186 protein-coding genes, 1 tRNA gene and 2 pseudogenes (2 of these 189 only partly in view) are annotated in these 230686 nt (G+C 45.9%); 103 read left to right on the forward strand and 86 right to left on the reverse strand.

What is annotated here, in order from left to right:
• From GO755_RS19210 to era, 3 genes are all read right to left on the reverse strand, one after another.
• Positions 1-858, reverse strand: the 5' portion of a protein-coding gene (locus GO755_RS19210) for a DMT family transporter (RefSeq protein WP_157586926.1). 72 nt of this gene lie to the left of the window's left edge; 858 of the gene's 930 nt are visible here — the first part of the coding sequence; its start codon is at positions 856-858; its stop codon lies beyond the left edge, outside the window.
• Positions 859-952: 94 nt separating this feature from the next.
• Positions 953-2260: a ribosome biogenesis GTPase Der gene (gene der, locus GO755_RS19215; RefSeq protein WP_157586927.1), complete on the reverse strand. Its 1308-nt coding sequence runs from the start codon at positions 2258-2260 to the stop codon at positions 953-955.
• A gap of 91 nt (positions 2261-2351) precedes the next feature.
• The gene (gene era / locus GO755_RS19220; protein ID WP_157586928.1) at positions 2352-3272 is read right to left on the reverse strand and encodes a GTPase Era; all 921 of its coding nucleotides are present in this window, start codon (positions 3270-3272) and stop codon (positions 2352-2354) included.
• 147 nt (positions 3273-3419) lie between these two features.
• On the opposite strand from era, the gene GO755_RS19225 reads away from it, so the two are divergent.
• Both GO755_RS19225 and GO755_RS19230 read left to right on the forward strand, forming a co-directional pair.
• Positions 3420-3492 (forward strand) — tRNA-Met (locus tag GO755_RS19225).
• A 168-nt stretch (positions 3493-3660) separates the two neighbouring features.
• The gene (locus GO755_RS19230; RefSeq protein WP_157586929.1) at positions 3661-4185 is read left to right on the forward strand and encodes a DUF6886 family protein; all 525 of its coding nucleotides are present in this window, start codon (positions 3661-3663) and stop codon (positions 4183-4185) included.
• Positions 4186-4246: 61 nt separating this feature from the next.
• On the opposite strand, the gene GO755_RS19235 is transcribed toward GO755_RS19230, so the two are convergent.
• The 7 genes from GO755_RS19235 to GO755_RS19265 form a co-directional block, all read right to left on the reverse strand.
• Positions 4247-4966 (reverse strand): DUF3244 domain-containing protein, encoded by a 720-nt coding sequence (locus tag GO755_RS19235; RefSeq protein WP_157586930.1) that lies wholly within the window; start codon positions 4964-4966, stop codon positions 4247-4249.
• A gap of 323 nt (positions 4967-5289) precedes the next feature.
• The gene (locus GO755_RS19240; RefSeq protein WP_157586931.1) at positions 5290-6081 is read right to left on the reverse strand and encodes a LytR/AlgR family response regulator transcription factor; all 792 of its coding nucleotides are present in this window, start codon (positions 6079-6081) and stop codon (positions 5290-5292) included.
• Entirely contained in the window at positions 6078-7229 is a 1152-nt protein-coding gene (locus tag GO755_RS19245) for a sensor histidine kinase (RefSeq protein ID WP_157586932.1), read from the reverse strand. Before GO755_RS19245 ends, GO755_RS19240 begins: the two co-directional genes overlap by 4 nt.
• Before the next feature lie 135 nt (positions 7230-7364).
• The gene (locus tag GO755_RS19250) at positions 7365-7676 is read right to left on the reverse strand and encodes an ArsR/SmtB family transcription factor (protein WP_157586933.1); all 312 of its coding nucleotides are present in this window, start codon (positions 7674-7676) and stop codon (positions 7365-7367) included.
• Between the two features lie 333 nt (positions 7677-8009).
• Positions 8010-9767, reverse strand: a complete 1758-nt coding sequence (locus GO755_RS19255; protein WP_157586934.1) for a RagB/SusD family nutrient uptake outer membrane protein — start codon at positions 9765-9767, stop codon at positions 8010-8012.
• Between the two features lie 97 nt (positions 9768-9864).
• A complete protein-coding gene (locus GO755_RS19260) occupies positions 9865-13164 on the reverse strand; it encodes a SusC/RagA family TonB-linked outer membrane protein (protein WP_157586935.1) in 3300 nt (1099 codons plus the stop codon).
• A 15-nt stretch (positions 13165-13179) separates the two neighbouring features.
• Positions 13180-13494, reverse strand: a complete 315-nt coding sequence (locus tag GO755_RS19265; protein WP_157586936.1) for an ArsR/SmtB family transcription factor — start codon at positions 13492-13494, stop codon at positions 13180-13182.
• A 493-nt stretch (positions 13495-13987) separates the two neighbouring features.
• Here GO755_RS19265 and GO755_RS19270 point away from each other — a divergent pair, with 493 nt between their 5' ends.
• On the forward strand, positions 13988-14170 hold the full coding sequence (locus GO755_RS19270) for a hypothetical protein (protein WP_157586937.1): 183 nt from the start codon (positions 13988-13990) through the stop codon (positions 14168-14170).
• A 132-nt stretch (positions 14171-14302) separates the two neighbouring features.
• Here the strand turns inward: GO755_RS19270 and GO755_RS19275 are convergent, their stop codons facing one another.
• The gene (locus GO755_RS19275) at positions 14303-15028 is read right to left on the reverse strand and encodes an SH3 domain-containing protein (protein ID WP_157586938.1); all 726 of its coding nucleotides are present in this window, start codon (positions 15026-15028) and stop codon (positions 14303-14305) included.
• A gap of 598 nt (positions 15029-15626) precedes the next feature.
• Between GO755_RS19275 and GO755_RS19280 the strand changes: the two genes are divergently transcribed.
• From GO755_RS19280 to GO755_RS19300, 5 genes are all read left to right on the forward strand, one after another.
• Positions 15627-15968 (forward strand): hypothetical protein, encoded by a 342-nt coding sequence (locus tag GO755_RS19280; RefSeq protein ID WP_157586939.1) that lies wholly within the window; start codon positions 15627-15629, stop codon positions 15966-15968.
• A gap of 378 nt (positions 15969-16346) precedes the next feature.
• Positions 16347-17090, forward strand: coding sequence for a hypothetical protein (locus GO755_RS19285; RefSeq protein ID WP_317165907.1), 744 nt, complete (start codon positions 16347-16349; stop codon positions 17088-17090).
• Positions 17087-18355 (forward strand): glycerophosphodiester phosphodiesterase family protein, encoded by a 1269-nt coding sequence (locus GO755_RS19290; RefSeq protein ID WP_394351035.1) that lies wholly within the window; start codon positions 17087-17089, stop codon positions 18353-18355. The genes GO755_RS19285 and GO755_RS19290 overlap by 4 nt, the downstream gene beginning before the upstream one ends.
• A 4-nt stretch (positions 18356-18359) precedes the next feature.
• Positions 18360-19031 (forward strand): hypothetical protein, encoded by a 672-nt coding sequence (locus tag GO755_RS19295; protein WP_157586940.1) that lies wholly within the window; start codon positions 18360-18362, stop codon positions 19029-19031.
• A 13-nt stretch (positions 19032-19044) separates the two neighbouring features.
• Positions 19045-19917, forward strand: coding sequence for a metallophosphoesterase family protein (locus GO755_RS19300; RefSeq protein ID WP_157586941.1), 873 nt, complete (start codon positions 19045-19047; stop codon positions 19915-19917).
• Positions 19918-19940: 23 nt separating this feature from the next.
• On the opposite strand, the gene GO755_RS19305 is transcribed toward GO755_RS19300, so the two are convergent.
• Positions 19941-20708 (reverse strand): hypothetical protein, encoded by a 768-nt coding sequence (locus GO755_RS19305; RefSeq protein ID WP_157586942.1) that lies wholly within the window; start codon positions 20706-20708, stop codon positions 19941-19943.
• A gap of 53 nt (positions 20709-20761) precedes the next feature.
• On the reverse strand, positions 20762-21709 hold the full coding sequence (locus tag GO755_RS19310; protein WP_157586943.1) for a hypothetical protein: 948 nt from the start codon (positions 21707-21709) through the stop codon (positions 20762-20764).
• A gap of 85 nt (positions 21710-21794) precedes the next feature.
• On the opposite strand from GO755_RS19310, the gene GO755_RS19315 reads away from it, so the two are divergent.
• On the forward strand, positions 21795-23426 hold the full coding sequence (locus GO755_RS19315) for an amidohydrolase family protein (protein WP_157586944.1): 1632 nt from the start codon (positions 21795-21797) through the stop codon (positions 23424-23426).
• A gap of 3 nt (positions 23427-23429) precedes the next feature.
• Here the strand turns inward: GO755_RS19315 and GO755_RS19320 are convergent, their stop codons facing one another.
• On the reverse strand, positions 23430-24686 hold the full coding sequence (locus GO755_RS19320; RefSeq protein WP_157586945.1) for a hypothetical protein: 1257 nt from the start codon (positions 24684-24686) through the stop codon (positions 23430-23432).
• A gap of 196 nt (positions 24687-24882) precedes the next feature.
• Here GO755_RS19320 and GO755_RS19325 point away from each other — a divergent pair, with 196 nt between their 5' ends.
• From GO755_RS19325 to GO755_RS19355, 7 genes are all read left to right on the forward strand, one after another.
• Positions 24883-25770, forward strand: coding sequence for an alpha/beta hydrolase (locus tag GO755_RS19325; protein ID WP_157586946.1), 888 nt, complete (start codon positions 24883-24885; stop codon positions 25768-25770).
• Between the two features lie 4 nt (positions 25771-25774).
• Entirely contained in the window at positions 25775-26656 is an 882-nt protein-coding gene (locus tag GO755_RS19330; RefSeq protein WP_157586947.1) for an alpha/beta hydrolase, read from the forward strand.
• 69 nt (positions 26657-26725) lie between these two features.
• Positions 26726-28333, forward strand: a complete 1608-nt coding sequence (locus GO755_RS19335) for a carboxylesterase/lipase family protein (protein WP_157586948.1) — start codon at positions 26726-26728, stop codon at positions 28331-28333.
• 67 nt (positions 28334-28400) lie between these two features.
• Complete coding sequence (locus tag GO755_RS19340) at positions 28401-30500, forward strand: alpha/beta hydrolase domain-containing protein (protein ID WP_157586949.1); 2100 nt, start codon at positions 28401-28403, stop codon at positions 30498-30500.
• 8 nt (positions 30501-30508) lie between these two features.
• The gene (locus GO755_RS19345) at positions 30509-31804 is read left to right on the forward strand and encodes a CitMHS family transporter (protein ID WP_157586950.1); all 1296 of its coding nucleotides are present in this window, start codon (positions 30509-30511) and stop codon (positions 31802-31804) included.
• Positions 31801-33123 (forward strand): acyclic terpene utilization AtuA family protein, encoded by a 1323-nt coding sequence (locus GO755_RS19350; protein ID WP_157586951.1) that lies wholly within the window; start codon positions 31801-31803, stop codon positions 33121-33123. The genes GO755_RS19345 and GO755_RS19350 overlap by 4 nt, the downstream gene beginning before the upstream one ends.
• Positions 33120-33431: an AtuA-related protein gene (locus GO755_RS19355; protein ID WP_157586952.1), complete on the forward strand. Its 312-nt coding sequence runs from the start codon at positions 33120-33122 to the stop codon at positions 33429-33431. Before GO755_RS19350 ends, GO755_RS19355 begins: the two co-directional genes overlap by 4 nt.
• A 33-nt stretch (positions 33432-33464) precedes the next feature.
• Here GO755_RS19355 and GO755_RS19360 read toward each other — a convergent pair whose 3' ends face one another.
• On the reverse strand, positions 33465-35060 hold the full coding sequence (locus GO755_RS19360) for a M28 family peptidase (protein ID WP_157586953.1): 1596 nt from the start codon (positions 35058-35060) through the stop codon (positions 33465-33467).
• A gap of 77 nt (positions 35061-35137) precedes the next feature.
• Positions 35138-36163: a lysylphosphatidylglycerol synthase transmembrane domain-containing protein gene (locus GO755_RS19365; protein ID WP_157586954.1), complete on the reverse strand. Its 1026-nt coding sequence runs from the start codon at positions 36161-36163 to the stop codon at positions 35138-35140.
• Positions 36164-36294: 131 nt separating this feature from the next.
• Between GO755_RS19365 and GO755_RS19370 the strand changes: the two genes are divergently transcribed.
• Genes GO755_RS19370 through GO755_RS19385 form a run of 4 tightly spaced genes read left to right on the forward strand, consistent with a single transcriptional unit; the run spans position 36295 to position 40580 of the window.
• The gene (locus tag GO755_RS19370; RefSeq protein ID WP_157586955.1) at positions 36295-38373 is read left to right on the forward strand and encodes a DUF7657 domain-containing protein; all 2079 of its coding nucleotides are present in this window, start codon (positions 36295-36297) and stop codon (positions 38371-38373) included.
• The gene (locus tag GO755_RS19375) at positions 38373-39125 is read left to right on the forward strand and encodes a glycosyltransferase family 2 protein (RefSeq protein WP_157586956.1); all 753 of its coding nucleotides are present in this window, start codon (positions 38373-38375) and stop codon (positions 39123-39125) included. The genes GO755_RS19370 and GO755_RS19375 overlap by 1 nt, the downstream gene beginning before the upstream one ends.
• A gap of 1 nt (position 39126) precedes the next feature.
• On the forward strand, positions 39127-39531 hold the full coding sequence (locus GO755_RS19380; protein ID WP_157586957.1) for a DUF2304 domain-containing protein: 405 nt from the start codon (positions 39127-39129) through the stop codon (positions 39529-39531).
• An 8-nt stretch (positions 39532-39539) separates the two neighbouring features.
• A complete protein-coding gene (locus tag GO755_RS19385) occupies positions 39540-40580 on the forward strand; it encodes a glycosyltransferase family 2 protein (protein ID WP_317165909.1) in 1041 nt (346 codons plus the stop codon).
• Here the strand turns inward: GO755_RS19385 and GO755_RS19390 are convergent.
• Positions 40575-42407 carry a hypothetical protein gene (locus GO755_RS19390; protein WP_157586958.1) on the reverse strand — a complete coding sequence of 611 codons (1833 nt, stop codon included), beginning with the start codon at positions 42405-42407 and terminating at the stop codon, positions 40575-40577. The genes GO755_RS19385 and GO755_RS19390 overlap by 6 nt on opposite strands.
• Positions 42408-42511: 104 nt before the next feature.
• Between GO755_RS19390 and GO755_RS19395 the strand changes: the two genes are divergently transcribed.
• A complete protein-coding gene (locus tag GO755_RS19395) occupies positions 42512-43729 on the forward strand; it encodes a glycosyltransferase family 9 protein (protein WP_157586959.1) in 1218 nt (405 codons plus the stop codon).
• 5 nt (positions 43730-43734) lie between these two features.
• Here GO755_RS19395 and GO755_RS19400 read toward each other — a convergent pair whose 3' ends face one another.
• Together GO755_RS19400 and GO755_RS19405 are read right to left on the reverse strand one after the other, a co-directional pair.
• The gene (locus GO755_RS19400; protein WP_157586960.1) at positions 43735-44475 is read right to left on the reverse strand and encodes a hypothetical protein; all 741 of its coding nucleotides are present in this window, start codon (positions 44473-44475) and stop codon (positions 43735-43737) included.
• A 174-nt stretch (positions 44476-44649) separates the two neighbouring features.
• Positions 44650-46386 carry a hypothetical protein gene (locus tag GO755_RS19405; protein WP_157586961.1) on the reverse strand — a complete coding sequence of 579 codons (1737 nt, stop codon included), beginning with the start codon at positions 46384-46386 and terminating at the stop codon, positions 44650-44652.
• A gap of 201 nt (positions 46387-46587) precedes the next feature.
• Here GO755_RS19405 and gcvP point away from each other — a divergent pair, with 201 nt between their 5' ends.
• Both gcvP and GO755_RS19415 read left to right on the forward strand, forming a co-directional pair.
• A complete protein-coding gene (gene gcvP / locus GO755_RS19410; RefSeq protein WP_157586962.1) occupies positions 46588-49485 on the forward strand; it encodes an aminomethyl-transferring glycine dehydrogenase in 2898 nt (965 codons plus the stop codon).
• Positions 49486-49683: 198 nt separating this feature from the next.
• Positions 49684-51693, forward strand: a complete 2010-nt coding sequence (locus GO755_RS19415; protein WP_157586963.1) for an OmpA family protein — start codon at positions 49684-49686, stop codon at positions 51691-51693.
• Positions 51694-51770: 77 nt separating this feature from the next.
• Here the strand turns inward: GO755_RS19415 and GO755_RS19420 are convergent, their stop codons facing one another.
• On the reverse strand, positions 51771-52217 hold the full coding sequence (locus tag GO755_RS19420; protein WP_157586964.1) for a peptidylprolyl isomerase: 447 nt from the start codon (positions 52215-52217) through the stop codon (positions 51771-51773).
• A gap of 355 nt (positions 52218-52572) precedes the next feature.
• Between GO755_RS19420 and GO755_RS19425 the strand changes: the two genes are divergently transcribed.
• From GO755_RS19425 to GO755_RS19450, 6 genes are all read left to right on the forward strand, one after another.
• Entirely contained in the window at positions 52573-53580 is a 1008-nt protein-coding gene (locus GO755_RS19425) for an acyltransferase (protein ID WP_157586965.1), read from the forward strand.
• Positions 53581-53967: 387 nt separating this feature from the next.
• Positions 53968-54900 carry an AraC family transcriptional regulator gene (locus GO755_RS19430; protein ID WP_317165910.1) on the forward strand — a complete coding sequence of 311 codons (933 nt, stop codon included), beginning with the start codon at positions 53968-53970 and terminating at the stop codon, positions 54898-54900.
• A gap of 170 nt (positions 54901-55070) precedes the next feature.
• Positions 55071-58241 carry an efflux RND transporter permease subunit gene (locus GO755_RS19435; RefSeq protein WP_157586967.1) on the forward strand — a complete coding sequence of 1057 codons (3171 nt, stop codon included), beginning with the start codon at positions 55071-55073 and terminating at the stop codon, positions 58239-58241.
• Complete coding sequence (locus GO755_RS19440) at positions 58238-58537, forward strand: DUF952 domain-containing protein (protein WP_157586968.1); 300 nt, start codon at positions 58238-58240, stop codon at positions 58535-58537. Before GO755_RS19435 ends, GO755_RS19440 begins: the two co-directional genes overlap by 4 nt.
• Positions 58538-58556: 19 nt before the next feature.
• A complete protein-coding gene (locus GO755_RS19445; RefSeq protein WP_157586969.1) occupies positions 58557-59660 on the forward strand; it encodes an efflux RND transporter periplasmic adaptor subunit in 1104 nt (367 codons plus the stop codon).
• Positions 59657-61156: an efflux transporter outer membrane subunit gene (locus tag GO755_RS19450; RefSeq protein ID WP_157586970.1), complete on the forward strand. Its 1500-nt coding sequence runs from the start codon at positions 59657-59659 to the stop codon at positions 61154-61156. Before GO755_RS19445 ends, GO755_RS19450 begins: the two co-directional genes overlap by 4 nt.
• A 102-nt stretch (positions 61157-61258) precedes the next feature.
• Here the strand turns inward: GO755_RS19450 and ettA are convergent, their stop codons facing one another.
• Entirely contained in the window at positions 61259-62926 is a 1668-nt protein-coding gene (ettA, locus tag GO755_RS19455; protein WP_157586971.1) for an energy-dependent translational throttle protein EttA, read from the reverse strand.
• Positions 62927-63000: 74 nt separating this feature from the next.
• Here ettA and GO755_RS19460 point away from each other — a divergent pair, with 74 nt between their 5' ends.
• Complete coding sequence (locus GO755_RS19460; RefSeq protein WP_157586972.1) at positions 63001-64278, forward strand: DUF349 domain-containing protein; 1278 nt, start codon at positions 63001-63003, stop codon at positions 64276-64278.
• Positions 64279-64370: 92 nt separating this feature from the next.
• Entirely contained in the window at positions 64371-64646 is a 276-nt protein-coding gene (locus GO755_RS19465) for a hypothetical protein (protein ID WP_157586973.1), read from the forward strand.
• 84 nt (positions 64647-64730) lie between these two features.
• On the opposite strand, the gene serS is transcribed toward GO755_RS19465, so the two are convergent.
• From serS to GO755_RS19490, 5 genes are all read right to left on the reverse strand, one after another.
• A complete protein-coding gene (serS, locus tag GO755_RS19470) occupies positions 64731-66002 on the reverse strand; it encodes a serine--tRNA ligase (RefSeq protein ID WP_157586974.1) in 1272 nt (423 codons plus the stop codon).
• 67 nt (positions 66003-66069) lie between these two features.
• On the reverse strand, positions 66070-67398 hold the full coding sequence (locus GO755_RS19475; protein WP_157586975.1) for an aspartate kinase: 1329 nt from the start codon (positions 67396-67398) through the stop codon (positions 66070-66072).
• Between the two features lie 86 nt (positions 67399-67484).
• A complete protein-coding gene (gene ribH, locus GO755_RS19480; RefSeq protein ID WP_157586976.1) occupies positions 67485-67985 on the reverse strand; it encodes a 6,7-dimethyl-8-ribityllumazine synthase in 501 nt (166 codons plus the stop codon).
• Between the two features lie 182 nt (positions 67986-68167).
• Positions 68168-68863, reverse strand: coding sequence for a tetratricopeptide repeat protein (locus GO755_RS19485; protein ID WP_157586977.1), 696 nt, complete (start codon positions 68861-68863; stop codon positions 68168-68170).
• An 85-nt stretch (positions 68864-68948) separates the two neighbouring features.
• Entirely contained in the window at positions 68949-69173 is a 225-nt protein-coding gene (locus tag GO755_RS19490) for a DUF4926 domain-containing protein (protein ID WP_157586978.1), read from the reverse strand.
• A 266-nt stretch (positions 69174-69439) separates the two neighbouring features.
• Between GO755_RS19490 and GO755_RS19495 the strand changes: the two genes are divergently transcribed.
• Positions 69440-71818, forward strand: coding sequence for a TonB-dependent receptor (locus GO755_RS19495; RefSeq protein WP_157586979.1), 2379 nt, complete (start codon positions 69440-69442; stop codon positions 71816-71818).
• Positions 71819-71925: 107 nt separating this feature from the next.
• On the opposite strand, the gene GO755_RS19500 is transcribed toward GO755_RS19495, so the two are convergent.
• On the reverse strand, positions 71926-73065 hold the full coding sequence (locus GO755_RS19500) for a cystathionine gamma-synthase (protein ID WP_157586980.1): 1140 nt from the start codon (positions 73063-73065) through the stop codon (positions 71926-71928).
• Positions 73066-73151: 86 nt separating this feature from the next.
• On the opposite strand from GO755_RS19500, the gene GO755_RS19505 reads away from it, so the two are divergent.
• A complete protein-coding gene (locus GO755_RS19505; protein ID WP_317165911.1) occupies positions 73152-73823 on the forward strand; it encodes a TVP38/TMEM64 family protein in 672 nt (223 codons plus the stop codon).
• 13 nt (positions 73824-73836) lie between these two features.
• Here the strand turns inward: GO755_RS19505 and GO755_RS19510 are convergent, their stop codons facing one another.
• On the reverse strand, positions 73837-74637 hold the full coding sequence (locus GO755_RS19510; RefSeq protein WP_157586981.1) for an alpha/beta hydrolase: 801 nt from the start codon (positions 74635-74637) through the stop codon (positions 73837-73839).
• A gap of 30 nt (positions 74638-74667) precedes the next feature.
• Here GO755_RS19510 and GO755_RS19515 point away from each other — a divergent pair, with 30 nt between their 5' ends.
• The 3 genes from GO755_RS19515 to GO755_RS19525 all read left to right on the forward strand — a co-directional run bounded on the left by GO755_RS19515 (position 74668) and on the right by GO755_RS19525 (position 77474).
• Positions 74668-75123 (forward strand): MaoC family dehydratase, encoded by a 456-nt coding sequence (locus GO755_RS19515; RefSeq protein WP_157586982.1) that lies wholly within the window; start codon positions 74668-74670, stop codon positions 75121-75123.
• Positions 75124-75204: 81 nt separating this feature from the next.
• A complete protein-coding gene (locus tag GO755_RS19520; protein WP_157586983.1) occupies positions 75205-76374 on the forward strand; it encodes an acyl-CoA dehydrogenase in 1170 nt (389 codons plus the stop codon).
• 173 nt (positions 76375-76547) lie between these two features.
• Entirely contained in the window at positions 76548-77474 is a 927-nt protein-coding gene (locus GO755_RS19525; protein WP_111345649.1) for an AraC family transcriptional regulator, read from the forward strand.
• Positions 77475-77576: 102 nt separating this feature from the next.
• Here the strand turns inward: GO755_RS19525 and GO755_RS19530 are convergent, their stop codons facing one another.
• The 5 genes from GO755_RS19530 to GO755_RS19550 form a co-directional block, all read right to left on the reverse strand.
• On the reverse strand, positions 77577-78017 hold the full coding sequence (locus GO755_RS19530) for an energy transducer TonB (protein WP_157586984.1): 441 nt from the start codon (positions 78015-78017) through the stop codon (positions 77577-77579).
• A 3-nt stretch (positions 78018-78020) separates the two neighbouring features.
• A complete protein-coding gene (locus GO755_RS19535; protein WP_157586985.1) occupies positions 78021-78830 on the reverse strand; it encodes a geranylgeranylglyceryl/heptaprenylglyceryl phosphate synthase in 810 nt (269 codons plus the stop codon).
• Positions 78751-79275 carry a hypothetical protein gene (locus tag GO755_RS19540; RefSeq protein WP_157586986.1) on the reverse strand — a complete coding sequence of 175 codons (525 nt, stop codon included), beginning with the start codon at positions 79273-79275 and terminating at the stop codon, positions 78751-78753. Before GO755_RS19540 ends, GO755_RS19535 begins: the two co-directional genes overlap by 80 nt.
• A gap of 79 nt (positions 79276-79354) precedes the next feature.
• Positions 79355-79783, reverse strand: coding sequence for a phage holin family protein (locus tag GO755_RS19545; protein ID WP_157586987.1), 429 nt, complete (start codon positions 79781-79783; stop codon positions 79355-79357).
• Positions 79784-80092: 309 nt separating this feature from the next.
• Positions 80093-80479 (reverse strand): TraR/DksA family transcriptional regulator, encoded by a 387-nt coding sequence (locus GO755_RS19550; protein WP_111345657.1) that lies wholly within the window; start codon positions 80477-80479, stop codon positions 80093-80095.
• Between the two features lie 333 nt (positions 80480-80812).
• Here GO755_RS19550 and GO755_RS19555 point away from each other — a divergent pair, with 333 nt between their 5' ends.
• Both GO755_RS19555 and GO755_RS19560 read left to right on the forward strand, forming a co-directional pair.
• Positions 80813-82087 carry a Glu/Leu/Phe/Val family dehydrogenase gene (locus GO755_RS19555; RefSeq protein ID WP_198174870.1) on the forward strand — a complete coding sequence of 425 codons (1275 nt, stop codon included), beginning with the start codon at positions 80813-80815 and terminating at the stop codon, positions 82085-82087.
• Between the two features lie 100 nt (positions 82088-82187).
• Positions 82188-82850 (forward strand): phosphatidylserine decarboxylase family protein, encoded by a 663-nt coding sequence (locus GO755_RS19560; RefSeq protein ID WP_157586988.1) that lies wholly within the window; start codon positions 82188-82190, stop codon positions 82848-82850.
• Positions 82851-82948: 98 nt separating this feature from the next.
• On the opposite strand, the gene GO755_RS19565 is transcribed toward GO755_RS19560, so the two are convergent.
• Positions 82949-83752 (reverse strand): SMP-30/gluconolactonase/LRE family protein, encoded by an 804-nt coding sequence (locus GO755_RS19565; RefSeq protein ID WP_157586989.1) that lies wholly within the window; start codon positions 83750-83752, stop codon positions 82949-82951.
• A gap of 241 nt (positions 83753-83993) precedes the next feature.
• Here GO755_RS19565 and GO755_RS19570 point away from each other — a divergent pair, with 241 nt between their 5' ends.
• On the forward strand, positions 83994-85628 hold the full coding sequence (locus GO755_RS19570) for a GMC family oxidoreductase (protein WP_157586990.1): 1635 nt from the start codon (positions 83994-83996) through the stop codon (positions 85626-85628).
• A gap of 98 nt (positions 85629-85726) precedes the next feature.
• Here the strand turns inward: GO755_RS19570 and GO755_RS19575 are convergent, their stop codons facing one another.
• The 4 genes from GO755_RS19575 to GO755_RS19590 all read right to left on the reverse strand — a co-directional run bounded on the left by GO755_RS19575 (position 85727) and on the right by GO755_RS19590 (position 89715).
• Positions 85727-86824, reverse strand: a complete 1098-nt coding sequence (locus tag GO755_RS19575) for an alginate O-acetyltransferase AlgX-related protein (RefSeq protein WP_157586991.1) — start codon at positions 86822-86824, stop codon at positions 85727-85729.
• Positions 86825-86848: 24 nt separating this feature from the next.
• Positions 86849-88303 carry an MBOAT family O-acyltransferase gene (locus tag GO755_RS19580; RefSeq protein WP_157586992.1) on the reverse strand — a complete coding sequence of 485 codons (1455 nt, stop codon included), beginning with the start codon at positions 88301-88303 and terminating at the stop codon, positions 86849-86851.
• Between the two features lie 111 nt (positions 88304-88414).
• Positions 88415-89044: a hypothetical protein gene (locus tag GO755_RS19585; protein ID WP_157586993.1), complete on the reverse strand. Its 630-nt coding sequence runs from the start codon at positions 89042-89044 to the stop codon at positions 88415-88417.
• A 41-nt stretch (positions 89045-89085) separates the two neighbouring features.
• Positions 89086-89715: an MgtC/SapB family protein gene (locus GO755_RS19590; protein ID WP_157586994.1), complete on the reverse strand. Its 630-nt coding sequence runs from the start codon at positions 89713-89715 to the stop codon at positions 89086-89088.
• Between the two features lie 137 nt (positions 89716-89852).
• Between GO755_RS19590 and uvrA the strand changes: the two genes are divergently transcribed.
• From uvrA to GO755_RS19620, 6 genes and pseudogenes are all read left to right on the forward strand, one after another.
• Complete coding sequence (uvrA, locus tag GO755_RS19595) at positions 89853-92783, forward strand: excinuclease ABC subunit UvrA (RefSeq protein WP_157586995.1); 2931 nt, start codon at positions 89853-89855, stop codon at positions 92781-92783.
• Between the two features lie 117 nt (positions 92784-92900).
• Complete coding sequence (locus GO755_RS19600; protein WP_157586996.1) at positions 92901-95282, forward strand: sialate O-acetylesterase; 2382 nt, start codon at positions 92901-92903, stop codon at positions 95280-95282.
• Positions 95283-95416: 134 nt separating this feature from the next.
• A complete protein-coding gene (locus GO755_RS19605) occupies positions 95417-98191 on the forward strand; it encodes a DUF1553 domain-containing protein (protein ID WP_157586997.1) in 2775 nt (924 codons plus the stop codon).
• Positions 98192-98312: 121 nt separating this feature from the next.
• A pseudogene (locus tag GO755_RS19610) lies at positions 98313-98645 on the forward strand (endonuclease domain-containing protein).
• A gap of 69 nt (positions 98646-98714) precedes the next feature.
• Positions 98715-100217, forward strand: coding sequence for a DUF1501 domain-containing protein (locus tag GO755_RS19615; protein ID WP_157586998.1), 1503 nt, complete (start codon positions 98715-98717; stop codon positions 100215-100217).
• Positions 100218-100450: 233 nt separating this feature from the next.
• A complete protein-coding gene (locus GO755_RS19620; RefSeq protein WP_317165912.1) occupies positions 100451-100852 on the forward strand; it encodes a DMT family transporter in 402 nt (133 codons plus the stop codon).
• Between the two features lie 9 nt (positions 100853-100861).
• Here GO755_RS19620 and gatC read toward each other — a convergent pair whose 3' ends face one another.
• The 3 genes from gatC to purH form a co-directional block, all read right to left on the reverse strand.
• Complete coding sequence (gene gatC / locus GO755_RS19625; protein WP_157586999.1) at positions 100862-101149, reverse strand: Asp-tRNA(Asn)/Glu-tRNA(Gln) amidotransferase subunit GatC; 288 nt, start codon at positions 101147-101149, stop codon at positions 100862-100864.
• A gap of 32 nt (positions 101150-101181) precedes the next feature.
• A complete protein-coding gene (locus GO755_RS19630) occupies positions 101182-101913 on the reverse strand; it encodes a lysophospholipid acyltransferase family protein (RefSeq protein ID WP_157587000.1) in 732 nt (243 codons plus the stop codon).
• 101 nt (positions 101914-102014) lie between these two features.
• The gene (purH, locus tag GO755_RS19635; RefSeq protein ID WP_157587001.1) at positions 102015-103559 is read right to left on the reverse strand and encodes a bifunctional phosphoribosylaminoimidazolecarboxamide formyltransferase/IMP cyclohydrolase; all 1545 of its coding nucleotides are present in this window, start codon (positions 103557-103559) and stop codon (positions 102015-102017) included.
• Positions 103560-103721: 162 nt separating this feature from the next.
• Here purH and GO755_RS19640 point away from each other — a divergent pair, with 162 nt between their 5' ends.
• Positions 103722-105281: a polysaccharide biosynthesis C-terminal domain-containing protein gene (locus GO755_RS19640; protein WP_157587002.1), complete on the forward strand. Its 1560-nt coding sequence runs from the start codon at positions 103722-103724 to the stop codon at positions 105279-105281.
• A 107-nt stretch (positions 105282-105388) separates the two neighbouring features.
• Positions 105389-108958, forward strand: a complete 3570-nt coding sequence (locus tag GO755_RS19645; protein ID WP_157587003.1) for a VCBS repeat-containing protein — start codon at positions 105389-105391, stop codon at positions 108956-108958.
• A gap of 78 nt (positions 108959-109036) precedes the next feature.
• On the opposite strand, the gene GO755_RS19650 is transcribed toward GO755_RS19645, so the two are convergent.
• The 3 genes from GO755_RS19650 to GO755_RS19660 form a co-directional block, all read right to left on the reverse strand.
• On the reverse strand, positions 109037-109942 hold the full coding sequence (locus GO755_RS19650; RefSeq protein ID WP_157587004.1) for a DUF4249 domain-containing protein: 906 nt from the start codon (positions 109940-109942) through the stop codon (positions 109037-109039).
• 67 nt (positions 109943-110009) lie between these two features.
• On the reverse strand, positions 110010-112442 hold the full coding sequence (locus GO755_RS19655; protein ID WP_157587005.1) for a TonB-dependent receptor: 2433 nt from the start codon (positions 112440-112442) through the stop codon (positions 110010-110012).
• A 207-nt stretch (positions 112443-112649) separates the two neighbouring features.
• Complete coding sequence (locus tag GO755_RS19660) at positions 112650-113531, reverse strand: PPK2 family polyphosphate kinase (protein WP_317165913.1); 882 nt, start codon at positions 113529-113531, stop codon at positions 112650-112652.
• A 112-nt stretch (positions 113532-113643) separates the two neighbouring features.
• Between GO755_RS19660 and msrA the strand changes: the two genes are divergently transcribed.
• Positions 113644-114201 carry a peptide-methionine (S)-S-oxide reductase MsrA gene (gene msrA / locus GO755_RS19665; RefSeq protein WP_157587007.1) on the forward strand — a complete coding sequence of 186 codons (558 nt, stop codon included), beginning with the start codon at positions 113644-113646 and terminating at the stop codon, positions 114199-114201.
• Positions 114202-114377: 176 nt separating this feature from the next.
• Complete coding sequence (locus tag GO755_RS19670; protein ID WP_157587008.1) at positions 114378-115511, forward strand: site-specific integrase; 1134 nt, start codon at positions 114378-114380, stop codon at positions 115509-115511.
• Between the two features lie 113 nt (positions 115512-115624).
• Here the strand turns inward: GO755_RS19670 and GO755_RS41465 are convergent, their stop codons facing one another.
• Both GO755_RS41465 and GO755_RS41470 read right to left on the reverse strand, forming a co-directional pair.
• Complete coding sequence (locus tag GO755_RS41465) at positions 115625-116224, reverse strand: IS630 family transposase (protein WP_227687008.1); 600 nt, start codon at positions 116222-116224, stop codon at positions 115625-115627.
• On the reverse strand, positions 116166-116633 hold the full coding sequence (locus tag GO755_RS41470) for a helix-turn-helix domain-containing protein (protein ID WP_227687009.1): 468 nt from the start codon (positions 116631-116633) through the stop codon (positions 116166-116168). The genes GO755_RS41465 and GO755_RS41470 overlap by 59 nt, the downstream gene beginning before the upstream one ends.
• 627 nt (positions 116634-117260) lie before the next feature.
• Between GO755_RS41470 and GO755_RS19680 the strand changes: the two genes are divergently transcribed.
• The 3 genes from GO755_RS19680 to GO755_RS19690 all read left to right on the forward strand — a co-directional run bounded on the left by GO755_RS19680 (position 117261) and on the right by GO755_RS19690 (position 118538).
• Entirely contained in the window at positions 117261-117683 is a 423-nt protein-coding gene (locus GO755_RS19680) for a hypothetical protein (RefSeq protein WP_227687010.1), read from the forward strand.
• A gap of 27 nt (positions 117684-117710) precedes the next feature.
• Positions 117711-118094 (forward strand): hypothetical protein, encoded by a 384-nt coding sequence (locus GO755_RS19685; protein WP_157587010.1) that lies wholly within the window; start codon positions 117711-117713, stop codon positions 118092-118094.
• A 117-nt stretch (positions 118095-118211) separates the two neighbouring features.
• On the forward strand, positions 118212-118538 hold the full coding sequence (locus tag GO755_RS19690; protein ID WP_157587011.1) for a hypothetical protein: 327 nt from the start codon (positions 118212-118214) through the stop codon (positions 118536-118538).
• A 628-nt stretch (positions 118539-119166) separates the two neighbouring features.
• Here the strand turns inward: GO755_RS19690 and GO755_RS19695 are convergent.
• The 3 genes from GO755_RS19695 to GO755_RS19705 form a co-directional block, all read right to left on the reverse strand.
• A complete protein-coding gene (locus tag GO755_RS19695; protein ID WP_157587012.1) occupies positions 119167-119565 on the reverse strand; it encodes a hypothetical protein in 399 nt (132 codons plus the stop codon).
• 160 nt (positions 119566-119725) lie between these two features.
• A complete protein-coding gene (locus GO755_RS19700; RefSeq protein ID WP_157587013.1) occupies positions 119726-120439 on the reverse strand; it encodes a hypothetical protein in 714 nt (237 codons plus the stop codon).
• Positions 120440-120485: 46 nt separating this feature from the next.
• Positions 120486-120947, reverse strand: coding sequence for a hypothetical protein (locus GO755_RS19705; protein ID WP_157587014.1), 462 nt, complete (start codon positions 120945-120947; stop codon positions 120486-120488).
• A 294-nt stretch (positions 120948-121241) separates the two neighbouring features.
• Between GO755_RS19705 and GO755_RS19710 the strand changes: the two genes are divergently transcribed.
• Both GO755_RS19710 and GO755_RS19715 read left to right on the forward strand, forming a co-directional pair.
• The gene (locus tag GO755_RS19710; RefSeq protein ID WP_157587015.1) at positions 121242-121520 is read left to right on the forward strand and encodes a hypothetical protein; all 279 of its coding nucleotides are present in this window, start codon (positions 121242-121244) and stop codon (positions 121518-121520) included.
• Positions 121521-121659: 139 nt separating this feature from the next.
• Positions 121660-122544, forward strand: a complete 885-nt coding sequence (locus GO755_RS19715; protein ID WP_157587016.1) for a hypothetical protein — start codon at positions 121660-121662, stop codon at positions 122542-122544.
• A 221-nt stretch (positions 122545-122765) separates the two neighbouring features.
• Here GO755_RS19715 and GO755_RS19720 read toward each other — a convergent pair whose 3' ends face one another.
• Positions 122766-123200 (reverse strand): SRPBCC family protein, encoded by a 435-nt coding sequence (locus GO755_RS19720; protein ID WP_157587017.1) that lies wholly within the window; start codon positions 123198-123200, stop codon positions 122766-122768.
• Positions 123201-123251: 51 nt separating this feature from the next.
• Complete coding sequence (locus tag GO755_RS19725; protein ID WP_227687011.1) at positions 123252-124226, reverse strand: SDR family oxidoreductase; 975 nt, start codon at positions 124224-124226, stop codon at positions 123252-123254.
• 32 nt (positions 124227-124258) lie between these two features.
• Between GO755_RS19725 and GO755_RS19730 the strand changes: the two genes are divergently transcribed.
• Positions 124259-125227, forward strand: coding sequence for a GlxA family transcriptional regulator (locus tag GO755_RS19730; protein WP_157587018.1), 969 nt, complete (start codon positions 124259-124261; stop codon positions 125225-125227).
• Positions 125228-125376: 149 nt separating this feature from the next.
• Here the strand turns inward: GO755_RS19730 and GO755_RS19735 are convergent, their stop codons facing one another.
• Positions 125377-125985, reverse strand: coding sequence for a DUF1579 family protein (locus GO755_RS19735; RefSeq protein ID WP_198174871.1), 609 nt, complete (start codon positions 125983-125985; stop codon positions 125377-125379).
• 560 nt (positions 125986-126545) lie between these two features.
• Between GO755_RS19735 and GO755_RS19740 the strand changes: the two genes are divergently transcribed.
• From GO755_RS19740 to GO755_RS19760, 5 genes are all read left to right on the forward strand, one after another.
• Positions 126546-127379, forward strand: a complete 834-nt coding sequence (locus GO755_RS19740; RefSeq protein ID WP_227687026.1) for an alpha/beta fold hydrolase — start codon at positions 126546-126548, stop codon at positions 127377-127379.
• Between the two features lie 182 nt (positions 127380-127561).
• Entirely contained in the window at positions 127562-129088 is a 1527-nt protein-coding gene (locus tag GO755_RS19745; protein ID WP_157587021.1) for a hypothetical protein, read from the forward strand.
• A 434-nt stretch (positions 129089-129522) separates the two neighbouring features.
• A complete protein-coding gene (locus tag GO755_RS19750; protein ID WP_157587022.1) occupies positions 129523-130038 on the forward strand; it encodes a hypothetical protein in 516 nt (171 codons plus the stop codon).
• 102 nt (positions 130039-130140) lie between these two features.
• Positions 130141-130935 carry a PorT family protein gene (locus GO755_RS19755; protein ID WP_157587023.1) on the forward strand — a complete coding sequence of 265 codons (795 nt, stop codon included), beginning with the start codon at positions 130141-130143 and terminating at the stop codon, positions 130933-130935.
• A gap of 1089 nt (positions 130936-132024) precedes the next feature.
• Positions 132025-133101 carry a T9SS type A sorting domain-containing protein gene (locus GO755_RS19760; protein WP_157587024.1) on the forward strand — a complete coding sequence of 359 codons (1077 nt, stop codon included), beginning with the start codon at positions 132025-132027 and terminating at the stop codon, positions 133099-133101.
• Between the two features lie 187 nt (positions 133102-133288).
• On the opposite strand, the gene GO755_RS19765 is transcribed toward GO755_RS19760, so the two are convergent.
• On the reverse strand, positions 133289-135334 hold the full coding sequence (locus tag GO755_RS19765) for a serine-rich family protein (RefSeq protein ID WP_157587025.1): 2046 nt from the start codon (positions 135332-135334) through the stop codon (positions 133289-133291).
• A 195-nt stretch (positions 135335-135529) separates the two neighbouring features.
• On the opposite strand from GO755_RS19765, the pseudogene GO755_RS41475 reads away from it, so the two are divergent.
• Positions 135530-135828 (forward strand): annotated as a pseudogene (locus GO755_RS41475) (YpsA SLOG family protein).
• 650 nt (positions 135829-136478) lie between these two features.
• Positions 136479-137372, forward strand: a complete 894-nt coding sequence (locus GO755_RS19780; protein ID WP_157587028.1) for a hypothetical protein — start codon at positions 136479-136481, stop codon at positions 137370-137372.
• A 422-nt stretch (positions 137373-137794) separates the two neighbouring features.
• On the opposite strand, the gene GO755_RS19785 is transcribed toward GO755_RS19780, so the two are convergent.
• Complete coding sequence (locus GO755_RS19785) at positions 137795-139417, reverse strand: tail fiber domain-containing protein (RefSeq protein ID WP_157587029.1); 1623 nt, start codon at positions 139415-139417, stop codon at positions 137795-137797.
• A gap of 585 nt (positions 139418-140002) precedes the next feature.
• Between GO755_RS19785 and GO755_RS19790 the strand changes: the two genes are divergently transcribed.
• Positions 140003-140377 carry a DUF3244 domain-containing protein gene (locus tag GO755_RS19790; RefSeq protein WP_227687012.1) on the forward strand — a complete coding sequence of 125 codons (375 nt, stop codon included), beginning with the start codon at positions 140003-140005 and terminating at the stop codon, positions 140375-140377.
• Between the two features lie 185 nt (positions 140378-140562).
• The gene (locus tag GO755_RS19795; protein ID WP_157587030.1) at positions 140563-141204 is read left to right on the forward strand and encodes a porin family protein; all 642 of its coding nucleotides are present in this window, start codon (positions 140563-140565) and stop codon (positions 141202-141204) included.
• A 35-nt stretch (positions 141205-141239) separates the two neighbouring features.
• Here GO755_RS19795 and kbl read toward each other — a convergent pair whose 3' ends face one another.
• Together kbl and GO755_RS19805 are read right to left on the reverse strand one after the other, a co-directional pair.
• Positions 141240-142448: a glycine C-acetyltransferase gene (gene kbl / locus GO755_RS19800; protein ID WP_157587031.1), complete on the reverse strand. Its 1209-nt coding sequence runs from the start codon at positions 142446-142448 to the stop codon at positions 141240-141242.
• Between the two features lie 5 nt (positions 142449-142453).
• Complete coding sequence (locus GO755_RS19805; RefSeq protein WP_157587032.1) at positions 142454-143416, reverse strand: NAD-dependent epimerase/dehydratase family protein; 963 nt, start codon at positions 143414-143416, stop codon at positions 142454-142456.
• A gap of 180 nt (positions 143417-143596) precedes the next feature.
• Between GO755_RS19805 and GO755_RS19810 the strand changes: the two genes are divergently transcribed.
• Positions 143597-144061 (forward strand): Lrp/AsnC family transcriptional regulator, encoded by a 465-nt coding sequence (locus GO755_RS19810; protein WP_157587033.1) that lies wholly within the window; start codon positions 143597-143599, stop codon positions 144059-144061.
• Positions 144062-144068: 7 nt separating this feature from the next.
• Here the strand turns inward: GO755_RS19810 and GO755_RS19815 are convergent, their stop codons facing one another.
• Complete coding sequence (locus tag GO755_RS19815) at positions 144069-144683, reverse strand: trimeric intracellular cation channel family protein (RefSeq protein WP_157587034.1); 615 nt, start codon at positions 144681-144683, stop codon at positions 144069-144071.
• Between the two features lie 447 nt (positions 144684-145130).
• Here GO755_RS19815 and GO755_RS19820 point away from each other — a divergent pair, with 447 nt between their 5' ends.
• Positions 145131-145655 (forward strand): hypothetical protein, encoded by a 525-nt coding sequence (locus tag GO755_RS19820; protein ID WP_157587035.1) that lies wholly within the window; start codon positions 145131-145133, stop codon positions 145653-145655.
• A gap of 73 nt (positions 145656-145728) precedes the next feature.
• Here the strand turns inward: GO755_RS19820 and GO755_RS19825 are convergent, their stop codons facing one another.
• Positions 145729-147873, reverse strand: coding sequence for a prolyl oligopeptidase family serine peptidase (locus GO755_RS19825; protein WP_227687013.1), 2145 nt, complete (start codon positions 147871-147873; stop codon positions 145729-145731).
• Between the two features lie 202 nt (positions 147874-148075).
• Between GO755_RS19825 and GO755_RS19830 the strand changes: the two genes are divergently transcribed.
• On the forward strand, positions 148076-151300 hold the full coding sequence (locus tag GO755_RS19830; protein WP_157587036.1) for a ligand-binding sensor domain-containing protein: 3225 nt from the start codon (positions 148076-148078) through the stop codon (positions 151298-151300).
• Between the two features lie 84 nt (positions 151301-151384).
• On the opposite strand, the gene GO755_RS19835 is transcribed toward GO755_RS19830, so the two are convergent.
• The 4 genes from GO755_RS19835 to GO755_RS19850 form a co-directional block, all read right to left on the reverse strand.
• Complete coding sequence (locus tag GO755_RS19835) at positions 151385-151927, reverse strand: 3'-5' exonuclease (RefSeq protein ID WP_317165914.1); 543 nt, start codon at positions 151925-151927, stop codon at positions 151385-151387.
• 95 nt (positions 151928-152022) lie between these two features.
• Positions 152023-153540, reverse strand: a complete 1518-nt coding sequence (locus GO755_RS19840) for a S41 family peptidase (protein ID WP_157587240.1) — start codon at positions 153538-153540, stop codon at positions 152023-152025.
• Positions 153541-153727: 187 nt separating this feature from the next.
• Positions 153728-153937 (reverse strand): hypothetical protein, encoded by a 210-nt coding sequence (locus GO755_RS19845; RefSeq protein WP_157587037.1) that lies wholly within the window; start codon positions 153935-153937, stop codon positions 153728-153730.
• A gap of 47 nt (positions 153938-153984) precedes the next feature.
• A complete protein-coding gene (locus tag GO755_RS19850) occupies positions 153985-154890 on the reverse strand; it encodes an EamA family transporter (RefSeq protein ID WP_157587038.1) in 906 nt (301 codons plus the stop codon).
• 263 nt (positions 154891-155153) lie between these two features.
• Between GO755_RS19850 and GO755_RS19855 the strand changes: the two genes are divergently transcribed.
• The 11 genes from GO755_RS19855 (at position 155154) to GO755_RS19905 (ending at position 166093) form a co-directional block, all read left to right on the forward strand.
• Entirely contained in the window at positions 155154-155699 is a 546-nt protein-coding gene (locus GO755_RS19855; protein ID WP_317165915.1) for a YceD family protein, read from the forward strand.
• Between the two features lie 111 nt (positions 155700-155810).
• Positions 155811-156005 carry a 50S ribosomal protein L32 gene (gene rpmF, locus GO755_RS19860; protein ID WP_157587039.1) on the forward strand — a complete coding sequence of 65 codons (195 nt, stop codon included), beginning with the start codon at positions 155811-155813 and terminating at the stop codon, positions 156003-156005.
• Positions 156006-156151: 146 nt separating this feature from the next.
• Positions 156152-157093, forward strand: coding sequence for a phosphate acyltransferase PlsX (plsX, locus tag GO755_RS19865; protein ID WP_157587040.1), 942 nt, complete (start codon positions 156152-156154; stop codon positions 157091-157093).
• Positions 157094-157179: 86 nt separating this feature from the next.
• Positions 157180-158163 carry a beta-ketoacyl-ACP synthase III gene (locus GO755_RS19870; protein WP_157587041.1) on the forward strand — a complete coding sequence of 328 codons (984 nt, stop codon included), beginning with the start codon at positions 157180-157182 and terminating at the stop codon, positions 158161-158163.
• Between the two features lie 86 nt (positions 158164-158249).
• The gene (gene efp / locus GO755_RS19875) at positions 158250-158813 is read left to right on the forward strand and encodes an elongation factor P (RefSeq protein ID WP_111345705.1); all 564 of its coding nucleotides are present in this window, start codon (positions 158250-158252) and stop codon (positions 158811-158813) included.
• Between the two features lie 92 nt (positions 158814-158905).
• On the forward strand, positions 158906-159388 hold the full coding sequence (accB, locus tag GO755_RS19880) for an acetyl-CoA carboxylase biotin carboxyl carrier protein (RefSeq protein ID WP_157587042.1): 483 nt from the start codon (positions 158906-158908) through the stop codon (positions 159386-159388).
• Between the two features lie 89 nt (positions 159389-159477).
• Complete coding sequence (accC, locus tag GO755_RS19885; RefSeq protein ID WP_157587043.1) at positions 159478-160821, forward strand: acetyl-CoA carboxylase biotin carboxylase subunit; 1344 nt, start codon at positions 159478-159480, stop codon at positions 160819-160821.
• Between the two features lie 97 nt (positions 160822-160918).
• Entirely contained in the window at positions 160919-162571 is a 1653-nt protein-coding gene (locus GO755_RS19890) for a sodium/sugar symporter (protein ID WP_157587044.1), read from the forward strand.
• Between the two features lie 5 nt (positions 162572-162576).
• Positions 162577-163665 carry a serine hydrolase domain-containing protein gene (locus GO755_RS19895; protein ID WP_157587045.1) on the forward strand — a complete coding sequence of 363 codons (1089 nt, stop codon included), beginning with the start codon at positions 162577-162579 and terminating at the stop codon, positions 163663-163665.
• 84 nt (positions 163666-163749) lie between these two features.
• Positions 163750-164604 (forward strand): inositol oxygenase family protein, encoded by an 855-nt coding sequence (locus tag GO755_RS19900; protein WP_157587046.1) that lies wholly within the window; start codon positions 163750-163752, stop codon positions 164602-164604.
• Positions 164605-164713: 109 nt separating this feature from the next.
• On the forward strand, positions 164714-166093 hold the full coding sequence (locus GO755_RS19905; protein WP_157587047.1) for a sodium:solute symporter family protein: 1380 nt from the start codon (positions 164714-164716) through the stop codon (positions 166091-166093).
• On the opposite strand, the gene GO755_RS19910 is transcribed toward GO755_RS19905, so the two are convergent.
• The 8 genes from GO755_RS19910 to GO755_RS19945 all read right to left on the reverse strand — a co-directional run bounded on the left by GO755_RS19910 (position 166064) and on the right by GO755_RS19945 (position 172342).
• Positions 166064-166627, reverse strand: a complete 564-nt coding sequence (locus GO755_RS19910) for a GNAT family N-acetyltransferase (RefSeq protein ID WP_157587048.1) — start codon at positions 166625-166627, stop codon at positions 166064-166066. The two genes, GO755_RS19905 and GO755_RS19910, sit on opposite strands and share 30 nt — an antisense overlap.
• A 27-nt stretch (positions 166628-166654) precedes the next feature.
• The gene (locus tag GO755_RS19915) at positions 166655-167101 is read right to left on the reverse strand and encodes a DinB family protein (RefSeq protein WP_157587049.1); all 447 of its coding nucleotides are present in this window, start codon (positions 167099-167101) and stop codon (positions 166655-166657) included.
• A 41-nt stretch (positions 167102-167142) separates the two neighbouring features.
• Positions 167143-167595 carry an NUDIX domain-containing protein gene (locus tag GO755_RS19920; protein ID WP_157587050.1) on the reverse strand — a complete coding sequence of 151 codons (453 nt, stop codon included), beginning with the start codon at positions 167593-167595 and terminating at the stop codon, positions 167143-167145.
• 93 nt (positions 167596-167688) lie between these two features.
• The gene (locus tag GO755_RS19925; protein WP_157587051.1) at positions 167689-168189 is read right to left on the reverse strand and encodes a Dps family protein; all 501 of its coding nucleotides are present in this window, start codon (positions 168187-168189) and stop codon (positions 167689-167691) included.
• 105 nt (positions 168190-168294) lie between these two features.
• The gene (locus tag GO755_RS19930; RefSeq protein WP_157587052.1) at positions 168295-169047 is read right to left on the reverse strand and encodes an SDR family oxidoreductase; all 753 of its coding nucleotides are present in this window, start codon (positions 169045-169047) and stop codon (positions 168295-168297) included.
• Between the two features lie 83 nt (positions 169048-169130).
• On the reverse strand, positions 169131-169721 hold the full coding sequence (locus GO755_RS19935) for a Crp/Fnr family transcriptional regulator (protein ID WP_157587053.1): 591 nt from the start codon (positions 169719-169721) through the stop codon (positions 169131-169133).
• A complete protein-coding gene (gene lhgO / locus GO755_RS19940; protein WP_157587054.1) occupies positions 169722-170918 on the reverse strand; it encodes an L-2-hydroxyglutarate oxidase in 1197 nt (398 codons plus the stop codon). It lies immediately after the preceding gene.
• A gap of 164 nt (positions 170919-171082) precedes the next feature.
• Entirely contained in the window at positions 171083-172342 is a 1260-nt protein-coding gene (locus tag GO755_RS19945) for an anthranilate phosphoribosyltransferase (RefSeq protein WP_157587055.1), read from the reverse strand.
• 363 nt (positions 172343-172705) lie between these two features.
• Between GO755_RS19945 and GO755_RS19950 the strand changes: the two genes are divergently transcribed.
• Positions 172706-173023, forward strand: a complete 318-nt coding sequence (locus GO755_RS19950; RefSeq protein WP_157587056.1) for a hypothetical protein — start codon at positions 172706-172708, stop codon at positions 173021-173023.
• A 42-nt stretch (positions 173024-173065) separates the two neighbouring features.
• Here GO755_RS19950 and GO755_RS19955 read toward each other — a convergent pair whose 3' ends face one another.
• The gene (locus tag GO755_RS19955) at positions 173066-173812 is read right to left on the reverse strand and encodes a tetratricopeptide repeat protein (protein WP_157587057.1); all 747 of its coding nucleotides are present in this window, start codon (positions 173810-173812) and stop codon (positions 173066-173068) included.
• 147 nt (positions 173813-173959) lie between these two features.
• Between GO755_RS19955 and GO755_RS19960 the strand changes: the two genes are divergently transcribed.
• On the forward strand, positions 173960-177508 hold the full coding sequence (locus GO755_RS19960) for a DEAD/DEAH box helicase (protein WP_157587058.1): 3549 nt from the start codon (positions 173960-173962) through the stop codon (positions 177506-177508).
• A gap of 89 nt (positions 177509-177597) precedes the next feature.
• On the opposite strand, the gene GO755_RS19965 is transcribed toward GO755_RS19960, so the two are convergent.
• The 3 genes from GO755_RS19965 to GO755_RS19975 all read right to left on the reverse strand — a co-directional run bounded on the left by GO755_RS19965 (position 177598) and on the right by GO755_RS19975 (position 181307).
• A complete protein-coding gene (locus GO755_RS19965; protein ID WP_157587059.1) occupies positions 177598-178974 on the reverse strand; it encodes a Gfo/Idh/MocA family protein in 1377 nt (458 codons plus the stop codon).
• A 43-nt stretch (positions 178975-179017) separates the two neighbouring features.
• On the reverse strand, positions 179018-180187 hold the full coding sequence (locus GO755_RS19970) for an alpha/beta hydrolase family protein (protein ID WP_157587060.1): 1170 nt from the start codon (positions 180185-180187) through the stop codon (positions 179018-179020).
• 100 nt (positions 180188-180287) lie between these two features.
• The gene (locus GO755_RS19975; protein WP_157587061.1) at positions 180288-181307 is read right to left on the reverse strand and encodes a LacI family DNA-binding transcriptional regulator; all 1020 of its coding nucleotides are present in this window, start codon (positions 181305-181307) and stop codon (positions 180288-180290) included.
• 338 nt (positions 181308-181645) lie between these two features.
• On the opposite strand from GO755_RS19975, the gene GO755_RS19980 reads away from it, so the two are divergent.
• The 9 genes from GO755_RS19980 (at position 181646) to GO755_RS20020 (ending at position 199207) form a co-directional block, all read left to right on the forward strand.
• Complete coding sequence (locus GO755_RS19980) at positions 181646-184684, forward strand: SusC/RagA family TonB-linked outer membrane protein (RefSeq protein WP_157587062.1); 3039 nt, start codon at positions 181646-181648, stop codon at positions 184682-184684.
• A gap of 99 nt (positions 184685-184783) precedes the next feature.
• Positions 184784-186259, forward strand: coding sequence for a RagB/SusD family nutrient uptake outer membrane protein (locus GO755_RS19985; RefSeq protein ID WP_157587063.1), 1476 nt, complete (start codon positions 184784-184786; stop codon positions 186257-186259).
• A 140-nt stretch (positions 186260-186399) separates the two neighbouring features.
• The gene (locus GO755_RS19990; RefSeq protein WP_198174873.1) at positions 186400-187524 is read left to right on the forward strand and encodes a hypothetical protein; all 1125 of its coding nucleotides are present in this window, start codon (positions 186400-186402) and stop codon (positions 187522-187524) included.
• 1 nt (position 187525) lies between these two features.
• Positions 187526-189334: an FAD-dependent oxidoreductase gene (locus GO755_RS19995; RefSeq protein WP_157587064.1), complete on the forward strand. Its 1809-nt coding sequence runs from the start codon at positions 187526-187528 to the stop codon at positions 189332-189334.
• A complete protein-coding gene (locus GO755_RS20000) occupies positions 189303-190361 on the forward strand; it encodes an FAD:protein FMN transferase (RefSeq protein WP_157587065.1) in 1059 nt (352 codons plus the stop codon). The genes GO755_RS19995 and GO755_RS20000 overlap by 32 nt, the downstream gene beginning before the upstream one ends.
• A 61-nt stretch (positions 190362-190422) precedes the next feature.
• Positions 190423-192993, forward strand: coding sequence for a glycoside hydrolase family protein (locus tag GO755_RS20005; RefSeq protein ID WP_157587066.1), 2571 nt, complete (start codon positions 190423-190425; stop codon positions 192991-192993).
• A 156-nt stretch (positions 192994-193149) separates the two neighbouring features.
• Complete coding sequence (locus GO755_RS20010; RefSeq protein ID WP_157587067.1) at positions 193150-194877, forward strand: sodium:solute symporter family protein; 1728 nt, start codon at positions 193150-193152, stop codon at positions 194875-194877.
• A gap of 3 nt (positions 194878-194880) precedes the next feature.
• Positions 194881-196938 (forward strand): glycoside hydrolase family 2 protein, encoded by a 2058-nt coding sequence (locus tag GO755_RS20015; RefSeq protein WP_157587068.1) that lies wholly within the window; start codon positions 194881-194883, stop codon positions 196936-196938.
• Positions 196913-199207 (forward strand): FAD-dependent oxidoreductase, encoded by a 2295-nt coding sequence (locus GO755_RS20020; protein WP_157587069.1) that lies wholly within the window; start codon positions 196913-196915, stop codon positions 199205-199207. Before GO755_RS20015 ends, GO755_RS20020 begins: the two co-directional genes overlap by 26 nt.
• A gap of 56 nt (positions 199208-199263) precedes the next feature.
• Here the strand turns inward: GO755_RS20020 and GO755_RS20025 are convergent, their stop codons facing one another.
• The 4 genes from GO755_RS20025 to prmA form a co-directional block, all read right to left on the reverse strand.
• Complete coding sequence (locus GO755_RS20025) at positions 199264-200985, reverse strand: GMC oxidoreductase (protein ID WP_157587070.1); 1722 nt, start codon at positions 200983-200985, stop codon at positions 199264-199266.
• Positions 200986-201045: 60 nt separating this feature from the next.
• Positions 201046-201981, reverse strand: a complete 936-nt coding sequence (locus GO755_RS20030; protein ID WP_317165916.1) for a CPBP family intramembrane glutamic endopeptidase — start codon at positions 201979-201981, stop codon at positions 201046-201048.
• Positions 201982-202093: 112 nt separating this feature from the next.
• A complete protein-coding gene (locus GO755_RS20035; RefSeq protein WP_157587071.1) occupies positions 202094-207130 on the reverse strand; it encodes a hypothetical protein in 5037 nt (1678 codons plus the stop codon).
• A 37-nt stretch (positions 207131-207167) separates the two neighbouring features.
• Positions 207168-207998 carry a 50S ribosomal protein L11 methyltransferase gene (prmA, locus tag GO755_RS20040; protein ID WP_157587072.1) on the reverse strand — a complete coding sequence of 277 codons (831 nt, stop codon included), beginning with the start codon at positions 207996-207998 and terminating at the stop codon, positions 207168-207170.
• Positions 207999-208133: 135 nt separating this feature from the next.
• On the opposite strand from prmA, the gene GO755_RS20045 reads away from it, so the two are divergent.
• Both GO755_RS20045 and GO755_RS20050 read left to right on the forward strand, forming a co-directional pair.
• A complete protein-coding gene (locus tag GO755_RS20045; protein WP_317165917.1) occupies positions 208134-208919 on the forward strand; it encodes a cysteine hydrolase family protein in 786 nt (261 codons plus the stop codon).
• A 21-nt stretch (positions 208920-208940) separates the two neighbouring features.
• Positions 208941-209570: an LON peptidase substrate-binding domain-containing protein gene (locus tag GO755_RS20050; RefSeq protein WP_157587074.1), complete on the forward strand. Its 630-nt coding sequence runs from the start codon at positions 208941-208943 to the stop codon at positions 209568-209570.
• 48 nt (positions 209571-209618) lie between these two features.
• Here the strand turns inward: GO755_RS20050 and GO755_RS20055 are convergent, their stop codons facing one another.
• A complete protein-coding gene (locus tag GO755_RS20055) occupies positions 209619-210770 on the reverse strand; it encodes an AI-2E family transporter (RefSeq protein ID WP_157587075.1) in 1152 nt (383 codons plus the stop codon).
• Between the two features lie 291 nt (positions 210771-211061).
• On the opposite strand from GO755_RS20055, the gene GO755_RS20060 reads away from it, so the two are divergent.
• Entirely contained in the window at positions 211062-211775 is a 714-nt protein-coding gene (locus GO755_RS20060; protein WP_157587076.1) for a response regulator transcription factor, read from the forward strand.
• Positions 211776-211894: 119 nt separating this feature from the next.
• Positions 211895-212929 (forward strand): sensor histidine kinase, encoded by a 1035-nt coding sequence (locus GO755_RS20065; protein ID WP_157587077.1) that lies wholly within the window; start codon positions 211895-211897, stop codon positions 212927-212929.
• A gap of 97 nt (positions 212930-213026) precedes the next feature.
• Here GO755_RS20065 and GO755_RS20070 read toward each other — a convergent pair whose 3' ends face one another.
• Positions 213027-214289: an aspartyl protease family protein gene (locus GO755_RS20070; RefSeq protein ID WP_157587078.1), complete on the reverse strand. Its 1263-nt coding sequence runs from the start codon at positions 214287-214289 to the stop codon at positions 213027-213029.
• Positions 214290-214527: 238 nt separating this feature from the next.
• On the opposite strand from GO755_RS20070, the gene tpiA reads away from it, so the two are divergent.
• Together tpiA and GO755_RS20080 are read left to right on the forward strand one after the other, a co-directional pair.
• Entirely contained in the window at positions 214528-215292 is a 765-nt protein-coding gene (gene tpiA, locus GO755_RS20075; RefSeq protein WP_157587079.1) for a triose-phosphate isomerase, read from the forward strand.
• A 106-nt stretch (positions 215293-215398) separates the two neighbouring features.
• Positions 215399-215905, forward strand: coding sequence for a cupin domain-containing protein (locus tag GO755_RS20080; protein ID WP_157587080.1), 507 nt, complete (start codon positions 215399-215401; stop codon positions 215903-215905).
• Here the strand turns inward: GO755_RS20080 and GO755_RS20085 are convergent.
• The 3 genes from GO755_RS20085 to GO755_RS20095 all read right to left on the reverse strand — a co-directional run bounded on the left by GO755_RS20085 (position 215898) and on the right by GO755_RS20095 (position 218219).
• Positions 215898-216968 carry a DUF4097 family beta strand repeat-containing protein gene (locus GO755_RS20085; protein WP_157587081.1) on the reverse strand — a complete coding sequence of 357 codons (1071 nt, stop codon included), beginning with the start codon at positions 216966-216968 and terminating at the stop codon, positions 215898-215900. The genes GO755_RS20080 and GO755_RS20085 overlap by 8 nt on opposite strands.
• On the reverse strand, positions 216949-217572 hold the full coding sequence (locus GO755_RS20090; RefSeq protein ID WP_157587082.1) for a hypothetical protein: 624 nt from the start codon (positions 217570-217572) through the stop codon (positions 216949-216951). The genes GO755_RS20085 and GO755_RS20090 overlap by 20 nt, the downstream gene beginning before the upstream one ends.
• Positions 217573-217646: 74 nt before the next feature.
• Complete coding sequence (locus GO755_RS20095) at positions 217647-218219, reverse strand: RNA polymerase sigma factor (protein WP_157587243.1); 573 nt, start codon at positions 218217-218219, stop codon at positions 217647-217649.
• 164 nt (positions 218220-218383) lie between these two features.
• Here GO755_RS20095 and GO755_RS20100 point away from each other — a divergent pair, with 164 nt between their 5' ends.
• From GO755_RS20100 to GO755_RS20120, 5 genes are all read left to right on the forward strand, one after another.
• On the forward strand, positions 218384-218824 hold the full coding sequence (locus tag GO755_RS20100) for a hypothetical protein (RefSeq protein ID WP_157587083.1): 441 nt from the start codon (positions 218384-218386) through the stop codon (positions 218822-218824).
• A 118-nt stretch (positions 218825-218942) separates the two neighbouring features.
• Positions 218943-221234 (forward strand): ATP-dependent helicase, encoded by a 2292-nt coding sequence (locus GO755_RS20105; RefSeq protein WP_157587084.1) that lies wholly within the window; start codon positions 218943-218945, stop codon positions 221232-221234.
• Between the two features lie 209 nt (positions 221235-221443).
• Positions 221444-223066, forward strand: a complete 1623-nt coding sequence (locus GO755_RS20110) for an OmpA family protein (protein WP_157587085.1) — start codon at positions 221444-221446, stop codon at positions 223064-223066.
• 136 nt (positions 223067-223202) lie between these two features.
• Positions 223203-224072 (forward strand): transglutaminase domain-containing protein, encoded by an 870-nt coding sequence (locus GO755_RS20115; RefSeq protein ID WP_157587086.1) that lies wholly within the window; start codon positions 223203-223205, stop codon positions 224070-224072.
• Positions 224072-224509: a hypothetical protein gene (locus tag GO755_RS20120; RefSeq protein ID WP_157587087.1), complete on the forward strand. Its 438-nt coding sequence runs from the start codon at positions 224072-224074 to the stop codon at positions 224507-224509. Before GO755_RS20115 ends, GO755_RS20120 begins: the two co-directional genes overlap by 1 nt.
• A gap of 80 nt (positions 224510-224589) precedes the next feature.
• Here GO755_RS20120 and GO755_RS20125 read toward each other — a convergent pair whose 3' ends face one another.
• Positions 224590-225537, reverse strand: a complete 948-nt coding sequence (locus tag GO755_RS20125; RefSeq protein ID WP_157587088.1) for a hypothetical protein — start codon at positions 225535-225537, stop codon at positions 224590-224592.
• A 380-nt stretch (positions 225538-225917) separates the two neighbouring features.
• On the opposite strand from GO755_RS20125, the gene GO755_RS20130 reads away from it, so the two are divergent.
• A complete protein-coding gene (locus GO755_RS20130; protein WP_157587089.1) occupies positions 225918-226733 on the forward strand; it encodes an Fpg/Nei family DNA glycosylase in 816 nt (271 codons plus the stop codon).
• A gap of 54 nt (positions 226734-226787) precedes the next feature.
• A complete protein-coding gene (locus tag GO755_RS20135; RefSeq protein WP_157587090.1) occupies positions 226788-227648 on the forward strand; it encodes a pirin family protein in 861 nt (286 codons plus the stop codon).
• Between the two features lie 61 nt (positions 227649-227709).
• Here the strand turns inward: GO755_RS20135 and GO755_RS20140 are convergent, their stop codons facing one another.
• Positions 227710-228921, reverse strand: a complete 1212-nt coding sequence (locus GO755_RS20140; protein WP_262887016.1) for a DNA polymerase Y family protein — start codon at positions 228919-228921, stop codon at positions 227710-227712.
• A gap of 197 nt (positions 228922-229118) precedes the next feature.
• Here GO755_RS20140 and GO755_RS20145 point away from each other — a divergent pair, with 197 nt between their 5' ends.
• Complete coding sequence (locus GO755_RS20145) at positions 229119-229808, forward strand: LexA family transcriptional regulator (RefSeq protein WP_317165924.1); 690 nt, start codon at positions 229119-229121, stop codon at positions 229806-229808.
• A gap of 83 nt (positions 229809-229891) precedes the next feature.
• Here GO755_RS20145 and GO755_RS20150 read toward each other — a convergent pair whose 3' ends face one another.
• On the reverse strand, positions 229892-230686 hold the final stretch of the coding sequence (locus tag GO755_RS20150) for an ABC transporter ATP-binding protein (protein ID WP_157587093.1). 984 nt of this gene lie beyond the right edge of the window; 795 of the gene's 1779 nt are visible here — the last part of the coding sequence; its start codon lies off the right edge, out of view; it ends in the stop codon at positions 229892-229894.

The following is a 230686-nucleotide window of genomic DNA, read 5'->3' on the forward strand; positions in this document are numbered from 1 at the left end:
TAAGGTACCTATAATCTGCTCAGTGCTGATCGTTTCGTGTAGTATAGATGTTGATAGGAAAATGGTAAAAATTGGGCCGATACTGGCTATGATTGAGGCATTTCCAGAGCCTACACGTTTGATTCCTTCCGCAATCATAAATGTTGGGATAACGGTCACGAAAATTCCCATACCAATCCCCAGCGCATACACAGGCATCGGGTAATTACCTAAATGCAATCCATTCTCTACGGCACAATGTAATATGGTGGGCACTGTGGCCGCAATCATAGCATAGCACGTGTACCGCTGCGAACCAATCAGGGCAATCATCTGATCACTACCTACCAAATAAACAGCATAAACCAATCCGCTCAGAATGACCCAAAAAGCACCAAGGATAACATCCTTCTGGGCTGATGTTTCAATATTACCCCAAAAGGCAAGGAGAATACCGGCATACGTTAATACAAGAGCAACAATTTGCAATTTGGTGACACGGCGGCCAAAACCTATGGCATTCATAAGCAGCACAAAGGTTGGATAGACAAAGAGTAGTATTCGTTCCAGGCTTGCTGTAATGTAGAGTAGGCCTAAGAAGTTGAAGAAACTAGCAAAGTAGTAGCCTGTAATGCCAAATGTTGCCAGAGCAACCCATTGGCGAATAGTTAGTTTAGCAGGCGGTTGCTTTCGATTTAGATTGATCAAAATGCCGACGTAGAATGGCAGAGCAAATAGCATCCGCAACGTCAATAAAGAAATAGAGTCAATTTGATAGTGATATGCCAGTTTGATAAGAATGCCTTTACAGGCAAAACAGAAAGCGGCTAAAAACACCAGAAAAGCACCAATCCAGTAGCGATAGGATGTTTGCGTCATATAACGGTCAAAAATAGTCAGGAGTAGCCAAGTATCGTACATGAACTGACAATACTTGGCTACTCCTGACTATTTTTGACCGTTTTTACTAAATTTATTTCTGACGGAAGAATACCGTGATCGGTACACCCGTAAAGTCAAAATGATCCCGAAGCCTGTTTTCTAAAAAGCGTTGGTATGCTTCCTGAACGTATTGGGGTAGATTACAGAAAAATACAAACGTGGGTGAAGGCGTTGGGACCTGAAGCATGTACTTGATTTTAATATGCTTGCCTTTGATTGCTGGAGGAGGATATTTCTCAATCTCGGGTTGCATTGCCTCATTCAGTTTCGAGGTAGCTACTTTCTTCGTCTTATTTTCATAGACTTCCATCGCTTTTTCCATCACCTGAAAAATGCGTTGTTTCTCATGAACCGACGCGAAAATAATAGGCAGATAATCGATAGGCATCATCCGCTGGATCATCTCCTTGCGCAATTTATCTGCAGTATGCTGATCTTTTTCAACTGCGTCCCACTTGTTTACCATGATTACCACGCCCTTTTTGGCTTTCACCGCCTGACCGATAATGGTTAAATCCTGGGATTCAAGGCCCCGTGTAGCATCGAGCAGAATAATACAAACATCTGAATCTTCCATCGCCTTGATCGAGCGCAATGTTGAATAAAATTCAACATTGGAATCAATGCGAGCTTTACGTCGGATACCAGCTGTATCGGTCAGGATAAAATCTTTACCATATGCCTTATAGCGAGTGTCGATAGCATCTCGGGTAGTACCGGCAATTGGCGTTACAATGCTCCGTTCCTGACCAGTCAGAACATTTAAAAACGACGACTTGCCAACATTGGGGCGACCCAGAATCGCAATACGTGGAATACCTGCATCTGGGTTTTCAACTCCAGCGTTAGGAAAATGCTTGATAACTTCGTCAAGCAGATCACCTGTACCCGTTCCCGTTTGCGACGAAATTGGATAGGGGTCACCTAATCCCAACGCATAAAACTCGACAGCTCCTTGCGCCCGCTCTCCGGTTTCGGCCTTATTGGCGACCACATATACGGGCTTTTTTGTCCGGCGTAGAATGTTGGCAAAGTCTTGATCTAAGCCGGTAATGCCCGTTTGCGTATCAACAACAAACAGCAACACAGTTGACTCCTGAATCGCAATTTCAACCTGCTCCCGAATCGACTCCTCGAATACATCTTCGGAGCCAACTACATAGCCACCTGTATCGATGACCGTAAAATATTTATCATTCCACTCTGCCGTGCCATAATGCCGGTCGCGTGTAACACCACTTTGGTTATCCATGATGGCCTGCCGCTGTTCCGTCAACCGGTTAAACAGCGTGGACTTGCCCACATTTGGGCGACCAACGATTGCAACAATGTTTGCCATTTTTTTGAAGTCGTAAGTGCGTGAGTCAGTAAGTAGTAAGTGGCTGGCGCAAGCAATACTTACGAATTACCACTTAATCATTTGCTAACGCCTACTCGTCGTATCCTAACCGCTTGAGCATCCGCTCTTTTTGGCGCCAATCAGGTTCTACTTTGACGAATTGTTCTAAAAATACTTTTTTGCCGAAGAAACGTTCGAGTTCTTCACGGGCCATAATTCCCGTTTTCTTAATCATGTTACCGCCTTCACCAAGCAGGATAGCTCGTTGGGTAGCCCGTTCGACCAGAATTTCGGCCTGGATAACAATGATATCTTCTTTTTCCTTGAAGCCCGTTATAACAACCTCACTACTATAGGGAACCTCGCGTTTATAGTTCAGGAAGATCTTCTCCCGAATAATCTCAGAAGCGAAAAATCGTTCGGGTTTATCGGTCAGCTCGCTCTTTGGGAAATAGGGCGGGTGCTGGGGCAATCGATTGATAATACCTTCGAAGACCTGGTCGATGTTGAAGCCATTCAGCGCCGAAATGGGAATGATTTCCTGTGCCTTAAAATGCTCCTGCCAGTATGCAATTTTCTCCATCACCTGTTCCTGCGTAGCCTGATCAATCTTATTAATCAGCAGTAGAACTGGAACTTCAGACTTTTGGAGCCGTTCAATTACATCGTTTTCATCGTGTTGCTCAAAGATGTCGGTTACAAATAATACGACGTCGGCATCTTCAATAGAGCCACGTACAAAACTCATCATTGACTCATGAAGTTTGTACTGCGGTTTGATAATACCTGGCGTATCGGAGTAAACGAGTTGGAATTCCTGGCCGTTATGGGTTCCATTGAGGATACCCATGATTCGGTGGCGGGTAGTTTGCGCTTTCGAGGTGATAATTGACAGTCGTTCGCCAACGAGCTGATTCATCAGGGTGGATTTACCGACATTGGGCTTACCAACGATACTGACGAAACCGGCCTTATGATCGGCCGGGAAATTTTCAATGATTTCCGTATTCATTCTTTGAGGTGATCCCACTGACTGATTACCAGCGGCTTTAGCAAACAACTCCCTGTCGACAAAAAACGTTTCAAGCAGCGAGTAAACTTTTTTTTACAAAGATAGTTGTTTTATTAGAAAGTAGTCGTACTTTTGCAGTCCCAACATCGCGGGATGGAGCAGTTGGTAGCTCGTTGGGCTCATAACCCAAAGGTCGCTGGTTCGAGTCCAGCTCCCGCTACTCAGAGAATAAAGCCGTTACGATTCAAATTCGTAACGGCTTTTTCGTTTGGTACAACAAATACCTGCGATAGATCCGAACAATTTGTGAATCAACAGGTCGATGTATGCAGATTAACGACAGTATCTATCTGTATCTAGAATAGACCTTCTAACGGCACACATGTATATGACACTCTCTCTTTTTCATGTGAGCGAAGAGCCAGACATTACGTGTTTTGTCCCACGGCCCGCGCCCAGCACAAATCTCGATGGATCAATGGTTTGGGCTATTGACAATAAGCATCTACACAATTATCTGCTACCACGTGATTGTCCTCGTATTACATTCTACGCATTACCCGAAAGCCAGCCTGAACACGTTTCCAGTTTATTAGCAGGCACTAGTGCTACTTATGTAATTGCAATTGAGACGTGTTGGTTAGAGCGAGTGTTGCAGCAATCTATTTACGTATACGAACTCCCTACCGATACATTCATACCATTGGATACAGGAGCTGGTTATTATATTTCCAGAGAGACCGTAACACCTGTGTCAGTCAGCCGAATCGATAATTTGGTGGCCGAATTGTTCCGACGGGATATCGAACTTCGGGTGATGCCTTCTCTTTGGAAATTGCATTATGCCGTGATTGCTTCCAGCCTGCAATTTTCCATTATCCGAATGCGAAACGCACAACCACATCGGAAGTAAGGATTCAGTATCGTAGCGACCAGACTCGTTATTTGTGTATGTAATAGCGACAAAGCACCTATTACATACTGGTAGTTATTAGTAATGAATCGGTAGCGGTACGCTTCTCTGTAAATTTATCCAGCTGGCTAGGTATAACGTGGTAGTGAGACCGGAGATTTATTGAGATTGGATAGGTAAGTTTCTGGTTATCAGAAATTAATCGCAACTGATATTCACCAAAGGAAAGCTGAGTCAAATTTAGATTCTGATTATGTTTTTCTTCAGCTATTTTGTTTTGATATAGTATTTGATCGTTTTGATCCAGCAATTGAAGCAAGACAGGCCGTTTTTGCGGATTCATAAAGGAGACTTTTAATTTTCCTTCTTTAGAAATCCGAATATTTGCCTGTAACGCTGACGATAACGATGTGTGTTTAGTTAGATCAACCTTCGCTTTTGCGTTCGGGACAAAGACTGGCAAAACATCGGTTTTAAGTTGCGAAGCAACTAACTGATGACCAACTAATTGCTCCAGCATGGTATCAAATCGGCGTATGTTCCGTTTACTGAGTTTGATATACTGATTAGAGAGTAATTCCTGATAATACAATTCATTATCCTCATTATAGAATTCAATGCGTGTTGTGCGTAGAATTGGATCTGTTTTAAGCGTCCAGTAACCCTTGGCCTGAACTGAGCGTGTATAAGTATCAATCTCATAGAGCTGAGCAGTGGCTAATTCCGGTCGGCAACCTAAAAAAACGAGTAAACTCAGTAGCGTAAACAAATGGTTTTTCATAGATCACTTTTTTGAGGTATAAACTATCTTTTCCAAATGGTACTCCAACGAGGCAATCAACCTATAGTAGGTTGAGGGAGGATGCAGGGTAATCGAGCCAGGTTTGTCGATTAACCCTGCACTTGTTATCTATATCATTTTCAATTAGTTAACACAAATCCTATTAGGCAAGACAACAGGCGGGATCTTTCAGTATAGAGAACAGATCAAAATTAGCTGCCAGAAAAACGGTAGAAAAAATAAAAAGTACTACTGACTACTTTCTCGGGTTAGATGTACCTTTTTTTAGGTTGTGTGTCGTTTTTCGATCGCTATAAAGTGGATTATTTACCTAACCATTCCTTAAAGCCCGTAATTCTATCGACGCTGACAAATACTTCCTGGCGGGGTCTGGGGATCAGATCCAATTTTAATTTGCCTCCCGAGAATGTATGAACGGTCTGAGCAGACTTATGAGATACCAAAAAAGAGCGATTTACCCGGAAGAACTGGTTAGGATTCACCAAATTTCCCAGCTTATCTAAACTATACTCAACCACCAGGTTTTGGCCTTCCAAAGTCGTTAAATGGGTGGCTTTCGCTTCAAAGAAGAAGTAGGCAATATGATTCGTTTCGACACTTCGGATTTTCGATCCCACTGTGACCATAAACCGTTCCTTATACGACATCGACTCCTTATACGAAGTCGATGTATTTAGCTTATTCACTAGATTCGACAATTCGGGTAATGCCGTCATTAGACTGGCAGGCTGCCGAATGGCCTTGAATTTATCCAGAGCTGCCGCTAATTCATCTTCATCAATAGGTTTGAGCAAATAATCGATACTGTTGAATTTAAAAGCCTGTAAGGTGTATTCATTATAGGCTGTTGTGAGGATAATCGGAATAGTCAGTAAGGTTTGTTCAATAATGCGAAAACCAATATCGTCTTCCAGCTGAATATCCAGGAAAATCAGATCCGGCTGCGTACTCAAGGCATGATCGGCAAACCAGCGGATGGCTTTAGCGACAGAAGGAATATGGGCTAATACCCGAATAGACGGATCATATTGATTCAGGAGCTTCTCCAGCCGCTCACTGCTCAATGGTTCGTCTTCGATTATAAGTACATTCATGAGAGCAAAGGGATTTTAACGACAAATGAACTGTTCTGTTCTCCTATCCATACTGGCCGATCTGTAAGCAATCCGTATCGGTTGGTGATGTTTTGTAAACCCATGCCAGTAGACGAATCTGATACCGGACGAAGTTGAATAGGGTTGGCAATCAACAGTACATCATCTTCTTTATAGATGGATATAATAAGCGGATGTTCAATCGACATCTGGTTATGTTTGACCGCATTTTCAACTAACAATTGTAGAGTTAGTGGCGCAATCTTGTAACGGGAGGCTTCTTGGGGCAGTAGCTTATTATTAACTTTCAGCTTGTCTTTAAATCGAATATTGAGCAAGAATAAATAGGCATCCAGAAACTCAAGTTCGGTTTTTAGACTGACCTGGTCCATTTCCCGCTGGTCAAGGATATAGCGGTACGCTTTGGCCAGTCGACTAATAAACTGCACCGACAGCTTGGTATCGACTTCTACCAGCGTGGAAAGAATACTCAGGCTGTTAAAGAGAAAATGCGGATTCACCTGATTCTTAAGAGCCGAAAACTGGGCCTGAGTAGCCTCCCGTTTTAATTGTTCAGCATTCACCCGAAGGTCTTCCAGCTTTTTATAGCCGCGTAGGTTAGCGGCTAAATAAAAGGCGGAAAGCATAGCCATAACCGTTAAGCCATGATTGAATCGTTCCCGTTGCTGAAATTCTTTCGTTTCCAGAGCTTTTATTGTATCAGCAACCGGCCCGGCCTGGATAACAACCGCAGGCTGAGCCTTATGAAGTCGATAGTCTGACCGATGTACATAGTCAATGACTGTGGACCAAAGATTGTAGAATCCAAAATTTAAAACGATAGCAAGTGCTCCCGCCACAACAAGCGTAACCAGCTTAGCAGGCGTTTTAATGTTGACCAGGAAATCCCATCCAGACCATCCTGCAAACCAACGTTCAAACCATTCCGAAAGACTCAGCCAAAAAGTAAAAAATAGCAGTGTTATCGAAATTTCCAGCAACCAAACCCACCAAAACCGCTGGAATGCCCCCCAGGTTAAACGATCCAGGATTATATAAAGCTTGATAGGCCAGTAGATGGCAAATACACTGAGGGCAAGCCCCAATTTTTGGGCTAATGTCAGGTTATACGCGGTAGATGAGTCCATCGATAAAAAGCTACAGGATTGATGGCGATCCTAGTTGAATGCCGGTTCTGGCCGGACAAACCGGGGAAACCTGGTTGTACTAACGGACCAATGATGTGCGATCACATCACCAGAAAGTTTTCTCTGCTTAATACACTAGACGTTCGCTTCAGCGCTTGTCTTGACTAGTTTACTCAGAGAGAGAAAGGCTATGCCTTCATTGATCGTATTGTCCGTTAATAAATAATAGATTTCCCGGCCTTTTCGCTGCTTTTTGAGAATCTTCTTCTCATGCAGGAAGCTCAGATTAAAGTAGAGTGCCGACTTGTCAATGTAGGGGATATAATTTTGAAACATTGTCAGGCTCGCCTGCCGCTTATTGGCAAGTATCGACACGATTTGAATCCGGACTGGATGCCCAACGACTTTCAGTAAGCTGGCTAGTCGTTCCTGGGCTTGGGGCCTCATAACTTTTTCCCCATGTGGGGCGTCAAAAAGCCAATTAGAAAGAATAGAGATGGATTACTTTTCATATAGGTTGTATTTTAGAACTAGAAAATGACTATCCGCTTTTAATGCGATAGCCTTTAAAGCTTGCAAAGACCAAGTTGCGTTAACGGGCCCATTCTTGAAAAAAAAAATGACTGGATGTCTGGATAAGTTGGTTGAACGACCAATTTGGCTGGTTGTATCGGCTAAAAAGGGCTCAGCTACATACCTAACAAAACGTGTAAACGCCCTAATCCCACCTTCCATAGAAGGTGGGATTAGGGCGTTTACAGCAAATCTGCTTATCAGCAATTAATACCCTGGATTCTGAGCCAGAATATTTTTGCCGCTTGCATCCGTAGCCTGATAGTCAATTTGCGTTTGAGGTATCGGCAGATACTCATCCCGACCCGTCGTAAATTTCGCGCCTGCATAGCCCACCGGTAATTTTGGACTTTCATAGGCTAAAAACGCATTGATAGCTGTCGCAGCCGTGCCCCAACGAACCAGATCATAAAAACGGTGTCCTTCGCCCGACAATTCTAATTTACGCTCAAACTGAATCGCCGTTCGGGCAGTGGCCTGATCGGCAAACGACGTATAGGGCTTAATGGAATAATTTGCAGCATTGGCACCAGTGGTTGTTTTTACCCAGTAGGTCGCATTGGCGGCCCGATTTCGAACCATGTTTACATAGTTCAGCGCCGTGGCCAGGCTACCCACTTCTACTTCGCATTCCGCAGCCATAAGCAATACATCGGCGAAGCGAATGAAGTTGTAATTGATGGCCGAGTACCCATCTGTCCACGAACTACCATCGGTTAGAGATTTATCCTGCGATTTGTAGAAAACGAACTTCTTAGGGGAATATGGCCCAGCAAATGTTTGATCACGAATCCAATCCTGACCTGGATGTACTGACCAATCCAAATAGGGAATACCCCGTCGGCCTACCGACCAATCCAGTCGCGGATCTACTGGGCCTGCGTCAGGTGTAAAGGGCGCACTAGAGGCCAGTCCCATGTCAGTAACTAATTGATTGGTAGATGAATTGTACGAACCATCCAACAACGGCAATCCATTGGTACTTACTCGAAAGGAATTCGCTAACTCAAAACTAGGAACGAAGAACCCACAACATCCTGCTGGCCCCGCCGAACCTGTATTATAGGGAAAGTTCAGGTTTAGTTCTGGGTTGGCATTGTCTGAACTACCCGTATTTGCGGCAGCCTGATCGGCAAAAATAGATTCCGAATTAGTTTCCTTGGCGGCATTAAAAATATCGGTATAGTTATCAACCAGTGCATATTTAACACCTCCTGTGGTAGTACCACTCGCAATAACCTTATCAAATAGTGCTTTTGCTTCCGCATACTTTTTTTCGTACAAATAGGTCTTGGCTAAATAAGCCGCGGCCGCCCAGCTGTTAGCCCGCCCCAGTGCATCCTGAGTAGCAGGCAGGTTGGTTTGCGCAAACTGAAAATCCGCTTCAATTTTTGGCCAGATATCCACATTGTTTGGCACTTTATCGACGCCCGTACCATAATCTACTGTTTCATCCACATACGGAACCATATTAAACTGGCGCCTTAACTGGAAATAATAATGGCCCCGCAGAAATCGTGCTTCTGCTGTAATGCGTTGCTTGTCAGCCGTTGTAACATCCGAAGCGGCCGTAGTCATTACCCGAAGTACCATGTTGGCACGGCTAATTCCTTCGTATAGAGACCGCCACTTAAAATTGATTTCGGCATTTGTGGCATTCATTGATGGGTAGTTCTGAAAGGGCGTCAACGCATTGAAGTCCCCTGAGTTCGACCCTTTGTTAGCCTCGCCAGCCGAGATACTACCACGTACCCAGTCTAATGAAGCGGCAGACTGATCGTAGCCACGCCCATTCAATTGAGCATAAGCGGAGAGAAGTAGCCCATCCAAACCTGCCTTGGAGGTTAGCTGGGTGCTGGATAACTGACCTGTGGCCGGTACTTCCAGAAATTTGTCTTTACAAGCGAACGTTACCATCGTAATCATAATCGTGGCTAACGCTCCCTTTAAAATGGGATTTTTCATAGTATTAATTCGACTGAAAAATAAAATGGTCTAGAGTCTTTAGTAGAGTAAGCGGCTAAACGTATAAAGCTGAATATCTTGCCTTTACGTAAATATTTTATAAGCCAAAGCTTAAGCCAACATTGTAGGCACGAGTAATTGGGTAGTTACCAACGTCGACACCAAAGCTCGTATCCGCTGCGCCACCAACGCTTGGGTCCAGACCTTTATATTTCGTGATTGTGAATAGATTGGTTGCTGTTAATGATATCCGCAGGCGACTCATATGAATCTTGTTCAGCATCGCAGCTGGTACAGTATACCCTAACGTTAGGTATTGCATACGACCATACGAGCCATTTTCGACGTAGTAGGAAGTTGCCTGTGTGTTGGTGCTGAAGTTAGAGGCCGTTTCGAAAATGGGGACGGTCGTATTCGTGTGTGTAGGTAACCAGGAATCTTTTACCCGTGCGCTGACAGCAGCTCCGGTGAAAGAGGGGTTAAAATCGGTATACCATTTCGAGTAATTGAAAATCTGCGACCCAAGTGACGCGTAAATATTCGTATTCAGGTCAAAGCCTTTGTAGCGTAATGTGACAGTAATACTACCTGTAAATTTCGGAATGGGGCTTCCCAGGAATGTTCGGTCACTATCGTCAATTTTCCCATCGCCGTTGACATCCTGATACCGGAATCGACCAGGAGCAGCGCCATCTTGTGTAGGAGCAGCAGCCACTTCCTCTTTGCTATTAAACAAGCCGATCACATTATAGCCGTAAAAAGAAGACAGTGGATGACCCGGTTGGTTGCGAATAACAGGTACACTCAACCGTTGAGAGCTGTTGCCTACCGCCGTGAAATAAGGGACTCCTGGGGCCAGAGAGGTAATATTGTTTTGTAGAAAGCCCCCAACTAACGTTACTTCATACCCTAAGTCTTTAGTGACATTACCACGGTTTGTAATTAACAGGTCAATACCCTGATTACGCATACTGGCAACGTTCGAGTAGGGAGCACTGGCCCGGTCGCCCACTACACCAGGCAGGCTAAGCTGAAACAATAGATCTCTCGTATCCTTCCGCCAGAAGTCGAGAGAGACTTCTAATTTATTATTAAAGAATGATCCATCAACACCAATGTTGGAGGTAATACTACTTTCCCATTTGGCAGCAGGGTTCCCAATCTGACTACGGTAAAAGCCCGATCCAACCGAGCCATTACTTGCGTTAATATCATAGCCGTTGGCAGCGTTAGAAGCAAACAGGTTATATTGATTGGTAGCACTCAGGAAGTTTGAGTTACCCATGATACCATATCCACCCCGAATTTTCAGGTCTGATACCCAGGGCAAATTCTTCATGAACTCTTCCGAAGAAATGCGCCAGGCGCCCGATACTGCCGGGAACACCCCGTAGCGATTGCTACTAGCAAACTGTGATGAACCATCCCGACGAACAACGCCGGTCAAAATGTATTTATCATTGAAGGTGTACCGAGCCTGGGCAAACAAAGAGAAAAATTTATTCCCCAGACCATATGAGCTACCTACTTGCCGAGTAGCACCAGGAGTGGTTGTGCTGATGGTGACGTAGTTAGGGTCTGTAGAAAATGGGTTCTGCCCCGACCCACTGATACTACGACCTGCCCCTGTATTCAGGGATTCAATACCGCCTAAGACCGCAAGGTCATGAATGCCGAACTTATGCTTATACGATGCCGTGTTCGTAAATGTCCAGGCTAATCCATAACCCGATCCTTCACTATACGTATAAGTGGTGTTATTCTCCGAGTTTTCGTACTGTACTCGTCCGTAGCTATTGTAGTAGTTGTTAAAATAGGTTCCGCCAATACTACTTTTAAGGGTTAAGTCAGGAATTACATCATATTCGAGATAGGCATTGCCAAACCCGAAAATGTTGAAATTGCCATTGTTCTTGGCCGCATCCCGGTTGGCTACGGGGTTATTGGGGTTATTAAAGCCTTTGGCAGCGGTGCCTGCATAGCCCCCAAACGAGTTATAAATCGGAATGATTGGCGCAATACGAAACGCTGTCAACACATCATTTTCATCTGTAGATGAGCTTGAGTTATTGTTCGTACCATTTCCCAACTGACTGCCTGTACTTCCCAGTACACCTGTATTAGAAATGTAGGTAAGCTGGAAGTTTTCGCCAAAACGTAATTTTTTGGTAATATCAAACTCCGTATTGGCTCGGAGTGAATACCGGGAAAAGTTATTGTACGTTACAATACCCGCCTGATTTTGCATGCCAATACTGATGTAGAATCGGCTGGCGTCGGTACCACCCGAAAAGCCCAGTGTGTGGCGAGTCAATGGAGCTACACGAGTAATGGCGCCATACCAATCAGTCCCTGCCTTATTAGAAGGAATGACGTTATAAATAGCCCCGTTGAGCGGATTTACATTGTATTTAGCTGCTTCAGCCGTTAAATCGACTTGTGAAGCAGATAGTCCCGTGCTTGTGCCGACCAAGAGATAATCAGGTAAGACGGGCGTTGGGCCTGATCCATACTGCCCGTTGGCAATACCGGTAAAGCTGTCGGGACCAACCGTGCCGCCTGCCTGATAAATATCATTTTTACGAGCTTGCCAGGCCCAATCAGCCTGTTCCTGCGGATTGAGGATCTTCGGCCCATGTCCAGGGTCAGTTACCCCATACAAACCGTCATACGTAATGCTTAATTTCTGGTTATGCCGTTGCCCTCTCTTTGTCGTGATTACAATCACACCTGAGGCAGCCCGCGCTCCATAAATAGAAGCCGCAGCCGCGTCTTTAAGCACCGTGGTACTTTCAATGTCATCGGGAGAAATGTACTGGACATTTTGGGTCGGAACCCCATCAACAACATATAAAGGTTGATTGCCTCCAAACGAGCCAAACCCCCGCACCCGAATCTGGCTGGTCGTACCAGGTTGTCCGTTCGTAATTACGGTTACACCGGCAACACGCCCCTGCAATTGCTGTTCGACGTTGGTTGAGGGAACAACTTTTAATTGGGCTGGTTTTACGGTGGAGACAGCCCCCGTTACATCGCGTCGGTTTTCAGTTGAGTAACCCGTAACGACAACTTCACTCAGTGCAGTAGCATCATCTTCAAGTTTTATCTCAATATTAGTTTGATTACCGACCGTAATCTCCTGAGTTTTTGTGCCGATTGCCGAAATCACTAAAACAGGATTACTACCCCGCACACTGATCTTAAAATTACCATTGGCATCACTGGTAGTACCGGTTTGCGTGCCTTTAAGTACAATATTTACTCCTGGAACCGGACCATCTGAACCGGTCGTTTTTCCCGTTACCTGCCGGTCCTGGGCGAAAGCGTTTAGGCTTCCCACTAGTAGGATTGCACACAGGAATACTGTCTGCAGAAACCTGTAGAAAATTGCTTGCATGAAGATTAGGATTATTTATGAATGTATGGTTGGTTTTACTAGTTTACTCAGCGAGAAAAGAGCTATGCCATCATTGATCATATTGTCCGTTAACGAATAATAGATTTCCCGGCCTTTTCGGTGTTTTTTGAGAATCTTCTTCTCATGCAGGAAGCTCAAATTGCTATACAGTACAAATTGATCAATGCTAGGTAAGTGGTTTTGCAGCGTAGGTATGCTGACTAGCCGCTCCTGAGCTAGTATACCTACAATTTGAACCCGCAATGGATGGCCAACGGCCTTCATCAGGCTGGCTAGTCGACTTATTTCGCCTTGATCAAAAAATTCCATCTTTCAGATTTTATAGACGACCGCTCCTGATTTGCAGATTGCGGTCTGATGATTAGTTACTCGCTTGATTCACTTCGTCAGTCAGATAGATTCGACCTCTATCAGCATTGTATGACCATTGAAGTTCTAAACTGCATGGGGTCATCTTGAGCCATCTTATGGCATTCAGTACGGCAGTTTATAGTTGCTAATCGCTCTTGGTAGCCTTAAGTAGGTCGGCACAAGTAGTATTAAAATAGATAGGAGCCAGTTGAGAGAGTGGTACAGCCTGAAGCCATGAAGCACACGATAGTATGGAGAAGTCTACTGCCAGCATATGTATTTTCATAAGGTAGAGAGTTGGAAAAGTGTGTGTTTCTACGCCATTTGAAGACCAGTAAAACTGATTCTCTGGGGAGGAGAAGCAGATTGCTGAGCCATCTACACTATAAGCTTTCAGGACTTTGCGAAGACAAAATTGCATGGGCCGATTCACCCTTGAAAAAAAAAGGGAATGGATGACGGAACAAGTTGGTTGGAAGTCCAGATTAGCTGGATGAGTGACTTTAGTAAAGCCTACAAATGGGGCATATTGCCGTCAAATGGGGCTTTTTATTGGTTGAACCGCGATTTGCGCCCAGGCAATCTGGCTGATTCACCAGATTTGCTCAACCAATCAGGCTTTTCTGTATTTTGAGCAAGAGGCAAGTACTGGTTTATAGTACCCAGTGCAGTATGCGATGAAGCTATTTGACTAAACCAGCTTTACAGATTAATCGGCGATTAATAAAATCAGCTATTACCAGCGTCTTGGCATTAGCCTTACTCATTATTTGGGCCGTACGGACGGCTTATTTTTCTGCAGATTTATAGAAGGGCGCCCTTTATTTACTTCCGTGCGGATAGACGATCTATTCCTGAACGTACTGTCTCGCGTCACGGCTTCATAGCGATCATAAGTAGGACCTGTATAGCGGGTAGGCACAAATGGATTGGCAGATTTTGACACCTCCCCAATATAGTAGACACCAGCATAGCCAATTTGCCTACCCAATTCAATCCGCCAATAGCTATAGTCATATCGACGTAGTTTAACAATTGTTCCTATGGGCAAATTGAACAGGTTTTCGGATTGCGAGTTTGGCTCTTTTCGGATAGGACAGATCACGCCAATTTTCCCATACCAGTTAGCCGTATCAGGTGGGGGTACTGCATTTACTAATCCATTGCTGGTCTCATTAATTGATTTGTGCGGGTAATTTCGACTTTTAAAGGTCTCAAAATCCTTTTCGAGGTATATGTAAGGAATATACCCATCTCTATTATTGTAGATGACCTTATAAAACTCACTGTCTTTCTCAATAATACTTACTACTGAATTAGCAGGGATCGTCAGTAAGGTTGTAGAGGAGATTAGGGGCTTGGCCTTCAGAGGTGCATCGGCCAATACAGACTTATTGAGAGGGTATCGAAACTGGTACCTGTTCAGGATGGTGTCGCTTTGGGCTAACCCATGCTGTGTTAGAAAAAGCAATAGAAGAACGCCTATTTTCATACGCTATTAGTCCCCACATAAAACATACCAATTCTCTCGACTACACAGGGCGTTTTTACTAAACGGCCAAGTATTTGCTACTCGTTGGGTAGAGCTTAGCTAGTCCACTATTCAGCCATCATGTTACTGCTTGGCTCAATTATTGCATAATTTGTTTACGATCATAGTTTTCAAGAAAAACTGTGAGCTCTTATGGGTTAGGTTTAAACGCTGACCTTGTTGAGGTCAGCGTTTTTAGCCGGCTATAACTAAGCACTTTCTCAAGAAAGCCCCATAGATGTAAATTAATCAGTCCCACTACTATAGTGGGACTGATTACACTACAATATAGCCGTTTTTATTGTAGGACAGGCAATTACCAGATAGTGAACCCGGCTGCTCCTCACTATTCAAAAAATTAATACTCCCTAACTTACTGACGAAAAACAGAGTTTAGGCTATTGCGGTCTAACGCTAGAAAAAGGCACCTTCGTCACTAATGTGTAGAAAGACTGATTATTGCAGAATAATCAGCTATACATCTAATAGATTTTGTATACCTATTTTTTTGAATTGGCAAGATTTTGGTGGTCTTCGTACACGACGAAACTCAACAACGATGGATAACCAGATTAATATAGACTTACTCAAGGAGTATATTAAAACCTTGATTGCTTCCGAGGTAGTATTCCCAGGCACCCTCCCTCGCCAATGGGGCAAAGAGTTTACTAAGGCTGAATTAGAAGACGTTAATATCGGCCTAAAAATGATACTCAGAATAGCTGACCCCATAACCGATAAAGCCCTTATTCGAGAGTTCAAGCGAGTCGATGAGTCGGGCGCCTATATTCACTGGTTTCTGTACAATAACTGGCGAAAAATTGTCCAGTTAATGGCCGATTATCCTTATTTAGCCACTCGTACTAAATTACCTACAGCTCCAAATCTATCCAAACAATAAGCATTCTCTATTTCTACACTAGCTTATTCAAGCCAACATAAGCGCCTTTTCTCCACAATAAATCAGCCCGAATGATCATTCGGGCTGATTTATTGTGGAGAAAATCCTTAAGAAAAATTTTTGACGTTGGATAGATAGCGAAAAGCAATAGCGTTTATCAAAAGGAAATCTTGTCGTCGAGAACCTGTTGAATAATTTCGGATACAATATAGATGTACATATAATTAAGTAGTAACATATTGATTAGGCGGCTTAGGTATTATTGTATATTATCAGCTGGGTTTACGCAATTAAATACGTATATAGAAGTACAGTTACTCGCAACATAATCCTCCCTAATACGGTTTACTACTTCTGATTCTTATACCAACTTGTTAGGTGGTCATTTTACGAAATATCGTCGCCAGAATCTCCCAATCGGTGGGTTTATTGGTCGTAGTAGCGTCGTTTGCACTGGGGCAGTCGCCCGAATCCTGGCCTTTACAACCAGGAATTTATTTTCCGCAGGCTCCTTTGCCAGGCAAGTGGCGTAAATCAGTCGGAGCCGTGTTTACAACTACTCCTCCCGAACTAACGGAAGAGGTTCGGGTAAGTGTACCCGCTGTTGATTTTAATATCCAGCGAGGTTTAACCAAACACCTTTTTTTAGCAAGTCGATTTCAGACTCAGTTTGTGCAAAGTAACCTGGGTTTGGGGTTACGCTGGGCTACTCCCTTAACCAATCGCTTGTTTTTGTCGGCGGGGTATGATGTAACAGGCTGGCTGGGTGCACTCCAGATCAAAGATGTATTTGCCAGCGAGGCCTATGGTGTCGAAACGTTTCCCAGTATATCAATGGGATATAAGCTAACGAGAGATCTCAGGCTTACTGTTAAGTCTGAGGCTATCATCGATTTATATTATCGCTCACAGGTGGGTAATCTGGCCGTCGTTTATAATCGGCGGGCGATAAATGGCTTCGCCTTCACCTTTATTCTGGAGCAGCCTTTTTATAATCAGCGGCATGTATCGGTGGGAATCCGGGCGGCTTACTCCAATTTCAACTGGCAGCTTTGGTCACTGTACGACACGTTCGACCGAAACCTGTTCTACCCACAACTTATTTTTGGCTTTATCCTGTGAAACTGACGCATTATCTACTAATAGGCTTGTTGTTTATAGTCTTCAACAGTTGTCGAAAGACATATGAAGCTATCGTGCCTTATGAATTTTCAAACATACCTGGGTCTGGGCAATTTGTGCCGTCTATTCGGCAGGCAATGGAGGGAGTCTATACGGTTTCAAATGGTGCCAGTCAATTTGGCGATCAGGCAGTTCTGAAGTGGACATACCTGTTTACGGGTACGGATACCACGCATTATTTATCCATTTTCACAGGCACAGATGCCACTTATTTTAATCTGGAAGGTACTCCTGAAGCCGATAGCCTGGTACTGAAAGGGTATTGGCGTAAACTGGTAAATGCGTCTATCGGCGAAGTAAGATTGATTCTACGGGAAAAGCACAACGGGAAATTACAACTGTTCAAAGGCAGTTTAGCGCCGGGCGATACATTGGTTGTTGACGGACTATACGGCGATAAATCAGCGGCTCTCAATAACCAACTCACGTTAACATATAACCGACCATTAAACCCAAAGCCGTTTTCCATAATGGCGCACCGAAGCGGAGGGCGAACGTCAGATTTATTACCTGCATCAGAAAATTCAGTGGAAATTATCAAGCTGGCGTCACGATTAGGAGCCACAGGTATTGAGGTCGATGTACGGTTTACCAAAGACGGTGTTCCGGTTCTATACCATGATAACACCCTGAATTTACGGCTTATTCAGAAAAATGGCCTCACCGGGCCTTTAGAAGATTATACGTATCAGCAGCTAAGTACGCTGGTCCGGCTGATTAATGGTGAGAAAATTCCAACCCTTGAAGAAGCATTGGAAACGGTTGTCAATAACACATCGCTAAATTTTGTCTGGCTCGATACCAAATACATTGGCCCGATGGATAAAGTACAGGCTATTCAGCAGAAATATCGGCAGAAGGCGCTGTTAGCTGGCCGGAACCTGCGCATTATAATTGGATTACCCACAACAGAAGCTGTAGACTCCTATAAAGCGCTGGCCAACAAGGACAACACCCCTATTTTATGCGAACTGGATACATCCATTACACGTAGTTTAGACGCACGTATCTGGGCTCCCCGCTGGACATTGGGTCCTCAGACAGATGAAGTATTGGCCATGCAGGCAGAAGGTCTGACGGTTTTTGTCTGGACGCTCGATGAGCCCGAATTTATCCGTGAGTTTATTAGTCAGAACCATTTCGATGGGATTCTTTCTAACTATTCGCCCGTAGTTGCGTATTATCATTATATCGAACAACAGTAAGCGTATGAATATCCGTTTACAAACAATAGTGTGGCTGGTTTGTCTATTCATTAGTAGCCTAACCGTTATGGCCCAACAACCGAGGGTTCGTCGGCAGCAGCGTCCGTTACCAACGTTGACCGATACAACGCGCGGGCCGTATACCTTGGTTGTATCGGCGGGTGGTGGATTATCCTATTACTCAACACACCTTGGTGTACCGGCTACGCTGGAGCAAACGCACGTTAGTCGATTTGGGGTTCCGAGTTCGCTTCGTGTGATGTGGTATCCTGACCATCGGCTACGAATGGGACTGGAAACGGGCTGGACAACCATGTACAGTTATAAAGGACAGGTAGCAGGCGACAATGCCCATGTTTATGTATCGGCCATTCCTATTTTGCTGGTGTTCTCCATGCCGCTGGCCTGGCTTAGAGGAACCGATAGAAGTCTGGTTCGTCGGCTTGCCATAACCGCCGGAACAGGTATGTATGTGAATCATTCGCGGCTCGATTATGCCGGAACGGTTTTCAGCAATACCAATAGCCTGGGCTGGATGGCTGCTGCGTCATATACTTATCCAATCGGGCGTAAGATCCGGTTGGCGGGTGAGTTAAAGTGGTTCGATGCCGTAGCGGCTGAAAACGCTGCGTTCACTGCAGAAATTCAGTTTGTATGGCGGGCATTTTCCTGGTAAACGGAAGCACGTTATGGAACAAAGTACAACAAAACGCGAAATTCTATTTTTAAGCGATACGCAGGCTCCTATGTGGGTTGAGCGCCTGGTCCTGCGGACGCATCAGAATACGAAAGCTACCCAGGCGATTTTTACAGAAATTCTACGGATTCGTCCGGCAGTACTTTATTGGCTGGGCGATATCGTCTCGCTGGGCTATCGCAACAGGAAATGGCGGATCATTGATCAGTTTTTACTCCAGTGTACTGAAGTCAGAACGGCGGTGTACGCTATTATGGGCAATCATGATGTAATGGGTCGCCCTCGTAAAGGCGCGAAGAATTTTCAACAGCGCTTCCCCGAACACATTCATACGGGCTACGTAAAAACAACCGACGAAATTACTGTGGTTATGTTGAACTCCAATTTCAGCACGCTCTCCGTAGCTGATTTAGTGACGCAACAAACCTGGTATGAACAAACATTAACCGAACTGGATAATGATCCTGCCGTGAAGGTGGTTATCGTTACCTGTCACCATGCCCCTTACTCGAATAGTAAATTAGTCGGTTCGTCGAAATTAGTGCAGCAGCGGTTTGTTCCACCTTATGTCAAATCGCAGAAAGCGCGGTTGTTTATTACCGGTCACTCGCATGCCTTTGAGCGCTACGAATTTGAGGGCAAAACGTTTCTGGTGATTGGTGGTGGAGGTGGTCTTCGCCAGCCACTCAATACGTCTCCCAGCCGGTTGCCCGATCTGGCATTGACCTATAAGCCAATGTTTCATTACCTCGCCGTAAAGCGCGAAGGAGACGGGCTCGTATTGACCTCCTATTGCCTGAAAAGTGATTTTTCTGGTTTTTCTGTGGGCTACCAATTCGAGATACCAGCCGAAGTATCAGCATGATAACGGCGGTATTAACCAGACAGTTATTCCTCCGTCACCGCCCCTGCGCCCAAGGCTGAAAATAGCGTTTGCCAATACTGCGTTACGGCTGGGTTATTTTCTTTGATTGACGCATTTGGCTCAAACGGCAATATCATCGAAATGTCGGGGCTACCAATGGTATAGCGTTTAAGCTGTTCGACGTCAACTTTGGCCCAGTCGTCGGCCTGGGCATTGTCTTTGGGGGGCTTCACCTGAAAGTCGCGCCGGGTAGCACCTTTTACACTTTCGATCATGTCGCTGAGGTAATACACTTTCACAGTGGCTCCGGTCTCGTTCGCCTTCGCAATAACGGGTAGGCTGGCCCAAATATCTGTTTCCTGATTCGATGCACCTGTATTTTGTGCAGCCAACTGCTGGAATACGCGTTGCCGAATTTGCGCTTTCTCGCGAGTCAGGGATAAGGTAAACTCCGTTTCAGCGGCTTCGCGATCAGTGGGACTAGCGGCAGACACATCGTCCATTTCCGAACGAACGGTCAGGCTCAACGCACGGGCTTTGGAGGTGTTTTCATGGATGAAATACACATCTAGTTTATCGCCTTTCTGCCGGATATTCTGTTCGATAATATCGGTTAGCGCCTTCTGGTATTTTTGAGCGATGAAGGCTTTATTGACATTCACACTACGGGTTTTATCCAGAAAAATCAGTGTATAAACGGGTCCGTCGGTGAGGGTTTTTGCCTTATCACCAGTACCGGAACAGGAAACGAGTAGTGTTAGAAAGAAGCAACCAATAAGTGTATGTTTCATGAGGTCTCAATACGCTAGCTTACCAGATTTTTTCTGATTGGAGCACCTGATTCTTATAATGTCGACAGTAGCTGATTCCGTAACACACTGTCGGCGGGGGCTTTATGATTCCAGTAATCAAGCTGACTTGTTTTCTTTAAAACGGCCCTTGAGGTCAGAAGGTTATCTTTTGTGTCGTAGGTTTCTTCCCAACCGACAATTTTATGAGGGAACAATTTCTCAAAAATAATAATCAGCGTCCGGTCATCAGTAGGGTATTCGATCGTGTAAGACTTAAGGTACATACCCGGAAACAATACACCTTCATACTCCGCCAGCGTGGCTTTGGCCGCTAACGGTTGAAGCGATTTATGCCGTAGTCGAGCAGCCATTGTACCCGGAATTAACTGAATTTCACCAGTAGGTAATTTATCCGGATTTAGCCGGATCCGGTTCCAGAGTTCATCCTCGAACATCGCTTTGGCAATGGTATAATTTTCGTCAGCCTCTTTCTCATAATATGACTTTCCGCTCACCTGATAGCCGTTGTTACGGTAATTGGCCTGAAGATAACTATGTCCATCCCACTCCTGATCAGAAAGGCTGACTTTCAGCGTGTTCGGGAATAACGGGTTGTTAATTGGCGTAAAAACTGATGTAAGCAGGGAGTACTCGTAGACACCCGTCGAAAACTTTTTCGAGCTGGTTGTTTTCAATACGGGAAGTGCGTTGTCCTTGCTTTCGGCTTTCACCTGCTTATCGGTCCGAAAATCTTCGCTCATGAAGATCAGCATAGCTTCGCCAGCATTCAAAGCACCATTCTTTGCCTGTTTGAGCTGGTACTTATTGAGTTCGGCCTTGCCCGAAAACCAATAGCTGGTAAACGCAGCCGACAGTGTATCGGCAGGCTTTGGTTTCGGATCGGGCTGTTTCTGAAAAATGGTCGCTTTTTTCACGAAGGCAAACACAACGGCAAGCACCAGAACAATCAGTAAGAAATTTTTGGTAACGATCTGTTTCATAATAGGCTTGTTTCGGCCACGCGTGCTACAAAAGTCCGACCGTTTCGCTTATCTTACAACTGTTTATCGAACGAACTACCTAATCATGATACAACCTTTCGCTCGGCTCCTCTTTATTTTTCATTTTTCATTTGCCATTCTTCACTCCCTTTCCGCTCAGGTCGAAAAGTCACCGCCACGTCATGAAGGTGATGGGCCGTTTGGGAGACTTATCATCCGGGGTGTAACCTTAATTAATAGTACAGGAGCGCCCCCAGTTGGACCCATTGACATTGTTGTAGAGAAAAATCGGATTACACAGATCCGTCAGGTGGGCTATCCCGGCGTTCCAATTGATGTGAGAGGTCGGCCCAAAGCTGAGCCCGGCGACAAAGAACTGTACTGCGAAGGCATGTACCTGATGCCAGGTTTTGTGGATATGCACGGCCACATTGGTGGGCAAGCGCAGGGCGCTAACGCCGAATACGTATTTAAACTCTGGCTTGGGCATGGCATCACGACGATTCGTGACCCATCGTGTGGCAATGGCCTCGACTGGGTACTCGAACACCGGGCAAAAAGCGAACGAAACGAAATTACAGCGCCACGGATTAAAGCCTACACGGTATTTGGGCAGGGAGCAAAGGAGCCGATTAGCACTCCCGAACAGGCACGAGCCTGGGTGCAGCTGAATGCCAAACGCGGTGCCGATGGCATTAAATTCTTTGGTGCAGAACCGAACATATTCCGGGCAGCTCTGGAAGAAAATAAGAAGCTTGGGTTGCGTTCGGCTTGTCACCACGCCCAGTTGGAGGTGGCTCGCATGAATGCCCTGGCCACGGCTAAAGCAGGTCTGACCTCACTCGAACATTGGTATGGACTTCCCGAAGCTCTTTTCGAAGATAAAACGGTTCAAAACTATCCGGTTTCCTACAACTACAGCAACGAGCAAAATCGTTTTGAGGAAGCCGGTAACCTCTGGCAGCAAGCCGCTAAACCTGGCTCCGACCGCTGGAATAAGGTAATGGACGAGCTCATTGCGCTGGATTTCACGCTTGATCCAACCTTTAATATTTACGAAGCCAATCGCGAGCTAATGCTGGCCCGACGCGCCGAATGGCATGAAGAGTATACGATGCCGAGCTTATGGCGATTTTATGGACCGAGCCGTATTTCGCACGGCTCGTACTGGCAATCGTGGGGAACCGAGCAGGAGGTGGCCTGGAAAAAGAACTACCAACTCTGGATGGCGTTCATCAACGATTATAAAAATCGGGGTGGACGTGTAACGGCGGGGTCAGATTCTGGATTCATCTATCAACTGTACGGGTTTGCTTACATCCGCGAACTTGAACTCCTGCGTGAAGCCGGTTTTCACCCGCTCGAAGTAATCAGGGCCGCTACTCTGAAAGGAGCCGAAGCACTCGGTATGGCCGATCAGATTGGTTCGGTAGAAGTAGGCAAACTGGCCGACTTTGTAATTGTCGATCAGAACCCGCTGGCAAATCTAAAAGTACTTTACGGAACAGGAGCCATTCATCTTAATGAGAAGAATGAAGTGGAACGCGTAGGTGGTGTTACCTATACGGTGAAAGATGGTATTGTTTACGACGCAAAAAAACTACTGGCCGACGTTCGGAAGATGGTAGCCGATGCGAAACAGAAAGAAAATTTCGAGATTACCCAACCCGGCGTTCCTGCCAAAGCGGGGCAAGTCGGCGGAGGTAAGAACGAATAAAGTTTACTGCTGTTTGTTCATCAGTTCTGGCGTGAGAATAAGCCCCTCCTGCGGTTCTCGCAGGAGAATGCTTTTCTCGTTGATCAGGTTTTTTAGCGATTCATCGGCAAGCGTATCCAGCAATCTATATTTGAGTTGGAACGTCTTACTCCGATTCGGCGACTGGGTCCACTTCATAATCTTGCAGTGGCAATTAGCGTTTTCGGGCGTGTTGATAATTTCTTCGAGCGAGCCTCCTTCGCCCTGCTTGATAAACACATTTCGGATACCAATCATATCGTTGCTTTTTCCTGTGTCAAAACTCCAGGTTGTGGCAATGCTGGTGAGGTGGCCTTTGCCTTTATCCAGCCGTAGCAGGGCATGAATTGGCGATTCTACATTACTCGTATTGTTTTTTACTCGCGAATAAATGGAAACAAGCGAAGGGGATTCAAATTGTACGTAGCCCGTATGGTCGATGTTGGCACCGTGTCGATAAAACGTAAAATAGCCGTCTTTGTAGATTATCTCAACAAGATTATTGGCGACCTGATGGTACCGGTTAGGGTCATTACCCCTTGCCTGGGGTGCCCCCGTATAATATAGCCAAATGCCTGATAAGCTGTCAACCTCAGCCTGTGTGGGCTGGTATGGGAGAATATTCAGATCTTTCCGAAGAGTGGACCACTCCGTTCGTTCGGTGAACCAATTAACACTGACAACGACCAGAATGGCAAGAAGACTGAGCAGACTAACGAGCCAGACGGTCTTCTGTTTTTTGAACGAAGCATTTAGTCGAATGCTTGTTGCAGCTAATTCCTGCTGACAGGCTACTAACTGCTGACGAAGTGCTTCCTGCTCATCTTTCAGTAAGGTTAGGGATGTATCTGACCCCTCGACGAGATTAGAATCCTGCGGATTTTGCTCGAATCCTTTACGTCCAACCCCATACAGATAAATGTAACTGGCATCGATTAGAAACGAGCGGGGATGGGCGACCAGCTGATTGTAGGCATCCTTCAGCTGAACACCCGTTATGTCGTACTTCCGGTGAGGATAATCGAGTTGCTTGGGATTTGGATCGGGCGGATAAGGATCATGTTCCAGTTGAGGAGCCGTATTGGGTAATTCATTACTGATAACACTGAGTGTTTTGGCGACCTCTTCGTAGTTTTTTGGATTCGTATTCCGTACGATTCGTTGACCAGTAGCGAGTTGATACTTCTTGATTACCTGTTCAAGTAAGTACGCAATCTCCTCCTTGCCCGTCTTAAGTTTCATGTAAACGACTTGTTGTGAGCGATTTATGAGAATTTATTAATTCTTATAAAATTTCCTAAAGATACCAGTTCATTTATAAACTAGGTGAGGCAATTTATATATGATGAACAGGTGAAGCAATAGGATATATTTGAGAATCGATCTACATACCTTTGGTCGTACAGGCAAAACTAGCAACGTTTTCTGCTAACCGTATATGGCATATTTTTTCCGTCTTCTCTTCTGTATCAGTTTACAAATCCTGTCTTTATCAGCCTTTAGTGCGCAGGTAGATTCGCTCGATATTCCGAGTGCGGTGATGAAGAAAAACCTGCGGGCGGCAGTTGTATTACCCGAATCGTACCGGTCAACGGAAAAGAGCAAAACGAAGTATCCGGTTCTGTATCTGCTTCATGGTGGCTATGGTCATTTTAACGACTGGATCACCAAAACACCCGATAAAACGCTCCTACATCGCTTGGCTGATCAGTATAATCTCATCATTGTGATGCCAGAAGGCGAAATCTTTAGCTATTATCTGGACAGCCCAGTCATTAAGGATAGCCAGTTCGAGACGTATTTAACCAAAGAAGTCATTGACAAAATAGACAGGACGTATCGTACGGTTAGCTCCAGTAAAGGCCGGGTTATTACGGGGCTGTCGATGGGTGGGTATGGGTCGTTGTATCTGGCCACACGCCACCCCGATCTCTATTGCGCGGCTGGAAGCATGAGTGGTGCCCTGAATCTGGAAATGGCTAGCTGGAAACTCCCGCCCGATATGGCCAAGAATATAAAAGGAGAATTTGAGAAAATTTTAGGCTCTATCGAGCAATCGCCCGATAACTATGGAGCTTACTCGGTCGTGAATATGGCAGACAAAATGAAAACCAATGGCCTGAAGTTGGTGATTGATTGTGGCGTCGATGATTTTCTGATTGAACCCAATCGAGAACTCCACCGTCGACTGGTTTTCAATCAAACCCCGCATGATTACAGCGAACGTCCGGGTGGTCACAGTTGGGAGTACTGGCAAAACTCCCTGCCTAATCACGTCTTATTTTTTAACAAGGTCCTGAAAGCGAACGGGACTACTGTTCAATAGACTAATGCATCGAATACCTACCAACCTATTTTTAATTCTTATACTCTCCCTGCTTGCGTTGCCTTCACTGGCTGCCAAAGTAGATACCCTGGATGTACCTAGTGCCGCCATGAACCGAACGCTTCGGGCGGCTGTGGTACTACCCGCGCAATATAAAAAGGCCAAACAACCGTTTCCGGTGCTGTATCTACTCCACGGCGGCACAGGTAGTTTTCGCGATTGGCTGACCAAGGTGCCCGATAAAACTCTTTTGCACCAACTCGCCGATCAATACAACATTATTATCGTAACACCCGACGGTGATCCGACTAGTTACTATTTCGACAGCCCGCTTATTAAAACCAGCCAGTTTGAGACCTTTATCTCAAAAGAGTTAATTGACAAGATCGACAATACTTACCGCACGGTTCAAGACCGGAAGGGACGTATCATTGCAGGATTGTCGATGGGCGGACATGGGGCGATGTATATCTCAAGCCGCCATCCCGATCTCTATTGTGCTGCCGGAAGCATGAGCGGGGTAATGAATATTAATACGTCCACCTGGAAAGTACCCGCCGATTTTGCCAAGTCCCGTTCCGAAAATTTTGCCAGGTTACTTGGCCCACCTGCAGCTGGCGATTCACCCTATCCCGGCTATACAATGGTGACACTGGCCGATAAGTTAAAGGCGAACAACTTACCCTTGATTTTCGATATTGGAGTCGATGATTTCCTGATCGAGGGAAACCGTGATCTGCACCGCCAACTAATGGAGAACAAAACCCCGCACGATTACATTGAGCGACCCGGCGCACACACCTGGGACTACTGGGGAAATTCATTGCCTTACCAACTCCTATTTTTTAGTAAAATTCTGAAAATGAATGGAGTAGTGAATCAATAGCTACTACTTTTTGACTGGCACAATTGTGTGTGATCATTTATATAACAACCATCAAATTTCGCTAAACCTATGAAAGTCAAGGCAATTTTATTCGTTCTAACTGTCCTTACATTGCCGTTGTTGGCCATTGGGCAAAATCCCATTATGGCAGGCAAAGGTATTGCCACTGTTCCTACCGAGTCCGGTTCTGTTCGAGGATACATCCATAATGGTACGTTCACCTTCAAAGGAATACCATATGCAAAGGCTGAGCGGTTCATGGCACCGACGAAACCTGATTCATGGACGGGCGTTCGTAGTTCGATGACCTATGGACCCGTTTGCCCGATGGACGTAACGACGACCACGAATGATGAGATCGAGTTCCCGTTTCACCACGACTGGGGTTATACCAATGAGAATTGCCTGAGCCTGAATGTATGGACGCCTGAAATCAGCAATGCGAAAAAGCGGCCAGTGATGGTTTGGCTGCATGGGGGTGGTTTTACGGCCGGCTCTTCGGTTGAGCTGCCTTCTTACGATGGCGAAAACCTGACCAAAAAGGGCGATGTGGTCGTTGTGACGGTGAATCACCGCCTGAACATTCTGGGTTTCCTCGACTTATCAAGCTATGGTGAAAAGTACAAGAACTCACCTAATGCGGGCCTGATGGATTTAGTTTCTGCCTTACAATGGGTGAAGCAAAACATCGCCCAGTTTGGGGGTGATCCGGGCAACGTAACCATCTTCGGCCAATCAGGCGGGGGTGGCAAAGTGACTAGCCTAATGAATGCACCTTCTGCGAAAGGGTTGTTTCATAAAGCTATTGTGCAGAGTGGTAGCTACATAACCAGCTTTGCGGAACCCGATGTGACGAAAAAAGTGAGCGCGGCTTTGCTGGAAGAGCTACACCTGCAACCAACACAAATCGATTCGCTACAAAAAATATCGTACGAACGTCTGAATGCGGCTGGTAAAAAAGCTATCCGTAAAGTAGCAGATGCGCTAAAAGCGGAAGGTAAACCAACGATGGGACTCGGCTGGGGGCCAATTCATGATGGTACATTCCTACCTTATCAACCTTCGGAAGCAACTGCTCAGGCGCTTTCGAAAGACATTCCACTCTTGGTAGGGTCGACTAAAAATGAGTTTACGCCCTTCGTACCGGGTACCCGCGATATTTCGATGGAAGGGGCAAAAGCCAATTTGCAAAAGAAATACGGCGACAAAACAGACGCATATATGGCAGCGGTGAAAAAAGCCTATCCCGAAACTGTGAAGCCATCCGATTACATTGACATTGACTTCAACTTCCGGCCGCTCACCGTTCGGCAGGCCAATGGCAAAGCCGTTCCGGGTGCAGCTCCAGTATACATGTATCTCTTCACCTGGCAGTCGCCAGTGCTGGATGGTGCTTACAAAGCCATGCACTGTATGGAAATTCCGTTCGTGTTCGATAACATCAGCCGTTGTGAAGAAATGACAGGGGGCGGCAAAGATGCTCATACCCTTGCCGATAAAATGAGCCGTGCCTGGATTGCCTTCGCCCGAACTGGCAACCCGAACCACAAAGGTCTGCCGACATGGCCTCAGTATAATGCCGACAATGGGGCCACCATGATTTTCGACAATGTAAATCAGGTGAAAAATAATCCAGACAAGGAGTTGTTGCAGATCGCGGCTGGCAAATCAATGTAATTTTTCTGACAGGATTAGGGCTTCCGCCCAGAGCCGTGCCACGGTTACCCTTATAGTTTAAAGAACCGTGGCACGGCTCTGGGCGGAAGCCCTAACCCTCTCGAAAAAACGTATTTCATCCATGACCTTTCGCTATACATACCGTTTTCTCTTTTTCCTGAGCGGCTGCCTCATCTTGTGGGCGTTTTCGGCACAGGCCAAAATTGTGAAACTGGTCATTACCAGCACCGAATCATACGCTGGCGGGCGAGCGTTTGGTAATGCCGGCATGTACGAACGAGTGCGTGGTCAGGCTTATGGTGAAGTCGATCCGAAGCTGCCTCAGAATCAAATCATTCAGGATCTGCAATTGGCTCCTCGAAATGAACGGGGCATGGTTGAGTACGTCTCAGAGTTTATTCTGCTACGTCCTAAAGACATCAGTAAAAGCAATGGATTACTGTTTTTGAGTTTGCCGAATCGGGGAAATGTATTTCCAGCTGATACCGTACTGCTGAAACGCGGCTACGTATATGTATGGTGCGCCTGGCAGGGCGATGTACTAGCCGGAGACACATCGCCTGGCAACCCGCGCCTAACGATGAAAGTGCCGGTTGCTACCGAAAACGGCAAAGAAATTACGGGTAAACTTCGGGCAGAGTTCCAAGTGGTTGCACCAGCCAAAACCCAGAACCTGAGCAGCGGGCCATTCAGTGGCATGACGCACCACAGCTACGAAACAGTTAGTCTAGACAACACGGGCTTAGTACTAACCAGGCGGGTTCACGAAGCCGATCAACGAATGCCTGTTCCCAACAGCGACTGGGCATTTTCGGACTGTACTACTGTTCCATTTCCGGGTAAACCCAGCACGACTCAACTCTCACTCAAAGATGGTTTCGATCCGAATTACATCTATGAGCTAGTCTACACGGCTAAAAATCCGCTGGTTCTCGGGTTGGGTTTTGCCGCTGTTCGGGATATAGCGTCGTTTCTGCGTACTAGAGTAGCCGATGAAGCCAATAATCGAAATCCGCTCTTGGCCGAAGGTTCACAAACAACCCCCATTCGGGCAGCTATTATGCAGGGCGTCTCGCAGTGTAGCAATTTCACCCGTACTTTTTTGCAGCTGGGATTTAATCAGGACGAAATGGGTAAGCGGGTTTTTGATGGCATCAACGCCCATATCGCAACCCGGCGTATCTCCTTAAATATTCGCTTTGGACGACCCGGTGGTGGTGGACTTCAGCACGAAGACCACTTATATCCAAGCAATGAACCGCCCTTCACCTGGAGTGTTACCCGAGATCCTGTTTCTGGAATAAACGGCGGTATTCTGGAATCCTGTTCGTCGACGGGTGATTGCCCCAAGATTATGCAAACGCTTAGTTCGTCGGAATACCGGCAGATTCGGGCGTCCTTACCAACCACTGATCCGAACGGGAAATACGACCTGGTCATGCCCGACAATGTGCGGATTTACCTCTTTGCGGGTACCCAGCACTCGCCAAACAGTTTTCTCGACCCGGCCAGCGGTTTCATGACGAATTACAATCAAAACCAACCTAATCTACGAGCATTATTGATTGCCCTTGAACACTGGGTTCTAGAGAATAAACAGCCGCCAGCGAGCGTGTATCCGACCATAAAGGCCAAAACTTTGGTGCTTCCGGATCAGAAAAGCGTTGGCTGGCCGTCTATTCCAGGCGTCGTGTACAATGGGCAATTCAATAATGTACCTCTGCTCGATTTCGGTCCTTCCTACGATATGCACCATATCAAGGGCGTCGTGTCGCAGGAGCCGCCGAAGGTTGTGAAAGCAAATGCCTATGTTGTATTGGTGCCGAAAGTCGATCAGGATGGCAATGAGATTGCAGGCGTTCGAAATACCACGATGCGAGTACCTCTGGGCACTTATACTGGCTGGAGTCTGCGTCGGGCTGGCTATGGCGAAGGCGACCTGAATTCGCTGAATGGCATGTTTATCCCCTTTAAAACGACAAAAGCCGAACGATTGGCTGCCGGCGATCCTCGCCTGTCACTGGAAGAACGATACGGCACCCACGAAGCCTATGTCGCTGCCGTACAGAAAGCCGCTACTGAATTAACAAAAGAAGGCTTCATGCTCCCCGAAGACGCCCAAGCCGAGGTGACAAAGGCTCAATTGAGCAATGTGTTGAAAAAATAATCCAAAGCATGCTATCTCTACTTGGCTTTGCCACCATTGGCGTTTTTCTAGCCCTGATCATTACCAAGCGGCTGTCGGTCATTACGGCCCTTGTACTGGTGCCAGTCGTCATGGGTTTTGTGGCCGGATTTAGTCCGAAAGAATTAGGAGAGATGATTCTGGCGGGTATAAAACAAGTCGCTCCAACGGGCATTTTGTTGATGTTCGCTGTCTTGTATTTCGCGACGATGCTCGACGCAGGTTTGTTCGATCCCATTATTGCGGGCATCATTCGTTTTGTGAAAGGCGACCCGCTGAAAGTAATTGTCGGTACGGCCATTTTAACCATGATTGTACACCTGGATGGCGATGGAACGGCTACGTTTATGATTGTGATGTCGGCCTTCCTACCAATCTATAAACAACTAAATATTAACCGACTTATTCTGCCGGGAATTGTTGCACTCAGTGTCGGACCAATGCACCTGGTGCCGTGGTCGGGCACGTCGGCACGGGCCATTTCAACGTTAAAAACAGATGCTACGCAACTCTTCAATCCGAACGTTCCCGCCATCATTGCGGGTATCTGTTGGGTGATTTTTGTTGCCTACTGGTTTGGTCTGAAAGAGCGCAGACGACTCGGTGTTAGTGAACTACGATACGTTCATCACGAAAATCTGACTGAAGAACAACGTCAGTTTCGACGCCCGAAATTGTTCTGGGTAAATGCCGTCCTGACGATTGGTCTAATCATCACACTGATGAAAGGCTGGGTACCTGCACCAGCGCTGTTCATTGTGGCAGCCGTTGTTGTGTTGCTGATTAATTATCCCCGGCTACCTGATCAGCAAAAAGTGCTTAAGAGCCACGGTAACAACATTTTCATGGTATCGAGTATGATCTTTGCTGCAGGCGTTTTTTCGGGAATTCTGACGGGTTCTAAAATGATCGACGCTATGGCGACTTCGCTGGTTTCGCTCATTCCTCAGCAACACGCAGCCTGGTTACCGACACTTACGGCTATCACGAGTATGCCTTCAAGTCTGCTCTTTACACCCGATGCCTATTACTTTGGCGTCGTCCCAATTCTGAGTCAGACGGCGACTCAGTTTGGCATCGACCCGCTGGAAATTGGACGGGCTGCTTTACTGGGGCAAATGACTGTCGGTTTCCCGGTTAGTCCGCTCACAGCCTCGACCTTTTTGCTGGTTGGTCTGGCTGAGGTGGATTTAGGCGATCATCAGAAGTTTATCCTGAAATGGGCGTTCGGTACGACGTTAGTTATGACGCTGGCAGCTCTGTTAACTGGCTCTATTCACCTATGAAACAACAAATTCGGATTGGGTGCGGGGCTGGTTTTTCCGGCGACCGACTGGAACCATCTCTAATTCTGGTTCAACAAGGACAGTTAGATTACCTCGTGCTGGAATGCCTAGCCGAACGAACGATTGCGCTGGCTCAAAAACGAAAACGCCAGAATTCTATGTTGGGTTACGACCCACTGTTGGAGCGTCGAATCGAAAGTCTGTTGCCGCATTTGCTGGAGAAGAAAGTTCGTCTGATTACCAATATGGGTGCAGCCAATCCATTGGCTGCCGCTCAAAAAATTGTCGACATCGCCCGGCGATTAAATTTGTCCGTAACGGTAGCAGCTGTCACGGGAGATGACGTGTTTAGCTTATTGTTGGGGACGGAAACCGCGCTTGAAACGGGCAAGCCATTAACGAATTCTGGCCCTCTTGTTTCGGCGAATGCGTATCTGGGTACCGACGCTATTTTACCCGCGTTAGCAACGAACGCAGATATTGTCATTACGGGTCGCGTTGCAGATCCTTCACTTTTTGTATCCCCACTGGTGCATGAATTTGGCTGGTCGTTAGATGATAGCGACCAGATTGGGCAGGGAACGGTAATCGGGCATTTGCTGGAATGTGCAGGGCAGCTAACGGGCGGCTACTTCGCCGATCCTGACCGAAAAGACGTACCCGATATGGCTCATTTGGGTCACCCATTCGCCGATGTTTATTCCGATGGAACCGCGGTGTTTGGTAAAGTTTCGGGAACAGGTGGAATTCTGACTGTTGCGACAGCAAAAGAACAGCTTTTGTACGAAGTCATGGACCCCAGTCGATACATTACACCCGATGTAATAGCTGATTTCACGCAAGTGCATTTGGAAGAAACAGGCCATAATCAAGTCAAGGCCACAGGTGGACGAGGACAAACTCGGCCTGATACGTTAAAAGTAAGCGTAGGTTACGAAGCCGGTTTTATTGGCGAAGGTGAAATTTCCTATGCAGGTTCGAATGCGCCGGGGCGAGCCCAATTAGCCGGTTCGATTATTCAGGAGCGATTACAGGATCGTTTTACCGATCTTCGAATTGATTACATCGGTAGCACGTCCGTGCACCGAACGAACTTTGGTCATTACCCAGACCCATATGAAATCCGGCTGCGGGTGGCAGGTAGAGCTTCTACAACTCAACAGGCAGCACTAGTAGGCGAAGAGGTAGAAGCTCTCTACACCAATGGGCCAGCCGGTGGCGGTGGTGCCCGTAAATACATTCATGAAGTCGTCGGCATCGTTTCGACCCTAATGGATCGTGAGAAAATAACGTCCAGTATTACCGTCCTCAGGTCATGAAAATAAAATTGTATGACATTGCGCACAGCAGAGCAGGAGATAAAGGCAATACGTTAACCCTGTCACTGATTCCCTACAAAGCAGAAGATTATCCGTTTTTATGTAGTCGGGTTACCGCTGAAGTTGTTAAGGAACATTTGCGGGATATTGTAGCGGGTGATATTGCCCGGTACGAATTACCAAACCTGCCCGCACTTCAGTTTGTATGTCAGCAGGCACTAACGGGCGGTGTAACAACTTCACTCACCACAGATACGCATGGCAAAAGCTTGAGTTACGCGCTTTTGGAGATGTGGGTAGAAAAGTAAAAATCCCGACTCGTTGGGCCGGGATTTTAGTACTTACTGCTTATTGCTATCGACAACTAAACGCTGGTCGCGGTTGGCAATTTCCCAGGCGGTGTAGAAGACCAGGCGGGCTGATTTTTCGGCCAACTTGAAGTCGATCTTTTCGATATCATCTGTTGGCTTGTGGTAATCAGGGTGCAGGCCGTTGAAATAGAAGATAATGGGAATCTGGTGCTTGGCGAAGTTGTAGTGGTCGGAGCGGTAATAGATTCGCTGCGAGTCCTGTGGATCGTTGTACTTATAATCCAGCTCCATATTGATGTACTTCTTATTCGTCTCTTCACTGATTTTGTGCAGTTCCGACGAGAGTTTGTCCGAGCCAATCACATAAATGTAGTTGTCCGATTTGCCTAGGTGAATGTCATCGACACGGCCTACCATGTCGATGTTTAAATCAGCCACTGTTTTCTCAAGAGGAATTACCGGGCTCATGTCGGCGTAATACTGCGAACCCAGCAATCCTTTTTCTTCACCCGATACAGTCAGGAATAAAATAGACCGTCGTGGCCCTTTTCCAGCCGCTTTCGCTTTGGCAAACGCCTGTGCAATTTCTAGTACTGATACCGTTCCTGAGCCATCATCGTTGGCACCGTTATTAATCTGACCGTCGGCACTGATCCCAATGTGGTCGTAGTGCGAGGAAACAACCAGCACTTCGTCTTTTTTATCGGTTCCTTCAATGAAGCCCAGCACGTTTGAAGACTCAGTTTTTTCGTCGACCCGATCAGCTTTCATCGCAACGCTCCCTGCCAATGATGAGGCTACAGGTTTCGGTGATTGAGCGAGTTGGGTCACCGCTTGGCTTAATGTAGCAGTAGATGTACTCAACAAAGCTGCTGCCATATCGGATGTAATCAGAAATACCCCCGCCGAGCCTACATTTTCGGCACCCGGCTTCAGACTTAGTCGATTGAATCGGGCCTGCATGGCACTACGTTGGGTGAGCAATTGCTTAAACGCTTCGGCCGATTCAGCGGAGACGATAAACAACTGAGCGGCACCTTTCTCCTTTGCCAAAATACTCTTGGCTCGCCAGCCGTTTGGCCCGCCCCATTTGGAGGCTTCGCTGGTTCCACTCACCAGTTTTTTGCCATCGGCAGTTTTAGGTTCATCATCCAGAACGACTATGGCCTTGCCTTTTACGTCGCGCCCGGCATAATCGTCATAGTTCGTCTCGCCAATACCATAGCCAACAAATACGGTTTCGTAAGTTGTTTCTGTGGGTAAATACAGCAGACCGTTTGGCATGAAATCCTTCTGAGGCTCAAATCGTTTATCGCCAGCACTAACATAAAAATCGCCCCAGTTTTTTTTGTAAAGGGTATAGGGTTGTAGATAGCCGAGCTTCCCATCTGTTTCTTTGACGATAGGCTTGAGCCCTTCTGCGGCAAACTGAGTAGCGATATAATCAGCCGCTTTCCGCTGACCACGGGTTCCGGTTTCGCGGCCTTCCATGTCATCGGCGGCCAGAACGCGTAGGTGTTTTTCGAGGTCAGTTGCCGTAATGGTATTGGCGAACTTGTCCTGAGCGATACTGGCAAAAGGCAGGGTAATTAGTCCTGCGGCCAGTAGTAGTTGTTGAGAAGTCATTAAACGGTTTTTGTTGGGAAGTTTAGATGAAATAACGAAAGCCTATTGAAGAATGGAGCCTCTAATTTCCGAAAAAATCAGTTTACTAAATTAGCTTCTCGCTTTTTCTGCCGATTGGTAATCACTATTGGAATAACCAGAAAACTTAGGCTGCTGAGAAATAGCGAAAAGCCGGTTTGCACAGCGTGTTGAAATGTAGCTACAATAACGCCTTCGGTAAGAGTCATATTATACAGAACCAGAGCGCGGCTAACCATAAAATGATAGGTCCCTAAACCTCCCTGTGTAGGCACGGCTAATCCACCCAACGAACTGACCGTCAGTATGGTCAGCGCAGCCTGAGGAGGCAATCCAACCGTTTGGGGCAATGCCTGGAATAAGGTGTACGTTGTTAAAAATATAAGCCCGTAACTCATAAAGGTCAGAAAAACGAATAAGCCGGGTCGTTTAAGTTGCTGAATACTCAAAAACCCCCGTTTGACCTCTGTAGCAATGTTAACCAATCGAATAACGAGCTGATGTTGCCAGAAAGCGTCGGTTCGTAGAAGCCGATATAGCAAACTAAACAGGATAAGACAACCGATAGCTATACCAATCACCAGTCCGGTTGACTGCCCGTTCGGGGTAAATCGGCTAAGGAATGGTGCCAGTAGTTCCAGCATATATTGACCGATTCGCCTAAATTCAAGTAGTACCGTCAGTCCAATTACGACGACCAACATTAGCAGATCAATAACGCGCTCGGCCACTACCGAACCTATGCCCTGGGCTAACGGAACACCGTCAGTACGTTGTAAGGTACCGCAGCGAGTCAGTTCACCAGCGCCAGGAACCAGCATACTGGCCAATGAACCTGCCAACAAGGCAATAGTTGTTCGAAAGAGCGACGGATAAAAGCCAAGTGCCTGTAAAGCAAGCTGCCAGCGAGCAGCCCGAACCAGATGAAAGCAAATAATAAGCACTCCGGCAAGGAGTAACCAGCGAGGATCTGACTGACGAAACTGCTCTGCCAGCTCAGCTAAGGGCACATCTTTCAGAACGTACCAAAGCAAACCTATGGCCAGCAAAATGGGTATTACCCGCCGAAAAAATCCCTTCACCATGGTGGCAAATTAGCTATTTTGATAAACAAAACGCCAGATGTTGGCTAAACTGGCACGGTATTAGTAAGTTTGATAATTGACTTACCCTCAATTATCAACCCAATTCGAGAAACCCTTCCGTAGTTTACTCCATGTCGAAGAAAAGGAAAGGCCAACCTGTCGTCACTGCGGCCAACCCGGTTGTTAACCAGCCCAAGTCTCAGTCGGCCCCAATGCGTACGCAACCCGCTGCTCCAACTCAACCTACCGAGATTCTGCCAACGCAGAAGCCATTTGAACTGATTAAGTTTGATAAGCGGCTGAAGTGGTTCATGGGCATTTGTGTTGGTTTATTTGTCTTGCTCACACTGGCAAAAATTCAGCCCATGTCGCTGGCCATGTGGAATAAGATCATGCCCGATGGTAGTAATCCCCGGCGTGGGCTTATTTCGGGCGAGCCCCGCCAGATTCGGATGGACGATTATGCGGTTGGTACACCCTGGATTTTGTCGCAGGCTAACAAAGGATATCCAACTGAAAACCTGACGATTGGTGGCGAAAAGGCCCCTATACTGGTTACACCAAGCAAACACTTTAGTGAGCTATTTAAACCCGATCACTGGGGTTTCTTTATGCTGGATGTAGAGCGGGGGTATGCGTGGATGTATAATTTTAGAATCATGTTTGCGCTAATTGGTGCCACCCTGATGCTATTGCTAGTCACACGCAATAATTTTTGGCTGTCGGCTTTTGGCAGTGCATGGCTTATTCTTTCCTCCGGTACGCAATCCTGGGTTTATATTCCAACACCCATGATTGCCGCAATGAGTTTACTTTTTGTGGCGACTGTATACCTGATTTATAGCCAGAATACCAGACAGATCCTGGTAAGCTCAATCGCGCTGGCCTGGTTGCTAATGACGTATGCGTTAATTCTGTATCCGCCGTATGAGGTTCCATTAGGTTATGTGCTTTTATTTCTCCTGCTGGGCTATCTCTTAAACAATTTCGAGCTGAAGCGAATGCTGGGTAAGTGGCCAGTTAAGGTTGGGGGCGCTGCTCTAGCGCTTATCCTGACAGGAGTTGCCTTCTTCGCCTACTATACCGATGTAAAGCCTTCCCTGGACGCGATCATGAATACGGTTTATCCTGGCAAGCGTAGCGAATTGGGTGGTACAGGATTCATTGCCAACTGGTTTTCAGAATACTTTAGCTGGTCGGTTTCTGACGCAAAGTTCCCAACTAACTGGCTGAACTCCTGCGAGCTAGCGCACTATATTACGTTCGCACCCATTATTATTCCCTATGCCATTGTCAGCTTTGTACTAAATCGTAAAGTGGACTGGGTCGTACTGCTGCTTAGTGTGTTTGTGATTATTGGCTATCTCTGGATTGAAGTAGGGTTTCCAGAGTGGCTGGCGAAATTGACGCTCTGGAGTATGAGCCCTACCCGCCGAACGCAGATTCCATTCGGCATCGGCAACGTTCTGCTCACGATTGCGTATTTATATTACCTGACCACTATTCCGATTCGAACCAATACCCTTTATACGGCTATTGGCGGTGCTGCGGTGCTAGGCTTTATGATTTATGCTGCTAACCTAAACGTTGAGGATTCGGCCGGTTTTTTCAAAATGTCGCAACTGTTCATACCGATCCTGTTCTTTACGCTTGTCGGTTCGTTATTGCTCTTCACCTGGGCACTGCCATACCGAAACATCTATTTTGGCGGGGCCATGATGCTGTTCCTGTTGCCTAATCTGAAAATAAATCCTGTTTCGAAGGGCATGACACCCATTACGGATCATCAGCTGTATAAAACAGTGCAGTCGATTCATGAGCAGGAACCAGCTGCAAAATGGGCCGTTTTTGGCGGGCAATATGTGGCCTATATGGTTACAGCAACGGGAGTCGATGTACTGAGTGGGGTCAAATACATTCCTCCCCGTAGTGTCATGAAAGTGCTCGATCCGACCATGAAGCGAGATTCGGCCTACAACCGATTTGCGCATACGGTGTATACCAGTTATGTAGACGGCCGCGATTCGGTTATTATTCAGAATACATTTGAAGATGGTTATACGGTGGCAATGGACCCGTGCTCTCCTCGATTAAAGCAATTAAACGTGAAGTATATCATTTTCGATCATACGACGCAGCCAGCCGAAACACGGTGTATGAAACTGGTTTCGACGCTGGGATCAATCACGATTTATCGGATCGACAATTAATGGAAACGCAGGCCATAACCGATCCCCGCATCCTGATTGTGGTGCCCTGTTTCAACGAAGAAGCAGCGATTACAACTGTCGTTCGGGAGATCAATCAGGTGAAACGTCAATTCGATTTGCGGCTGGATATATTGGTCGTCAACGATTGCTCAACGGATAATTCAATGGCCGTTATTCGTGATCTTAATTGCCTGTATCTCGATTTACCAGTCAATCTGGGCATTGGGGGGGCTATGCAGGCAGGATATAAATACGCGTATCGGAATGGGTATGATATTGCCGTCCAGATGGATGGCGATGGGCAGCATCCGGCCAATGAACTGATCAAAATTTTGCAGCCCATGACTGAAGGCCGGGGCGATGTCATCATTGGCTCTCGTTTTCTGGAGAAAGCTGGGTTTCAATCGACAGCGCTTCGTCGCGTCGGTATCAATTATTTTCGGCGACTCAACTTTATGCTGATCCGTCGGGCCATTTACGACAGTACGTCAGGCTTTCGGGCATTCAATCGGCGCACTCTAAAAATCGTTAATGACTATTATCCCGACGAATATCCTGAACCAGAGTCTATTGTGCAATTCGGCTTATACAACCTACGCATCGTGGAAGTACCCGTAACGATGCGGGAGCGACAAGGGGGCGTTTCATCAATCAATACGGGCCGGGCCGTATATTACATGTTGAAAGTAACGCTCGGCATTTTGTTTGTCTATATCCGTTTGTTCAACAAGCGGGTTAACCTAACGAACTGATATGGCCTCATTATCAATTACCATCCAAATTATAAGCCTGCTGGGAGCTGCGATCTTCATGATCATGATTTTCCGGCTGATCGTTCAGGGGCGGCTGCGGGAAGAATATTCCATTATCTGGATTCTTTGCACCGTTATTCTAATTGTATTTGCTATCTGGCGCAAAGGGCTGGAACAGATCTCCTTATTACTGGGCGTCTATTATCCACCATCGCTGATTTTTCTGGCGGCTATTTTTGCGATCATCACCTTTCTGGTTCACTTATCGGTCGTTAACTCTAAACTGCAAAATCAAATCAAGAATCTGAGCCACGAAATGGCTATGATGAAGAAGGAATTGAGTGATATTCGGGCAAGCATTCCCCTGTTAGAAACCAATGCTGCCGTGGCGGTACACGAGAAATAAGCGAGCTTGTGGAAAACGCTCCATCAGAACCAGCCTTTGTGCTGAGTATAATCATCGTATCATACAATAGTCGGGCAGATCTGGCTCGTTGTCTCCCCACTCTGTTTAACCAGCAAACCAACGATAATTTCGAAGTTATTGTCGTCGATAACCATGGTAGTGACGGTGTAGCGACCGAATTAATTCCGTTATATCCACAAGTCCGGCTGATTAAGAATCTGGCGAATACAGGCTATGCTGGTGGCAATAACCTCGGTCTGAGTCAGGCCAGAGGGGCTTGGGTGCTTTTCCTAAATCCTGATACAGAATTATGGGTCGGTTGTCTTGAACGCCTGATGACTACTGCCCGTCAGCATCCTTCTGCCTTCATTACGCCCAAATTGCTCAACCCCGACGGAACGATCAACGCCTGCGGAAATCAGATGCAGTATACAGGTATCACGACCTGTCGTGGACTGAATCAGCCTGCAACTACCTATCATGGTCAGGAACGCATCCCATTGCTTTCGGGAGCGGCTCTACTGGCGCCGGTGTCAGTGCTTCAGCGTATTGGTGCTTTCGACGAATCGTATTTTATGTATTTCGAAGACACCGAGCTATCACTACGGGCAAGGCTGGCCGGCTACGAACTATGGTGTGATGCCGATGCTGTGGTTACGCATTACTATAAACTGGGCTTCTCTCCGACGAAATTTTATTACCTCGAACGAAATCGGCTGCTCACATTTCTGACCACTTTCTCCCGCGCTACCTTGCTTAGACTACTGCCTGCCTTATTCATCACTGAGCTACTGATGTGGGGCTTTGCTTTGCGGGGTTGGGGGTATTTGCGGATGCGATTTCGTACGTATGCTTATCTGTATACCCACCGCAATACCATTCGGCAGCGCCATCGAACGGTGCAGGCACTCAGGCAGGTAGCTGATGCTGAATTACTACAGGATAGTATGCTATCACTACCTTTCGATCAACTCGCTGGCGACCGGTTGGGACACTGGCTAGATGTATTGATTCGGCCGCTCTACCGATTGATGCGCCCTCATTTATAGGTCAAGAACGCCCGGTAGCAGGAAATACGATTGTGTGTTCTTATTTGTTAGATGGAGCCAGAGTTTGTACTGACCAGGCTTCAAATCCGCTTTTTTAATAACGCACGAAAAACCAGCGTGCATGTACTGCATAGACTGGAACTGATTAACAATGTCATACCGGATATGACGGCTCGTACTGAAGGCATAACTCCCCTGGGGCGACTGAGCAACTACTTCAATAATCGTATTCTCCGATGGAATACCATTCATAATGGCCCATGCCTGATACATAACCAGAAAACCATTGGTCAAAAAAGGCTGCGCCTGCGCTGTTACATCGTTAGTCGCCACTAATTGACTGGCATCGAACGATTTGGGTGGACTACTCAAATCGGCCAGCGTAATAGATGGAACCTGGTAAATATCCTTTTTAAGGGCATCCTGAAAAATACCTTTCGCTTCGCCCTTATCGTCCCGGTACAGAATTAGATTGGCCTTATTATCATTGTAGAGGGCGCTGCCGTATTTAAGTAATGCTGTGCGATCCTCAACCTTAGGTAGATTTTGCTGATACGAGTACTGACACAAATACACCGCTAGTAGTAAACCAAACAGCGCGAAAATTGGCTGACCTATGCGGTGTTTGATCGTTTCAAGCGTAAGTATATACAGACTAATCAGCAACATAACCGGCAAAATTCCATAACGAGGGCTAAGTGCCTGTTGAATGCCAAATCCTGATCGTGCCATCGTTACTGATAAACTGGTCAGGTACATAAATGAAAGCAAGGCCAATATCGCTACGTTAGTTGTTAATTGACGTTTGGTTGATTTCCAGATTAATAAACCAACAAAAAGAGCCAGCATCCATTTACCCGCCCGAACTGGCCAGGTAGGTTGAGTTGCAAAATCGGAACCCGTCAGCGTAAAGAAATAATCGAAAAATTGACCTGGATTTTTCGTTAGTGTTTCAAAAATCGGTGGATGATGCCCTGGTTTGGCATAGCCCCAGAAATAAAGTGCAGCGGTAGCCACACCAACGACCGTCCAGATGCCTAGCGATCGATAGGCTTTTTGCAGAAATAATACGGGTATACCAATAATGAAGACGAAAATTCCATTACCACTCGTAAACGTAGCAATGATGGCACTAACAATAGCTGTCCAAAACCAGCTTGCCTGCTGCTGACCGCGGCCAAGTGCATAGAAACTCAAAAGGGCAAAGGCAACGATGTAGAGATTCTGGATAGAGGCCATGCCCCAAACGGTCAATTCCCAGAAGTGCATCTGGAAAAGCAGAAATGGAACAGGTAAAAAATAAGCCAGTTTCTGAAGGGTTGTTAAACTGCGAAACGAAGACAGATACAGCAACCCTACTACCACTAATAGCGACAAATTGCCGAAAATAATCAGATGCCGGAAGTTGATATGACCTGTTAAGGAATAGTCGGTCAGAAAGGCTAACCGATCTAGTACAATTCGGTGCTCGTTGTGTTGGGAGAAAATACGCTGGACTTTCCCCACAAACGTGGGCGTTTTATACAGATAATTACTGGCAAATAACAGTGCACTATCAAAATCGTCTTCGAATGGGACATTAACTGCATTTCCGAAAACAACTCGATAGTACCAAAAAGCAGGGCCTAAAATGAGCAGCGTTAGCAAACCGATCAATACGTATCGAACAGCCGGAGAAAGCTGGATGGAGCGGGTTACTTTAGGGCTCGTTTCCGACTGAACAGGCTTCCTGATCGATTGCTGATTGGGCGTGGACTCTTCCACGCGAGGCTTAGGGCTGTTTTTTTCAGGTTGGCCATGAGGCCGGCCTTTGGGTTTCGTTTTCACGCTAAAAACTGCTATGGCCGAAATTGGCCCGTATATTGATAAATATAGAAACAAGTATGCAAATTGCCCAGCCGAATCCGTAATCGAGAGTACGAAGACCCATCATGCTGTTGAAAAATATCATTCGAATTCTGAAAACATCACCCCTACTTATTCCAATTCTAGGGCTGATTGATCTTACATTATACCTGATTGATCAGCTGGCAATTCTAACCGCTGGTTCGGTTTCCCGGAAACCTAATACATTGCTGATCCTACGAATAGACGTATTGGGCGATTATCTACTATTCAGACCCTATCTGAGAGCGATCCGACAGTCGACAAAATACAAAGACTATGCCATCACACTCTGCGCTAATAGTGCCATCAGAACAGTTGCGGAAGTTTTTGACCATGATCTGATCGATACGTTCATCTGGACGGATATGTACAAACTTAGTACGCGCCCGCTGTATCGATTCCGATTTGTGCAAAAGCTTAGGCAACAAGGCTTTGCGAGCGTTTTCTGCCCGACCTACAGTCGCGTTCTTGTGCTGGATGATTTTCTGGCTAAAGCAACAGGAGCTTCGGAGCGCGTTGGCTGCCTGACCGATTTCGCGAATATCAAACGCTGGGAAGCCTGGTTTGGCAATCAACTGTATACACGATTATTGCCATCGGGCGAGGGACTGGTATTTGAACTCGAACGCAACCGTCGAATTGTTGAAGCCTTTCTGGAGGAGCCTCTTTTGGCCGAACAACCCCGTTTCAATACGGCCTATGCCAAGCCAGTTTTAGTGCCTGGTCAATATACTATTTTGTCGCTGGGCGCTGGGCAGGATTTTCGGGTATGGCCAGCGGATCGGTTTGCTGAAGTGGCCAGGTATATTTTGACGACTTATCCAGATCAGCATATCATATTGACTGGCGCTCCTTCCGAAATGAGCTATGCAGATGCATTCCTGAAGTATGTACCCGAATCAGAACAAGTGATAAACCTGACCGGGAAATTGTCTATCCCTGAGCTCATCTATGTGCTATCAAAAGCCGATTTGCTTATTGCCAATGAAACCGGAATCGTACATTTAGCAGCTTCGACAAACACGCCCACGATTGTTATTTCGCAGGGCAAATCACTGGTTCGCTGGCATCCTTACTCGCCACCGCTGCATGATCGTATTATTCATCTGTATCCAGAATATATTGAGCAAAATCGTAGCAACCTGTTGCCAATCGCTCACAAATTCAATCCTGAATCCCCTTTCCCCATCACAATCATCGAAACGGATCGGGTTGTTCGCCAACTGGACATACTGTTGAAGCGGGGTGTATCCTCCCAATAAACTGGTTAAACAGCTACATGCTCAGCTACCATCCAGCCGTCGGTCAGACTATAGTCAATCACGCGAAAATCGTTCCGTTTCTGTACATCCGCCAAAGACCTAAAATGCTTCAAATGGTGAATGTCGTCCAGAATCAGCCAATAGGGCCGGTTGCCAAGCGTATCGCGAACAGTCTGGTATTCAAGCCAGCCAATGCCTCCCGCTGAGTCCAGTAATACGAGTGGACGAGTATCCTGAACGCGAATTAGGAGCGTTCGGAGCAGATCCTCTTTTCGGTTTAAAAATGTATCGCCAAACCAGTCTACGGCGTTGATAATCGGATTTTTTCCCAGCTTCCCTTCTACTTCATCGGTGTAAAACTGAACGGGATTGTCCAGCGTATCAATGAAAACGTCGGGATAATCTTCGTGATGATGTAAAGCTTCGTCCTGCTGGATAAATTTGAGGGCTTGTTCTTTAGCGACAGTATCACCCCAAAGTGGTTTCACAAAATCCCATTTGCGCAGATTGAAGCGGGCAATAGTATGAAATGTCAGATTTCCTTCAATAGTATAATAGGCCTTGGGCTGATGTTTGCCTTCTACAGTCGTCGCAATTGTTTTTGTCGACCCCGTACCTAACCAGGTTCCTGTTTCAATAATATAATCTATTTGATTTTGGGCGAAAAGTTGCTGAAGCGTTTTCCGAAATCGCTCATCTGTTGACATGGATACGGACGAACGAGCATACGTCTGATAACTTTTCATAGGTACTATTAGGTTAAGTCAGGGAAATAGGAATAGGATCTTCAAACCTACTGAAATCAAAAATAAGGCCAGCTTTTAAGTAAAAGTCTGATACTGAGTTGGAGCTTACTGCTTTTTATACTAAGCGAAGCCCGTTCCTGTTAGTTATCAGGGCTTTGTGGAAAACGGATAACTTCAAACATCCAACGTCGCATCCAATTTCTGATAGGCTATTGATTCTCCATCCGTCAGGCAAAGCCAAAGTACGTAATGTCCTGGCTTCAGGTCTTTTTTGTCCAGAACACATGAGAAGCCTGGGTGCGTATACTGTCGGCCCAGAGTACGGTCGGTCACATCGTCCCAAGCGTGTTTTTGCGTATCAAAAATGTAGCTGGTAGTTGGTGAATGAGCCACTAACTGAATGACTGCATTTTTAGGTAGCCCGTTATTCACTAAGGCCCATGACCGGTAAATTACCAGAAACTCAGTTGTGTTAAAGGGCTTCACCTCAGAGGTGATTGTATTTGTTACGACTAGCTTTGATGAATCGAAGGGCTGGGGAATGATTTTTAGCTCCTGGAAGGTGGTAGCCGGAATCGTATAAATACCTTTTTGCAATACATTCCTAAAAATGGGTTCGGCTACGCCTGGACTTCCCCAGTGTAAAAAAAGATTCTCTGGGTTATCATTAAAGAAAGCCGTACTGTAGCGCAGTTGCCGCGTTCTATCTTCAATGCGATGCCGATTGCCCTGATTAGTGGACGCCATATAAATAAAGAGAGCAATGCTGAGGTAAGCAGCCAATACCCCCAAGCGCAGGTAACGCTGTGTAAATGTTTCAATCGCTAATACCGCCTGGGTGGCAAACAGCATCACCACCACAATGCCATAACGTGGACTAAACGCTTGCTCTACCCCCATTCCTGAACGGGAGGCCATAAGCGACAGACAGGTAAGGTAGAGAAACAATAACCAACCCAATACCGGCAAATGAGCCGTGAGTCGTTTCTGATACCACAGATAACCCGTTAATCCTAAAGTTATCAATACCAGTAGTATACCGAATAGGATAGCTAGTTTGGGGCGCCCTATACCGACCAGTGATCCCACCAGTGAGAAAAAATAACTGATTGCTCGCCCCGTGTGATTGAATAGCGAATCGACAACATCGGGGTGATAAGGTGGTCGTATATAATTCAGGAAGTAAAATCCTACCGTTGCGGCCCCGATGATTATCCAGATAGTCAGGTTTCGATAAGCTTTTAGGAGAATCAAAATAGGGATGCCTGCAACAAACGTAAACATCCCATTGCCGCTGGTAAAGGTTGCCAGAATAGCTGCACCACAAGCAAGAGCAAAAGCCCTTCGTCCAGGTTGATTCAGGCTGTAAATGCTAAATAATGCAAAGGGAATTACATACAGATTCTGTAGTGCGGCCATACTCCAGGTCGATAATTCCCAGTATTGGAACAGGAAAAGGGAATAAGCAACAGGCAGCAAATAGAAAAGCTTCTGATTGAGCGGTAAACCCCGAAATGCTACTTTTATGAAAAGAAAGCCGATAAGCAACAGTGCCAGATTCCCGATTAAAATCAGGTGTACGAAATTCAACTGCCCAAACACCCAGTAGTCGGTCAGAAAAACAAGCCGGTCAAAAACAATGCGGTGTTCGTTGTACTGCGAAAAAATGAGTTTGAGTTTTTCGCCACTTGTTAGTTCGCCAGACGTGTAGTCTGCTACAAACGAAAGGGCACTATTAAAATCGTCTTCGTACGGAAAATTGTAGGCGTTTGTATAAATGGTTACGTAATAAATGATAGCTGGGATCAGCAGCAATACACTAAGGAGGATATATTGAAAAGCCGATGCCCTTGGCGCCTGTGACGGCGAATTTGATGCTAAAGGGGTCAGCCATTCAGGGCGTAAGTTCATGTGGATTGGACTTTGTATCGATTAGCCTGATATGCAATAATAGGGCAAGTATACTGCATAATACACTATCTGGATATACGATTCGGTCAGGAAACTACTTCCCATAAGCCGCCTACCCAGACAATTAACCCGGCGATACCGCTTTTACAACAGGATTGCGTAAATTTGTCTGATCTAACAGACTATAGAAACCATCGTTCGATGAAGTTAAATCTTCGTTATCAGGAATCATTTGAAGACCGTCATCACGGCCAGACGGACGCGGCTCTGACCGAAATGCTTAAAACGGTGGGTGTGCAATCCATCGATCAACTGATTGAGCAGACCGTACCCGAAATTATTCGACTCAAAAAATCGCTTAATCTGCCCGAACCTAAATCGGAAATGCAGTTTCTGACCGATTTTAAGAAAATAGCTGGACAGAATAAAGTTTTTAAATCGTATATCGGTACGGGTTATTACGATACCATTACGCCTAATGTTATCCTGCGAAATATCCTTGAAAACCCAGCCTGGTACACGGCTTATACGCCTTATCAAGCCGAAATTGCTCAGGGACGACTCGAAGCGCTGCTAAATTTCCAGACCGTTGTATCAGACTTGACGGGTATGGACTTAGCCAATGCATCGCTTCTGGATGAAGGCACCGCTGCTGCCGAAGCCATGCACATGCTATATGCTATGCGACCAGCTGCGAAGAAAAACGCCAGTACGTTTTTTGTATCGGAGCGTTGCCATCCGCAAACGATTGATGTCCTGTTAACCCGTGCTACACCAATTGGAATCAATATTCTCATTGGTGATCACCGCACAGTTGATCTGACAAATGGCGACATTTTTGGATTGTTATTGCAATATCCAGCGACAGACGGAGAGGTATTTGATTATACAGATCTGATTGCAACTGCCCATGAGCTTAATAGTACCGTTGCTGTTGCCGCCGACTTATTGGCGCTGGCCCTCCTGAAATCGCCCGGCGAGATGGGTGCTGATATTGTCGTTGGGACATCGCAGCGTTTCGGTGTACCTATGGGATATGGTGGTCCACACGCAGCGTTTTTTGCCACCCGCGATGCCTTCAAACGGCAAATTCCAGGCCGGATTATCGGTGTTTCTCAGGATGCAGAAGGAAAGCCTGCTCTTCGGATGGCGCTGCAAACACGTGAACAACATATTCGTCGCGAGAAAGCGACGTCAAACATCTGTACGGCGCAGGTATTACTAGCGGTTATGGCTGGTAGTTATGCCGTTTATCATGGCCCGAAACGGCTTCGTTCCATTGCCGAACAGGTCCACGGACTAACAAAAGCATTTGCTACGGCACTACGCTGGAGTGCTCACGAAGTTAGTACAGAAAACTATTTCGATACAGTAACGGTGAAAGTATCGGATACTGAATCGTTGAAAAAATCGGCGCGGGCGGCCCAGATCAATCTAAAGTATCTTCCAGATGATGAGCATGTCAGCGTTTCCTTCGATGAAGCTAAAACGTTCCATGATCTGACCGAATTACTGACCGTATTTGGTGTAAAAGCAGATATGGACGCAATTCTGGAAGGGCTGGAAACTACCTGGCCGGAGCAACTTGTACGTACATCTGATTACCTCACGCATCCTGTGTTCAATACATATCACACAGAGCACGAAATGTTGCGGTATCTGAAATCACTGGAAGAAAAAGATCTTTCGCTGGTGCATTCGATGATTTCTTTAGGCAGTTGCACAATGAAATTGAACGCTACTGCCGAAATGATTCCGGTTACGTGGCCTGAAATTGGTAAGCTACACCCCTTTGCGCCGAAAGATCAGACAACGGGTTATCAACAATTATTTAAAGAGCTAAACGACTGGCTTTGTGAAATTACGGGCTTTGCAGCCATGTCATTACAGCCGAATTCGGGCGCTCAAGGCGAATATGCCGGACTGATGGTGATCCGGGCTTATCACGAAAGTCGGGGTGATACACACCGGAATATTTCCCTCATTCCGCAGTCAGCGCACGGCACCAACCCAGCCAGCGCTGTTATGGCGGGAATGAAAGTGGTTATCGTGAAATGCGATGACCGTGGAAATATCGACATCGCCGATCTGAAGGCTAAAGCTGAACAATATAGTAATAACCTTTCGTGTCTGATGGCAACGTATCCATCAACGCACGGTGTGTTTGAAGAAGGCATCATTGAAATCTGTGAGATCATTCACCAGCATGGTGGTCAGGTGTACATGGATGGCGCGAATATGAACGCGCAGGTTGGTTTGACCTCACCAGCCAGTATCGGTGCAGACGTTTGCCACCTGAATCTGCACAAAACCTTCTGCATTCCGCACGGTGGTGGTGGACCAGGTATGGGGCCAATTGGAGTCGCTCCTCAACTAGTGCCTTTTCTTCCAGGCCATTCTATGGTTCATATTGGTGGTAGTCAGGCTATTCACGCTGTTTCGGCGGCCCCCTATGGCTCGGCCAGCATCTTAACCATTTCCTACGCTTACATTGCGATGATGGGTGGCGAGGGATTGACCAACGCGACGAAGCGCGCGATTCTGAACGCCAATTATATAAAAGCTCGCTTAAGTGGTCATTATGATACACTTTATACGGGTTCCAATGGTCGTTGTGCGCACGAAATGATTATCGATTGCCGTCCGTTCAAAATGGCAACAGGTGTTGAGGTTGAAGATATTGCCAAGCGGTTGATGGACTATGGTTTCCATGCGCCAACGGTATCATTCCCAGTGGCCGGTACGTTGATGATCGAGCCTACGGAATCGGAATCGAAAGCGGAACTCGATCGTTTCTGCGACGCGATGATTGCCATCCGCGAAGAAATTCGGGAAATCGAAAAAGGCCAGGCCGACCGGACTAGTAATGTGCTAAAACATGCACCGCATACGGCTACTGTTGCGCTGAGCGATAACTGGACCCGGCCTTATAGCCGTGAGAAAGCAGTTTATCCGCTACCGCAGGTTCGCGCCCGAAAATTCTGGCCAAGTGTTAGCCGAATTGATTCAGCCTATGGCGACCGAAATCTGGTTTGTGCCTGCGTTCCTGTTGAGGCTTATGCGACCGAAGTTGCAGAAGAAATGGAAGTCGAAAAATAGAATACAGTTGAGTTAAGTAACGCGGGAGGGAATTCGCGATTTGTAGCTGTCAAAATCCGAGGCTATAAATCATGAATTTCCTCCCGTGTTACGTTGAAAACTAGCTCAATAAAAAATCAATTGTATTCGTTAAAAGTAGTACCCGCCTGAATTTACAGTATCTTGGGCGCGGAAAAAGATTTCTGCTCAATAACCTCTATGAAAATCAATACGTTGTCTGTACTACTAATAGCGGTGGGGGTAACTACCGGATTAATGGGCTGCAACTCAGCCATGCAGGCGTATAAAAAAGGCGTTCGCCATTACGACGCTGGGGAGTATAATCTGGCTCTGAATCAGTTCCAGAAAGCGGCTAAGGGGAATATCGATCCCGCCCGGTTGAATTATTACACGGCAGAATCCTATCGGCTATCGAACCGGTTTAGCGAAGCCGCTCCCTTTTATCAAAAAGCCATTGAGGCCAATACAACCGAGCCAGATGCCCGTTTCAATTATGCCTATGCGTTAAAATCGCAGGGTAATTATACTGGCGCTCTGGAGCAGTTGCAACAGTATGTAGCCAATGCGCCTAAAACAACGGCAAAAACAACGCTCGACAAGGCAAAGCGTGAAGTTGAAACGCTAAAAGCTATTGACTTGATTGCGAAAAATAAGTCGCTCATTACCCTTCGGAATATGGGTAATTTGAACTCGCCAGGAGCTGAATTTGCACCCGTGGTTCGGGGAGAAGAACTTGTTTTTACCGCTTCTCGTAAAGAGCAGATGTATAAAAACAATGGTCAGCCGATGCTTGGTTTGTATAAGACCAAACTCAACCAGAAACCCGACGAAACGGGCAACGTTGGGGGTGCCTCGGGAACACCAGAACTTTTCAGTGCGAATATTTTTCAGGGAGATGTGAATGAGGGAACACCAGCTTTTTCGAAAGATGGCAAAACGATGGTACTGGCACGCGGTAACAATGGAAAACGCAAAGGAGGCCTGGATGTTGACCTCTATATTAGCCGATTAGGCGAAAATAATACCTGGAGTCAGCCACTACGGTTGCCCATCAGCGATTCAACTGCCTGGGATGGTTCTCCTGCGTTCTCAGGCGACGGCAAAACACTCTATTTTGCGTCGAACCGGGCCGGTGGCGCTGGTGGTATTGACCTATATCGCACCAGTATCGATGCGTCAGGGCGCTTTAGCCGCCCGGTCAATATGGGGCGCGATATCAATACGCCCGGTGATGAAATGTTTCCGTATGTGGGGCCCAATGCCAAACTGTATTTTGCCTCAGATGGCCATCCTGGTTTAGGGAAATTAGACGTCTTCGTAGCGACACGTTCTGGGGGCGTTACGCGGGTCGAGAATATGGGCCAGCCGATTAATTCCCCTGCTGATGATTTTGGCCTGATTTATACTGATCCCAATAAAGGGTTCATGGCTTCGAATCGTGGGGGAGGTAAAGGCGACGACGATATTTATTTCTTTCAGGAAGGACCGGATTCCGATACGACGACGATTGCTAAGAATCCACCACCAGCCGATGCGCCTAAAACGGTACGCTACTTTATTGCTGGGACGGTTTCTGCCAACGAAACGCCTATCGTTCCGCTTGATTCGGCAAAAGTCCGGATTCTGGACGATGCTACGGGTCAACCCATTGCCGAAGCAACGACGGGTCAGCCCGGTACGTTTGGAAAATACCCCTTACAGGAAGGGAAAGACTATACTGTTCTGGTCGAACGGAAAGGCTACCTGACGCGTCGGGAGCAATTTACCATGCAGGGTAAAAGCGTTCCTCCCGTTTTCCTGACCAAGGCCCAAACCGATACAACGTTTTATGTACCCGTTCTGCTTGACAGGTCGGTACTCAACAAGACGTTTGTCCTGGAAAATATTTATTACGATTTGGATAAGTATAACATTCGGGCCGATGCTTCGCCTGAACTCGACAAGATTGTGGTGATTCTGAAAGACAATCCGACACTCAAGCTCGAACTTAGTTCGCATACAGATTCCCGTGCACCGGATGCATACAACATGAAACTGTCGCAGAATCGGGCGAAAGCTGCCGTTGATTATATCGTATCACAAGGCATTTCGGCCGATCGTCTGGTTGCCAAAGGATACGGAGAGACTCGGTTAGTGGTCAAAAACGCAAAGACAGAAGAAGAGCACCAGCGGAATCGCCGAACTGAGATCAAGATTCTGGAATTATAATAATATAGTAGCAACTATATAAAAAGCCCACGCTCAAAAACAAGCGTGGGCTTTTTGATGCGTACTGACTAGCGATTTTAAGCCGCTTCGTCTTCCAGAATAGTGATACTATTTATTTTATCTCCCTGCTGAATTTCATCAATGACATCTAAGCCATCGACAACTTTACCAAAAACCGTATGGTTTCGATCAAGGTGAGCAGTGTTCTGGCGGTTGTGGCAGATGAAAAACTGCGAGCCACCTGTGTTGCGACCTCGGTGCGCCATTGACAACACACCCCGATCATGGTATTGATTCTCACCCGTCAATTCACAATCAATCGTATAGCCTGGACCACCTGCACCGGTTCCGGTTGGATCGCCCCCCTGAATCATAAAGTTTGGAATAACGCGGTGAAATTTAACGCCGTCGTAAAATCCTTTTTTAGCAAGCGTAATAAAGTTGTTTACCGCTTTTGGGGCATCTTTCTCGAAGAACTCAATGGTCATCGTGCCCTTATCTGTATTCATTTGTGCCTTTGGCATAACTCAATCTATTTTGTTTTGTGTGCAAAATTACAACGATTTCTGCTTCAATCTTACCCCTGGCACGTGATGCTATAAACCTACAGCGAGCTTTTTACCACCAATATAATTGTTGATTTATCAACTAAAAATAGGATTCTGAACGGTTATTTAACTTACCGAATAATTAGTTTTATTAACAATATATTCACATTTCTAGTCATACGGATTAAATTGTTGCCACTTTATAATATCCAAAAAGGCTTAAGGTCAAACTAGTTTGCCGAATCTAAACGTCGATATTATCATATAAGATTACCATGTCAGAATTGCAGGTCTCTCATTAAACCACCCTGGTTCGCCAGGTACATTAATTATGAATCAGCGCAACGGAGGTATAGATGTTTTTCGGTTTCTAGGGGCTTGTTTAGTTTTTCTGTGCCACAGCATTTATTCGGAATACCTTCCAACGCTGAACTTGTTAGGCTTATTGGGGCGATGGGTAGTTCCATTCTTCTTCCTGGTTAGTGGCTATTATTTCCAGAAAAGCTATGCTACCCGACCTGTTCAGGCTTTTACGAAAACAGCCAAAAATCTATTATTTGTCACGCTATTCGTCAACTTATTCTATCTGCTGTTCGCCATACTCACAGAAGAAACGATCCAGCCACTTATTTCCTATTTTACATTATTAACGGGGACTTACTTTCATTTATGGTTCCTAACCTCAATGGTGTTAGGCTATGCGGTGCTTTGGTTTCTTTTGCGGAATAAATTAGACCGTTTACTGCCTTATGCGATTGTTGGTAGCCTTTTGGTTGTCCTGGTTTTTATGCCCTATAACTATTTGCTAGGCCTGAAACCTCATCCAATTTATGCCCGTTCTCTCTTATCAATCCCTTTTTTATGCATAGGTTTTTTAATTTCTAAACATGCTTTAGAGGGTAAAGTATCCAAACTGATTGCCTATCTATTGATCGGAGTTGGTATTGTCATTCAATTAGGTGAAGTGCGTTTTTTGTCAAGCATTATGCCCGACGCAGCCAGAATAAATTTTCTGGTCGGAACTCTACCACTTTCAGTTGGTATCTTTCTATTATCCCTACGTCTATCTATCTCTCCAGATCATTGGCTCAGCTATTACGGCAGGCGATACTCCTTTCCGCTTTACCTATATCACCCTGTGGTCAATCTCGGTCTCCAACGAATCTTCGATAAGACAATGGTAATGGGTGAATTTATGTACTGGATTAGCCCATTAGTTGGACTAGGTGTTTGTATAATGCTATTAGTAGGTCTTGATAAATTTACTCCAGCCATATTTCGGGCTCTATGTGGCGATTTTAGTCGCCCTCGGTACAAGGTGGAAGAGAAGTCTGCCTGATTATCTACAACACAATAACTTAGAGGAGTCTTACCCATCTTGTAAGGTTGAATTAGGTCAGTCTAAATCACTAAAGTCATATTACTACAAATCAATAAGTCAGTCTATATACTGGAGCCAGATTTTTTTGCCCAGACTTTACGTCCCTCATTTATACAGCGACAAGCAATTTATTCTTCGAATAAGTCAATTTTTAGATTCTGTTTTCTGGAATAATGCAACTAAATTGCCTGATATTAAGTTAAAAACGAGAAAGAGTAGCCGATAGCTTCTTGTTTTTGTGCAATTATACTCAACGTTATTCTAGTTTTTGAGTAGTATTACTCTGTAATTCTCACGGCTCACTCGCTCGTTCGCTTTTAAACTGGTTTTTTATTGCTAGCCACCGTGGAAGCTCAACCGATTCCTTATTATGATAATCTGCCGGATTTTTTGAAGGCAGTGAAGTCAATTGACTCAACAAATCGCTGCTTTGGTATCTTTCCATTTGAGCAATTTGGTGGTCCAGGAGAAGTGATTCCACCCTTTCGGAGTAGTACGTATGTGGCGGCTTTAGTGACCGAGGGTACCGGAACGATTCATCTGGATGGTGTGCCTTATAGTGTTCAGCCCGGTACGTTGTATTTCCTGCGTCCCTGGGCGGTCCGATCAATTCACAAGGCAGACCAGTGGCACGGCTATGTAGTAATGTTTACATCAGAATTCGTAACGAAACGGTCGGTACTTTCTGATCCAATGCAGGAATACCCGTTTTATCGAAAGGGTGCTCAACCATTGATCCATATTACACCAGAGGAAACAAAAGAGTTACAGTGTCAATTTGAACAGATTGCTATTGAATCTGGTCACCCGACACGTTCAAAGGCTGACCGGCTGGATTTGATCTATCATTTGCTTCAGGCATTAATGATTAAAAGTCGTCAGATTTACCGCCAAACACTCTCGGCCATAGATTATTCGCAACCCGTATCTCTAGTCGAGCGATTTCAAAGCCTGCTGCAGATGTATTACCTGCCTGACCCTAATCAGGAAACACCGGTATTATTAACTGTCCATGAAGCGGCTGATCGACTGCATATCCATCCGCATTATCTGAGCGATATTCTGAAGAAATATACTGGGAAAACGGCCCTGCAACACATTCGTGAGCGAACAGCGTTTGAAGCACAGAGTTTGATTCGCAATACGAACCTGACTGTAGCCGAGGTTGGTTACCAACTTAACTTCGATGATCCTTCGAATTTTACCAAGTTTTTTAAGAGCATAACCGGAATGACACCTCGTGCTTACCGCGAACAACGTTACGCTTTAGCCGCATAATCCAATGGCAACTGGTAATTTTGATGAGTCAATTTTTATAATCTGCACATTTTACCAGTGAATCTACAAAACCTACCTGTTCAGTTGATAGGCGTACTGTTAATTTTGCTCCATTAGTAGATAGAGTTAACGCTTAATTCTGTAAGTACTAGTTGCTTACCTGATTTATTATGTGGATTGTACGTTTAGCGTTAGAAAAAAAATACACCATCGCCGTTATGGCGTTGCTGATTATGGTAATGGGCGGGTTGGCAGTTTCACAAATGCCAACCGACATTTTTCCGCGTATTAATATTCCAGTAGTTTCGGTCATTTGGGGCTATACAGGCCTGTCGACCAATGAAATGGAGAAGATGATCACCAACTTCTCCGAAACTTCACTCATCAACAATGTAAGCGATATTCAGCGGCTCGAGTCGCAGACTTATAATGGTACCGCTGTTCTGAAAATCTTCTTCCAGCCAAGTGTTAAAATAGAAGAAGCGCTCGCACAGGTAACGGCTATTTCGCAGACGATTCTGGTGCGAATGCCGCCCGGCACGCAGCCTCCGCTTATTGTTCGTTATAATGCTACAGATGTGCCTGTTTTACAGTTAGGCCTCTCTTCCGATAGCCTGACTGAAGCACAAATTACTGATTACGCACAAACACGCGTTCGACCACAGATTTCGACCGTTCCTGGTAGCCGGCTTTCGCAGGGATTTGGGGGTAAAACCCGCCAGATTGCCGTGGATCTGGAACCCGATCAATTGGTGGCTTATAACGTCACCCCAGAAGAAGTGACCAATGCCGTTTCGGCTCAGAATCTAACGTTGCCTGGTGGCTCGCTACGACTGGCTGAGCGGGAATACAACGTTCGGCTGAACTCCAAACCTGATGTCATTACAACGCTGAATGACATTCCAATTAAAACCGTTGGCGGAACGACGGTTCACATGCGAGATGTTGCCAACGTACATGACGGCGCTGCTGTTCAAACGAATATTGTTAAGCAGGATGGAAGTAAGGGCGTATTGATGCGCATTGTTAAAACAGGAAACGCATCGACGACCGAGATTGTCGATAAAATTAAAAACCAGATTTTACCCACAGTTCGGGCCGCTGCTCCTTCTAATCTGCGTATTGAAGCCTTATTTGACCAATCGTTATTTGTGCGAGCTTCTATCAAAGGGGTGTTGGTAGAAGGTTTGATTGCGGCTTTGCTTACGGCGGCTTTGATCCTGTTGTTTCTGGGAAGCTGGCGCAGTACCCTTATTGTCGCGATTTCGATTCCGCTCTCGATTCTATCATCCTTGATTATCTTGTATTTATTGGGCGAAACACTGAATATTCAAACGCTGGGTGGGCTGGCTCTTGCTATCGGTATTCTGGTAGATGATGCCACAGTAACGATCGAAAACATCCACCGGAACGAAGAATTAGGCATGCCGTTGCGCCAGGCCATTCTTGAAGGAGCCCAGCAAATTGCTACGCCAACGCTCGTTTCGACGCTCACGATCTGTATTGTTTTTACATCGGTCTTATTCCTCGAAGGCCCGGCTCGGTTCCTATTTGGGCCATTGGCCGAAGCGGTGGTATTTGCCATGCTGGCTTCCTACATACTCTCGCGGACACTGGTTCCAGCTCTGGCTGACTTGATGTTGAAAAACGAGCATCATAGCACAGACGAAACAAAACGTCCCAATGCATTTGCCCGATTCTATAATCGATTCAACGCTGGTTTTGACCGATTCCAGGCTCGCTATATAGGCGCTCTGGAATGGGTACTCAACAACCGTCGGACAGTATTGGGCGTATTTCTTGTTGTCATTATCTTCACAGGTGTACTCTTACCCTTTGTCGGACGAGACTTTTTTCCGCATGTGGATGGAGGGCAAATGAGGTTGCACCTGCGTGCGCCAGCTGGAACACGCCTTGAAGAGGCTGAACAGATTTCGGCTAAAACAGCTGAAATTGTTCGTGAAGTGATTCCTGAAGACGAAGTTGGTTCAATTATTTCCAATATTGGTTTGACTTCAGAGCGGTATAATTTCTTTTTCTCTGACAACTCGACCGCCAGTTCGGCGGATGCTGAATTATTGATTTCGCTGACCGAAGAGCGTTCACACTCAACGGATGACTATGTACGGGAAATACGAGCGCGACTGCGTGAAGAAATGCCCGACGTAACCTATTTCTTTCTGTCGGCTGATATTGTTAGTCAGATTCTGAATTTCGGTCTGACGGCTGCCATAGACGTTCAGGTGTCGGGTTTCGACCGGGCCAATAACCTTAACGTGGCGCGGGATATGCAGGATAAAATTGCACAGGTTCCAGGCTTGGTGGACGTACACTTGCACCAGGTTTTAGATGCGCCCGAACTCTTTTTAGATGTCGACCGCGAACGAGCCGGGCAATTTGGTCTGACCGAGCAACGAGTGGCAACGAATCTAAATATTTCATTAAGCGGTACCGGTCAAACTCGCCCGAACTTCTGGCCTGACCCTAATACAGGTTTCCCATACATCATTGCGGTACAAACGCCACCCTACAAACTCGACTCATACGATAAGTTGCTTCAGACGCCTATTACAGCCAGTCAGACGACTCCTCAACTGTTAAGCAACGTAATGACAATGAGACGCACAGTTGCACCAGTTATCATTAATCGGGTTAATACGCAACCCACTTATGATGTATATGCGTCTGTCGAAAAAACAGATCTAGGCTCAGTGTCGAAGGCATTAGAGAAAATAGCTGGTGAATACAAAGGCCAACTCAAACCCGGTAATGTAATTTCGATTCGGGGCCAGGTTGAGAGTATGGAAAGTGCCTTCAATCGATTGGGAATAGGCATTGTGTTTGCCGCTTTGCTGGTTTATCTGCTCATGGTTGTCAATTTTCAGTCGTTCCGCTATCCGTTCATTATCATTACCGCCCTGCCGGGTGCGTTGTGTGGCATGGTCTGGATGCTGTTTCTAACGGGTACTACATTCAGTATTCCATCGCTTATGGGCGCTATTATGAGTGTTGGGGTAGCAACGGCAAACAGTATTCTGTTAGTCAGCTTTGCGAAAGATCACCTACCTGAAGTGGGTGGAAATGCCTACGAGGCAGCGCTGGAAGCAGGTCGGACGCGTTTACGGCCTATTCTGATGACAGCCATCGCCATGATTATTGGGATGTTGCCGATGTCATTAGGATTAGGCGAAGGTGGCGAACAAAATGCACCCTTAGGCAGGGCTGTAATTGGTGGTTTGCTGATGGCTACGTTCACGACGCTGTTGTTCGTTCCCGTAGTCTTTAGCTATCTGGCCCGAAAAACTGCTGCTGACGATAAACCATCACCTACTGCAGCATGAGCCTGATTTATCACATTGTTTCGGCTGCAGATTGGGCAAGTCAGGAAGATTCGCCGAATTACGAAGCGGTCAGTTTACAGAGCGAAGGCTTTATCCATCTGTCTCAAAAAGAACAGGTTGGAGCAACGTTGAGCCGCTATTACACGAATGTACCAGATTTGCTGCTGTTGCACGTCGATACCAGCAAACTGACACATGACCTGAAGTATGAACTTGCTACGAATAATGAGTTGTTCCCACATCTGTATGGACCGCTCAATAAAGACGCAGTTATAGAAATAGAACAATTGAATTAATGGTCTTCGAGTTACTTATATGAAACTAATACGAATCATTATTCCTCTACTGGCGCTCACGGCCCTGTTTGTATTTTTCGGAGTACTGCCGCGTATCAAGAATACGCAGGAGTTAAAAGCGGCTTCTGAAGAGGAAAAGACCCGCGAACCTATTGTGAATGCCGTTACGTTGAAACACTCGTCAGATACGACGGGTTTGACGCTCCCCGGCCAAATTCAGCCGTATCGGCAAACGCCTTTATACGCCCGTACGCAGGGGTTTCTGCGCAGGTGGTACACGGATATCGGTGCGCAGGTAAAACAAGGCCAATTGCTGGCCACAATTGATGTGCCTGAACTGGACCAGGATATCGTTCGTGCTAAAGCGGATCAGCAACTGGCACAAACCAATCTTGATCGCTTGCAAAGTGTACAATTACCGGGTGCAGTAGCAAAACAGGATATTGATACCCGGCAATCGGGAGTTGCAGTTGCTCAGGCTAATCTGGGCCGATTACAGGCGCTGAAAGATTTGCAGCAAATTCGGGCTCCTTTTAGTGGAGTGATTACCAGTCGGACGGCTGAAAATGGCGTAATTGTGTCGCCGGGAGCCGGGCAACCTCTATTTACCCTTTCTGAGTTGGGTACATTGCGGGTATTTGTCGATGTACCACAGACGTACTACCGGTTTATAAAGATTGGTATGCCGGCTACAGTTATTGTACCTGAGCTTAAGAATCAGAAGTTTATGGGTAAAGTAGTTCGGACCTCAGGCGCGCTACGGAATGATTCGCGGACATTATTGGCCGAAGTGGTGATTCCGAATCCTAAACAGGCACTGCCATCGGGTTTATATAGTCAGGTTAAATTTGATATGATTTCGGCCAAAGCACCGGTATTAATTCCGGCGAATGCCTTACAGATAACCTCCGAAGGAGCAAGAGTTGTGGTTGTTGACCCCGACCAACGTGTGCGGTTTGTTTCAATTACATTAGGTCGCGATTATGGTACAACCCTCGAAGCGACCAATGGACTGACCGGACAGGAAACCGTAATAACTAATCCGAACGACCGACTTCGTGAGGGTCAGAAAGTTCGATTCCGGAAAGGGAGTATTGCCGAAAAAACCGTAGCCCAACGATGAGAAAAAGTATAGTTTGTAGTTTGTGGTTTGTAGTTTATAGTTGCGTAACACTGGCCCAAACAGCCCCTATCAGCCCGCCGAGCGGTGCTGTGACCATTCAACCAGGGAATGGGTCAACGAATACACCGGGTACTATTCAGCCACAGTCGCCTGCGGCAACTGGTACGAATGCCCAAATAACTAACGGAACGTCGATTTCAAACTCTGCCGATCTGGCTCCAACGCTAACTGTTAGCGGCTTCCGTCGATTTGGCGACCCCATGCTTGAATCACTGATTCAGTTGGGTTTAGACAATAGTCCTAACCTCCGGGCAGCTCTTAGCCGATTGGAAGAAGCTCGTATCCGGGTGCGGGTGGCGCAGTCGTTCCTATCACCTTCATTACGGAGCTCTGCCCTTATTACAACGCAGAGTCTGTCTCAGCGCCGGCCGCTAGCGCTAACCACGGCAGCACCAGATGAAACTCCTCGATTTCAGTTAAGTACGTTTCAGTTGTTGCCAATCGATGCCAGCTATGAACTGGATTTGTTCAAACGAATTCGGAACAGCATTGTCGTTGCTGATTTGCAGGCCCAGGCCAGTGTAGCTGACTATCAGTCATTTCGCCTGACGCTGGCATCCGATATTGCCCGGACGTATTTGCTCATTCGGGGTAATGATGCCGAACAGGCCGTTTTTCGTCGGAATATTCAATCCCGAGATACAACCTTGTCTATTCTTCGCGAACGTTTTCGCGTTGGGTTAATTAACCAAATTGATGTGCAACGGGCCGAAACTGATTATGCGGGTTTGCAGGTAACACTCAAAGGACTTGAGCGTGCTCGCGTCGAATTGGTAAATGGCTTGGCACAACTTTGTGCACAGGACCCTAACCAGTTTTCGGTTCCCAATGGCGCCTTGCCAACGACCGTTCCAAGCTATCCTTATGCCAGCGTTTCGCCAGAGCAGTTGCAGAATCGCCCAGATCTGGTTCAATTTATTCGGCAAAACCAGATTTCGGCTGCCCAGGTTACGGTTCAACAGAATAGTACTATGCCGAGAGTAAATCTAATTGGCTCAGCAGGATTACTATCTGGTCGGATTGGTCCATGGTTCACGGCCAGCAGTGCAACTTACATTGTGGGGGTTAATGCCTCGGTACCACTTTATGAAGGCCATCGCGCTCGGCAGAATATTGCTCTTTCGAAGCAGTTGGTACAAACCAATCAGCAAGTTTATCAGCAGTCACTACAGGTAGCTCAGCGAGATGCCGAAACGGCACTGGATAACCTTACATTGCTGCGCCAACAGATTGATCTGCAAGGGCAAACATTGACGCTCGCTCGCCGGACAGAACAATATAACCGCGAACTTTATGTTCGGGGACTAGCTACATATCTGGAAGTTCTTGATGCGCAACGGACTATTCTTTTAACTGAACAACAGTTAGTTCAACTCCGGAGCCAGGAGTCTCAATACGCAGTTCTTCTATTACGGTCTGTTGGTGGGGATTGGTAGAGTAAGTCATTTAGTAGGCCAACTTCTTTAAAAGCGAACATCAAAAAAGCAGTACCTATAAGATGGGTACTGCTTTTTTGATGTTCGACGATACACTTGAAACTAGGCCAGCTTTTTATATTTAATCCGCGTTGGCGTAGCATCTGAGCCTAAGCGTTTACGTCGGTTTTCTTCGTATTCTGAAAAGTTTCCTTCAAACCAGTAAACTTGAGAATCACCTTCAAAAGCCAGAATATGGGTGGCAATACGATCTAGGAACCAGCGATCGTGGCTAATGACAACGGCGCAACCAGCAAAGTTTTCTAAACCTTCTTCAAGCGCCCGTAACGTATTCACATCCAAATCATTGGTTGGCTCATCCAGCAGTAGCAGGTTGGCCCCTTCTTTGAGTGTCATAGCCAGATGAACCCGGTTACGCTCACCACCTGATAGCGTTCCGATTTTCTTTTCCTGGTCAGCCCCGCCAAAATTAAATCGGCTTACATAGGCACGAGCATTCGACTGCTTCCCTCCCATTATAATCCAATCGTTGCCCCCAGAAATCGTTTCATAGACTGTTTTGTTGGGATCTAACCCATCATGTTCCTGATCGACGTAAGCCACTTTTACCGTTTCGCCCACGTCGAACGTGCCCGAATTGGGTTTATCCCGGCCTGTAATAAGTTTAAAGAGCGTTGTTTTCCCAGCACCATTAGGGCCAATGATTCCCACGATACCACCTTGTGGCAACCTGAATCCCAAATGTTCGAAAAGAAGTCGATCGCCGAAGGCTTTGGATACATCTTCAGCTTCAATGACTTTAGCACCTAATCGTGGCCCTGCTGGAATGAAAATTTCCAGCTTTTCATCCCGTTGCTTGGCGTCCTCATTTAATAGCCGTTCATAAGCTCCCAAACGAGCTTTCGACTTAGCCTGACGCGCTTTAGGCGCCATTTTCACCCATTCCAACTCGCGCTGAAGGGTTTTCTGCCGCTTCGATTCCGTCTTTTCTTCTTTAGCCAGTCGATTTTGCTTCTGCTCTAGCCACGAGGAATAATTGCCTTTCCAGGGAATACCTTCGCCCCGGTCAAGTTCAAGAATCCAGCCTGCTACATTATCCAGAAAGTAGCGATCGTGCGTTACAGCAATAACTGTTCCCGAATACTGCCGGAGGTGTTCTTCCAGCCATAGTACAGATTCAGCATCCAGGTGGTTCGTTGGCTCGTCAAGCAACAATACATCAGGTTGTTGAAGCAATAGGCGGCATAGAGCGACCCGGCGTTTTTCGCCCCCAGATAGCGTATCAATCAGCGCATCGGATGGTGGGCAACGTAACGCATCCATCGCTCGTTCGAGTTTCTGATCAAGCTCCCAGGCGTTGTAATGATCAAGTTTTTCCTGAACCTCACCTTGCCGATTAATAAGTTTATCGAAGTCAGCGTCGGGATCGCCAAAAGCTTCATTAATCTCGTCAAACTCTTTCAACAGATTTACGACTTCCTGTACCCCTTCTTCAACTACCTCACGTACTGTTTTGCCAGCCTCAAACTTTGGTTCCTGCTCAAGCATCCCAACCGAATAGCCTGGAGAAAACACGACTTCTCCGGTATAATTTTTGTCTATTCCTGCAATGATGCGTAATAAGGTTGATTTACCGGAACCATTCAGTCCCAAAACACCGATTTTTGCACCATAAAAAAAGGAAAGGTAGATGTTCTTTAGGATTTGTCGGTTAGGCGGAATATTTTTACTCACGCCTGCCATAGAGAAAATTATGGTTTCCTGACTCATTAATTTCTGATAGATTTGTGGTTGGCAATTACCCTCAAATTTAACCCACAGCGCAGCCTTAACCAAGCACAGTAATGGAAAACGCTTCACTGGTAGATGAATACGGTTACGTCAAAGACGGAAAGGTATTTTTGAAAGGCTACCTGAACTACGAAGACCGCCAGATAGGCGAAGTCAAACGCACCGAGCAGGAAGCGCTCGATTATTTTAAAAATCGCTTCATCATCGCGGAGAACAAAGTCAGTCAGTTAGAAAAAGACATCGACGAAGCTCAGAACAAAGGTTCGTATCTGACAAAACTGGTTCAACTCCGCAAGAAACTACTCGGTTTCGATGCATTAGGAGACTTCCCTCCTCTGCTCGATCGGCTGGACGAACAAGAGAAGTTGCTGGCCGATTTAATTACGGTCAATCAACGAAAGAATTACGACATCAAGCGGGCATTGATTGCCGAAGCCGAAGCCATTGTCGACAGTACAGACTGGCGTACAACAGCTGACGCTTTACAGGAAATCAAGACCAAATGGATCAAGACCGGACCGGTAGATAAGTCGGTTGAGGTGGAAGTGGAGGGTCGGTTTCAGGAACTGCTAGACGGCTTTTTTCAGCGTCGACGTGAGTTCTTTAATGAGCAGAATAAAGTCATTCAGGAGCGCCTTGATAAGTATGATGAGCTTATTCGGTTAGCATTTAGGGCAAACCGATTAGGTGATTTAGACGCGGCTTTTCAGGAAGTTCGGCGACTTAACAATGCCTGGAAAGCAGTTGGTGAGGTTCCGATCAAGAAAAGTGGTAAACTGTATAAGCAGTTTAAGAAAGCAACAACGATGTTCTACACGAAATACAACGACGTGAAGGGCATTGTTATGGTTCCCAAGATTGATCCGCGTATTGAGGCTCAAATGAAAATGGCCGATGAAGTGGAGAAGCTCTCCAAACAATCCGACATTTTTGCTGCTGCTGAGCGAGCTAAAGTGCTACTCAATGCCTGGAAAGAGATTCGGGTGCCGTTTAAGCTACAGGATAAAGTCGTTAACGAGCGTTTCCGGGCAGCCTGCGACAAAATTTTTGAGCTAAGTTATCTTGGCCGTGTCCTGACTCGCAAATACCCCGCTTTTGAGCTTAAAAGCCAGTCGGAGCAGATTCGGACGAAAATTCGGGAGATGGAATACCTCGTTAAGCGTGAGAAAAACGACTTGCAATTTGCCTTACAGGATGCAGATGGTCTCGATCCATACAAGGACGAAGACAAGCAAATTCTGAATAAGATCAATACTCAGAAACGGAAAATCGCGATGAAAGAAACGATTTTACGTGAGTTGCAAAAACAACTGGAAACAGCTGGGTATTAGTTTGTCATGCTGACGTCAGCATGACAAACTAACGAAACGTGCCTCGGTTTATAATCGGGGCACGTTTCGCATTTTAGGATTGTTGTTAGGATATGGAAACGACCCTGATTAATTCTGATACTATTATCTCTGACACAGACTTCCGGGCAGCTATTATTCCTGGCAAATTCGTGCGTCTTGAGTATTTGACCGACCTGAGTGAATTTATCAAAGCCGACGTAATAATCAAGCAACTTCTTCATGAAAATGGTGCAGAATGGCTTGAATTAGCCACGGGAGAAATTATACCTCTTGATCGTGTCGTGAGTGTTTCGGGCAAATTATCGCCGAAATATCCTGGTTACGGCAACTACTCCTGTGATTGTTAAGGCTTAGCTACCCCAAATAGCAAAAGCAAACCCCCATTGATTTCGAAATCAATGGGGGTTTGTTTTACTAAGCTCTACAAAATTTTACTCAATCGTCTCAAATCCACAATACGGCACCAACACCTTTGGAATTCGAATACCTTCTGGCGTTTGGTTATTCTCTAGAATAGAGGCCAGAATACGTGGTAGCGCTAAGGCCGAGCCATTTAGGGTGTGCATCAGTTGCATCTTCCCTTCTAACTTCGAGCGGAGTTTGAGTCGGTTGGCCTGATAGGTTTCGAAGTTTGAAACCGAGCTAACTTCCAGCCAACGCTGCTGAGCGGCAGACCAGACTTCCATATCGTAAGTAAGTGCCGATGTAAAACCCATATCGCCCCCACAAAGCCGTAAGACACGATAAGGCAGCTCTAGTTTTTGAAGTAAGCTCTGCACATGCAAACTCATTTCCTCCAGAGCGGCATACGAATTTTCAGGCTTTTCAATCCGAACAATTTCAACTTTGTCAAATTGGTGTAATCGGTTCAACCCTCGTACGTGCGCACCCCAAGAGCCTGCTTCACGACGGAAACAAGGTGTATAACCGACGTTTTTAACAGGCAACTGGCTTTCAGGAAGAATAATATCGCGGTAGATATTCGTGATGGGAACCTCTGCTGTTGGAATCAGGTATAATTTATCTTCCGTAACGTAGTACATCTGCCCTTCTTTGTCTGGCAATTGTCCCGTTCCAAAACCCGAATCCTCATTCACCACAATCGGCGGCTGAACTTCCATATACCCAGCTTTCAGCGCTTCATCCAGGAAGAAATTAATCATAGCCCGTTGAATTCGAGCGCCTTTGCCCTTATAAACTGGAAAACCTGCTCCCGAAATCTTAACGCCTAACTCGAAGTCGATAATATCATACTTCTTGATCAGCTCCCAGTGTGGTTGCGCTTTTTCATGAAGTGTTGGCTTCTCTCCGTGTTCCAGCACAACTTCATTATCCTCAGGCGTGCGCCCTTTGGGAACGCTGCTGTGGGGAATGTTGGGAATGGTTACGAGTACTGCCTGCAAATCAGACTCAATTTGCCGAAGGGCATCAGCAAGATCTTTTGAACGCGCTTTTAAGTCTGCGGTTTCGGCTTTTGCCGCTTCGGCAGCTGCTTTATCGCCAGCTTTCATCAACGCACCAATTTGGCCCGCCTTAGCATTGGATTGAGCCAATACATCATCAAGTTCACGTTGGGTATCGCGTCGTTTTTGGTCGAGTGTGAGTACCTGATCAATGGCGCTCTCGGCATTAGCGAAATTCCGTTTGCGAAGGCCTGCTAACGTCGTTTCTTTATTTTCGCGGATAAATGGAAGCTGGAGCATTATCGTATTTGAAGCTTGGCCCTTCTTGTAAAAAAGCCAATAAGGTTAGTCAATAGTTAGTCGCCAATTACTCGTTAGCAAAAAGGCCATCATTTAGTGCGTTCAAGGCTTCTGCTTTATAACGACCATGAACGAGCAACGACAGGTTACTTTCTGTACCGCCATACGAAATCATCCGAATAGGAATATTCTTCATAGCGTTGAAAACTCGAATCGCAACACCTTCGTTATCAGCGCTAAAATTACCAACGATACAAATAATCGTCTGGTCAAAATCAGGCTCTTCAAGTGTGCAGAACGTATTCAGCTCGTCTGTGATTTCCTGAATGCGCTCTGTGTTGTCAATAGTAACCGATACCGAAACTTCGGACGTGGTTATCATATCAACGGGCGTTTTATACTTCTCGAAAATCTCAAAAATCCGACGCAGAAAACCATAGGCGTTCAGCATACGGGTCGAGTGAATGTATAAAGCGGTTATACCATCTTTGGCCGCAATGGCTTTGAACACCTGATCACTAGTCCGGTCGGCAATGAGGGTACCAGGTGCACTAGGGTCCATCGTGTTTTTCAAACGTACCGGTACGCCAAACATTCGCGCAGGAGTAATCGTGGACGGATGTAAAATTTTCGCACCGAAATAAGCCAATTCAGCCGCTTCATCGAACGTCAACTCCCGAACAGGGAATGTATTTTTCACAATGCGCGGGTCGTTGTTGTGCATCCCGTCGATATCAGTCCAAATCTGAATTTCCTCAGCGCGCATGGCGCCACCAATCAGAGAAGCGGTATAATCTGAACCACCCCGTTTGAGGTTATCGACCTCGCCACGCGGATTCCGGCAGATAAATCCTTGGGTGACGATAATTTGCTTATCGGCATGCAAGGGTAGTATTTCTGCTAGTTTCTGCTCGGTAAAGTGAATTTCTGGCTCGTTGTCGGCGTCTATCCGCATAAATTCCAGCGCAGGTAACAAGGTTGATGCTACCCCTTCTTCAGTTAGAAATGCCTGAAAAATCTGTGTACTGAGCAGTTCTCCTTCGGCTACTAACTCCTTCTCCTGCTTGAGCGTGAACGGCTTAATGCCTACCAGCGAACGGATAAATGAAAATTCGTTATCGATGATCTTTTGCCCAGCAGCTTTACCATCGGTCGTTTTATACAACTCATCGACAAAGTTGTCATAGTGCGCTTTAAGGACATCAATCTTAGCATTTGCATCGGCATCATTAGTTGCCTTAAGTGATTCTCCGATGGCTAGAAGTGCGTTGGTAGAACCAGACAAAGCCGACAAGACGACAATTTTACGAGTGTCGTCTTCAGTAATCAGATTTCGAATCGACTGCATACGCTCAGGTTTCCCAACCGACGTACCGCCAAATTTCCAGACGTGCATTTTTTTAAGCGAAAGAGTGAATGAGTGAAAGAGCGAATAAGTTGGGAGCTATGTGGCGCTCTTTCACTCATTCACTCTTTCGCTCTTTAAAATTTACTATAAACTTGTTGTTGTAATCCGAGCATTTTGATAGCTGTTATAGCAGCTTCGTCGCCTTTATTACCATGCTTTCCGCCCGCCCGGTCTAGAGCCTGTTGCTGATCGTTGGGGGTTAGCACACCAAAAATGACGGGTTTATTTGTTTTCAGACTAACGTTCGTCAGACCTTGTGCCACAGCGTGATTTATGTAATCGTTGTGTTTGGTTTCGCCCTGAATCACGCAACCAAGTGCGATTACAGCATCAATGTCATCGCGTTGGGCGAACCATTGTGCTCCCAAACTTAACTCGTAGCTGCCCGGTACGTTGCCCCGAATAACGTTTTCGGGTTTGGCCCCGTACTGAAGCAAAATTTGATAAGCACCTTCGAATAGCGCTTCGGTAACCTCCGTGTTCCATTCTGAAACCAGAATAGCAAACCGTCGTTGGCTAATATCGGGGAGTTCGTCTGTTGAAAAGACGCTTAGATTTTTTAAGTCAGATGCCATGTCTGAACCGGGATTTTCAGGATTTAAATGATTTTCTTGATTTTGTCAGTTGCCAGAATATTTATCTCTTATTAGCGAAATGATGCTAGTCAATAAAATCATAAAAATCCCGGTTCAGACAACAAAAAAGGACAAAACCTATGTCGGCTTTGTCCTTTGCGGTATTGATTAGTCAAGTACGCTTACGACTCACCGACGGTTGCCTCAAGTACGGATTTGTACTTCTTAGCACTACCAGCTTCAGTGGATTCAGCGTATTTCTCAATAATTTCGTTGTACGTCTCAATGGCCTTGTCATTCTGCTTAGCTTGCTCGTAAGCAATAGCTAGCTTCATAAGGTAGCCGGGCGTGAAGTATTTGTTCGACTTATAGTCAGCAGCCTTTCTGTAATAATCAGCAGCTTCATCAAAGCTTTTCTTCTCCATATAGGCATCACCTGTAAGCGCATAAGCGCGCGCCTGCACCAGCAGGTCCGAAGAACTGAAACTTTTTAAATGCTCAATGGCATCATCGTATTTGCCTTCTTTCAGCAAACCAACGCCCGCATAGAATTCAGCCAGATTACCACCTTTCGTCGAACCATAGTTATCAGCTACTGATAGCAAACCAGGAGTTTTACCGTCGCCGTTCAAGGCTTTTTTCAGTGAGTCGGCTTCGAGCTGATAAACTGACGGGAACATTTCGACCTGCGCCGTTTCATCCTGGCTACCGATATACAAACGGTATCCAAAGAACCCAGCAACCAGCAGTACAATACCACCGAGAATACCTAGTACAATATTCTTATTTTGCTGGAAGTAATCGCCAACATCCTCTAACTTTCCTTCTAATGCGTCTGGATCTTCCAGAAAATCCAGGCCGCTATTCTTTTTGCTCATGCTTTTGCAATTTGGACTGCAAAATTAGGAATATTTACAATTGCGGAAAAGCGTAAGTCTCAAAAGTTTACGAATTCTGTGGTTCTTATTGTGATATATCGCGTACAGCCATAATTTCTGACGCCCGAACCTCCCGAATTTGGTGAGCTAGCAGGGTCTCAATAGCTACAGCCTCGCCTGTTAATGTCACAAATTCGACTTCAAATGCTTTTCCTCCATTATACACAGTTAAAATCGTGCCAACATCACCCGCTTTTAACTGCCCATCAGCAACATCTTCTTGCAATACAACTAAATCGAACTCATTCATATCTACATAAATACCATTGAAAACTATCTTTTAAGTAGACAAACGATATATCCTACCCCTTATTTCATAATAATAAATTAACTTTGCCCCGCTAATCTTATTAAGGGGTGCCCCAATACAACGGGCTGAGATTATACCCATTGAACCTGCGCGGGTAATGCTGCGAAGGGAAATGAATTCACAGTTAATGGCTGTGAGTATGTCCAAACAATCATCTCTAACCAAAGGTAGGTTTGGCCCCTTGCCTATCGTCACGCTTTTTCGTCATGAAAAAACCGACGACCTACTTTATCCTGATGGCTTTATGCTGGCTGTCAATCTCGCCCAGCTGGGCTCAATTATCAATTACTGGCACAGTCAGCGATGACGATGGTAGTACGTTACCTGGGGTAGCCATTGTACTTGATGGAACCTACAAAGGCACATTCACCAATGCTACGGGCAATTTTCAGCTTACAAACGTAAAGCCAGGCAATTTGTCTCTACGGATTTCGCTATTGGGTTACGAACCACAAATTCAATCTGTCAATTTGACCCAGAACACTACGCTTTCAATCAAATTAGTCAAAACCGCAGTGGCAGTCGATGAAGTTGTTGTTAGTGCTACGCGCGCCAATCAGAAATCAGCTATTGCGTATACTGACGTAACACGCCGGGATTTAGATAAATTAAATCTGGGACAAGATGTGCCTCAATTACTGAATTTTACCCCTTCAATTGTCACAACGTCGGATGCAGGAGCAGGTGTTGGTTATACGGGTATTCGTATTCGCGGTTCCGACGCGACGCGGGTAAACGTAACGCTGAACGGAATTCCTTACAATGATGCCGAATCGCAGGGGACGTATTTTGTGGATATGCCTGACTTTGCTTCCTCAGTGAGTAGCATTCAGATTCAACGTGGAATTGGCACCTCAACCAATGGGGCGGGCGCTTTTGGCGCATCTGTCAATATCCAGACAAACAAACTCGAAACGAAACCCTATGCCGAAGTGAATCTTTCGGGCGGTTCATTCGGAACGCGAAAAGCAAACGTACTAGCGGGCACAGGCTTGATTAACAACCATTTTGTACTGGATGCCCGATTGTCAAGCATTCACTCTGACGGGTTTATTGATCGTGCCTTTTCAAACCTGAAATCGTTTTATCTGTCAGGAGGCTATTATACGGATAAGAGTTTCGTGCGTTTGAATGTCTTTTCGGGTCAGGAGCAAACGTATCAGGCCTGGAATGGTGTTCCAGAAGACATTCTGAAGACCAATCGCAGGTATAATTCATTTACGTATGACAACCAGACCGACAATTACCAACAGGATAATTATCAGCTCATTAGCTCATTTGGATTGAGCAAGAACTGGCGTTTGAATGCGTCTCTGTTCTACACAAAAGGGAAAGGTTATTATGAGGAATTAAAGCCCAACGATGCATTCAGCAAGTATAATTTACCTGATGTAGTTATTAGCGATTCACTCATCAAGAGCACAGATATTATCCGGCGGAAATGGTTAGACAATGACTTTTTCGGCACTGTTTTTTCTCTCGACTATAACAGTTTGGGTAAACTAACGGCCAACTTCGGTGGTGGTTGGAATCAATATCAGGGTGCCCACTTTGGCGAAATTATCTGGGCTCGAGTAGCCGGGAACACCAACATTCGGGATCATTACTATGACGACAACGCGATAAAAACAGACTTTAATCTGTATGCGAAGGCCTTTTACCAATTCAGCAATCCGCTAAACGGTTTCCTCGATTTGCAGGTGCGAACAGTTGGCTACTCGTTTCTAGGCTTTAACAGTAAGCTCCAGAACGTCCAGCAGAATGCCAACTTGACATTCTTCAATCCGAAAGCGGGTCTGACCTATACGATCAACGACCATAGTACCGCTTATGCCTCGGTAGGCGTTGGCCATCGGGAACCCAATCGCGACGATTACACGCAATCGACACCCGAGAGCCGCCCTAAGGCTGAACAACTGATCGATTATGAAGCGGGTTATAAGATTCAGTCAGAAAAACTGGCGTTCACGGTCAATGGATACTACATGAGCTATCAAAATCAGCTAGTTCTTTCTGGGCAGCTAAACGATGTTGGAGCGTATAATCGGGTGAATATTCCGGTAAGCTACCGGGCAGGGTTGGAATTTGAAGTAGGTGCTCGGTTAGCCAAACAACTCCGTTGGAATGTAAACGCCACGTTTAGTCGAAATAAAGTGAAGAACTTCACGGAGTACCTAGACAATTATGACACTGGAAATCAGGAAAGCCGTCAATATAGCCAGACGGATATTTCGTTTTCGCCCAATGTCATTGCCGGTTCACAATTGTTATTCACGCCCGCTAAAGGGTTGGAACTGGGTCTACTCTCCAAATATGTTGGCAAGCAGTATCTGGACAATACATCGAACGATAGTCGGAAGTTGAACTCCTATTTCACAAATGATATCCGCCTGATTTATAGTATCAAACCGAAGTTCGCACAGGAAATTGCCTTTACGCTATTATTCAACAACATACTGAATGAGCTCTATGAATCGAATGGCTACACCTACGCCTACATTTCAGAAGGGAAAGTGGCAGCCGATAATGCGTATTACCCACAAGCCGGGCGGAATTTTCTGGCGGGGGTGAGAGTGCGTTTCTAAACCGGGATTTAGCTGATTTAGGGATTCACTGGATTTTGCTTATTGATTCGCTTCAAAGAAGCGCAAAACAAAATCCAGTAAATCCCTAAATCAGCTAAATCCCGGTTCTAATTTATTGCCTGCCCCAGATCCTGGATCAAATCCTCGACATCCTCAATACCAACGCTGAGCCGAATGAGGGTGTCTTTCAGCCCGTTCTTAATACGTTCTTCTTTGGGAATACTGGCGTGGGTCATGCTGGCCGGGTGCGTACAAAGTGATTCCACACCACCTAATGATTCACCTAGCGAAAATACTTCGAAACTTTCCATCACACGTACCGCTTCGGGGTATGAATCGCCTTTAAGCTCAAACGAGAGCATGCCACCGAAACCGCGCATTTGTTTCTTCGCCAGTTCATGGCCAATATGCGATTCCAGACCGGGGTAATAAACCTGGCTTACTTTGGGATGCTGTTGTAAATACTGCGCCACCTTCATCGCGTTTTCGCAGTGCCGTTGCATCCGAACATGCAGGGTTTTGATACCACGAAGCACCAGAAAGCAATCCTGCGGTCCTGGCACGGCACCACATGCATTCTGGATAAAAGCCAGTTGCTGAGCAGTTTCGTCGTCATTCAGGATAATAGCACCCATAACCGTGTCTGAGTGACCACCCAGATATTTCGTAACGGAATGCATTACTATATCGGCTCCCAGATCGAGCGGGTTTTGCAGATAGGGGGATGCAAACGTATTATCGACCACCAGCTTGATGTTGTGCGGTTTTGTACTGGCTGCAATAGCCGCAATGTCTACCAACCGAAGCAAAGGGTTTGTTGGAGTCTCAATCCACACCATTTTGGTAGCGGGCGTAATCAGTCCATCCAAATTGGCCGGATTCGACAAATCGACGAACTTGAATTTCAAACCAAATTCCTGGAACACTCGTACCATAATGCGGTACGTACCGCCATATAAATCATTGCTGGTAATAATTTCATCGCCAGGCTTGAATAATTTCAAGATCGCATCTGTCGCTCCCAGACCCGATGAATAACAAATACCATGTTTGCCATTTTCGAGAGCTGCGAGGTTATTTTGCAGCACCGTTCGGGTAGGATTTTGCGTCCGGGCATACTCGTATCCTTTGTGCTTACCCGGCGACTCCTGTACATAAGTCGACGTTTGATAAATGGGTGTCATGATAGCACCCGTTGTAGGGTCCGGCTCAATACCGGCATGGATGGCTTTGGTTCCGAATTTCATAGTCAAATGTAACGAAGAATATACTACAGAGCCGAGCTTGCAGAACGGGTTTAAACCACAACCGCCATTTACCTGTTTGATAGAGTGTGAAATTAGCCATTCCTAAATCCCTTACCGGTCCGGCCCTTGCTGGTCTCGCGTTATCGGTAACACCAATTGTATTTACCTCCCTTCTGACCTACTATGCCGTAGTTCATGAGGCAGCCATTGCAGGATTTACAGCCTGGCAATGGGCAGGTATTACTGTTGCGTGTGCTATTACGTCTGCAGGCTTAACACCCCCAACTATGCTGGCGTTGATTTTCGGGTATTTTCTGGGTTGGCAAGCCGTTGTACCCCTTTTTGTTATCAATTTTGGTGGAATCCTGTTCATCAACATGCTTGTTCGCTGGCTCGATCATGAGCGTTTTCTGGCTTTTATTAGGCGAAATCCTAAAGCACAATCCGTTCTTGACCGTATCTTGAACAACGAGCTAGAAGTTATCTTTTTTGCCAAGCTCTCCCCTATTCTCCCTTTTGGTCTGACCAACTTGTTATTTGCCTTGTCGGGGGCGAAACTCAAAAATATTTTGCTAGGTGGCTTTTTAGGTATGACACCCCGGACGATACTGGCGATTTGGTCTGGTCACGAAGCGCGCGAAATAAGAACGCTGCTCGAAAATCCTAACCAAAGCTCCTGGACACAGATTGTCATTGTAGGCTTAATTGTTGTCTCAATCGCCGGGTTATGGCAAGTTATTCAACGATCATTAAAGTAGTCTGCTGGCAAACTTATACTAACTTTTCGCTTGCCAGCTCAATCAGATGATTGTGGCCTGTTTTCAAAACTGTGAGCTCGAAATGCCGAAGTTGTTTTGTAAGTGGAAGAATATACGTTCCTGGTACAATTCGGTCGAAAGCGCCCGTAAAAAAACGAACCTGTACCGAATGATCATTCAGTAACTTGCTGATAGCTTTCAGGTTTGGATGAATTAGACGAAACTGGGTCCAGCTTTTATATACTAATTCGCGCTGTTCGTAGGTACCCAGCGAGATTTCGGCGAAACGCATGACTGTTCGATTAAGCAAACCAAGCTGAGTGAGCGTATGACCTAATGCATTTAACATTGATAAATGCTCTAATACGTAACGAAACAACCGCCTTCCTAGCCCCGAACCAGTTGCTACCCAATACCAGGCGCTGCGTGTAATACCATCGGGGGCAAGCAATAGCAGTTGGTCAAGTCGGTCGGCAAAAGCTTCGACAGTTGCTAACGCAAAACGACCACCAAGACTAAAACCCATCAACGAAAACCGGTCGATTCGTTGTTCTCGTAAGAACACAGCTATAAATCCTTGCCAGGCCGATTTGGTTAGTAACTGATCACCAACGTATTGACTATTGCCATGAAAAAATAAATCCATCGCAAAAATGGTAAATTGGTTGCCTAGTGTCGTTTCTAATGGTGCAAAGACCTCACTGCTCTGCCCAAAGCCATGAAACGCCAGTATAATAGCCTGCCCATTCCCAAATTTTTGGTAAGCAATTAAATTGCCTTCGCACTGAAACGTTTGAACTTTAGCCGTGTTCATACCAGCAAAGTTGCAAAAACCCAAACACCCATGCTAACCTTCGCGAATCTGGCCGAATTTTCTGCCCATGCCGGGCAACCGCTCGGCGAAACTGAGTACATGATCATTACGCAGGAAATGATTAATCTTTTTGCGCAGGCCACCGGTGACCATCAATGGATTCATACCGATCCTGAGTTAGCCGCACGACTGTCGCCCTATAAAACGCCCATTGCCCATGGTTTCCTGACGCTTTCCCTGGCCCCCAAACTAATGGCCGAGCTTTACCGAGTCGAATCAGTCAAAATGGGAATCAACTATGGCTCAAACAAAGTTCGTTTTACAAATGCCGTTCCGGTTGAGAGTCGACTGCGCATGAAAGTCCAGTTGCAAAGCGTAGAGCCACAAAATAAGGGTTACCGAATTATAACTGAATGTATTTTCGAAGTAGAGGGCGAACAGAAACCAGCCTGCGTAGCGGAATTGATTACTTTACTTTTCGAATAAATAGTATGCTTGCATACCATTATTCAACATTTTATTACCTTTACACTACTCACAACAAACCTTTTAAACAACCCAATTCAGATGGCAACGGCATCGCTGGAGTTACAGGGATTGAATTTTAATTTATCGGAAGAGCACTTAGCTGTTCAGGAAGCTGCTCGCGATTTCGCCCAAAATGAGTTACTCCCCGGCATTGTTGAACGGGATAACGAAGCCCGATTTCCAGCTGAACAGATAAAAAAAATGGGTGAGCTGGGCTTTTTAGGAATGATGGTTTCGCCAGACTATGGTGGAGGAGGCATGGATACCGTTTCCTACGTATTGGCCATGGAGGAAATCTCTAAAATCGATGCGTCAGCTTCGGTGGTGATGTCAGTCAATAACTCGCTTGTCTGTTACGGACTCGAAGCTTATGGTACTGAAGAGCAAAAGCAGAAATACTTAACCCGCCTGGCTACCGGCGAAACCATTGGTGCCTTTTGCCTGTCGGAACCTGAAGCGGGCTCCGACGCAACCTCACAAGCCACCACTGCCGAAGATAAAGGGGATTATTATTTAGTTAATGGCACTAAAAATTGGATCACGAATGGCAATTCATCTGGTATTTGCTTAGTAATCGCCCAAACCAATCGTGAGAAAAAACATCGGGGTATCAATTGCCTGATTGTTGAAAAAGGAATGCCCGGTTTTGTTGTTGGTAAAAAAGAAGACAAGATGGGTATCCGGGCATCAGATACCCATTCGTTATTGTTTACCGACGTAAAAATACCTAAACAAAATCGTATTGGTGAAGATGGTTTTGGCTTCAAGTTTGCCATGTCTACCCTGAACGGAGGCCGAATTGGCATTGCCGCACAGGCCTTAGGTATAGCTGCCGGAGCCTATGAGTTAGCGCTAAAATATAGTCAGGAGCGCAAGTCGTTTGGTAAGCAAATATTTGAGCATCAGGCGATTCAGTTCAAATTGGCCGAAATGGCAACTAAGATTGAAGCGGCTAGATTACTGGTTTACAAGGCCGCCCGACTCAAAGACGAGCATAAAGACTATGTACAGGCCGCTGCAATGGCTAAGTTATTTGCCTCAGAAATAGCTATGTGGGCTACTACCGAAGCCGTGCAAATTCATGGTGGTTACGGCTACGTAAAAGAATTTCATGTAGAGCGATTAATGCGGGATGCAAAAATCACTCAGATTTATGAAGGTACGTCTGAAATCCAAAAATTAGTGATTGCCCGAGAACTCATCAGATAGGGTATTTCTCCCTAAAATAGAATTTTTCTTACTATATAATGCGTGTTCAAAGCGGATACGCATTATTTTTTTTATTTTTTGGAAACTTTTATAGTTGTATTAGTTTTGTACAAATTATTAGTTTTGTGCAACTTTGTGCACAACCCAAATTTACGAAGGCACTCCTTTCAGCTATGGAAGACTATAATAAAATTATCGAATCACTGGGCGTGAAGTTTATCAAAGCCCGAAACATTCGGATTTTGCAACCGATCACCATCAAGAACTTCTATGATGTTGAAAACACATTGCTGATTTTATACAATGGCGACGTATCGATCGGTGATGAAAAAATAAAGGTAGAGGTAGGCGATATGCTGTTCATTCCGGGCGGCAAACACGTTACTGTTACCTACGGAGACCCAACAAACCCGAAAACCGTCTCGAACGAAGAGTTTATGACGCACCGCGAATCGTATTGGGAAGGCAATCATGACCCTAAATTAATTGGGCATTTACCTAACTCATTCGGTTACGTCTCTTTCGAAGCCAAAGTATTCGATTCTGTTAACTTCTTCAACTCACTTGATGTCCCGCCATTCATTATTAAGCGGGAAGAGCATTTAGCCATAACCATCGATCAGATTCTGGCCGAGGAGATGACCGATCTGGCCGGTAAAGGACGAATCATTAAGATTAAAACCGAAGAAATCGTTATTGAAGTTGTTCGGTATATTCTGAAGAATCACCTGTTTGTTGAGCAATTGGTAACAAACAGTACCTACTTCAAAGACCCACGCCTGATTGATATTTTCGCTTATATCAAAGAAAATCTTGGCGGAGATCTTTCGAACAAAGTACTCGCCAACGTGGCAAACGTTTCAGAGGATTATGTCGGGCAATACTTTAAGATGCTAACCGGTATTAATCCACAGGATTATATTGAATACCAGCGAATGGAAGCGGCTGTGGGCTTGTTACGAACAAGCAAAAAGAGCATTCGAGCAATCGGTGCTGAAGTTGGCTATAAAGACACTGCTTATTTCTGCCGACGCTTTAAGATGATGTTCGGTATTCCAGCCGGTAAGATGCGCCGTCGGGAATCATTGATGAATGTTTAAGAAGTTGTAAGTAGTAAGCTATAAAGTGGTAAGTGGCTGATGCAGAAGGTTGTTTCCTTTCGCGTCAGCCACTTACCACTTTATAGCTTACTACTTACAACTCTATTCGTTCACGTTCACCTCTATTGGCAAGGTGTAGAATACCGGTACACGTTTTCCACCAACTTCGCCGGGTTCCCAACGGGGCATTTTTTCAACGGCTGTAATAATACTTGCCATGAAATCTTCCATCCCTTTACGCACTTTTTTGTCGAGTGGCTTTGTCACCACCCGAACATCATGCACATAGCCAAGTTCGTCAACGATGAATTTGGCAGCGACTTGGCCCGTATTATAGTTCTTTCTGATCAGAACACCCGGAACCTTTATATTTTCGGCAAGATAGAGGCTCAAAGCAGCCTTGCCTCCTGGGAATTCAGGTTGCTGCTCGACCACAGTATAAACCTTTTGATTTTGCGACTGAGCAAGCGTAGTTGAACAAAGCGATGGCAGTATACAAACTGAGCTAGTCAAACACAGAACTGCGAGCGTAAAACGTTTCATAGATTAAGCGCGAACAACTGATTGATTAAATTCTCGCACTACAGTTGATAACTGCGGTAATAGATCTGGGTCCTGTTCGATGCCATTTCCAACGACAATCATATCGGCTCCAGCTTTTAAGGCTTGATACGCCTTTTCACCTGAGTTAATACCTCCGCCAACAATAATAGGAAGATCGACTACAGCCCGAACAGCCGCAATCATTTCGGGCGATACAGCCTTACGTGCGCCACTACCAGCATCCAGATACATGAGTTGTAATCCCAGCATTTCGCCAGCCATAGCCGTACAAGCGGCCACAGCGGGTTTATCGTGAGGCAACGGCATTGTACCACTAATATAGGAAACGGTCGTTTGTGCGCCACTATCGACAAGCATATAGCCTGTTGGTAGAATTTCCAGGCCACTTTTTTTGAGTAAGGGGGCTGCAATCACATGCTGACCAATCAAAAACTCCGGATTACGCCCTGAAATAAGCGAAAGGAATAAAATCGCATCAGCCGACGGCTCAATATGAAGCGGGTTTCCTGGAAACAGAATGATAGGTGTACTGGTATGGCTACGAATAGCAGCAATCAGCTCTTTGTGTAGATAGTCGGTCACTAAACTCCCACCAACCAAAAAAAAGTCAATAGGATACTCTGCCGTTCGAGTAAGTAAATTAATCAATGCGTTCTGCTCGATTTTATCGGGATCAAGCAGAACGCCAATCGCTTTTTGGCCAGACAGCCTATTAGTGCGCAGTATAGTCAACAGGCTCTGTTGGGGCCTGTTCGTGATATTGAGTTGGTTCGGCAGTTGGATTGATGGCATTATTTGTACGGATGCGGGCTAAAAATCCAGTTAGCTGCTCACGAGCGATATTCGTTAATACAGAGGTTATAATTCCCCCGATTAACCCACTCGCGGCTGCCGACTTATTTACTTTTTTTGCCTGCTGCCTAACGGCTTTGGGAGTTGATGGTCGATCGTATGATTCGTCATCCTCATTATCCTCGTCGTCATAGTCCAGATCGTCTGGTTCACCGTATTTTTCGGCATACCGATACTCATCAGACTTAGGCAGAATAGCATTAACCACCAAATATACGGCTAAAGCGGCACCTGCAACAAACACAGCTGTTTTACCAATCTCGGTTGCGTCTTCCTTTATTGACTCTACGCCATCATTAATTGATGTCTTAAATCGCTCGGTGGCGGCCATTAATTGCGCCCGGCGAGCAGTTGTGTCAGCGAATAACACTTTAGGATCTTCCATCTTAGCTAAGTTGAATGCACGTAGAAATGCATTAAATCAAATTAAGTATTTGTTTATCAGCAAATTGCTATAATAATTATTATTTTTGGGTAAAGCCTCCCCTATCATTTAGTGATGAGCGGGTCTGAGCCATCAGTTCTTCAATAGCTTCTGTTTTTTCTTCGCTTTTTTTCTCCTGGCTCTTTTTCATGGCGCTATAAGCTGCTATCCGAATTTTTGCTTTAAAGAAATCTTTAGCTGCCAGCCAAAGAAGCGTTACTAATAGGAAAAAACCAGCCACAATTAAAAAGCCCAGATACTTACTATCCAATAGTTGGTTCAGGTAAGCTGCCAGTAGAATAAACAGAAAAATAAGTGTCATTGTGCTGAGCAACGCCAGTACAATACCATGTATTCCAACAACAACTCCTTCTTCTATTTTGCCCCGGCTCTCCAGCGTAAACAGCTCGATGCGGGCTTCCAGATAACGGAATATATTCTCCCGAATCTCTTCCAGATGTTCCAGCATGGTCCTCAATAATTTATTTCGCTCTCCGGTATTTACAAATAACCGCTCAATTTGTTCAAAAAACCGATAAAAATAAAAACAGCTTCGACACACCAGGTGCCGAAGCTGTTTTTGTAATGCTTATTAATTGCTAATCAGAGGTTACACACATTCTGGTAGCACTTTGGACAAATCATAGTAGAGTCCTATCATCCATTTTGGTTTCTATTGGAGCCAAACAAAAAGCTGCCCACAAATGAAGGCTGCCATCAAACAACTCAACAGACTTTAAAACCTGTCAATAGAGAACTCCTATTACTCGTTACCTGATTAACGCGACTGACGCAATTTAGCTTCAATCGTTTGCTGGGTGTGCGGTACAGCCCGTAAGCGTTCTTTCGGAATCAATTTACCCGTATCCTTACAAATACCGTAGGTTCCATTTTTGATCCGTACCATAGCCGCATCTAACTGCTGAATAAATTTCTGCAACCGGGCAGCCAACTGACTTAAATTTTCGCGTTCGCTGGTATCAGCCCCGTCTTCGAGCAGTTTAGAATTGCCCGATGTGTTATCGGTGCCACTGTCATTCCGTTTGCTAAGCGTTTCCTTAATATAATTTAATTCACTTCGGGTCGCGTCAAGCTTCTGACTGATCAGTACTTCAAATTCTTTCAGATCCTCCTCTGAATAACGCTTTTTTTCGTCCATAACCATAGCCTATCCTACGTTAGATGGTGTGCTCCATTTTTCAGCCACAAAATTAATGTTTTGTATTCGGTATTTCAATGTTTCGTTTAATATAGAGCGTTTTTTTATTAAATTTTATCAAATTGACATTGATACGTTTACCAAACGAATCTTCGGTATATAGTTTTTTTTATGGAAAAGTCTTTGGCCAACGTCAAAAATCATAATTAATCCTTTGGTTTGTTAACATTATATTAATCTTAGAAAAAATATACTTTTCACAATATCATATATGATTTATTAAGTTTGTGGGACACTTCATCACCAAATTTGTTTTAAAACTGAAGTCAATCTAAAGTCATGGGATATATTGAACCAGCTCCAATAAAAGATAAAGAGAATCCGCTTGAGTCAATGATGTCGCGTTTTGATGCTGCGGCCAAATTAGTGGGCATTTCAGACGAAATGTATGATATCCTGAAAGTACCAGCCCGACAGGTTATTGTAGGCTTACCCGTTACGATGGACAATGGGGCGATTAAGGTGTTTGAAGGCTACCGGGTTATCCATTCTAATATTCTTGGACCTGCCAAGGGAGGCATCCGGCTCGATCCAGCTGTAAACCTCGACGAGGTGCGTGCACTGGCAGCCTGGATGACCTGGAAATGCGCTGTTGTCGACATTCCGTATGGAGGTGCTAAAGGTGGTATTGCCTGCAACCCACGTGAAATGTCGGCCGGTGAAATTGAGCGACTCATCCGACAATATACGGTTGCCATGCTCGACGTAATCGGACCTGATCGTGACATTCCAGCCCCCGACATGGGCACTGGTCCACGTGAGATGGCCTGGATCGTAGACGAGTATTCTAAAGCGAAAGGCATGACTGTTAATAATGTAGTAACAGGAAAACCGCTCGTGCTGGGTGGGTCGCTAGGGCGCACAGAAGCAACCGGGCGTGGTGTTACTGTAGCGGCTTTATCCGCAATGGACAAGCTGAGGATGAATCCTTATCGGGCTACGGCAGCCGTTCAGGGTTTTGGCAATGTTGGTTCATTTGCCGCCGAATTACTCCATGAACGAGGAGTTACGGTCGTGGCCGTGAGCGATATTTCGGGAGGCTACTATAATAAAAGCGGTATTGATATTACGGCAGCCGTTAGTTATCGGAATTCGAATAAAGGAACGCTTGAAGGTTTTGGCGGAGCGGAGAAAATCTCGAACGAGGAACTTCTTTCTTTAGCAGTCGATGTACTAGTACCAGCTGCAAAAGAAGATGTCATTACAGAAGATAATGCGGCTTCTATTCAGGCCAAAATGATTGTAGAAGGAGCTAATGGGCCCACATCGGCCAGCGCCGACGAAATTATTAATAGTAAAGGCATCTTAGTTGTGCCCGATATTCTGGCCAACGCAGGCGGAGTTACTGTTTCTTATTTCGAATGGGTACAAAACCGAATTGGCTATAAATGGACACTCGACCGCATCAACCGACGGGCCGACCGTGTTATGAAGGACGCCTTTGATCGCGTATTTGACACCTCGCAACGATATCAGGTACCGCTGCGTCTGGCAGCTTACATTGTTGCTATTGACAAAGTTGCCAGTACCTATAAATACCGGGGAGGCTATTGATTTATTTAAAAATGTATGATGTATAATGTATGGTGTATAATTTTGTCCATACTTGCCATGCCCAAAATACATCATACCTCATTCATCATACATTTTTTCTATGCGCTTACATCGTGAAGGCAATACAATAATGCTTACCACAGGGCTGGTTTTACTGGCACTGAATTTACTCGCCTATTTTTATCTGTTTTCTGATTCACCAACGGCCACGACCTTATTGGCATTAGTAAGCCTGGTTCTGTTTGTATTAGTTGTGCAGTTTTTTCGCATTCCTAACCGATTACTCACCACAGGAGATGCACAGGTAATTGCTCCTGCCGATGGTAAGGTTGTTGTGATTGAAGAAACCACCGAAGGAGAATATTTTAAAGATCGTCGGCGGCAGGTATCCATTTTTATGTCGCCCCTGAACGTACACGTCAACCGCAACCCGGTATCGGGCATTGTACGATACTTCAAGTATTTTCCGGGCAAATATCTAGTCGCCTGGCATCCAAAATCCAGCACTGAAAACGAACGGACAACAATCGTTATTGAAACTCCCAGTGGTATAGAGGTACTTTTTCGTCAGATAGCGGGTGCCGTTGCTCGTAGAATTATCTGGTATGTAAAAGAAGGTCAGCCGGTAAAACAGGGCGAAGAATTTGGGTTTATCAAATTCGGTTCGCGTGTGGATGTATTCTTGCCTTTGGACGCTGAAATCAAAGTCAATATCGGTGACGTTACCAAAGGTGGCGTGACAGTCATTGCAGAGTTGAAGTAGGAGAGTAAGTGGAATGGTGAAGTAGGTTAGGTGCAGTGAGTAAACAACGCATTCCACCTAACCTACTTCACCATTCCACTTACTCTCCTATTCCACCATTACACAATACTCAACAATTGCCCTTTTTCGGTTTCTGTTACAATTAACCCCAACTTTCCTGAAGGGTCATAAATACAATTAGACGGGTTTTGGCCGGGCAACGAAATATCGCGCACGAAGGCACCATCAGCCGAAAATACCCGAATGATGCCCGCGCCAAAAACGGCGACGTACAAATTGCCATCAGGGCCGGGCGTCATACCATCAGGGCCGGGAACCGACGCACCCACGGGAGCATCAATGACAGTCGCCCATACGCGAATAGTTTCCCAGCTTAGTCCTTCTATATCCCAGTAACCGCTCCAGATACGTTGTTGATGCGTTTCAGCGATCAACAGTGTTTGACTATCAGGATAAAAGGCAAGCCCATTTGGGTAAAGTAATCCATCGGCAATAATTTCAACCGAACCCTTCGCCGAATAAACCACCACATAGCCCTGTTGACCTACATCGGGTGGACCTGGACAGGTAACGATCAAATTGTTGTGACTATCGAAGGTCAGATCATTTGGCATATTAAGAGGCTGGCCACTTACATGACTAATGACGGTTTCGATGGCTTCGGTGTTTATATCTAAACGCCGGATTGCGTTTTGCCCTGAATCGCAAAACCATAGGTCCCCCATATTACAAACGAGTGCATTAGGACGCCCGCCGGTTTGAATTCGCTTAGTTTTACCATCTTTATACCGACAAAATAATCCCTCTCCTTCTTGTTCTACACACCAAAGATTGCCGTGTGCATCAAATGCCGGCCCTTCGGGAAAACGTAAGCCTTCTGCCAGTACACGTATATTATCCATAACAGTAAGTCGTTGAGCTCTTATACCTTATTCAAAAAATGTGCCGTGTCGTTTAGTAGCAGGCACAGTGTAAATCAGACCATTAAGACTAAAGAGAAGTTATTAATTTTTGTTTACAGATTTTATCATACGAACACATAGGCAAGAATTTAGCGAATACTATTCAGTTATTAATTCTTTTAAATTTTAAACTATATGACAAATTAATTATATCTTCAACGTACATTAATCGCCTGTTGATATGACATTCGACTACATTATTGTTGGTGCTGGATCAGCAGGTTGCGTGCTGGCAAACCGCCTGTCGGCAGACCCATCTTTGTCCGTACTCCTATTGGAAGCGGGTGGCCCCGATACAAAAATGGAGATTCATATTCCGGCGGCATACACCAAATTACATGGTTCAGCCGTTGATTGGGGATTCTGGACAGAACCACAAGCCGCCCTTAATAATCGACGAATGTATCAGCCACGCGGTAAAACGTTGGGCGGCTGTTCGTCAACCAATGCTATGGCTTATGTGCGCGGCAATCGACTTGATTATGACGACTGGGCGGCATTAGGAAATAAGGGCTGGGGCTATCAGGATGTGCTGCCTTACTTCATACGATCGGAGCATAATGAGCAATATTCTCAACTCGACCCTGCTTATCATGGTAGTGAGGGACCGCTAAATGTCACTTATGCTACTAGCTTCCAAACGCCTTTAGCAGCCGCATTCGTCGATTCATGTAGTCAAACAGGCATTCCCGCCAATCCTGATTATAATGGAGCCAAACAGGAAGGCACAGGCTTATTTCAGTTTACGATTAAAGATGGCCGAAGGCACAGTGTAGCATCGGCATTTTTAAAGCCAATCAGGAATCGCCCTAATCTAAAAGTAATTACGGGTGCTCACACGAAGCAGATTCTTATTCAAAATGACCGTGTCACTGGCGTTGAGTTCGTAACAGGGAAAAACCAGACAGAGCAAGTCACTGCCCGAAAGGAAGTTATTTTGTCGGCAGGCGCTTTTCATTCACCTCAGTTACTGATGCTATCAGGGGTTGGCCCTGTTGATACACTTCGATCAGCAGGTATTACGGTGAAAAAAGAATTACCCGGAGTTGGGCAAAACCTACAGGATCACGTGTTTACGGGCGTTAGTAGCTTGTGTTCACAGCGGGGTGTATCGGCCAATTTTCACCTCAAGCCACTAAATCAGCTCAAAGGGCTGGCTCAGTTTTTTATCTCCCACAAAGGACCACTGACGATGAGTCCGCTCGAAGCCGTGGCATTTTTGAAAACGGAACACTTATCAACGCAATCTCATTCAGACCAGGTCGATATGCAGTTTCATTTTGCGCCTGTACATTTCGGGAATGACGGCAAAGCTGATTTTTACGATCTCGCGACCTACCCCTTTACGGATGGCTACACGATTCTGCCAACCCTACTAAAACCCAAAAGCCGGGGGTACGTTAGCCTTCGCTCTCGCAACCCGCTCGATGCCCCAATCATTCAGCCAAATTACTTAACGGAAGAAGTGGACAAACTGGTACTAATCAGCGGACTTCGAAAAGCCATTGAGGTTATGCAGGCCGATGCTTTTGGTCCTTATAGCCAGGGCATTAATATGCCAACTAGTTATAGCTCCGACGATGCACTGTGGGAGCATATTCTGGCAGTTCTTGAAACGGTCTACCATCCTGTAGGCACCTGTAAAATGGGCACCGACGAATTAGCTGTGGTAGACGATACGCTTCGGGCAAAAGGGATTGAGGGTCTTCGGGTAGTCGATGCCTCCATTATGCCAACGATTGTATCGGGCAACACCAATGCACCCGTTATTATGATTGCAGAAAAAGCCGCTGATTTGATTTTGGGGAGTAAGTGAAGTGAGTGGAGTAGATTCCTTCCCACCTCACTTACTGGACTTCGTTTACTCAGTCAACTTACTTCACCCATTCCACCTACTTCACTCACTCAACCAAATCAAAAAGTTGCCAGTTGATTAATATTTCGCTCAACAATCTCAAGTACGAGTATTGTAGGCCGCTCAGAACGAACAGCTTCAGCATCCAATTTACCATCTCTTATAAAATACGATTCTCTAAAATAGGCAGGTAAATAGCGCATCATGCTATTGCTAAACGAATCGCCAATAAACAGCAATCGGTCGAAACCCGATCCAGCAAAACGTCGAGCGGGAAAAACGGCTTTCTCACGTGGTATAACGGCTATTTGTCGACTAGCGAGCTTAGACGATGGCCGAATTGCATAAGCTACTTTTTCGTTTACGTTGTCCTGTAAAGTCAGCATGTGGGTTAAATCACCACTCATACCAGACCGCTGCTGAATGGTATAATTCATCACATATACAGGTGGAATCGTTGGTCGATCTTGTCGGATGCGATTCAAAAGAGCCGCGCAACCGACTAACGTTCCGTACTCATTCCAATGGGTATCAGTCTGATAATACACACGATGAGTTCGCTTGGCAGCCAGCAGGGTATCACGAATGTCAATAAATGGAAGATTAGTCTTCGCCATTGCTCGCTTTAATACGTCTAGGCGGGAGAGCTCCTTACTTTGCTGTAAATGATCGGGTAGATATTCAGGATAAATTGTTTGCGAATCGGGAGCAATTAGGACATATAATTTAATGCCTTGTCGAGCTAATTCCTGCTGCCTGCCAATCAGGTGATCAGTAATTAGAGCAGCCGAACTGTCTGAAAGAGGCACTAGACCCCGGTGCTGGTCGACAACCTGGTTATAGCTATTCCCGAGGTAGAACCAGCCATTTTTTCCAACGACTACTTTTTCGGGTAAGGGCGACTGTCCTAATATTTTATATTTCCATCGACTATATACGTAAAACAGCGCATTGCGACCACCAAAATTCTCTTTGTAATACTGATCAAACCGAATCACAAATTGCCGAACGTACGGAAAGTGTAGTAAGGGCATACGTCTCAGTCGCCGGTTTTCGGTGCTTCGAAACCAGGCGGATAGCCCAACTACCTGATCGAGTGATGGTAGTAGTAGCAAAATGGCGAAACTAATAGCGGCCAGGCGTAATCGTACTTGCATAATTTGTGAGGCCCAGTGCAGTAATCAGAACCGGAAATAAATAAATGGATTGTAACTATCTGCCGCCAGATACGATGCAGCTAAGACAAACAGTCCAATAAGTCCCAGCACATATACTACGTTTAGCATGCTCTTAGCAGGCAATACTACTACAAGCACTAATAATCGATGCCAGATTAGTTGAACTTGTTGATAGACAGGCATGGATAACAAAACACCAAGTAGTAACGAACAACAAAATTCGACATTCAAAAAATAGCCCAGCGGAAAAGCAACCCGCCCTAGAGGCCCCATGCCAGCCATTTTCTGGAGGTACGCCAACGCTGAAGCCAGATCTTCGGCCCGAAAAAATACCCAGCCTATAAGAACAATCAACAGCGCATATAGATGCCCAATGGGAGCCCACACACGTTCCAGCCATTTTCCCAAGCCCGCTCGTTCAATAAGTACCCAGGCACCATGATAGAGTCCCCAGATAATGAAATTCCAACTAGCACCATGCCAAAGGCCGGTTACGAAAAACACGATCAGCAAATTACGATAGGTACGGGCTTTGCTACCCCGATTTCCCCCCAGTGGAATGTATAAGTAATCGCGAAACCAACTTGACAGGGAAATGTGCCAGCGTCGCCAGAAATCCTGAATAGAGCGGGAGATATAAGGATAGTTAAAATTTTCTTTGAAATCGAAGCCAACCATCTTCCCCAAACCAATCGCCATATCGGAATAGCCAGAAAAGTCAAAATAGATTTGAAGCGCGTAGGCGATAATACCCAGCCAGGCCGTTTCTGTAGGATAACTATCAGGTGAGGCCTTAAAAATTGTATCGGCTACACTGGCAAACGTATTGGCTAAAAGGATTTTTTTAGCGAGCCCGATAATAAACCGTTCGGCTCCAATACCAAATTTTTCCAAGGTAACAGTCCGCTCTACGAGTTCGGGAGCAATGTCAGCATAGCGAACAATTGGGCCCGCAATCTGATGAGGAAACATAGCCACATAGGTACCATAGTCCAGAAAACTTCGATTAGCCCGAATACGCCCCCAGTAAATATCGAGCGTATAGGAAATACCCTGAAAGGTATAGAAACTGATCCCGATCGGGAGCGTAACTGATGATATAGTCAAGCTATCGGCAATGGGCAGTGCAAAGGCTTCAGCCAAACTATGTACCGAATTGACCAGAAAATTGGCGTATTTATAATAAAACAGCAGGGATAAACTCCCTATCAAAGATAACAAAAGCCCAGCCTGTCGCTTTCCTTTTTCAACCAGCCATCCGGCTAGAAAATTAATGCAGATTGATAGCAGTAACACCAATACAACAAGCCCTTCACCCCACGCATAGAACAACAGACTAGCCCCAAACAAAAAGGCATTATTCCAACGCATACCGTGCCAACTTCGAGGCAGCAAGTAATAGATAATCAAGAAATAAGGAAGAAATAAAAATAAAAAAATGGCCGAACTAAAGAGCATATACCGGACAATAAGTCAGGCCAAAGTTAGCGGAAAGGACTAGAATGCGAAAAGGGATCAGGGAGCCATTAAGACACCCTGATCCCTTTTCGCATTTCGCTTACCTGATCGCTAAAAGAACGATAGTCGAAGTACAAATGGAGTACCTCCATATACCTGATACGATATAGGATCGCTCGGTTTGTAGTTTAGATTATAGAGCGCCGTAAGGTTTACGCCAAATCGACGCGAAATCGGCTGCGAATAAGTTACTCCTACTAATGGTGCGGTAACACTACCAGTAATTGGGGTAGTTTGGTCCACTTTTTGTTGATATGTAGTATTTTGTAACTCACCATGCAGATACAAGTTGGGCAGTATACTCGGAATAAATTCATACATGACGAATCCTCTTACTCCGTATTGATTGATTGTAATTCCCTGAGTAGGCGAGAAATATCCTGCCTTATAGCGCGTATAAGTATAACTTAGACTAACACCAACGATCATTCGTTCGGTAGCCTGATAGGCAACAACTGGCGCAACACCTAAACTAAAAGGATTACCAAATTGAAATCCATTGATACCTCCCCCAAACCGGAGCCGCTGTCCGAACGGTAACGGGCGCCCTTCTGGAGTTTGAGTTTTCAGCGGGTCCCGGCCCTGGTCCCGGCGCTCATCGGGATCTTCGGTAAGCTGTCCGAACGCCAGACTACTACTCAGCAAAGCCGTGATAAACAGTAACTTTCGAATATGATTCATTTTGTCTTGTGCGAAATAAAAACTTATACTAAGTAACGAAATCAGAATGTAAATTCTTTTACTTGAGGATCATTCAATAAATGTTTAATACACTTTTCATGGTTTTGCTCAGAACCATCGACACGCCAGTGTCCAATAATTTCCGTACCGATGCGCTGCTGTTGACTTCTCGTTGGTGATAGACCACATTCCTCAAAAAAAGCTTCATATTGATTCAACGTCTTGTTATGAAACGCCGTCACAATTTTATAATCACGCGTCTGATTCATTTTCTGAATTCTCTTGGCAAAACCAACCAATAGCAGCAGCGACCCCAGAATAAACACGAAACCGACAATAGCAATATCGTAATGCCCCGCACCCACGCACATCCCTAACGCAGATACAGCCCAAACCGTTGCAGCCGTTGTAAGTCCTTTTACGCGACTATCTTCCCGAAAGATGATGCCCGCTCCCAGAAAGCCAATACCATTCACGATGTTGGCGGCAATACGGTCGCCAGAGCCTCCGATTCGGCCCGAAATCATCGTAAACAGGGTCGACCCAACGCAAATCATAATCATGGTGCGTAAGCCGGCTGCCTTGCCATGATATTCACGTTCAACGCCAATTAGCCCGCCAATAACCAGCGCGGCACTCAGTCGAATAATGTCTTCTTCTGCAAAATTCATTTGTTTCGTTGGCCAACTATAGGACCCTCCAGAATCGCACGGCGTTGCAATTGCCGGTTAAGAAAAGCAATCAGGAGAAACCATATTTCGAAATAAACCGTTAAAATCTAGATAGAGTTTATCCTCATTAACACCGAATGACCCAGACCACGGAAACCGAACGTCGGAATAATACCGACGAGCAAATACGTTCTGTTGACAATCTCAGCCCCAAGCAATTTATTATCATTAAAGGGGCGAAAGTACATAATCTAAAAGGAATTGATGTTGCTATTCCCCGCAACAAATTAGTAGTCCTGACCGGCCTATCGGGTTCGGGTAAATCATCGTTAGCCTTCGACACCTTGTTTGCAGAAGGCCAGCGCATGTATGTCGAAAGCCTGAGTAGCTATGCCCGGCAGTTTCTGGGCCGGATGGAAAAGCCTGAAGTTGAGTACATTAAGGGTGTATCGCCAGCAATTGCCATCGAACAAAAAGTTTCGACTCGTAATCCACGTTCCACTGTAGGCACCTCTACTGAAATCTACGATTATCTGAAATTGCTTTTTGGGCGGGCGGGCGTTACCTATTCCCCTATTTCAGGCCACGAAGTTCGGAAAGATACCGTTACTGATGTCGTCAATTATATGTACGGCTTTGAGGTTGGTCCGGGTGGTTCCCCACAGCGGGTTATGATTATGGCACCGTTGCGGGTGCGCGAAGGACGGACATTAGCCTACGAGCTAAATATTCTGCTACAGAAAGGCTATACCCGGGTCGTAGCTGATGGAAACGTATTACAGATTGAAGACATTCTAGAATCGGATAGCCAGCAATCGCTGGAAACGGCTGTCGAGCAACGATTATCGGCTAACGACTTAGAAATTCTCGTTGATCGGGGCACGGTTCTTTACGACGAAAATGGCCAACCTGATGAAGATAACCAATATCGGTTCTCCGACTCTGTGCAAACGGCCTTTAGTGAGGGCGAAGGCAGTTGCCGAGTCGATATTGTAGGGCGAGAATCAAGAATTTTCTCAGATAAGTTCGAGTTGGATGGAATTGTCTTTGAAGAGCCGAGCGTTAACTTGTTCACGTTCAATAACCCATATGGAGCCTGTCGTCGATGTGATGGGTTTGGCAAAGTGTTGGGTATTGATCCGGATTTAGTTATTCCAGACAAGAACCTGTCTGTTTTTGAAGGAGCCATTGCGCCCTGGCGCAGCGAGAAAATGAGTGAGGAGTTTTTGAAACCTTTACTCAAGAATGGCATTCGTTTCGATTTTCCAATCCACCGCCCCTATAAAGACCTGACACCTGCCGAGCAGGAATTACTTTGGACAGGCAATACTTACTTCGATGGACTTAACTCATTCTTTGACTTTGTCGAAAGTCAAACGTTCAAAGTTCAGTATCGGGTCATGCTCTCTCGCTATCGAGGCAAAACTACTTGTCCAGAGTGTCGGGGATCACGTCTACGCAAGGATGCGGGCTATGTAAAAGTGGCGGGCAAATCCATTACCGATCTGGTGCTGATGCCCATAACTCAGGTAACGACCTTTTTCCGTACTCTCGAATTACCACAATCTCAGCAGCAAGTTGCCAATCGAATCCTGATTGAAATCCGCAACCGCTTAGATTATATGGAGCGGGTTGGCTTAGGCTACTTGACGCTCAACAGGTTAACAAATACGCTATCTGGCGGTGAGTATCAACGAATTAAGCTAGCTACTTCTTTGGGTTCAGCGTTGGTAGGCTCGATGTACATTCTGGATGAACCAAGTATTGGCCTGCATCCTCGTGATACGAAGCGACTGGTGAGCGTCCTGGAATCATTGCGCGATATGGGTAATACAGTTATCGTGGTCGAACATGAAGAAGAAGTAATGCGGGCCGCTGACCAACTCATCGACATTGGTCCCGATGCGGGTTCACTAGGCGGTCATCTGGTATTTCAGGGGACATGGGCAGAAATTACGGGGAGCGCGGAGCAGGGTGCACGGACCTCCCTACCCTCTCACACGCTCGACTTTCTGACCGGCCGAGAAACAGTGCCCGTACCATCTTTTCGGCGAAAGGCAACCAATTTTATTGAGCTGAAAGGTGCTCGGGAAAATAATCTCAAAAATGTGGATGTACGCTTCCCGCTGAATACGCTCACCGTTGTAACAGGCGTATCAGGCTCGGGAAAGAGTACGCTGATACGGAAAGTGTTGTACCCAGCCTTGATGCGCCAAAAAGGCGATGCAGCCGAAGAAGCAGGTAAGTATGACTCGCTAACGGGTTCTCTCGACCGAATTTCAGCCATTGAAATGATCGACCAGAATCCGATTGGTAAGTCAAGTCGGTCGAATCCAGTTACCTATATCAAAGCCTACGATTATCTTCGGCAAGTCATGGCCGATCAACCAGTATCGAAATCGCGGGCATACAAACCCAGCCATTTTTCGTTCAACGTAGACGGTGGTCGATGTGAGGTTTGCCAGGGTGAGGGCGAAGTGAAGATCGAGATGCAGTTCATGGCCGATATTTACCTCAAGTGCGAAGGTTGTGGCGGAAAACGCTTCAAACAGGAAGTGTTGGAGGTGACATTGCACGACAAAAACGTGTCGGATATTCTGGACATGACAGTCGATGAGGCCATCGACTTCTTCCGGAAGTTCGAGCCCAAAATGGCCGATAAACTAAAACCGTTGCAGGATGTTGGGTTGGGCTATATTGGTCTGGGGCAGTCGGCGAACACACTGTCGGGTGGAGAGGCTCAACGGGTGAAGCTAGCGTCGTTCTTAGGCAAAGGCAATCCCAACAAAGGGGGCACATTGTTTATTTTCGATGAACCCACGACCGGTCTGCACTTTCACGACATCCGCAAACTGCTTTCAGCCATCAACGCCCTTGTTGATCAGGGAGATTCGGTCATTATTATCGAACACAATATGGAGGTCATTAAAAATGCCGACCATATCATTGATCTTGGCCCTGAAGGTGGTGAAACGGGGGGCTATGTGACCTTCACTGGTACACCCGAAGAGATGGTAAAATTGACCGATGGAAATTATACAGCGGAGTATTTGAAAGGAAAAGTGTAGGCTATTTTGACCAGTAAATCCCTGATTAGTAAGCTATTTTTTTGATGCAATAAGGTGTCTGTAGGCTACGACCTAACTTTCCCCTAATTTCGCAGCAGTAAATGTACCTGTTGCTTCATGTCCACATTTGTAAAATGGGCTTTTTTGCTCGTCGTCTGGCCGTTAGTTACGGTAGCGCAACTCCAGATTTCCCATCCCATGGCACGTCTTGTCGTGCAACGAGGAGTCGACGGCAATGGGCGCGTTTATCTGTCCGGGCGACTCACAAGTGCCGTTGATCGGGTAGAAGCTCAATTAACACCCATTGCAGCAGGACAGGGAACCGTTACAGACTGGCAAACGGTACAAGCCAATCCGGCAAACAATATCTTCCTGGGCTATATAACTGGCGCAGGTGGCTGGTATGTGCTTACAGTTCGTACTATTGTGAATAATGCGGTAACAGCGCAAGCAACCGTACAGCCGGTTGGCATTGGTGAAGTATTCGTTACCGCTGGCCAATCAAACTCACGGGGACTAGGCATCGGTGATAATGACCTTGGTACCAATACCGACCGGGTCAATGCAATAGATTCTATTAATCACTACTACCCTCCCAATGCACAGTCCCTTTTTTCGTCGGGCGATCCCTCACCAGTTCCTGTTTTTAAGGCTCTAACAGCGGCTCGACGCATATTTCCAATGGCAGAAAGCTCGTGGGGGTGGGGTGAATTAGGCGATTATATCGTTAACCGCTATAACGTACCCGTAGCATTTTATGTAGCCGGCTGGGATGCTTCTACTGTCGAGAACTGGATTAATTCTGCCAATGGCATTCCAACATGTAATCGTTATTACTGCGTTGAAAACTGGCCGAATCTGCAACCATACACCAATCTCAAAAACGTTATGCAGTACTACCTGTCGATAGCGGGAGCTCGGGCGGTACTTTGGCATCAGGGAGAAGCTGAATATGGCGATGCTTCGTCGGGTAGTATTCCTGCCTATGCAACTAATTTGAAGAACCTTATTCAAAAGTCGCGGCAGGATTTCGGAGGGCGTAACCTTTCCTGGATGGTAGCCCGGGCTTCCTTCGACGGGAGTGTGTCACGGTCAGATGTAATCAATAAGCAGCAGGAAGTCATTAATACTGCGGGTTTAAATGTATTTCAGGGGCCTTATAATGATACAATCCAGTTTCGTAATGCCGGAACAACCGACGTACATTTTCGCAACGTTAGTCGTCCGTCTCCTCACCCACAATATTACTTACACCCGAACACGATTCCGCAAAATATGGGATTATCGCGTTTTGCCCGTAACTGGAACAACAGCATGGACAATACTTTTTTCCAGAATGCGCAACCGATCACTCCTACTCAGTTTGCGGTAACTGGAAATCTGGCGAATTATGTGTTACCTGGCGCTTCTCTCTCCATATCATTCGCTACACTCGGAACATTCGATGCAGGAAACCAGTGGCAGGTGCAATTACTCGATTCGCTGGGGCAGTATAAAAGTGTACTGGGCAGCGGCTCCGCCAGCCCCATTCAGGTAACTTTACCCGGAAATCTACAAAGTGGCCACTTCCAGATTCGGGTTGTATCCACGTCACCTGCTACACCCGCTGTGCCATCCAATTTATTCCAGATCACTACGCAGCCTCAGGCAGATATCAGTCTCTCTATGGGCATTACACAACGTATATCCGATTTGAATACCCCGGTCACAATTAGTTTGTCCGTTCATAATGACGGGCCCGGTCAGGCAACCGATGTAATAGTCCGAAACCGATTGCCGGCTAATTTGTCTTTTGTATCCTCAACAGACCTTTCTGCCAATAGTAGTGTGCTAACCAGTTCGGCTATTACTATTTCTGCAGGTGCTACTCAGTCACTTACTTTCGTTGCTCAACCAACAGCTGCTGGAACTTACCAAAATGCAGCCGAAATTGCCCAGGCTACGTCTACTGACCCCGACAGCCAACCCAATTCGGGTACAGGCGACGGCCAGGATGATATGGCCCAACTAGATTTCCGAACCAGCCAGAGCAGTTCTGCTATATTTACGTCACCCAATCCGAATCAGGTTCCGCTACCTACTGTTATCAGCAACCAGCCCACTCCCAATCCTTCGAAAGCTGATGTAAGCATTAGTCTAGCGGTTAATAATCGAACTCCCCGACTGAACGAAGTAATTAGTTATTCGTTGACCATCACCAATCAAGGCGGTCTATCGGCAACGGGTTTGAGTGTAACCGCTTATTTACCCGCTGGTCAAGTCTTCGTGCCCGGCAACGACTTTGGTTTATCGGGTGGCAATCCTGTTGCTGGCATCAGCAGTCTTTCTGCAGGTAGTAGTTTTACTCTTCTATTCCGAACAAAAGCAACGGCCAGCGGTCGTGGTGTGTGTAGTGCCCAATTAACAGCCGCAAGTGTACTCGATCCAGATTCTACGCCTAACAACGGTACTACAAATGGCGAAGATGATACAGCTCAGGTAGATATACGCGTGCCGTGAGCAGAAGCTCCGCTAGGCACTCAACCTGAACGGTTTAGGCTATTTCTTCGTTAAAATTACATTCATCAGTGAGTTGAATAGTACAAAAACGAGTCTATCTGCTTTTGGTAGCAGTGTTTGCCTATGTCGGTTATATGAAAACTCAGTGGATACTTGTTGGCATGGCAGGATTGGCGTCGGCCTTACTGCTCTCGTCGTTTCTTGGAATTTTCGAGAAACGAGTGGACTACAATACCCAAATCAAGCCATTACTCAACAAAAATTGCATTGTCTGTCACGGGGGTGTAAAAAAAGCGGCTGGCTTTTCGCTCTTATTTAAACAAGAAGCTCTCGCACCAGCCAAATCGGGCAAACTTGCTATTGTTCCGGGCGATGCCGACGCCAGTGAGATGATCCGTCGACTCACCCTAACTGACCCCGATGAGCGTATGCCACTCGATCATCCTGCCTTAAAGCCTGACGAAATTGACCTCCTCCGTAAGTGGATTGATCAGGGAGCTGAGTGGGGGGATCACTGGGCTTATCAATCGGTAGAAAAGCCGGATGTTCCTACGATTGGTACACTCCTAAGCCGTCTGGGAATAACAGCTAACGACGAAACTGAATGGGCTAAAAATGAGATTGATCATTTTATTCTTGATAAACTAAAAAAGGATGCCCTGAAGCCTTCACCCGAGGCTGACCGTACCACGCTGATTCGCCGGGTATCGCTTGACCTGACGGGTCTGCCACCAACAGAAAAAGAAGTAGCTGACTTTGCCGCAGATAAATCGCCAGAGGCTTATGAAAAGGTTGTTGATCGCCTGCTAAAGTCGCCTGCTTATGGCGAACGTTGGACGGGTATGTGGCTCGACTTGGCTCGTTATGCTGATACCAAAGGATATGAGCGCGATCCGGGTCGTAAAATCTGGCGCTATAGAGATTGGCTCATCAAGGCTTTTAATCAGGACAAACCCTTCGATCAATTCACTGTTGAGCAACTGGCAGGCGATTTATTGCCTACGCCAACAGACGATCAGCTCATTGCAACGGGTTTCCACCGAAACACGATGACCAATGATGAAGGCGGCACCCAGGATGAAGAATTCCGGATTGCGGCCGTACTTGATCGCGTAAATACGACCTGGGATGTATTTGGAGGCACAACCTTTGCCTGCATCCAATGTCACAGTCATCCTTACGACCCATTTACACACGATGAGTATTACAAATACCTCGCGTTTTTCAATAACTCCCGCGACGAAGACGTAACCAGCGATACACCAACGCTCCGTTTTTATAAAACTGAAGACTCACTCAAACTCGTTGGTTTACAGCGGTACATTACTGGAAGTATTAAGAATCCGAAACAGGCCCAGGCCAATATTGATCAGGTCACACACCTGCTTCGCACGGTAGAGCCTAAAATCAATTCTCACGATTTTGACCAATACGTTAATGCCTCTCTCCTTGATGCTAAGTACTTTGGTTTTCAGGACAAAGGCTCATGCCGGATTAAAGACATAACGCTGACAGGACGTCCTCGCTTATTGATAAAATGGGGGACTAAAGCAACCAACGCCACAGTTACCATTCATCAGGATAAGTTAGATGGGCCGGTTTTAGTAAAAATTCCAACGCCAAAACCCGGTAAGGATACGGTTCAGATGATCCCGCTATCATCTATTCAGGGTCGGCATAGCCTGTATTTATCGCTGGATAGCCCAGAGAAGCCGAAAGAGTGGGTGCAGATTAAATGGGTTGCTTTTGCCCCTATTCTACCGGGTCAGCCTCAGAATGCAGTTGGGGAGCAAGATAAATTACTACTGAATCTATTAAACGCTGACGTTGAACAAACCCCCATCATGCTCGACGGCTCGGGCGATCTGGCTCGGGAAACCCATGTTTTTGAGCGAGGAAACTGGATGGTGAAAGGCAAACGAGTAACGCCCGATGTACCAAAGTCATTTCCGGCGATGGACCCTACCCTACCTAAAAATCGGCTGGGCATGGCTCGTTGGATGGTTAGCCGAGAGCACCCACTTACAGCGCGCGTAGCTGTAAATAGGTTCTGGGAACAGTTGTTCGGTACGGGTATCGTTGAAACAGTTGAAGATATGGGTACCCAGGGAATTCCGCCCACCCACCGCGAATTGCTCGACTATCTGGCTGCTGAGTTTATGGAAACTGATCAGTGGAGTGTAAAGAAGCTCCTGAAAAAGATGGTGATGTCGGCTACTTACCGACAACAATCCAATGCTTCTCCCGAAATGCTGGCCAAAGATCCTTTTAACAAACTGCTGGCTCGTGGACCACGCGTTCGGTTGTCGGCCGAAGCCGTTCATGATCAGGCACTAGCTGTTAGCGGCCTATTGAGCCACAAAATGTATGGGTCCAGCGTGATGCCTATGCAACCCGACGGCATCTGGCAATCGCCCTACGATGGCGAATCGTGGAAGCAAAGCACTGGCGAAGATCTGCACCGACGAGCCTTATACACCTATTGGAAACGAACCGCACCTTACCCATCAATGGTGACGTTTGATAGTCCCAGCCGGGAGTTTTGTCAACTTCGTCGGCTACGTACTAACACACCCTTGCAGGCTTTAGTAACACTCAACGACCCTGTTTATGTCGAAGCTGCACAGAACTTAGGGGAATATATGCGTAGGCATGGCTCATCGCCTGAGCAACAGATTCAGGCAGGGTTTCGGCAAGTTATGCTCCGCGATCTATCCCCCAAAAAATTGGCAGTGCTAACCCGACTGTATCGAACAACCGAAGATTATTATCGCCAGAAGCCGGGTGAAGCGGAGAATTTACTGGATCGACCTGGCTTCGACTGTAAAAAAGTTTCGCCCCAATTAGCAGCCTTGACCGTGACAGCCAATACGATGCTGAATCTGGATGAGGTGATTACGAAAGAATGAAGCTACTCCACCCCAACCCCTCCCCTGAAAAAAGGGGAGGGGCTAAAAGGAAATTCTCGTTCGTTTTAAGGTTGATTTAAAAAGGAAAATAATGGGTCAACTGATTCATAATCGGAAAGCGATGGAAGTGTTTCGTCGGGAATTACGAAAAAGCCCAACCATGTTCGAATCATTACTTTGGGAACGATTGCGAGGGAGTCAATTGGATGGTCGGAAATTTCGGAGACAGCATAGCGTAGGTGTATATATTCTTGATTTCTATTGACCTGCCGAACGACTTTGTATCGAAATAGATGGTGATGTCCATAAAAGTCCAGAAGCAATTATTCATGATACAGAACGAGATCGAACGCTGGCTCAGTTACAGATAAGCACGTTACGTATCGACAATCTTGAAATAGAAACGGATATAGACGCAACGCTTACTAAAATCAGAGCCAGCTTTAACAATTAAGGCTCGCATTCTCCCCCCTCCCCTTAGTTCAAGGGGAGGGGCCGGGGGTGGGGTAATCACAGAAACAACATGAACAAACTCCTTCACGAACTTCAGCAGGCGGCTGCCGAGCGAGAAACACGGCGGCATTTTCTACATACCTGCTCAACAGGACTGGGCGCAATGGCGCTTAGCTCGGTTTTAAGTAGTTGTGGCTTTTTCGGCAAAGGCAGTCCGCAAGACAATACAGTTGGGAGTACCCAACCGTCTGGGGAGCCTACAGCCCCTCACCCATCGCAGTTTTTACCCAAAGCACAACGGGTTATTTATATCCATATGGCTGGGTCGCCGAGCCAATTGGAATTATTTGATTATAAACCCGAACTGACTAAGTACAACGGTAAAGACTGTCCACAGGCGTTACTCGAAGGTAAAAAATTCGCCTTTATTCGGGGCGTTCCAAAAATGCTGGGACCGCAGGGCAAGTTTGCCCAACATGGGCAATCAGGCGCGTGGGTATCCGACTATTTACCCCATTTACAGGGAGTTGTAGACGATATTACATTCCTCAAAGCTATGCATACCGACCAGTTCAACCATGCACCTGCCCAGTTGCTTATGCATACGGGCAGTGCCCGCCTGGGACGTCCAAGCATGGGGTCGTGGGTAACGTACGGGCTTGGCACTGAAAATGACAATTTACCGGGCTACATCGTGTTAGCATCGGGCGGCAAACAACCCGATGCGGGCAAGTCTATTTGGGGAAGTGGTTTTTTACCAACAGTTTACCAGGGCGTTCAATGTCGCACCGATGGTGATCCGGTACTGTATGCATCAGATCCGTCGGGCATGAATCGTGATGTTCGGAAACAGACCATTGATGCGATTACTCAAATTAATCAGCAGCAGTACGAAGACGTAAAAGACCCCGAAATTCTGACTCGCATTGCTCAATACGAACTAGCATTTCGGATGCAGATGTCCGTTCCTGACGCGATGGATATTAAAAGCGAACCACAATATATTTTAGATAGCTACGGTGTCGATCCGAACAAAGGCTCGTTTGCCCGAAACTGTCTATTGGCACGCCGATTAGTTGAACGAGGGGTTCGTTTCGTACAACTTTTTGATTGGGGCTGGGATACTCACGGCACCAGTGCTGATGGTTCGATTGACATTGGTCTTCATACAAAATGTAAAGAATCGGATCAGGCCGTGGTAGCGCTGCTACAAGACCTTAAACAGCGTGGTTTGTTAGACGACACGCTGGTCGTTTGGGGTGGCGAGTTCGGTCGGACACCCATGCAGGAAAATCGTGACGGGCAGGTACTACCGTTCATGGGTCGCGACCATCACCTTGATGCCTTTACGGTCTGGATGGCGGGTGGCGGTGTAAAAAAAGGCTTTTCATATGGCGAAACCGACGACATCGGCTACTATGGTGTGAAAGACAAAGTACATGTCCACGACCTGCAAGCCACTATTCTGCATTTACTTGGCTTCGATCATACGAAACTAACCTATCAGTTTCAGGGTCGCCCGTTCCGGTTGACCGATGTGGCCGGGAAGGTTGTAAAACCGATTCTGGCTTAATTTCTGGCTTAATCTGGGACGCAGCTAAGGCGGATTGGGCTGATCTACACGGATTTTTATCTGCGTAGATCAGCCCAATCCGCCTTAGCTGCGTTCTTATAGTTTAGCTGTCGATTGGATTTCTAGACAAAATGTGTTCTTAACTGTTATGGTAAAATAGACACAATTTGTTAACCAGAAACGGTTGGATTCGAAAATGGATACCCGTTTCTTTCGCCTTTTCAGAAAGAGCCGTGATAAAGCAAAGCATCCTCTCGTGGCTGTATCTACTTGGTGCAGCAGCCTGCGAAATGGCATGGACGTATTCGCTAAAATATATAAGCTGGGATGATCTGAAGTCCATGCGTTGGGCCACGTTCTATCGTCTCGATGGCGGCCTACCTGTCCTGCTGCCCTGGCTAGCCTATGTAGTTTTTGGCATTGTTAATACGTTGATGTTGGCAGCCGCCATGCGCACCATCTCCACAACAACCGCTTTTGCCGTCTGGATGGCCGTCTCACTCGTATTTATAAAAGCAGCCGACATTATCTGGTTAAAGATAAGCTGGTCGTGGAGTGAATTGTTCTTTATTCTCGTGATTACAGTCGGCATTATTGGCCTGCGCATGGTTGGACCAGCCGATATGAATCCCTAGCAATCTCCTTTATTCCAATACTTTAGGCACTTCAAAAAACTGCTCGTCGTGTTGAGGAGCATTGGACAATGCTTTTTCGCGAGACAGGTGGTTTCCGACAACATCCTCGCGCAAAACATTGGTTTCCAGTGAAATATGTGTCAATGGTTCAACGCCTGTCGTATCAATTTCATTAAGCTGTTCCATCCAGGTCAACACACCGTTCAGGCTGTTGAGCAAGTCGGCTTCCTCTTCTGGCCGAACTTCTAGCCGGGCCAGGTGGGCAATTTTTTCAAGCGTTTCGTGATCGACTTTCATAGCGAAAGAGCGAAAGAGTGAAAGTGTGAGTTTTAGGCCACTACTTTCTTTCCGCTCATTAATTCATCATTTATAATTTTATATGTTTCTTCTTTTAGGCGCTCCACATCATCTGGCGTCATACCCGTTGTTTCAATTGGCGGATGAATGACGGCCCGCAGTGGATGCCAATGAAACCGAACCGGACTTTTGTCGGGCAGAATCTGATAATTATTTAACAACGAAACAGGTACAATAGGCACCTGCTGTTGAATAGCCATCGTAAACGCGCCATCTTTAAACGGTACCATCTGGGGCGGCTCAGGCGCACGAATACCTCCTTCCGGAAAAATCATAATGCTCCGGCCCGATGCCAACGTCCGAATTGACTTGGCCAACGAATATGCCCGGCTATTCGGCTGGCTCCGATCTACCTGAACGTGCAATTTGGCAAACATATAGCCTAGCAAGGGAATATGTTTTACGTCACTTTTCCCAACGAACGCGTAATAGTTTTTTACAATTACGCCCATTGCGGCTATGTCTAAATACGAAAAATGGTTTGCACAAAATACATACGTTCGTTTAGGATCGGGTCGGAAACGACGATCAACCCGAACTGGAATGCCTACACCAATAAAAAACAACATCCCCCAGATGTAGTTGATTTTGTGAGCAATAGGCTTCCATGAGTCGCGTTGCAAAAACACAAACTGGAACGGAAACAGCACGAGATACAGCGTTACAAAATATATAGCGCACCAGATTGTGTAGAGTAGTCGCATGATGTAGCTTTTGTCATGCTGATGAAGGAAGCATCTTAATGTAAATTAACTCTCAGGTTATGATACATTAAGATGCTTCCTTCGTCAGCATGACAAAAAAGTTAGTGTTTAAAATGTCTCACGCCCGTCGTAACCATCGCCAGGCCATGCTGATTGCAATAGTCAATAGAGTCCTGATCGCGAATAGAGCCCCCAGGTTGTACAACCGCCGTAATCCCAGCCTGACCAGCAATTTCTACACAGTCAGGGAACGGGAAAAAGGCATCCGAAGCCATAACGGCCCCGTCCAGATCGAATCCAAATGAGTGTGCTTTTTCAATGGCTTGCCGTAAGGCATCTACGCGAGACGTTTGGCCAACACCGCTTGCTAAAAGCTGGCCTTCTTTCGCAAGCACGATAGTATTTGATTTCGTGTGTTTACACACTTTCAAGGCAAACTCCAGTGCCCGATTTTCGCTATCCGTTGGAGCTTTCTGCGTAACAACTTTAAATTGGTCGGCTGTTTCGGCCTGGTTGTCTTTGTCCTGCTCTAATACCCCGTTCAAGATCGTTTTGAACATAACCGTTGGCAGAGCAACTGCATTACGTTTCAGCAGAATACGGTTCTTTTTCGACTTTAACAGGCTCAGTGCTTCGGTTGTATAATCGGGCGCAATCAGAATTTCCATAAAGAGCTTATTCAGCTCCTCTGCGGTCTCCAGATCAACAGGCGCGTTGGTAATGACTACACCGCCAAAAGCGGATACAGGATCGCAGGCCAGTGCGTTTAAATAAGCCTCCTTTCCAGTAGGAGCCGTCGCAATGCCGCAAGCGTTGGTATGTTTGATAATGGCAAAAGCCTTTGCTTCATCATGCGCAAACTCATCGATCAGACTTACGCAGGCATCGACATCCACCAAATTATTGTACGACAACTCCTTGCCATGTAATTTATCGAACATAGCTTCCAGATCGCCGTAAAACGTTGCCTGCTGGTGCGGATTTTCACCGTAGCGGAGGTGATTCGGAGGTAGCGTTTTGAAGTCGTAAATAGGCCCAGTTGTACCCGCGCGTTGCGTAGTTCCAGAAAAATAGGACTGAATAGCCGTATCATAGTGCGACGTAACGGCAAACGCTTTACCAGCATACTCCCGGCGATCGCTTAAATCGGTAGCGCCATTTTTCTGGGTCAACAAATCGACCACATCAGCATATTGACTTCGGGACGATACGATCAGCACATCGTTATAATTCTTAGCCGCTGCCCGAATAAGTGAAATACCACCAATGTCAATTTTCTCAATGACGTCCTCGTCCGACGCACCCGACGCCACTGTTTCTTCAAATGGATACAGATCTACAATTGCCAGATCAATGGGTGGAATCTGGTGCCGCTCAGCCTGGGCAAGATCTTCTGGAACATCGCGCCGATACAGAAGGCCGCCCATAACAGCTGGGTGCAGCGTTTTAACCCGACCGCCAAAAATAGACGGATACCCTGTCAGGTCTTCAACGGCCGTAACCGGAATACCAAGTTGTTCAATAAATGCCTGGGTACCACCCGTCGAATAGATTTTGACGTTCTGTTCGTTTAATAAACGGACTAAAGGTTCTAGACCGTCTTTATAAAAAACGGAAACCAGCGCAGAGGAGATTTTGAGAGACATGGACTTGGCCGAAACAGGCTCCGGCTGCTTCAGTAGAATAGGTGCACGTTTCGCGAAACAGCCGGTAGCCTGCTTCGACTTGACGTGCAAAGATAACCAAAGGTCTTAACTTTGTCTGCTAGAACAGGGTAGGCTACGATTAGCCAGACATTCTTTTTATCAATGAGTACATTTAAAAAATTAGCGGGCGATACGGCGCTTTATGGGATCAGCACTATTCTGGGACGGCTGCTCAATTACGCGTTGGTGCCTATTCAAACCTATGCTTTTCAAAAGCCATCGGCAATGGCGTCGAATGTGGAGCTTTACGGCTGGATTGGCGTGTTGCTCGTTGTTTACACATTGGGACTGGAAACCGCATTTTTCCGATTTATTGCTCGTTCTAAAAATCAGCCCATCGAAGAAAAGAACCGCATTTTTAACCAGTCACTGAGTATTGTGGTCTGTATAAGCGTAACGTCTTCTATTGCCCTCTTTAGTCTGGCTACGCCAATAACTAATTGGCTGAATTACCCTGGTCAGGAGCGATTCGTGCAGTGGTCAGCTCTTTTAGTTGCGATTGACGCTATCGTGGCGATTCCATTTGCCCGACTTCGGGTTGAGAACCGGGCCCGCGAGTTTGTTGGAGCAAAAATCACGAACATCGTCATTGTGGTTGCCCTTAATGTCTTTTTTCTAATTCTCGCCAAAGACATTTATGAAGGAAAATACCTCCTCTCACTACAGCCAATAGCCAATTTAATTTATGACCCGAAGATTGGCCCAGGCTATACCTTTCTGGCCAATTTAATCGGCAATGCCCTTTACTTTATTATTATTCGGAAAGCATTCGCCGGATTCCGATTCCAGCTTAATGGTCCGCAAAGCTGGGCCTTAGTCGCCTACGCTTTCCCAATTATGCTGACCAATCTGGCAAGCGTCCTTAATTTACTGACCGACCGACTATTTCTGCGTCATTTGCTACCGCTGGGTTTTTATCCGGGCCTATCGTCAGAAGCTGTGCTGGGAATTTACGGCAACTGTCTGAAATTATCAGTTTTTATGGCCTTAGCGATTCAATCGTTCAAGTTTGCCGCCGACCCATTCTTTTTCTCACAGGCCGAAGATAAAAATGCGCCAGCCTTACTGGCCAATGTTACGAAATGGTTTATCATCGTTTGCGTACTGATTTGGGTGGGTGTCAGTCTCAATCTCGACCTGCTTGGTCAGCTATTTTTACGGTCGAAAGCGTATCGTGTCGGCTTAGATGTCGTGCCATTATTATTGCTGGGGAATCTGCTACTGGGTGTTTATTACAACATTTCGTTCTGGTTTAAACTGAGTGACAAAACGAGCTATGGCACCCTGATTACCGTTATTGGAACAGGCGTAACGATTGCCCTCAATCTGTTGCTCATTCCGATAATAGGCTATATGGGTTGTGCAGTAGCCTTTTCAGTGTCTAGTCTGGTTATGATGGTAATGTGTTACCTGTTGGGGGAGAAATATTACCCTGTTCCTTATCATGTTCTATCAGCAGTTGGCTACCTGTTTGGTGCTGGTTTATTGATTTATGCATCCTGGCAACTTCCTATTTCTAATCTTTGGATTTCGGTACCTGTACATATGGTTTTATTTGGTCTCTTCCTGGGTGTCGTTATTTTCGTTGAACGAGACACCTTTCGGCCAGCACTGACTCGCTTCCGTAAGCGTACAAATAAACCTGTGGAGATTAATCCATAGACTAAAGCCTACAAAAATGCGTTGAATTGCATCTGAGGTACATTTTATAGGTAAATTGCAAGATAATCTGCTTATTCTGCCCCCGTAAAAACGGCTCATTTATATTCATGAAACCAACCTATCGAAATAGCGTGTGGCTACTGCCCGTCGCTTTATTGTTCTTACTTTCATCATGCCGTGAAAAACCCCTCTTTGAACGGCTCAACTCCTCTGAAACAGGCATTACATTCGCGAATACAATTACCGACAGCGATACGCTCAACATTCTCAACTATCAATATATCTACAATGGTGGTGGTGTTGGTGTTGGCGATTTCAATGGAGACCAAAAACCCGATGTGTTTTTCGCTGGCAATCAGGTAGCAAACAAGCTCTATATTAATGAAACGGAATCGGCAGATAGCAAGCTACACTTTAAAGACATTACTCAGTCGGCAGGTGTTGATGGCGGTGGTCGCTGGTGTTCTGGTGTATCGGTAGTTGATATAAATGCCGATGGGAAGCTTGATGTGTACATATCCACCACGCTCAAAAAAAAGGGGGCACAACGGGCTAACCTCTTGTATGTCAATCAGGGCAATGATGGAGATGGTGCTCCTAAATTCCGCGAAATGGCCGCCGATTATGGTATTGCCGATACGACATTTACGACGCACTCCGCCTTTTTTGATTATGATAATGATGGGGATCTGGACCTGTTTGTACTGGTCGACCAGATTGCTGATCCACGAAATCCAAATAACCTGCGAACTCGGGTAGATGATGGGACATCGCCAAATACAGACCGGCTCTATCGCAACGATTTCGATCCTAAACGGGGCCATGCCTTCTTCACCGACGTTACTAAACAGGCCGGTACGGTGGCTGAGGGCTTTGGCTTAGGGCTGAATATCTGTGATATTAACCGCGATGGCTGGAAGGATATTTACGTGACCAACGACTTCGCCACAAACGACGTGCTGTACATTAACAACCACAACGGCACGTTCACGAATCGCGCTCATGAGTCCTTTAAACACACCAGCTCGTCGGCAATGGGGAATGATGTGGCCGATATTAATGGTGATGGTCTAGCCGACATTGTTGTGATGGATATGCTCCCTGAAGACAATCTTCGTAAAAAGAGTCTGATGGGGCCCAGCAGCTATTATGCCTACCAGGAATGGGACAGATTAGGCTACGAACACCAATACGCCCGCAATACCTTACAACTTAATCAGGGGGTACGGCCTACAGATACATCGCATGCAAGCATGCCTGTTTTCAGTGAAATCAGCATGTTGGCAGGTGTGGCCGAAACCGAATGGAGTTGGTCGCCACTATTGGCCGATTTTGATCACGACGGCTATCGGGATTTATTGATTACTAACGGTTTCCCTCGCGACGTCACAGATCGTGATTTCACGAATTACTACAGCTCCGTAAATACCTACCTCAGTGATGCTCTTCGCAAAGAATTAACTGAAAAAATACCACGGGTAAAAGTTAGCGACTATGCGTACCGAAACCGGGGCAATGATCGGTCAGGCGGTCCAGCTTTTGAAAACGTAACCGATCTTTGGGGCTTCAGCGAACCGAATTTTGCGAATGGAGCAGCCTATGCCGATTTCGATGGCGATGGCGACCTCGATTACATTGTCAATAATATTGACGACGAAGCCTTCGTCTACCGAAATACCCTCACTGATAAGAAATCTGAACAGGCGCACTACCTCCGTATTCGGTTTCAGGGCGATGGAGCTAATGTAATGGGGCTGGGTGCTATCGTTGAGTATGAGCTACCAGATGGTCGAAAAGAATTTTATGAGCACACACCGTATCGAGGTTTTTTGTCGAGCGTTGAGCCGACTGCACACTTTGGTTTAGGGAAAATAAAGAGTATCAAAAACCTAAAAGTGACCTGGCCGGGTGGGCGGGTCCAGATTTTCCCAAACGTAAATGCCGACCAGACGATTACGGTAAAAGCAGTAGATGCTAAACCGGGCGAAGCAAACGAGACTATTTCGGCCCCTAAAACCCTGTTAAAAGATATTACTGCCGATCTGGGCATTACCTATAAGCACGAGGAAACAGATATTATTGACTTCAACCTGCAAAAAACTCTGTTGCACAAACTTACTGAATATGGCCCTGCACTAGCCGTGGGCGATGTGAATGGAGATAAATTGATGGATATGGTTGTTGGCGGAAGTTCCAAGTACTCCACGGAATTGCTCCTGCAACAACCCAATGGTCATTTTACCCTGAAACCCTTACCAACCAAGTTGTCGGAAGATGCCGGCCTCCTGTTGTTTGACGCTGATGCCGATGGCGATTTGGATCTATATGCAGCTAGCGGAAGTCCCGAATTCCCAGCCAATCAACTAGCAGAAGCACTGCGCCAGCGACTTTACGTAAACGATGGCAATGGCAATTTCACGCTGGCTCCGAACGCATTACCGAATTTCCAACTCAATGCTTCCTGTGTAAAAGCGGCTGACTTCGATAAAGACGGCGACCTTGACCTCTTTGTTGGCGGGCGTGTTGAGCCCTACAAATACCCCATGTCGGTTCCCAGCTACTTGCTTCGGAATGACAGTAAGAAAGGTCAACCCCATTTTACAGATGTCACGAAGGAGTTGGCCCCGATTCTTGCCAAAGGTGGTCTGACCTGCGATGCCCTCTGGACCGATTATGACAATGACGGCGATGATGATCTATTACTCGCTAGTGAATGGGCTCCACTCACCATGCTTCGGAATGAGAAGGGCCATTTACAACCCCTCGATAACAGCGGCCTATCGGATAAAATGGGCTTCTGGAACTCCCTGACCCCAGGCGACTTTGATAATGATGGCGATGTAGATTATCTGGCAGGCAATATGGGCCAGAATACCCTGCTTCGAGCCACTACCGAACGGCCTCTGCGTATCTACGCAGGTGACTTCGATAACAACGGTTTCTACGATGCATTTCCGACCGTTTATTTCAAAAATGCCAAGGGCCAGTACGAAGAATATCCCTATTTCGGCTGGGACGATATGATAAAACAGATGATTGGTATCAAAAAGCGGTATCTTAAATACGGACCCTTTGGCGAAGCAACCATCAGCCAGATTTTGACCGAAGATGAGCGTAATCAGGCGCTGAAACTCACGGCCAATTACACACAGAGTAGCTACATCGAAAATAAAGGTAATGGCAAGTTTGACATTCGGCCATTACCAATAATGGCGCAAACGGCCCCTGTATTTGGTATGATAGCCCAAGATGTTGATGGCGATGGCAACTTAGATGCAGTACTGGTTGGGAATGAATACGGCAGTGACATGGTAGGAGGTCGTATGGATGCCTTCAACGGAGTGATACTCAAAGGCGATGGGAAAGGCGGATTTTCAACACTTACGATGGCACAAACCGGCTTCTACGTTCCCGGCAATGCTAAAGCGCTGGTTGACTTGCCCGACGCCCAAGGCCACTGCCGATTCGCAGTAACCGAAAACCGAGGGCCATTACGTGTATTTGCGGTACAACAGCCACAAACGTTTACGCCCGTCGATGCCAAGACAACAGCCGTCTCTATTCGGTTGAAAAACGGGCACACCCGACGACAGGAAATCCCCTTCGGAACTTCGTTCTATGGGCAATCTGCACATGGAGTTTGGCTACTACCGGGAGAAGAGATTGTGAAGAAGTAATTAGTATACCCACGGTCTTTAGGCCGTGTATGAAGTTGTCAAAACACGGCCTAAAGACCGTGGGTATACTAATTCAACTCAATCCTCTCTCACACGAATATTCGCCTGGACGACGCTGGCGCTCCGGCTTCGTACCGCCGATGTCATAAAGAAACCTGTCGCTTTTCGTCCGTTGGCATCAGCGTTAATAATATTCGTTGGCACATTAGTCGGGGGCGTGGCGAATAGACCACCGTTGGTAATCTGAGTTCGAGTTTGCTGCCAGAAATTAATGGCATCCAGAGTGAGTGAATGGAGTTCAACAGTCACATTATCATTCAGCGCATAAAGGCTATCTGGATTGATCGATCGGCGAATCGGGACAATAAACGTAAGTCCGTCTGTAACTCCATTATTGTTACCCCGAAATCCACCATCCTGCGAGGTAATGATGTTATTCGCTTTATTTTGCAGCTCGCCATTTCGAAAAAAACGAATCCTGTAATAGTCCGTTTCCTTGGGTATATCGTTGGCGTAAAACTCAGCCCGGTAACCTTCTATTTTTGATAACGGGCTACGTTTCCTCTTCACAAAAATGATCGAATCTATTGGCGGAACCGGGCTTATTTTCGAGCTGGCATTATAGGTTTCACCTTGATAAGCAATGGTAAGCTGATACGTCCGGCCAATGTGCCCTAGTGTGTCTTTACCCGTTGGTTGCCAAATATAATAACCTGTGTTCCTGGCATCTAGAAAACGATACGTCTTTCCTGCATCATCCGTCACGGTAACCGTTGCGCTGGTAGCCGCCGGTGGAGTACTACTATCAAAATAAGGTGCCGTCTGCGTCAGAATAATCGTCTGTGAGCCAGGTTGGTCGGTCAGGATACCTTCTACAGAAAGCTGAACGGGGCCCGTGTTGAGTTTGGCGTCGATGACAGTCGTACAGCTGTTTAGCCCTAGAACGCCAGTTAAAAAGAATAAAAGAACAAAGTATCGTTGCATAATATAGTACCGACCCACTGAGCCGGGTGTTTATCCATATATCGGCCGACCCAGAGGGTCGGTACTACTAAAATTTGAAATTATACGTCACTGAAGGAATGATCGTCGCAAACACCGAGTACCGAATTGCTTCGGTGACCTGCGGATTATCGGCGTTCGGCTGGAAATAAACCGAAAACGCATTTTTGCGGGCGTACGCGTTGTAGACTGAAAATACCCAATTGTCTTCCTTACGTTTGCCCGGACGTTTGCGTCCCTGTAACGTGGCTGCCAGATCGAGTCGATGGTAAGCTGGAATTCGGTAATTGTTACGTCCCTCATAAATCGGTTCGACATGGCCATCAAACACAAACCGACCCGTTGGGAATGTACCGGGTGTACCACTAGCATATGTAAACGTGGCCGAGAAATTCCAGCGCTTTGCATTCGGTGGATCAAAAAGGAGTACCGAGGTCAGCGTATGTCGTTTGTCGAAACGAGTTGGATACCAATCGCCATTGTTAATACCCGCCACTTGCCGCTCAGTTTTGGCCAGCGTATAGCTAATCCATCCATTCACGACACCCGTATTTCGTTTGACGAAAAATTCGGCTCCATAAGCCCGACCTCTACCGCTTAGCAAATCACCTTCAAGATATTTATTCAGAATCAGGCTAGCCCCATCGATATAGTCAATCTGGTTCTGCAACCATTTATAATAAACCTCTACCGATGCCTCGAATTCGCTACCGGTGCGTCCAAAGTTTTTGAAGTATCCACCCGCAATCTGATCCGCAATCTGTGGTTTGATATTGTTGGTCGATGGTGTCCAGATATCCAGTGGAGTCGAGGCTGTTGTATTGGAAATCAGGTGGATATATTGTGCCAGTCGATTATAACTCAGCTTTAACGAGCTATTATCCGTTAGGTCATACTTGGCAGCAAAACGCGGTTCCCAGTTACCGTAGGTCTTTATGACATCGCTCCCTTTATAATCCACCGTTGTAACAACCTCTCGTCGGGTTCCCATCGGAACATCTGCCTGAAAAGTATAAGCTTCTCCTGGTCCTTTGTATTGAAAGAGTGAATAGCGCAGGCCGTACTGGAGTTGCAGTTTAGGCGTTGTCTGCTGTTCATTACCAATGTAAAGGGCGCTTTCGAGGGCATGTTTGTTTGCAATGCCGAATGAACGAACACTTCCTGCACTAGCGGCCGTAGCTGTACCAGGCTGAAAATCATGCACAATGGCCTGCCCCCCAAACGTGATTGTATTTTTGCCCAGAAAAAATGAGAAATCAGGTTTAATGCTATAATCCAGAATTCGGGAGTCGGTTCTGAAATAGTCATTAGGTGTTTTCTGCTTCAGATCGGTATTCAGCGAGTAATCGTAGTTGCTGTAATAAGCCGTCGTGTTCAGAAAAAGTCGGTTGTTAAATACGTGATTCCAGCGGGCCGACAGTGTAGTATTGCCCCAATTGAACCCAAAGTCAGACCCGAATACATCACGCCCAAGATAGCCCGACAAAAAGACCGTATTCTTGTCGTTGATGCGGTAATTACCTTTTGCCGTCAGGTCGTAAAAGTAGAATTTAGCACCCTTCAGATCACTATTCAAAAAGGGTTGCGCCAGAATATCAGCGTACGAACGTCGAGCCGCTACGATGAACGAGCCTTTTCCTTTAAATAAAGGTCGCTCGTAGGATAATCGACTAAAAATCAAGCCAATTCCGCCATTTAGTTCAGGCTTTTTTGCGTTTCCTTCTTTTAGCCGAACATCCAGAATCGAAGCGATACGTCCGCCATAATTTGACGGAATACCCCCTTTTATCAGCTTTACGTCTTTAACCGCATCGGGGTTAAAGACGGAGAAAAAGCCGAATAAGTGTGACGAATTATAGACCGGGGCTTCGTCCAGCAGCACCAGATTCTGGTCTATACTCCCACCCCGAACATTGAAACCTGTGGCCCCCTCGCCCACCGTCGATACGCCGGGCAGCAATTGAATGCTCCGAATTACGTCAACTTCCCCCAAGAGTGCTGGAATCCGCTTCAGGGTTTTTACGTCAATCTTGTTGACGCTCATTTCAATATTCTTGACGTTATCGTCTTCGCGTGTCGTCGATACGACTACCTCCTGAAGCTGCTTTCCCTCTTGTTTTAGTTCAAGGTCAAGGCGAACATCATGTTCGGTTAGATCAACAGCTCGGGTCTGTTTTTCGTAACCAACGTAGCTGATAACAACGTTATAGTTTCCCGGTGGTAGGGTAACAGCAAAGAATCCATAACTATTTGTAACGGCCCCGGTGCTGGTCTCCTTTACGTAAACCGATACACCAATCAGGCCTTCTCCATTGGCGGCATCTTTTATGTAGCCGCTAACCGTAAAGCCTGCCGTACGGCCACCTTTATTCTGTCCGTTACTGGTATTATTCGTAGTTGGCGAGCCTTGTGCGCTACTGCTTTGAATGGGCAGACAAAAAATAAATAAACAATATAGCCAATGTAGAGAACTATGTTTCATTGCGTCAGATATAGGCCACCTATTCATGAACAGCGGCTCAAGTTGTTAACGCAAAAGTATGGTTACTACTACTAGTATTAGGCAAAAAATAGATAAACCAACTAAAACAGCCTCTGAACGGTAGCTGGTGTTGGACAAAACCAATAAGTAACGTATCAGGAAAGCTGCGTTTGTCGCTACGTATACGCGGCTTTCCTGCTACGTTACTTACTGTGCCTGAATAACCGCAATCAATTTTTGCAATTCCTTGAATCGTTTTTCATCCGGCTCAGGATTGGAAATTGGCAGCTTTTTGAGTTCATCGATGATAACCCGGCCGACAAGCAACCGCATATTCTTTTTATCATCGGCGGGAATCACGTACCAGGGAGAATTATCCGTAGCAGTTTCGTTGATGCAGGTTTCGTAGGCGTCCTGATAGTCATCCCAGAAATTCCGCTCCTTAACATCGCCCTCCTCAAACTTCCAGTTTTTTTCCTGGTCTTTAATACGGGCAATCAGCCGGTCGGCCTGTTCTTCTTTAGAGACATGCAGGTAAAACTTAACCGTTGGGAAGCCATTTCGATATAGAAAACTCTCCATATCCCGAATCGCTTCGTAACGATGTTTAAACAGTTTATCTAAATCCTCGGTCGCTTTTTCGGGCAGTCGCTGGCTCTGCTTCAGAATTTCCGGGTGTACTTTCGTCACCAGAACTTCTTCGTAATACGAGCGATTAAAAATACCAATCATGCCCCGTTCGGGCAGTTCTCGCCAACTACGCCATAAAAAATCATGGTCAAGTTCCTGATCGGTTGGACGTTTAAACGAATAAACCCGAACTCCCGCAGGATTAGTCCCTGTAAACACATGTTGAATGGTTCCGTCTTTTCCCGCTGCATCCAACGCCTGAAACACAGTTACTAAACCATAGCGATTATGGGCATACATCATCTCCTGCCATTTATCAATTTCTGCCGCCTGTTGCCGCAGTAAGGCTTCGTAATGAGCATCGTCTTCGTAGAGATCGTCTACTTTCGTAGGCGCTTTTTTCAGTTTAAATGATTTGTCGCCGTCATGGCGGAATCGATCGGTTTTGAAGTCTTTCACAGGCATTTGGCGCAAACTTTACGCAGGTAAGTACTGTTAATAAGTTAGGCAAATTAACCTAATAAAGCCTATAAGGTTTGCGAAACCACGCAGGTTTATAGAATTACGATTTATGACGACAAATCAATCGGCCAATCTGGCCAAAGCAACATTCGGAACAGGCTGCTTCTGGTGTACAGAAGCTCTCTATGAATCGCTCGATGGGGTTATCTCGGCAGTATCGGGCTACGAAGGTGGTCACAAGCCTAACCCAACTTATACAGAAGTTTGTACCGGTACAACCGGCCACGCAGAGTGTGTAGAGATCACCTATGATCCGACTAAAATAACGTATCACGAGTTGTTGGAAGCCTTTTTCCGGAGCCATGACCCAACGTCGTTGAATCGCCAGGGTAATGACATTGGCACACAATACCGTTCTGTCATTTTTTACCATAATGATGAGCAGAAGCAACTGGCTGAAACAGCGAAAGCAGAGTTGGATAAATCGGGTGCTTACGATAGTCCAATTGTAACAGAAATTACCCCAACCGAAACGTTCTATGAAGCAGAAGCCTATCACCAGAGCTATTTTGCCAATAATCCAAACCAGGGTTATTGCGCCTTTGTGATTGCCCCCAAAGTAGATAAGTTTAAAAAGGTTTTCAAAGAGAAATTGAAGTACGCTTAACAACGTAGTAACAAACTAGTAAAATATAGCGAAAGGCCTCAATTTGAGGCCTTTTCTAGTTTCTGACAGTGTTTGTTAGTACTGGTTTATTACCTATTTATCCAGCAGTATTTTGTACCTTTAGCGTATCCAAGATACAAACACCTTCATTTTAAGGTACAATCTCGCTGCTATCCATGAGAGTTACCCTTCGTGAGAAGCCCATTAGCGACGGTCGCAAGAGTCTTTACCTCGACTTTTACCCGGCTATTCTCCACCCTGAAACCGGAAAGCCTACCCGTCGTGAGTTTCTGGGCCTATACGTTTACGAAAAACCACGGCTGGATCTGGAGCGAAAACATAATAAAGAAACCCGGCTGCTAGGCGAAAATATCTGTGCTAAACGGCAATTGGCCATCCAGAGTGGACATTACGGATTTTTAAACAAGGCTATATCTAACGCCGACTTTCTGGCCTGGTTCAAAGGACAGGCTGAGCTGGAAAAGCAGAAACGTAGTATCGGTAGTCGTAATAACTGGATGAGCGTTTACCAGCACCTTGATCAGTTTAGCAATGGCAAGCTACTGGCCAGCGATGTGACTGAGGATTTTTGCAAGCAATTCCGCCAGTATCTAACGACAGCGAAAGCCCTGAACGCAAGCCGGTCAGGGAATCCAACCATTGCCTATAATTCAGCCGTGGGTTACTTCACGATTTTTAAGGCTGCCCTCAAACGCGCTGTTGAGGCAAAAGTATTGGAGTTTAATCCAGGAGAGAAAGTCAAGCGATTATCTGCAAAGGAAACACAACGAGAGTTCCTGACCCTTGCGGAGCTGCAAACACTCGCTAAAACAGACTGTGATCTACCAGACCTAAAACGAGCTGCGCTGTTTTCTGCCTTGACCGGCCTCCGCTATAGTGATATTGCAAAACTAGTCTGGTCAGAGGTATATACGGATGCTAACGGTCACTACTTACGCTTCACGCAATTGAAAACCGAAGGTGTAGAGACGTTGCCATTATCAGATACAGCTCATTCATTACTAGGCGAGCGGTCAGCAGATTCAGAAAAGGTATTTCCTAGTCTGGCTTATTCAGCCTGGCAAAACCTCAAACTACAACAATGGTGCATTAGGGCTGGTATTGCTCGGACAATTACCTTTCACGCCTTCAGGCATACGTTCGCAACGCTCCAACTTTCGCTAGGTACCGATATCTATACGATTTCCAAGATGCTCGGCCACCGTGCCATCAGCACGACTCAGATATACGCTAAAGTGGTTGATAAGGCCAAACGAGAAGCTGCGAATAAGATTAAGCTGGAGTTTTAATCCTAAACTACTATTTAAAGCGTCCTATGGAAACTAAACACTATGAAGAATTTAGGAAACAGGTGCTTGGTCCCGAAGCTGGGGATGAAAGTATTTTATTATTGATCCGTGAATTAGTGTGTAATAAAGGCCACCTCTTTTTTATTGAAGAATGCTTTTACTGCTTTCGGATCGTTTTCTAATCGCTTGGTTTGCTCAAGAACTGCCACCGTTAGTTCGTCCAGACTTGTGAAAACCCGATTTTTCAAGTTACCTTTCAACTGACTCCAAACCAGTTCCACTGGATTTAATTCTGGACTGTAAGCAGGTAAGCGTTCTAAATGAATCCCACCAGGGCGCTCACCAAGGAACTGCTTAACGGCCTCGCTACGATGAATTGCGGCTCCATCCCAGATAAGCAGCAGGTTCCGTTTTCGATAGCGCCTACACAGTTGGCTTAAAAACCAAACTATGTCTTCGCTCGTGAACGCCTGATCCTGACCGGCCACATAGATCCGACCGTTAGGAGCAATAGCCGCAATTAGGCTCAAGTGGGTTCGTCCCGCTTGGTCAACCAGTAGGGGTGTCTGCCCACAAGGTGCCCAAGTATGAGCGACTAAAGGCAATAGATAACAGGCGGACTCATCCACATATAAAATGACGCGCCCTTCATTCTTAGCTTTTTTTAAGGTCAGGTAAGCGTTCGGCTCGCCATTGAACAACTGCCTGGGCATCTTGCTGAATGGCTTTGCGTTGCGGCAACTGCCTGCTCCAACCTACTTTCTTCAGAATTCGCCCTATCTGAGAGGGGTCATAACTGACGCCAAATGTTTTTTTGATTACTTCATTGATACGAGGACGCGTCCAGATCGCTCCACTAAAACCATGATGCTCTGCCCCTTTGTTAAGCTCAATCACGAGTTGACCCAGTTGTTGAGCCGATAAACGGGCTGGTGCCCCGGTTCGCTTCCCTTCTTGCAAGGCGATTGCCCCTTGCTGGTTATATTTCTTAAGCGTTTTACTCACCCAAGGTTGAGTTAGGCCAAACGCTTGAGCAATAGCTGCCTGTTGCCAACCTGCCTGACTGAGTTCAACACAGCGTCGGCGAAGTGCTTCGTAATCAGATTGTTTGTAGTTTGCCATGGAAAGCAAAAGACGCTCACATAACAGACTTACTCACGGAGAAATATTATTTTAACAGCAATTATCACCTATTCAACTATGATTTCAACGGGAAAAACACCCTTTTTTCTAATATAAGTTATTATTCCACCAAAGCCATAACTTCTCATTATAGCTATCATTACTTTTAGTTATTAAGTGCTTATATTGCAAGCAGTTTAAAACTGCTTTTGTCGTGACCTCCAATTCGGGTGCTTTGTCCTTCGACGCCGTGATCCGGGATTTTCGCAATATTCTAGGATATACGAAAATGAGTCAATTAGAAAACGCCTAATAGGCACGTTTCAGGGAAAAGTCGGGAGATATATAAGGACTAGCTTTCGTCCTTTAAGAAGAAAAGTACGAAACGGTATTAATGATGGTGCGACAACACAAATGGTCACTATCTTGTCACAAGGTAGATGAAACCTGTCAGCTCGCCATTAATCGTTATATCTCGCCGGTTTCTGGCTTCTAAACATACTGTAGATTATACAACAGAAAAATATGAAGAGTCTTACGAACAAAAGCATAATAACTCTCCTGCTTCTGTCAACTAGTTCTCAACTAAGGGCTCAAATTAGCTTACCCAGTGGCAGTCAAACTCAGATGCTTGTTATGACTAGCCAGATCGCGGATATTGACAGTTCTTTACGGATTGATTCGTATTCATTACCTCAACGTAGAAGACTACTTGATCAGCTTTATAAATTGAATCAACGCTACCGGGATAGTCTAGTCAATGGATCTAAGGAAGTGTTCAAACAGCAGCTATTCACCCATAAAGTAGTAGCCAATGATGAAGCCAATCAGGTATTACTTGATAAGCTTGCCAAACAGTTCGGATGGCCCACTCGTCAACAATATGGCGACCAAGGTACTTTTGCCGCTTGGTTAATAGTCTGGCATGCAAAACCAAGCTACCAAAAGCGATATTATCTGTTGATAAAGAAGGCTTATCAACTGGGTTTAATTAAGCAAAGCCCTACTCAATTAGAAGAATGTGTAAAACGTTTTGCCAGCAGTAACTAATATAAAAGCACTTATAGAACAGAATGTATGATCAAGTCAAAATACATTTCGGATGTGTTAGAACTATTCTTAGATGGTGATGATGACGGAAAAGCAGCTAAATCACAAATTTCCTTCTTGAGCGACACAGAGTACGAGTATACTAACGGTGGGGGTGTTTTTATCAGTTTCTCACATTCAGCAGAAATCCTCGAATATCGACTTACTCAAGATAACCTTGTTCTCAATGGTGTGACTATTTATTCACCAGAGTTAGAAATTGGTGCCGATGCTACCGTTTTTTTAACAAATGGTATTATTGATTATTTAGAAATCTGGTCATTTGATGGCAATTATCCTGACCATGAACTAACGAATTATACGCTAAAGCAAGCTTGGCAGTGTTCGCCAGGAAGAGTGATAAATGTATAAGAATAAGCAAGAGAAGTTTTGTACTAATTCCTTTTGAGTGAAAAGAAGTATTATCTCTCATTCTTGATAAAATCGACTAACATAAAAGCACTTATACAACAAAATCAGAGCCTGTAAATGAAGTTAGAAGAAGCCGTAAAATACCTGAAGGATTCTGATGGACCACAGCAACTTTGCATAGATAAGGGCTTGGTAACAGATCCTGATGACTTGCTTATTTACATGGAAAAGGCAATTAATCTTGCCTCAGAGCTTAGTTTCTTTTCAATACAAGAAACCGAAGATGATTTGATTTTTAATAAAGATGGAGTGCAGTACATTCAACTTTTCCCAGCTCATTATGCAGTCGATCTTATTGAATCTGACTTAGATCTTCTGAACAAAGGATTGTCTGATTTACAGATAGCACATAGGCTTTTAGACTACAGAATAAATGACGCTTAAAAACGGACTTTATTTTTGTACTATCAGAAGGTCAAATCTTTTGAGAAAAATTATAGATTCTGTGGATAATCGAATAACATATAGGCACTTATAAACAGAACTGATGCGAGTTAATCCATTTCCGTATCTTACTAAATCTAGGCCTTGGAAAGACATACAAAATGATTTGGTAGACTTCCCTGAAAGGAAAGAAATGTTGGAGTTGGTCGACCACATAATTGAGAGTGGTGCATCAAAGCGGCTATTTGCTTACACTTCCCATTATAATTTAGTAGTGAGCATTTATGATAAGATAAGCCCACTAAATGAATCTCTTCACATTAGTTATGACCAATCCGACAGGGGAGTTGAATGGCTTTTTAATTATTACTCTGGTCCATCTACTGAACCCGAATTTAAAAGGCGTTACTCAGAGGGATATTTGATTGAAAAATTCGACGACTTTCTTAGAAAGATTTCTTGGTAAGTACAACTAATACTTAGCGGTCAATTGCCTTATTTTAAGAAAAGGCTTTTTAATTGAACTTCACCAAATCAAGCTTTAATCGAATAACATAAAACTAGTTATAAAACAGGCGAAGAATTAGTAAAACTTTGGGGCTACTTAAAAAATATTGCCTTTGTATTTTTACAATATTGAATCTATGGCAAAGGTTTTACCCACGTCTCGCTTGTTAAATAAATAGTATGTAGAAATTGAAATAATAAAGGCTAGTATCCAAGCCAAGACTTCGGCAACTTTTAAGTAATAATCGTTATGATGCCAATCACTAAAAAATAAATAAGTTAAAGGGGTTGTAATACTTAGTAAAAACCCTGATGATAGAATTGATATTGTACTAATCCTTTTAAAGAGCCTTCTGCTCATGTAAACAATTGGATAATAAGTTAATAGGCTAATTATCAACGGCACTATATTATAAAAAAGAGCAGCTCCTAACATGTCCAAAATTGTCATCTTGGGAGCTCCTGGAAAATTGCTTAGTGTTTTAGGAAGATATGTTTCATTTGTTAAATTATACTTCATGATTATAAAGTAGAGTATCATGAATGATAAGTCTTTGATAATAATATGTACTGGAGAAATCCGCATGCTACTTTATGAAGTAATTGTTCGCCTGTTTTATAACTAGTTTTATATTATGTAAATTAATTTATAAGTACAATATCTAAATCTTGTTATTTTTCTACAGCAGACTTAGATAGTAACCCGTTTCTCCAAGCTCCTTGATAGAAACGCTTCTGTAAGGAATAAACTCATAGCTTTCTGAAGTAATCATAGGCTTATTAGCAGCATCGTGATATTTACGTATGCCATCAATCACTAATTTTGATACTATACCAGCATGTGAATGTATCGTGATTGGCCCTAAGGGAAAAGCCATAGACTTGACATCGCTATCATGTATACCAAGTATTATTAATTTCCCTCTTGACACATATAATGAATCGCAGGTATATTCGGAATGACCTCCCCCATTCATTGTAGATTTGTAAAAAACTTGTTTAACAGTAAAATTCCCCAAGCTCTCATAATCAATACGACTTGGGGCTGTATCCGCATCTGCTCCTGCTTGGTCAAACCTATTTACCAATATCGTATCCTTTGACAACCAAGCATCAAATCCATAAGGAAAGGATTTCCCCGCATTTTCAGCAAAACGCTCACCTCTTTCTAATAATCGGTATCCAGTAATATCACCTGTAAAAGCCGCCCCATACCTGGCATATTTGTAGATATAATATTTTTCATCAGGTGTTAATTGCCTTGTTAGTTCGTAGTATTCAGATTTATCCAAATACTCTCTATGAGTAAAGTAATAAGTTACACCTATTATTGAAAGCAAAAAAAACGCAATAGGGAAGTAACCAATTCTATCTATTATTTTTTTCAAATTCATGTTGGTAGTTACACGTCAATTATTTTGTTGTATAAGTAGCAATATGTTAATCAGCAAATTCAGTTTTGGACAATGTAGCTGGCAAAATAGTCCATCCTTCATAAGGGGCGCTATCCATCCACTCAGGTATTGAATAACTCCAAGTAATTTCACTTATGCTAGGTTGCTTACAACTTACTCTTACTAAAAAACGCTTATAGAGAAAGTTCTGTGCTACAAAATCACCTTTTCGATAATCATTCCAACTACGGGGCATTTGCCCCCATGAGTCTGTGAAGTTTCGTCCCCCAATCGAATACCGATAATACACCGTTTTATTCGCTATTTTAGTTGTATAGCCAATCGTATAACGAGAACATTCGTTAAGAGCACTTCTTTTTTGCCGCCAATAAATTAAGGCATATATACCAATTGCTATAAAAGCACCAAAAAACAGCACATTCGACAAAAATGGAAGCGTCTTTCTAAAGAATCTTCGTTTGCGTTGCTTAAAGTTAATAGGTGGCATTTTTACTTGTTATATAATCTACAATATGTTGTCTAAAGTCTACAATCGACAAAATATAAATATAACTGAAGTGGCATTTCGTACTTTGGGAAGTAAAGTACGAAAAATAGCTAGCCTGTTACAGGCAAAGGCTGTTTGCCCTAATGGCATAAATTGCTCCTACATGAGACGATACCGCGTTTATATATCTGCGCTAAAATACTTGTCATTAGTGACTAGAAGTTCACTTATTCAGAAGAGACATTCCAACAGATAATCTATATTCAGGGTCTTTACCGCATAATTCTTGACAATATGCGGTACTTGATATTTCTGGTTCTATTCAGCACAATCTGCTGTCAATCAATAAAGCCTGAGGAGAAGTCAGCTACTATTCTTGGCAAAGACTTTACATTTTGCGCAGGGTGTGGCGGCTGGATTATTGCCGTTGACTCTGTCCGATATAGGGCAGATCTACTTGCACCCTTTGATAAGGAAAATACACCCGTGTGGATTCGTTTTGAGCAGGATCAGCATGACGGGACAAGAAAAAATGGGCGATGGATCAACATCATCTCAATTCGAAACCGGTAGCCTAATTTCGCACAAAAACCTCCCATATGAGACGAGGGAGTATCAATAATTTGGGCGATTAAAGAGAGCGTTAGAAATTGATATTAATTTCGGGTTATTAACGTAATTAGCCGAAATATATAGTCCTTTGCACTAGATCATGATCCGAAACGCCCTGGCTCAACTCTGCTTTTGGGCAATACCTTGCCTGATAATCGCTTGCCACCAACCTGAAGCAGTCGCTCCAATTACCCGGTCTGCCGACTTGATCGCCCAGATAACCGAGGGGCCTTTTAGCAGCCAGTACCGCTATGATCAGCAAGGTCGGCTAATAGGCATCATTACCGACGGATTGGTAGATTCGGGCGAATATAATCCCACTACCGCGCACGCAGAATATGCCTTCGTTTATAAACCAACTAAACTGATTATGACCTATAAAGCTACCCGAAACGGGCATAGCCTTCAAGGGGAGCAACATATCCCGGTCAATAAACAAGGATTAGTGACCTTTGCCCCCAGCTTTGTCTTTACCGATAACATGCGCACACCAGCTGCTGAATTCTCTTCTTTATTAAAGAATTTCCTGTATCCCTTAGTCTTGGGAGATACCCTACGACAATATAATGGGGATGGGTATTTAATTCAGGCTGAAAACAGCCGAAAATCCATCAATCGCAATCTACCGAACTGGTCTGAATACAGCCGAAGTAATCAGACCATCTTGGATGGCAATGTCACGCAACTTTCGTTGATCACTCAAGAAATAGATACGGATTGGAAGTACCTAATTGCCCCCATCCGTACTCAGCTTCGATATAGCTACGACCAAACAAAACCTGGTCTACGAAATCCGTATCAGTTTATGGGTACTACCAATCTTAATCTACTGAAAACCAAAGAGTTGTTAGATGGTCAAGCGATTTCCTATCGGGAAAGCTATAGCTATGAGCGTGATGCCAAAGGGCGCCCCGTCCGCTATACAATCCGGACCAATCCGAACGATTCAGGCATTAGTGGCCGAATCGAGTATGTCAATCCTTAATTGAAAAGGGATGTAGGGTTAATCCAAAACTAGTGAAATCTTTTAAAGTTGATAGACTAGCTATTGCCAGGAAAGACCATAGTTTCAATAATCTCGCTCCCATGTGAGACGAATGAATTGTTGAGGTAATTGCCGCCGTGTTTCCCACTTTAATTCCTGTCGAATCGAATTGGTAACTGAACAGCCAGTTACCAAGCTCTCATTTGGAAAGCGGAGTTAACTTATTGTTTTAAAGCTGGATTACCCAATCTGGTTGTGAACAGCTTGTCGATATAATGCGTCCATCCTTGCGTGCACGATTGGTAGCAGTCAAGGACAGGAACCAGGCCAATATGGGTGAATTGAAGTTGAGTTTTATCACCTTTTAGGGCAATGTCAAAATGAATTGTTGTTCCTGTCCATTCCTGTTTATTAGCAAAGTGATTTAGGCTACTGTCTGTCACCAACCACACAATTTTTTGGCCTGGGATCGACTCGATCACTTGTTGAGTAGATACATGGATGTCCGAAAAAGCAACCGTAAATTCATCCTTCAGGTGAAGGAAAGTACCGGTTATATTTTCGGTCCACCAGCGATTGACCTGGTTGATCATCTCAAAGACATCGTCTGGGGATTGGTCCAGGATCAGGGTCGTGGTAAAATCAGCTGAGTTCATGATTGTAGCTTTGATTATCTCGAAAATGGATGATTGAATGAGTAATACGAGTTAACTCAGCAGGGCCTGCATCCCAAAAGCCGCCATAAACTGTTCATACTGCTTCTGTACCGAATCATTGGCCTCCACGGCAAACTGGCCAGTGGCGGGATCAACCACGGTTCGTAACGGCCGCTCACCGGCTGGCGTGTCAATCAAGCCTATGATTGCGTCAGCTACCAGTTGGGGATCGGGTTTTAAGCTGGCAAACAGCTGCTCAATACCCGCTCCAATTTGACCCGGAACCTTCGCCAACTCCCCATAACTGGCAATGACGGTGACGTCTGAACCGGTGAGGATATTACCGAACATTTCGGTGGGAAAGGGCCCCGGTTGCACCATCACCACATCAACGCCCAGGGGTCTGACTTCATAATAGAGACCCTCCGTCAAGCCTTCCAGGGCAAACTTGGCGGTGTTGTACACCGTTTGAAACGGAAAAGAGAAGCGTCCTGCCACACTGGATACGTTAATAATTAAGCCTGCTCGCTGCTGACGCATAGACGGCAAAACAGCCTTTGTTAGTCGCCAGGGCCCTTTTAGGTCCACATTCAGGATCGTTTCCATGTCCGCTTCGGTGAATGTCTCGGCAATGCCCGTAGCATAAAGCCCGGCATTATTGACCACGACATCGATTTTACCTTCCTGCTCCAGGATGCTGGCCACGGCACAGTTCACTGACTCCACATCCGTTACATCCACATTCAGCACAGCAACGTTGCCCTGTTGACCAAGCGCCCTGGCTTTGGCTTGATTACGCCCCTCTGGATCGCGCATCGTGGCATAGACCCGATGCCCCCCAGCCACGCAACTTAGGGCTGTCAGCCAACCAAACCCACTACTGGTTCCGGTAATCAGAATAACTTTTTTGTTCATGGTATTGGGGAAATCAATAAAGTAAGTACTTGATGAATGGGGCAAAAGTAGTGGCTGAATATAGGATTGGTAAGGGGTAAAATAGCCATTCTTCCGGGTTGATTTGGCCATTAATTTTGGCTAGGTTTGACCAAAAAATCGCCATGAAACACGTCACCATTGTGGTTCCCCAGGGCAACGCCAACCTCAGCAGTATAACCGGTACGTATGAAATCCTAACCGGTGCCAATGCCTACTGGCAACGGCAAGGAAACCGGCCCAAACTGGCAATTACAGTAGCGGGAGCCGTTCCCGAAGTGAAGCTGGACGCGGGATTTATCACGGTGCATCCTACCCTGATTGGTACTGTCAAAAAAACAGACTTAGTCATTATTCCTTCGGCTCCCTTTTCCCTGAAGCTGATTGGGGAAAACAAGGAGCTCATCCACTGGATCAAAGCACAATATCTGAACGGCGCTGAAATTGCCAGTATGTGCACGGGGGCTTTTTTATTAGCCGCTACCGGATTACTGGATGGAAAGACCTGCTCGACACATTGGAGCGCGGAAAACCGGTTTAAGCAGATGTTCCCTAAAATTAACCTCCAGCCTGACAAGTTAGTAACCGCTGAGCATGGCATCTACACCAACGGGGGCGCTTATTCATTTTTGCACCTGGTGCTGTTTTTAGTCGAGATCTATTTTGATCGGTCGACGGCCATTTATTGTTCAAAAGTATTTCAGATTGACATGGATCGAACTTCCCAATCCCCCTTTTTTATCTTTCAGGGACAGAAGAATCACGGGGATGAGGTCGTGAATAAAGCCCAAATCTACATTGAACAAAACTTGCGGGAACGAATTTCGTTTGAAGCCTTAGCTGCTGAGTTGGCCATTAGTCGGCGCAATTTTGACCGACGGTTTACCAAAGCGACTGGCAATACGCCAGTGGAATATTGGCAGCGTGTCAAAATAGAGGTTGCCAAAAGTGCGTTAGAAAAAGGCCGCAAAAGTGTTTATGAGGTGATGACTGAAGTGGGCTATTCGGATGACAAAGCCTTCCGAGACGTGTTTAAGAAGCTAACCGGTGTGTCTCCCCTGGATTACCGGGCCCGGTATTCGAAAGCTTTTTGACAATTAACCTCGTCAATGGATGATGTGTGAGAACATGAGTGCATTTTCTAACTGAATGGTTTTCATCACTAGCCGCTCAATCTCAGTAAAGGCTGATTTTTTAGCCATATTTTCATGAGTCGGCTGTGGTCAAGACAGACCCCAACCCATTATTTGGCTATGGTTTTGGTATACATCAAGTCTCGGGTCTTTTTTAGGCTACCCTGTTGATCCTCATAGTACTCCTCGCTGTACTGATTCGGATTCATAATATGCACCACTTTCCGGTTTTTTTGCTTTAAACCAGGTACTAACTCCTGTTCCCATTCGTAAGTAAAAACGTTGGTTTTGACATCATACTGTCCGATTTGCTGGGCCGCATCGCTACCGATGTGATTATTGATGGCGGTGGTCACATAGCTTTTCCTGACATTATCATAGCCCTCAATCTCCACACCCTGGTAGTTTGCTAACTTCGTCTTGCCATCCGCAATGGGTATGGGCAATTGCCCACCGGTAATCTCTACCCAAAAAAAACGACCTTCAAAGATGGCTTTTCGGACGAGGGTTCCTTTCACAAATGGTAAGTTCTTATCCTGAAAAGCCCACGTTCCGACCATACTAGCCAGGATGGCATGGTGTGGGCCTGGTCTGGAGTAGTCAAGCAGTTGGGCCATTGTTTCCTGCTCGTTACTGGGCGCTTTTGACGGTATTTGTCCCTGGGCCAAATAACCCATGAAAAGTAAGGTAAACGTGAGTTTAAAAAAAGCATTTTTCATCGGTTTATTGGGCTTCTGGTTGCTAGTGCTCAAGGTAGGTATAGTTGCTAAAAGACATTGCTGGATTTGAGGGAATGGGGCTAATTCGTGCCTTTTGTCCAAATTCTTAACCATTTTTCACTAAACTCAACAAGGCTGTAAAAACGCTTTATAATTACCTTCTCCTAAGTTGGGTCCGATGACTGCGGTTTGGCCAGCAATGGGCACCTATTGATTTTAGGCTGAGGAAGGATGCTCCAGCAATGAGTTGTAGGAGTCAGCATTGCTATCCTTCAATGCTCTGACCAATCGAAATCTTATTTTCTCGGTTGAAAACCAGTCAACTTTTTTGACCAGAAAGTCTCACAATTTGCTCCCAGCAGAGACGAAAGAGCTTTCCGAACTATGTTTTATAGCGAGTAAGTGATGCCATTGATAACATAAGTTCATTAGGGTGGTTAGCGATAAAGAATACATGCTATATCAACAGTCCTACTTGAACCATGGAACCATTGACCTCTTTTAAGAGCGCCCAGCAAATTCAAATTGATACAGGGCAAGCAAGGATCTTTTTACGCCAAATGGGGAGGGGCCCATCCCTTTTGTTACTGCATGGCTTTCCTCAAACCCATTTGATGTGGTACCGGGTGGCTCCATTACTCGCCCAGCAATTTACCCTTATTTGTGCCGACTTGCGGGGCTATGGTCAAAGCAGTTGTCCGCCTTCGGATGCTGCCCATACACCCTACTCTAAGCGAGTCATGGCCGCTGATATGATCGCTGTAATGAAGCAGTTAGGCTTTGAGTCGTTCTCGGTAGCCGGTCATGATCGGGGAGGACGGGTAGCCTACCGATTAGCTCTGGATTTCCCCCAGGCTATTGAGCGGCTCGCCGTATTAGATATTCTACCCACTTCTGAAGTATGGCATCGTGCCGATAAACGATTAGCCATTGGCTATTGGCCCTGGTCGCTGCTCGCTCAGGAAGAACCCTTACCGGAGCAATTATTGCTAGCCGCTCCAGCTAGCATTGTTGATAATGCACTGGGGGGCTGGGGATCAGATCCTGGTGCTTTTCCGGCTTCCATTCGGCAGGCTTATATTGATGCCTTAGCTAACCCAGCCCGTGTCCATGCCATCTGCGAAGACTACCGAGCAGCAGCCACTCTAGACGATGAACAGGATCAAGCCGATTATACTAAAGGACATCGTATCCAATGCCCTTTATTGGTCTTATGGGGCCAAAATAGCGTCTTGAACTCCTGGTATACAAAGGCTGGAGGCCCATTAGCGATTTGGTCAGATTGGGGGCGTGATGTGGCGGGGCAACCCATCCGGGGCGGCCACTTTTTTCCAGAGGAATCTCCTCTGGAAACCGCCCAACAACTGGGTCTTTTTTTTGCAAATGCAGCTTAGAGCAGCTTGAGTTCAATTCTTGTAAAACGCTGGTTTGTTGATCAAAGCTGTTGGTCAACGGAAACGGCTTTACAGCAACCTATTTGAGCGACTAGTCGATTAACTCGGCAGTACATACTTTTAATGCCAAATTTTCGACTATTAACCATAAATTGTTGTCGAAAAAGCATAAATCTGTGACGATGAAACGGGGCTACTTTGTTTTATGGCTGGGTCTGTTTGGCCCCTTTACGCTGCGGGCCCAGAGTGACTATGTGTCCAACACCGCCAATGCTTCTTCGCCAGGCTCCTATAATACATTAGTAGGTCCCAGCGCCGGGAGTAATATTACCAGTGGTATCAGTAATAGCTTTGTGGGCCATCAGGCGGGCTACAATAATACCAGCGGTAACTATAACAGTTTTGTGGGCACTTCAGCGGGCTACCTCAATGCCACTGGCAACTATAATAGTTATGTGGGTACCTCGGCAGGCTACAGCAATTCCCGAGGTAACTATAATAGTTATTTAGGCTTTCAAGCGGGCTACAACAATATCAGTGACGCCAACTGCTTTGTTGGCTATCACGCGGGCTACACCAATACGAGTGGATTCGCCAACTGCTTTATGGGCTTTGAAGCTGGGCTTAAAAATACCACGGGGGTCCAGAATAATTTTGTGGGCTATGGAGCGGGGACTAGTAATACGACCGGTACTTCCAACAGTTTTTTTGGCACCGATGCGGGCTATTACAATACGACGGGTAGTAACAATAACTTCTTTGGTTATTCAGCGGGTCAATCAACGACAACCGGCAGCAATAATGTGTTTGCGGGGTATCAGGCGGGCAGTGCCAATACGTCAGGCTACAGTAATGTGGCCACGGGGATACGGACGGCTTATAAAAACAGCCTGGGGCATAACAATGTGGCGGTGGGGGATTCGGCAGGCTATAATAATACGGTGTCTGGCAACACCTTCATTGGCTCCAAGTCAGGCTACAATAACACCACCGCCACTAATAACACCTTTCTGGGCTATCAGGCGGGCTACAACGTCACCACGGGTAGTAACAACATCATCATTGGTCCTTCTTCAGGAACCGCTATTACCGATGGGAATGATAACGTGTTGATGGGCTACAATAGCCAGGCTGAAGATGGCCTGCACAACGCCATCGCCATCGGCTCAAACTCCCGAGTTGCAATTAGCAACGCCGTAGTGCTAGGTAATCAAGCCAAGGTGGGTATTGGAACTTCAGCGCCAAAAAACAAGCTGGAGGTTGTCGCTGATGAAGCGGATGCCAGCGGCTTACGATTAACTCATTTAACCACCGCCAGCCCAGCTCAGACCTCAAGCGACCAGTTCCTGATCGTCAATGAAAAAGGCGACGTAATCAAAGCCCGCTATCAGCTCCGCATCAACAACGCCAGCGAGTGGAGCGATAAGGTGTTTGCTCCGAGCTATAATTTGCCATCATTGGCTGAGGTAAAGAAGTACATTGATGCCAATCAGCATTTACCGGGTATTCCTTCGGCTGAACAGGTAGTAAAGGATGGTGTTGACCTGGCCAAAATGAATGCGAAACTGCTGGAGAAAGTGGAAGAATTGACTCTGTATAGCATTCAGCAAGACAAGACTATTCAGCAGCAAAGCGAGGAATTAAAAGCCATAAAGCAGGAGCAGGCTCAGTTGAAACAAATGCTACAGCAGGTGTTAAACCGCAAATGATGAGACAATCCGTGTAGGCAGTGTAGGCAATGCAGGTTGAAACAACTCTTTTATTCCCCTGTTACCCTTTTCCTACTTTCTGTCACAATGGAGAGATATAGATCAGCCCCTTAGAACAAAGCCTGGCCTTCATTGACCGGGTTTTTTTATTACTTATGCTGGAAGCACTTCCCTTTTATAAGCATCGGGCGGACAAAAGAGACTATACCAATAGGAAAAAACGGCCTTTTAAGTGTGTTACGGAGTGGAAAAAGGGATAAAGTCGGTCAGTTTTGGCACTAGAAGCAAGAACGTGAAGCCAGATCCGAAGCGCCAATTTTTGTCATTTTTATCGACAGAGGATACGAGATATTAGCTAAACTAGTTAGCGTTAACTATTGTATGGCCGATTGTAGGAGTGGAATTTTGATTGATCAGACAAAGCTCCTACAAGTATGAAAAACGCGAGAAGGATACTACTACTGCTGATTGGGCTGTGGTCTATTGGGGGACGGGGGCAGAATCCTCTGCTGATTGGCCCCAAAGTGCCGCCACCACCCCAAAATCCGCTATCGGACCCACAAGGGGACAGAGTTCTGAAAATATTGTTTAACGTCTCGGTCGAACTGGCCAAACAGGAACTGTTAAACTCCTCCGCTGCTGGTACACCCTATACAAATCGGGACGCAGCGGATACCAGCCTTCGATACAATGCGGTTATTTTATTGCTGACTGGGGTCAACCAACTAATCAATAACTGGCGCGACTTTCTGAATTCGCCACATTCGTACCGAAGCCCCAATCCACCCGACCCGGCTACGCTGATAGCCTCTATCGATGGAGTGCCCGAGCCGGTAGCACCCACCGGCAACGATTCGTTCCTGAATCATCTTGATGTGGCCTACGGATTAGGGGAACCATTACCGATCAACAAGGTAGAGGTCGCCGTGAAGGGGCCGAAGAAGAAATAGGCCGTAACCGACCGACACCGCTCCCTCAGATCGTTAGAGCTAACGATTTTCTCGCCCCTTCGCCGGGCGGAAGTTTAGAACAGTTAAACCCAAAAACTCCCAATGATGATAGTTACTTCTGCTCCGCGTTGGCTGACCGGTGTTGTAGCCTGGTTCGGCTGTCTCTTTGTGCTCATGAGTTTGCCAGGCTGCTCTCCTGAGTTTGTTCAAGCATCTGCTGATGCCAGAAGAGATGGTTTTAGGGGGCCATCTTATGATGGTATCGAAACGCCAATTTTGTTTGGAACGAATGTGAATGCTTACTGGACGGGTCAGTTTGCCAGGACGGCGGGTATTGGAAGTAAATACCAGGTAAACCCAGCTACGTTGCTGGCTGCCAATACCAATCAGCCCGGCCCCATGGCTCCCGACCCTAAACTCACCTCATTTCTGAGCCACGTCAGTTTTCTCTACGGTGGTCAGCTCATTGGTAAAGGCGGTAAATACACCGATAACTTTGGCACCGGTACTTCCCGCCGAACTTATCTGGAAGCCATCAGCTACGCCCTTTACAACTACGACCTGCCCAACGACAAAGGCCGCATCTTTGGCGGGCTTGGGCCGTTTCTGGGCTTGGGCCTGTTTGGAACCAGCAAATACGAAAATGCCAGATTCGGCACCCAATCCTACGGTGCCTTTGACAAAAATGCCGGGTACAGCCGTCTCGATGGCGGCCTGGCGTTTACGGCGGGCTATCAGTTGCCACAAGGTCTGCGGCTGAGTATTGCCCACGAACTGGGCTTAGTCAACATCGACCCCGTTTCGGGTGGCAGCGCCGACAAAACGTTCACGCGCGTCTGGAGCCTGAATGTGGCGTATCCGACCAAAAAATTGGTAGCCTTAGTCAAAAAGAAATAGCCCTTACCGTGTTCTTATACATCCCACTCCTTCGGTACGCCTAACTGACGTTCATAGTAGGCTGGGGCCTCGGATACCATAATCAAACCGCTGGCTTCGCTAAGGTCAGCGGTTTTTTACAACAAGTCCAGTGCTGATTTTACGGCGTTCTTCACACGGTCCAATGCTTCACCATTTCCAGTTGCCTGATATTCTATTATGGCCGCTTTCCCGAATATGTCGATCGTATTCCAGGTAACAACCTAGGTATTCGGATCTGGAGATACTTCGACGTAGTCCCATAGCATTTGCCGAAAGTGGGCAAACTCCTGACTTACCATATCATCAGGCTGATCAGTATCCAATGCTCGTAGACTGGATTCTGACAGAATTAGTTCAGCAAGGGGGTATTTCTGGGCGATCCGTGATTACATATGCCACAAAGATCATAAAAAAGCCCCAACCGGGTGGAAGGGGCTTTGGGGTCGGAATTATCTAGTCGTTTACAACTTCTGCTCCTAAAGTCTCTGAACTTGCCGCTGGCTTTGATTTACTACCTTGCTTTGCCCCAGATAGTAAGCAGCAATATTACTGGCAATACATCCAGCTCCTTTTAGTATTGATGTAGCCAAGTCCTTATGTCCATTTTCAAGTAGATAATGACAATTGCGAGTAGTATAACTGCTTTTAGCGATCCTTTTGCCACTGATAACTCCATGGCCATCTTTTTGAATTCGTCGTCGTACTGTCTCCTTGTTTTCATGGTTCACTAAGTTAGATCTCACTTAACTTAATGTCCAGTCAAATGTAGCAGCTCTAGTTTTGTTGCAAGTCTAGTTATAATACACAATAATTACGGGAAAAACACCCCTATGTTAAAGGGTATTTCACACGTTGACTGCTTCAATCGTTTGCCGTTAGTTTACCGGCAAATGATTGAATTAACAAGTGTAGTTTGCCTAATTCACCTTCGTTTTATAGTTTTTTAGCTGATATATTTTCCTAAGGTAGGAACGTAAACGTTAATTGAACACCATTTTTTGTATTGTATTATATCTGCGGTCTCAATACCTAATTTATTTCAGCTTACCATATTTGAAGTAATCTATCATGAGAAAAATTCTATTCTTTTTAGCTATCTGTTTCAATACAATGGCGCAGACACTCGACCAGCAACAGACAGCCGTAAATGGGGCCGGTTCTTTTGGGCCAGAAGGACTTGAATTGGAAGGACAGACTTTTACAGCAGGAGTGAGTGGCCCGCTCACTCAGATTACACTGAAATTAGGAAGTGGTACTGGTAGTACTTATACGACTACATTAAGGCTTTATGCAACTGATCAAAGTGGACTTCCTGTATTGACTACCGTTTTGGCTTCCGCAACTGCGACGGTGTCGGGTCCTATACCTGATTTCCTTAACTTTAGTGAGTTTAATTTTGTGTTTGACTCACCGTACTCAATTACAATAAATACTAAGTATGCTTTTACGATAAGTGCTCCACCAGATGTAAGTGCGCAAGTGGCTTCTTATAGCCGAGATCGCTATGATCGTGGGAATCAATTTATTAAATTTTATAATTCTTCAATTAATGTTCTTGACATTTCTGATCTCTACTTCGAAACGTATGTAACTGGACCGCTTCCTGTACGACTCGTCAGTTTTACGGCTCGTGAAGTAAATGCCCAGAGTGTGCTGGAATGGCAAACGTCTCTAGAAAGTAATACATCTCATTTTGAGGTCCAACGAAGCCAAAATGCCCGGAGTTTTGAGACGATTGGTCGGGTAAGTGCTATCGGAAACAGCACAACCCAACAAAGTTATCTTTTCCGTGATGAAGATCTTACCAGGCTCCCTTCGGTGGTTTACTACCGACTACATTCGGTAGATTTGGACGGGAGTTACAGCGATTCCAAGATCATATCTCTCACCCAAGCAAGTACGTTTTCTAGACTGCACATCTATCCCAATCCGGTAGTATCGGGCGGTAGCGTGCGTATCAATGCACCTTTAGGTGATAGTCAAGTGTCGGTCAGGAATCTAACAGGTCAAAGGTTACCTGTACAGATTAGCAATCCCGAATCCGGCAAAACTGAACTTAATCTGGGTAGTCTTCCTTCCGGTATATACATACTTAACATGATCGTAAAAGAAGGCAGTCAAACTCAAAAATTACTCATAGAATAAAACGATATACTTCATATTCAGATCGTAGGTCTTCAGCGCTGGCTCTGGTAGAGTCAGCGCTTTTTGTGACCATTTTAGGGGTTTATAATCTAAGAAGTAATACCCACCGTGCTAGTCCGTAAGAGCTGATAACCAACCTAAGTACAAAGCCCCAACCTGTGAAGAAAGGGGCTTTTATGTTTGCGACTTATTTCTTTTCCAGCAATTGTTTCACCAACTTCTCTAGCTCATCAAGCCTTACTGCCTGCTTGTCAAGTTGGCGTTGCTTGGTCTGGTCTGCTTTTTCTAATTGGATACTATACAGCGTCAGTTCCTCCACCTTCTCCAGCAGTGTAGCATTCATCTTCACCAGATCAACACCTTCATTTACTACTTGTTCTGCGGAAGGTACCCCAGGCAAATGACCATGCTGGCCAATATAAGCTGCTACAGAGGCCAAAGGTCGAAGTTGATAACTAGGTGAGAATACTTTATCACTCCACTCATTGGTATTGTTGATGCGAAGTTGATAACGGGCTTTCACTACATCGCCACGTTCGTTAACGGTTAGGAACTGATCAGTCGAACGAGTGGCCGGACTATTGGACGTTAACTGCTCCAGCCGTACCCCTGATTCATTTTCCTGCTGGCTTCTAACATGAAGTAATACGGCTGGAGACGACGTACCAATACCCACATTAGCCTGATTACCCAGCACGACGGCGTTACTCACGGCTACAGTAGCCCCTGCTCCAATAGCCGTAGCATTGGTCAGTGGTGTGCTATTATTGGCTAGCAGTACCCCAGCTTGAGTACCTAAAAATGTATTGCGAGAGCCCTTATCCTGCTGGCCAGTGTTGTAGCCGATATACACGTTATCATCGGCGTCGATGGAAGTAGGCCCGGCTCCATTACCTATAATTGTATTATGGGAACCCGTAGAAATATTACGGCCTGCATTGACCCCAAAGAAGGCATTGCCCTGGCCAGATGTGTTTTGATAGCCTGCTTGATAACCCACAAACGTGTTGGAATCAGCTACCGCATTATAGCCCGATTGATAGCCAATAAATGTACTTCGCTGGCCTGTCTGGTTGGCATAACCAGCTTTAGAACCCACAAACAGATTATTGGAAACCGCATTATTAAAGCCTGCCGAGTCACCAACCATCAGGTTTTTTTGACCACCTACATTAGAATAGCCTGCATTATTGCCTATGGATATATTGTCGTTCCCTCTGGTATTGGCAAAGCCAGTGAACGTACCTAAAAAAGTATTGTTCTTCCCGGTCGAGTTGGCTTGACCGGCCATAAACCCTAGAAACGTATTACTTTCTCCCGTCGTGTTGCCGGTTCCCGTAAAGCTACCTAGAAAAGTGTTGTTTTGTCCAGATGAGTTATTATAGCCTGCTATGTTGCCTAGAAACGTATTCTGACTACCCATGGTATTTTTATACCCCGCATTAGCACCCACAAACGTGTTGCTACTAGAGGTCGTGTTGGAATAGCCTGCACTGGAGCCGACAAAAACATTATAACTTCCCTGGTTATTATAACCTGATAGAACGCCCAAAGTAGTATTGTTTTGGCCATTTGTATTGGCATACCCAGCCGCATAGCCTAGAGAGGTATTATTATAGCCTTGACTATTGGTATTGCCCGCCGTGGAGCCCACAAAGGTGTTAAATCCGCCTGTGGTGTTATTAGATCCAGTATAAACTCCCAGGAACGTATTGTGGATACCCGACGCGTTTAATTGACCTGCGTGGTAACCGACAAAGGAATTGTTATTGCCGGTCGTGTTGGAATAGCCCGCACTCACGCCTAGAAAGGAATTGTTATAGCCAATCGTATTCATTTGTCCAGCTATTCGTCCTAGAAAGACATTGTCATTGCCGGTGGTGTTCGAAAACCCGGCGTAGCCCCCAACAAACGTATTGTTCACGCCCGTTGAATTGGAATAGCCAGCCCCTGTTCCAAAAAACGAATTACTGGCTCCTGTGGTAGTAGATCGGCCTGCGTTAGCACCATAGAAGGCATTATCAATACCCGTGGTTAACGCATTTCCTGCATAAAAACCCGTCAACACGTTACCCTCCCCCGTCAGACTGGCATTACCGGCGCTTGCCCCTATTAGTACATTAAACTGACCTGGCGAACTAGTTAGTGGTGAAGTAGCGACGTAGTTATTCTGTGCAAGTAAGGGAGTGCTCAATAACAAAGGAAGTAGAAGAAGCCTATTTTTAATTTTCATGGAACTGCATTAAGTTGATTAAAGGATTGTCTGTTGTAACTAGTAGAACAATGGATTATACGCTACGACAAAGGCGAGGCTAATAGCGATCTAATAGCAAAATCAGCTAGACAATTACTGTGCCAGCTCAACCAAAAAATGAAATCACATCAAGTCAATAAAGTTGTCTCTGGAGGCCAGACTGGCCTCGACCAAATGGGTCTAGAAGTAGCCAAGGTATTAGGGATTCATATAGGAGGTATATCGCCTAAAGGTTATTTAACCGAAAACGGGCCGGATGCGGTCCTGCGTGATTTCGGCCTGGCTGAGCACACCTCTCGAAATACCCACCCCGTACAAAAGCCAGTGTGATTCAAGCTGATGGTACAGTTATGTTTGGTAATGTCACAACAGGAGGTACCGAGCTAACGCTAAACATCTGCGTCCGGCAAGGTAAGCCCTACATTGTCAATCCGACTGCTGAGGATTTGCGTCAATGGTTGATAGATAGCTGAGAGTGAACGTAAGGATTATAAAAAATGACCAATAGGTAACTTGCTTTCTCACGCACTCAGCATCTTGTTTTTGAAGAGTGCTTTGTGAGTAAAACAAGCCTTATGCTATAAGGTTGAAAGCAATATCCATACATAAAGTGTGCATTTTAGGCCTTATTTGTACCTCCATACAGACAATCAAAAATAATACTTTGATTATCAATACATTATACTGCTTAGTAAATTTCAAAGAGAAATTGAAGTACGCTTAACGGCTAGTCGGCAAGTAGTAAATTACAATGAAAGGCTCCAGTTGGGGCCTTTTTTGTTCCTGGCGGTTGAGTTTTATGTCCATCGTTTTGAGTCTGCCTACTTTGGCCCAAGTGAGTATTGGCACAATCATCTCAAATCCAAGTTTTCAACTTAATGTCGTCATCTTTGACTGGGTTGGCCATATCAGGCAGTAAAACAAAGGGTAGATGCTTACGGTTACTCAATATACATGCACCAAAATTCAAAGGTTAGTCCAGGTATAGCTGCTGGTAATCTTTTCGATTATTCGCTTACAGTAGAGAAGTGATATCAAGTTGGTAAAATTCACTACCCATTGCTAACTTAATCAATCGGCTTAAGATTATTTTATTTGTTAATTTCCTCCTAATACCAGGCTTATGCGTTACTATTTCCTTTTGGCTACATTGATCACAGCCCTTCAGGCCTCAGCTCAACTATCGGTAAGCAGTCAGGGTATAACAATAAAAGCCAATACACCCTTGTCAGTCGATGGACTGGTGCTCACTCCCTCAGTTGAGCTGACTCTGGCTAACAATACCCTGCAAAAAAGCACTACGCCCGTTTCTACGACGCCCCAGTCCAGTATCAGTCGGGTCTATCAGTTCAGCGTTGTGGTTTCCTTTTCAGGAACGGTGCGCTTTACTTATCTCACCACTGAACTAAATAGCAATACGGAGGCCCGGCTGAAACTAGCCTATGCTGCCACATCGAGTGGCCCTTTCTTTAATAGTCCAGCAAGCACCCTCAATACGACGACAAAAACCATCTCAACTACCTTCACCAATCAGAATCTACAACTTATCACCGCAGCCAGCCAATATCCTGACCTGAGTCCTACCATCTTGCTGCCTGATGCCAATTTTCCGATTAGTAGTTCTCGCAACTTCGTGATAAACATCTTTGAAGTTGCAGGAGTACCTACCTCTCAAGGCAATGCTATAGTGACCCTGACAGCCCCAGTTGGCTACAGCTTGAGCTTTAACAACAGCCTAGCTACTATAAATGTATCAGGTGGAGCAACGACAGTAGTCAACAACACCCAGTGGAGCATTATTCAAAACCAAGGGAATCAGCAGATAACGCTACGAATGAATACGGGTCAATCGGTGGGAGCAGGGGATACTTCGGTGCTGGGTTTTACGATCAGCCGTACCACGGCCAATTCCGGAAGTGTGTCGAATGTGACGACCAATGTGGCCGAGGATGCCAGCAAAACCTACGATGGCGATGCGGCCAATAATGTCTATGCCCGTGTTATTAGCGGTTTATAAATAGAAGCTCTCTTGAGTAAATAGCAATAAGCTTTATATAACTGGGTAAAGCAAGTAACATATTATTAGGATTGCTATGCTTTAAAAATACCAGTTCTGTAATTTACACTTGTCCGACCGACAAGTAAAATTTATCGGTCGTGCTAGAAAAAAACACCGACTAGAAAGAGGCCAGCGTTTTTTTCTAGATGAAATAAGTATTACAGTATTTGGAACAATCGTAGTAGTCAAGTTGAATCACTACTTGCAAGTCTTTCTGTTGGTCTATACTCATGCCAAACGCCTGGAGACATTATTAGAATCAGAGCAAATTCAGCACGAATTTGTCAGAACTGAGTGTTAACCAAAGGCAACTATGTTTACTCGAGACTCAACCCAATTTCCTTGGGGCTACATTCCTAAATTATAGTCCATGATCTATGTTATTTAGCTTTTAAGGAAACACTCGTTTGACGAGTTGGGAGCTGAAGCAGGGCTTCTATTTTGTCCAGCCGGACCTGAGTATCTTTCTCGTTTTGTTTGGCAATAGCTAGTTCCGCTTTTAGTTGACTAACCTCATCATTAAGTTCTTTGACTGCTTGGACCAAGGGAATAACAAACAGCGTATAACCTATGGTGTAATATTTACCGCCTTCTTCTTTACGAACTCCTTCAAAATTATAGCCAACTGCCTGAGCTGCTGTTTCAACGTCTTGGGCCAGGAAACCGCTGTGAAGTATTTTATCTTCTTTGACAGCATTCAGCGAATAGCCTACTAGTTTGGCTTCTTTGGCCTTGTTAATATGGTACGTAACTGGGGTCAGTCTTGTAATGAAGCTTAGGCCGGGTACATTGGCGCTAACATCTTCTTTAATGCGCTTGTCAGAGAGTGAGCTGATCGTCTGCACATTACAACGTAAGGAAGTGATTTGATTGTCCCCTAACACAATTGTATGGCTGGTATTCACGATGGCATTTGCGCCAAGGGCAGTGGCATTAACTAGGGTCGGATTGGCGGCTGAAGGTCCCGCATTTGCACCAAGGGCAGTATTATAATTGCCTGTAGTATTATTTAGTAAAGCAAGAAGCCCAATCGCTGTATTATTTTCACCTGTTGTATTATTAGTTAATGTAACATTACCTAGAGTCACATTACCATTACCAGTAGTATTGGCACCTAAAGTATTTATACCTACGGCAGTATTATCATGACCAGTAGAGTTTGATGACAGAGCATCTTCTCCTACGGCGGTATTAACAGTGCCACTAGTGTTATTAGCTAAAGCATTATGTCCCAAGGCGGTATTACCATTAGGAGTGGTATTGTTTTGTAAAGCTCCAGCTCCAAACGCTGTGTTATAGCTACCTGTATTATTTTGTAAGGCATTCGACCCAACGGCTGTATTAGCCTCTCCAGTTGTGTTTTTTTGTAAAGCCACATTTCCCAAGGCCGAATTAAGTGAACCAGAGGTATTAGCTGCTAAGGCGTTCGATCCCGAGGCTGTGTTGCCGACACCACTAGTGACGGCGAATAAGGACGCATAACCTAAAGCCGTGTTAGCTTGTCCCGTTGCGCTAGGATTTAACGCTTGATAACCTAAGCCGAGGTTAAGGAGAGTTGGGTCAATACGACCTGCATTTTGGTTGTTTACTCTAAATCTAAGGGGAGTATTGTCAGTAGTACCTAGAAAATTGGTATTTACCGTTCCGGCATTACCCGTCAGGCTCCAGGCTGCACCCGAGCCAACAGCACCACCGGGCGTCCATATTGGAGCAGCACTAGTGCCCGTATTAACCTCAATCTGATTAGTACTGGTATTGAAAATGAGAAGCCCAGTCGCCGGATTCTGAATCTGGCCCCGCTGAGTCGTTGTTATTATTGGCGGTAATAAGCCTCTATATGGACTACCAGAGGAATAAGATCCCGCTTTAATCTCTACGGACGCTGATCCATTAATAGTTTCTGATCCTGGCCCTATACCGACCTGTGCATGTACATTTATTATTGTTACGAATAAGCAAACAGAGAGAGCAATTTTCCTGACGTATCCGATCACGTTTTTCATAAAAGTAAGTGTTTACTTGAAAATAAATAAAGCAATAAATTTCTCTAAAGTTTGAGGTGATGTAACACAGCAGTAAATCTACTCTACATAATGAAACTTCTAAACAAGATTTAAGCAAACTTATGGTAGGGCCTTTGCTTAATAAATCAGGTAATACTCACGCGGAGCCAAATGCGTTTCAGTACAAGTATAGGCATATACAGGCTTGGGAAGTCTAGCGACTGAAAGAGTTGAAAAAAATCACTAGAATATATTTTAGCGAATTCCTAATGATAGTTTGTATCTGTTTACTCTGTGAGGTTTAGTGATTTTGAGGGCTGCAGATTAGTGAATTGACCTAACCATTTATCCAACCTTTTATGCCTCTTACTACCTGATTTCAACACCTGGCCAATTACGGGTTTCGATCTGGTAAGGCCTTATCTAATTTTGTCCGCAAGTGAACAAGGCCTGTCCAGTTACGGACAACAATAAAAAATGGCACAACCTATAAGTCGCTGAAAACCAGCAATAACATTAGATTGGCACGGGCATTGAATTAATAAGATCAACCAGTAAACAACCAAACACTAAACAACTACTACCATGTTACCACTAATGAGCAAAGTCGCTGCCTCTCTTTTACTAAGCGCTTCAACCCTATTTAATCCCACGACCCCTAAAACTCTTTCCTTCGACGCCAGTGCCTATGTAACGGTCGACCATCAAATTCGGCTGGCGGTTCAGAAGTCTACTGATGTGCCCGTCGATGTGGTGCTTCGCAACAAAAATCATGAAGTGCTGTACCAGCACAGTATTGGCAAGAAAGAAGGTAAGTACGCCGTGAAGTTGAATGTAAACGATCTGTCTGATGGCGAATATGAATTGGAGATCAAATCAAGCGAAGGCAGCATTGTTAAGCAACTGAATGTATCTTCTCAACCGGTTCAGCAAACCGTTCGTACCATTGCTATGAACTAAGAGCAGTAAGCAACGTGAATTTAAAAGCAAAGCCCGGCAGTCGTCGGGCTTTGTTTGTTGTGGGCTAATAGTATTTCACGAAGAGAACTTGGACATCTGTAAGTAAACTAACCTTACGGCCGGCTTTTTCAGCAGCTTACCGATTGACAAGGATTTCCTATAGAACAGCTATAATTCTCCAACTCATGAAAGCAAAACTGATCGTTTTATTTCTGGCCCTAACGGCCTTTAATCTGCCTGGTTTGGCGCAGACATCTTTTCGTATTGGACTAACCGCTGGAGCCAATGACGATTTGATCCACTTTTCCTGGATGCCCTCAATTAACAAATCAACTACCCTTTGGCGCTATAATGCTGGAGTAAGTTTTGGGCACCGTTTAACACCGTCTCTGTCCGTGGCTTACGACTTGCTCTACTCCCGTCAGGGGGGAGTCGATATTGAAACCAGCGTTTTAGGCTATGGTAGTCATCAAACTATTTATAAGGTTGACTACCTGAGTTTACCCATTATGGTACGCTACCATCCCGGTGGACGACGGGTCTTTATGGCTGGTGGCCCCCAATTTGGCTATCTGCTGGCAGCCAAAAGCGTTGACCCTACGTTTAGCGAAACGTCAGTCTGGGATTTACAGTATTGTTACCGACTAGACGTTGGCTTAATGGCTGGCTTGGGCTACCGGCTGGGCAAACACTTAGTTCTATCGAGCCGCTATTATTATGGAATGAAGCCTATTCAGAAACCTGACCCTTCGACAGGTGTCTATAGTGACGCTGCTCAAAAATTATACAATCGAATTTGGTCGTCAAATCTGACTTATTATTTCTAGCGACGAAGCTTTTTTCCGTTTTATAGAATGAATGGTTAGCTGACTGTTTCGCCAATTTTAATCACGCCGAGTTCCTGCCCTACTTTGGTAAAAGCGGCCACTGCCTGTTCCAGGTGTTCTTGCTCATGCCCCGCCGAAATTTGCACTCGAATTCGGGCTTTTCCTGTTGGAACGACGGGATAAAAGAAACCAATCACATAAATACCTTCTTCTAACAGCCGGGCGGCAAACGCTTGCGCCAGGGGCGCGTCGTAAAGCATAATCGGTACAATTGGATGCTCACCGGGTAGAATATCGAATCCTACGGCAGTCATCGCGTCGCGGAAATAGCGCGTGTTGGCTTCCAGTTTGTCGCGCAGAGCAGTGGAGGCTTGCAGAATATCCAGCACTTTTAATGATGCGCCAACGATGGATGGGGCTAATGTATTGGAAAACAAGTACGGACGGGAGCGTTGACGCAACAACTCAACAATTTCTTTACGGGCTGCGGTGAATCCTCCCGAAGCACCACCCAGTGCTTTTCCGTAGGTTCCTGTGATAATGTCGATACGGCCCAGAACGTTTCGGTATTCGGGTGTTCCGCGACCTGTTTTGCCCATGAATCCACTGGCATGACATTCATCGACCATGACCATCGCCTTGTACTGATCGGCCAAATCACAGATTTTATCCAGTTGCGCAATGGTACCATCCATGGAGAAAACGCCATCTGTAACAACTAGTATACGACGTGATGATGAAGCCGCCTGTAACTGGGTTTCCAGATCGGCCATGTCATTGTGTTTGTAACGGAAGCGCTTCGCCTTGCACAAGCGTATGCCGTCGATAATAGACGCGTGGTTCAGTTCGTCGGAAATAATCGCGTCCTGTTCGCCCAAAAGCGGCTCAAAAACTCCTCCGTTGGCGTCAAAGGCAGCTGCATACAGAATACAGTCTTCGGCTCCAACGAACTCGGCCGTACGGCGCTCCAGTTCTTTGTGGATATCCTGGGTTCCGCAGATAAACCGTACCGACGACATACCAAATCCATGACTATCTAACGTCTGGTGAGCCGCTTCGACAACGTCTGGATGCGATGAGAGGCCCAGATAATTATTAGCACAAAAATTCAATACTTCACGTCCGTCACGAACGACAATGACTGACGATTGAGGAGATACAATAATGCGTTCGGATTTGTACAGCCCGGCTTCTTGTATGCTATTCAACTCCTGTTGAAGTTGTTCTTTTATGGTTCCGTACATAGCGTTTATAAGGTTGAGACCACTGGCTGATAAACCGCAGTCAGGTTCGTAATCATTTCGTGTGTCATACGTGACAAGTCAAAAGCAGCTTTCCAGCCCCAATCTTGCCGGGCAACCGAATCATCGATGGTTTTTGGCCACGATTCGGCAATAGCCTGTCGAAAATCAGGCTTGTAATGGGTAACGAAATCAGGAAAATGCGTTTGGATCGATTCGGTCAGTTCGGCAGGAGTAAAACTCATTCCGGCCAGATTATAGGATGTACGAACGCTAATCTGCGATTCGGGAGCATTCATTAACTCCATCGTAGCCCGTAAGGCATCGTCCATATAGATCATGGGTAGGCGGGTATCTTCTGCCAGAAAGCAATCAAATGAGTTGCCCTGAACAGCCTCATGGAAAATAGCCACGGCATAATCGGTTGTCCCTCCGCCCGGCATGGATTGATGGCTAATTACACCCGGATAACGTAACGACCGAACATCCAGCCCATACCGCTTATGGTAATACAACGACCAGTTTTCGGCGGCAACCTTACTTATACCATACACTGTGGCTGGGTCCAGTATTGCGGTTTGAGGAGTTTCATATTTGGGCGCGTGTTCACCAAAGGCAGCAATTGAACTGGGGATAAACAGCTTTCGGATGTTGTGCAATCGAGATATCTCCAGTACGTTGAGCACCGTCTGCATATTCAGATTCCAGGCCCAGAGCGGGTCACTTTCACCTTTGGCAGATAGTATAGCCGCCAGATGATAAATCTGTGTCACCCGATATCGGCGCACTATATCGGTTAGTGCTTCAGGCTTGGTAGCATCCAGAATTTCGAAGATACCAGTCTCAGATGAGGGCTTTCGTAGATCGGCCGCAATCACCTGATTAATCCCAAATTGGGCCTGTAATTGAGGTAGTAAAGCTGTCCCAATCTGCCCATTGGCTCCAATAACTAAAATGGTTTCTCGTTGCATAACCAATTAAATAGAGCTAGTGACGTTGAATGAAGTATTTATGGCACAAAATTACTTTTGAAGATAATAAAGAGAAAAACTTAGAATAAATCCGTGAATATTGTTGTATATATCTTTATTTGCCAATAAATTCTCTTAAACAAAAGTTACCCAAATGGCATTGGTAGAAAATTTTTCGGCATGGAAAAGTTAGATGATGTTGATAAGCAATTATTACGACTGCTTCAGCAGGATGCCAAGCTGACTACTAAGGAACTAGCCTCACAACTTGGGCTAACGTTGTCGCCGGTTTACGAACGGATCAAGCGGTTAGAAGGGCTTGGGTTTATTAAGCAGTATGTAGCGGTATTGGACAAAAGTCTGCTTGGTCAGCCCATTACGACGTTTTGCCAAGTATCCATGCGCTATCACGATAAAGCATTTATCGACAAATTTGAAGAAGAGGTACAGAAACTGGAAGAAGTGCAGGAATGCTATCACATGGCTGGGCAAGTTGATTTCCTGCTCAAGATTCACGTAGGCAGTTTAAACGAATACCACGATTTTGTTAAGTATAAACTCTCCCAGATCGAGAACATTGGTGTACTTAACAGCACCTTCGTACTGAAGGAAATCAAGCATAACCTTGGTTATTTCATTCCTTAACTATGGATTAATTCTGAATGCGTGGCAATGACCAGTTATTTCGAATAGCCAGCAAGCGAAACAGGGTAATCACGCCCGCCGACAACAGCAAATTCAGAGTTGAATTTATGTCTAAAGATCTGCCAAGCTGGTAAAGTATTGCCCCCGTCAAACAAGGCGTAACATAAAGTTGCCGGTCGAAAATGATCGGCAGGTCGTTCACCATTGTATCCCGAATAACGCCCCCAAAAAGAGCAGAAATAACGCCTAATAATATGGCTGCCCAGTCGTTTACACCAGCTGTAAGCGCTTTTTGCATACCCAAAATGGTATAGATACCAACCCCGATTGTATCGAAGATAAGCAAAGGTCGCTTGAGCGCGCCCAACCACCATTTCCGGCAGAAAACAGCAATAATAACGCTGCTAATGATGACAATCAGGTAGTTAGGATCGCGTATCCAGGCAATCGGATGCGCATTCATGATAACATCACGAACGGTACCACCACCAATTGCGGTCAGAAAGCCAATAAAAAATACCCCGATCAGATCGTGGTACATTTTTTTGCTTAGGGCCGATAATGCTCCCGAAATCGCAAATACACTTATGCCAACCAAATCTGTCAGATACCAGATAGTCATGTGCGTAATTAATAATTGTCAGGTGATCTAAAATGGCCTGTTCTAAAATTAGTCAGCAAAAATAGGGGTTCGTTAATTAGGCTTAGTGAGGTAAATCAATTGCTCGTCCTTTCACAGAATCGGATTCACGTATACCTAATAGTCAATTTATTAATGAGAAATTGGACTCTAAAAGTGCCCTTTACAAACAGAAATGTCACGACAAAAAGCCGCTTTAATTGTGCATTTTTTGTATTACTCCCATACTATTATATTAAAAAATCATGAAAACTTTATGGAAAGCGGGTGGATTTTCGGTAATAGCAGTAGGTTATGAATCCCAGTATGCTATGTTTGTCCCCTAGTCAATGATATGACCGATAAATAAGAGGTCTGTCGTCTCGTTTGTTAGGCCCATAGATTCGCTTTTACTTTGTCTCAAATTTTAACGCAAAACAATTGAATCAAATGAAAAAAATCCACTTTATTACTTTGCTGGTCTTCGGTCTTTTAGCTGGCACGAAATCGTTTGCCCAATTGTCAATTGATAAAGGAACCAAATTTATCAACCTTGGCATTGGTGTAGGGGGTTATGCTAGCGCAGGCGGGATTGCATTTGGCGGATCTGCTGACTTTGGCGTTGCTCCAAATTTCACCGTTGGTGGTCAGGTAGCCTATCGTAGTTTTAACTTTGGCTATAGTGGCTATAATGATAAAATCAACTATCTGTATTTTGCCGTTCGTGGTTCTTATCACTTCAATGAACTGCTGAGTTTAAGCACAGACAAGGCAGATCTTTACGCAGGTCTTGGTCTTGGTTACGAGAGTGTTTCGTATAGCAACAGTATCTATAGCGGCACCTCGTTCGGTAGTGGCATTTTCGTGCCTGTTCACCTCGGTGGACGCTATTTCTTCTCGGAGAAAGTAGGCGGCTTTGCTGAATTAGGAACGGGTATTGCCCCGCTTCTTTTAGGAATTACATTTAAGCTATAAGCTTAAATAAATAAGATTTAATACAAAAAAACCGATCTGATAATCAGATCGGTTTTTTTGTGAACAAGCAACTTTATTTGCTTGCCATTTCCTTTAAACTCGCTACGCCCATATTCCAGAGAATAAAGGAGTAAATATCCGCAGCGGTTTCGATATTCTTTTTGGTGTTGCTGGCACCGTGGCCCGAGTTGGTATCAATGCGAATTAACACTGGGTTTGAGCCTTTATACACTTCCTGCAAAGTAGCCGCATATTTGAATGAATGAGCCGGTACCACCCGATCATCGTGGTCGGCGGTAGTGATTAGTGTTGCGGGGTAGTTTATGCCAGGCTTGATATTTTGTATGGGTGAGTAAGCATACAGAGCCTTAAACTCCTCAGCATTGTCGCTGCTGCCATAATCGGCAATCCAGTTCCAGCCAATGGTGAATTTATGGAACCGAAGCATATCCATCACACCCACCTGCGGAATAGCCACCCGGAATAATTCAGGCCGCTGATTCATAACGGCACCCACCAATAATCCGCCGTTTGATCCACCCTGGATCGCCAATTTGGCCGGACTGGTGTATTTTTGAGCAATGAGGTATTCGGCAGCGGCAATAAAATCATCGAACACATTTTGCTTTTTGAGCTTCATACCCTGTTCATGCCATTTCTCGCCGTATTCGCTACCGCCCCGTAAGTTGGCCTGCGCGTAAACACCGCCCTGCTCTAGAAATGGAATCCGAAATGGGCTAAAGGAAGGTGGCAAGCTGATATTAAATCCGCCATAGCCATAGAGTAGTGTCGGGTTGGTACCATCCAGTTTCAAGCCCTTACGATAGGTCAGGAACATTGGTACTTTGGTCCCATCTTTACTCGTATAAAATACTTGTTTCGTTTCGTAATCGGCTGGCTTGAAATCTACTTCGGGAGCGCGGAAAACCGTGCTTTTCCGAGTTGCAATATCATAGCGATAAATGGTTGGTGGAAAGGTAAATGAGGTAAATGTATAGAAGACAAATTTATCGTCTTTCTCGCCACCAAATCCTCCTGCTGTACCAACAGCGGGCAGTTGCACTTCACTCTCGCGTTTCCCCATGTAATCGAATACGTCAATTTTCGACGTCACGTCTTTTGAGTATTCAACAAACAATTTTCCACCTGCCGCGCTGACACTGTTCTCCGCAATAGGTTCAGGCTGTTCAGCAATCAGGGGTGAAAAGGTTTTCTTTTTCGTGTCGAATGCAACGACTTTACTATTGGGCGCTTTTTCGTTGGTTAAGATTAACAATCGCTCACCGTCGTTATCGATTACATTGTAACTAAAATTACTAACTTCAGCTACAACTGGCGAAAAGGTCTTCTCTACAGCCTTCACATCCATAAAAAACAATGAATTCCCATCTTTTCCCTGTCCCCGATCACTTACGGTTAGTAAAGCAAATCGCTCATCATCGGTCGTGCTGACAATATGAAACCGTTGTGGATTTTTCGGATCTTCATATACCAATCGATCGGCTGATTGGGACGTATTCAGTTTGTGGAAAAACACCTGATGGTTTTCATTTTTGGCGGCTAATGCGCTTCCTTCTGGTTTAGGATATCGACTATAATAAAATCCATCGCCCTGCCAGGCAGCCCCCGACACTTTTACCCACTCAATTTTATCTGGCAAATACGTCTTGGTAGCCAGATCCATAATCTGATATTCCTGCCAGTCGGAGCCACCTTTCGATAAACCAACAACTGCATATTTACCATCTTTCGACAAGGAGAAAGCCCCTAAACGAGTCGTACCATCGGCCGATAGTTTGTTCGGATCAATTACCAGTTCAGGCTTTGCGGATGCATCAAGTCCCTTTTGTCTATAAAGCACAGCCTGATTTTGAAGGCCATCGTTTTTCGAGAAATAGAACCAGTCTCCTTTCCGACTTGGTGACGAATATTTTGGGTAATTGTATATTTTTTCCAGGCGATCCTGAAACTGTTTCCGATAGGGAATTTGGGCTAAATAGTCGAATGTGACTTTATTTTCAGCCTTAACCCAGTCTGCCGTTTCGGTCGAACGGTCGTCTTCAAGCCAGCGATAGGGATCGGCAACCTGGGTGCCATGATACGTATCAACCTGATCGGTTTTACGGGCTTGTGGATAAGTCAGTGGGTGGGTGGCCTGCCCCAACGCCATAGATGAGCTCAGCATGAAATACAATTGAATAGAATTAGGAAATCGCATAAATTGATGAAGGTTAGAGAAAAGCGCGCCAATCGTTCTACGAATTTACAGTAAACCGCATTACACCCCGGTATTATTCAGGCATTATTGCGCCAGCTTAATCACGATGGCATAAAAATGGTATTTATTAGTTGACAAACTTGGATATTCAGTAAATAGATAGCTCATTTACAGTACCTTCCTAAAACTATACTTTATTCTCATGAGGCAATTTGGCTTCTTATGTCTGCACTTACTATTCTGGAGCCTGTTGCCTCAGCCTGGGTGGACACAATCAGCCTCGTTGGGTACTGTTTTTCGAATCGACCACATCGGTGTCAGCGATGGCCTGGCCCAGGGATCGGTTTATTACATGCTAAAAGATACGCGTGGATTTCTATGGCTTGGTACTCAGGACGGACTGAATCGCTATGATGGACATCGCTTTCGTACCTATCGTCCGGCACTGGGTAAGGATGGCTCCATTCAGCCCGGTACCATCCGGGGCATTAATATTTTTGGCATCGTTGAAGACTCCGATGGTAACTTGTGGGTCGGTACTGAAGAGGGGTTAAACCGCTACGATCGCAAGAGAGATCGATTCGATTATTTCTCTGTCAACAACCCTGGAGTTAGACGTACTCGCCAGAGCAGTCGTACAATTCCATTTTTCATTAATCAAACCGAACTGATTTACCTTAGTGACTCCGAAGGGTTGGTTCAGTTCGATTATCGAAAGCGGCATAAAACCATTCTGGCGGCCAATCTGCATCCCACGAAAGAATACGACCTACAAAGCTCGGCTGTGCGGACACCTTCGGGCGATATCTGGTTGCATGCATCTACGGGTCTACTTCGCTATAATTTGACGAGTCGCAAGCTCTCTCACTATTTTAGTAACCATCCACATAATCTATTCGGACCAGCTCAAGTTATCTTTTCATTTTATATTGACTCTGATGGCATTGCCTGGCTTGGTACAGGAACAGGGCTTATCCGGTTTGATTATCGTCAGTCCACTTATCAAACGTATGCAACTGTTGGTGCTAACCCCATCAGTGCTATTTATAGCCTTGCCTCCGATCAGCGTGGGCGGCTATGGCTCGGGACTCAGAACGATGGTGTACTCTATTTCGATAAGCGATCGAGGTTGTTTGGTCGGGTTTACAATTCCATGCGAAATGCTCCCCGGTTGAGTGAGTTTAGAGTCAGTAAAATCTATACCGATAACCTGGGGATTGTCTGGGCCAATACAGATCCTGATGGTTTGGCCCGCATTATTCCTGATGCCTTTCTGTTCGGAGGTATTACTAAAAATCAGACTATTGATACGGTACCATCTGACAAAAAACTGAGCAATTACACTATTCGGGGATTTCTAGAGGAACGGTTCGACCGCCTTTGGGTCCTTACTCAAAACGGCATCAATATTCTGGATCCGCGCACGAATCGAGTTATCGACCGATATCTTACCAGTAATCCGTCAACAAGCGGCCCTATTCGGGGTATTGCCAGAAGCCTGTATCGTGATCCACAGCGACGTATCTGGGTAGGTAGACCAGGTGGCGTGATGGCATTTGATCCAAAAACCGAAACATTCGAATCTATTTTATTTCCGTCATCCCACAGCTTAGTAAGTGCTAATTACGTACGAAACATGGTTAGCATTTCGGATACGATGTTGGTGGCGGCCACAGAAGATGGTCTGTATGCACTAAATACACGCCGACGAAACTGGTCAAAAGTATCCATTCTGGCAGATCAGAATATTTTTAGCCTCTGGTACGATACTACCGCCCAACAGCTATGGGTTGGCACCTACCTAAATGGCTATTACTGCTACCAAGTATCCCAGACCGGAGGGTCTCAGACTGGAAAGTCGCCAGCTCGTGCAATAAAACCACTCAACTGGCACTTTGTCAGATCAGGATTAAAAGGCTACATGGTACTTCACATTCGACCTGATGCCAGCAAGCAAACCATCTGGCTTTCCTCCGATCATGGCGCTGTAGCGCTAAACGCTCATACCGGCCAGTTCCGTTTATATACCGAACGTCAGGGCCTTGCCAACTCATTCGTATATAGTACCATTACAGATGCTCAGAACAAAATCTGGATGAGCACAAACCGAGGTATCTCGCGGCTAGACCCAACCACGCAGGCAATAAAAAATTTCACCCCTAACGATGGTCTACAAGGGTACGAATTCAATGGAAATGCGTTCGTGCGTCTGGCAAATGGTGAATTGTTTTTTGGGGGTGTCAATGGCTTTAATCGGTTTCGGCCAGATGCCTTTCACAGCAGCTCATTTAATCCTTATGTTCACATTTATTCGTTGAGTATCAATGAAGTGCCATTTAGCACAGACACCTACGTTGGCGAAGCGACCCGTATTAATTTAGATCACACCCAAAATACACTCGCCCTGGAATTTGCCGCGCTGGATTTCTTCAGCAATGGTCAAAATAACTATCAATATCAGTTAACTGGCTACGACGACTATTGGGTAATGGCTGGCGAACGTAACTATGTCCGATACGCAAATCTTCCTCCAGGCGATTATACGTTTCAGGTAAAAGCCGCTAATCAGGACGGTCACTGGAGCCACCGTATTCACAAGCTTTTAATTCATATTGAGCCGCCTTTCTGGCGAACCATATCATTTGTTCTAATCGTTATTTTATTGATTGTACTCGCCGTCTGGGGGTGGATTCGCCAACGCGAGAATAGCATCCGTCAACAGGAGGTAGACCGTCTGCGACTATCGTATGATATACAGGAGCAGGTAAAAAAAGATATCGCCCGAGATCTGCACGACGAAATTGGAACCCGGTTGGCCACCATTAAACTCTATACCACTCAGCTTACACAGTTGGCAGGCGAAAGCCCGAAGCTATCGGCGCTCAAGTCCACTATATTTCTGTTAATCAACGATACGATTGGCGACGTTAGAAACCTGCTTAGAAAATTAAATCCACAAACGCTGGAGCGGCATGGTTACGTAGCGGCCGTCGATGAATTGTTTTCCCGAATTAGTGACAGTGGCGTTATTAATGCCCAATTTATACTTAGCGAAATAACGGAAGATACGAATCGATTTCCGGCCGATACCGAAGTAATGTTGTATCGAATTACGCAGGAATTGGTCAACAATTCGCTTAAACATGCGAATGCCACTCGTATAGAACTTCACATGGTACACCAGCCCGACCGTATTGTCTTAATCTACCATGATAACGGTCTTGGCTTCAACTATGAGCAGGCAAAAAAAAAAGCAACAGGCTTGGGAATCAGCAACATCGAATCACGAGTAGCTCTGCTGGGTGGTCGAATTTCCTGGCAAAGTAAGTCAACTCACGGTGTTCAGGCAACAATAGAAATCCCCTTCGGTTCAGTTATCAAACAGCGGGCTCCTAAAACACCTACTAATCTATCCCAATCAAATTAGGTCGCTTACAAATAACTTCTATAGATTTTGATAATCAGAGCAATAGCAGCAAAAGAATCAATTAGAATCTAGCTTGACCAAGCACTAGAATTGGTCGTCAATCGGGCTCACAACGCGGGGGATTAGCCCCTGTGAATCATGACGGAGCAACATCTCAAATAGTAATACGGTAGCCGCAGCGTCACCCTGAGCACGATGTCTGCCATTAAGTGGAATACCAAGCGAACGGCAAAGTTTCCCTAAACTATACGAAGGATAACCCGGAATCAACTTACGGCTCGTCCGAACAGTGCAAAGTGTACGGCGGAAAAAATCGTGCCCTAACCAGTTCAGTTCTTTCTGAATAAAACTAAAATCAAAACCGACGTTATGAGCCACAAAAACAGCATCCTCTGTAATTCGGAGCACTTCCTCAGCAACATCGGCAAATGTGGGCGCATCCTGAACCATCTCCTCAGTAATACCGGTCAGATGCCGGATAAACGGTGGGATTGGACAGCCAGGATTCAACAACGTGTGAAACGAATCAACAATTTGCTGACCGTCGTGGCGGAAGATGGCAATTTCAGTAAGACGGGCAGGGCCTTTTACACCCCCGGTTGTTTCAACGTCAACGATACAATACACTAATGAATCGATTAGCGCTCGACCAAATTTCGGCGCGTTTATCAGTAAACAGTTTTCAACTCGCAATGAGTTCGCTCGTTGCGAGCTGGCAAAGCCTATTCCTGAACAGTAGGTAGCGGCAAAGATGCCTGCAAAGGTCGGAATGGAATTGGTTTACGAGCAACTACTCCCTGACGAATTAATCGGAGCGTATAATCCAATACATAATCGCGGTTGGTCATTAGATCATCGTAATTGCGTGTAACAGTAAAGTCAGGTTCAACTGTAAAGCCATTAGCGCGATCGGGGCCAACAGCATGGGTTAATTTTTTCAGAGGGATACGAACCTGAAGCCGCGAATAAGGCAACGTTATGGTTTTAAAATGACCGGCAAAATCACCCCAGTAAGCGCTTCCACTAGCCTCGCCCACAAATGTACCCATACCTGCATCCAGGGTTTTTGCTAATACCGACGTCGTTGCAGAAAAAGACGCACCATTCATCAGAAAATACAGGTTTCCGGTAAACGCATCCTTATGACGAGGCCGATAACGATGATGAGATGAGCGACTGGCAAACCCACCCGCCTTGTCGGATTTATATTGCAGGCTAAAATTCAGCGCCGACAGTGGATTCCATCGGGTAATGAGTTCGGCACGAGCGGCCCGTTTCATTTCCTCCTGTTCCATAATTCGAAACGGTTTGGGCATCCAATAACGTAACAACCGGGCAGAATTTAGTACAACGCCACCACCATTGCCTTGCATATCAACGACAAGATTCTGAACATTTTCTTGCTTTAATTGCCTGAAAGCCTGTTTCAGACGGCGGTTAAATGCCCATTGAAAGGGGTCTTTCTTTTTCAATCCCATAAACGATGCCACCCGTAATACAGCTGTATGCGTGAGCGTGTCAACAACACGGACAGATAGATTGACAGGTTGATTTAGTTCAACACCATACCGACGTCGTATCGTTGCTTTAAAATTACTCAGGTTTGGACATCTCAGGCGCGTTTTCCGAACGAGTGTATCGCCAGCAAGCCGATACGAAATTGAAACCGAATCGGCAGACCCATACCAGGCTGCATAATAGTCTGCGAACTGCACCAGACTCCACTGCCGACGCCCCGTCAAGTTATCTCCATCGGACCCAGAGTGGTCAGATTCCATCAGTTCACGGTGCAAATCTGCGATTGTACGATCGTTAATCGTGATCAGTTCTGTGCCACGCTGAAGACTTGTATCGGCCGAAACATTGTGACTGATAAAGTATTTGCTATCGACGGGCCGAATATAAAATGGCAGAAAACGTGTCTGCTTGCCAATGTAGTTCTTCCGGTGATTCAGGTTCGTATGCCCGTCTTTAATTGCTGTGACAAACGGACTAACGTTGTGATAAAACGAAAGATAATCCATCGGCGCCGTCAGCCGGTTGTAAAGCGAATCGTAGAGCTGCTCCATTCGGGGTTTGGGCGTATAATAGCCCATTCCAGGATGGAGCAAATCCAGTTTACGCTTGAGATAAGTAAAGTCGGTTCGGGCCTGAGCGGCAGTAATCGTCTGGGCGGGTGCCATTAGGCCAACCATCCCGATTAGCAAGCCCGTTAAGCAAAGAGTTTGGCCAATCTTCATCATCACACGTTACGGTAGCAATCTGCCTTTTCAGACAGGGCACTATTTGTAGTGTGAAGATAAGATTTGGCCTAACTATAATCAAGCGAAATTGTTTAAGGATTGATTAAAATTTTGCGTCTGAATCAAAAAACCGTTCAATTCGTAAGCTATTTATTCTTTATCAATACGTCATAAACACACTCTACTAGCTGTCTTTGCGATGCGGGATCACCGTCCAGTGTTTCGAGCCGGGTAGATGTTCGGCAACAATAGCAGCCGCTACTTCTTCCAGATTTTCTTCATTCGTCGTGAAAAACAGGCTTTTAGACTGATCGTCACTCTGAGTTACACGCACCTCATAATATTCATTGTGGTGCTCGATGGTATGCTTTTCGACAAGTTTGTATTGTGCCATGGTAGAGAAATAGTTAGGTAGGAATAACTTACAAGTTGGAAAGATAGTTATCCGAGCACAGTAATTAGTACAGCTCCAGCCACCATAATACCTGCTCCAATGAGTTTTCGGAGAATACCCTGCTCACTAAAAAATTGATAACCGAATAATACACTTACCAGGGCTGAGATCTGAAACAGTGCCAGTGCATACCCAACTGGCATATTCGCCAAGGCAATATTACTCGCCATCTGCGTTACGCCAACCGCTGCACATAAAGCCAGATAGGTCGTTTTCTGCGAAAGAAGGACTTCTACCTGGCTCCTCCAGGTTGTCCGCATGGTTAATGAAATCCAGACAAAGGTGAAGCCGAAGCCCAAAACGCACCAGTAAAAAAAAGCAATAGTTGGCGTTGATAGAATAATCGCTTTTTTTAGAAATGCTCCATCAATCGCCGAAAGCACCAAAGCCGCCAGTCGCAATCTGACTTCCGGCCGCTGAAACAACCCGTTAGTGGACAAATTTTCACTTCCGCTACGTTGTTGCTTATCATTTAGTACTACATAACTTCCGGCCACAATCAGCACTACGCCAGCCAATCCCCACCAGCCCGGAATCTCGTTCAATAAAAATATACTGAACAGCATACCAACTACGGCTTTATAGGCATTAATAGGACCGAGTACCGATAAATCACCGATGTGCATTGCCCGTACCAGAAACACATTCCCAAACATTGCAAACAGACTACTTACCAGCATACTTTGCCAGAACTCAATCGATAAGCCATAAAAACGAAGTTGCGGCCAGAAGATCAAACCAACCAACGTTAAAACTCCATAGGTAACCGACATGATAAACAGCGGATTGGCTGCCCGTTGAGTAAGTTGTTTCTGAAATACGTTGGAGAGCGGGTTAGCAATTATGCGTACCAGAACGGCAAAGGAAGTAAGTGTCAAAATGGTTAGGAGCATAATGAAGCATCGAAATCAGTACACATAGTATATCAAATGGGGTAGAAGGCAAATTAAAATTTAGCGCTGTTACCAAGTTTTTTTAGACAAGTTTATAGGATTAACTGGATTTTAGGCGCTCTTCAGCGCTGTTAATCCCATAATACTGCCAAAAATCACTATGCCTCAAACCTTTTTCAACACATCACTTTCCTGATTAACAAACATTTCGTACCTTTGCGGTCTTATTTTTGACAGGGCCGCCGAAGCGGAGAGAAACAGAAGTGAATCCATTACGCGCATACGACATTCACATTGTCGGTCTGGACAACAAACGCTACGAGTACGATTTTACGTCGGACACGTCGTTTTTTGTCGCTATGGATCAGGAGTTGATCAAAGCCGGAAACGTTGAGACGCATCTAATACTCGAAAAGTCAGAAACGATGATTCGACTAGATTTTCACATCGTAGGTATGGTTGAACAAACCTGCGACCGGAGCCTGGACGAATACGATGAGCCTGTTGATACAGAACAGACGATGTTACTCAAGTTCGGTGATCACAACGAAGAGTTGAGCGACGAAATTGAACTCATCGAACGGAGTACAACAACGATTAATGTAGCCCGCTACATTTTTGAATTCATCAGCTTGTCACTTCCCATGAAACGGCTTCACCCCCGCTTCCGGGACGAAGACGATGATGACGATGATCAGAATGGTAAAGTTATTTATCGTTCTGGTGACGAAGAAGCAAATAACGATGCAGACGACCAGTCGGCTATTGATCCTCGCTGGGCCGCTTTGCGAAAACTGAGTGATAACTAAATGAAGTTATAGAGTTATAACGTTGTAGACCGGGCCGCCGTAGCGGTTTCATAGCCCCTGCAACCACCAACTCTACAACTCAATAACTTGACAATTTTATAACTTAAGAAAATGGCACACCCCAAACGACGCCACTCAAGCACCCGTCGCGATAAGCGCAGAACACATTACAAGGCTACTCCAGTAGCTCTTTCAACCGACGCTCAGACTGGTGAAGTGCATCAGCGCCACCATGCCCACGTTTTTGAAGGAAATCTGTTCTACAAAGGACAAATGATTATTGAGAATTACGCCAAAACGGCCTAAATCGTATTGCTTTTAAAGGAGTATTTCGTTGACGTCTTTCCGAAGATGAACGCGAAATACTTTTTTATTGCCTGCTACCTGCCTATTTTTACGCGTATTTAGTTAATAATCCAGCTTATCTGGGAGATATTGAACAAACCGAGTCAATGAAAATTGCAGTGGACGCAATGGGTGGCGATTTCGCTCCCGAAGCAATTGTGGAAGGAGTTATACTGGCCGCTGCTGAATTGCCGGAACATATAACTATTGTGCTAATTGGGAAGCAGTCTGCCTTGCAGCCACTTATGCAGAAGCACAGTGCAGAGGCAGTTGCCAACATTGAACTGGTCAACGCAGAAGACATCATCGAAATGAGTGAGCACCCAACCAAGGCGCTCTCCCAGAAGCCCAATTCCAGCATTGGAGTTGGGTTTAAGCTTTTGAAGGATGGCCAGGTCAATGCTTTTTGCAGCGCAGGGAACACAGGTGCAATGCATGTGGGTGCATTGTTCAGCATTAAAGCGATCGAAGGTATTTTACGCCCATGTATTGCTGGCTTTGTGCCGCAACTTACAGGCGGTCATGCTGTCATGCTCGACATTGGCGCTAACGCCGATTGTAAGCCCGAGATGCTGGCTCAATTTGGTGTAGTGGGGTCAATTTATGCCCAATACATCTTTGGCATTGACCAGCCCCGTGTAGCCCTGATGAATATTGGTTCGGAAGAACAAAAAGGGTCACTCGTTGCTCAGGCAGCCCATCAGCTCCTGAAAGAAAATCGTCGGATTAATTTTGTTGGAAATATTGAAGGAGGAGACTTCTTCGAGGGAAAGGCGGACGTAATTATAACGGACGGCTTTACAGGCAATACCATGTTCAAGCTTGGCGAATCGTTTTATAAGGTTGCCAGTCAACGTGGTCTAAGCGATGAATTTTTGGATAAAACCAATTATGAATCAGTGGGAGGCAGCCCAATTCTGGGCGTCAATGGTAATGTGATTATCGCCCACGGCATTTCATCGCCTTTAGCCATCAAGAACATGATTGGTCTGGCCATCCGACAGGTTGAATCTAATGCATACACTAAAATTGCACAAGCACTAAGTTAGCAACTGTCAGCAACCCGTAATTGTTAGTGGCACGACTACTAATCAATAACTGATAACTCCCTACTTGCTAACTAGTCACAGAACTTATGAGTAAAGCTGCCATAACAGGAATCCACGGCTACGTTCCCGACTATGTGCTGACCAATGCCGAATTGGAGCGTATGGTGGATACAAATGATGAATGGATTACAAGCCGCACTGGTATTAAAGAACGACACATTCTGAAAGGCGAAGGTATGGGCTCTTCGCATATGGGTGCCAAGGCAGTGGCAGGTTTGCTCGAAAAGCTCAATATAAAGCCCGAAGAAGTCGACTTACTCATTTGTGCGACCACTACTCCCGATTATGTGTTTCCATGCACTGCGAACCTTATCTGCGACATGGTGGGCATTCGTAATGTAGGAAGCTTTGATATTCAGGCAGCTTGTTCCGGTTTTCTTTATGCCCTTACTGTAGGCTCTCAATTTATAGAGACCGGCAAGTACAAAAAGGTAATCATTGTCGGCGCAGACAAGATGTCGGCAATTGTCGATTATACTGATCGCACCACTTGCGTGCTATTTGGCGATGGCGCCGGAGCCGTTATGCTCGAACCCAACGATGACGGTTTTGGTATACAGGATTCCATTATTAAATCAGATGGCACCGGGCAGAACCATTTATTCCAGAAAGCCGGTGGTAGCCGTTATCCACCCACCCATGAAACGGTAGAAAAACGCTGGCACTACGTTTATCAGGATGGCCCGTCTGTGTTCAAGTTCGCAGTCAAAAACATGGCCGACGTATCAGCGGAAATCATGGAACGAAATCATCTAACCGGTGCTGATATCGCTTGGCTGGTACCTCACCAGGCAAACAAACGTATTATCGACGCGACTGCTAACCGAATGGGGATTGAGCCAGAACGCGTGATGATGAATATTCATAAGTACGGCAATACTACAGCAGCAACTATTCCACTTTGCTTGTTTGATTACGAGTCGCAACTGAAAAAGGGCGACAATTTAGTGCTGGCCGCTTTCGGAGGAGGCTTTACCTGGGGAGCCGCTTACGTAAAGTGGGCCTATTAATTTTATATATGATGTATGATCTATAGTGTATGAATCTTTCTGCACCTTACATCATATATCATACACCTTACATCATACATCTTAACATGGCAACGACCGCAGACATCCGCAACGGGCTGGTCTTAAACTACAACAACGACCTCTTTCAAATTACCGAATTCCAGCACGTTAAACCTGGAAAAGGCGCAGCGTTTGTTCGAACGAAGTTAAAAAGCCTCACAACGGGCCGCGTAATTGACAATACATTCAACTCAGGTGCAACTATTTACCCTGTGCGTGTTGAACGTCGGAAATTCCAATACCTTTACAAAGATGAAGCGGGGTATAACTTCATGGATCAGGAGTCTTTCGATCAAATCAATCTAGACGAAAAACTTGTTGAAGGAGCTGATCTGATGAAAGAAGGTCAGGAAGTCGAAATTTTGATCAATGCCGATGCCGACACTCCGCTTGCCTGTGAATTACCCCCATTCGTTGAGCTGGAAGTAACCTATGCCGAGCCCGGTATTAAAGGCGATACAGCCAACAGCCCTAAAAAACGGGTTGAAGTAGAATCCGGAGCCAAAATTATGGTGCCGCTCTTCATTGAATCAGGTCAAAAAATTCGGGTTGATACCCGCACACGCGATTACGTAGAACGAGTGAAATAAATGAGTCGTGAGGATTGCGAAGCGAGAAGTAAGAAGATAGCAAATCAATCTTTACTCCTCACGACTCATTCCTTTCTCCTCGCTCCTAAACTATGAGCACAAAAGACATTCAACAACTAATCGACTTCATTTCGCAATCAGGCTTAGATGAAGTCAACATTGAAACAACAGACCTGAAAATCAGTGTCAAGCGTTATGGTCAGGGTGCTCCAATAGCTCCTGTAGCTCCAGCGGCACCCGTAGTTGCTGTTCCAGCAGTAGCCGCTCCTGTTGCTAGTACGCCAACAGCTGCAGCAGCGCCAGCCGTGTCGGCTCCCAAAGCTGATACGTCGAACTACATTACGATCAAATCGCCAATGATTGGCACCTTCTACCGGTCGGCGAACCCCGAATCGCCCATGTTCGTAGAAGTGGGCGACAGTGTAACCGAAGGCAAAGTTGTTTGTATCATCGAAGCTATGAAGCTCTTTAACGAAATCGAGTCGGAAGTATCGGGCCGTATTGTGAAGATCCTCGTTGAGAATGCAACGCCCGTCGAGTACGACCAGCCGCTGTTTTTGGTAGAACCCATTTAATCTAAAGAGTGAAAGAGTGAAAGAGCGAAAGCTGCGGGTCTTATCCATCCACTCTTTCGCTCTTTCACTCTTTCACTCTTTCACTCATTATGTTTAAGAAAATATTAATCGCAAACCGGGGAGAAATCGCATTGCGAATCATCCGCACCTGCCGCGAAATGGGCATTAAAACGGTGGCCGTTTTCTCAACTGCCGACCGTGACAGCTTACACGTGCGCTTCGCCGATGAAGCTGTTTGCATTGGTCCACCTATTAGCAAGCAGTCTTACCTGAGCATTCCCAATATTATCTCAGCGGCCGAAGTAACGGGTGCTGATGCCATCCATCCTGGCTATGGATTTTTGTCTGAAAATGCCGAGTTTTCACAAATTTGTGCGGATTACGGCATCAAATTTATCGGTGCCACAGCCGAACAAATTAACGGCATGGGCGACAAAGCGACTGCTAAAGCGACTATGCGTGCTGCTGGTGTTCCGGTAATTCCCGGCTCTGATGGCCTGCTTGAGTCCGTTGAACAAGGCAAGAAACTATCGGCCGACATGGGTTATCCTGTTATTGTGAAAGCTACAGCTGGTGGTGGTGGTCGTGGTATGCGTATCGTTCGGTCAGAAGCCGACTTTGAGAAAGCCTGGAACGATGCCCGTACTGAAGCTGGGGCTGCTTTTGGCAACGATGGATTATATCTGGAGAAATTCGTAGAAGAACCTCGCCACATTGAGATTCAGATCGTAGGTGACCAATATGGTAAAGTTTGCCACTTGTCGGAGCGCGATTGCTCGATTCAGCGTCGTCACCAGAAATTAGTGGAAGAAACGCCATCGCCAATAGTATCGGATGACCTTCGTCAGCGAATGGGCGAAGCAGCGATCAAAGGTGCCCAGGCAATCGGTTACGAAGGGGCCGGAACGGTAGAGTTTCTGGTTGATAAGCACGGGGAGTTCTATTTCATGGAAATGAACACTCGAATTCAGGTAGAACACCCTATAACTGAAGAAGTTACGGATTTCGACTTGATTAAAGAACAAATCAAGGTGGCGGCTGGTGCCGAAATTTCGGGTCGAAATTACACGCCAAAACTGTACGCGATGGAGTGCCGGATCAATGCCGAAGATCCAGCTAACGGTTTCCGCCCGTCACCAGGTAAAATCACGAACTTACATTTTCCCGGTGGGCACGGTGTTCGCATTGACAGCCACGTCTATAGCGGTTATACCATTCCCCCTAATTACGACTCGATGATTGCCAAATTGATCGTGTCGGGCCAATCGCGGGATGAAGTGATTACGCGCATGAAGCGTGCCTTGCAGGAGTTCGTTATAGAAGGGATCAAAACTACGATTCCTTTCCATATCAAACTGATGGATGATCCTCAGTTCCGCTCAGGCCAGTTTACCACGGCCTTTTTGGAAACGTTTGATTTCAGTAAGATTTAAAAAGTAGCGCGGGTGGAAACCCGCGTTACATTAGAAAAGACGAGGTGACTTGCTTTATTGGCAAGTCACCTCGTCTTTTTTCCATTTACCCACCTGCATGAATCATCTCGCAACAGCCGACTACATCGTTTTCCTCGTTTATTTTATCATCGTTGTAGGCTACGGCTATTGGATTTACCAGCGGAAACGCTCGGCCCAAATGAGTACAACGGATTTCTTTCTGGCCGAAGGTTCCTTAACGTGGTGGGCTATTGGGGCCTCTTTGATTGCGTCAAATATTTCAGCAGAGCATTTCATCGGCATGGCTGGTTCAGGCTTTGCTATGGGTCTAGCTATTTCCTCATATGAATGGTTCGCTGCGGCCGTGTTGATTATCGTCGCTGTCTTTTTCATTCCAATCTACCTGCGAAATCACATATATACCATGCCGCAGTTTCTGGCTCAGCGGTATAGTGATACGGTTAGTACTATTCTGGCGGTGTTCTGGCTGGTGGTTTATGTCTTGGTAAACCTTGCCTCTATTTTGTACTTGGGGGCTATTGCAATTGAGTCGTTAGTCGGAATTTCCTTTACAGCCTGTACTATTGGGTTAGCCGTTTTTGCCATTTTCATTACGCTCGGCGGGATGAAAGTGATTGGTTATACGGACGTCATTCAAGTGGTTGTGCTCATTTTCGGCGGTTTGGTCATTACTTATTTAGCTCTGCAATTAGTAGCAAAAGACACAGGTGATACAGCGCTTGGAATGACTAGTGTCTGGAATGGTTTATTATCTCTGCGGCAAAAAGCAGATGGCCATTTTCATATGTTCTTCGCTAAGGGGCACCCTTATTACGATGTCCTGCCGGGTATGGCGTTAGTAACAGGTGGTATGTGGCTTAATAACCTATACTACTGGGGCTGTAATCAGTACATTGTTCAACGAGCTTTAGGTGCCGACCTCAAGACAGCTCGGAGTGGAATTCTATTTGCCGCTTTTCTGAAATTGATGATCCCGTTAATTGTCGTCATTCCCGGCATTGCAGCCTTTGTGCTTTACCAAAGTGGGCTTTTCCGTGAAGCCATGACCGATGCCTCAGGCGCAGTGAAACCCGATCAGGCTTATCCGGTACTGATGAATCTATTGCCAGTTGGTATGAAAGGACTGGCGTTTGCTGCCCTTACAGCAGCGGTTGTTGCTTCACTCGCGAGTAAATGCAACTCCATTTCGACCATCTTTACGCTCGATCTCTACAAGAAATACGTCGATAAAAATGCGTCGGACAAGAAACTGGTTAACGTTGGTCGATGGGCTGTTGTCGTATCGTTTGCCATAGCCATCGGAATCGCTCCTATGCTGCGATCACTCGATCAGGTGTACCAGTACATTCAAGAGTATACCAACTTCATTACGCCCGGCATTTTTGCTATTTTCTTACTTGGTTTTTTCTGGAAACGGGCTACCAACCGAGCCGCTCTTACTGTGGCTATTCTGACCCTTCCCTTATCCACTTTACTCAAATTCTGGCCGGAAGTGATGGATATGGTCGGGATTCAGAGTGATCCAATTCCGTTTTTGCACCGTACGACCTGGGTATTTTGCATTGACGTCGTTCTCATGATCCTGGTTTCACTAACCGATCCAGCCAGTCATGCCCCCAGAAAGGGGATCATCGTTGATCGGAGTCTCTTCCGGGTAACACCTTCATTTGTTGTTGGATCCGTCGGAATTTTCAGTATTTTGGCCGTACTGTACTCTGTTTTCTGGTAGAATCAATGCTAAAATTTCTGCTGGCAGGGCTTCTGCTTATGTCAACATCTGTAGCAGCTCAACTCCACGAACGACTCGACTCGTTGATGCGGGCCACAACAAAACCCAATCTGCCAGGAGCTGCCTTACTGGTTGAGGTAGACGGTAAAGTCGTTTATCAGAAAGGATACGGGCTGGCCAATGTTGAGACGAAATCGCCAATTACTCCTGAAACTAACTTCCGTATGGCATCGGTTTCCAAGCAGTTTACGGCGATGGGAATTCTACTCCTAGAGAAAGACCGTAAGCTATCGCTCGATGATCCACTACTTAAATTCTTCCCCGCGTTTAATAGCAAAGTGGGTCAGAAAGTACAGATTCGACATTTACTAACGCATTCATCGGGGATTCAGGATTATGAAGCGGTTATGAATCCCAACCAACGTAAGCAATTGTTAGATGCCGATGTACTTACCCTGTTGAAAGATCGCGATTCACTTTATTTTGAGCCGGGAAGCCAATTCCAGTACAGTAATTCGGGGTATTGTCTATTGGCATTAATTATCGAACGAGTTTCAGGGCAGTCCTTTGCTTCATTTATTCGGGAACGAATTTTTCAGCCGCTAGGCATGAATCAGTCAGTAGTTTATGAAGCAGGAAAACCAATGGCTAACCGAGCAATGGGTTACCGCCAAAAGGATAAAACGTTCGTTTTCTCCGACCAGAGCGTAACCAGCGCGACCAAAGGCGACGGGGGAGTTTATACATCATTAATAGATTACCAGAAGTGGCAACATGCCCTTAGAAACGGCACTTTATTGGATCTTAAATCAGCTCTAACGCGTATGAAGCAGGCTATTCGAGCCAAGCCCGGTAGTTATTATGGAGCTGGCTGGTTCTTTCGGGAGTCTACAGATCCTGTTCTGTTTCACTCAGGCAGCACCTGTGGATTCAACAATTTTGTGGTTGCGGTACCCTCAAAGAAGTTTATTCTGGCATACTTTTCGAACAAGGCTGACAATAAAGCGAATGCGGCAGCCGTCTTAAAAATACTAGCCGATTCTGGTCAACAGGAAGTAGCTGATATACTATCGTTGGACGACTTAACCAGATAGTAATTTTTGACATGCACAAACAATCCTATCATACTGATTAACAGGAATAAATTTGTAAATTTACCGTCTAAATTTTAGTTCGTCATGATAAGTGAAACCGCCCCCCTTGCCAGTCTCGATCAGTGGGAAGACGACCTGCTAAGTCGCTATCCCGAACCTGAACACAAGTCGAAAGAAGACTACCGGAACTACGACACGCCAGAGCGTGATACCGTACGGGAGTTTTATCGCCTGAATCATACCTACCAGACCTATGATTTCGTGCGGGAAAAGGAGAGCGATTTTCTGAAATTCGACAAAAAAGAATTGCCGGTTTGGGGTGTCGCGGAGTTCCTTAACACCCTGGTCGATGACTCAGACCCTGATACTGATCTGGACCAGCTTCAGCACTTACTTCAAACTTCTGAGGCCATCCGTGCCGACGGTCATCCCGATTGGTTCGTTCTGACAGGCTTTTTGCACGATATGGGCAAAGTTCTCTGTCTGTTCGGTGAAGCGCAGTGGGCTGTTGTCGGTGATACGTTCCCGGTTGGTTGCAAACATTCGGATAAGATTGTCTATCCTGAGTTCTTTGCCAATAACCCTGACAGTTACGACGAGCGCTACAATACCAAGTATGGTGTGTATGAACCCAATTGTGGCCTGCGCAACATTCACATGTCATGGGGGCACGACGAGTACCTTTACCAGATCATGAAGAATTACATGCCGGAACCAGCTTTGTACATGATGCGGTATCACTCGTTCTACTCGCAGCACCGGGAGGAGGCCTACAATCACCTGATGGACGAGCACGACCATGAGATGTTCAAATGGGTACGCAAGTTCAATCCATATGACTTATACTCGAAAAGCCCAAAACCACCGGTTGTAAGCGAATTGAAGCCATACTACGAAGATTTGATTGCGAAATATTTGCCTTCAACACTGAAGTTGTAATTTTAGTAAACACGGAGATAACGGAGATTGGCACGGAGTACACAGAGGATTGGCAAAATTCCGTGTACTCCGTGCCAATCTCCGTTATCTCCGTGTTTAACCGTTTTCTATGCTCCTCTTTTTCATAAGCCTTTATTTACTTTCTAACGTCGCGGTGGGTGCGTGGGCAGCTCGTCGCGTTACGACTTCGCAGGATTTCGTACTGGCCGGGCGCGGATTGCCGCTGTTTCTGGCAGCTTCGGTAACGTTCGCAACCTGGTTTGGTTCTGAAACGATTATGGGAGCACCAGCGATATTCGTGGAAGGCGGATTTCTGGCTGTCATTGAAGAGCCATTTGGATCGGCATTGTGCCTGTTTCTGGTGGGAGCATTCTTTGCCCGTCCTCTCTACCGGCTCAATATCACCACCTTCTCCGACTATTTCCGCATCCGTTTCGGGCGATCGGCAGAATTATTATCAGCACTCATTGTGATACCCTCTTATTTTAGCTGGATTGCTGCCCAACTCGTGGCTATTGGCATCGTGCTAAGTGTGGTGACAGATGTTCCTCGAGAATATTGCATCATTGCCAGCGCAGCCATTGTTATGATTTATACCTTGCTGGGCGGAATGTGGTCTATTTCTGTAACGGACTTTTTCCATAACCTCATCATCATTCTGGCATTGGCCGTACTGGGCGTTATGCTCTGGCAGGAAGTTGGCGGTTGGGAAACCATCGAGAAACGAACGCCCGCAGGCTTTTTTCGTATGCTACCCAACTCAACGGGCAAAGACTGGCTGGCCTATATTGCGGCCTGGATCACTATCGGATTAGGTTCCATTCCGCAACAGGACGTTTTTCAACGTGTGATGGCGGCTAAGACAGAACAAATATCCGTTCGGGCTTCGTATTTGGCCTCAGGTATGTATTTGACAATAGCCATGCTGCCGCTATTCATTGCCCTAAGTGCCAAACTGCTTCATCCCGATTTACCGAAAGACAATCAACTTATCATTCCCAACATGGTTATGCGGCATGGAAGCTTACCCTTGCAGGTATTGTTTTTCGGTGCTGTTACATCCGCGATACTCAGCGTATCGAGCGGGGCAATCTTGGCTCCGGCAACCGTCTTTGGCGAGAATGTCATGAAGTTTTTTCGACCCGATATTAGCGACAAGGCACTACTGAAAACAATACGTTGGTCTGTTGTTGTTATCTCGGTTGCTTGCGTCCTGATGAGCACAACGCGCGATACGAACATTTTCGACCTCGTTGGTGAGTCGTCGGCATTTAGTCTTGTCTCACTGTTTGTGCCACTCGCAGCGGGCATTTACTGGAAACGCGCCAACTTACTAGGTTGCCTGTGTGCGATGGTCATTGGTCTCGGCGTGTGGGTAATCTGCATCTGGCAAGCAACCGAGATCGCACCGATGCTGTGGGGCTTGCTCGCCAGTACGGTAGCTATGGTGGTGGGAAGTTTACTCCCTATTGGCGTATCTAAAGACTAAGGTCGTCCTCATTTCCCCTTTCTGCAAAAAATCGTTTTCGATTACTTTATCCTGCACAAAGCCACTTTTCTCCAGCACCCGAATTGAGCCTTTATTGCGTTCATCACAAGTAGCCTTAATGGTTTTTGCGTTGAACGTATGAATAGCTAGTTCGACCAATTTATGGGTTACTTCTGTGGCATAGCCCTGGCCCCAATAGTCGGGATTAATTATATAGCCTAGAATCGCTTCTAGCGGGATTTGTTTATCAATTACCAGTTCGCAGCCGCCTATCTGACGACCATCTTCTTTCCGTTCAATGGCAAATTCGTAGATCAATCGTGGCTTTTGTGCTTTTCTTTCCTGTACTTCCTCCAGAAATTCCTGCGTATCTTCTAGTGAATTTGGCCCCCAGGGAGCGTATTGAACGACCACAGGTTGGCTAACGTAGGCATGTATCGACTCCAGGTCCGTGGGCCGGTAATCTCGAAGAACTAATCTCGATGTTTCAATCTGCTCATCCATACGCCAGTTGTATGCCAGAATTCCAGTCAAAAAATATGGGCTCGACTACTGCGGCATTTATACATCCAGTAAGCGTCTGTGATAATTGATTTGGCCACGATGATACGTTAGATGCGTTGTCAGATGAACCAGAAAATAGCCCGTTGTCGTCGGTTCATCGAATACCAGCATTGGATACTCTTCCTCAAGCTGTTCATCCGTTACCATGTCTAGAGCTTTATCGACGATGCCCATAGTTTCATCAATCATCGACAGAAGCTCAGCTTTCGGGATATTTTTCAGCGAAAATTCATGCTCCCGATTTCGCACATAACCTGTTTTACCAAATTCAGCGCCAATGTACGTATTCAAGTTACCCACCAAATGCAGACACAGGTTTCCTGCCGAATTGGCAATTCCTTTTTCGATGTACCAAAGTTTAGACTCGTCTTTATATAGATCGATTTCGTCCCTTAATCGCTCAAGGTCGCGCCGGAACAATGCTTTTAAAGTCTGAATAAGCATAAGAGTGGTGGGTTTATAAACAGCCAGAGCCGGTTTTCGCCTTAGCCGAAATATTGCTGTTCAATACGTCCGATGTAGCCTAAGTACGTAGCACTGCTAAACCAGGGCAGAATTTTCGCGCCGATGTTTGGGTACATATTCAGGCTGCCTAAGTCTATTATAGGCTTCCAGACCAATTCGAGCGCAGTAGTTTCGGCAGGGTTCAGAGCGGGTTCACCTTTTAAATTCCGAGCGGCAAAAACGACGTGCAGCACATCGTCGTTGCGCTGGGTAAGTAACATTTCGCCTGCCAGAACCATTTCCCCGACGTCTACCGAAACCCCTAATTCTTCCTGAATTTCACGGACGATAGTTTCAGGAAGAATCTCTCCCCGGTCGGGATTTCCACCCGGCAACGCAAACACATCCTGACCACCGTAGCAATAACGCATGAGCAGGACTTCGGTTTGGTTGGCATTTTGCCGCCAGATGAGCGCAGAGGGACGAACTTTCATACTGGCAACTTATAAAAGAGCGGTCGTCTTTCCCAATTTATCATCGGAAAAGACGACCGCTCTTTTAGTTTTGTCATGCTGACAAATAAAAATCTAATCCCGTGTGGTTTCGAACAGGAACCAGGTTCGCCGTTCGGTTTCGTCGATATATACCTCAAGTAAGCTTGCCGTTGCTACGTCATCAGCATCATCGGCAACCTTGTGGGCTTCACGCATGTGCTTCGCCATTTTTCGATTCTCACCTTCCAGGTCTTTCAGCATGTCATGCGCCGATACAAAATCCTCGTCGTTGTCTTTTACATGCTGTAACTGAGCGATGTGCGCGATAGATCGGATGGTATTGCCGCCAATTTTCCGAACGCGTTCGGCTAGTGGATCAATGGTTGCAAAAATTTGATCGGCCTGTTCGTCTAACAGCAAATGATAGTCGCGGAAGTGTTTGCCGGACATATGCCAGTGGAAATTCTTCGTTTTGACATAGAGTGCAAACGCGTCGGCAACGAGCCGATTTAGCGATTCGGCGACCTTTTCACGGCCTTTTTCCTTCAGATCCGAAGGTGTATCTAATTCATCGATTTGATTGATAGCTTTCATGAGTGTGTCTGTTTTAAGGCACTAAGCCTGTTGCACAGGAAGAACTCAATGTACATCGTATTGTTTTTTATTGATGTGTTAATTCGTTTACGGCCCGAGGTTGTACTACAGATTACCGAAACCACCATCCAACAGTAAATCACCACCTGTCATGTAGGACGAATCATCCGAAGCCAGAAACAAAAAGCCCTTGGCCATTTCGTCGACTGTACCTGCCCGTTTCATAGGCGTTACGGTAGCAAAAAAGCTGTTTATTTCATCAATCTGTTCAGTCGCCCAACCTGCTTTCTCAAAGATCGGCGTATCGATCGAACCAGGTGATAGTGCATTTACCCGTATGTTTCGACTCACTAATTCGGCGGCAAAAGCCCTTACCAAAGCTCTTTCGGCCGCTTTGGACGACAGATAGGCGGCACCACCAGCTATGCCCTTATTCGCTACGGTAGAGGACGTAACAACGATTGACGCACCGTCATTTAAGTAAGTAAGGGCCTTCTGTACCGTAAAAAAGACACCTTTGTAATTGATATCGCTCACCTTATCAAACATTTCCTCAGTAAAGCTTTCCAAAGGCGATATCATAACGATGCCTGCATTCACAACTAGCACATCTATTTTACCGAATGTACTTTCTACTTCTTTATAGACTGGTTCAATGCTGTTGATATCTGAAACATCGCTGACGAAGCCAAGGGCACCTTCGCCTATTTCGGCCGTTGCACGTTTAATGGTGGTTTCATTTCGACCCGTAATCGTTACGCTTGCGCCTTCTTTGGCGAATAGTTTGGCGGTTGCAAACCCAATACCGCTATTACCTCCCGTAACTACGGCTACTTTACCTGCTAATTTCTGTGACATTTTCGTGTGTTTTAACGCCACAAAATTGCCAGCAGCGGTAGGGCTTTAAAATGAACTAGCTTAGGAAAAACGCTTGAACTGGTTCAACTTTTCCGCTTAACCTTATCATGCCTGATTTTGGAGAGAAATTCAGTAGTCATGCCCAAATAGGAGGCAATGGCATACTGAGGCAATCGCTGTGCGGCTGTGGGATAGGCCTCCAGAAACTCGTTGTACCGTTCCTCTGCGGTTCGGGTTAGTGCCGACACAATTCGGCGCTGATGGTAAGCCGCCGTCCGTTCGGCACCAATCCTGAAGAATGTCTCGAATTTATGATTCGAAGCCTTAAGGCGTTGTTCAGTGGCGTAGTCTATTTGCACTAATGTGCTATCCTCAATAGCCACGACAAATAGAGTAGCCGGTTTTTGGTATAAATAGCTGTTATAATCCGATATCCACCAGTCCTCCAAAGCAAACTGTACCGTGTGCTCAACACCATTTTGATCAACGACATACGACCGTAAAGCGCCTTGTACTACGTAGTTTCTATGGGCAGCCACAAAATCCGGCTGAATGATAAATTGCTTCTTCTTGACCTTTTTCAGTTTAAAAGCCGCCAGCATTTCCTGCAATTCTTCGTCAGTCAGGGCAACTCTGGCCTGTATGTGCCGAATAAACGGATCAAGCGTATCCATTTAAAAACGGGCCATCACTTTCTCTGAGACCGTTTTCCCAATCGACAACGACGACGTAGCAGCTGGCGAAGGTGCATTGACTACATTGATCGCTTTATCGGTTTCCAGAATAGCGAAGTCATCCAGCAAACCACCAGTACGATCACAGGCTTGCGCACGAACACCCGCTCCTCCAGGTTCTAAATCGGCCTCCTGAATTTCGGGAATCAATGCCTGTAAGGCTTTTGTAAAGGCCGCTTTTGAGAACGATCGGTACATCTCGCCCAAACCCGTTTCCCAGTATTTAGCGGCTACTTTCTGGAACCCCGGCCATGCGAGTGTTTCAAATAGCTCTTTCAGATTTATGTCTGACTTCTTGTACCCTTCGCGTTGGAACGCCAGCACCGCATTCGGGCCAGCTTCTACGCCCCCGTGTACCATGCGCGTGAAGTGAACGCCCAGGAACGGAAAGTTTGGATCGGGAACAGGGTAAATCAGATTCTTGACCAAATATTCCTTTTGCGGCTTAAGCTTGAAATATTCACCCCGAAACGGTACGATACGTACGTCAACTCCTCCAGGTTGAGTTAGCTGGGCCATTTTATCAGAATATAAACCTGCGCAGTTAACCACTAATTTGGTTTCGTAGCGGCCTTGGCTGGTCACAACAATGCTCAGACTTGTGCCGGGTGTAATCTGCTCGACCCGTTCATTAAGGTGAATTTCTCCACCCAATGCCTGAAATTTCTCGGCGTACTTCTCGGAGACTTGCTTATAGTCAATAATGCCCGTTTGCGGAACGAACATGCCAGCAACACCCGTTACGTGTGGCTCAATTTCTCGCATTTCGGCTACGGTCAGCTTTTTCAGGCCTCCAAGTCCGTTTTGCTGGCCACGTTGGTAAAGCGTTTCGAGTTGAGGGAGTTCTTCCTGCCTGGTTGCCACGACAATCTTGCCGCACAAGTCATAGGGAATGTTTTCTGCATCGCAGAAATCAATTAGCATCTTATAGCCCTGGATGCAGTTGGTGGCTTTCAGACTTCCCGGCTTGTAGTATAAACCCGAGTGAATTACGCCACTATTATGGCCCGTTTGATGGCGGGCTACGGATGATTCTTTCTCGATCAAAACGACCTTGAGAGCGGGCCGTTGTTGTTTTAGCTGCAAAGCGGTGGCCAATCCTACAATACCACCGCCAATAATGATTACGTCTGTCATCTCTGGTTAATAAGCAGTTCTTGAGGGATTTGATAGATACGCTATATCTTGGAGGTATGGCGTATCTATCAAATCCCTCAAGAACAAAGGTACGGTGCAACAGTCAAAAAAAGCGGGTACAGCAAAACCTGACTGCACCCGCTCTCCTGGCCAGTTTCGTTAGCTTATCGTAACTGCCCTTCAATCCAGTCAAGTCCTCGACTATAGAGTGCATTGGCAAATCGGACCCGGTTGTCGAAGTCGGCATTAGTCGTTCGTCCCTCAATCATAAACTGCCGAATGAGTCGGGCGTTATCGAGCGCCTGGGGTTGATCGTATTCCGTTTCGCTCTCGGTGCGGAACGTAGCGAAAGCCCCGGAATCACCTTCGAAATGCTGGAAAAACAAATGGCCACGTGGGGTTCGAACGGCGCATAATACCCCGCTTGACCGACTGGTTGATGGGGCTAAACTTCCTTCCAGACCGCGTTTCAGCACAATAACCCCATCAAAACCGGCCAGCATTGCCAGTTCTGCCATTTTCATCTGGTAGGTAATATGAAAGACCGACGTAACCAGGATTTGGGCGTGGCAGGGATTCAATACTTTTTCGAGTGTCGCCAGAAAAGGTCGTTTAAGAATAACGTGACGGCGGTCTACCCAGCGATTAAGCGCGGGCGAAAGTGCTTTTTGATCGAGCACCCAACCATACGATTCCAGGGGCGTGTCGAGTTCGTGATTGCTTTGCAGAAACTGACAGCCCAGATTCATGTACAAATCAAGGGCATTGAGCGTAAACTTAGGTCCACCAGATCGGCCAACCAATGAGATTGCGCCATAACCCCTTTTCTGAAACAACTGCGCCAGTAAGGGTGTAATCAGATAACTATTTTCAACGCCATCGAACGGCTCAGCCAGTTGAACAAGCGGTCGATCAGCACAACTCATTGAGCCGAATCCGGGTGTGAATGTCCGTTCAGCAGCCCGCATCAAGCCCTGGTATTCCTCGTTGGTTTCGTGACGAACCCGCATAATGCTGGCAGCAAGCCCCCGGAACGTTTCGCAGTGGCCATCGCTAAATAGGTAATCGCCTAATTGCTCTGCTTCCGTTACCTGAAGATTAGCCCCCCGAACCAGTTTCGTAGCAATAGGTAGCAAACCCTCCGGCAAATCGGGGCAGAGTTTATTGATAAAAAATGTTGGATGTGAGAAGGCGCCCTTGCCTATTACGTCTTCCAGTGTCCGTTCTTCCGGCGTCATTCCTTTCGCTAATAACGCTCCCAGAAAGGCTCCCCGTTGGAGCGGATGAGAAGCTGGATTGGTCAGCGCAGCACGACATTCGGCGAGTAGTTCGGGGGTGAGTGGCTTACTGCCATACTTACCTATACCAATGTGTTTGATACCACGGCCAAGCGGGGTACTAGTAGCAGGTACATCCAGAACCATATAAATAACTGGTTTATCTGAGAAATAGGGAGTAAGTAAATGTAAGTAAAAAATAGCGACTTTTTAATCGATAACTTGGAGAAAATGACCGTTTTACGTAATTATTTAAGCCCTTTATAACTTAAATCCTTTCGACTAAAGTCGTTGTCCAATTACGCAGTAATTAGACATGACTAATTTTGATAAATTGCTGTTAAAATAACCTTAATAAGGTCACTAACGTTTAGTTTTTACGCGTGAAATGATTTCTCTTCGCAGTCTTATCACCCCTCGACCTTTGTACTATTAACATCCCTACTGATTTGGGTGGAAGCAGTCATTACGCATAAGGCCGGCTTTAATAAATATTCCATAGCACGGCCATTGAGTTATATATTATCCGGCTGGCAACTTAAACCCGATGTCCCAGATGGTGCTAAAACGCTGACAACTCATCGGCAATCAGGACAGATAGCGCTCGTAGGCATACTATTGGTTGGTGTGGTTGAAGGTGTGGCAGTTCACTTGCTAGTAGGTCGCTGGAGTCCAATGGTTGCGTTCTGGATAATAGTCTTGAGTAGCGATGAGATGCTCTTTTTTACTGCAAATGTAATAGCGACAGTTAAACGCCCTTCCTACCTTACTGATAGTCATTTTCACAGTCATACGCCTGAGAACTACAATTCCCAACAGGAAATTTAGACGTTGTTGCAATCGGCAAGACCTAATATCATTCACAATGAGTTAATCACAAACCGTTTTTAAATCAGGTTCGATGGATTCCATGCCAAGAGCATAGCACTTATGCCAATCCTGGCAACAGCCAGCTTTATCACCCAATGCTTTTTTGGCTTTGCCACGATTATGATAAGCGACAATATAGCCAGCATCTAAGGCAAGCGCTCGGTCGAAATCAGCAATGGCTGATTGGTATTGTTTTTTAAATAAAAACGCGATTCCTCTCGACAGGTACGCTTCTTTGTGTTGAGGGTTTATTTTTAATAGCGCATTTAGCTCCACTAAAGCATCATCAAATTGAGTAAGCGAAAAATAACTGTACGCTAGACCATCATAAGTTCTGGTGTCAGTAGAGTCGATCGCTTTGGCTGCCTTAAGGTAGCGAATAGCTTCTAAATAGTTTTTAGCCCTATTATAGCAAGTACCGATTCCTAGATTAGCATAAGCTAGAGCCTGATTATCTTCTTTACCTAAGTTCATCATTAAAACCGATTTATAGTCTTGAAACGCTCCAGTATAATCTTTTAAAATATATTTAGACTGGGCTCGTAAGAGATAGGCAGTATAATTATCGGGGGTTTTAATAATCGCATTATTTAAGACCATTATCGCTTCTTTGTATTTACCAAGCGTTATTAAGGAATCGGCTTGTTGGGTCAGTTCGATTCCTTGCTGGAAGGTGTCGCTCGCCTTCCGTTTCTGAGCGGAACAAAAAGATAGTGACAAAACCAGTAGAAGGAGAAATTGTCTCATAGGTTATCAAAAGGATTTATAAGTACGAAGGTAACGACACCAAACACGCGGAAATAGTCATTCTCAACTAATACTTGTGCTACTAGCAAACCCGTTATGGAATTGTTAATCCCATATGATTGTATTCGGATTAAGAGTTTTTGATATATGGCAGAACGCATCACCTACGGCAAAACATGGTGGGGCCAGCAGTGGCTAAACGCCCTGACAAACATCGACATGGCGAACCGCATTCCACGCGGAAAAACCTATGCCAATCAGGGTGCAGTAATGGGGCTGCTGATTTCCAATAACCAGATTAGTGCCTCGATTAAAGGAACCGCCCCCCGACCATATAAAACCAAATTATCGGTACCGCTCTTTACGGAAGAGGAAAAAGAATGGTTACTCACCGAAATTCGCGAGAACCCGGCGATACTGGCGCAGCTTCTGAATCGCCAGCTCCCTCAGGAATTGACCGAATTTGCCAATAAGCGAGGTATCAAGCTATTTCCGAACTCCTTCCATGATTTGACAATGGGCTGTTCATGCCCCGATGCCGTTGTCCCCTGTAAGCACTTAGCGGCTGTTATTTATGTCATCGCCAACGAAATCGATCGCAATCCTTTTCTGGTTTTCCAGCTAAAAGGGCTGGATATTCTGGAAGAGCTTCAGAAAGATCAGTCCACCACACTTGGCGGGAGTATGGGTGCCGTTTATTCGTTTAAAGAAATCTGTACCGATGAATTTCCCGACGACGAAGATTGGCACCCCGACGAAAAAGCTCGAGCCAGCCTGGATTTTGCCGCCATCCCAGCCCTATCAGAACAGCTATTAGGCTTACTGTCTACTGATGTTACGTTTGCCAAAGGTGATTTCCATAAATCGCTGACCAAAGCGTATAAACTGTTCAGCAAGCCAATTTCCGATATAAAGCCATTCGATCAGGAGGAGCATCCCAGCTTCAGCGATAGCATCGAGCTACAACTCGATGAAGTGATGTCGGTGAAGAAAATCAGCATGTTCAGTGAGCACGGCGATCCTCGCTCGATCAGTGGCTTCACCTTTAGTGACCTGATTAGCTGGCTCGATACGCTTACGGAGGCCGACTGGCCCGAAATGAGTGATTCCGTTCGGGCGCTGTATCTGACTCACCAATTCTCGGCGGCTTTGCTTCGTCGGGGAGCTGTTGTGCCTGAATTACTACGTGTAGGGCCAGCCGAAGAACACTACCGGGTACGCTGGATTCCGGCGACTCTGAACGAAGCCATCAAACAGGTAACTGACCGGCTGGCCACACAAATTCCGCCAACGCTCTTAACCGTTCGCTGGCAGAAAGAATGGCTAGCCCTGGCCGATGAGCAACTGGTGTTAACGCTTTGCTCCATGTTTCTGCGCAAAGTCATCAAACCAACCACCATTGAACTCTGGGAACGTTGGCCTCTCGAAGATGCAGACCGGTTATTTTTTGGCATCGAGACCTTACGGTTCGAAGGATTTGGCCGGAAAGAAATGCCGCTGGCCATGCAACTATGGTTGAACGATTTCTTCCTGACGCACAAGCGTTTCGTACCTATTCTAGCCGTGGAGGAAAATGAATGGGGTGATGAATTTCGGATGAGTCTGCTCGTTCGAGACCGCGAAGCTATCGACACTGGAGGCACGCCATCTGCGCCAATACCATTACCCGACCTGTTATCCAAAAAGAAACACGCCCCCATCCGAATGGCTGTTTTGCAGGATCTGTTGGTGCTTTCCCGACATTTCCCTGATTTAGCCAGACTGACTAGATTGGGTGGTGGTGCTTACCTCGCCTATTCGCCTTCGGAGTTCGTGCAAGTTTTGCTCGATACGTTGCCACGTATGAAGTTGCTTGGTATTGCACTCTGGCTACCGAAGTCACTCCAGCATTGGGTTCGTCCGCAAGTAGGCGCCCGATTGAAAGCGAAAGTCACAGCCGATGACGCCTTTATGCGTCTGGACGACATGCTAACATTCGATTGGCAGGTTGCCCTTGGCGACGAGATGGTGAGTGTCAATGAATTCCAGAAGCTGGTGGGACGCACAACGGGGTTGGTCAAAATCAAAGATCAGTACGTCCTGATTGACCCGAATGAACTTACCAAACTCTATAAACAACTCGAAAATCCGCCCGAACTAACAGGCTCTGATTTACTCAAAGCGGCTCTGTCGGAGGAGTATCGAGGAGGACGGCTGGGTATCACACCTGAGGTTCGGAAATTGGTTAAGCAGTTCACCGAAAGTGCTGCTCAGCCCCTACCCGATGCGCTGAACGCAACGCTCCGCCCTTATCAACATCGTGGGTATGATTGGCTCGTCAAGAATACGGCACTCGGCATGGGAAGTTTACTAGCCGACGATATGGGCCTGGGTAAAACGCTCCAAATCATTGCCCTACTCCTTAAATTTAAACAGGAGGGTCGATTTAAGAAGCAAAAAGGACTGGTTGTTTTACCAACTACCTTGCTGACCAACTGGCAGAAAGAAATTATCCGCTTCGCTCCAGACCTTCAGGCTCAGGTTTATCATGGATCGAGCCGTAAACTCCCGGCCACAGACGATAAATACGACTTGCTTTTGACGACCTATGGCGTAATACGTAGCGATCTGGATAAGATCAAAAAAATGACCTGGGCAGTAGTGGTTATTGACGAAGCGCAAAACATTAAAAATGCTGATACCGAGCAGACAAAAGCTGTTAAAGCGCTAAAATCTCCCATTCGAATTGCGCTCAGTGGTACACCCGTTGAGAACCGACTGTCGGAGTTCTGGAGTATAATGGACTTTGTGAACAAGGGCTATCTGGGTGGTTTGAGTAAGTTTAACGAGGAATTTGGCAAGCCCATTCAGCAAGAGCGCGACCACCAGAAACTCGACCAATTCCGACGTATCACCAGCCCCTTCCTACTTCGGCGCGTTAAGACAGACCGTAGCATTATTAGCGATCTGCCCGATAAAATCGAAAACAACCAATTCTGCGCCCTCACTACCGAACAGGCAGCTCTGTATCAAAGCGTTGTTCAGGAGAGTTTACGGGCTATTGAAGAAAAAGACGGAATTGCCCGACGAGGTTTGGTGCTCAAACTCATGACAGCGCTCAAACAAATCGGTAATCACCCGCAGCAATATTTGAAGAAGAGCAACAGCAAAGATGGTGGCCCGTCGCCTGCTCTTTCTGGCAAAGCCACACTGTTACTCAGCTTGCTCGAAACGATTTATGCCAACCACGAGAAAGTATTGATTTTCACACAGTACAAGGAAATGGGTGAATTACTATCTCAATTTATCCAGCAGGCATTTGGTCAGCAACCCCTATTTCTACACGGCGGCACGTCCCGGTCCGACCGCGATCAAATGGTGGAGCAATTTCAGAAGAATCGTAGCGATCACACCTTTATTCTGTCGCTGAAAGCGGGCGGTACTGGCCTAAATTTAACGCAAGCCAACCATGTCATTCACTACGATTTGTGGTGGAATCCGGCCGTAGAAGCGCAAGCCACCGACCGGGCCTTCCGAATTGGCCAAACGAAGAACGTATTGGTTTATCGGCTTATGAATCAGGGAACCCTCGAAGAGAAAATCGACGCCATGATCCGTTCCAAACGTGAACTCGCCGACCTCAGCGTCAAAACCGGCGAAACCTGGTTAGGTGATTTGAGCGATAACGAGTTGAAGGAGTTGGTGAGTTTGGGGTAACCTACCCAGAAAATAAAAATTGGATGAGTTTGTTCAGTGAATTCACTGAACAAACTCATCCAATTAATGAAGTCAGTAGTGCTTAATTCCTACACCTTCTTCGGATCTGGGTGTACGTAGCCACTACGATACTCCCTGGCGAGCATTTTGGTCGCTTCCTTATCGCCAACAACTTCCCGCTTCACAGGATCATAGACCATTGGGCGGCCTGTCTCCATCGACATATTAGCCAGAATGCAGCTGGCAGTTGAAATATGTCCTTGCTCAATATCAGCAATAGGGCGGCTGCTTTTTTCGATAGCATCCAGGAAATTAAGCATGTGCAGGCGGGTAGCCGGAGCCGCATTCAGCTCAATTTTTGGATTGGTATCTTCCGTAACGTCTTCCGGATATTTCTCTTTTTCATAGACAACATCCATATGAATTTTATCGCCTTTTCCATCTGGAATGAAGTCGCACTGCATGGTACTGCCCCATAAGGTTCCTTTTTCGCCGTAGAGCGTAAACGACCACGGATAATCGGGATTGTTAGCGGTTCCCCAGGTTTTATGGTGCCATACACAGTTCAGCTCATCATACTCAAACAGAGCCGATTGCGTATCGGAAATATTCGACTTGCCTTCTTTCTGAACGTAAATGCCACCATGTGAGCTAATACGCTTTGGCCAGCCGAGATTCAACATCCAGCGAACTGTATCGAACATGTGAACGCACATATCGCCCGTAATGCCATTTCCGTACTCCTTAAATGTCCGCCACCAACGTACGTGTGGTAAACCATCGTAAGGGCGGAGCGGAGCAGGGCCAGTCCACATGTTGTAATCCAGAAAATCGGGGACAGCCTGCACAGGAGGATTGCCGTTGGCACGCATGTGCAGATCGCAGGCCATCTCTACGTGCGAAATCTTACCAAGCAGACCCGCATCAACGATCTCTTTCTTCGCTCTGATCAGGTGAGGAGTGCTTTTCCGTTGTGTGCCCACCTGTACAACCTTGTTATACTTCCGGGCAGCGGCTACCATCGCTTCGCCTTCCATGACGTCTACGCTGATTGGCTTTTGCACATACACGTGAGCACCTGCTTTTACGCAATCAATCATTTGCAGCGCGTGCCAGTGGTCGGGGGTTCCAATGAGGACGATGTCCAGCTGATTTTCAGCCAGCATTTTCTTGTAGTCTCCGTAGAGCTTGGGCGTCTGACCCGATTTTTGCCGCTGACTTACCAGTTTAGCCGCACCCGCCAGCATATTCTTATCAACGTCGCACAGAGCGACAACCTCTACGGGAGCTACCTGAATCAGGCGGAACAAATCGCTTTTACCATACCAGCCCGTACCAATCAGGGCGACACGATACGCTTTAGGTGGGTGCATCAGATCCAAACCTCTGGCTCCAAAGGCCGTCAGAGCGAGTGAAGCCGTGGTACCTTGTATAAAACGGCGACGATTAATATTGAAAATTTCCATGCGAATTAACAGTTCAGGCAGTTGCCAGGGTTTAAGTGAATTATTATTTTAAGAGTGCCATTACCGCATCGTCGCCCACAACGGCGCGAGCCGGACGCGGGTGTTCAGCGGTAAAAACTTGTAGGTCAGTTGCAGGAAGTACCGTATTGGGTGTTTCGTCGATTTGACCGTCTTTCAATACGCGGTTCAAATCCAGTTTCAGGTATTTCGCCAGGAAGCGATAAGCAGCTGCCCGCTTATTAGGTCCGTAATCATGGCCTTCGGTTGGCAAATGCACATTCTCGACCTTTTCTTTGGCCCCGTAATAGCCATAGATATTCTGGATATATGGAAACTCCACATTAGGCGTGTTCTTGGTCCAGTCTTTCCCATCCGATACCATCAACATTGGTCGAGGAGCAGCCAAAGCCGCAATTTCAACGTTACTGGTCTGGTGCGTTGGACGCTTATGAATGGGCATTCCGCTTTCACAAACGCAACCTCCGAAAAAGTGAGCCGACACCATAACAACGGGCACTGAGACTTTTATACGAGAATCAAGAGCGGTGAGCAGAAACGTCTGCGTTCCCCCGCCCGATTCGCCCGACATGGCAATTTGGTCTTTATCGACTTCGGGTAAACTCGTCAGGAAATCAAGTGATCGCATACCATTTAAGGTTTGCAGTTTCAGAGCCTCAGCGATTTTATGATCCGATTGTTTCGAGTCGCCGTAGCCGAGCATATCATACGTAAATACGACAGCGCCCATGCGCGCTAACGTAGCACACCGCTGTTGGGTATATTCCATCAGGCGATTGTCCTGATTAGCCCCATGTCCGTGCGAACAAAGAATTCCCGGTACTTTTCCGGTTGCATTCAGAGGCCTATACAGATTTCCTGTTACGAAAATGCCCGGTAAACTCTCAAAAGCGACGTTCTCAACCGTATAACCATTCATCTTTTTCAGACTATGGCGAATGGGTTGAAGCGGGACAAACTTCGGCTTTTCGGGAAGCTTCATTCCCTCACGAATGCCCTTCCGAATCAATGCTGCACGTGTTTCCCAACTGGCTTTGTCATGATACGTACTGGCGAACTTCTTTAATGCTTCTGCCCCCTCCGATTCAGTGAAATAGGCGCCCTGACATAAATCAGGTCGGGCGGGGTTTGGCTGGGCGATAACTCCTGTTAAGCTAATGACGTAACACAAAAGGAAAGAAATCCGGGTTGTCATAGGTTTTAGTTCGTTTCACTAAACACGAAAACTAAAAGCGCCCTTCCGTAAACTCTTACTCCCTGTGTGTCTGTCATATTTCAATGAAATCACGTATAAACTACTTCACCGTTGATCCACGGATAATAAGGTTGGTCGGTAACACAACCCGTTCGGGCTGAAACTCGTCTTCTTTAGTCAGCAACTGCCGAACTAAAACCTGAGCGGCTTGCTGGCCAAGTTCGGTAACGGGTTGGGAAATTGTGGTCAGGCCGGGTTCAATAACCGCCGAAATTGGGTCGTCGCTAAACCCAATGAGCGCCAGATCATCAGGAACACGAATGCCCCGGCGTTTGGCAACACTCAGGGCTTCGAGCGCGGTGGGGTCATTTATGGCAAACAACGCATCGGGTGGATTGGGCAGATTTAACAGATGATTTACGTAGATGTTTGCCTTATCCAGATTCAAGTCATAGGAAATGATCAGCTCGGGATCAACAGGGATTCCGTACCTGGTTAAAGCGTCGCGGTAGCCATTGAGCCGATTGCGGCTATTCGTGAGCGTGTCGGGGCCAGCCAGATGCGCAATGCGCCGTCGACCAGTTTGAATCAGGTGCTCAACCGCCAAGAAAGCGCCATTGTAATCGTCCACTGTTACATTGGATACATTCATGTCTTCGCAAACCCGGTTGAAAAACACGACGGGGATTCCTTTGCGCTGAAAAATCTTGAAGTGATCGAAGTTGCGGGTTTCCTTCGTATGCGACACGATCAGTCCATCCACACGGCTGGCTAATAAGGCTTTCGCGTTCGACACTTCCGTTTCGTACGATTCATTCGAGTGACAGATAACCACATTGTAGCCCGACCTAGCTAGTTCTTCCTGGGCGCCAATGATCACTTTTGGGAAGAAATAACTGATAAACTCTGGCACAATAATCCCCACCGTACCCGTCCGATTGGTCAGCAATGAGATAGCCAGCTGGTTTCGTTGATAATCCACCTGAGCTGCCATATCGAGTATGCGCTGTCGGGTCTTCCCGTTCACATTTGGATGTCCCGTTAACGCCCGAGACACCGTCGATTTAGAAATCCCTAAGGCCCGTGCAATGTCAATGATTGTGGTTTGATGGGTTGCCATAAACAATAAAATATAATTTTTCTAATTTTCAGACTCTACTTCACCTGACTTACTGATAGCTTCCAGTGCAATTTTAGCAATTTTATTGGGAACATTCCCAGGATTTTGGGAATGTTCCCAATAAAAAAAGTCAATAAATTCTTTGCAGAATCACTATACAGGGTTAACATCGAATAAGTATTCAAAAAAGTCATCTATTCATGCTATTACCAGAGGATGTGATCCTAGAATCTCTTTTTTGATACAAATAAAGCTTATCACTTACCACCTGAAATATTTTTGTACTTTTTTAATTTTAACAATTCCTAAATCGAACGGGCAGTTTAGCTGCTTTACTTATGAAATCTATTCTACTACTACGAAGCATGATCGGGCTGGTTTGTCTACTGCTGGTCACGTTAGTGAGTCAGGCACAGTCGGCACGCACCCTGACGGGACGTATCACTGATGCCACTACCAATGGAGCGCTGCCAGGCGTTAACGTCCTGGTTAAAGGAACCCAGCAAGGGACAACCACCAATGCAGACGGCCAGTATACACTAAACGTATCGGCTGGTGCTACTACATTAACCTTCTCCTTTATTGGCTATGTATCGCAAGATGTAGACATTGCCAATCGGAGCACTATCGACGTTAGCTTAAAGGCCGATGATCGTTCGCTAAACGAAGTGGTTGTGGTTGGTTACGGAACCCAACGCAAGATTGAAACGACAGGCTCAATTGCTTCGGTAAAAGCCGCGGATCTGGTACAAACGCCGGTGGCTAACGTTGCGCAAGGTTTGCAATCGCGGGTTGCCGGGGTTCAGGTAAATCAGAATACGGGGGCGCCCGGTGGGAACATCAGCGTGCGGATTCGGGGAACAAACTCGATCAACGGAAGTTCTGAACCACTGTATGTTGTGGATGGCATTCAGATTTCGAACAGTGGTGGCATTACCGATGTCAGTCCACTTTCGACCATCAACCCGAACGATATTGAGTCAGTAGAAATCCTGAAAGATGCCTCGGCATCAGCCATTTACGGATCACGGGCGGCTAACGGCGTTGTGCTGATTACGACCAAACGAGGTAAAACCGGTGCCACACGCGTCACAATTGACAGTTACTATGGTGTACAAAATGTCAATAAAACCTTACCGGTTTTGAACGCGGCTCAATTTGGACAGTTAGAAAATGAGGTTTTCAAAAACAATTTCTACCCCGATCCTGCATCGCTGGGCGAAGGCACGAACTGGCAAAATCTCATTTTCCGTCAGGCAGCTATCCAAAACCACCAGTTGTCGATTAACGGCGGGAACGAAAAAACGCAGGTAGCCCTTTCGGCTAACTATTTCAATCAGGATGGTATTATTATCAATTCTGCTTTCAAACGGTATTCATATCGACTGAACGTTGACCATCGGGTAAGCAAATTACTGAAAGTAGGCACCAGTCTCTTAGGTAGTTATGCGATCAATTCGGGGGTTACAACGGGTTCAGAAACGATCGGAGATGCGGGCGTTGTAACAAACTCCATTCTCGGCGCAGCCATTGGTGCACCGCCAACACTGGTCCCTTACCGTGCTGACGGTACACTTTTCCCATTTGGCGAGCAAGCCGGCGGCCAATATCGGGAAGTTACCAATCCGCTCACCTTCGCCAGTATCCTGAACCGGAACGCCATCAAACGAACTCTTGTCAATTTCTATGCTGATTTCACCATTTTGAAAGGCTTAACGTACCGGGCATCGTTCAATGCGGATTTGCAAAGTAGCTTACGTGATGGGTATTCGCCCCGTTCGATTGTAAACAAAGCGGATTTGAATGACAATTCAGGCTCAGGCTTTAAAGTAAATACGAACGGGCTGGCTTTGCTACACGAAAGTATCCTGACGTATAGTACGATATTCTCCCAGCATCACTCCTTTAAAGCAACGGCGGTAGTGGCATCCCAATCAGAGGACAATAATTCAAATCAGATCAACGCCACTGGCTTTCCGAACGATGCTACCCAAAACGAAGCTCTGCAACTGGCACTAACCCGTACGGTTACCAGCAGCCGGAATCGTACTCGCCTGGATTCGTACCTGGCCCGCATCAATTATGGCTATAAAGACAAGTATTTTCTGGATTTGACCGCTCGGGTCGATGGGTCGAGTAAATTCGGGGCAAACCACAAGTATGGTTTATTCCCGGCCGTTTCTGCAGGTTGGCGTATTATTGAGGAGCCGTTTGCCAAAAATATTTCCTGGCTTTCCGATTTAAAACTACGTGGTAGCTACGGTATTACCGGAAATGCTGGCGGTCTTAACCCGTATCAGTCACTGGCAACCGTTTCAGCTTCAGGAAGTGATTATAACATCAATCACACGTATGTAACGGGCATTAACCCATCGGGCATTGCCAACCCCGATTTGCGTTGGGAAAAATCGGCCCAGGCGGATATCGGTCTTGATATTAGCCTCCTCAACAATCGCATCAGTATCATTGTCGATGCGTATCAGAAAACCACAAAAGACTTACTGTACGTGAAAGGACTGCCATTGAGTTCTGGCTATGGCACGATCACCGGCAACTTTGCCTCACTGGAAAACAAGGGGCTGGAGTTTGCTGTAAACGCCCGGATTTTAGATGGTCCACTGAAATGGAATGTTGCCGGTAACATGACCATAAATAGAAATAAGGTACTGGATCTGGACGGTGGCACTACGCAGGAACGGTTCATTACCGCTTATTCGGTGTTGAAAGTAGGCCAGCCGTTGGGTGTTTTCAAAACTTACGTTTACGACGGTATCAACCAAACCGGCGAGTCAATTCTGCCTGGTTATGACGGTCGTTTGGGCGGCCTGAAAGTGAAGGATATTAACGGTGACGGTACCATTTCGGCTGCCGATCAGGTGATTACCGGCAATCCAAACCCAAAGTTTATTTATGGTTTTTCTACCAATCTGTCTTTCAAAGGATTTGATCTGAGCATGTTCCTATCGGGTTCGCAAGGCAATGACATTTACAACGCAGCCCGCCTTTCGTTCGAGATGCCGCTGGGACAACGGAATCAATTGGCAGGTCTTGCCGATCGTTGGTCGCCTACCAATCCAAGTAACCAGTACGTGAGTGGTTTTCAGGCCGGTCGTCTGCCTGTGACGAGTCAGGTAGTTGAAGATGGTTCGTACCTACGCTGTAAGAACCTGACGCTGGGCTATACATTGCCACGTATCAAAGGAGTTCAGCAAATTCGAGTGTATGTGAGCACCAATAACCTGTTCACAATCACGAAATACAGCGGTTTCGATCCAGAAGTGAATACCTATGCCGGTTCAAATACCGCCATCGGTATCGACAATCTGGTGTATCCACAAGCTAAATCATTCCTGGGCGGTCTTCAGGTAACTTTTTAAACAATGAGCGAAAGAGTGAATGAGTGAAAGAGCGACCAAACCGCCTTCATGAACAATCCCTTCACTCTTTCGCCATTCACTCTTTCGCTCTTTAAGCACATGAAAAAGATACTTATTCCTATACTAGTTGCCTTCGGTCTGGCTTCCTGCCAGTTAGACGAGACCATTTATTCGTCCATTTACACCGAAGCTTTTTACAAAACAGCTGCCGATGCGGAGAAAGGGCTTATTGCCGCTTACGATCCGTTCGCAGATATGTACAGTGGCCCGGCTGGAACGCTGATCGCTGATTTCAGCGACGACCAGACTTATCCACGTGGTGTGGTGGGCCGGAATACATTGACGCTTTTTACGTACGACGTCAACTATACAACTCAGAAGAGTAATTCACGGGTCAACGAAGCACCCCAGCAAATCTGGACATCAGGCTACGACGGCATTGAAAAAGCCAACTGGATCATTGCCAAAGTTCCGGCAGCGGTGATGGACGAAACCCGTAAAAAGCAAATTATCGGAGAAGCCTATTATCTACGGGCATTCTACCTCTGGATGCTCACTAAAAACTTCGGCGATGTCGTGATCAAAACCACTCCCAGCTATTCGCAAACCGATGCTATTATTGGAAAAAGCCCCAAAGCTGATGTTTACAAACAGATTTATGCGGATTTAGACCTGGCATTCGCGGCCGGTTTGCCATCGTATCCGGCAGTTGATAAAGGTCGTCCGGCTAAAGAAGTAATCAATGCACTTTATGCGAAAGCGGCATTGTATAACGAAGAATGGCAAAAAGCGCTCGACAAAGCACAGGCGGTGATCACATCGGGGAAATACTCGCTGATGCCGGATGTTCGCAACGTGTATAAATACGACCAGGAAGATGCGGCTCGCGTCGAGAATATGTGGGCCTACGAAGTTGATCCAATTTCGCCGGGCCGGGGCCACCAGTTGACGGGTTTGTGCGGGCCACCTGCCAGCGCCGGACCTGAATACGGCAAAACGACGTTCGGTTCGATGTTCGCGTATCAGTCTTTCTACAATTCATTCAATCCTGTGGACAAGCGCCGTCTTTTACTCGACACGACCTACGTGGATAAAAATGGCAAAACCGTTCCACAAAAGAGCATTACGCCCATCACGACCGACGGTGTGTTGATCAAAAAATACCAGGACCCGGTTTCGACGTTGAATGAAATTAATAATATCCCAATCTTCCGACTGGCTGATATGTACCTGATTGCCGCCGAGGCTGAAGCTCGACTAAACGGCGCGACTCCCTTAGCTTATGGCTATATCAACACTATTCGTAAACGGGCTGGCTTACCAGATCTACAAACAGGCCTGAGCAAAGATGCTTTCGTGGATGCTGTTCTTCAGGAACGGGCCTGGGAGTTTTTTGCCGAAGGCGACCGCTGGTACGACCTCACTCGTACGGGCAAATTTCTGACAGTTATTCCCAAAGCTGTCAACTCGGTTTATCCAGTCCGAACAGTAGCAGCAAAGAACAAATATTTCCCAATTCCGCAGGACGAAATCAACGCGAATCCAAAGCTGGAGCAAAACCCGGATTGGAAGTAAGAGGCCATTTTTGTCATCCCGACATCAGGAGGGATCTCAGGCATCAGGCAACTTGAGATCCGAGATCCCTCCTGCGTCGGGATGACAAAAATGAGCCTCCGTGATGCTAAATTAAAAGCAGAGGAAGACCTCATTCAAAAATGACCCGCTCAACGATTTTTCTACTAATCTTCTTTACTCTTTCCGGCTTTTCGGAACGACCAGATAGGCTTGTCAGAAAGTCGGAGAAAATACGGGAGTTTACCATCGTCGAAAACGACACGACGTCTTATACGCTCAAGCTGGCTTTTGATGACCAGGATCGGCCAGCTTATTTCTTCCGAAATGTATTTACACCTGTATGCCTGACAGGTGAGTGTAAACCGGTGTATATTAATTTCTACTGGGACTTGCTGGGCAATTACACGCGCTACGATTTGCCGCCGGGCGAAGTGCTGACCAAAATGGATCACCGGGAATTCAGGCAGGAAGACTACGATAAGCTGCGGGATATTCTGGACAATACAAACTCATTGCTCAAAGACGTAGCGATGGAGGATTTGGTCGGAAAAGGCACCGAAAATCTAGCTGACTCTGTAGATGCGAAGGCTGGTGCTACCTTGAAAACCGTCAAAAATGAGGTGATTGATGGCGCGGTGTATACCTGTTATACACTTTGGCACATCGCTCATGGAAAGGTGGCCGATGAAATGCAAAAGATAACTGAATCGTACCGGACAGACGACTTGTTACACCGGTTCCTGACCAGCAGCAATTACCATTACCAATACTGGGCAATGGAGAAAGTTTTTGATAAAACCGGAAATGTAACAGCGTCGTTCACGCCTGATATTCTGCAAATCATCCGAGGGAAAAACATTTTTACGGCCCGTTCAGCTTTACAAAAACTCGACAATTTATTTTTTGCTGGCAATGCTCGTCAAGTATGGCTTTGGGAGACATACCAATCGGCGGGTTATCCATTACAAATCGTGATTTTGAAGAAACTGGCCAAAATCCCGTTTCAAAATTCGCTGGCCGAATCAACCGCGAAATCAATGATTAACGCCAACCGGGAGCAGTTTACGTTGATGCTCAAGTTGCTGGCAGCCCAACCCAAACTACCCGAAAAAGTCCTGCTAACGATGGCAAATCAATTGGATACGCCCAATCAGGAATATGCAACTGAGATCAACCGAGTCTTAACGTCTTTCCACCCAAAGAACCCCACCATTGTGGCGAAGATGAACGCCTTTAAAAATAAAGCTACTCAAACCGAAAAATGAGATGAAATCAATTTATCAACTTCTGTTCTTCCTGTTGCTTTCTCTGCCTTTGGCGGCTCAGGATCAGGTTTTCGTCGAGACGGAGTCGTTTCAGAATAAAGGCGGCTGGGTAATCGATCAGCAATCCTTTGTGGTTATCGGTTCCTCCTACATGATGGCCCACGGTATGGGACGCCCGGTAAAGGACGCGACCACAACCGTTAGCTTCCCCAAAAAAGGGAAATACCAACTCTGGGTACGCACCAAAGACTGGGCACCTTTCCCGAAAGGGCCCGGAAAATTTCAGGTTGTGGTTGACAACCAGCCCGTAAAGATGGTCTTCGGCGAAAGTGGTTCGGACGAATGGAAATGGTACAACGGCGGAGAAGTTGACATTAAAAATGATCAGACCAGTCTGACTCTGCACGATTTAACCGGTTTCAACGGACGCTGCGACGCGATTCTATTCACCAACGCCCCCAAATTCACACCACCCGATAAGCTGGAAGCGCTGACTACTTTTCGGAATAAACTACTCAATCTGACCGGCACAACGGCCAATGCGGGTCAGTTCGATCTGGTCGTTGTAGGAGGAGGCATTGCGGGAACCTGTGCCGCACTTTCTGCCGCTCGTATGGGCTTAAAAGTGGCCCTGATTCAGGATCGCCCCCTGTTAGGTGGGAATAATAGCTCGGAGGTTCGGGTACACCTTCGGGGAGAAACCGATCAGAATCATTACCCTAAACTTGGACGTATCGTTCGGGAAATGGACAATGGCGATCCGGGCAATGGAAATCCGAACGGCAATGAGTATGGCGACGCTCGTAAAATTGCCATCGTGAAAGCCGAACGGAACATTAAGCTGTTTCTGAACACCCACGTGTATAAAGCCGAAAAAGAGAAGGATAAAGTGACCGCTGTTGTGGGTCGAGATATTGCCACCAACAAGGAAACTCGCTTTGAAGGAACCTACTTTGCCGACTGTACCGGCGATGGAACGCTAGGCTATCTAATTGGTGCTGATTACCGGTTTGGCCGCGAGAGTAAGGCCGAAACGGGTGAATCGCTGGCCGCTGAAAAATCGGATGACTTTACGCTGGGAACATCCAATCTATGGGCATCACTTGATCGCGACACCGTTTCGTCGTTCCCCGAAGTGCCTTGGGCGCTACCTTTTTCGGATGAATATCACATCGACGAAGCTCGCTCTGACTGGCAGTGGGAAACCGGTTTTGGGAATTATAACACTATCACCGACGCCGAGAAGATCCGCGATCATAACCTACGCGCCATCTACGGCAACTGGTCGTATCTGAAGACCAACAAAAAAGAAAAATACGCAAAACGTGAACTCGCCTGGGTTGCCTACATCGGCGGCAAGCGCGAATCCCGCCGATTACTTGGCGATCATATTCTGAATCAGATGGATATTCAGGAGGGGAAACAGTACCCCGATGGAACCGTAACAGCAACCTGGACAATTGACCTCCATTTTCCAGATCCCAAAAACAGTAAGTACTTTGAGGGTCAGGAGTTTTTTGCTGGAACGAAACACATCAAAGTGGCTCCGTACACCATTCCTTATCGCTGTCTGTATTCGAAGAATATTTCCAACCTGTTTATGGCTGGTCGTAACATCAGCACCACGCACGTAGCGTTTGGCAGTACGCGCGTCATGCGTACCTGCGGTATGATGGGCGAGGTTGTTGGCTTTGCATCCTATGTGGCTAAAAAATACAACACGACCCCACGAGGTGTTTATCAGGAACACTTGCCGGAATTTATGGCAATCATCAAAGATGAACCGACAACTGCGAATAGCAAACCGTAAGATTTCCCACGTTCCTCCCCTCTCCCGTTTTGGGCGGTCCGCCGTCGCGGGAGAGGGGCTATATTACTGGTTGACCCTATTTCTCCTAATACCCTCTTTTTCAAAGGCCACCGAACTGCCAATGATCAATCTGGAAGGAGAAGCGCAGGGTACAACGTATCACATCAAGTACCGGGATGAGCGGCAGCGAAATTTCAAAAAAGAAATTGACTCAGTTCTGATAACGATCGACAAATGCCTGTCGACCTATCAGGCAGATTCCGAAATTTCGCGGTTCAATCGGTCGGAGATGCACAAGTTTGAATGGCCTTATTTTTATCCGGTTTTGAAAAAATCGGAAGTGGTATTCCGAGAAACGAATGGGGCCTTCGATCCAACCGTGATGCCGCTGGTAGAAGCTTACGGATTTGGCCCTAAAAAAATACGATTGACAGAGCCGATAAATATCGACTCATTAATACAACTGGTTGGTTTCCAGAAAATTTCGTTTGACTCTTTGTCTATTCGGAAGCTAAAGAAAAACATACGTCTGGATTTCAATGGGATTGCCCAGGGTTACTCGGTCGATGTCGTAGCGGAGTTTCTGGAAAGCAAAGGAATTGATCGGTACATGGTGGAAATCGGCGGAGAGGTTCGTACCAAAGGGCAGAAAGGTGAAGGTCAAGTCTGGACAATTGGCATCGAGAATCCACTCCAGCCCGGAAAAATGCTGACGACAATGAAACTGGTAAATCGGGCAATGACAACTGCCGGAAACTACCGAAACCATTACGAGTCGAACGGCCAGACATTTAGCCATATCATCAACCCCAAAACGGGTTCGATGGAACAGAGTTCGGTGTTGAGCGTAACGGTTTTTGCACCGGATGCTATTACGGCTGATGGTTATGATACGGCGTTTTTCGTGATGGGCCTAGATGCCACAAAGCGGTTTCTGGCCAAAAGAAAAGACCTGGACGTATACATTGTTTATACTGGAGAGGACGGTCAGCCAAAGACATTTATTACAGAGGGATTGAAAAATTGATATAAGTGGTGTCAGTTACTCATAGCTGACACCACAACAGACGAGAAAACAACCATTAACTATGAAGTACCTGAGCGGTCTTTTCTTTTTTCTGTCAGTAATAGCTTTGCAAGCTCAGTCTCCCCAAACCCTGTCGCTAAGTAATGATCGGGTAAAAATCAGTTGGAAAAATACTTCGACTGGTTGGGCGATTGGGCAGGTAGCAGTACGTAAAGGGAGTTCGTGGCTGAACATGGCTAACCCTTCCGGTGAGAACACCTTGCTGTATGCAACTGAAAAACCGTCAGAGAAACCCGACACCACGTTTAAAGACATTACCGGGGCTGATTTCCCAAGCGAAAAATACCATTATCAGCAGGTACAATGGGCCGAGAGCACCAATCCGGTTTCGCTGAATAAAGAGGGGCAGGCTATTCACTTTTTCCCGCAGAAAGCAGAACAGGCTAGTAAAAATAATCTGACCTTTCGGCAGGAAACCGAAGTCGCTACCATTGTTACCGAGTGGACGCTAGACCCGAAGTTCACGTCAGACATTATTGTTAAGCAGACGATTACCCCAAAGAAAGCGGGTTATTTCTCGCTAGCTAGTCCAACGCTAGCTACAATTCCGGAACAGAATTTGGCCTGGGCAACCGTACCAGGCTATTTCCAGGGCAATAAACTTCAGCCAAATTTTGCACTGGCTTATGCCTACGGTCATGGCATCCCAACACTGCCCGTCATCTATCGCGAGCGTTGCGCCAGTACGCTTAGTCCGATGATTACCACCAAAAATGGCATTACGCTGGCCGTTATTCCTGAACCAGGTCTGGCACGTGACCCCTGGGCGAATGACAAAATCACGCAAATCGACTGGAACATCGGGTTGTCGCACATGAACCGCAAAGCCCAGCTTTCGCCAACGCTTTATTATCCTGTTTTGGGCGAGCCAAAATCAGCGTTAAAGATGGGTGAACCTATCAAGTATACTTTTCGATACAGCCTCATTGATGGCGACTGGTTTAAGGCCCTAAACCACGCAGTTTATGATGTGTACCGGTTCAAGGAAACGCTCGGGTTACGACAAAGCAAGCAATCGTTGACCGACCGGATCGAAAAAATGCACCATTATTTGACCGACCCGAAAACGTCGTTATGGAACATTGAGGAATTTGAAGGGAAGAAAATCGGGGCGCAGTCGTATCTGGGTGGTGTGGTTGGCTCCGACAAAGACGCCATGAAAAACTCCGATTACGGTGCGATGTGGATGCTGGCCAACGCGACGAAAGATCCATTGCTTACCCAAAACGTGTTGCCGTACGCCGAGAATTTTAAACTCGCCCAGCAGGAAACTGGCAACAGCTTTTTCAAGGGAGCGCCTGAAGGACAGTATTATCTGGCGAAAAAGAAAAAATTTGTCGAAGAGTGGGGCGAAGTTGTCGAACCCATTGGCCTCACCTATTACACCATGCTCGACATCGGCAATATGCTGTTGTTCGAGCCAAACAGTACCGAGTTAAGAGAACGGCTTCGCTTTGGTGCTGATCGGTTGTTAACATGGCAGAAACCAGATGGTAGTTGGGCCGTCGCCTATGACCGGCATACGGAACAGGAAATCTTCAAAGACATTCTGGATGTACGTCCAACATTCTACGGACTGATCGTTGCCTACCGCATTCTGAAAGATCCGAAATACCTCACTGCCGCCCGCAAAGGTGCCGATTGGTTTCTGAAAAACGCCATCGAAACAGGAAGTTACCTTGGTGTATGTGGAGACGCCCGTTACGCTCCCGATTTCGCAACCGGCCAGTCGGCGCAGGCGCTGCTGGATTTGTATGATTTAACCCACGACGCGCGCTACAAAACATCGGCTATTACAGCCGCCAAAGTATATACCTCTTCTATCTACACCCATCCTATTGCCAGCCACAAGCCCAAAACCGTAAATGGGGTCGCCCGCGAAGATTGGGAGATTAGCCAGACAGGATTAAGTTTTGAGCATGGCGGCATTTTCGGTTCAGCGACTCGTCACGGGCCTATTCAATTGTGCAGTCACGCCGGGCTGTTTATTCGGATGTATGGCTTGACCAAAGAGCCGATTTTTGCCGATATGGCTCGCGCGGGTGCGATTGGGCGAGATGCGTTCGTCGACCCCAAAACCAGCGTAGCCTCTTACTATTGGCAAGCCATGAACAGAGGGGCTGGCCCTTATCCACACCATGCCTGGTGGCAAATTGGCTGGTTGACTGATTATTTGATGGCCGAAGCCGAATTGCGGTCAGCGGGGAAAATAACGTTCCCACGCGGATTTGTAACGCCGAAAGTTGGCCCGCATCAAACGTACGGTTTCAAAGCTGGAACGATCTACGGTCAACCTGCGACCCTACTGATTCAGGAAGAACTGGTAAAACCCGATAGTCCTGTTATCGACTACATTCTTGCGCAGTCTGCCGATCAGAAAAAGCTGTATGTCGTTCTGCAAAATAATCGGGCACAACCAACGAAATCCAACATACAGATTAATCCGGCAGTATTGAAAAAGAGCATTGCAAGCGCTAAGTGGTTACCAACCAATCAGACGGTTTCTGCCAATGCTATTTCGATTGATCTACCAGGATTTGGTCAGAGTGTGCTGGAGATTGATTTACAGTAATTTTTTGACAGGATTTACAGGATGAACAGGATTTTTCTTTTCGTCTCAAATCCTTAAGGTTGAGCGTAATCTTTGATTATGCCGAACACCAGATTGCTGGATGGAATAAAAAATCCTGTTCATCCTGTAAATCCTGTCAAAAATAAAAAAGACATTATGAATACAACCATAGATACAGCAGTCATTGTCATTTTTTCGGCCTTTGTTCTGGGCATCGGGATGCTATTTGCCCGAACGGGCCGGAATCTGAAGTCCTTCTTTGCGGGTGGTGAGGCCGTGCCGTGGTTCATTGGCGGCTTGTCGCTGTTCATGAGCTTCTTCTCGGCGGGTACGTTCGTGGCATGGGGGTCTATTGCCTACAAACACGGCTGGGTAGCCATCACCATTCAGTGGACAATGTGCATTGGTGCTTTGGTAACGGGAATCTATCTGGCTCCCCGTTGGAAACAAACGGGCGCACTAACAGCGGCCGAGTTTATCCGTGCCCGTCTGGGAACGACCGTTCAGAAAGCCTACATCTTCATTTTTACACTGGTTTCGCTGTTCATTAAAGGCTCGGTACTGTATCCAGTGGCCAAATTGGTTAGCTCATCACTCAACTTACCGCTGGTGCCCTGCACAATTGGTCTGGGCTTTTTCATGATTGCCTACACAGCCGTTGGTGGCTTATGGGCCGTTATGGTGACCGACATTTTGCAGTTTGTCGTATTGTCCTCAGCCGTTTTTATTCTCCTACCGCTTTCGCTGGATAAAGTGGGAGGTATCGAAGGATTCACGCAGCACGTACCAGCCGATTTTTTCAATCTTCTGAATGGTGAATACACGTTCGGATTTATAGCTGCCTTTGTCATTTACCACATCTGTTACATCGGTGGCAACTGGACATTTGTGCAACGCTATACAAGTGTCGACAGTCCGAAATCAGCGAAAAAAGTGGCATTTCTGTTTGCCGGATTGTACCTCATCAGCCCAGTCATCTGGATGATGCCGCCCATGATTTATAAAGCCATCAATCCATCGCTAACTGGACTCGATACCGAAAATGCGTATCTCATGATTTGCAAACTCGTGCTGCCACCAGGTCTTCTCGGGCTCATGCTGACGGGCATGTATTTCTCAACATCAGCCAGTGCGAATACAGCTTTGAACGTAGTATCGGCCGTTTTTACGAATGATATTTACAAAGGACTAATCAATCCGAAAGCGTCCGATAAAAAGCTGATTCAGGTGGCTCGGGGTTCCTCCTGGGTGTTTGGATTAGGCATGATTGGGATTGCCCTGATGGTACCCGCAGCCGGTGGCATTGTCGAAGTTGTTCTCAGTATTTCGTCCATTTCGGGCGGCCCACTACTCGCTCCTCCCCTTTGGGCTTTATTCTCAAAACGCCTGACCAGTCGGGCGACGCTTTGGGTAACGGGTATTGGTCTAACCGTCAATCTGTTTTTCAAAATTCTAGCTCCTCTACTTTTAGACTTTAAGCTTACCCGAGGTACAGAAACCATCATTGGCGTCGGGCTTCCCTTGCTGCTTTTACTAGGCTACGAACTATGGGCACGCTCAAAAGACACGACAGCGAGTGAGTATTATCAGTACCTGATTACCCGTCAGCAAAAAAGGGACGATGCGCAAATTGAATCACCAGAAGAAGCCCTGGCCATACGGAAACAGAATCGGTTTGGGTTGCAGGTAATTGCCGGATCACTGGTATTCACTGCGTTAATGCTGGGTGGCTTAAGCACATTTGCCAGCGTGGGCGGAGGTATTACCGCAGGACTTGGCGGTGTAGTTCTGCTGGCAGCATTGATTCCGTATCGTGCTTCTCAACGCGTTCAACTACTACCAGAATCGCAACAGGCGGATAAACTTATCAATTCGAATCACTAATCAATGAAGCACTTAGGTCATACAATACTGCTTATAGTACTAACGAGTCTATTATTCCCAGCACTCGCCCAATACACCATTCGCGATCCGAATGCGATTCCGTTACACGGTCAATGGGTATTTGCGATGGATCCGATGGACGTTGGCGAAACGGCCAAATGGTATCGGGAAGATGCGCCACTAGGCCGTTGGAATAAAGTAACCGTTCCCCACTGTTTCTCAGTCGATCCCCGCTATCAGTTTTATACGGGTACAGCCTGGTACCGCCGGACTTTCCCCTGGCAACCAACTGCAGGCAAACGCGTAATCCTTCATTTGGATGCATCGTATTACGAAACGGCGATCTGGATCAATAACCAGAAAGTCGGTACCCATGAAGGCGGCTACACACCCTTTCAGTTCGATGTAACCAGCTTTTTGAAGGCAACGGGTTCGGATAATACCATTGCGATTTCAGTCAATAACAATACCTGGCGGGTAGGCACTATCCCCGGCGCGAAAGACTACAATGAACCCAATGATCCATTTCCGGGCTGGGTAAACTACGGCGGCCTTATTCGACCCATTTACCTAACCGTTGAGCCAGATGTGTATGTCGAAAATGTAAAAACGGAAGCCATGCCCGATTTAATTAAAGGCACGGCTACGCTGAAAATCAAAACCCGGATTCGCAACGCGAGCGGCCAGACTGTCACGCCAAAACTAGCGTTTCGGGTAGAGCAAAATAGCAAACCCATTACGCTTGTCTGGAAACAGCAACTGGGCAATGTAGCCGCGAACCAAACAGCCGTATTAGAAACAGAAACCGTTCTGAAAGCCGCAGATGTAAAGCTGTGGAGTATCGACCAGCCAACCTTGTATGATATACAGGTAGTAGCGGCTACGGATACCGTTCGAACTCATTTCGGGATTCGGAAGGTTGAGGTTCGAAATGCTCAATTATTGCTCAACGGGCAGCCCATTAAAGTAGCGGGTGGTAATCGTGTAGTAGACTATCCGGGCTTGGGATCGCTGGAGCCTGATTGGCTGGTCGAAAAAGATATGCGACTGATGAAAGAGGCAGGAATGGAACTTCACCGCCTAACGCATTACACACCATCTGAAACCATTTACGACTGGGCCGACCGTAATGGCATGCTGATTATCAGCGAAGCCGGGAACTGGCAATTGACGCCGAGAGAAATGGACAACGATACTATTCGCACGAAATTCCGTCAACAGTTCCGCGAAATGGCCGAACGGGACTGGAATCACCCCTGCGTAATTGCGTATAGTGTGGGTAACGAATACCTCTCCGAGCAGCCCGCGGGCCAGCGCTGGACGAAAGACATGATCGCCTATGCTCGTGAACTCGACCCCACACGTCTGTACACATTTGCGTCCATGCGCTTGAACATCATGCCTAAAAAGCCCGAAGACGAAGCCAGCCAGTATTGTGATTTTATTTCGACCAATACGTATGGCAATCACCTTAACATTCTAAAACATATTCATTCGCTCTATCCCGACAAACCGATTTTCATTAGTGAGTATGGCACACGAGCCGACGGTAAAGATGGAGAAATGGGTCAGGTAACGCACCTTGAGAAGTTTCTCACCGACGTCCGGCAATTGCCTTACATAGTCGGGACTTCGTGGTGGTCGTTTAATGATTACCTGAGTCGACACGATGGCACCAATCCAGACGGTACTCGTCCGTGGGGATTAGTTCGGGGAGACCGGTCGAAGCGACCACTCTACCAAACGCATCAAACGGGTATGGCTCCCGTTACGGTCGAGAAAATCAGTTGGGAAACCGGTAGCGAAGGCGTACATACCTTAAAACTCCGCGTAGCAGCCAGAAACGACTTTCCAGCTTACGCCATCAAAAATTATTCACTAAAAACGAACAACAGAACAATTCCTATCCCCGACCTACAACCAGGCCAACAGGCCGATATAAGCATTCCCGTGCGTGGTTTCGACAAAACGCTGACTGTAGAAGTCATGAAGCCAACTGGATTTTCTATTCTCACCCAAACGATTGATTTAACGAATGATACGCGAACAAGCAGTCGATAAACGAACCCCAAAAACTATTCGCCACGATGCTGACCTGATTGTTGTTGGCGGAGGGCTGTCGGGCGTTTGCTGCGCAATTACGGCTGCCCGGGCAGGCACCCGGGTTGTACTCGTACAAGATCGTCCTGTATTGGGCGGAAACTCATCATCCGAAGTACGATTATGGGTGTTGGGTGCTACCTCACACATGGGCAACAATAACCGCTGGGCACGCGAAGGTGGTGTAATTGACGAACTTCTAGTCGAAAACCTATACCGTAACCCCGAAGGCAATCCACTGATATTTGATACGATACTTCTGGAAAAAGTTATCCTGGAACCAAATATCACCTTGCTGTTGAATACGGCTGTTTATGAAGTTGAGAAATTGGGCGAAAAGATTAGTGGTATAAAAGCCTTTTGCAGCCAGAACAGTACGGCCTACGAACTGGTAGCGCCACTTTTCTGTGATGCCTCGGGCGATGGTATCGTCGGATTTCAATCGGGAGCTGCCTTTCGGATGGGTGCCGAAAGTCGCGAAGAGTTCGGGGAGAAGTTTGCGCCAACAGCAGAATACGGCGAGTTGTTGGGTCATTCGCTTTATTTCTACACCAAAGACACGGGTCGGCCGGTGCGCTTCGTGCCACCAGCTTATGCTCTGGATGATATTACCAAAATACCACGTTACAAACGTTTCAACGCGCAGGAATATGGTTGCCAACTCTGGTGGATTGAATACGGTGGCCGATTAGATACGGTTCACGATACCGAAACCATCAAATGGGAGCTTTGGAAAGTCGTGTACGGTGTCTGGAATTATATCAAGAATTCCGGCCAGTTTCCCGAAGCCGAAACCATGACGCTCGAATGGGTTGGGCAAATTCCCGGCAAGCGCGAAAGTCGCCGATTCGAAGGTGATTACATGCTGACTCAACAGGACGTAGTTGAGCAACGGACACATCCCGATGCCGTAGCTTTTGGCGGCTGGTCGATTGATTTACACCCTGCCGATGGTATTTTCTCCGAGAAACCGGGTTGTAATCAATGGCATAGTAAGGGGATTTATCAAATTCCTTATCGATGTCTGTATAGCCACAACGTACCAAATCTTTTCATTGCCGGGCGTATTATTAGTGCTTCGCACGTAGCGTTTGGTTCATCTCGAGTAATGGCGACTGGTGCCCACGTTGCGCAGGCCGTGGGTATGGCTGCGGCACTATGCACGCAAAATCAGTTGCTTCCCCGCGACTTGACCGAACCGACTCGGATGCAGGAATTACAGCAGGAATTACTAAAAGCGGGGCAGCATATTCCGGGCTTCGTACTTCAGGACAGTACTGACCTCACGCAACAGGCAAAGCTCTCAGCATCCAGTGAATTTGTTTTGAACGAGCTACCGGCTGATGGTCCCTTGTTACCGCTGACTTCTTCTGCCGCTCAAATGTTGCCATTGCCGATTGGCTCTATTCCGCAGCTGACGGCCTTCGTAACAGCCGATCAGGACACGACGCTAACCGTTGAGCTAAGACGAAGTAGCAAACCGTTTAACCATACACCTGATGTAACGCTTGAGACACTAACTATTCCTTTGCGCAAAGGCAAGCAGGACATAAACTTACCTTTTAAGAGCCAGCTTTCGGAGCCGCAATATGTTTTTGTTACGTTTATAAAAAACGAGCACATTCAACTGCAATACAGCCAGTTGCGCGTTACGGGAGTATTATCGGTGTTCAATAAGATCAATCCGGCCGTTTCGAATTATGGAAAACAGGAGCCTTCGGAAGATATTGGCGTCGATACGTTCGAGTTCTGGTGCCCCGAACGCCGACCAGCGGGACATAATATTGCGCTTCGAATTCAAACCGGTATCCGATTATTCAGTCCGACAAACGTTCGGAATGGGATTCAACGCCCCACCAATCAGCCCAACGCCTGGGTTGCAAAAGCTGACGATGTAAACCCTACGTTGACGTTGAGCTGGCCTACTCGCCAAAAAATTAACCGTGTCGAATTACGGTTCGACACCGATTTCGACCATCCGCTGGAAACAGTCATTATGACTCACCCAGAAACCGTCGGGCCGTTCTGCGTGCAGGAATATGTAGTCTGCAACGACCAGCAGGAGCGTATCTACCATCAGACGCATAACCATCAGACCAGCAACACAATCCGCTTCGATCAGCCGATTGAAACGAGTAGCTTGACTATTCATCTGAAGAAAAGCACCAGTCCTGGTCAAGCGGATTTTGCTCCAGCGTCGTTAATGGAAATACGGTGTTATAGGGAGTAATTAAACATAGAGAGTGGTGTCAGGTTTTCGAACCTGACACCACTCTCTATGTTTAATTACTGTTTCAAATCGCCCCGCTTCAACGCTTTTACGGCGTAGTCTGCGGCCCTTGCGGATAGGGCCATATAGGTCAACGATGGGTTCTGGCAAGGCGACGATGTCATGGCGGCTCCATCGGTACAGAACACATTTTTGACGACGTGGTGCTGGTTGAATTTGTTGAAGACGGAATTCTTCGGGCTAGTTCCCATCCGAGCCGTACCCATTTCGTGAATGCTTAATCCCGGATGCGCCTGACTATCGAAACCTTCTATATTCGAGAATCCTGACTTTTCCAGCATTTGAATGGCCTGGTCATGGGCATCTTTTCGCATTAGGGTTTCATTCTCTCGGTAGTGAACGTCCATTTTCAGGACAGGTTGCCCCCATTTGTCCTTAATTTCATCGGTCAAATACACCCGATTATCTTCATAAGGCATACACTCGCCAAAGGCATCAAGTGTAATTTTCCAGGTACCAAACTGGGTAGCTTTCTCTTTAAAATCAGCCCCAAAGCCCTCGTCATGGTAGGCGTGATCCCAGTTTTCACGGTTGGTGTACACCTCAAAACCGTAACCCCGCTTAAAGGCCTGTTTCGCCTGATTAGGCAGGTTTCGGAAACGCGGAATGTATAAGCCTGCCGGGTGTCGACCGTAATAATATTTGTCTAGATCATGGTCGTAATCGGCGGTGGCGCCTACATGAAAATGGTGATCCATTAGATTACGTCCAAGCTGTCCACTATCGTCCATGCCATTTGGAAAGCGCTTTGATTTGGAGTTCATTAGGATATAGGTCGGACCCAGCGCCGATGCATTCAGGAAAATAATGCTGGCTTTAAACTCATGCCATTGGTGCGTTTGCTCGTCAATTACCCGAACACCCGTTGCCTGGCCCGTCTTTTCATCATAAATGATTGAATTGACAATAGAATGTGGGCGAACCGTAAGTCGTTTGGTTCGACGGGCAGCAGGCAGCGTTGCGGATTGCGTGCTAAAATAAGCCCCATATGGACAGCCCCGCATGCAAAGATTTCGATACTGACACTTTGCCCGACCCAGATTCGTCTGTTCTTGGGTTGGTGCCGTCAGGTGAGCCGCTCGTGCCGAAATAACCTTGCGATCTGGAAATTCGCTATTTACGGTTTTTCGAAGATGAGCTTCTACACAGTTGTCGGGCATGGCGGGCTGAAACTGCCCATCAGGCAAATGCGGTAGGCCATCGCGGTTCCCGGCAATACCCGCGAACTTCTCGACGTAGTCGTACCAAGGCGCAATGTCTTTGTACCGAATGGGCCAGTCCGTCGCTATGCCATCTTTGGCGTTAGCTTCAAAATCAAGATCAGAGAAGCGAAACGAATAACGGCCCCACATCAGCGATTTCCCTCCAACCTGATAGCCCCGAATCCAGTCAAACGGTTTTTCTTCAACATATGGATTCTCCAGATCGTTGATGAAGTATTGATGAGTCGCTTCGGTAATCGAGAAACCCGTTCGATTTTGCACAGGGTATTGTTTCAGCAACTCAAGCGGCATGGCCTGATTATGGTGCGGAAAATCCCACGGATTCATGGTGGCCGTGTGGTAATCCTTGACATGCTCAACCATTCGTCCCCGTTCGAGGAGTAATACGTTGAGTCCTTTTTCGCACAGTTCCTTAGCCGACCAGCCCCCACTAATGCCCGAGCCGACAACAATGGCATCGAACTTTTTGCCGGGTGGAATAGATATGTTGTTCATCTTTTTAAAACGCAAAGGAAGCAAAGGTAAGCGCAAAGAACGCAGAGTTTTTTTACAGACTTAGTGAGTTGCCTTTTGCAAAAAAGCAGCAATCTCCATGCCCCAGGCAATGCCGATGTGAATAAGCAAACCACCCCAAATGCTTCGGGTACTTAAGGCCAATACGCCCAACAAATAACCGCCAAATAAGGAAGAAACAGCTTCACCTAATGGCCGTCCAAAGTGGATAGAGCAATACCAAACAACCATTGGCAACACCGCTCCATGCCCAAGAACTCGGCTCATTCCAATCACGAGAAAGCCTCGAAAAAGCAGTTCCGTTGGCACAAAATCCCAGCCATAACAAAGTTCGTAGATGAAAGCTGTTACCCATTCTGGCACGCCGAAGAACTCATTGGCGTTGGTATCGCGGTAGGTCGGGTAAGATTGCAGGAAATCGGGTTGAAACGACGCCAATGTAATAAGCGGAATCATCAGAGCCAGCATCAATGCATATAATACCAAGCCCTTGCGTTTGGGAGCCATGCCATAAAAACTGCTCGGATATGGGTCGACAAACTTATAGAAGAGATACAGAGGGAGTACAATCGTTAAAACCGATTGCAAATTGTGCAGGCAATAGTAAGCAAACACATAAATCTGCCCATCGAATAATTGTCGACTCCATTCGCTGTGCCCGTAAAACCCAGCGTAGATCGAATAGGAAATCAGCGCAACTCCACTACGAAGCCAGAAACCACGGGTTTGCCAGATGTCAGGACGATTATGAAAGTGCGTCCATAACCAGACACTAACGTAGTAGGCAGTGGCATATAGGCAAAAATAAAGAACTGGCCAGATTGGCTTACCCTGAAATGAGTCAATGTAGGCGTCTTCTAGATCAAAGTAGAAATTGACGGTAAGCAGCAACGCAGCCCAGGCAGCAATTGCCAAATAAAGGTCAAGCCGAAAATCAGAGCGAAGATGATTGCGCAGGTCGCGCCAAAGAACTTTCACGTAGGTTTTATATCGGTGTACACCAGTTTTTGTCCTTCCGACGGAGGAGGAATCTCAAGTTTCGTAATAGTCAAGCTTGAGATTCCTCCTCCGTCGGAAGGACAAAAAACGGTTAAAATCCTTCTTTCTCCGCTTCTTTATCTTTTTTCTTTTCGTCTTTCTTTTTCTCTTCTTTTACAACCTTTTGCCCTGGCTGTATTTTGGGTTTTGGAGCAGGTTTGGCTTTAGTTTTATATTGATCGAGATAGCGATCTACAAAGAGTGTCTTCTCATCGACCGTAGCAGGCACAACTTCAATCGTAGCTTTAGCGGAGTTTTTAGAACCTGCAATCAGTCGATCGTTTATATCCTGCTCTGAGGTAATAATAGCCAATTGACCTAAAGCCGTTGGCGAGTTACCCGGTTTGTAGTCGTAAAATACCCACACATCGGGTGAAGCCTCGAGATAAATACTGGCTTCATCTCCGTTACCTGTCTTTCTTATTTCGACAAAGCCGTCCATTTGGGCATTAATGTCGGCTGCCATAATATTCGACACACCTAACTGCCCGGTACTGTAAAAGGCATTGTATTTTGTAGACCAGCGTAGATTGGCGTTAGCCAAGACGAGCATCGCATTTAATTTTGGTGATGCCTGATTGAGCGGTACATGTTGGTTTTGGGCTTTCACACGGTAAGCTTCGACCGCCTGTAAACCAATCAGGGGCAGCAATTTATCCGAAAGCCGGTTCAGATCATCATCAGCTGCTTCATCATTTTTCTCTTCCTGATTTGTTTTAACGAGCTTGTCGGAGATAAGGCCATTAATCGGATCAGGAACGGGAAAAGCGAAAGCCAGCAATGTATTGAATCGATATTGACTACTATCGATATTGATCCGTGCCGACCCAGCCGAGAGCAGGTATTCGTGCGGAGCTGCATTCAGGAGATTCAACTTTCCTTTGAACGTCATTAGCCCACGTGCATCGTTGAACGTAAATGCATTTTCTACTTCATCTTCTACAACAGCAACACTGGCAGTGCTATCAACCTTGGCGCTGTCGGTTTTCGCACTAGCCGTTGCAGGAGCTTCAGCAACAGGCTGGCTCGCTGGTGAATCGCTACCTTTTGACGTTATTCGATACACCTTATCCTTCTCGTCGTAGCGCATAACACCCGTTGCAGAAAAGAGATCATCGTCTTTTGCATCTTCTTTGGGCGACAGGAAGGTTGGGTATAAGCCGGCCCCGCCCAACCGGAAATGAATTCCGGCAACTAATTGCTGCGCTCCTTCATTTTTTAGATTTTTATCTACCTTAATTTCAAGCCGCTCGGCTACTTTTTCTTTGAACGGAATCCAGCCACCAACTAAATCCTGCCGTTTTTTCAGGGCTGGTTTAATAAATCCGTCCATAGCCAGATCGCGGGAAGGGGCCTGCATAGCAATGGTCCCCTTGAACAGCATTTTAGGCGCCAATTGCAGGTTATCATCTTCATCAACTTCAGCTCGGGCAACGGTGAAATAAGTTGTTACTGGCTTGGCTGCTGCCGAACGGCGACTTTTAGGTGTTTTCTTGGCATCGGCAGTCAGGTTAGCTGAGGCTACGGCAGGCGCTTCCTTCAATTCGAAACTACCCATTTTAATGCTGGCAGTATCTCCTTTGGCAGTAGCGAATTGATACGTAGCATCACCCGCAAAACGCGTCCGGGAAAGCACCTGAATGTTCCCGTTTTTCAGTCGGTGAAACAGATTAATCGTATCTAATTCGAGCTTTGCATTTTTTAGTGCCAGCATTTCGCCGTTACGCCGGATAGATACCAACCCTTTGTCAGGATAAATACGGGCATCTGCCGATGTGATATAAGGAACACCGCTAATGTTTAAAGTACGCTTTTCCACATCATACAAAGCCGCCGACCCGTTGAAGGTTAGCCCTTCCTGCTCTTCGGCAGTAGCCGTGAAGGTTGATGTTTTCACGTCGCCCTTCATGGCAATAGTTTTAGCATTTACATTCCACTGAGCCCGGTTAATGCTGGTTTTATAGGCAGCAAATGGGAATTCCATACTGGCTTGTACTGTATCGCCAATACTTTCCTTTTTCGTGATCGCTAAACCAACAATGCCTTTTACCTGGTTAAAGTCTACATCAATATCGTTCCCCAGCAGAATGGGTTTACCAATCTGCGTTCCTGGAGTCTCAGTAGTCGGGACGATCTTAAAATGAGCATTACTAGCCAGGAAACCCTCTTTGTTAAATTTGATACTGTTTGAAATTGTCTCGGAATCTTTCCGACGCAGAGTTCCATTTCCAAATAATCCAGAAGAACGCAATACCAAACCACCTTCGAGATTGGTCGTTGCGCTGTACAAATTGAAGTTATTTTTCTGCGTGGTAATGACCATGCTATCTGCTTTAGGCCACCACTTGAGACTGAAATTGTTCACCTGAACCTGCGGAAAATAGCCTTTCCCGATCAAGCCTTCCTTAATTTCTCCCTTTTCACCAGAGGCCAGCAGCGAATCAGTCATGAATAAAATGCCTTTGGTATTCAGGCTGGCCGTCATGTGGCTCAGTACGCCTTCAGACCGAAGTCCGCTTTTATCCATAACCACCTCACCCGTAAACTTTACCGTTGACGGTGTTGCCCCTTTCTTACCTGCATAAACAGGGTAGCCTGTTGCCGGTGCCTTGTGTACGAAGCCCAGTGTATTGTCGGGCATGGTTACTAGCTGTGCTTTGAAGGGTGGAAAAATGCCATCGGAGAAGAAGGTACCCACAAAGGAAATATCGCCCTTCCCAAGGCTATCGTTGTCAATAGCCGGAATTTTGAAATAGACTTTCTGATTATACGTGATATTGCCCCGCACAGGTTGATTGAAATACACAGTCATTCCCTCAGGCATCACCAATCGCTGGGTAGTTTTCTTGCCGGCAACCTGACCGGATTTGTTATCGGCACTTGCTAAATAGACTGTGCCGGGATTCTCGTATTTAATATCGCCCCCAATTTCTCCCTCTTTTCCCTGTGCCGCCAGTTTCTGTGACGAGAAGGTAATCGAGTCAATCTTGTTGAGGTTCATCGAGAACTTGTCGTAATTAAACTTAAGATCCCGACCCGCATAGCGTAACGTCCCGGCTTTTAGTTGACCGTTGAGCGTGAAGTCTCGGCCTTTACCAATTCGTAGTGTTTTATCGGACGGGTAACCAAATACCTTCAACGAATCCGATATTGTGAATTGATTAACCCCTCGGATGGTCAGAATTTTGTCGTCGAGATTGATGCTGGCGTTCTTGATACTATCATTTGAGGCAAATACCGATTGTACCTGGAAGTTATCATAGTCGCTTTTCTTCGAATAGGCCAGCACATACAGAATCCCTTTCTGACTCAACCGCATCTCTTGTGTTATAGGATTACGAGTCATATACCCTTCCAGCACCATTCGATTCAGCGAACCCCGCAGCGATACAGGGTTAACTTTTTTGGCAAACTGGATAATATCATCCTCATAGAAAATCCGTTGCTTTTGAGTCGAGATATAATTTGCTACAATTTGCAAAGGATGGAATCCATAGTCGACTGTCAGGTCGGCATAACGTTGCGGCTGGAAGTAATCGAACGACTCGAACCGTACCGGAACTTCCCGCTTGGCCCCAACCTGATAGAAATCAACCTTTCGACGTGGCAGGTCCCAGCGTACGATTTCGGGCAATATATAAAACTTATGGTATGAGTCGGCGTAGGGAACACGGGCGTAATCAGTCCGCTGCTCACGATCCAGCCAGGCAATACGTTGTTTTTTGTCATATCGCAGCATCACAGATGGATGCGTAATCGAATCGGTCTCTATGTAACCAATAAATGAAGCTGACGTAGCCGAAATAGTTGGCCGCGCTCCACCCTTTGTAGAAACGGCCGGTTTTGCCGGTTCGGTTGTGTTAAAGCCAGACTGTGCTAATCCTGCCTTAGTTGAATCGACAGACGTCGTGTCGCTCATGTTGAAATCGAATCGGCGGCTGGTTGCTTTAAAGGCCGGTTTCCCATTGTATTTAACCGTCAGTTGGGCAGGCTGTCCACTGGCCGATGCCCCCACCATTTGCGTTCCCGACAGGGCTAATCCACCCCGGTAGTCAATATCTGGCCCCAGGTCAGGCAGTTTAACGTCGTTCTGCCAGGACATGAAGCGCGGATATGTAATGGGCCCGCCTTTTTTCTTGCAGACGTATTCAAACACACCTTTAATCGGCTTGGCAGGTCCATAGGTCAATACAACATCATCGGCCTGCAAACGCGGATTCATGGTCGTGAGTGCATACTCACTTAATGTTACAAAAATATCAGGACGACCAGCGTTCGTCCAGGTAAACTTACCACCCTGGCCAACTAGGACACCATCTTTGAGCATTAAATCACCATTGGTATTCGCTAACACTGCCGAATCGCCATTCGCGACCATGGCTAGTGTCACGTCTTTCAACGTAATCAGGGCCCCCGAAACGGTCGGAATAAGTCGACGCTGCGGAATGTATTGAGGTCCCAACTGACGCGGCTGCGTAGAATCAGCAACAGCGGGTGTATCCCAGCCATCAAACCGTGATCGCTCAGCGGCAGCTTTTGCCGCTGCAATGGAATCTGCCGGCGTCTGAATCGCACCTGGCTGGACAGGTTTTATCGCTTCGACATAGCGCAGTTCATACGTTCCGCCAAGTGCATAAAGTTTGTTATAATTACTGGCATAAAGCTCATGCCGCTCCATAAATCGCCGAGTAGTTTCAAGGCTTCGGGCAAATGTTTTGGGATCATTAGTGTCGAATAACTTCTCGGCAATTGTTAATAGGCCGTCAGTATTGGTAGCGGGTTGTTGCTGAGCGGTCAGATAAAGGGCTTCATAGAAAGGCGTAAAGTGCGTAGCTGCCGGAAGCCGTTTCTGATTCATTTTCCGACTCAATACCATCACTCGTTCCTGTTGCTGTGCAGAGAGTCGATTTTCGGACCAGAGTGCCTGTAAATTCGTTCCCGCCCGAACAGCCACCGGCCCACCTGTCGCCATTAACTTCTGTACGTCGGCCATAAACTGGTCTGGCTTATCGGAAAGCCGAACCGCCTGACCGAACGAGACAGTCAGGGTGATCATGGGTATTATCAGACTATAATAAATACGATTCATATCCAGCAGCTGATTGATGTTCGACAGTCGAACCTTATCAGGGTTTATAAAATGACAAAGAAGTCCATTGATTTGTTGTTGCTCGATTGGCCAGACTCAATCCGACCTCCAACGCTTTCTGTTCAATATCTGGCGCGTCGTTTTCGTAAAAACCACTCACAACAAGATACCCATTATTCCTCAATAAGTTTGTGTAAGAGGGGATTTCGGCCAGCAATATATTTCGGTTGATGTTGGCGAGTACGATATCGTATTGGGTCGTTGGGTCAACATCGGCAATGGTTCCCTGAAACACCGTAATCTGTGGGCAGTCGTTTAGTTCAGCATTTTCGCGGGCATTTTCAACGGCCCACTCTTCAATATCGAAGGCCAGTACCGTCTGGGCACCCATTTTCTCAGCCAGAATCGCCAGAATGCCGGTACCACTACCCACATCGAGTACTGATTTTCCGGCAAAATCAAGGCCGAGCTGTTGTTCCAGCATCATGGCGGTGGTTTCATGATGGCCGGTACCAAACGACATCTTCGGATTGATGACTATGTCGTAACGAAACCGGGCATCCGACTCATGGAAGGACGCCCGGACCCGAACCTGGTCGGCAACTTCTATCGGCTCATATTCTCGTTCCCACTCGGCGTTCCAGTTTCGTTTTTCTAACGAACTAACTTCGTAGGCTATTGCGGTCTGACCCTCGTATTTAACAATCAATTCCTGAATGGCCTTTTCATCAAAATCCGACTCAATGATGTAGGCATTCAGACCTTCGTCGGTTTCAACGAATGACTCAAAACCAAGTTCGGCCAGTTCGGCGGTGAGGATATCGGTATAATCGGGCGACAGGCGCAGTTGGAGTTCACAATAATTCATACATCAAAGTAACGAAAAAGGGGTAAGTTGTTCGATGTGTAGAACCTTTTTCACTTATTTCACTTTACCAGATTTTACCGAAACAACCTGCCTAACGATTCTATTATCCTAGATACAAACCCTCTCAAAGCAATCGTGAAAAACGCTTTCCTGATTATTGATGCTCAATACGATTTCTGTCATCCCAATGGCGCCTTATTTGTGCCAGGAGCAGAGCAAGATGTTGATCGAATGGCCAAACTTATTCGGCAACATACGGGTCAGATTGATCATATTGTTGTTACGCTCGATACACATCATATTTTAGATATTGCTCATCCGCTATTCTGGCAGGATGCCACAGGCAATCACCCTGCACCTTTTACCCCGATTACGGGTGCAGCTGTTGATGCTGGCTTATGGATACCCCGTTTTTCTCCCGAAAAGGCCATAAAATACGTTCACGATCTTGAAGCAGATGGGCAGTTTACCCATTTCATCTGGCCACAACACTGTTTAATTGGTTCACGGGGAGCTGCATTGCACGACACTCTACTCGATGCACTGAAGGATTGGTCTCGACAGCGTGATCTTGACTATGTAGCTGTGCAAAAAGGGTTATATCCCCTATCTGAACACTTTGGTATTTTTCGGGCGCAGGTGCCTGATCCAACCGTGCCCGAAACTCAACTCAACACTGCCTTGATTGATGATTTGGCACGCTTCGATACAGTTTATCTAATGGGCGAAGCCAAATCGCACTGCGTAGCCAATAGTCTCAAACAGCTGTTGGATTTTGCACCTGAACTTGTTTCCAAACTGGTTGTCGTGACCGATTGCATGTCTGATGTTACAGGATTAGGCTACTTAGGCGATACAATTTATGCCGAAGCGCACGCCCGAAACGTCCGTTTTGTGGAATCAGACGCTATTTTCAACTAAAACCCGTACCTTTTCGGCGTTATGGAAAAAATGCTCTCCTTATTTCCTCTTAGCCTAATTGTTTACCCCGGCGAGGATTTGAATCTCCACATTTTTGAACCAAGGTACCGCCAACTTATCGATGAGTGCCTGGAGGAAGAACGGACGTTTGGGATTCCAGCTTTCATTAATAATAAACTTCCCGGCTACGGCACAGAAATGCATGTGACAACGCTGCACAAGCGATATCCCGATGGCCGCATGGATATTAAATCGAAAGGATTGGGAGTTTTTCGGTTAGTCAATTTCGAAAATCCTTTACCTGGAAAACTCTACGCTGGTGGTGAAGTAGAGTTAGTTGAACCTAGTGACAGTTTCAGCGCACATGCATCAGCACTAACTGAACGATTAGAACAACTATATACTCTACTGGAGATTGAACCCGACTATACATCAACAGTCGAGAATCTTTCGTATAAAGTAGCTCATAAAGTTGGGTTATCAGTAGAGCAGGAATACGAGTTACTGACATTAGAAACCGAAGCGGAACGGCAGCTTTTCCTAATTCAGCATTTAAATACAGTATTACCAGTCGTATCGGATATGGAGCGGACAAAACAGCGCATCCGAATGAACGGCCATTTCAAAAATCTTGACCCGCTTAATTTTTAGTGATTAGTGGAGTGTGTGAAGTAAGTGAAATGAGGAAAACCTACTCCACTAACTCTTCTCTTCCACTTTGCCAATCTTCTTGGCTCGTTTGGGTAGTTGTTCGGCTAATTCCTGTAGGTTTTTTATAGGAGGGCGAGGTTTTTCAGCTTCGCCAATCAGAAATCCATAGGGTTTGAGCGGCTGCGTTGCGTCGAAAATAACTTTCAGGATAGCGGTTAATGGTAAGGCCAAAACCAGTCCAGGAAGTCCCCAGATATTTTCCCACAAAATGAGCACAACAATGGCGGCCAATGGATTAATACTTACTCTGGAACCAATAATGTAGGGAGTAATGAAGTTGCCTTCCAGGGTTTGTACAAACAAAAACACGCCAATCACGCCCAATGCTTTGAGCGGATTGTCCTGCGTAACCAGGGTATATGCCGCTGGCAATAAGGAGCCCATAGAAAGGCCAAAGTAGGGAATCAGTACTAAACAGGCACCAAAGAATCCAAAGAAAACAGCATAATCTACGCCTAGAATGAGCAGGCCAACCGTCATGAGCGTCCCGATGATAAGAATGACCAGAACCAGCCCAGCCAGATAATCCTTCACGACTTCATAAATTCCCTTCATCACGTCATCGATCTTCGATCGGCGTACACCACGCAATATTTTATAGAAGAAAGACCGGAAGAAATCCCGATAAAGCAAAAAGAAGAAGGCAAACAATAAGACAAGAAACAGATTAGTAATTATATTGGTCGTTGCTAATAGGGTCGATGTCAGGATGGTGCCGCCTTCTGCCAGGGCTTGATTAAGGTATTTTTTTACTTCAGTAACCTGTCGTTGCCTATTTATATTTAAATGCTCGTCGGCAAACGTTTGTATGCTATCAATGTACTCGCTCCCGCGCTTAACGAACTTTGGAATAACTTCGGCAAAGCTGCTTATCTGAACCGAAATAGCATAAAACAAACCACTTAGTATGGCCAACGATAATATCAGGCATAATATAATAGCCAGCACTCTTGGTACTCTCCAATTTTCGAGCCGTTGCACTAGTGGGAATAGCAAAACAGCAAACAAAATGGCAAAAACCAGGGGAATAAGGAGCCCTTCCAGCATGTGAAGGCCATAGACTATAATAACTATCGAAAGTAGTACGCTGGCAAGTTTAACATAAGAAGGCAATTGAACCTCCGAAGATTGATTATCCATAATGGCAGGCAACAACCGATGATGGCTTTGTTTTGTAATAGCATTCGGCTGAATTCCCTACCTAGCCAACCATCTACTATTCGCTTTAGTTTGAGGGAATATGATTCTTTCGTTTGATCAATAAACTCGTTTTTACTTAGAAATAACGCAAGACATTTATGACTAAGCTGTTAAGTTTTTGTTAAGTATGCGTTTAGTATTGGTAACGTTGCGGATAAGCCACGTAACTTCGGGCTGCCGATGTTAGGCAATCTACTAAAAGTAGGTCATACTCACCAATTTCCACTTCGCATGAGTGCTGCCAAAGCTGCTCAACCTCTGCATCGCGTTTTAGTCGTAGACGACGACGCCGACATTGTTGAAATGCTCGAATATAACCTCAATAAAGAAGGTTACGAGGTTCGTACAGCAACCGATGGACGGAAAGCCATCGAGATTGCCAGAACATATCTGCCCGAGTTGGTTCTGCTCGATATTATGATGCCCCATCTGGATGGCATCGAAACCGGGCGACAACTACGCGACATTGCCGAATTGCGCCAAACGTACATTCTTTATCTAACTGCCCGTTCGGAAGAATATTCAGAAGTGGCGGCTTTCGACGTTGGTGCCGACGATTACATAACGAAACCAATTAAGCCCCGTGCGCTGATGAGTCGGATTAATGCCCTGTTCCGGCGCGAAGCTCAGAAGGCTGATCCAGGTGAGCAAATTACGATTGCCGATCTATTAATTAACCGCAAAAATTATTCGGTTAGTCAGAACGACAAGTCGATTATTTTGCCAAAGAAAGAATTTGAATTATTGTTTTTTTTGGCGCAACATCCCAACAAAGTCTGCAGCCGGGAAGAGTTGCTTCAGAAAATCTGGGGAGCCGACATTTATGTTCTCGAACGCACCGTGGACGTGCATATCCGCAAGCTCCGCGAGAAAATCGGCGATACGCACATCCGTACCCTCAAGGGCGTAGGCTATATGTTTACCGATCAGCCAGAAGTTGGTTGACTTGGTGAAATAGGTGGAGTGAGTGCAGTGAGTTAATTTTGTCATGTTACGAGTGTTACAAACTATCTGGCTGCTGGCATCACTCCACGTATTGCACTCACTCCACTAATTGACTCTAAATGTCTTTAAGTCCCCGCATTATTGCGCTTTTATTGGCTTGCCTGATTTCGGCATTGACGCTGGCCTTTTTAACATTTGTTGATGGGGTGACCAACAGCATGCTGTTTGTGGTTGGGCTTTCGTCGTTTGCAATTTCGTTTTTTCTGGTGCTGTATGCTATTGAATTGCTCGTATTTCGCGAAGTCAATAAGATGTACAAAACCATTCATCAACTTAAAATTCGCGACTTCAGCATCTCCCGGAAGTCAATCATCAAGAATAACAATCCGTTCAAAAAGTTAAACGATGAAATCTTCGTGTATGTCGCCCGCAAACAACGGGAAATTGACGAATTGAAACGATTGGAGCAATTCCGTCGGGAGTTTCTGGCCGATGTATCTCATGAATTAAAAACACCCATTTTCGCAGCCCAGGGCTTTATTCACACCCTCATTGATGGAGCGGTCGATGACGAAAAGGTTCGGGATAAGTTTCTGTCGAAAGCCGCCAAAAGTCTTGATGGTCTCGATGCACTGGTGAAAGACTTAGTCGCCCTTTCTCAACTGGAAACCGGCGAAGTAAAAATGAGTTTTGGTCGTGTCGATCTTACTCACGTAACCCAGGAAGTATTTGATCAGTTAGAATCGATTGCCCAGGCAAAAAAAGCGTCGCTCACTATACGAACAACCCAACCTGGCCCGGTATGGGTCAAAGCTGACTCGCAACGTATTACGCAGGTAATGACGAATCTGGTGGAGAATGCGGTGAAGTATGGTAACGAAAACGGCCGGGTTGTGGTGAATCTTGAAGAAGACAAAAAGCACATTCTCGTATCTATTCGAGACAATGGCCCTGGCATTCCACCTGAGCACCTAAGCCGAATTTTTGAGCGCTTTTACCGTGTTGAAAAGAGTCGCTCCAAGGATCGTGGAGGTACGGGATTAGGGCTTGCCATTGTAAAACACATTCTAAACGCTCACAAGACCAAAATTACCGTAATGAGCAAGGTTGACAAGGGCACAACATTCCGATTCAAACTAGACCGGATGGAGTAGGTTAGGTGAAGTGGTTAAAGTAAGTGCAGTTAGTGTAGTAGTTAATTGCGAATTGACTACTACACTAACTGCACTTACTTTAACCACTTCACTTACATTAAATCAATCGTTTGAGAAAAAAATGGGCGACAACTAACTGACCATTTCGTCGGGCCAATACAGATACTTCTTTGCCTTCGCCTTTCTGAAATATTTTATAGATATCACTAATTGACAAGTCTTTCGTCGAGCTATTATTGACAAATAAGACCTCATCGCCTTCTTCCAGACCGGCAATAGCTGCTGGAGAGTCCTTAAGAACTTTATCGACGTAATAATTACGAAAGCTATCACCCTTAGCTCGAAGCTCCATGCCACTCATATCGTGTTCGAAACTCTCATGCATGAGCCGCTTGATGGGCTTCATAACAATGTATTGGTCAGGATAATTGAATGTAACATTGAACCGACGCAGTAGTTCACAGCCTACATTACCCTGTCGTTCGGGCATATTCACCAACTTCATCCCAAATCCCAGACTATCTGGAAATGAAGCCAGGATGTTATCCATTTCATAGCGGCCAAACCGAATTTTCTGAATCCGTCCTAAACTGCCGTTAATAACTCCGTTCAATCCTCTTCCTAATTGTGCCCGAATATTTTTTTCAGGAATCGGCATTGACGCCGTACTACGGGATCGATCGAGTAGCAGCGCATGGCCTGCACCTGTATCCAGAACCACGCGCAAAGGCAGCGTTTTTTGACCGTCAAACACCGAAAGGGCATCTGTATAAGCCTTTGTATCCTGAATTGTGATAGGATATCGATCGCCTTTGTGCTTACGGTACTTATATTTTTCGGGCCGCATAATCACAAGCTCCCGACGCTGAAAATCGACGTTTACGACAAAATTAGCGAAGATTTCATAGCCAAAAATTCCGTGAACTGGCGTTCCAACGTACTCAGACAGTTTAAGCAGATCCTCATCTAAAATAACCAAGTTGTGGTGAGATGCCTTCAGTCCTCCCATGGTCAAGGTATTGTTAATGGCAATAGAAGCCGTTAAGCTACCCCCTTCGCCAGCCCCACTAATTTTGACTTTTCGGGTTAGGTTAAGAGGCCTTTTCTGCAACGCGGTTGGGTCAGTAATAATCGTGTTACTAACTCCTGTATCCAGAATAAAATATAGAGTATCTGATTCATTAACCCGCACAGGAACAACGATCAGATTCGAATGAAGTTGAAATGGAATGCGAGTCCAGGTACGATTTCCGGCAAGAAAAAAGCCGTATCTATCCTTGTCAGGCGTGCGTTGAGGATCATCTCCTCGTGCAGCCAGACAGGACAGTAACAGTCCAAAGGCCAGTATCAGCGTTTTCATGTAGCTTTATTTTATCAAATTAAAATTACGCATTTTTTTATTTAAATAACACAATAAGTTAGCGATTGGTTTTTGTCGGTTATAAATGGTAAAACAAGCATATAAGGGCTGCTACAAAATTTAGCGCGCATACAAACAACTCGTTCGGTTTAAAACTCCTAATTTCGCCGGGATTACGAAACGAATCAGCCGTTCGTTTGATTCAGAAAACTGATTTTGAACACCTTACTAATTTATTATGCGGAAGAAAATTATTGCTGGCAACTGGAAAATGAATAAAACAGCCGACGAAGCACAAGCCTTATTGTCGGAGGTAATCAATATGGTTAAAGACGAAGTCACGGGAGATGTGAAGGTCGTACTATGCACGCCCTCGCTTTATCTGGCTTCAGCGCAACAGCAGTTAACCCCAGGCGGTAAGGTGTCAATTGGCGCACAGAACTGCCATGAGAAAGCGTCGGGTGCTTATACCGGTGAAATTTCGGCACCTATGCTGCAATCTATTGGCATTGAGTATGTTATTCTCGGCCACAGCGAACGTCGGCAGTATTTCGGTGAAACGAATGCCCAACTAGCCGAAAAAGTGAATATCGTTCTCCAAAATGGTCTTGTGCCAATCTTCTGCTGTGGCGAGTCACGCGATCTCCGAGAAAATGGTGATTACATTGGCTTTGTAAAAGATCAACTTACAGAAAGCCTATTCCACCTCTCGGCCGAATCATTTGGCAAGGTAGTTATTGCTTACGAACCTATCTGGGCCATTGGTACAGGACTAACAGCTTCCTCGGCGCAGGCTCAGGATATGCACTTTGAATTGCGCCAGCACATTGCCGGTCAGTATGGCGATACTGTCGCTCAGGATACGTCAATACTATACGGCGGTAGCGCCAATGCCCAAAACGCAGCTGAACTTTTCGCCCGACCTGACGTAGATGGTGGACTGATTGGTGGTGCTTCACTCAAAGCAGCAGATTTCTTAACAGTTGTGAAAGCAGCTCAATAACTAAGTGAGTGAAGTAGGTGTAGTGAGTGCAGTAAGTGTAGACAGCTAGTGTACTCACTCTACTTACTTCACTCATTACACCTACTTCACCCTTTCCACATTAACCATGACCGCTGCTGACTACGTTCGACTGCTCAACATGCAACCTCACCCCGAGGGTGGCTATTTTGCAGAAATGTATCGTTCTGCCGAAAGTATTTCGAAGGCTGCACTGCCCAATCGATTTGGTGGAGATCGGTCGTTTAGTACTGCCATTTACTTTCTGCTCGAGAATCATCATATCTCGACGCTCCATCGTATCCAGTCCGACGAAGTATGGCATTTCTATGCGGGTGGCCCACTGGAGATTTTCGTTATTTCACCAACTGGAGCGTTGACCGTAATTCGGCTAGGCAATCGCTTAAATCAGGGCGAAGTATTTCAGGCAGTTGTTCCAGCGGGGTGCTGGTTTGGGTCAAAGCCTATCCTGACTCCTGAAGGCCCTAGTTTTTCCTTAGTTGGCTGCACAGTGGCACCTGGCTTTGATTTCAACGATTTCGAGATCGCAGATCGGGGTATTTTATTGCAAGAGTTTCCTCAACATCGTGCGGTAATTGAGCTGCTCACTACTTAAAATTCACGTTCCCAAATTTAGATACCACTTTCACTTTGGTACCTGATCCACTGCCAATTTTACCGATGTACTGCTTTGTCAGGCGAGGACCTCGGTGATTGTCATTGTCATTCGGCTGACTCGTAAAGTGCATCGTTGATCCTGAATCATAGCTGAAGTTGCCATAGCTAACCGTCACATCGAAGTCGCAATCATTGCTGTGATCCATTGGTAGGGCTATCGATGAATAAGAAGCCTGAATATCTACGTTATCCACCGTTTTAGGCATCTGCTCAATTCGGAAACCACTCGAGAATCCAATTTTAATCTTCCCCGATTCACGCAAGGTGCCAATCTTAGCGCCCGAATAATTAATGTCGGCATCTAGCTTACCAACATCGCCAATACTCATCTTGCTGAATTTGTTAGTTAGCACCAGCACACTAGCCCGAGAGAGTTCAAGATCACCATATGCCATGTCAACTTTCCCCTGACCAAAATTCCGGATATCTGCTTTGCCATAAGCGACATCAATGTCATTACGACTACCTGTTAATTGGTCGGCATTAAAATTCCCATGACGACTGTATACGGTTAATTGAGCCTGAAACGAAGGGATATTGGTATTGCCAAACTTATTTCGAACGGTTAATGCGTTCTGTCGAGGCATTGTTACCTCATAATTTATCTTGACATAATTTCGCTCGCCCCCGTCTTTCCATTTTCCTAAGCTCCAGTTCGAGATACTATTCATACTGAAATTTGTCCGAACGAGAATTTGGTCTCCCGTCCGCTTTTCTTCAATAGATACAGCATCTATAAACTTTTGCACACGTTCGTCGGAATCTGAGTTAGCTACAATTGTAATCTGGACGCGAATTTCGTTTTTATCCCATAATGCAATTGATACTTCACCAAATTGATTATCAACAATCAATTGATCTTTACTATCCACATCGAATAGTTTGATGATTGTCTTCTTTTTTTCAACCGAGCTTTCGCACTCACCGACGTCAATCGGTTCCCCAGCCCAGGTGAGTAGTGGGCTAAGGCATAGTAAAATACTAAACAGGACTCGTTTCATTGGTTTGTTGTTTAATGCGCTGAATAACGCGCAACTGTTCATTAAGCAGGTTAATCTGGAGTTGTAGATTCTGAATCATGGCCTGAATCAACATTTCCTGATTCGGATTCTTTGGCAAATCGGCTTTCAGCGACTTATATGAGTTTTCCAACCGATTAAGATCGGTAGCAAACTCCTGATACAAAGCGGGATTATCTTCCGTCATTTGTTTCAGTTCAGCGCGCTTATCGTCAATTAGCTGTGTGTAATGCACTACTTCTTTTGCATAGGTTGGACTGGCCGCTATAACCTCTGGCTGTTTGGTCATTCCATATTGCTGGTTCATATAGAAAAAACAACCTGCCAATAACAGCACCGCAATTGAGGCTGCCACCCGCCAATCGAGCACAGGCCAGCCAATTTGCCGTCCACTCGTCAGCGAACGGTTTTTATGCACGTCTAAAAATGGTGAAGCGATGTTCAGTCCAGCCTGTTCAGTTTGCGGCTTATCCAAACTGGATTTGTCAAGACCCGCTTCTATTTTTTTCCATAGATCAACCGGCGGCTCCTTATCAAAGGCCTCATGGTTGTCTCGTACAAAGCGTTCAAGTTTATCCTTTTTCATATTCGTGTCGACTTCCTTTAGAGTTGTCGTTGTATTGATAATTTATAAGTCTATTCAATAGCAGATCAAGCTTATTATAGTAGTTCCAGCAATCGTTTTTTCCCTCGTAAGTACTGTGTTCTTGATGTCGTTTCGCTAATATTCAACACATTACCTATTTCTTCATGGTCATAGCCCTCAAACAAATAGAGCGATAAAACAACCCGATAGCCTTCGGGTAGCAATTGCATGGCCCGCCTAACACGATCCACTTCCAACTGAACACCTTCTTCGTCATACGGCTCGGCGTCGGCAAAGTCAGGACCATCGTCTTCGCCCAACCGGTGCGACTCTATATCTACCAACTCTAACCGCCGGCTTCGGAGATGGTTTATGGATCGGTTTACAACAATCTGCTTCAACCAGGCGCCAAACGTACTCTGCCCCCGAAAGGAGTTGATATGGCTAAACGCATCCATAAAAGCCTCCTGTAAAACATCTTCGGCTTCGGCTTCGTGATTCAGAATCCGAAGGCAGACGTTATACATCGCCTTCACATAGTGTTGGTAAAGCTCATACTGAGCCCGTCGCTCTCCCTGTTGGCAGCGTTTGACCAATTCGGCATGACGGTCAGGGTACGGCGGTCCGACGGTTCGGTTCGATTCCAACAGGTTCAGCGTCTCGTTATCGTTTAAGTTAGATTGCAATCAGGAGAAAGATGCAGGAAAGTTGAAGATGTTGCACAATAATTTAGAAAAATTACGCGTTTTTGCATCTCCTCGCTCTAAATGCCGTTTTTCTGTGTATAAACACACAATTTACACGATTGATCATGTACGAACAAAAATATAATCCGCCATTTATGGTTCATGATGATGGAGCCAATTCGCCTTATGATCATCAGCGCATCATTAGCAAACTGACATGTGAACTAGGTCTTTTATATTATCATAAACAGACGATAGGCCTTATTCCACTTCCTGAAACGCCATTAGATGAAGGGCCAGGCTATCCAGTACCCGATGTAATTCTGTTTGAAGAGAAAACCGAACAAACTCGTGTTATTATTGAGGTGTGTACAAATCGTGGTTTTAGGACTGATTTACGTAAGGTTATTAGACTCATTGAAGATGACGACTACGGGATTCTGGAAGGGTTTGTCTATAATTACAAAACCCACGAATGGCTGCGTTATCGCAAAGGCGACGGCGGTGTAGCAACAGCCTCATCGGTTTCGGAAGTAATGGGCATTGATTTAGGCCCGATGTTATAATACCTGACTCCTCAGATTATAGAGTCGTAGGCTCCCACCAGTTGCAGGTACGTTCCTGCCTGCCCTACCAAATTTTTTCCTACTTTTACTTGTTATAGAAGGAAGAGAAACGAGCGGAATGGTTGATTATATTTCTGGATTAAATGACCCTCAGCGGGAAGCCGTTATGCACGGCAGTGGCCCGCTAATGATTATAGCCGGTGCCGGTTCGGGGAAGACCCGTGTGCTGACGTACCGGATTGCCCATCTTATCGACAATGGTGTTGATCCCTTTCGGATTTTGTCACTGACTTTTACGAACAAGGCCGCTGGCGAAATGCGCCATCGGATTGAAAAGGTCGTTGGTACCGAAGCACGAAACATCTGGATGGGTACGTTTCACTCCGTATTTGCCAAGATTTTACGCATCGAAGCCAAAGCGATTGGCTATACTAGTAATTTCTCCATTTACGATAGCGACGACTCAAAGTCGCTTCTACGGAGTATTATTAAAGAAATGGCGCTGGATGACAAGGTATATCGCGTCAACAGCGTTTTTAGCCGGATTTCAGGCGCTAAAAACCGACTTATTGGGCCAGATGACTACCTCAACAATTCGGTGATTCTGGCCGATGATGAGTCGGCGCGAATGCCGCATATTGGCAAGATTTACCAACAGTACGCTCTTCGATGCTTCGCAGCCAACGCTATGGATTTCGACGATCTGCTGTTCAATACCAATGTATTGTTCCGCGATCATTTAGACATCCTGAATAAGTACCAGCATAAGTTTCAATACGTGATGGTCGATGAATTTCAGGATACCAACGTTTCGCAATACCTCATCACGCGTAAACTGGCAGCCGTTCACCAGAACATATGCATTGTGGGTGATGATGCCCAGAGTATTTACGCGTTTCGGGGAGCCAACATCGAGAACATCCTGAATTTCCAGCGCGACTATGGCAAAGAAAACGTCAAAATCGTAAAACTGGAAGAGAATTACCGGTCTACGAACACCATTGTACAGGCAGCAAACTCCATTATCGCCCGCAACAAAAATCAGTTGGAAAAGCACGTCTTTACGTCCAACGAAGAAGGACCGCTGATCGACGTGATTAAAGCTTCGTCAGATAACGAAGAAGGGCGCCTGGTAGCATCAGCCATTTTTGAAGCTAAGATGAACGAGTCGCTGGTTAACAACGATTTTGCGATTCTGTATCGTACCAATGCCCAGTCACGGGCATTTGAGGAAGCGCTACGCAAAGTGAGTCTTAAATATCGCATCATTGGGGGCTTGTCATTCTACCAGCGCAAGGAAATTAAAGACCTGATTGCTTATCTGCGCTTCACGGTAAACCAGCAGGACGAAGAAGCATTCAAGCGTATTATCAACTTGCCCAAACGCGGCATCGGCGACACGACTGTTGCCAAAATCAGCGTCATAGCGGCTGAAAAACAGGATTCTGTCTGGGAGATTGTAGCCGACATCACGAAGCACGTTGCGGGTAGGGCGTCTTTTGCCATTGAAGGTTTTGCCACTTTGATTAAGAGTTTCAAACTGCTACTCGATCAGAAAGATGCCTTTGAAGTGGCCTCTCACATTGCCAAAACGTCTGGGCTACTGAAAGAGCTATACGACGACAAAACGGTGGAAGGGCTGGCTCGATACGAAAACGTGCAGGAATTACTGAACGCCATTAAGGAGTTCGTCGATAATCCAGACAATGAAGACAAGAGTCTTAGCGCGTTTCTACAATCGGTATCGTTACTTACTACTGCCGATGAGAAGGAAGACGACGGCGACAATGACCGAATAACGTTGATGACTATCCACTCGGCTAAAGGGCTGGAGTTCAAAAACGTGCATATCGTCGGGTTGGAAGAAGACCTTTTTCCTAGCCAGATGATGCTAGAAAGTCGGAATGACCTGGAAGAAGAACGGCGGCTGTTTTACGTAGCAATTACCCGTGCCGAAAAGCGACTGACGATCTCCTACGCTGAGACCCGCTACCATTACGGTCGGTTAAAGATGTGTGAGCCAAGCCGGTTTCTGATGGAAATCGATCAGAAATACATGAAAGTGTCGAAACAGCGCTCTGCGCCAAGCCGAATAGATTTCGACCGGCCCGAGCGTGATCGGAGTGAAAGTACGTCAACTGGCTCAATGGCCTTTGTACGATCACTCGCGCAGAAAACGGCCCAAAGACAGACTCCTCAACAAGCGGCAGCTCATACCCCATCGCCCGACTTTGCTCCTACCAGCACAGCCACACTAGCCTCTGGTCAACGCGTTGAACATGCGAAATTTGGTTTTGGCACAGTTAAGAACGTAGAGGTTAATGGAACAGAGCGGAAAGCGACCATCCAGTTCGAGCAGGTTGGAGAAAAGGTACTGCTCCTGAGCTTCGCGAAATTGCGGGTTGTCTGAACCGCTTCGGCGGCCCGGCGGGATTTATTGGATTTAAATGATTTTCGTGATTTGAAAGGTCAGATAAGATCGATCAATTATCAATCTAAGTATATCTAATTTGGATTGATAATTGATTGAGCTGACGAATAGAGACTTTAATCTCAAATACAAAATTCTCTCTCTCCATCGTTCTTCTTCAAAGCATCTTACTATCCCGCGTACGATCCATGAATGCCCTCGGCACCTTTACTGCCTGTTTGCTCCTACTTACCCCGCTGTTTACGAGTGCCCAACCTAAGCCAGATTCAACCGGCGCTAAAGTCGAAAATCTTGGCAATCAGGTCAATTCGGAATACAACGAGATTAATCCGATGATTTCACCGGACGGAAAGACCTTATATTACGCCCGTATTAGTCATCCTAACAATACACATGGCGTCAAAGGCAGCCAGGATATTTGGTACTCCGACCTTGATGCCGCCAGCGGCAAATGGGGGCCTGGCCGACGAATGGGTTTCCCGCTCAATAAAGACGAGTACAATTGTGCCTATAGTATAACGCCTGATGGTCAGACGATGCTTATCAAAGGGCAGTACAACAATGGAAATTACGAAACTCGTGGATTTTCCCTGAGCAAGAAAACTGCCAGTGGATGGTCTCCCCCGCAGAAGATGGATATTCCGAACTACGTCAATATGAGCAAAGGGCAGTTCGATTGCGGGTTTATGTCGGCAGATGGGAAAGTGTTGCTTATGGCTTTCAGCGAGAAGAAAAACAGCAAAGAGGATGATATCTATGTTAGTTTTCGGCAGAAAGACGGTTCGTGGACAAAGCCAATGGAACTTGGTCCCGAAGTGAATACCAAGTTCACGGAAACAACGCCGTTTCTAGCTCCTGATGGCGCTACACTTTATTTCTCGAGTAATCGGGAAGGTGGTCTGGGTAGTAATGACATTTATGTTTGTAAGCGCGTTGACAAAACCTGGAAACACTGGTCGAAACCCGTTAACCTTGGTCCCAAAGTGAATACAGATGGATATGATGCTTATTATACACTGGCAGCTTCGGGCGATTATGCTTACTTGACTACGTTTAAAAATACTCTTGGCAAAGGTGACATTGTACGGGTTAAACTTAGCGACGATCGCCCAACCAACCAGCCAGGTAAAGTTGGAGGGGGAGGTGATGACCTCGCCAACAAATCTGATGTGACGCGACCTGATCCTGTAGTGCTTATTAGTGGAAAGGTAATTGATCAGACCACAGGAAAGCCAATCGAGGCCCGGATTGTCTATCAGACTCTTCCTGATGGAACTGAAGCTGGCGAGGCTACATCTGATCCGGTCACAGGCGAGTACAAAATTATACTGCCTTATGGGCAGAAATACACGATGCGGGCTATTGCTAAAGACTTTATTGCGATAGGGACTAATATTGATTTAACTCAGGCCAGAGGTTTCCAGGAAATAAAAGGGCAGGAACTCAAAATGGGAGCAATCACGGAAGGGACAGTCATACCTTTGAACAACATCTTCTTCGATGTAGGCAAAGCAGAACTCCGCCCAGAGTCTGGTCCTGAACTCGACCGATTAGTAACGACGTTGAACGACATGCCTAAAATGACTATCGAAGTCCGTGGTCATACAGACAATACAGGTTCTAATGAGATCAATAACAAGCTCTCACAGGATCGGGCCGACGCTGTTCGTGAATACTTCATTAGCAAAGGGATAGAACCCGATCGCATTGCCAGCAAAGGTTTGGGCGAGACGAAACCCATTGCCACAAATGATACAGAAGAAGGACGTCAACGAAACCGTCGGGTAGAGTTTGTGATTGTGAAGAAGTAATTTCAGGTAGAAATACACACCTATGATTTTTGTTGTCTTATCAGCTAACATACAGTAGCCATCTGCTGTTTACTGATAAGACAAGCTGTGCTATTATCAGCTTACCTCCAAAACATTCTTCACTTACGAACACGATATGCAACTCAACGCTGGCTGCGAACTCTCTTTTCAAGCGCAGACACCAACACCTTTAGTTTTAATGCTCCGTCCGCGCTCAGGTGCTGGCCAATGGATCATTCGGGAAGAGTACCAGATTACCCCCGCTGTCAACGTAACCGAATTTACGGATATGTATGGCAATCTCTGTCAGCGAGTAGTAGCTCCAGAAGGTCCATTTTCAATTCATTTTTCGGCAACGGTTCAAACTGCCGATTTAATTGATGTAGCTCCCGGTGCACCTTATACGCCTGTTGAAGACTTACCCGACGATGTACTTCATTATACCTTACCAAGTCGCTATTGCCAATCAGACCAACTAGGCAACCTGGCCAGTGATATTACGAAGAATGTAGAGGCTGGGTACGATCAGGCGGAAGCCATACGCAAGTGGATTCACGAAAATATTACCTATCAATACGGTACCAGCAATGCCAGTACATCGGCCATAGATACCGCGAATAGTCGAATTGGCGTCTGTCGCGATTTTACGCACCTTGGCATTTCACTTTGCCGTGCCCTAAATATTCCGGCTCGTATGGTTGTTGGTTATCTATACCAACTTGATCCGATGGACCTTCATGCCTGGTTTGAAGCCTATATAGATGGGCGCTGGTTTACCTTCGATGCAACTCAGGAGCAGCCACGTGGCAATCGCATTACAGTGGCTTATGGGCGCGATGCCGCAGATGTAGCATTTACAACCCAATTTGGCCCAATGCAACTAAACGACATGAAGGTATGGGTAGATACAGCTCAGAACGATGCGGATGAAAGTGAAAAAAAGATGGAGGAGTCTCCAACGCTTTCTAACTCGGCGGGGTCTATGAATCCAAATAGTAATCAATAATGAAAAAGCAACTGCTTTTCTGTGCGTTTGTAGGAATGATGACGGCTTGCCAACATGAAACAGACATTCAGCCTACTCTGCCAACACTTGCCGGTGAAGTTGCTGGAACCTACCGTACAAACGTTTACCTTGATCCTTCACGTGTAGCGATTCCAGCAGCGCAAATGCCCTATACGGAACTGAAAGCAGAATCGGATAGCAGTGTAACCTTAGTTTATAACACGCAATACTTGACAAAAACCAGTCAATCTATCCAGCATATACAGCTGAGCCGGCAAGCCGATTTGATTCAACTCCGTGTAGCCGACTCTAGTATTGGTACGCTGCAAACCGACCGAATTTTTACGGATAGTGGCATGGAAAAGCAGGGCAAACTATTGCGCGTCAATATACAGACCGATTCGAAAACCCAGCAAAGTTTTGCTGGAGTCAAATAATAATACACTGAAAATGAATAACATAAAAAGCGCGACTTCGTTGGAAGCCGCGCTTTTTATGAAGTCTATCTGCGAAACAATTACCGAACCGCAAATTCACCTGAACCGATGCGGAAACCTTCCGAATACAGTTCTATCGTGTATTTACCTGGTTTGTAAGGAATGCCGCGCGAATAAAGTAGTTCAACGTTTTGGCCATTGCTGGTGTAATTCACCGTTTGCTTGGTTGTGTAAATGGTTTCATTCCCATCTACCGTAAACGTACCTGAACCATTCGCCATATCTGACACAACTGCACCCGATGGATCAAGTACGCGTACAAATACGTCCTTCGGCTCTTCTTTCGTCAGCGGATTATCCAGCAGTGTATAAACCAGTTTGATTTTGTCCAGACGCTTGGCTTTGTACGAATCATCGTCCTTCACTTTACCTTTGGCGTTCACCGCAAATACTTTTACGTTCTGTGCTTTCAATGCTGCGGCACGAGTAACCTTAGTACTCAACTCCTGATTCTGCGATTGAACCTGCGACACCACAGTAGTTACCGAATCACGGAATTGTTGTCCTTTCACTTTCAGACCCGAATTTTCTTCATCCAACGCTTTTACATTGGTGGCCAAGGTTACGTTTTCGCGTTGTAGATTAGCAATAAGCGTGTCTTTTTCAACCAGAAACGCTTCATATTGCTTAATCTTAGATTCGTATTTCGCGATGGAAATGCGATTACCTTTTTTCAGAGTCGCTTTATCAGCTTCCAACTGCGCTTTCATTTTTTCTAACTCCGAAACGTCACCACCTAGTTTTTGTACCTCGGCAATTTTAGCGTCCAAGGCGGTCGAAATAGAATCCAGTTTGACACGAGTCGTAGACAATTCTTCGACACGTTCAGATATAGTCACTTCCTGATTTTCAGAAACTTTTTTCTGATCGAAATACAGATAACTTGATACTCCTGCTAAACCTGTCATAATAATCAGGGCGGCTAGGAGAGCGCCATTTGCTTTTGGCTTTTGCGAATTATTTTCCATTTCAAATTTTCAGTTTAACGATTAAACATGCACAAACTTGTCAAAAAAGCCGCTTTCGCGGTTGTGTAGAGGTTGTTACATCCGATATCGGTGTTGATTAAGAAAATAAAATTCGACTATGAAAATTATAATTTACCCTCCGAACAATACTAACGGAACGCCGGATTATTGCGACCTATTGTACTCCACAACTGGTAACACTTGAAAAAGGTTTTTTAACTACCTAGCCTAAAGCACAAAACTAGGCAATGATTATCAACAAGATAGACCGTAAGATAAATATTCTATTTGACTCCTATGAGGTCAGCCATTCTGCATTTGGTGTCTCTTTATCAATAACAACCCGAACCCCAGCTAGTTATTAGTAAAAATCCTCAACAATGCCAGAACTTCCCGAGGTCGAAATCAGGCGACAGTATCTCGAAACCTCATCGCTTCATCAAGTCATCGCTCACATTGAGGTCGAGGACAAAAAACTGCTTACAACAGAGTACAGTACACTGATCAATACGCTAACTGGGCGGCAGTTTGTCGGTACACATCGGGTCGGAAAGAATCTATTTGTGCTAACCGACGCACCCGATGTGATAGTCCATATGCATTTCGGCATGACCGGCGATTTAGACTATTACCATGCTTCGCTCGATCGTCCGCGATTTGCCCGAATCGTATTTGAGTTTACAAATGGGTTCAACCTTGGTTTCTTATGCCCTCGAAAATTTGAGCGAGTGGGTCTGATAGATGATATTGATGCCTTTCTCAAACGAAAAAAAATTGGCGAAGATGGCCTTGTTATTTCATTAGAAGACCTTATCAGGCAGATTCAACCTAAGAAGGCATTTATAAAGCCTGTTTTGCTTGATCAACATGTTGTGGCTGGCCTGGGCAACTGGATTGTTGATGAGGTATTGTTTCAGGCTTATATTCATCCAGAACAACGTGCCAACACGCTTACTGCTATCCAGTTCGACCAACTGCACAAGGCCATCCGACTGGTGCTAGAAACAGCCATTCGTTATGAGGCTACCTATCGAGACTTCCCAAACAGTTTTCTAATTCACGTGCGAGAGTGGGATAACTCTCCCTACGACGATGTGGAAGCTCATAAATTTTGTCCTCGCTGTGGTACTCGTATCGAACGTTCGGAAGTGGGCGGCCGCACAACTTTCTTTTGTCCCAAGGAGCAGGTCGTATGAATGAACTTGCACAAATACAATCTTGTTATTGTATTAAATGTATCTACATGAATTATGGGAACACAACGAACAATTTCTGATATACGTACTGCTACTCCTAATAGTGTTGGGGATGGTTTTATAGGTTTAAATGCATTTCACCCACAAGGATCAAGGCCTTTCAATCCATTTTTACTTTTGGACCATCATGGCCCTATGCAGGTAAAGCCTTCAAATCGACCTAAAGGTGTCGACCAACATCCACATAGAGGATTTGAAACCGTCACGATTGTATACGAAGGCGCACTCGAACATCGCGACTCCGCCGGAAACTATGGTAAGCTCTTTGCAGGTGATGTACAATGGATGACAGCTGCATCGGGTATTATCCACGAAGAAAAACATGAGAAAGAGTTTTCCCGTCAGGGCGGTCAACTAGATTTTGTGCAGTTGTGGGTCAATCTGCCTGCCAAAGACAAAAAGAGTCCGCCTAAATACCAGGACATTGCCGCGTCGAAAATTCAAACGGCAACCTTATCTAATGGGGGGAAACTGCGTGTTATTGCAGGCGAATTAGCAGGCTTACATGGTCCAGCCAGCACGTTTAGTCCGATTGTAGTAGCTGACTTGACGCTGACAAACGGGCAGTCGGAAACGCTTACCATTCCTAATGACTATTCATTAATGGTCTACGTACTGAGTGGTTCAGCCAATCTTAATGGCGAGTCTATTGATCGTGGTCAAATTGCGCTCACGAATACCGATGGTGCTACGATTACATTGTCGACGTCTACAGACGCAAAGTTGCTCATTCTAGCTGGCGAGCCTATTCATGAACCGCTGGCAGTTTATGGGCCATTTGTGATGAATACCCGTGAAGAAATTCTGGAAGCGTTTGAAGATTTTCAGAATGGGCGAATGGGCGTTTTGAATTAAGTTGTAAGTAGTAAGTTGCCAAGTGGTAAATTCCTGATCACTTGGCAACTTATTACTTAATTCATAAATCCTTGATGTTTCCAAAGCCAATTACATCCCGATAAATGGGATTGTCGCGTAGTTCGGTTGCCCGAACAAGCTTGTCGGCGCCAAATTTCGTTTTAAGGTCATAAAGCGTTTTACGGAGTTTATTTTTACGGGTGTCATTATCGAACAGGCTCAGCGGCACAACTTCAGCAGGGATAAACCGGAAAACAACCACAGACATACTTCGCAGGTGCTCGTTCAAAACGGGCTCACAGCGGTGAGCTGCCTGAAATTTTTCTAATCGCTCCCGAATTATATGATATAGTTCAGGCCCGTCCTGTTTAGGGTCGGGAAAATGTACTTCATAATTATACGTTTTGCCAGTATGATATCGGCATGAAAACGACATATCCTGGCAAAAGATACCTTTCTTAACCATTCGCCGTTCGAGCGTTAGGCAGAGCGATTGCAAAAGCTCATGCAAGCGTTCGGACGTTTGCCTTTGCTCTGTTGAGATCGTCCGCATAGCTGACATACTTTTAAGTTCATCATTCGTCGATAAATCAACCTCCCCTCCGAAATTAAGCCGTAAATGCCAATGCCAGCCAACAATACTTTTGCAGACAGCCCGTAAATGTTCGGGGGAGGCATAGCGCAGATCTAGTGGTGTGTGAACACCTCCTGCTTTTAATCGGTCAGCCATACGATGGCCTATTCCGGGCAGATCCGTAAGGATTAATGAACTAAGTACATCATCAATCGTTTCGGGAGTGATTATTGTCAGGCCATCAGGTTTCTGCATATTCGAGGCCAGTTTGGCCAGAAATACATTCGGAGCAATACCAATTGAACAGCGAAACCAATCGCCCACCTTTTCTTTGATGGCCTGTTTAATAGCTAAAGCTATTTGTCGCATGTCTTTGTAAACCAGCTGGTAATTCGTCAAATCCACTACGGCTTCATCAATACTTTTTGGCACAACATCATCTGAAAACGACCGAAGTATCTCGACAATCTTAACATGATATTCTCGATACCGATTAGGATGCGTTTCAACAGGGACTAAATCTGGGCAGAGAGTAATAGCCTGATCCAGACGCATACCCGTCTTTACCCCTTTCACCTTAGCCTCTATTGAAGGCGCAATAACACATCCTTGCCGACCTGTATACACACATACCCCAACAGGTCGTCCCCGCAACCAATAATTATCCTGTTGCTCGCAGGACGCGAAAAAACTATTCATATCAATAAATAGCACGTTTGGGCTAGTATGTGTACTAAGACGATTCCGATTCATCAAGTTTTGACTAAGAATGTGGTTTTTCCCTTACTCATTCATCTGTATTTTTAGTATATTTGCCATAATACAAGCGCAATATATTTTACTTGTATTATACTGTCAACTATCTATCTGATAATGGCAGAAATTTGTTTAAAAAAATTGATACGACTGTGACTATCCAGGACCGATTAAAGCAGGTTTTCGACGCTTTAGGCATCACTATTTATCAGATAGCCAAAGAGTTAGGCGAAAACCCATCAAAATTTTACAATATTTTGAACGGCCGGGCCAAACCCTCATACGACACGATCATGAGTTTGCTGGCTTGTTACCCTCAGATCAGCGCCGATTTCCTGATCCGAGGTATTATGCCTGTCCTGAATCTACCCGAGGGCAATGCCCAACTCACCATCACTAGTGATGACACGCTAGAAGTTCCGTTTGTGCCGGTTAAATTCTATGCCACCTTCGTTGAGAGTTATTCCGATACGATTAGCACAACAGATACGGAATCCTTCCGGGTACGAAAACCTTTGCTAAAAGGCTATAAAAACCCAGTTGTGCTGGAAATTTCGGGTAGTAGCATGAGTCCGCAGCTTACTCATGGAGCCAAAGTTTTGGCAGTTCCTGTCAGCGAAAACAACTGGGAATACCAATCAGGAGGGGTTTATGCCGTGATGTACCGTGATTATTTTGTTGTTAAGCGTATCCGTGATAATGAGTTGCTAACCCGCAGATATCTCACTCTCCACTCAGACAATCCAAATGGAGGCAACGTGACAGTTCCCCTTAGCGACATTCGTGGGCTTTGGAAGATTGTAGCCATTGTAGAAGCTCCTGTAGAATAAGTAAAAATAGTCAGATATTGCCAGGAGTAGTTAACGGTTGCTTATCAAAACTTAACTGCATCTGACAACACCTGACTATTTTTTTACCCTTCCGTTTGCTCCATCACCTCTTTTTGGTGCGCCCACATCTCCTGAAAAATAGAACTGTGTTGGCGGAGGTCAGAAAAGCTTCCCTTATCAATGATTTTCCCATCTTGCATAATATAAATATAGTCGAACAAGGGCAGTAAGTGAAGTCGGTGTAAGGTTGAAACAATAGCTTTATCCGCAAATTCCTTCAATAGTCCCCGGTAGATGGCCAATTCTGTTTTGGGATCTATACTACTTGTGGGCTCATCTAGTAGCACAATATCGCTGGAACGAGCGGCCAATACTCCTCGGGCTAATGCTAATCGCTGCCGTTGCCCACCAGACAGGTTCACTCCTTTTTCTTGGATATTCGTTTCCAGGCCCTTTGGGAGTTGTTTAACAACTTCACTAAAGTAAGCTACGCGACACACTTCATTTACTTCCTCGTCGCTAAAAGGCAGCCCAAGTGTAATATTATAGGCAATCGTATTCTCGAAAATTTCTGGTTCCTGCGGGAATAGCGTTACGGTATTGGCAACCGCGTTCAAATCTGGAATAGACTGTCCATCTACCTGCACGAACAACCCTGGTTCAGGCAAATACAAACCCCGTAGCAATGTCAATAATGTACTTTTACCGGAACCACTTTCTCCAATAAACGCTACCCGTTTACCCCGCCCCAACTGAATTTGCAAATCAATTAAATTGGAGACTTTATGGGATGAACCACTCGCCCGACCATGTGAGAAATTAAGACCAGTGATATCGATAATCTGCCAGCGATCGGGCAATGTCTCATGTTCAGGTCG

This window comes from Spirosoma arboris (assembly GCF_009754945.1).
In the GTDB taxonomy this organism is placed as follows: Bacteria; Bacteroidota; Bacteroidia; order Cytophagales; family Spirosomataceae; genus Spirosoma; species Spirosoma arboris.

What these genes read in the sequence shown, in the direction of transcription:
- der (WP_157586927.1), bottom strand. Translation starts at nt 2,260, where the DNA reads ATGGCAAACATTGTTGCAATCGTTGGTCGCCCAAATGTGGGCAAGTCC.
- era (WP_157586928.1), bottom strand. Translation starts at nt 3,272, where the DNA reads ATGAATACGGAAATCATTGAAAATTTCCCGGCCGATCATAAGGCCGGT.
- GO755_RS19230 (WP_157586929.1), top strand. Translation starts at nt 3,661, where the DNA reads ATGACACTCTCTCTTTTTCATGTGAGCGAAGAGCCAGACATTACGTGT.
- GO755_RS19235 (WP_157586930.1), bottom strand. Translation starts at nt 4,966, where the DNA reads ATGAAAAACCATTTGTTTACGCTACTGAGTTTACTCGTTTTTTTAGGT.
- GO755_RS19240 (WP_157586931.1), bottom strand. Translation starts at nt 6,081, where the DNA reads ATGAATGTACTTATAATCGAAGACGAACCATTGAGCAGTGAGCGGCTG.
- GO755_RS19245 (WP_157586932.1), bottom strand. Translation starts at nt 7,229, where the DNA reads ATGGACTCATCTACCGCGTATAACCTGACATTAGCCCAAAAATTGGGG.
- GO755_RS19250 (WP_157586933.1), bottom strand. Translation starts at nt 7,676, where the DNA reads ATGAGGCCCCAAGCCCAGGAACGACTAGCCAGCTTACTGAAAGTCGTT.
- GO755_RS19255 (WP_157586934.1), bottom strand. Translation starts at nt 9,767, where the DNA reads ATGAAAAATCCCATTTTAAAGGGAGCGTTAGCCACGATTATGATTACG.
- GO755_RS19260 (WP_157586935.1), bottom strand. Translation starts at nt 13,164, where the DNA reads ATGCAAGCAATTTTCTACAGGTTTCTGCAGACAGTATTCCTGTGTGCA.
- GO755_RS19265 (WP_157586936.1), bottom strand. Translation starts at nt 13,494, where the DNA reads ATGGAATTTTTTGATCAAGGCGAAATAAGTCGACTAGCCAGCCTGATG.
- GO755_RS19270 (WP_157586937.1), top strand. Translation starts at nt 13,988, where the DNA reads ATGGATGACGGAACAAGTTGGTTGGAAGTCCAGATTAGCTGGATGAGT.
- GO755_RS19275 (WP_157586938.1), bottom strand. Translation starts at nt 15,028, where the DNA reads ATGAAAATAGGCGTTCTTCTATTGCTTTTTCTAACACAGCATGGGTTA.
- GO755_RS19280 (WP_157586939.1), top strand. Translation starts at nt 15,627, where the DNA reads ATGGATAACCAGATTAATATAGACTTACTCAAGGAGTATATTAAAACC.
- GO755_RS19295 (WP_157586940.1), top strand. Translation starts at nt 18,360, where the DNA reads ATGAATATCCGTTTACAAACAATAGTGTGGCTGGTTTGTCTATTCATT.
- GO755_RS19300 (WP_157586941.1), top strand. Translation starts at nt 19,045, where the DNA reads ATGGAACAAAGTACAACAAAACGCGAAATTCTATTTTTAAGCGATACG.
- GO755_RS19305 (WP_157586942.1), bottom strand. Translation starts at nt 20,708, where the DNA reads ATGAAACATACACTTATTGGTTGCTTCTTTCTAACACTACTCGTTTCC.
- GO755_RS19310 (WP_157586943.1), bottom strand. Translation starts at nt 21,709, where the DNA reads ATGAAACAGATCGTTACCAAAAATTTCTTACTGATTGTTCTGGTGCTT.
- GO755_RS19315 (WP_157586944.1), top strand. Translation starts at nt 21,795, where the DNA reads ATGATACAACCTTTCGCTCGGCTCCTCTTTATTTTTCATTTTTCATTT.
- GO755_RS19320 (WP_157586945.1), bottom strand. Translation starts at nt 24,686, where the DNA reads ATGAAACTTAAGACGGGCAAGGAGGAGATTGCGTACTTACTTGAACAG.
- GO755_RS19325 (WP_157586946.1), top strand. Translation starts at nt 24,883, where the DNA reads ATGGCATATTTTTTCCGTCTTCTCTTCTGTATCAGTTTACAAATCCTG.
- GO755_RS19330 (WP_157586947.1), top strand. Translation starts at nt 25,775, where the DNA reads ATGCATCGAATACCTACCAACCTATTTTTAATTCTTATACTCTCCCTG.
- GO755_RS19335 (WP_157586948.1), top strand. Translation starts at nt 26,726, where the DNA reads ATGAAAGTCAAGGCAATTTTATTCGTTCTAACTGTCCTTACATTGCCG.
- GO755_RS19345 (WP_157586950.1), top strand. Translation starts at nt 30,509, where the DNA reads ATGCTATCTCTACTTGGCTTTGCCACCATTGGCGTTTTTCTAGCCCTG.
- GO755_RS19350 (WP_157586951.1), top strand. Translation starts at nt 31,801, where the DNA reads ATGAAACAACAAATTCGGATTGGGTGCGGGGCTGGTTTTTCCGGCGAC.
- GO755_RS19355 (WP_157586952.1), top strand. Translation starts at nt 33,120, where the DNA reads ATGAAAATAAAATTGTATGACATTGCGCACAGCAGAGCAGGAGATAAA.
- GO755_RS19360 (WP_157586953.1), bottom strand. Translation starts at nt 35,060, where the DNA reads ATGACTTCTCAACAACTACTACTGGCCGCAGGACTAATTACCCTGCCT.
- GO755_RS19365 (WP_157586954.1), bottom strand. Translation starts at nt 36,163, where the DNA reads ATGGTGAAGGGATTTTTTCGGCGGGTAATACCCATTTTGCTGGCCATA.
- GO755_RS19370 (WP_157586955.1), top strand. Translation starts at nt 36,295, where the DNA reads ATGTCGAAGAAAAGGAAAGGCCAACCTGTCGTCACTGCGGCCAACCCG.
- GO755_RS19375 (WP_157586956.1), top strand. Translation starts at nt 38,373, where the DNA reads ATGGAAACGCAGGCCATAACCGATCCCCGCATCCTGATTGTGGTGCCC.
- GO755_RS19380 (WP_157586957.1), top strand. Translation starts at nt 39,127, where the DNA reads ATGGCCTCATTATCAATTACCATCCAAATTATAAGCCTGCTGGGAGCT.
- GO755_RS19395 (WP_157586959.1), top strand. Translation starts at nt 42,512, where the DNA reads ATGCTGTTGAAAAATATCATTCGAATTCTGAAAACATCACCCCTACTT.
- GO755_RS19400 (WP_157586960.1), bottom strand. Translation starts at nt 44,475, where the DNA reads ATGAAAAGTTATCAGACGTATGCTCGTTCGTCCGTATCCATGTCAACA.
- GO755_RS19405 (WP_157586961.1), bottom strand. Translation starts at nt 46,386, where the DNA reads ATGAACTTACGCCCTGAATGGCTGACCCCTTTAGCATCAAATTCGCCG.
- gcvP (WP_157586962.1), top strand. Translation starts at nt 46,588, where the DNA reads ATGAAGTTAAATCTTCGTTATCAGGAATCATTTGAAGACCGTCATCAC.
- GO755_RS19415 (WP_157586963.1), top strand. Translation starts at nt 49,684, where the DNA reads ATGAAAATCAATACGTTGTCTGTACTACTAATAGCGGTGGGGGTAACT.
- GO755_RS19420 (WP_157586964.1), bottom strand. Translation starts at nt 52,217, where the DNA reads ATGCCAAAGGCACAAATGAATACAGATAAGGGCACGATGACCATTGAG.
- GO755_RS19425 (WP_157586965.1), top strand. Translation starts at nt 52,573, where the DNA reads ATGAATCAGCGCAACGGAGGTATAGATGTTTTTCGGTTTCTAGGGGCT.
- GO755_RS19435 (WP_157586967.1), top strand. Translation starts at nt 55,071, where the DNA reads ATGTGGATTGTACGTTTAGCGTTAGAAAAAAAATACACCATCGCCGTT.
- GO755_RS19440 (WP_157586968.1), top strand. Translation starts at nt 58,238, where the DNA reads ATGAGCCTGATTTATCACATTGTTTCGGCTGCAGATTGGGCAAGTCAG.
- GO755_RS19445 (WP_157586969.1), top strand. Translation starts at nt 58,557, where the DNA reads ATGAAACTAATACGAATCATTATTCCTCTACTGGCGCTCACGGCCCTG.
- GO755_RS19450 (WP_157586970.1), top strand. Translation starts at nt 59,657, where the DNA reads ATGAGAAAAAGTATAGTTTGTAGTTTGTGGTTTGTAGTTTATAGTTGC.
- ettA (WP_157586971.1), bottom strand. Translation starts at nt 62,926, where the DNA reads ATGAGTCAGGAAACCATAATTTTCTCTATGGCAGGCGTGAGTAAAAAT.
- GO755_RS19460 (WP_157586972.1), top strand. Translation starts at nt 63,001, where the DNA reads ATGGAAAACGCTTCACTGGTAGATGAATACGGTTACGTCAAAGACGGA.
- GO755_RS19465 (WP_157586973.1), top strand. Translation starts at nt 64,371, where the DNA reads ATGGAAACGACCCTGATTAATTCTGATACTATTATCTCTGACACAGAC.
- serS (WP_157586974.1), bottom strand. Translation starts at nt 66,002, where the DNA reads ATGCTCCAGCTTCCATTTATCCGCGAAAATAAAGAAACGACGTTAGCA.
- GO755_RS19475 (WP_157586975.1), bottom strand. Translation starts at nt 67,398, where the DNA reads ATGCACGTCTGGAAATTTGGCGGTACGTCGGTTGGGAAACCTGAGCGT.
- ribH (WP_157586976.1), bottom strand. Translation starts at nt 67,985, where the DNA reads ATGGCATCTGACTTAAAAAATCTAAGCGTCTTTTCAACAGACGAACTC.
- GO755_RS19485 (WP_157586977.1), bottom strand. Translation starts at nt 68,863, where the DNA reads ATGAGCAAAAAGAATAGCGGCCTGGATTTTCTGGAAGATCCAGACGCA.
- GO755_RS19490 (WP_157586978.1), bottom strand. Translation starts at nt 69,173, where the DNA reads ATGAATGAGTTCGATTTAGTTGTATTGCAAGAAGATGTTGCTGATGGG.
- GO755_RS19495 (WP_157586979.1), top strand. Translation starts at nt 69,440, where the DNA reads ATGAAAAAACCGACGACCTACTTTATCCTGATGGCTTTATGCTGGCTG.
- GO755_RS19500 (WP_157586980.1), bottom strand. Translation starts at nt 73,065, where the DNA reads ATGAAATTCGGAACCAAAGCCATCCATGCCGGTATTGAGCCGGACCCT.
- GO755_RS19510 (WP_157586981.1), bottom strand. Translation starts at nt 74,637, where the DNA reads ATGAACACGGCTAAAGTTCAAACGTTTCAGTGCGAAGGCAATTTAATT.
- GO755_RS19515 (WP_157586982.1), top strand. Translation starts at nt 74,668, where the DNA reads ATGCTAACCTTCGCGAATCTGGCCGAATTTTCTGCCCATGCCGGGCAA.
- GO755_RS19520 (WP_157586983.1), top strand. Translation starts at nt 75,205, where the DNA reads ATGGCAACGGCATCGCTGGAGTTACAGGGATTGAATTTTAATTTATCG.
- GO755_RS19525 (WP_111345649.1), top strand. Translation starts at nt 76,548, where the DNA reads ATGGAAGACTATAATAAAATTATCGAATCACTGGGCGTGAAGTTTATC.
- GO755_RS19530 (WP_157586984.1), bottom strand. Translation starts at nt 78,017, where the DNA reads ATGAAACGTTTTACGCTCGCAGTTCTGTGTTTGACTAGCTCAGTTTGT.
- GO755_RS19535 (WP_157586985.1), bottom strand. Translation starts at nt 78,830, where the DNA reads ATGCCATCAATCCAACTGCCGAACCAACTCAATATCACGAACAGGCCC.
- GO755_RS19540 (WP_157586986.1), bottom strand. Translation starts at nt 79,275, where the DNA reads ATGGAAGATCCTAAAGTGTTATTCGCTGACACAACTGCTCGCCGGGCG.
- GO755_RS19545 (WP_157586987.1), bottom strand. Translation starts at nt 79,783, where the DNA reads ATGCTGGAACATCTGGAAGAGATTCGGGAGAATATATTCCGTTATCTG.
- GO755_RS19550 (WP_111345657.1), bottom strand. Translation starts at nt 80,479, where the DNA reads ATGGTTATGGACGAAAAAAAGCGTTATTCAGAGGAGGATCTGAAAGAA.
- GO755_RS19555 (WP_198174870.1), top strand. Translation starts at nt 80,813, where the DNA reads ATGGGATATATTGAACCAGCTCCAATAAAAGATAAAGAGAATCCGCTT.
- GO755_RS19560 (WP_157586988.1), top strand. Translation starts at nt 82,188, where the DNA reads ATGCGCTTACATCGTGAAGGCAATACAATAATGCTTACCACAGGGCTG.
- GO755_RS19565 (WP_157586989.1), bottom strand. Translation starts at nt 83,752, where the DNA reads ATGGATAATATACGTGTACTGGCAGAAGGCTTACGTTTTCCCGAAGGG.
- GO755_RS19570 (WP_157586990.1), top strand. Translation starts at nt 83,994, where the DNA reads ATGACATTCGACTACATTATTGTTGGTGCTGGATCAGCAGGTTGCGTG.
- GO755_RS19575 (WP_157586991.1), bottom strand. Translation starts at nt 86,824, where the DNA reads ATGCAAGTACGATTACGCCTGGCCGCTATTAGTTTCGCCATTTTGCTA.
- GO755_RS19580 (WP_157586992.1), bottom strand. Translation starts at nt 88,303, where the DNA reads ATGCTCTTTAGTTCGGCCATTTTTTTATTTTTATTTCTTCCTTATTTC.
- GO755_RS19585 (WP_157586993.1), bottom strand. Translation starts at nt 89,044, where the DNA reads ATGAATCATATTCGAAAGTTACTGTTTATCACGGCTTTGCTGAGTAGT.
- GO755_RS19590 (WP_157586994.1), bottom strand. Translation starts at nt 89,715, where the DNA reads ATGAATTTTGCAGAAGAAGACATTATTCGACTGAGTGCCGCGCTGGTT.
- uvrA (WP_157586995.1), top strand. Translation starts at nt 89,853, where the DNA reads ATGACCCAGACCACGGAAACCGAACGTCGGAATAATACCGACGAGCAA.
- GO755_RS19600 (WP_157586996.1), top strand. Translation starts at nt 92,901, where the DNA reads ATGTCCACATTTGTAAAATGGGCTTTTTTGCTCGTCGTCTGGCCGTTA.
- GO755_RS19605 (WP_157586997.1), top strand. Translation starts at nt 95,417, where the DNA reads ATGAAAACTCAGTGGATACTTGTTGGCATGGCAGGATTGGCGTCGGCC.
- GO755_RS19615 (WP_157586998.1), top strand. Translation starts at nt 98,715, where the DNA reads ATGAACAAACTCCTTCACGAACTTCAGCAGGCGGCTGCCGAGCGAGAA.
- gatC (WP_157586999.1), bottom strand. Translation starts at nt 101,149, where the DNA reads ATGAAAGTCGATCACGAAACGCTTGAAAAAATTGCCCACCTGGCCCGG.
- GO755_RS19630 (WP_157587000.1), bottom strand. Translation starts at nt 101,913, where the DNA reads ATGCGACTACTCTACACAATCTGGTGCGCTATATATTTTGTAACGCTG.
- purH (WP_157587001.1), bottom strand. Translation starts at nt 103,559, where the DNA reads ATGTCTCTCAAAATCTCCTCTGCGCTGGTTTCCGTTTTTTATAAAGAC.
- GO755_RS19640 (WP_157587002.1), top strand. Translation starts at nt 103,722, where the DNA reads ATGAGTACATTTAAAAAATTAGCGGGCGATACGGCGCTTTATGGGATC.
- GO755_RS19645 (WP_157587003.1), top strand. Translation starts at nt 105,389, where the DNA reads ATGAAACCAACCTATCGAAATAGCGTGTGGCTACTGCCCGTCGCTTTA.
- GO755_RS19650 (WP_157587004.1), bottom strand. Translation starts at nt 109,942, where the DNA reads ATGCAACGATACTTTGTTCTTTTATTCTTTTTAACTGGCGTTCTAGGG.
- GO755_RS19655 (WP_157587005.1), bottom strand. Translation starts at nt 112,442, where the DNA reads ATGAAACATAGTTCTCTACATTGGCTATATTGTTTATTTATTTTTTGT.
- msrA (WP_157587007.1), top strand. Translation starts at nt 113,644, where the DNA reads ATGACGACAAATCAATCGGCCAATCTGGCCAAAGCAACATTCGGAACA.
- GO755_RS19670 (WP_157587008.1), top strand. Translation starts at nt 114,378, where the DNA reads ATGAGAGTTACCCTTCGTGAGAAGCCCATTAGCGACGGTCGCAAGAGT.
- GO755_RS41465 (WP_227687008.1), bottom strand. Translation starts at nt 116,224, where the DNA reads ATGCCCAGGCAGTTGTTCAATGGCGAGCCGAACGCTTACCTGACCTTA.
- GO755_RS41470 (WP_227687009.1), bottom strand. Translation starts at nt 116,633, where the DNA reads ATGGCAAACTACAAACAATCTGATTACGAAGCACTTCGCCGACGCTGT.
- GO755_RS19680 (WP_227687010.1), top strand. Translation starts at nt 117,261, where the DNA reads ATGCTTGTTATGACTAGCCAGATCGCGGATATTGACAGTTCTTTACGG.
- GO755_RS19685 (WP_157587010.1), top strand. Translation starts at nt 117,711, where the DNA reads ATGATCAAGTCAAAATACATTTCGGATGTGTTAGAACTATTCTTAGAT.
- GO755_RS19690 (WP_157587011.1), top strand. Translation starts at nt 118,212, where the DNA reads ATGAAGTTAGAAGAAGCCGTAAAATACCTGAAGGATTCTGATGGACCA.
- GO755_RS19695 (WP_157587012.1), bottom strand. Translation starts at nt 119,565, where the DNA reads ATGAAGTATAATTTAACAAATGAAACATATCTTCCTAAAACACTAAGC.
- GO755_RS19700 (WP_157587013.1), bottom strand. Translation starts at nt 120,439, where the DNA reads ATGAATTTGAAAAAAATAATAGATAGAATTGGTTACTTCCCTATTGCG.
- GO755_RS19705 (WP_157587014.1), bottom strand. Translation starts at nt 120,947, where the DNA reads ATGCCACCTATTAACTTTAAGCAACGCAAACGAAGATTCTTTAGAAAG.
- GO755_RS19710 (WP_157587015.1), top strand. Translation starts at nt 121,242, where the DNA reads ATGCGGTACTTGATATTTCTGGTTCTATTCAGCACAATCTGCTGTCAA.
- GO755_RS19715 (WP_157587016.1), top strand. Translation starts at nt 121,660, where the DNA reads ATGATCCGAAACGCCCTGGCTCAACTCTGCTTTTGGGCAATACCTTGC.
- GO755_RS19720 (WP_157587017.1), bottom strand. Translation starts at nt 123,200, where the DNA reads ATGAACTCAGCTGATTTTACCACGACCCTGATCCTGGACCAATCCCCA.
- GO755_RS19725 (WP_227687011.1), bottom strand. Translation starts at nt 124,226, where the DNA reads ATGGCCAAATCAACCCGGAAGAATGGCTATTTTACCCCTTACCAATCC.
- GO755_RS19730 (WP_157587018.1), top strand. Translation starts at nt 124,259, where the DNA reads ATGAAACACGTCACCATTGTGGTTCCCCAGGGCAACGCCAACCTCAGC.
- GO755_RS19735 (WP_198174871.1), bottom strand. Translation starts at nt 125,985, where the DNA reads ATGAAAAATGCTTTTTTTAAACTCACGTTTACCTTACTTTTCATGGGT.
- GO755_RS19740 (WP_227687026.1), top strand. Translation starts at nt 126,546, where the DNA reads ATGGGGAGGGGCCCATCCCTTTTGTTACTGCATGGCTTTCCTCAAACC.
- GO755_RS19745 (WP_157587021.1), top strand. Translation starts at nt 127,562, where the DNA reads ATGAAACGGGGCTACTTTGTTTTATGGCTGGGTCTGTTTGGCCCCTTT.
- GO755_RS19750 (WP_157587022.1), top strand. Translation starts at nt 129,523, where the DNA reads ATGAAAAACGCGAGAAGGATACTACTACTGCTGATTGGGCTGTGGTCT.
- GO755_RS19755 (WP_157587023.1), top strand. Translation starts at nt 130,141, where the DNA reads ATGATGATAGTTACTTCTGCTCCGCGTTGGCTGACCGGTGTTGTAGCC.
- GO755_RS19760 (WP_157587024.1), top strand. Translation starts at nt 132,025, where the DNA reads ATGAGAAAAATTCTATTCTTTTTAGCTATCTGTTTCAATACAATGGCG.
- GO755_RS19765 (WP_157587025.1), bottom strand. Translation starts at nt 135,334, where the DNA reads ATGAAAATTAAAAATAGGCTTCTTCTACTTCCTTTGTTATTGAGCACT.
- GO755_RS19780 (WP_157587028.1), top strand. Translation starts at nt 136,479, where the DNA reads ATGCGTTACTATTTCCTTTTGGCTACATTGATCACAGCCCTTCAGGCC.
- GO755_RS19785 (WP_157587029.1), bottom strand. Translation starts at nt 139,417, where the DNA reads ATGAAAAACGTGATCGGATACGTCAGGAAAATTGCTCTCTCTGTTTGC.
- GO755_RS19790 (WP_227687012.1), top strand. Translation starts at nt 140,003, where the DNA reads ATGTTACCACTAATGAGCAAAGTCGCTGCCTCTCTTTTACTAAGCGCT.
- GO755_RS19795 (WP_157587030.1), top strand. Translation starts at nt 140,563, where the DNA reads ATGAAAGCAAAACTGATCGTTTTATTTCTGGCCCTAACGGCCTTTAAT.
- kbl (WP_157587031.1), bottom strand. Translation starts at nt 142,448, where the DNA reads ATGTACGGAACCATAAAAGAACAACTTCAACAGGAGTTGAATAGCATA.
- GO755_RS19805 (WP_157587032.1), bottom strand. Translation starts at nt 143,416, where the DNA reads ATGCAACGAGAAACCATTTTAGTTATTGGAGCCAATGGGCAGATTGGG.
- GO755_RS19810 (WP_157587033.1), top strand. Translation starts at nt 143,597, where the DNA reads ATGGAAAAGTTAGATGATGTTGATAAGCAATTATTACGACTGCTTCAG.
- GO755_RS19815 (WP_157587034.1), bottom strand. Translation starts at nt 144,683, where the DNA reads ATGACTATCTGGTATCTGACAGATTTGGTTGGCATAAGTGTATTTGCG.
- GO755_RS19820 (WP_157587035.1), top strand. Translation starts at nt 145,131, where the DNA reads ATGAAAAAAATCCACTTTATTACTTTGCTGGTCTTCGGTCTTTTAGCT.
- GO755_RS19825 (WP_227687013.1), bottom strand. Translation starts at nt 147,873, where the DNA reads ATGCGATTTCCTAATTCTATTCAATTGTATTTCATGCTGAGCTCATCT.
- GO755_RS19830 (WP_157587036.1), top strand. Translation starts at nt 148,076, where the DNA reads ATGAGGCAATTTGGCTTCTTATGTCTGCACTTACTATTCTGGAGCCTG.
- GO755_RS19840 (WP_157587240.1), bottom strand. Translation starts at nt 153,540, where the DNA reads ATGAAGATTGGCCAAACTCTTTGCTTAACGGGCTTGCTAATCGGGATG.
- GO755_RS19845 (WP_157587037.1), bottom strand. Translation starts at nt 153,937, where the DNA reads ATGGCACAATACAAACTTGTCGAAAAGCATACCATCGAGCACCACAAT.
- GO755_RS19850 (WP_157587038.1), bottom strand. Translation starts at nt 154,890, where the DNA reads ATGCTCCTAACCATTTTGACACTTACTTCCTTTGCCGTTCTGGTACGC.
- rpmF (WP_157587039.1), top strand. Translation starts at nt 155,811, where the DNA reads ATGGCACACCCCAAACGACGCCACTCAAGCACCCGTCGCGATAAGCGC.
- plsX (WP_157587040.1), top strand. Translation starts at nt 156,152, where the DNA reads ATGAAAATTGCAGTGGACGCAATGGGTGGCGATTTCGCTCCCGAAGCA.
- GO755_RS19870 (WP_157587041.1), top strand. Translation starts at nt 157,180, where the DNA reads ATGAGTAAAGCTGCCATAACAGGAATCCACGGCTACGTTCCCGACTAT.
- efp (WP_111345705.1), top strand. Translation starts at nt 158,250, where the DNA reads ATGGCAACGACCGCAGACATCCGCAACGGGCTGGTCTTAAACTACAAC.
- accB (WP_157587042.1), top strand. Translation starts at nt 158,906, where the DNA reads ATGAGCACAAAAGACATTCAACAACTAATCGACTTCATTTCGCAATCA.
- accC (WP_157587043.1), top strand. Translation starts at nt 159,478, where the DNA reads ATGTTTAAGAAAATATTAATCGCAAACCGGGGAGAAATCGCATTGCGA.
- GO755_RS19890 (WP_157587044.1), top strand. Translation starts at nt 160,919, where the DNA reads ATGAATCATCTCGCAACAGCCGACTACATCGTTTTCCTCGTTTATTTT.
- GO755_RS19895 (WP_157587045.1), top strand. Translation starts at nt 162,577, where the DNA reads ATGCTAAAATTTCTGCTGGCAGGGCTTCTGCTTATGTCAACATCTGTA.
- GO755_RS19900 (WP_157587046.1), top strand. Translation starts at nt 163,750, where the DNA reads ATGATAAGTGAAACCGCCCCCCTTGCCAGTCTCGATCAGTGGGAAGAC.
- GO755_RS19905 (WP_157587047.1), top strand. Translation starts at nt 164,714, where the DNA reads ATGCTCCTCTTTTTCATAAGCCTTTATTTACTTTCTAACGTCGCGGTG.
- GO755_RS19915 (WP_157587049.1), bottom strand. Translation starts at nt 167,101, where the DNA reads ATGCTTATTCAGACTTTAAAAGCATTGTTCCGGCGCGACCTTGAGCGA.
- GO755_RS19920 (WP_157587050.1), bottom strand. Translation starts at nt 167,595, where the DNA reads ATGAAAGTTCGTCCCTCTGCGCTCATCTGGCGGCAAAATGCCAACCAA.
- GO755_RS19925 (WP_157587051.1), bottom strand. Translation starts at nt 168,189, where the DNA reads ATGAAAGCTATCAATCAAATCGATGAATTAGATACACCTTCGGATCTG.
- GO755_RS19930 (WP_157587052.1), bottom strand. Translation starts at nt 169,047, where the DNA reads ATGTCACAGAAATTAGCAGGTAAAGTAGCCGTAGTTACGGGAGGTAAT.
- GO755_RS19935 (WP_157587053.1), bottom strand. Translation starts at nt 169,721, where the DNA reads ATGGATACGCTTGATCCGTTTATTCGGCACATACAGGCCAGAGTTGCC.
- lhgO (WP_157587054.1), bottom strand. Translation starts at nt 170,918, where the DNA reads ATGACAGACGTAATCATTATTGGCGGTGGTATTGTAGGATTGGCCACC.
- GO755_RS19945 (WP_157587055.1), bottom strand. Translation starts at nt 172,342, where the DNA reads ATGGTTCTGGATGTACCTGCTACTAGTACCCCGCTTGGCCGTGGTATC.
- GO755_RS19955 (WP_157587057.1), bottom strand. Translation starts at nt 173,812, where the DNA reads ATGAGACAATTTCTCCTTCTACTGGTTTTGTCACTATCTTTTTGTTCC.
- GO755_RS19960 (WP_157587058.1), top strand. Translation starts at nt 173,960, where the DNA reads ATGGCAGAACGCATCACCTACGGCAAAACATGGTGGGGCCAGCAGTGG.
- GO755_RS19965 (WP_157587059.1), bottom strand. Translation starts at nt 178,974, where the DNA reads ATGGAAATTTTCAATATTAATCGTCGCCGTTTTATACAAGGTACCACG.
- GO755_RS19970 (WP_157587060.1), bottom strand. Translation starts at nt 180,187, where the DNA reads ATGACAACCCGGATTTCTTTCCTTTTGTGTTACGTCATTAGCTTAACA.
- GO755_RS19975 (WP_157587061.1), bottom strand. Translation starts at nt 181,307, where the DNA reads ATGGCAACCCATCAAACCACAATCATTGACATTGCACGGGCCTTAGGG.
- GO755_RS19980 (WP_157587062.1), top strand. Translation starts at nt 181,646, where the DNA reads ATGAAATCTATTCTACTACTACGAAGCATGATCGGGCTGGTTTGTCTA.
- GO755_RS19985 (WP_157587063.1), top strand. Translation starts at nt 184,784, where the DNA reads ATGAAAAAGATACTTATTCCTATACTAGTTGCCTTCGGTCTGGCTTCC.
- GO755_RS19990 (WP_198174873.1), top strand. Translation starts at nt 186,400, where the DNA reads ATGACCCGCTCAACGATTTTTCTACTAATCTTCTTTACTCTTTCCGGC.
- GO755_RS19995 (WP_157587064.1), top strand. Translation starts at nt 187,526, where the DNA reads ATGAAATCAATTTATCAACTTCTGTTCTTCCTGTTGCTTTCTCTGCCT.
- GO755_RS20000 (WP_157587065.1), top strand. Translation starts at nt 189,303, where the DNA reads ATGAACCGACAACTGCGAATAGCAAACCGTAAGATTTCCCACGTTCCT.
- GO755_RS20005 (WP_157587066.1), top strand. Translation starts at nt 190,423, where the DNA reads ATGAAGTACCTGAGCGGTCTTTTCTTTTTTCTGTCAGTAATAGCTTTG.
- GO755_RS20010 (WP_157587067.1), top strand. Translation starts at nt 193,150, where the DNA reads ATGAATACAACCATAGATACAGCAGTCATTGTCATTTTTTCGGCCTTT.
- GO755_RS20015 (WP_157587068.1), top strand. Translation starts at nt 194,881, where the DNA reads ATGAAGCACTTAGGTCATACAATACTGCTTATAGTACTAACGAGTCTA.
- GO755_RS20020 (WP_157587069.1), top strand. Translation starts at nt 196,913, where the DNA reads ATGATACGCGAACAAGCAGTCGATAAACGAACCCCAAAAACTATTCGC.
- GO755_RS20025 (WP_157587070.1), bottom strand. Translation starts at nt 200,985, where the DNA reads ATGAACAACATATCTATTCCACCCGGCAAAAAGTTCGATGCCATTGTT.
- GO755_RS20035 (WP_157587071.1), bottom strand. Translation starts at nt 207,130, where the DNA reads ATGAATCGTATTTATTATAGTCTGATAATACCCATGATCACCCTGACT.
- prmA (WP_157587072.1), bottom strand. Translation starts at nt 207,998, where the DNA reads ATGAATTATTGTGAACTCCAACTGCGCCTGTCGCCCGATTATACCGAT.
- GO755_RS20050 (WP_157587074.1), top strand. Translation starts at nt 208,941, where the DNA reads ATGGAAAAAATGCTCTCCTTATTTCCTCTTAGCCTAATTGTTTACCCC.
- GO755_RS20055 (WP_157587075.1), bottom strand. Translation starts at nt 210,770, where the DNA reads ATGGATAATCAATCTTCGGAGGTTCAATTGCCTTCTTATGTTAAACTT.
- GO755_RS20060 (WP_157587076.1), top strand. Translation starts at nt 211,062, where the DNA reads ATGAGTGCTGCCAAAGCTGCTCAACCTCTGCATCGCGTTTTAGTCGTA.
- GO755_RS20065 (WP_157587077.1), top strand. Translation starts at nt 211,895, where the DNA reads ATGTCTTTAAGTCCCCGCATTATTGCGCTTTTATTGGCTTGCCTGATT.
- GO755_RS20070 (WP_157587078.1), bottom strand. Translation starts at nt 214,289, where the DNA reads ATGAAAACGCTGATACTGGCCTTTGGACTGTTACTGTCCTGTCTGGCT.
- tpiA (WP_157587079.1), top strand. Translation starts at nt 214,528, where the DNA reads ATGCGGAAGAAAATTATTGCTGGCAACTGGAAAATGAATAAAACAGCC.
- GO755_RS20080 (WP_157587080.1), top strand. Translation starts at nt 215,399, where the DNA reads ATGACCGCTGCTGACTACGTTCGACTGCTCAACATGCAACCTCACCCC.
- GO755_RS20085 (WP_157587081.1), bottom strand. Translation starts at nt 216,968, where the DNA reads ATGAAACGAGTCCTGTTTAGTATTTTACTATGCCTTAGCCCACTACTC.
- GO755_RS20090 (WP_157587082.1), bottom strand. Translation starts at nt 217,572, where the DNA reads ATGAAAAAGGATAAACTTGAACGCTTTGTACGAGACAACCATGAGGCC.
- GO755_RS20100 (WP_157587083.1), top strand. Translation starts at nt 218,384, where the DNA reads ATGTACGAACAAAAATATAATCCGCCATTTATGGTTCATGATGATGGA.
- GO755_RS20105 (WP_157587084.1), top strand. Translation starts at nt 218,943, where the DNA reads ATGGTTGATTATATTTCTGGATTAAATGACCCTCAGCGGGAAGCCGTT.
- GO755_RS20110 (WP_157587085.1), top strand. Translation starts at nt 221,444, where the DNA reads ATGAATGCCCTCGGCACCTTTACTGCCTGTTTGCTCCTACTTACCCCG.
- GO755_RS20115 (WP_157587086.1), top strand. Translation starts at nt 223,203, where the DNA reads ATGCAACTCAACGCTGGCTGCGAACTCTCTTTTCAAGCGCAGACACCA.
- GO755_RS20120 (WP_157587087.1), top strand. Translation starts at nt 224,072, where the DNA reads ATGAAAAAGCAACTGCTTTTCTGTGCGTTTGTAGGAATGATGACGGCT.
- GO755_RS20125 (WP_157587088.1), bottom strand. Translation starts at nt 225,537, where the DNA reads ATGGAAAATAATTCGCAAAAGCCAAAAGCAAATGGCGCTCTCCTAGCC.
- GO755_RS20130 (WP_157587089.1), top strand. Translation starts at nt 225,918, where the DNA reads ATGCCAGAACTTCCCGAGGTCGAAATCAGGCGACAGTATCTCGAAACC.
- GO755_RS20135 (WP_157587090.1), top strand. Translation starts at nt 226,788, where the DNA reads ATGGGAACACAACGAACAATTTCTGATATACGTACTGCTACTCCTAAT.
- GO755_RS20140 (WP_262887016.1), bottom strand. Translation starts at nt 228,921, where the DNA reads ATGAATAGTTTTTTCGCGTCCTGCGAGCAACAGGATAATTATTGGTTG.